The following is a 230,686-nucleotide window of genomic DNA, read 5'->3' on the forward strand; positions in this document are numbered from 1 at the left end:
TGTTGGACACCTCGGCGTCGCCGCGCTCCGCCTCGTCGAGGCTCGACAAGGTCAGGATGTCGTTGACGAGCGCCGTCAGGCGACCGGCCTCCTTGTGGATGCGGCGGGCGAAATCGCGCTGATCCTCCTCATCGGCAACCATACCGCTCGCGATCAGCTCGGCGTATCCCGAAATCGCCGTCAACGGCGTCTTCAGCTCATGCGTGATGTTGGCCGTGAACTCGCGGCGCATCCGGTCGTTATCCGCCAAGACGCGCATCTGGCGCTTGAGCTCCTGGCGCTGCGTCTCGATCCGGTCGAGCATCGGGATCATCTCGCTGTAGGCATCCTGGATGTTGCGGACGGGGTGGTCGAGATCGACTTCGAGCAGCGGCGCGATGATGGCACGCGACTCCAGGCGCGCGGCCACGACGGACACGATCACGCCGAGCGCCACAAGGCCGAGCAAAGGCGGCATCATGCTGACCAGAATAGACAGGTATCCGTCCTGCTCCTGCGCGAGGCGCAAAACCGTGCCGTTATCCAGGCGAACTGCTTCATAGAGCATGATCTCGCCGAGCGTGGAGCTCGAGCGCTCCGAATCGCCGCGCCCGGTCTCGAACGCCTCGACGACCTCGGGCCGGCTGGCATGGTTGGGCATGTCCTCCACGTCCGCCTCGCTGTCGAACAGCACGGTGCCGTCGGTGTCGATCAGCGTGATGCGCGTATTGCTCAAGTCGAGGTGGTTCAGCAGGAACTTGTCGTCGGGCATGCTGTTGAGCGCCGCCGCCACGACGTCGGACTGGTTGTCGAGCTCCTCGTGCGCCAAGGCCACCAACCTGCCCTGCACGTAGGCGGTGCCGGCGAGCGAGAACACGACCACGACGAGCATGGCCACCGCGAACACGGTGGCGAACACACGGCGGGACAGGGAATGATGCGTGCTGTTTTTAGGCGTCATGGAATCACGCGCCCGGCTCGCGAGTCATCAGGCCTCTTGGCCGGCGAAGCGATAGCCCACGCCGCGCACGGTCTCGATGCAGGTGGCGCGGTCGCCAAGCTTCTGGCGCAGCGTCTGGACGTGCACGTCGACGGTACGCGAGCCGCCGTCGAAGTCCCATCCCCACACGCTTTGCAGCAGGGCCTCGCGCGAGAACACGATGCCGGGCTTGCGCATGAGATACTCGAGCAGGTCGAACTCGCGAAGCGTGAGCTTGACCTCTTCGCCATCGACCGTCACGCGACGATGGCTGGGCGACAAAACGATGCCGCCGGCGGACAGCACGTCGCTCACCTGCTTGGACATGCCGCCGCGGCGCAGCAGGGCGCGGCAACGGCTGGTGAGCTCCATGAGCGAGAACGGCTTGGTGAGGTAATCATCCGCACCGCCATCGAGCGCCACGACCTTATCGAGCTCGGTGTCTTTGGCCGTCAGCATCATGATGGGCACGGTCGCCGTCTCGGGCATGGCGCGCAGGCGGCGCATGATCTCAAGACCGTCGGTATCGGGAAGCATGATATCGAGAAGGACGGCATCGGGCACACGACGGGCCACGGCGGCTTTGAACTCGCTGTCGCAAGAAAAGCCTTCCGCCTCGATACCCTGCTGACGCAGGGCATACAGCGTCAGCCCCCTGATGTTGTCGTCGTCCTCAACGTAATAGATCATCGCGCGTCTCCGATTTCCGCTGCATTTACGAGTATCATACACCGCCGCGGGAAGAACACGGGTCGCCGCACCGCGGCGGCAGACAATCAGCCAAAACGACCAGTCAGGTAGTCGGACGTACGGCTATCCTTGGGCGCGCTGAACAGCTCCTCGGTGGGCGCGTGCTCCACGAGCTCGCCGAGGAGGAAGAACGCCACCGAGTCGGAGATGCGCGACGCCTGCTGCATGTTGTGCGTCACGACCACGAGCGTGTAGTCCTTCTTGAGCTCCATGGCGAGCTGCTCGACCATGACGGTCGAGATGGGATCGAGTGCCGAGGTGGGCTCGTCCATCAGCAGGACCTGGGGCTTGACGGCGATGGCGCGCGCGATGCACAGGCGTTGCTGCTGGCCGCCGGAAAGGCCCAGACCGGACTGCTTGAGCTTGTCTTTGACCTCGTCCCACAGGCCGGCGCCGGTCAGGGACTCCTCGACGATCTCCTCGAGCTCGGCGTGGTTCTTGATGCCGAGACCGCGCGGACCGTACGCAACGTTGTCGAAGATGCTCATTGGGAACGGGTTGGGGCGCTGGAACACCATGCCCACCTGCTGACGCAGACGGGTGACGTTGTAGTCCTGGTAGATATCGTCGCCGTCGAGGGTGATCTTGCCCTCGATGCGACAATCCTTGACCATGTCGTTCATGCGGTTCAGGCAGCGCAGCAGCGTGGACTTGCCGCAGCCGGACGGACCGATGAACGAGGTGATCTCGCGGTCGCGGATGTCGATGGAAACATCCTTCAGCGCCTGATGGTCGCCGTAGTACAGGTCGAGATGCTCGACCGACATGCGAATCGGGTTCTCGGGTTTGGGTGCCTGCGAGGGCATCGTGCCCATTTCACGCTTGTGTGCCTCTTCGAGGGCCTGCGCCATCACGTCGGCCGTCGCGGAGCGCTCCTGATCCATTTCGTTCAACCCGCTACCTCCTCAAGCAAGCTGTCATAGCTCGCTCTAGGATACGAGCCGCGTTTCATGCAGCTGAAAGCGAATTGTCAGGGAACTGTAAGCTGCCGGCGGGATCCGCCCGGCGTCCCTCACGCGTCGGGTAGGGTGATGGTGAACACGGTGTGCTCCGGCGTGGACTCGCAGGCGATGTTTCCGCCATGCGCCACGACGATCTCCTTGGCGATCGCCAGGCCCAGGCCCGCGCCGCCGCGATTCGTCGCGCGTGCCGCGTCCAGGCGGTAGAACTTCTCGAAAATGACCTTGAGCTTCGGCGCCGGGATGGGGTCGCCCTGGTTCTCGAACCGGATATGTACCTCGGCATCCACGCGCTCGGCCGAGATGAGTATCGTCGAGCCCTCGTAGCTGTACGCGATCGCGTTCTTCATGACGTTGTTGAACACGCGCGCCATCTTGTCGCCATCCACAAGCACCGTGAGCCCTGTGGGCACCTCGATCCGCGCATGCTTGTCCTGCTCGGTCAGCGTGGGATAGAACTCGTCGACGACCTGCGCGAGCATGAGGTTCAGATCCACGTAGCCGCGCGTGAGCACGATGTCGTGGAAATCGAAGCGCGTGATGTCGAAGAACTCCTCGATCAGCGCGTCGAGCCGATGGGCCTTGTCGAGCGCGACGCCGGTGAAGCGGACGCGCTGCTCCTCGGGCAGATCGGGTGCCTCGTGCAGCAGCGACAGGTATCCCACGACGCTCGCGAGCGGCGTTTTGAGGTCGTGGGCCAGATAGGTCACCAGGTCGTCCTTGCGGCTCGACTCGTCGCGCAGCGCCTGCTCGGCGGCGCGCTGACGGTCGCGCACGCGGTTCAGCGCGCCCTCGACCTCGACGAAGTCGCCGTCGACCGTGCCCCAATCATCCGGATGGTCGATAAGGCGATCGAGCATATGCCGCGAAACGATGCGGTCGGCATCGGTCTCACCGCGCTCGTAGCCGTAGTCGTAGAACGCACGCCCGACGAAGAAGATGCCGCACACGGAGATGGCGGCCAAAAAGCCGCAGAACATGAAGAGATAGTCGACGGTGAACGCGACGGGGCCGATGTTGTTCGCCACGATAGCCCCGCACATCAAGATGAGCAGCCACGGGATGCCGCCCAGCGTCACGATGCGGCGGGCGTTAACGAAACGGTCGATCAGGATGTATCCGGCAAAGAGCAGCGCGAAGAACAGGATGAAGTTGCTCAGCCCGATGACCGCGAAGTCCAGCAGCACGAGCACGACGATAGCGAGCACGCGGTGCTCGACGATGGACAGGAAGCGGTCGAACACGCGCGCGGACTGCGCGTTGCCCTGGTTCTGGGAGGCGTCGGAGGCGGACGAATCGGCCGGACGGGATCCCGTCGCATAGGTGAACGAGGAGGGCGGCTTCGCCTCCGTCGACACCGTCGTGGCACTCGCCGAACTCACCGGAGAACCGGCGCCTTGCGGCTCGGACGCGCGCGAGGCGGGGCTCCACGCCTCGCTCCCCTGCGTGTTTGGCATGCCGGTCACCGGGTTGACCGGTGCATGCTCGGATGACCTCGGCTGACGTCCCTCACGCTTCAATCGCGCACCCCGCTTTCCAGATTACTGAGAAACATGAAAAGTATCGGCATGGCTCAAGTATAAAAAGCGGAATGGCACACGAAAACGAAAGACTTGCTTAATTCAATCGGGCTTCGCATTGAAGAAGATAGCGCTGATTGAATCGATCGGCGCTTCCCCGGTGACCCTCTCGGCCAATCAGCTCGGAAGCTTCGCGATGGACGGGATAAAAGGACGGATGACCTTCAAGGGAATCGACCGCAACCTCAAATGCATCGAGCAGCCGTATGGCCGCGTTTGACATTCCGAGCACTCCGGAAATTTTAGGTCTTTTCGACTCCTCGGGGAACGTAGTACTTTCAAATGGCTCGATACGGTCCGTTCGGGTCAAGCCCGTTTTCAGGGATTGAATGACCCCGAATAGAAAGGCTAAAGGGACATACCGAGTTTAGCTTGTAACTATCAGCATGAGTTGCATTCAACGGCTCAGTTCGGTGCAATTTCGGTGCAACATCTATCCCATTCATTAAGAAACTCTACATTTACCTGCGTAAACGCTATCCCTCGATGGTGTACCCAACGCCCCAGATATTCTTGATGAACCTCGGGTTGGCGGCGTCGTCGCCGATCTTCTCGCGCAGGTGGCGGATGTGCACCATCACGGTATTCGACGAGCTCGACATGTACTCTTCACCCCATACGGCGCGGAACAGCTCCTCGACCGAGACGACGCGGCCGCGGTTTTCCACCAGGTAGAGCAGGATCGAGTATTCGAGCGGCGTGCAGCGCACGGGACGCTCGTCGACCATCACGGTGCGCGCGTCACGGTTGATCACCAGGCCGTCGACCGTGAGCTCGGCTGAGTCCTCCTCCTGCGCTCGGCTGCCGTAGCTGGTATATCGACGCAGCTGTGCCTTGCAGCGCGCGACGAGCTCAAGAGGCCTGAACGGCTTGACGACGTAATCGTCGGCGCCCAGCGAAAGGCCCTCGATCTTATCGTTTTGCGACCCGCGGGCCGTGAGCATGATCACGGGATAGGTATGGTCGGCACGGATGGTACGCAGCAGCTCGAACCCGTCGATATCGGGCAGCATGATATCGAGCACGGCGAGGTCGAAATCCTGCTCCAAGATGGCCTTGGCAGCCTCGGCGCCGGTATACGCAAGGGTCACCTGATAGCCCTCGTTGCGCAGGTAAATGCCCACGAGATCGGTAATCGCCTTCTCGTCATCGACAATGAGGATATGGGTATCCATCGCATGTTCTCCTTCCGACACATACTCATTATCGCCCGCCTGCGACCCGTCCACGACATGCGCACGAGGGCTTAAGCACCTTTTAAGCGCACGGACACACGGCCGACACCTCGAGGCTGGTACTTTTTTGGGACGGGGCCGTTTTCGCCCATGCCGGCGCGCTTGCATCGGCATGGGCGAAAACGGCCCCGTCCAAAAAAGCACCAGCCATGTATACTTCTGCTACTCAGCATAGAAAGCGAACGTCATGCATACCTCAAATCATCTCCGAACCTTTGCCGCACGGGCCGTCAGCGCCGTTGCGGGCGCGGCCCTGGCGCTCTCCGTCATCTGGGCCCCCGCTCCCGCATGCGCGACCCAGCTCGACACCGATATCGTGCTCGGCACACCGGAATCCGAACGCCAGGATCCCGCCAACGATCGCCCCGACATCAGCGCGCGTAACGCCATCGTCGTGGGCCAGGACGGCACCGTCTACTTCGAGCGCGCAGCGGACGACCGTGTCAAGATCGCCTCGATCACCAAGATCATGACGGCCATCGTCGCGATCGAGAACTCGTCGCTCGAGGACACCGTCACGGTCGACCACGCGGCAGCGACCGTCGGCCAGTCGTCCGCCAACCTGCGGGAGGGCGATGTCCTGACCATGGAGGAGGCCCTGCGCGCGCTGCTCATCCCCTCGGGCAACGACGCGGCCATGGCCATCGCCGCCACGGTGGGCGCCAAACTCGACCCGGCGAGCACCGATTTCGTCGGTACCTTCGTTCAGGCCATGAACGACAAGGCCGCCGAGCTGGGCATGACGAACACCAAGTTCACCAACCCTCACGGCCTGGATTTCGACGGTTGGGAGGGCGACATGTACTCCACCGCGCGCGACGTGGCGACCATGCTCGCCTATGCCATGCAAAACGAAACGTTTCGGCAGGTCGACGGCAGCGACAACGACGTCATCACGGTCAACGGCGCCGACGGTACCGAGCGCTCCATCACCATGACGCGCTACAACACGCTGCTGGGCACCGAAGGCAATATCGGCGGCAAGACGGGCAGCACCTACGAGGCGCTCGACTGCTTCGCAGGCGCCTGGTCGCGCGACCTGGGCGGCGAGCTGTACACCGTCGTGCTCGGCTGCGAGGGCGTCGACGTGCGCCTGCAGGAGTCGTTGGCGCTCGCCAACTGGTATTACAACCACACGGTCGCATACCCGCTCATCACGACCGATGAGACGGCGTCGGACGGCACGCCGCTCGTCGCCGCCGTTCCGCATGCCGACTGGACCGACAAGACCGTGGACATCACGGTCTCCGACCCCGGCCAAACGGTCACGGTGTTCAGCCTTGCCGGCGATATCGAGCAGGACCTTGAGTTCGATACGCTCAGCGGCGACGTTGAGGACGGACAGGGCGCGGGCACGCTCACGCTCTCGCAAGATGGCGCCGAGATCGCATCGTGCGAGCTCGTGACCGCCGAGTCGGTCGACGCCCCCGACCCCCTCAGCTGGATCCTCGTGCAGCTCGACCGCCTCGTTCGACTCGTGACGGGAGAGCCCGCCAGCGTCGAGGCGGACATCTACACGCAGGCGCTGCCCGCAACCGAACTCGACGCCGCCTAGAACCGCCTGCTTTATCATGAAAAACCTCCGCCAGGTAGCCGTATCCACGGCGGTCTGGCGGAGGTTTTTCATGAAATAGCATGGGGCGGAGACGGGGCGGGGAGTCCCGTCGGCCTGGCGGAGGCAGCCGCATCCGCCCGTGTGTGAAACCGCACCTTGGTAAAAGGTTTAACCAAGGTGGGTGGGCACCTCGTTTTGAATTTGGTATCAACTCGTGGGCAAGAAGGGCCGCTTGCGGGCGGATCAGAGGTGCCTCCCGGGCCCTTCGGAACCGGTCGGATAAAGAACCCGCAGATCACAGGCTTATCAGATATGGCCGTTTCACATCTATACTTCCCGATTTGATACCAAATTCATTTCCAATATATAATGACCCCTTCTTTTCTGGGGTTTTGCGGTGCGGTTTCCCCACCGTTCGCATACGGGACCCCGGAATCTGCTGACCGTACCGACGAACCGCCTGCGCCGAGCGCTCCCCAGAAACGCTGATGTGTGTCCCGATGTGCTGCGGGCCATCGGCAAAACCGCGGGATTACCCTCTAACAGGGCCCCGTAACTGTACCCCGAACTGCGGGAGAGGGCCCCTCGAGGGGCCCTCTCCCGCAGTTCGGGGTACAGTTACGGGGCCCTGTTAGAGGGTGGCCTGGTAGATGCAATGGTTGAGCCTTGCCGCGGGGCCTCGCTTCACGATGCGCGGCGCCGCGGCCCGCGGGGCTTGAAGGCCATTGAATCAGCGCTCCCTAGAGCCCGGCTTCGCGGGCGAAGAGGTCGGCGACGGCCCGCCCTGCCTCGTCGGGCTCGATAAAGCAGGCGCCCATGCCCGCGGGCCCGCCGTAGCGCCCATGGTAATCGCTGCCGCCCGTCATCATCAAACCGTGCTGCGCCGCGGCCTCACGCGCCCGCTGCTCGTCTCCGGCATCATGGTCGGGGTGGTAGACCTCGATGCCCATCAGCCCGGCTTCAACCAGATCCGGGATGATCGACCAGGAGTCCATCTGTCCGGGATGGGCAAGCACCGGCACGCCGCCCTGCTCGCGAATCGCGCGCACCGCATCGGTCGCTTCGGGGTACGAGATGTCGCTCGCACACACGCCCGAGCCTTTGAACAGGCTGCGGTAGACCTTCTGATAGATCTCATCGAGATACGGGCGATGCACAAGCGCCTCCATGATGTGCTGCTTGTACACACCGGTGCTGGCATGGCACACCCTCCACACGGCGTCGAGCGAAAACGCGCCGTCGATCGCATCGGCGCAAGCCGCGCCCGCCCGCTCGAGCGCCTCGACGGGCTGCGGGGCCGATGCCATGACCTTGAGTATCGTCCATGCCTGCCACAAGGTGTTCGCGCTCCGCGCCCGCAGCGTCTTGCGGACCAGCCGCTCGACGGGGCCGGACCCATCGGCCGTGGCGCTCAGCCCAAAGCCGAGGATGTGGACCTTGCGGCCGGTCGCCGCGCACGCCGCCGATATCTCGAGGCCCGCGAGCACCGGGAACCCCTCCGCACGCGCGCAGGCGCGAACCGCGGCAAGCTGGCTCAGGCTGTCGTGGTCGGTCACGGCGATGCCCGCAAGGCCGGCAGCGCGCGCCTGGGCGATCAGCTCTTCAACCGTATGCGAACCATCCGAGTACACCGAATGGGAATGCAGGTCGAAGGCCCCTTCGACCGACGCCCCGTCATGCACGATGATCGGCTGCTCCATATGGTCACTCCCCTTCCGTCGGCAACGGCATGGTCAGACGATAGTGCGTCTTCACCATACCGCAGCGCTCGTAAAACCGGTGCGCATCCGTCCGCTCGAATTTGGAAGCGACCTCCATGAGCTCGCACCCTTCGGATATCGCGAGCAGGCGGGCGCGCTCGACAAGACGGGCGCCCAGCCCGGCCCCACGCTCGCCCGCAGCGACGATGAGCTCGAGGATCTCCGCCGTCGGACGCGCATGATGTATATGGTGATCGATGCGCAGGTTGAGGTACCCGGCCACGCGCCCGTCCACCTCGAGAACCAGGCAGTGCACGGCGGGATCGGAAAGCTGCGACGCAAAGGACCGAAAGAACGCGTCGTAGACGAACTGCTGGCCTTCAAGCTCGCATACCAACCGATAAATCTCCGGCGCGTCGTCCTCGCGCGCCATGCGGATATCCCAGGCCTCGCCCATGCGCACCCCCTTGCATGCATCTGATGCGGCGGCGACCGCTAGCGCATCTCGCCGGCCTGCATATTGTACTCGCGGTCGCAGACGCCTTCCATGAACTCAAGGTCATGGAAGATGCCGAGCATCGTGGTGCCGCCCTCCTTGAGCTGCTCGATCAGATCGCGGACCTTGACCTTGCTCGCGTTGTCCAGGCTCGCCGTCGGCTCATCGAGCAGCAGCAGGCGCGGACGGCGCACCATGGCGCGGGCGATGTTCAAGCGCAGCTTCTCGCCGCCAGAGAAGGTGTTGGGATACAGGTCCCACAGCTCGCGGGGAAAATCGAAATGCTCGAGCATGCGCACGGTTTCGGACTCGATCACCCGCGGGTCGTCGAACGCCTCGGCGGCGCTCGCCTCCACGATCTCGCGCGCCGTGGTGCGCGGCACACAATCGAGGAACTGGGAGATGTAGCCGATCTCGTAATTGCGCAGGTAGATGACGCGGCGCTCATCAAGGCGCGCAAGGTCGACCATCCCGAACGCGGCCGAGTCGTACCAGATGGAGCCGGTCTCGGGCAGATTCGTGCGGTAGATGCACTTGAGGATCGTGGACTTGCCCGAACCGGAGCGGCCGGTGATGCCCACGAACTCGCCGGGGGCGATGGAAAGCGAGATGTGCTCGCAGCCGCGCACGCGACGGTCGGCGGCGTGTAGGGTAAAGCCCTTCGACAGGTCCTGGATGTAGAGCATGGGGCGCACGGCATCAGCGGGCGCCGGAGCCTCGCCGGAAACGGCAACCGAGCTGATATTCATCTAACGCACCTCCAGATCGGTCACGGTCTCCTCGAGCGTCGCCGCGTCGACGGCGAAGCGCGCCGACATGGACGGAAGGGCGGGGTACCACATGCGGCTCACCACGCGGCCGTCGACCAGCGTCGCCGTGATGACCGGATAGGAGCGCTGGCCTTCCTCGACCTCGCGCACCACCAGGATGTCGGCCTTCTTGCCCTCCTCGAGGCTGCCCAGCATACCGTCGATCTTGACCGCGCGGGCGGGATTGATGGTGAGCATGGCGAACGCCTGCTCGAGCGGCAGCTTGAAGTCGCGGTGCAGCACAAACGCGCTTTGGAGCATAGCCGTGGGATAGTAGTCCGAGCACAGGCAGCGGGCCACGCCGGCGCGCACCGCATCGCGCGCGGACAGGTTGCCCGAATGGCTCTTGCCGAGCAGGATGTTCGGGGTGCCCATGACCGTGAACATGCCGCGCTCGACCGCGGCGGCGGCGACCTCCTGCGAGATGGGGAACTCGGAGATCGTGCAGCCGAGCTCGCGCATGAGATCGAGCTTGTCGATCGAGTCGTCATCATGGCTCGCCAGCGCGATGCCCTGCTCGCGCGCGATGCCGGCGAGGTAGCTGAGCTGCTCGTAGCTCAGCTTGGGCGCGGCCTGGGCATCGGCCGCCATGGCGGCGGCTTCCTGCTCGGAGAGCGACTTGCCGCGGAACGACTTGCGCCAGATCTCCATGTCGCGGTACTGGCCCTGGCCGGGCGTGTGGTCCATGAAGGAGAGCTCGTCGATCTCGCCGGCGCGCAGGTGGTGCTCGACCTGCTCGACCAGATTGACGTTATCGATCTCCAGGCGCAGGTGCAGGCGGTGGCGGATCAGATGGGCGTTGCGGCCCTCGGTGCGCTTGGCGCGCGAGATGAGCGCCATGATTTGCTCGGTGCGGTCCCACTGGCGCACCGGCTTGACGTCCATCTTGTCGTTGCCGTACACCGAAAGGGAGTGGAACATCGTCGTGATGCCGTGGGCGAGCAGCTCGCGCTCGGCCTCGAACAGCGCGGTCGGGAAATCCATCAGCACCGTCGGGCGCGGCGAGATCACCGTCTCGATGTAGTCGGAATGGATATCGATGAGACCGGGCACCACGTAGCCCCCGTGCGCATCGATAATGCCGGCACCTGTCGCTTCGGCGTCGAGCGCCCCTTGGCGCTGGATCGCCTCGATGCGGTCCTCGACCACCACGAGCTCGTAGCCGAACAGCAGCCGATCGGGCTGCACGATGATTCCGTTGCGAATGACGTACAAGGAACGACCTCCTTGGATCGCGTGATACGTTTGGGACGGGTTCAACACGCATCAGGCGTACTGCCTGCCTCAGAACCCGTCTCCCATGGACAGAAAGCTGGATTACAGCAGGGAGTAGACGAGCTCCTGCGTGTACGCGTGCTGCGGGTCCTGCATGATCTGATCGGTGAGGCCGTGCTCGATGACCTGGCCGTCGAGCATGACGATCGTGCGGTCCGCGAGAAGGCGGATCACGCCCAGGTCATGGCTGACCACGACCATCGACACGCCCAAGTCGCGGCGCAGCTGCAAGATCAGGTCGAGCACGCGCGCCTGAACCGACAGGTCCAGACCCGTGGTCACCTCGTCCAAGAACAGCATCGGCGGCTCGTTGGAGAGCGCCTTGGCGATCTGAACGCGCTGCTGCATACCGCCGGAAAACGCACGGGGCGGATCCTGCTTGCGCCGCAGGGGGATCTTCACGCGCTCGAGCAGCTCCTCGCCGCGCTTCACCATGTGGTGCACGTCGCGCACGCCTGCCGCGATCTGCTTCTCGGCGATGTTGGAGAGGCTCGAGAAATTCATGCGCAGACCCAGGTAGGGATTCTGGTAGACCATGCCGAAGATCCGGTCGCGGATGTAGCGCTGCTGCTGGCGCGACACGTCGAAGCAGTTCGCGGCGCCCCCGTCGAACGCGGCCACGCGCATATCGCCCTCAGTCGGGTCCTGGTCGAAGTAGAGGCACTGCATGAGCGTCGACTTGCCGGAGCCCGACTCGCCCACGATGCCCAGGATCTCGCCGGGATGCACCTCGAGCGACACGTTGCGAACCGCGTGCACCGTACCGCACACGGGGCAGATGTTGCGCTCGAGCTCGGCACGGGGATCGGCGCAATACGGGCAGCCGGCGCCGAAGCGCTTGGAGAGCCCGCATACCTTGAGCACGGGCGCATCATCGCAAAAGACGTGCTCGACGGGCACGGGAGTTGTCTGTGGCGTCACCATGGTCTCACGCCTCGCTTTCTTGTTCGGCGGCATGCTGCGCGCAGAAATCGGTGTCGGAGCACTGCCACACCTGCTCACCGGTTACAGGGTCGACGGTCTGGGTGAGGTACACGCCCGTCGCCCCGCACACATGGCAGCTCGCGCCCTCGAACTCCTCGGTCACGAAGGGATAGTCATCAAAGGCGAGCGACTCGACATGGGTGTAGGGCGGCACCGCGTAGATTTTCTTCTCGCGTCCGGCACCCAGCAGCGTGAGGTTCTCGGCCATGTTGAGCTTGGCGTTGTCGTAACGGGGAATGGGGCTCGGCGCCATGACGTAGCGCCCCTCGACCATCACGGGATGGTCGGCGCCCGTGGTCGTGGTGCCGTAGCGCACGATCTGCTCGAACAGCTCCAGATAGGCACCGGTGTACTCCGCCTCGGCGTGCAGGCGCTTGGTCACCGTCTCGCGCGCCTCGTAGGTGCGCAGCGGCTCGGGCGTGGGAACCTGCAGCACAAGCAGCTGGTCGCGGGTGAGCGGGCGCTCGGGGATACGGTGGCGGCTCTGGATGAGCGTGGCGTCCTGCGTGACCGTCGTGGTGTCCACGCCGGTCGTCTCGTGGACGAGGCCGCGAATCGACACAGCGTTCACGCTCGCGTCGGAGCCCTGGTCAATGACCTTGAGGACGTCATCCGGCCCGATGCACGAGAGCGTCAGCTGCAGGCCGCCCGTGCCCCAGCCGCGCCCGATGGGCATCTCGCGGCTCGCGAACGGCACCTGGTAGCCGGGAATCGCCACGCCCTTGAGGATGGCGCGACGGATCTCGCGCTTGGAGCCCTCGTCCAAGAAGGCGAAGTTGTAGTTCTTACGCATCGGCCTCGCCTCCCTTCTCGGCAACAGAGCGCAGCGCCGAGTCGAGCTTGCTCTGGAACGTCACGTAGTGGGGCAGCTTGAGATGGGAGATGAAGCCGGTCGCCTCGACGCCGTCGATGTGGTAGAGGACGAACTCCTGGTCCTGCGTGGGGAATCGCACGTCGTCCGCCCGCAGGCTGTGGTCGAGCACGCTCATGGCGATGGCCTTGCTCTCATCGGTGCCCACCACCAGGCCGTAGCCCACGTCGAGCGCCGAGCGGTGCTCGCCCTGCTCGTCCACCTCGTCGGCCACGATCAGGCTCTCGACCTCGGTCACCGGGATGGAACCCAGGTAATAGGCGTCCTCCGCCGGCGCGTCGGCCACGGCGCCGGGTGCGTCGATCTCGACGGCGACCGAACCGCGGCGCAGCTCGCCCACCGTGGGGTGCGACAGGCCGAAACCGCGAATCGCCGCGTAGCCGATCGCGATGACCGCCTGCGTGAGGCCGCGCGACAGAGCCTGCAGGATCACGCTGCGCGGCGCGGGAAACGACAGCGGGGTCTTGGTGATGTCGACCGGCTCGGTGTTGTCGACCGGCCAGTCGCGCACCATGTCGATGGAGCGCAGGTAGGTCAGCACGCGGGGCACGCGGGCAAGCGCGTCGGGGGCGGTAGGCACGGCGGTGTCGGCCAGGCGCTCCGCCAGCTCGCGCGCCCGGTCGCGCACCGAGGCCTGCGTCTCGTCGGCCAGCTCGAACTCGATGAGACGATGCGAGTAATCGCGCGTGGCGCCGAGGATCTGGCCGCCCTCGATGTCCTTGAACGCAGCGGAGATGCGGCGGTCGACGCGCATCTCGTCGGTGTCGATCACGCGCGAGGTGTAGAGCCGCTCAAGCGTGGAGCGGTAGGCGCGCATGAGGAACACCGCCTCTTCCACCGATCCGCATGCCTGCTTGACGGCGGTCGCCGCGACCTCGGGCGCCCACAGCGAGCCCTCGGATTCCACCTGCTGAACCAATTCGGGCAGGCAGGACAAGATGGTGTCCACGTCGAGCGCGAGCCCGCCGGCCACGCGCTTGCGTTCGATGAGGTCGAGCGAGGTCGCGATGGCCTGCTCGCCTCCGGTCACCGCTACATACCCCATGCGGCACCCCCTTCTTCTCGCGCCGCCTCATCCAGGCGACGGACGCGCGTCGTGCGCGGCAGGCACAGCACGTGGCCGGCCGCATCGACGAAGACCAGGTCGATGCCGCACGGGAACTCGTCGCCGCGCTCGAGGCGGGCCTCCACGATCTCCGTACGGTCGAGCTCGATGCGCGCCGTCTCGCGGATACCGGGGCCGGACAGCTCCCAAGACGACACGTCCGCCCCGCCGGCACGTGCGCCCGTGAGGCAGCCGTCGCGGTCGGAGCCGAGCAGCGTGTCGCACACGACGATGCAGGTGGCGCCGAGCTGCGGGTCGAGCAGCGTTCCCGCAGACAGCGCCGTGACGAACGCCCGCGCCTGTTGCCCGCGAACCGATGCGGGCACGAAGCCGAAGGCCGCCGTCTGGGCATCGCGCATGGCCACATGGGTCCTGCGGGCGAGCACCGTCGCGGCGACATCCCCCGCGGGTCCCGCCACCGCGACCGATGTCGCCGCATCCAGCACCACATCGGCCAGCACCAGCGCGGACTCGGGAAGCCCGGAGGCGTCCGCATCCGCCACGTCGCCCTGCGCACGGGCAGCGAGCTCCGTCACCTCTCCGGGACGCGCCATGGCGTCGAGCAGCGCACGGAACGCGCGCTGCAGATAGAACGCGCGATCGTCGGCAGCGGACTCGCGCTCAAACACCTCGCGCATCATTTCGCCACCGCCTGCACGCTCATATCCTGACCGCCCATCTCATCGAAGCTCACGCGCGAGCCCATGACGACTGCCGCCTCCTGCGCGCGACGCCGCTCCAGCTCGCGCCCGGCGTCGTCGATCCTGCGATCGATCTCGGCCACGACGCGCGGCGTCGGCTCGACCGCATAGGCGGCGTCGATGGTCGCCAGGCTGCGCGCGAACGCGCCGTCGGCGCCCAGCACCACGCCGAGCCCCTCCACATCGCCGATGCGCACGCGGCACTCGCTCATGAGCGCCTCGCCCAGGTAAAACCGGCTGTTGCGCGCCGTCTCGCGCACCTGGTTCATCACCAGCCCCTGGCGCGGCGGCACGACCACGCGCACCTCGAGCTCGCGCTCGATGGCACGCGCCGCGTCATGCGCCAGCGCGGGCCCGCTCTCCACGAGGATCTCGGTCCTCGCCCGTCTCGATAACATGTGCGGTTGTTCTCCTTACTTCTTAGTAGTCACGATGGGGACCTGCCCCGATCGACCGTGGGCTTTACGAGTCGGCCAAGATGTAGCGCTTGCGCAGGCGCACGCTCACGAACTCGAGCACAAAGGCCACGATCAGGCAGACGTACACGATCACGCCGACCTCATGGAGGTTGTAGTAGCGGCTGCCCGCCTGATACAGCTGGAATCCGATGCCGCCCGCGCCGGCGAATGCGCCCACGGCCACGGCGTTGGTGAAATTGATCTCCAAGCGGATGAAGGTCCACGACAGCAACTTGGTGATCGTCGCGGGCGTCACGGCCTGGAACACGACCTGCCAAAAGCTCGCGCCGCTCGCGCGCAGCGCCTCGATCACGCCCTCATCGATCTCCTCGAAGCTCTCCGAGTAGCTTTTCACCAGATAGGCGATGGAGTGGAACGAGATGCCGAGCACCGCGGCTTCCGAGCCGAGTCCGATGGCGACCGTGAACACGAGCACCCACAGGATGGTCGGGATGGAACGGATGATGGCGACGAAGCCCTTCACGATGTTGGACGCGACCGGGCTCGAGAGGTTCGCCGCCGCGGCAAGCGCCAAGAAGAACGACACGATGGCCGACAGCACGGTGCAGATCGCGGTGATCGCGACGGTGATGACCGCGCTCTCGATCACGGTGCCCCAGGTGAAGTGGCCCGCGCCGAACGGCGGGTCGAGAGCGGGCTGCAGCATCATCGCCCCGAAATCGGCGAACGCCTGGCGTGCCGCCGCGAGCAGGTCGACCGTGCCGTACCCCATGCGCGCAAACGTCACCACGGTGAGCGCCACGAGCACGATGAGGGTGAGCTGCACCGAGAGGTTGCGCTCGCGCACCGAGGTGAGGCGGATGTGTCCGCGCGCGTCGCGTTCGAGCACATCGGCCGCGCCCTTGGTCAGAGTTGCGCTCGTCATTAGATCATCGACCTCCTCGCCGCATTCGAAATCGCCTCGATGACCAGCACGAACACGATGGTCACCACGATGACCAGGCCGGCCGTGTCATAGCGAAACGACGTGTAGTACAGGTTGAACACGAAACCGATGCCCGTGCCCGTGAGCAGGCCGATGAGCGTCGCCGAGCGGATGTTGGTCTCGACCATGTAGAGCATCCAGCTCATGAGGTCGGCCACTGCGAGCGGCAGGCCCGCCTGGAACACCACCTGCCAGTAGGAGGCGCCGCAGCTGCGCAGCGCCTCGACGGGCCCTGTGGGGATCTCGTCGAACGTATCCAAGAAGAAGCGCATGAGCTGGCCGAACGTCGTCAAGAACAGCGCGAGGAAGCCCGTGAACTCGTTTTGCTTGAACGACAGGAGCAGCAGCAGCGCCCAGGCGATCATCGGGATGTTGCGGAAGATGCTCGCGATCGCGCGGATGACGCCGCGCACGGGCGCGCACTCGACGCCGATCGAAGAGGAGCCGAGAACCGAGAACGCGATGCCGCAGACCGCGGCGATGACCGTGGCGGCCACGGAATCGAGCGCCGTCGAGATCGTCTGCTCCACCACCATCGGCAGGTTGGCGAGCGACTCGACCGTCGGCACGAAGTTCTGGAACATCCACACGAACGCCGCCGGGATGGAGCTGACCGCGTAGCCGAGGCTGAAGTTGCAGATCAGCGAGCACAGCTGGAACAGCACGACGATCGCGACCAGCGCGGCGAGGGTGCGCGCCTGGCGACGGCGGAACCAAGACAGGTCGGGGGCCGCGGCGTCGCTTTTGCGCGCAGCCGCCTGCGCGGCGCTCATCGCGCGCCTCCCGCGGCCTCGGCGGACACGGCCATGCCCTCGCCGACAAGGGTCGGGATGGCCGCAGGCGCGTTGATGGAGACGTCGACGACCTCGTCCATCTGACCCTCGTAGATGCTGCGGATGACCTGCGGCGTCGCCTCGTCGGGCGTGCCCTCGAACACCTTCTGGCCGGCGCGCAGGCCGATGATGCGATCGGAGTACTCGAGCGCGAAATCGACCTGGTGCAGGTTGACGATGCACGTGATTCCGCGCTGACGGGTCAGGCGCTGCAGCGTCTCCATCACCATGCGCGAGCTCTTGGGGTCAAGGCTCGCGATCGGCTCGTCGCACAGCATGATCTTGGGCTCCTGCATCAGCGAGCGCGCGATGCCCACGCGCTGCTTCTGGCCACCGGACAGCTGATCGGCGCGGCGGTAGGCGAACTCGCCCAATCCGACCTCGTCGAGCAGCTCGAAGGTGCGCAGCTTCTCCTCCTCGGTGTAGAGGCCCAGGCTGCCCGCAAGCGCGTTTTTGTACCCAAGGCGGCCGTGCAGCACGTTCTGGATGGCGGTCAGGCGATACACCAGGTTGTAGTTCTGGAAGATCATCGCGATCTCGCGATGGACCTCGCGCAGCTTGCCGCGGCCGAGGTGGGTGATGTCGCGCCCATCGAAGGTAATGGTGCCCTCGGTCGGCTCGATCAGGCGGTTGATGCTGCGCAGCAGCGTCGACTTGCCGGCGCCCGAAGGACCGATCACGGTGATGAACTCTCCGGGGTCCGCCGTGAAGCTCACGCCCGAAAGCGCGCTCGCGGTCCCCTCCGCAGCGCCGCGACGACGGGCTTCGTAGCTTTTGCCCAGATCGTCGATGACCAGCAGATGATTCGATGTGCTCATGCTTCTCCATCTCTTTTGCTCAGATACCTGCAGACCTGCATGGGAAAACGCGGGCGCCCGCCACGGGGTGCCCGGCGCAACGTGCAAATTGGGGACGTACCTTCTGCGTGCACTTTTGCATGCCGGGGACACCCCTTCGGCGTGGATGGGTTGAAACGAACCCGTCCCCAATCAACCCATTTACGCCAGCGCGCGGATGGGGTCGTACCACTCGTCATCGACCGCGATGAAGCCGGCGGTGTCGCCCTTGCTCCAGATAGCGCCGGTGCCCTCGGCGTCCTCGGGTGCGAACAGCTGCTCGTTGTCGGCGACCTCGGTGGAGGTCATGCCCTCGAGGATCTTGTCCTTGATGTCCTCGGGCAGCACGTCGGCGTTGTAGACGATGGGGCCGTTCAGGACGGGCGTGGACTGGATGATGCCGAACTCCTTGCCCTGGACGCGGTCGAAGGGCTGGGCGGCACCCTCGGCCACGCCGTAGACGGAGCCGGGCTGGTTCACGGCGTCGCGCTCGCCCTCGGGCACAGCGAGGTACATGTCGACGTCGATGTCGTCGAACGCGGCCACGTCGGCGTCGCCCTGCAGCAGGTTCACGCAGGAACCGGGGTGGGAGTTACCGAACAGGACCTGGGAGAAGAAGCCGGGCTGGGCCAGCTCGTCGGTGGAGGTCACGTCATCGGGGAACTCGGTCATGATGGCGTTGCAGGGAACCTTGAAGCCGGAGGTCGAGGTCTGGGAGACGAAGCTCATGCGCTTGCCCTTGATGTTCTTGATGGAGTAGCCGGTCTCGCTCTCGGCGTCCTCGTACTCGCTCATCTGGTCAGCCGGCACGGCGATGCGGCTGTAGTACTTGGCGCCGTCGAGCGTGCCCTCGGTATCGGAGGTGGTGAACAGGGCGTGGACGTTCTCGTTCTTCTCCTGAGCCTGGATGTAGCCCTCGGCGCCGAGGTTGGCCATCTGGGCCTTGCCCGAGGAGATGGCCTCGATGGCGACGTTGTAGTCGGTGGTGGTCATGAGCTCGACCTCGACACCGGCATACTCGGACAGGACGCGGCCGAACTCCTCGCGGCCGGCATCGAACTCAGCGGCGGACTCGTTGGGCAGCCACACCATCGTGATCTTGTCGAGCGTCTCGCCATCGGACGCAGCGCTGGCGGAACCGGAATCGGTGCCGGTGGCGGCACCGCCCTTGCCGGCATCATTGCCACCGCAACCGGCAAGGCCGAGGCCGGCCACGACGGCGCTGGCGCCGAACAGGCCAAGGAAGGAACGACGAGACAGCTGAGTTTCGGTGAGATTGCGCACTTCTTCTCCTCTCGGATGCCGGATACCCGGCTGACTGAATGCATGTTCTCGCGGGGCACGCGGCCTCGTGAGTCGACGGAGAAGATGGTACGCACCGTTCGCGGCCCAAAGATCGCCGCACGCGATTCGTTGCAAAGCGCTGATTGATGTTTACGCGACTTCTGCGGGAGCGATAACACGCCCCTTGCTCAGTAGGGATTCAGGCAAATCGATGTCGGTTTTCGTAAGCGGAACGACGCGTTTTTCATCTATGTAAGGGCTGGGGCGACCCTGCTGCCCAAAGACGCCCGTTTGTTGGCGCAGTGTTTGGAATGTCAGGGCATCGTCCAGAACATATTCGGGGTCGGTACGATTTGCGGAAACATCGATCGGCCGCCGTGTCTTGCGAAAGGGGCGAAGAAGGGCCCGCTCTGTGTCATCGGCCCCGAACGACTTACTGCCCGCGGCGCTCCCTCGTCAGCTTCTTTGCCTGGACACGGGCCACCACCAGCAAAAAGAAGGTCAGCGCGAACAGCGCGTAGCTCGCCACGTGCCCATAGTGCTGAAGCGCGCCCACGCCGAACACCTCGCCCACATACGACAGCACGTACAGCACGATGGCGACGGCAAGCGCCGCAAGCATCACCTTGGTCACCGGCAGCGAGAACAGGATGTCGTTATCCACCGAGCGCTCGCGGGCGTTTGCGCGCTCGCGCTCCTTCGCCTCGCGAATCTTGTCGACATTGCTCTTCTTGCTCATGAGCCGTGGTCCCCCTTGCCGCCTAGCGACGTGCGTCCTGCTCAGCGCGACGCTCGCGCGTCAGCCGCTTTGCCGTTGTATAGGAATGGAAATACGTAAGACCGCCGATGATCAGCAGGCTGAAGCACACCATGTTGCCGCCGCGGAACAGCAGATCGCTGTCGATCGCCGTGCCGACCAGCGAGAGCGCATAGGCGATGATCGCGCCGGCGATCATGCCGTACATCGCATGCGTACCCGGCAGGCTGCGCATGATATCGCGGTCGACTGAGCGCCGATGCGTCGCGTCGGCGACTGACGCCGCCTGGCCACCAGTCGCGGCGCCATCCTGCTCGACAGCCTTCTTCTCGATCTCGGCCATGCCCGCATCCCCTCGTCTCGCCGGCCACCGCTCCATACGGCGCCGACCGCCTGTTAACCCTTAAACTTAGTACGCATGCGCGCTCATGCGGTGTACTCAAAGTGCACGCGTAGCATCTCCATGAAGGCAGCCATGGCGCGGGAGACGGGCTTCGCCTCGTGCGCGAACGCCTGAATCCACATGGAAATGGGCTCTATATCGCATGCGAGCTCGACCAGGCTCTTCCTGCGCAGGGAATGCGCCACCGAGAAGCGCGGCAGGAACGAGATGCCCACACCCTGCTCCGCCAGATGGACCAGCGTCTCGGTATTGCCGGTTTCCACCACGGGATGCAGCTGCTCGTCGCGCTCCGCAAGCAGGCACTCAAGCTCGTGCCGATAGCTCTCGCCGCGCTCGGTCAGCACGAGTGGCAGCCCGGCCAGCTCATCGATGCGCACGGGCCCGATCTGCTGCGCCATCTGCAAGGACGCCGCGAACACGATGGGTTCCTCGCGCAATACGGTGCGCTCGAGCCGCGCGATGCTGAGCTTGCGGTCCATGGTGAGCAGCACATCGAGCGTGTTGTCGAGCACCCCTTCCGCGAGCCGCTCCAGACGAGCCGTCGACACGATGAGCTCCACGCGCGGATGCCGCTCATGAAATCGGGCGAGTAGCGTCGGCAACAGGGCCGTCGCGACAGATTCGACGCTGCCGATACGCAGCGTGCCGACCAGCTGGTCGGCGTCCGCATCCGGGATACGCACCGACGCGGCGGCGCGCTCGAGCGCCGCGATCGCCTCGCGGGCGTGGAAGGCGAACGTTCTCCCCTGGTCGGTCAGGCGCGCCCCGCGCGGCATGCGGTCGAACAGCCGGGCGCCCAGCTCCCGTTCGAGCTGCTTGATCTGCATGGTGACCGCCGATTGCGTGTATCCGAGCCGTTCGGCAGCGCGCGAGAAGCTCCCGAGTTCGGCGACCTTCAGAAACGTCTCGATCTGTCGGAGCTCCATCGTCCGCCCTCTCCCATCTGCCATCAAATTATTTGAACGATATATCAGAACTATGAATTGTACAAATAGCTTATCGGCTGCAACGATGGTCAGCGTCACACATCGAGGGAAGGACGCCGCCATGTACGCAAAAGGGACTGCCACCGAGCCGGATGTCGAGCTCGCCGCCGTGCGCTTCGTCTGCGAGCTGTTCGCGCGCAACCGCCATCTATCGGAGGGGCCCGTGGTCTGCGAAGCGCCGCAGGACACGCTCGACGCCATCCGTCGTCGCGGCATCCCGCACAAAGGACGAGAGCTCGACGACGTAGTGCGCGAGATGGAGCACGACGTCATCGGCTACGGCTACAACGCCGACCATGCGCGCTTCCTCGGCTTCGTCCCCGGCCCCACCACTGCCATCTCGTGGCTTAGAGACATCATCGCCGCAGGATACAACCGCCACGCGGGCAGCTTCGCCAACTACCCGGCAGGATGCGTGGCCGAGGACACGCTGCTCGCCTGGTTCGCGGGCAAGGCGGGTTTTCCCGCCGAGACCGCAGGCGGCCTGTTCGTCTCGGGTGGCTCGATGGCCAATCTCACCGCGCTCGCGACCGCGCGCGACGCCATGCTGGCAGATGGGCAATGGGGCCGCGGCGTGGCCTATGTGTCGGAACAGACGCACAGCTCGGTCGCCAAGGGGCTGCACATCATCGGGATCCCGCGCGACCACGTGCACGCCATTCCCTGCGATAGCGCCTGGCGCATGGATACCGCGGCGCTCGAGCGGGCCATCGCCGAGGATCGGCGCGCAGACCTCATCCCGTTTGCCGTCGTGGGCACGGCGGGCAGCACCAACACGGGATCGGTCGACCCGCTGCGCGACATCGCGCGCATCTGCCGAGAGCAGCATCTCTGGATGCATGTCGACGGCGCGTTCGGCGCAAGCGTGCTCCTGACGCGCTATCGCGACATGCTCGACGGCGTCGAGCTCGCCGACTCGCTGTCGTGGGACGCGCACAAGTGGCTGTTCCAGACGTATTCGTGCGGCATGGCGCTCGTACGCGACCGCACGCACCTGCTCAAGACCTACAGCACGCACCCCGAGTACCTGCGAGACCTGGAGAACGGCTCCGACCTTGTCAACCCATGGGACCTTGGACCCGAGCTCACGCGCCCCGCGCGCGGGCTCAAGCTGTGGTTCACGCTTCAGGCGATGGGATCCGACGGCCTGGCCTCTGCCGTGGAGCACGGTTTCACGCTCGCCCGGTGGGCCGAGGACGAGTGCCGCAAGGACCCCGACATCGAGATCGTCTCACCCGCCCAGATGGCCATGGTCAATTTCCGCTTCGCCCCCGCCGGCTATCCCGACGCCGAGCTCGACGAGCTCAATCGCGAGATCTCGCGGCGCGTCGTGGCGAGCGGATACGCGGGCGTCTTCACGACGGAACTCGCCGGCAAGACCTGCCTGCGCATCTGCGCCATCCATCCCGAGGCCAAAGAGGAGGACATGCGCGGCACGATCCGGCATCTGCGCGCCCACTGCCGAGACATTCTCGCAGGGCGGTCGTAAGACGAGGCGGCCCGGAGCCCAAGGACGGAGCGGGCGAATCGGCCCCGTCCAAAACGTTCCGCCCGCTATCCGAACAGGCGCTTCGAGTTCTCCCACGCGGCGCGCAGGATATCCTCTGCGCGCTCCCCGGTGCGCTCGGCACGCTGCGACGCCAGCGTCAGGGCGGTCTGGCAGATCATGGCGGGCTCGCACTCAAGGCCTCGAATGGGCTCCGGCGCCATGTACGGGCAGTCTGTCTCGAACAGCAGGAGGTCGAGCGGGCAGGCGCAAAACGCCTCGCGGACGTCTTCGTTGCGCTTGAACGTCGCCGCACCGCCGAAGGCGATGTAGCAGCCCAGGCCGGCAAAGCGCTCCATCGTGGCCCGGTCCTCGCCAAAGCAGTGAAGCACGCACCCCGCCTCCGGGACGCCCTCCTCGCTCAGCACGCGATACGCATCCGCATGCGAGCTGCGCTCATCGTCGGTGTCCTCATGGCGGAGATGGAGTTCGACGGGCAGCCGATGCTCGTGGGCAAGCGCAAGCTGGCGGACCATGGCATGGATCTGGATATTGTGCGGCGCCGCCTCGATGTCGTCGTCAGCGTCGAAATGGTAATCGAGCCCGATCTCGCCGATGCCGCGACACCACGGATCGTCAAGCGCCTCGGCAACCTGGGCGTGGACCGCATCGGTGTAGCGCGGCGCGCCGTACGGGTGGACGCCGGCGAGATACGAGATGTGATCGAACAGCTCGGATGTCGCGCGCGCCTCGTCCACCGCACCGGTTGCCACGCCCTGGTCGAACAGCGCGCGGGCCTCGGAGATCCAGCCCTCGAGCAGCACATGGAACTCGGCGGCACTCGATGCATGCCTGCCATCCGACAAAGGATCCCAGATGGTCGTCAGCTGGCCCACGCCCGCCGCCGCCGCGCGCGCAAGCGCCGACACGGGATCGACGCGCCAAAAGCTCATGAGGTGCGCATGGGTGTCGGCCACGGGCGCCCCCGCCCAAGGCAGCTCGAACACCTTGCTTTTCTTCATATACGCCAGGCTCAGGCGAAGCGTCGGGTTGAGGCTTCCACCTTGCGCATCCTGCTCGACGAGCCCGACCTGGCCCGACTGTCCGTGCCGCTTACTCATTGTCTTCCCGCCACTTCCCGCTCAGGCACGCCGCGAGGCGCACGAAGTCCTCGACCCCGAGCGTTTCGGCGCGCGCCGTCGGCGCGATGCCGCACGCATTGAACGCGGCATCGAGCGCCGCCCTATCGAAACCCGATGCCGACATGGAGTTGCGGATCGTCTTGCGCCGCTGGGCAAACGCGGCATCGATGACCTCGCAGATGCGATCGACATCGGAGGCTTCCGACGCGAGCGGCACCTCATGGCGATCGAGGCGCACGACGGCCGAGTCCACATGGGGCGCAGGCATGAAGCAGCGCGGCGGAACCTCGAACCGGCCCGTCACACCCGCATACAGGCCGAGTTTTGCCGTGTAGCCGCCATATGTCTTGGTCCCCGGGTGCGCGGCGATTCGATCGGCGACTTCCTTCTGAACCATGACGACGACGCTGCGCAAGTCCGGCATGGTCTGGAAGAACTGCAAGATGATGGTCGCGGCGACGTTGTAGGGCAGGTTGGCCACGAGTATCTCGGGCGCCCCGCCGCACGCCTCCGCGATCCGCTCGGGTGCGACGCGCAGCGCGTCTCCCATGATGTAGGCGAAGTTGTCGTGCTCGAGGGCATGGGTCCTCAGCACGGGTTCGAGCTCCCCGTCGGCCTCGATCGAGACGACCCGCGCCGCGTCCTGCAGCAGGGCCAAGGTAAGCGTGCCGATGCCCGGCCCGACCTCCACCACGCACTCGGATCCGTCAAGGGCCGCCAGGTCCATGACCTTCTCGATCACGTGGTTATCGATCAGGAAGTTCTGGCCGAGCCTGTGCTTGGTCGCCAGGCCATAGGTCTCAAGAAGCGCCCGGGTGGCGCCGGGGTTTGCCAAAGGCGAGGTCGTCATGTCGTCTCCGTCGTCATCATGCCGGTGTATCCCGCCTATTATCCCCCACGAACCGCGGGCCCACAAAAGCCCGATGAGCCCGCTGCACACGCGGGCCGTTGCCGCTTGACCCGGGGATGCAAAACGAACTGGCCGGCGGCTCCTTGGCCCCAGACTCCGCTTATTCATGAATCAGCGGAGCCCTTTTCGGCGTTTGCCCAGGATTCGTTTATTTGACACCTCTACTATTTCATGAATAAACGAGGCGGCAGCACCCGCGACGGGCGCAAACCCCTCCCCCCGCGGCATGCAAAAAGCACCCGCCCGCACCCCGGCTCTAAGCGATGCGGGGTGCGGGCGGGTGCGAAGCGAATTGAGCGATGTCTTTCTAGTCGACCAGGCGCGGGAACAGCGCGTCGCCCTTCTCGACCGGCTGGCCGCCGGCAAGGCCGCCCCACGCGCACGCTGCGACCAGATCGTCGGTCGCGGCCTCATCGGCGCACGAGATGCGACGCAGGGCCTCGGCGCTCGTGGTGGGCATGAACGGCGCGAGCAGATGGGCGGAGATGCGGATCGCCTCGAGCAGGTTATAGATCACGAACGCCAGCTCATCGGCGCGCGCCGGATCCTTGGCGAGCGCCCAGGGCTCGGAATCCTCGATGTAATGGTTGGCCACGTGGATGAGCTCCATGGCCTCGTTGACCGCCTCGCCGTAGGCGAACGTCTCCATCTTGGCCGCATAGCGCTCGACCAGGCCGTCGGCGACCTGCGCGAGCGGGTTGGCGAACGCGTCGGCCGCGGCGGGCTTGGCCGGAGCGCAGCCGTCGAAGTACTTAGCGCTCATGTTCAGCGACCGCGACACGAGGTTGCCCCAGCTGTTGGCAAGGTCCGCGTTGTAGACCTGCTTCATGCGACCGAACGAGATCGCGCCGTCGGAGCCGGGCACCACGTCGGTCATGAAGTAGTACCGGTAGCCCTCGACGCCCATGAGGTCGATGACCTCGCGCGGAGCGATGGCGTTGCCGCGGGACTTGGACATCTTCTCGGCCTTGCCGGTCTGCTCGTTGCGGACGGTCAAGAAGCCGTGGGCGAACACGTGCTCGGGCAGGGCCTCGCCGATAGCCATGAGCATGGCCGGCCAGATCACGCAGTGGAAGCGAATGATGTCCTTGCCCACGATATGCGTCTGCGCAGGCCAACGGTACGCGAGCTCGGCGCGGGCCTCGTCGGTATCCACGCCGTAGCCGACCGCCGTCATGTAGTTCAGAAGCGCGTCGAACCACACGTAGGTCACATGGCCGTCGCCAAAGGGCAGCGGGATGCCCCAATCGATGTTGTTGCGGGAGACGGACAGGTCCTGCAGGCCGCCCTCGACGAACGTGCGGACCTCGTTCATGCGGAAATCGGGCTGCACGAAATCGGGGTGCTCGTCATAGAGCTTGAGCAGGCGATCCTGGAACTCGGAGAGCTTGAAGAACCAGCTCTCCTCCTGAATGCGCTCGAGCGGACGGCCGCAATCCGGGCACAGGTGCTGGCCTTTGGTGCCGCGCTCCTCGTCGGCCTTCTCGACCTGGGTCTCGGTGAAATAGGTCTCGTCGGGCACGCAGTACCAGCCGTCGTAGTTGCCCTTGTAGATGTAGCCGGCCTCCTTCATGCGCTCCCACAGGTACTGGACCGCATGCTCCTGGCGCTTCTCGGTGGTGCGGATGAAATCGTCGTTGGAGATCTCGAGCTCCTCCCACAGCGCATGGAACAGCGGAGCCTGGGAGTCGCACCACTCCTGCGGCGTCAGGCCGTGCGACGCCGCTGCCTCGGCGACCTTCTGGCCATGCTCGTCCATGCCGGTCAGGAACATGACGTCGTAGCCCATGGCGCGGCGGAAGCGCGCTTGGACATCGGCCATGATGGTGGAGTACGCCGTGCCCAGATGCGGGGCGGCGTTCACGTAGTAGATAGGCGTGGTGATGTAATAGGACGGTTTCGTGCTCATGACGCGCGGACCTCCCCCTCATTGACGTTGCAGTGGGTTCACAATCAATTCGCCATTGTAACGCAAACAGCACGAGCCCCTTCGGCTTGGGCAGAAAAAGGAGAGACCGCGGGATGTTGCGGGACATGTGCGCCACAAAGCGGCTCCACGCGCCCATGCGGCGCGTATGGAGCCCTAGAGCGGGTGTCGCTGCGCTATCTTTTCGGAATCGTGGTCAATTTACCCATCGAACCGGAGCTCGTCATCTAAGTGCTTAATATTAGATGTTATTATTCCGCCTGCTTCCAGAAGAGTAGCTGTGCCCTCTTGCCAGCCCTGCGGGAAAAGACGTCCCGAGCGCGCCAGTACGATATACATTATATTGTCTTTTTCTGCAGTCCAGAACGAACTTCCCGGTTCGACAGGTAAATTGACCACGATCGGGAATCAATACCGAAAACTGCGCGACACGAACGGCCGAGAAACGCCGCTCGGCCGCCTTCTCGCCCGACAGGCACCCCGCGGGCGCCCGCAACCCCAGCTTTCCTACCGCTGCTCGTCCATCTGCAAGATCAGGTTGTACACGTCGCGCTTCTTGCGGGAATACTGCTGCGCCAGGCGCTTCGAGAGCGCCGAGGTCGACTCGCCGGCGGCAAGCGCCTGCTCGATGTCGGCGCGAAGCGCCTCGTCAGGGTCGACATGCGCATCCGCCGCGACGGCGCAGCGCAGACCGGGCAGCTCGTCTGCCGTGGGCGGCGCCACGACGACGACCATCTCCCCTCGCAGCTCACCGCGCTCGCGCACCGCATCGGCAAGCTGCGGGGCCTTATCGCGCAGAACCTCCTCGTGCAGCTTGGTGAGTTCACGGCACAGCGCGACCGTGCGCGCGGGAAACACCTGCGCGATGGCATCGAGCGACGCCGCGACGCGGCGCGGCGACTCATAGAACAGCAGCGCGCCCGGTACCAGCGCAAGCTCTTGCAGGCGGCGTACGCGCTCGCCGTTCTTGCGCGGCAAGAACCCCTCGAAGAAGAAGTGCTCGCACGAGATGCCGCTCGCCACGAGCGCCGTCACGCACGCGGAGGGACCAGGGATGACCTCCACATCCGCCCCCGCCTCGCGCGCGGCATCGACCAGCACCTGACCGGGATCGGACACGCTCGGCATGCCCGCATCGGAGGCGAAGGCGACAATCTCCCCCGCAAGCACTCGCTCCACGATCTCCGGGGCGCGCGCCGCGATAATGTTCTCGTCGCACCGGATGAGCGGACGGGAGAGCTCCAGGTGGGCCAAAAGCTTCGCCGTCACCCTGGTATCTTCGCAGCATATGGCGTCGGCCGCGCGGAACGCGTCGGCCGCGCGCGGAGTCAGGTCTCCGAGGTTGCCGATGGGAGTGCCCACGATATAGAGGCGCCCGGACTGCATGCCGAATACCCCCGCCTAGTCGATCATCGCGCGCTCAAGCGGCGAGAGCGCGACGCGCGCGTCCCACGCGGGGATGCGCTTCTCGGTCTTCCACGTCTGGAAAAACCAGCCCGCCGCCTCGCCGAAGCTGGCCAGCTCGCTCGAGATGAAGACGCGTTCGTACGCGTCGCGGCCCTCCGGGGTCACCGTCGAGCTCGACATCACGGCGGCGGCGGACCACTCGCCCACGATTACCGGGAACCCGCAGGAGCGCGCTTCCTTGATGAGTCGGCGGTTGCGCGCGACGGCCTGGGAGATGCCCTTGGGCGACGTGATGTCCACCGCGGTGTCGTCGCGGTAGTGGTACAGGTGCAGATCCATGTACACGTTCTGATACTTGGCACCGCTCATGAAGCGCTTCCACATCTCGGGATGGCCCGAATCGGAGAACACCACGATCTTGTCCTCGGGCATGTGGGCGCGCACGAGCTCGTAGGCATCGCGGTAGTAATTGCGCAGGTAATGGCTCGGAATGCCCTGCGTCACGTTGAAAAGGCCGCGCCGCACGCTCATGATCGGGGAGTCGAGCAGCTCGATGCCGAGCAGCGCCGGAGACGTGCCGTAGCGCTCGGCGAGCTTGCCCAAAACGTTCAGGGCGACATGGCGGCCGTTGGACGTCGAGTGCCAATCCGCCGTGGTCTCGGGCGTGGTGGCGCTCTCGTTGGAGTCGCCCTGCCCGCCGGGCACAGTCGCCAGGTCGAGCAGGACGGTCATGTCGTACTTCTCGGCCCACTCCATGGCGCGGTCCACGTAATCGACCGCCGGGATGTGCGCGAGCGCATCGCTTTGCGAACCGAACACGTACCACGGCACCGGCAGGCGAACGGCATTGAAACCGATGGCGGACATGCGGTTGAAATCGAATTCGCTGATGAACGTCTCGTAGTGCTGGCGCAGGCGGTCGCTGTACGTCGCAGAACCCATGGCCTGCTGCAGCTCGACGTCGTTCGAGGCCCCCGTTGCCGCGTACAGCGACGGGGTGACCCAAGGCTCAGGGATAAACCAGCCGGACAGATTGACGCCGCGGATTCTCTCTGCCATCCCGACCCCTCCTTGCGAGCGGAATAAAAAAGCGTCCGGCGTTTCCGCCGGACGCTCATCAATCAAAGGGTGGCCAGAAAGGGATTCGAACCCCTGACACGAGGATTTTCAGTCCTCTGCTCTACCAACTGAGCTATCTGGCCACATCGCCTGTCGCAAGCGACGGCTAGTACAGTTTAGCAAATGCCGAAATTGGGTCAAGGGGAAAATTCAGAAATTTCGGCACGGCGGAACCGTTCGCCATCTCTGCAGGTCAGCGAGCGTGCTTCCCCATGCGCCGTCTCCGAGCGCCCCTGGCGGGGCTGCGCCCGCACATGCTCGCGGCGCCTCGTCTTGAACGCGACACCAAGACACCCGCCCGCCATCGGCCTCGAGCAGCGAGGCGCGCTCGAGCACCGCCACCGCCCCGGGACACGACACCATCCGCCACGGACGCACGCCCTCGTACAGCGCCAGCACGCGCCCGCGCACGTCCACGCAGGCGATGTCCAGCGGGTAGCGCATGAAGCACGTATGGACCGACCGGCACGAGGGGAACGCCATGACCAGCGGCAGGCCGCCCCTCCCCACAGGGTCCCTCACCGTCATGCCGAGCAGCCTTGGAGCGAATCCACGCGCCACCACCAGCTCCGCAGGCCTCCAGCCCAGCTCGTCGAGCGCACGCTCGAGCGCTTCACAGCCCTTCTCTCCCCGCATCGCTACATCACCACCCCGGGGCGCCACGGATCGATGACGACCGCGCGCTCGTGCTCCAGATACAGCGGCGCCCCCATGTCCACGCCGGCGATCGTCAGCGCGGACGGCCAGGGCGCATAGCGCATCACGCACCGGTAGGTACGCGTGACGCCCACGAGCGTCAGCAGCGACCCCAGCCCCTGGTCGTCCTCCCCCTCGAGCACGACCTCGACCTCGACGCCGCATCCCGCCATCGCCTGTGCAAGCTGCTCTTCCACCGTCGTCGTCACGGCATCGGCGCCCCCGTCGCCCACCGGGGAGACAGCGTGCGCGAGCACTACGTCGGGCGCCACGCGGTCGAACCGCGCCACGGCCGAAGCGAACATCATCGCGTTGTAGGCAACCAGCGCGAGCACGATCAGCACGGGCGCGACAATCGCCATCTCCACGGTCGCCTGCGCCCGCTCCTCGCCCATCCAGCCCTTGAGCCCGCTCATCCTCCCACCGCCTCTATCACGTCTTTGACCCGAATCGTCAACGGGATCGAGCCGCCCCACGGGAACTCGATCTCGCCCAGGCTGAACTCGTAGGAGGTGATCTCGGCCACGGGCATATACGTCAACGCCTCGGCGATGTCGCCGGGATCGGTCGTGCCGACCGGGATCCTGCGCACCAGCGACTGGACGTTGGACAGCGAAGGGATATCGGAGCGCGCGAGCACGTTCGTCGTGTCCGTGAGCACCGGCTTCTTGAGGCTCATGTCGACAGGCTGCAAGCCGAGCCCCTCGATCGCAGCGCCCAGGAGATCTTGCAGAAACGTGGCGATAGGGCCCAGCCCGATTCCTCCCGCACCGGCTACGAACTGGTCGAACAGCGAGGTGAGCCCCTCGCCGGCGGCGCTGTACCCCACGAGCAGGACGCCCCACAGGTCCATGACGGCGCCGAGGATGCCCGCCACGCCGCCGAGCACGGCATTGCGCTCCAACGAGGAGAAGAAGCTCGCGAGCACGTTGTTTTGCAGGGTCGCCTCGTCGCGGGCGAGCGCCGCCGCCGACGCCGCCCCGCGCTCCCCCAGCTCGACCGCCTCCGAGAAATCGGTCTCGAGCAGCTCGGGCGACACGATCTCGCCCGAGCCGACCACCCCGATGCAGCCGTAGCGTCCCGGCGGGGCGATCTTGGGCCGAATCACACTCAGCTCGTCGGCGATGTCCTGAAAGACGTTGCCCGCGTTTTCGGCCTCGTCCTTCGTTTGGCGCTCAAGCTCGAGCTCCCGGTTCCGGCACTCGACGTACGCATCGAGCGCCTTGGTGAACGCGCGCAGATGGTATTCGAAACCGTTGTCGATCGACGTCGATGCCGCTGGGGTCTTTCCCACGTCGCCCACGCCGAACGCGCATTCCGGGCACTCGGCCGCGTTGCCGAGCTCGACATCTGCCAGCGAGAGCTGCGGCCCCGCGTCCCCCTTGGCGCCCGGGCAGTCGGTTCCGTAGTGCAGCGTGACGCCGCCGTCCTCTATCGTCGAGGGCCACATGGCGCGCCGGTACAGGGAGCTCTGGCGAATCTCCTCGGTGTTTCTCGGCAGCAGCGGCACCGTCGAAACCACATGGTCGCCGCGCAGCTCGACCGCGGCATCGCGCAGCTCATCGCACGCGAACTGGTAGAACGCGCGACGCGCCGCCGAGTTCGCCTTCTCTTCGGTCGAGCTGTTCTTGGGCTTCTCGTTGCTCAGGCGCCAGCGGTAGTACGCACGCGCGCGGTCGAGCGCGATTTTTGGCTGCCAGCTCACGCTCGACTGGTAATCGGGATTCTCTATGGCGGACAGGCCCGAAAGGCTGGCCGCGCGCTCCTGCATGTTTTTGCCCGCCTTGCCGCAATCGGCGCGCCACGCCTCCTCTTTGGCCTCCGCGGTCTTCTTCGCGGCCTCCTGCATCTCCTGCGCCGATTCCTCGAGCTTCTCGCCCGCCTCCTCGAGCTCATCGGTCTCGATATCCTCCTCAAGCGCGCCGAAATCGGAATCGGATTTCCACGGCACGGGAATCGCGGTCCCCATATACGCGACCGCATCGGTCGTCTGCGCCATGCACGTCTTCGTCCCGTTGGCGGCGATGATCGCCGGCAGGACCTTCTCGAGCTTCATGAGCGCCTTGCCCACGCTTTGCGAAAACGTGTTGCGCGTTTTCAGAATCTGTATCCCCTTGTGCAGCGTCTCGGCACCCGCCGCCTCCGCGCCGGGGATCAGCGTGAGCACGAGCCCCGTCCCCGCGGTGATGAACCCGGCGAGCCCCAGGCTCAGCACGCACGCGTCCATCACCGTCGCCGCCGTGCAGTACGATGACACCACGTTGGCGCCAGCGAGCGCGGTCGCATCGGCGCTGACCTGCACGTCTCCCGCACGCGACATGCTCCATGTCGCCGTGAGCGAGGAGAACAGCAGCGTCAGCACCACCAATATGGTGACCGCCGCTGCAAGCGTCGTGTACGCGCCGTCCTCTATGAACAGGTCGATGCCCCAGCGCACGCGGGCCGCTCCCCCGTCGGAGCCCTCCTCACGCCTCTTCTTCCTCCCACATCTCCATCCACGTCTCGTAATCGCCCTCCAGCCAGCTCGGACGTCCTTCATATGCCACCGTCACCTCCATCTCCACATCGCCGTAGATGTTCGTCTTGCCGAACGCCGAGGCGAACGCGCCGAGCACCGGCAACGGCGTCACGTACCCCTTGATCGACACGCCGACCGCCCCGCCGGTGTCCTCGGCGCGCGTGAGGCGGACGTCCCACGAGGCGGGCCCGCCCGCATGGAAGATGTCCAGATCGGGCACGGCCTGGAGGCGACGCACCGCGAACGCCTTCAGCGTCATGTCGTTGTCCTCCTGCGCCGTGACCATCAGGCGCGCGGTCTCGGAGGCGACCGACTCCATCACGCTGCGTGTGTAGAGCATGCACACCGGCTGCAGCGCCAGCAGCAACAGCACCAGAAACGTCGGCAGCAGGAAGGCGGCCTCGACGGTCGCCTGCGCCGACCGCTCGCGCGCAAGCTCAGTACAGCAAGATGTCCAAGACGCCGAGCGGGTCGAGGCCGTGCGAGGCCGCATCCTCGACCAAGCGGGCGAACAGGCCCTGCTCGCCCGCTTTCCAGATGGCCGCCAGACCCAGCACGATCGCGAGCAGCATGCAGAACACCAATGCGTACTCGAGGGTCCCCTGGGCCCGCTGCTCCCCTGCGGCGCGCACGGCGAGACGCCGGATTTCGCGAACTCCGCGGTCGATTGCCCCCATCTCCTCATCCCGCCCTCCTAGCTATCCGGTATCTCCGCCCGCAGACGGACGATATGCACATCCGTCTCGCTTCGCTCCTCGTTGGACGCCAGATACACCATGTCGACCCACTCCCGGCCGCCCTGGACCAGCGCCACCCAGACGTTCCCCGCGAGGTCGAGGTATCCGCTGCTCATGAGCTCGGCCTCGGGAAGCTCCGCATAGGCGTACAGCACATCCTGCGCGGGCCCGACCAGATCGCGCTGCTCGGACCATCGCACCGCCGCGCCCTGAGCTCCCTTTTCGGCACCGGCGCCAAGATCGGATATGAACGAATCGGCGGATGACTCGACGGCCTTCTCCATCACGACCTCCGCCCGCTCGAACATCCGCTCGACATCGGAATCGACCGTCTCGACGGCGCTCCGCTCGCCTGGGGCGTCCTCAGCCCGCTGCCCGGTCGCTTCAGACGAGGAGGGCGCGACGATATCCGCCACGCCCTGAGTCCACCACAGCGCCCCAAGCGCCACGGCAAGGCATGCGGCCGGCAGCGCGAAAAGCGCCCACCGCATGCGACGAGGCCCGACGCCCCTATCCGACCGCACCGGTCGCTTCCGTGACGCCGTCCTCGATCGCCGTCCACATGTCGCCGATCATGGGGCCGACCGCCGTTATCGCAGCGATGGCCACAACCACCAGCACCGCGACCAAGATCGCGTACTCCATGGTGCCCTGCGCCCGCTCCTCGCGAAGCAGCGTCCCGACCTCGGCCGCCTGCGTCCGCACGCACCCGATCAGCTTCGTCATCCGTTCCATATGAACCCTCCTTACCTCATGCCGCCCCGCTCGATGCGATGAGCGGCCCCACGATAGACAGCAGCAGCGCCGGCAAGATGAGCACGCCGGTGGGGATCAGCATCTTGACCGGAGCCCGCTCGATCTCGCGCTCCACGGCCGCACGGTGCGCCGCGCGCATCTCGTGCCCCTGCCGTGCCAGCGTGTCGGCAAGCGGCGCCCCCAACGCATGGGCCTGCCCGACCGACACCGCAAACGACTCGAGCTGCCGCACCTCGACGTCGCGCGCCACGGCCATGAGGCCCTCCTCCCTCGTCTCCATGCCCATCTGCCAGCCCAGGCGGGCGCGCGCCATGCGCGACGCGAGCGCGTCGCGGCTGTGCTCGCAATACATTCCCAGCGCGGCATCGAACGACAACCCCGCGGACAGCCCGAGCCTGATCACGTCGACCATCTCGGATACCTGCCCCGGCGTCACCGTCGCACCCGCCGCCTTTCCCCTGCGCGCCGCACGCAGCGCGTCCACGCGCGCGGCGCTCGCCCGCATCGACCCCAACAGCCTCCGCCCATCCAGCTCCAGCACGAACCACGCGCAGAGCGCAACCGACAAACCGACGGCGCCCACCCATAGAACCTGTTGCATACGACCCCCCTCTCACAGCTCGACCTTCATGATCTTGCGGATTACGACAAGCGCCGCCACGTTGAGCACCAGCGCCAACGCAACCGATGCCGCACCGATCGGCATCGCCAAACCGGCGCGGAAATCCTGGGAGATCAGCGAGAGCACCGCCAGCATCCCGACCGGCATGCAGGCGACCAGCCGTGCCGACAGACGTGCCTGCGACGTCTTGACGTCCAGCATCCGGCGCAGCTCGATGCGCGCGCTGACCATACGTGTCGCCTCTACGAGCAAATCCTTCAGCGGGGCTCCCGTTCTCTGGGAGACCTTGAGGGCGAGCACTACCAAGTCGAGCCCCGGGGCGCGCAGGCGCGTCAGCATGGCGTCGAGCGCATCCACCGCCGAGATCCCGCAATCCACCGCGAACGAGACGCGCATGAACTCCGAGCGGACGGGCTCCTCGGCATGGCTCCCCACGTAGCGCATGGCCTGCGACAGGGAGTGACCCGACCCCAGCGATATGGCGAGCGCCCCGAACGCCTCGGGCATCGCCTCCTCCAGACGGCCCGCCTCGCGATGGGCCCTGCGCGATGACAGCACCACCAGGACCACCGAGGGCAGCGCCAACCCGATCGGCAGCGCCGGCAGCGCATGCGCCACCACCGATACGACCACGCCGGACACCGCGCTCATCATCACGACCAGCCCCAGAAGCGTCGCGTCGTCCGCGCTCCCAAGCGGACGCGTCCGGCCCCACGCCGCAAAGCGCAGCTCGCCCAACGCGCGCGCAACGGGTACGACGGAGGAGCTCTTGCCGCCCAGCAGCGCCGACCCCAGGCGCCGGGCCATCCCGCATAAGGATTCGAGCGGCGTGGCGGCCTTCTGGGGAACATAGGGGGTGGCGGCACTCGCACCTGCCGGCACCAGCGCCATGCCCGCGCTCACCATGGCGAGCGCGCCTACGCAGCAGGGCACAAGGACCTCCATCGCTCCACCTCCTCCCTGCTCAACAAACCCGACCGCAGCCCCTCCTCGATAAACGGCGGCTCGCATACGAGCTCCCACGTCCGCGTCGCCGCATCGAAGGCCACGTACTCGGTCAGCTCCACGCCGCCGCCCTCCGCGCGCGACACTCCGGCAAACGAGGAGACGTAGCGCCGCCCGCCCGGCAGACGCGCCGACATGACGATGCCGTCGAGGGCCATCGCGATCTGCTCTTCGATCAGGTCCCCCGGCAGGTCGATGCCGTAGCGCGCCAAAAGCGTCAGGCGCACGATCGCCTCGCGGGCGGAGCCCGCGTGCAGCGTCGTCAGCGAGCCGTCGTGGCCCGTGCTCATGGCCTGCAGCATGTCGATGCACTCGGCGCCGCGCACCTCTCCGACCACGATGCGGTCGGGCCTCATGCGCAGCGCGTTGGTCACCAGGTCGCGGATGCTCACCGCGCCCTCGCCCTCGATCGACGCCTCGCGCGCTTCCAGACGGACCACATGCGGGTGCCGCGAGAACTTGAGCTCGGCGGAATCCTCGATGGTCACGATGCGCTCCCCGAGGCCGATCTCGCACGACAGCGCGTTGAGCAGCGTGGTCTTGCCCGAGCCGGTACCCCCTGCCACCGCCAGATCCTGCCTGAGCGACACCGCGCACGACAGCAGCCTTGCGTACCAGTCGGGCAGCGAACCCATCTCGACGAGTTGCGCCAGCGAGCTGATGCGGTCCGAGAACTTGCGGATCGTCAGCGTCGGGCCGTCGATGGCGATGGGAGGGATGACCGCGTTCACGCGGTAGCCGCTCGGCAGACGGGCGTTCACCAGCGGGCTGCGCTCGTCCACGCGCCTGCCGAGCGGCGAGATGATGCGATCGATGATGATGCGGATCTGCTCGTCGTTCTCGAACACGTCGGGCATGGGGTGCAGCGTTCCGCCGCGCTCGAAAAACGCCGACGTGCAGCCGTTCACCATGATCTCGGTCACGCTCTCGTCGTCGAGCAGCGGCTGCAGGGGGCCGAGCCCCACCACATCGTCAAGCACCTCGTTGATGATGCGCGCGCGGTCCGCCGCGTCGACCTCCGCCGTCTCGCTCGTGTTGAGCACCGCCTCGATCACCGGCCGAAGCTCCTCGCGCGACCGCGCGGCATCCGCTGCGTTGGCCATGCGCGCGACCTCGGCAAAGCCCATGCGCTCCATCATCTCGCGCTTAACCGTTCGCTTGACCTCGCGCAGGCGCTCGTCCATCAGGCCTTCCAGGCCCTCGACGCCCTCGTCGTCGAAGCGCTCCGCGCGCCTCACGCGCTCGAGAACGCTCATTGCCCCGCCCCTTCCTCATGCTTCCAGGGCAGTTTGATGCGAGAACGCGAACCGTTCTGCGCGCCGAGCGCCTGCTGCTGGCCCTCCCAACCCTCCAAGGGGCAGCCAAGCTCCTTAAGCAGGCCGTAGGTCGTCGTCTGCACGTCGCGGGTAAATGGGTTCGAGGTGGCCATAAGGTCTCCGAGCTTGCCGAACGACAGCAGGTCGTGCACCGTCTGGCCCCCATCGGAAATGCGCGCACGCGAGCGCAGGGCGACCGCCATCTCAAAGCGCATGGCGCGCTCCTCGTCGCAGCCGGGAGCTCCGAACCGATTGAACAGGCATGTCATGCGCGTCTTGGGCACCCCGATGCGCGTGGCCAGGGCGACGGCGCGCACCGTGGAGGTCTCCGCCGAGGCGCTGCCGCTCCCCACCACCAGACAGCGGTTACAGCTCGACACGGCCGACGCCACTGCATCTCCCCAGAATACCGACGTGTCGGCGAAGATCACATCGGCCTCATGGCGCAGCACGCCGATCAGCTCCTCGACGGGAGCCGCCATGAGCTCCGCGTACTCGGGGGCAAAGCACGGCCCCCACAGGGTGAGTCCCGGGGCGATCCGCATCGCCGTCGCCTCGATCATCTCCTGGGAGCACATCGGCTTGCCGTCGGCATCGACCAGTCGCCCCAGGTCGCACACCCGCTCGACCCCCATGAGGTTGTGCAGGTTTCCAAACATCAGATCAAGATCGACGACCGCCGCGCGCAACCCCATCTGCGCAGCCTGCCACGCCATGGCCGAAACAACCGTCGTCTTTCCGCACCCACCCAAACCGGAGATGGCGACCACCAACGGTGCGCCGCCGACCTCCGCCCCGCCAGTTCTTGGCGAAAACGTCACCGCGTCCAGCGCCGGTCGCGACGCCGTCGCATCCTCCCCGGGCTCCGCGGCACCGCCATCTGCAGGCTTGGGCTCGCAGGCATCTCGCGCAACGGGCTTCCCGCCCCCATCGGCCCGGTCAGGCGCGTCCGGCGCCGTCGGTCCGGCCGAGACGGATCGCGCATCCGCGCCTTCCGTCTTCTTGTCATCGGAATCATCCGGCGTCCGCGCATACGCGTCTTCCCCGATATCCTCGCGCGCAGGCTCGGCACGCTCCCACGGCGGAACTTCGAGCTCGAGGTCATCGCCGCTTGCACGCTCCGGCCGCAGAACTGGCTCGGGACCCTCTCCCGCACACGCCCTTTCGCCGTCGCCGTCAACACACACGTCTCCAACAGCGATGACCTCGGTTGCTCCTGCAAAAAAGAGGCGGGCGATAAGCCCCGCATCCGCCTCGTCGACAAACGCCAGGACGGTCTCGGCGCACTCCAGGCGCACCAGGTTCTCGATAGCGCCCTCGGCGTCCTCGCCATCATGCACGCAGACCGCCGCGCCGGCGGCGATCCCCGCCATGACCTGCGCCACCGCGAGCAGGCTCGCTGTATCATCGACGCGCAGCAGCCGTGCGCCCGCATCGCGCGCCTCGATCTCGTGCCGAACCCGGGGCGCCTCGCTCCCGTTGCAGCACGCCAGCCACATCGATCCCATCAAGCATCACCACGCTTCTCTTCCACGGAAGCCCCCTCGTCTTCTGACGAGCCGACAGAGCCCCCATCCCTACTTTCTTCACGGTGCGCATCCTCATCAGCCTGATTCGAGGACGCCTCACTGACCGCATCGCCACCAGATGCCCGCTCGGTATCGCCCGCATCGGTTGCCGCCGAATCGTCCTCGTCAGCGGCGTCGTCCGATACGCCGCCGTCCCGTCCGGGAGCGACCAGCGTGATCTGGCCGGCGGACATCGCCGCGAGCACCTCGGACACCCGCTCGGGATCGACCGCCAGCGTCACCCAGCTCAGATCGCCGCCGCCCTGGGCGAGCGCGCTTGTGTCCAGCACGCGCGCCGACAGCAGGCGGTCGGCGATCTCGGCGTCGGACACGTACACATCCACCGTGTCGCCGCGCGCGAGCGATCCGCCCACCGCATGCTGCGGATCGCTCGCCACGCACACCGCGACCTTGTCGGCAGGAATCTCCAGCGAGCCGGATTGCGTCTCGAAATAGACCGGTGAGAGTACTGCCCGCTCGGGGATGTGCGAGGTCGCGACGCGACCGGCGACATCGCCCAGAGAAGTCATGGCCTCGGGAGGCAGCAGGCTGGTCACCCACTCCTCGACGACCACGTTCCCCTCGTCGATCATGTCGCCCGGTTCGATGTCGCGCGAGGCCACGCAAACGGCCACGAGCTCGCCGCCATAGCGCGCGAGAGCCTCCTGCTGCGCAGCCTGCGCCTCCTGTCGCACCGACGAGGCGTAGGCCAGCGCTACGACAGCCGCCGCGATTCCCGTAACCACGCTGATCGCGAGCCTGACACTGCGTTTCACGAAGCGCTCCCCTCATCGGCACCTGCTGGGTATCCGCCACGCGCATCGCCTGTTCGGTCCTGCCGTGCGGAACGATTCAATTGTCCGAGGGGATCGAAGGGTCATCCGAATCGAAAAAAGAAAGTCCCTCGCCATCTGACGAGGGACTTTCCCATATCAAACAGACGTGTTAGATGTCCGTAAGGAACGAACCCGTCCCCAAATGACCCATTCATTGGTCGGTGTTTCCCTAGAGCTTGATGTCGGGGTCGAGGCTCTGCGCGCTGACGCGCATCTCGGATGCGAGCGCGAGGAAGGCCTCGAGGCGGATGCCGTCGATATCGCCGGCCTGCTGGGCCTCGCGCACGGCGCAGCCCGGTTCATGCGTATGCGTGCAGTCGTTGAACCGGCACGCGCGAGCCGCCACGACGATCTCGGGGAACGCGCGGGCAAGGCCGCGTTCATGCCCAACCAGCGGAAGGCTGCGCAAGCCGGGCGCATCGGTCATCACGCCGCAGGGTTCGGGCAGCGCCACCATCACGCGCGCGACGGTGGTATGGCGTCCCGCATCGTCGCGCTCGCGCACCTCGCCCGTAGCCATGGCCTCGTGCCCGAGCAGCGCGTTGAGCAGCGTCGACTTGCCCGCACCCGATTCGCCCAGGATCATGGCGCAGGTGCCGTGCGGCACGCAGAGACGAATCTCGTCCAGGCCCGTCCCCTCCATCGAGGACGTGACGATGACCCGCACCTCGGATCCAACAAGACGCCTCGTATCGGCCAAGATGGATGAGAGCTCGTCCGCGTCGCAGCGATCGGCCTTGGTGAAGACGACCACCGGCTCGGCGCCGCAATCGTAGGCGAGCACAAGGGAGCGGGCGATACGATCGCGGACGAGCGCCGAGGTGTCGCGGGAGGCGCCGAGCGGCTGCACGATGAAGATCGTATCGACGTTGGCGGCGAGCACCTGCCTCTCACCGCGGTTTTTGCCCCGCCAGCGCTCGAATGAGGTCCTGCGCGGGAGCACGCGCTCGATCACGCCCATATCGTGGCCGGGGGCCAGCCGAACCGTCACGACGTCGCCGACCGCAGGAAGCAGGCGCTCCCCCTCGGAGCGCCCCTTGGCGAAGCTCACCGCGTGCTCGGCGCGGAACACGCGCTCTGCGGTCGCGACGAGCGGGAACCCGCGGTCGAGGCGCACGACGCATCCCATGTGCATCTCGGAGGCCGCCTGCGCATCCGTCGCCGCGAGCGCAGCGCAGAACGACTCGTGCGCGGCCCGCTGCGCATCGTCGATATGCATGTCGGCGAAGGTGGGCACATCGTGCAACGCATCGACCTGCGGCAGCGTCGCCATCATGGCAGCCGTGTCGACGGGCGCCGCATGCGACCGGCGCTTGCCCTTTGCCTTGTTCTTGCCCATAGGAGCCCCTCCGCTCGAAAGACGACATCGCCCAGTGTAACGCAAGGGAAGTGCTGATTAACTGCGTTCGCGCCGGGCTGCCGCGCCTACCCATGGGGATGAGCGCGTGAGCATCACTCCTGCCGCCCAGGCACCCATGTGGGCGGACCTATGAGCATTCACTACTCGCTCAGTGGAGCCTCCACTCAAGGTCCGTTGGCGAACGCTTTGATGTGATCGCAGGCTAAACACGCGGACCTGCAGAACGCAAAAAGGCGGGCGGCTTCAGCCTTTTCGCCATGAAAGGAGGAAAAGTGGCAAAAAAGCTGAGGTCCGCCCGCCTCAGGGGAGAGAAAGCAGGTTCTGGGAGACGCCTCGTCTCGCTGCCTCTATGGTAGGAGCTTTATCGTGCTTCTTCGTGTCCTTACGGTGTGCACGTGTCCTTGCGGTGTTCTTGATTCCCGTATCCGATCATGGTTCAGACTATAGGCGGGCGCCACGCCCCGTCCCATGGTCTGCAAACCATCTTTATACACCCGTGGAATGTTCCCTCACGCGACTCGACGGAGCCCTACGCACGCTGAAGCTCCTGCGGGCCCGGGTCGTATTCGCGAACCTGACGCACGCGCTCGCGCAGGAAGTCTCCCCAGACCGTCGCATCCCGGTACGGCTGGCCCTCATCCGTATAGGTTCCCGCGCGATCCATGATCTCGATCTGGTTGGGGTGGCTCGGCAGCGCGATATCGACCGGAATGGCAGCGATGCGCTCGGCATCGTCGATGAAGCGCGTGCGCAGCGCCGGGGTGAGGTAGGCGCTTGTCCGGTAATAGTCGTCGTTCATGGTGTTCGCGCCCACGCCGCCATGCATGGCGACGGTATACCGCTCGCCGTTCGCAGGGTTTTCGACTTCCCAGAAAAACGACGTGCAGCCGCAGGTGTGACCAGGCGTCAGCAGCGTGCGCACCGATATGTCCCCCAGATCGACGGGATGCTCGTCCGAGAAGTAGCCATCAACCTCAAACGGCTGCGCATGCAGGCGCGCATCGAGATGCGTCGTCTCCTCGGGGCAGGCGCGCATGAACTCGGTGTCCTCGCGGCTCATGAGGACCTTGGCACCCGTGAGATGCGCCAGCATGCCGGCCGCGCCGCAGTGATCGACATGCGCGTGGGAGATGAGGATGAGCTTGATATCGGAGAGCTGGTATCCCAGCTTGTGAACCGAGTCGATCAGCAAAGGACAGGTCTCCGACACCGCCGTGTCGATCAGGATGCATCCCGCGCCCGTATCGATGAGATAGCAGCCGACCCAGCGCTGACCGGCTACATAGTACGTACGCGGGGCAACCTGGAACGGCTCGACCGCAAGCTCCCATGGACGCTCAGATGCACGGGCGAACACGCCCGGAATCGGCGGCGTGCAACGAAACGGCATAGGACCCTCCCCTCATAAGCAGACAGAACATGCCGCCTGCTGCCTTAAGAAAAAACCGGGCGCCCCCGATGCGGGGCGCCCGGCAGACGGCAAAGACGTCTTGATCGACACTTAGCCCTGGAGCTTCATGTCGTTGACCATCTCGTACCACTCGGCGATACCGGAGTGGTCGTCCTTCTCGTGGCCATGGGCCTTGAGGGACTGCATGATCTCCATCGCGAGCGAGGAGAACGGCACGGAGACGTTCACGCCGTGAGAGGTGTCCATAACGTTCTGCAGGTCCTTGATGTGGAGCTCGATGCGGAAGCCAGGGGTGAAGTCGCCGTCGAAGATCTTCTGGGACTTCTGATCCATGACCGTGGAGCCGGCCAGACCGGAGCGGATGGCCTGGTAGACGCGGGAAGGATCGACACCGGCCTTCTTGGCGAGGGAGTAGGCCTCGGCGACACCGGCGATGTTGATGGCGACGATCATCTGGTTGGCGAGCTTGGTGATGTTACCAGCGCCGACCTCGCCCACGAGGGTGACCGTGGAGGCCATGGTCTTGAGCAGGTCCTCGTACTTGGCGAAGACCTCCTCCTTGCCGCCGACCATGACGGCGATGGTGCCGTCGATGGCCTTGGGCTCGCCACCGGAAACGGGGGCGTCCAGGAAGTCGACGCCGATCTCCTCGAGGCGCTTAGCGAAGTCGCGGCTCGCCAGCGGGGCGATGGAGCTCATGTCGATGACGCACTTGCCAGCGGAAAGACCCTCGGCGATGCCGTTCTCGTTGAAGAGCGCGGCCTCGACGTGCGGGGAGTTGGGGAGCATGGTGATGATGACGTCGGACTTCTCAGCAACCTCCTTGCCGCTTGCGCAGGCAACGCCGCCGAGCTCGACGAGGTCGTTCGCGCGCTCGATGTTGAAGTCGAACGCATAGACCGTGTGACCAGCCTTCTGGACGTTGATGGACATGGGCTTGCCCATGATACCCAGACCGACAAATCCTACATTCATACTGCTGTCCTTTCTTTTCATTACAACAGCCTGCCTATGTTCACGCCCGCAAAACGCGGGCGGGAACCCCAAAGGGATTCAGAGAGCCTGCAGCACCCGTTATGCTGCAGAAAAGATCGCGGACGCTTCCTGGGACTCGTGCTCGGCGCGGAGTTTGGATCCCAGCAGCAGCGCGCGAATGGCGTTCTCGCCCGCAATCGGCACGAGCGTATCGGCGTGCGCGATGCTCTCGGCGAGCGTAATCGGGCCCGTGGCGATGGAGAGCACCAGGTCGATGCCCTCGTCATATACGGTACCCAAATCGTCGGCACGTCCGCCGACGACCGCGACCACCGGGATGCCGTGGCGCTTGGCGCGCTTGGCCACACCTATGGGTGCCTTGCCAAACGCCGATTGGGAGTCCATGCGGCCCTCGCCCGTGATCACCAAATCAACACCGTCCATGGCGTCCTCGAGCCCGATGAGATCGAGCAGCGTCTCGATACCGCGCTGGATGCGCGCGCCGCAGAACGCGACGAGCGCCGCGCCGAGGCCGCCGGCAGCGCCCGAACCGGGCACCGCGTCGACCGCACGGCCGACCGTGGCGTTCATGATCTCGGCATAGCGGGCCATCCACGCATCGAAGTGAGTCGTCTGATCGGCGGGGATGCCCTTCTGCGGACCGAACACGCACACGGCGCCATCCGGACCCGTCAGCGGGCTCGTCACGTCCGTCAGCGCGACGACCTCGACGCCGTCGAGCTTATCGGTCATCTGGGAGCAATCGATCGACGCGAGCTCGCCCAGCCCGACCAGACCGCAAGGGATGTCCTCGCCGTCCGCGTTCAAAAAGCGAATGCCGAGCGCCTTGGCCATGCCGGCGCCGCCGTCGCTTGTAGCCGAACCGCCCAAACCGATATAGATGCGCTTGGCTCCATGGTCGATGGCATCCAGCATGACCTGTCCGACGCCCCAGGTGGAAGCGCGCAGGGCATTGTCGCTGTTCTGCTCGATGAGCGTGATGCCGCTCGCCTCAGCCATCTCCAGAATCGCGGTGTCCTCGCCGATGAAGCCGTAGTGGGCGCACACGGTGTCGCCCAGCGGTCCGGAGACCTCGACCTCGCGCATCTCGCCGCCCACGCCGGAGACGATGGCCTCGACCGTGCCCTCGCCGCCGTCGGCGATGGCGAACTTGCGGACCTCGCAGTCGGGAACGACGCGATGGATGCCCTGCTCGAGCAGATCGGCGATGCCGAGGCTCGAAACGGACCCCTTGAACGAGTCAGACGCGATCAGAACGGATAGCTTGTCCATGGAAACCTCCTCTCAAGAGTTGAAGCTGTGCTTGAGCCTATGTACCGGCCAAAGCGGCCGCAGGAACATCAAAATGCGCGGGGCGCCATATAGGCAGGGACACGCCCCGCGCTAGATGAGGAAGGCCGGTCGCCCAAGGCGACCGGCAAGGAAAAGGGAGAGCTAGTCGAGGTAGCCACCGGCGCGCATGGCCGCCTTCATGCCCTCGAGCGCAGCGCCGTCGGCGGGCTCGGTGGGCAGCACGGACGGACCGGCGTTCATGCCCATGAGGTTGGCCATGTCCTTGGTGGCAGCCGGGAAGCTGGCGGCGTCCTGGGACAGACGGATCGGGTTGAGCTTGGTCTGGTACTCAAGGGAGCCCTTGTAGTCGCCCTCCACGAACTTGTCGTAGATGCCGCAGACCAGCTCGGGGTACATGTTGGACGTGGAGCACACCGCGCCCACGGCGCCGCAGCACAGAGCCGGGAACACGACGGTGTCCTTGCCGGCGAACACGGCGAAGTCGATGTCGTCGGTCAGGCGGATGAGCTCCTGGAGGTTCGTGATGTCGCCCGAGGAGTCCTTGATGCCCACGATGTTCTCGCAGTCATGCGCGATGCGGGAGATGGTGTTGCGCGTCATGGCGTAACCGGCGCGACCGGGGTTGCTGTAGATGAGCACCATCGTGTCGGGGATGGCGTCGGCAACCGCCTTGAAGTGGTGGTAGTTGGCCTCCTCGGTGGGATGGATGAACATCGGGGTGAGCACGGAGACCGCGTCGACGTTCAGCTCGGCGGCGCGCTTGGCGAGCGCGACTGCCTTGGAGGTGCGGATGTGGCCGACACCGAAGAACACCGGCACGCGACCGGCGGCGCGCTCGACGATGGCACGGGTGGCCTCGATCATCTCGTCGTCGTCGAACATGTAGAACTCGGAGTTGGACCCGAACGCCAGGATGCCGTCGACACCGTGCTCGATGACGTAGTCGACCTGATCGCACAGGCGCGCGATATCGATCTTGCCGTCATAGGCATCGGTAACCGGGGTGATGATGGGGACGACGATGCCCTTAAGGCGCTCGACATCGAACTTGCTTGCCATTCGTGCTCCAATCTCGCGCATTTACCGAAAAAATGACGGTTCGTGCTTGACACATCTAGTTATATGGGATATTCGCCTCTCGAACTATGGTATACGCGACGAGAGGCACAGGGCGCCGGCACCGGAACCGTGTTCCGCGTACCAGTTTGGCGCGCTGCGCGGTGCCGGCGCCCAGAGCGGTTAGCGAACCAGGCAGGGGCGCTTGCCGTCGAACTTCCAGCCGGGGATGAGGTACTGCATGGCGATGGCGTCGTTGCGCGTACCGAGGTCATTCTCGACGTAGAGCTGATGCGCCTTCTCGAGCGCGTCGCGGTCGATCTCGATGCCGAGGCCGGGCACGTCGTAGGGCACCGCGATCTCGCCGCCCTCGATCTTGGGCGGGTTCTTGGTGAGGAACTGGCCGTCCTGCCAGATCCAGTGCGTATCGCAGGCGTTGTAGAAGCCGGGCGCGGCGGCAGCGCAGTGGGCGACCATCGCGAGCGAGATGTCGAAGTGGTTGTTGGAGTGGACGCCCCAGGTGAGGTCCATGTCGTGGCAGAGCTGCGCGACGCGGGCAGCGCCCTGCATGGTCCAGAAGTGCGGGTCGGCCAGCGGGATGGACACGGAGTCGAGACGGATGGCGGCCTTCATCTCGCGCCAGTCGGTCGCGACCATGTTGGTCGCGGTGGGCAGGCCGGTCAGACGATGGAACTCGGCCATGGTCTCACGCGCGGAGAAGCGGCCTTCCGCACCGCAGGGATCCTCGCAGTAGGTCAGGATGCCGACCATGTCCTTGCAGTTCTCGACAGCCTCGGCGAGCGACCAGGCGCCGTTGGGGTCGAGGTCGATGCGGGCGTTCGGGAACTCCTTCTTGAGGGCGCGGATGGCCTCGAGCTCCTCGGGGCAGGAGAAGACGCCGCCCTTGAGCTTCCAGTCCTTGAAGCCGTAGCGCTCATAGGCGGCCTTGGCGAGCTCGACGATGGCCTCGGGCGTGAGGGCCTCGTCGCGGCGGATGCGGCCCCAGGCGTCGGAATCGTCGTCGTCGTGGATGTAGGGCAGGTCGGTCTTGTTGCGGTCGCCCACATAGAACAGATAGCCGAGGAAGCGCACGGAGTCGCGGACCTGGCCGTCACCGAGCAGGGAGGCCACGGGCACGTTCAGGTGCTTGCCGAGGATGTCGAGCAGCGCGGTCTCGATGGCGGTCTGGACGTGCACGGTGGTGCGCAGGTCGAACGTCTGGTTGCCGCGGCCGCCGGCGTCGAGCGAGGCGTACTTGTCGTGGATGGACTTGACGATGTTCTTGTACTGACCGATGGGCTGGCCGATGACCAGGTCGTCGATCTCGTTCAGGACCTCGGTGATCTTGGTGGAACCGGGGACCTCGGAGATGCCCTCGACACCCTCGGAGTCGGTCAGGATCACGATGTTGCGCGTGAAGTACGGACCATGGGCGCCAGAGAGGTTCAGCAGCATGCTGTCATAGCCGGCAACGGGATAGACTTCGATTTTCTCAATTGTGGGTACCATAAGGACTCCTCCTGTTCGGCGACCGGGATCACTGCCGGTCGAGATGATGGTTCTAAATCTACCGCCCTGGTGCAGGCGCTCCCATATTCGATAGGACATAAGCCGCAGATGCAGCGCGACACAAGATGTTCTGCGTACTATTCTAGCAGGTCATCAGGGGTAAAATTGCCCATCGGGAGCGGGCGCGACACGTCTTTGGGAACAGAGGCGGGACCGTTCGCGGAAAAATGCGGCCCCTCCCCGATTGGGTCGCCCCGCGCCGCCTGGACGACGCGGGACGACCGTTTCCGCATGCGTGCTAGCGCACCATGGCCGGACGATGCGGGTCGTAGGTCCAGCCGGGGATGAGCGCGTTCATGCCGCGCGCGTCATCGCGCGTGCCGCAGCCGTTGTCCACATAGAGCTTGTGGGCGGCGTCCAGCTTGGCGCGGTCGAGATCGATGCCCAGGCCGATGCTGTCGCGCGGCACCGTGAGGCAGCCGTCGTGGAACTGCGGGGCCGTCTTGCCCAGATGCTGGCCGTCCTGCCACATGTAATGCGTATCGCAGGCGTTCACGAAGCCGGGCGCCGCGGCGGCGGCGTGCGCGACCATCATGAGCGAGATGTCGAAGTGGTTGTTGGAGTGGACGCCCCAGGTGAGGTCCATCTCATGGCAGAGCTGCGCCACGCGCACGCATCCCTGCATGGTCCAGAAGTGCGGGTCGGCCAGCGGGATCGTGACGGAGTCCAGGCGGATGGCCGCCTTCATCTCGCGCCAGTCGGTGTCGATCATGTTGGTGGCCGTGGGCAGGCCCGTCTGACGATGGAACTCGGCCATGGTCTCGCGACCGGAGAAGCGGCCTTCCGCACCGCAGGGATCCTCGCAGTAGGTCAGCACGCCCACCAGGTCGCGGCAGACCTCGACGGACTCGGCGAGCGACCAGGCGCCGTTGGGGTCGATGGTGATGCGGGCCTCGGGGAAGCGCTCCTTCAGGGCGCGAATGGCGCGGATCTCCTCGCGCGCGGGGAACACGCCGCCCTTGAGCTTGAAGTCATGGAACCCGAAGCGCTCGGCTGCAGCCTCGGCCTGGTGCACGATGGCCTCGGGCGTGAGCGCCGGGTCGCGGCGGATGCGGCCCCATTCGTCGGAGTCGTCATCGTCGTGCAGGTACGGACCGCCCACGACGTTGCGGTCTGCGACATAGAACAGGTATCCGAGGAAGCGCACGTCCTCGCGCACCTGGCCGTCACCGAGCAGCGCGGCGACGGGCACCTCGAGATGCTTGGCCAACAGATCGAGCATGGGGGTCTCGATGCCGGTGATGACGTTGGTGACCTTGGAGAAGATCTGGGCGTGCGCCGTCTGGGCCCCGCCGGCGGCGGCAGCGGCGGCCATGTTGGCGCTCAGGAACTCCTGGGCCTCGAGCAGCGTCTGCTTGAAGCGGCCGAGCGGCTTGCCCTCGACAAGCGGGATCAGGCTCTCGAGACGCTTGGTGATCACCTCGCCGCCGGGGACCTCGCCCACGCCGGTGTAGCCGGCCGAGTCGGTCAGCACCACGATGTTGCGCGTGAAGAACGGCTCGTGCACGCCGGCGAGGTTCAGAAGCGGGCTGTCATAGCCAGCGACCGGCACGACCTCCATGCGTTCGATCTTGACGTCCATGCGATACTCCTTTCCTTGCAGAAGGACCCGGCGTGGCCAAACACCCTCCCGCGCCCGCCTTCCGCGAAACAAAAAGGGCCCGATCTCGATGACTCGAAACCGGACCCTCCCAACTCATGTCGATGATTGACTACACGATACCAATCGATGCCAAGAAGACGCAGAAGAACGAGTTGATGAACGGGAAGATAGCTCCCAGGATGAACTCGTGGATGTAGCCGCGCTTGTAGTCGAGGTTGGTGTAGTTCAGGCGGTTGATGGCCGAGCCGTTGTAGGGCATGGAGTCCAGGCCGTAGCAGGACACGGCGACAACACGGTGCACGATGTCGGGGTTGATGCCCATGTCGACGAAGCGCTGAGCGAACAGGTTCAGGGCGATGGCCTCGCCGCCGGAGGCGGAGCCGGTGATGCCGGCAACGAGGTTGGTGGCCAGGCAGAGCTGGATGAGCGGGGTGCCCGGGATGGCGTTCAGGTTGTCGACGACGTACTGGAAGCCGGGGGCGAGCTCAACGGCAGCGCCGAAGCCGACGACCGCGGAGACGTTCATGATGGACTTCATCGTGGAGGTGCAGCCGGCGCCAAGCGTCTTGCCGATGTTCTGGAACTTGTTGAAGTACAGGGCATAGCAGACCAGGCAGCCGATGGTCAGCGAGATCCACGGATCGTAGTCGACGAGGATGACGTTCATGCAGACCAGCAGCACGATGGAGGGCAGCAGGGCCTTGATGAACTCCCAGTTGGAGCAGGTGTCACCCAGGATGGAGGTATCGAGCTCGCTGGAGTTCTCCTCCATAAGCTTACCGGTGGGCAGGTAGCCCTCGCCGCGACGCTCGTTGCGACGCAGGACGAACCAGATGTACCAGGCGCCGAACACGATGCAGGTGAGCGTGGTGACGATGGCCAGGAGCGGAGCCGCAGTGGCCTCGGTGCCCAGGTAGCTCATGGGCATGAGGTTCTGGACGGACGGGGAGCCCGGCAGAATAGCGGTCCACATGGAGCCGCCGTAGACGGCGACGGCGATGACGAAGTGCCAAGGAATGTCCATCTTCTTGAAGATCTCGCGGCAGATCGGCGCGATGGTGAAGATGACGACGAAGCCGGAGACGCCGCCGAAGGACAGGATGGCGGTGATGAGGGACAGGCCCATGATGACCAGGTACTTGGACATCATGTCGTTCTTGCCGCCGCCCAGACGCTGGGCGACGTCGCCGATCTTGATGGCGATCTTCTGAGCGGCACCGCAGTCGCCCAACATGGCGCCCAGGATGCACGCGGGCAGGAAGAGCAAGAAGTTGCTCTGCGAGAAGCCGGCGAAGTCCTCAGAGTAGGCACCAGCCATGTTCTCCAGGATCTCTGCGGGACCCATGCTCGAGAACGCGAAGACGATGATTGCCGACACGGGGCCGACGACCAGAATAGGAAGGCCCTTGATCGAAGCGATGATCAGGAAGGCCATGGCAACGAGAATGCCAATCAGACTAAGAAGTCCTGCATCCATACTCTTTCCTCCTTACAGATGCATGCGTTGGAACTAGATGTGTTCTCCCCCTCTCCTTTCTCTCCTTCAGGGTACGCAGCACACAACTCGATCACGTCGGGCAGACTGGCAGCCGACGGCCCGCACCTCGTTGCGCCCACGTGCGCCCAAAACTAAAGCACCGATACACTCGCTCATCCTGCTGCCTGCGGCCTGCGCGGACCGCGGAAGCGAAAGACCGGGCATATCGCCGCTCGCTTGCTTATGGAGAAATGATGAGCTAACCCGCATACCCTTTTAAGAGTCCAAATACCATCGCTTGAGCAGGTGAATTGGCCGTTTGGTGGTACAGAAAACATTTTTTAGACATTGACACACCGATAGAGTAAAGCGCGTAGAGAAAGCTGCCTTTATATGGAAAGGAGCTGGTATATGGCCGCATCGCTGTACGTCAAGATCAACGAGATCGACAACGTCGGCATCGCGCTGCACGACATCGCAGCTGGCACCGACGTGGGCGGCGGGGTCATCGCGCAAAGCGATATCCCCCAGGCGCACAAGATCGCGTTGGCCGACATCCCCAAGGGCGGCAACGTCGTCCGCTACGGCGTGGTCCTCGGTTACGCCAAGCAGGACACCCCTGCGGGCACGTGGATCAACGAGACGTCGCTTGACCTTCCCACCCCTCCCCCGCTCGACGAGATGGAGTGGGGCACCAACATCGTGACCGATCTGCCCACCCCGCCGGTCACCACCTGGGAGGGCTACGCGCCCATCGAGCCCGGCGGCTACGGCGGCACGCGCAACTACCTGGGCATCCAGACCACGGTGCAATGCGCCGCCGGCGTGGTGAACAAGGCCGTCGAGCGCATCAAGCGCGACATCCTGCCCAAGTACCCCAACGTGGACGGCGTCGTGGCGGTCAGCCATGCGTACGGCTGCGGCGTCGCCATCAACGCGACGGACGCCTACATCCCCAAGCGCATCATCCGCAACATCGCCAAGCACCCCAACTTCGGCGGCGAGTTCATGCTCGTGGGCCTCGGGTGCGAGAAGTTCTCGCCCGAGATGTTCTGCGAGGACCGTCCCGAGGACAACAACCCCGACAACGTCATCATCCTTCAGGACTGCCATGGTTTTGAGGACATGATGGACAAGATCTGCGCCATGGCCGAGACCAAGCTCAAGCGCCTGAACGAGCGCCGTCGCGTCACGCTGCCGCTGTCCGACCTGCTGATCGGCGCGCAGTGCGGCGGATCCGACGCCTTCTCCGGCGTGGCCTCGAACCCCTCGATCGGCTACTGCGTCGACCTGCTGGTCGCCGGCGGCGGCACGGCCATGTTCTCCGAGGTCACCGAGGTGCGCGACGGCGTGTACCTGCTTGCCCACCGCTGCGTGGACGAGCCGACCGAGAAGAAGCTCGCAGCCGAGATGCGCTGGTACGACGAGTATCTGGACCGCGGCGGCGCCGACCGCTCCGCGAACCCCACACCCGGCAACAAGAAGGGCGGCCTGTCCAACATCGTCGAGAAGGCCATGGGCTCGATCGCCAAGTCCGGCCGCTCCCCCATCGTCGAGGTCCTCTCGCCGGGCGAGCGCCCCACCAAGCACGGCCTCATCTACGCCGCCACCCCGGCGAGCGACCTGTGCTGCGGTCCCTGCCAGCTCGCCAGCGGCATGGGCGCCGAGCTGTTCACGACCGGCCGCGGCACCCCCTACTCGCTGGCCGCCGCACCCGTCCTCAAGGTCTGCTCGCGCAGCGAGGTCGCCGCGCAGTGGCCCGACCTCATCGACGTCAACGCCGGCCCCGTGTCGAGCGGCGAGCGCACCATCGAGGAGGTCGGCACCGAGCTGTTCTTGCTGCTGCTCGACGTGGTGAGCGGTCGCAAGAAGTCGCACGCCGAAGAGCACGGCCTCGCGAACGATCTGTGCGTCTTCAACCCCGCGCCCATCACCTAATGGTCTATGAAGGCATGCGTCGGGTACCATAAGGCGTGCGCCTTCAGCGCCAGTTCGCATGCCATGTACGAATTCCGATGGGGGCCGTCCGCACGGATGGCCCCCTCTCCTCATGAGGAAGCGCTATGAACCTCGATCCGCAGATTGCCGAGAGCATCGTCACCAATCTCAAGGACGTCATCAACCACGAGATCAATCTCTTCGACACCACCGGGACCATCATCGCCAGCACGGTGCGCTCGCGCATCGGCACGAGCCATGACGGCGCCCGCCTGGCGATCAAGACCAAGCAGACGGTCACTATCGACAACGAGCACGAGTTCAAGGGCGCCAAGCACGGCATCAACGTACCCGTCGTCTTCAACGACTCCGTCGTCGCCGTCATCGGCATCACGGGCGAGCGCGCCGAGGTCGAGCCGTTCGGCGTCGTCATCAAGAAGATGACCGAGATCCTCATCCGCGAGAACTGGGACCAGGCCGTCCAGTACGACCGCCGCTCGCGCGTGCAGAACCTCGTCAACATGCTCAAGCTCAAGCACCACGACGAGGAGCTCGTCGCCTACTACGCCTCGTTTCTGCGCATCGACCTGAACCGCCCGCGCATCGTCGTGGTGGGCCGCGTCGAGACCGACGAGGTGCCCGACTACGACGCGCTGTTCGCCATGATGCACGCGCGCTTCCAGCAGCTGCAGACGAGCTTCTTCGCGTTCTCCGAGCGCGAGCTGTGCCTGTTTATCGACACGCGCGACGAGCGCGCCCTGCCCGGCCTGCTCGAGGGCATCCGCGACGATGCCCACCGCCTGCTGCGCCTGCCCGTGCGCTTCGGCATCGGCATGGCGGCCGAATCGTGCTCCGACTACTGGCGCAGCTACGAGGAGGCCTGCCGCGCCCTCGAGTGGAACGAATTCGCCCAGGAGGGGTTCACCCAGCGTTACGACAGCATGGACCTGGGCCTTGTGGTCTCCTCCATTCCGCGCGACGACGCCCAGCGCCTGGTCGACCACGTGTTCAGCGGCCTCTCCGACGAGGAGGTCGACTCCTTCCAGGTCGTGTTCGAGGCCTATGCCCGCCACAACGGCAGCATCGTCCACTGCGCCGACGAGCTGTTCCTGCACAAGAACACGCTGCAGAACCGCCTAAACAAGATTGCCGACAAGACGGGCTACAACCCGCGCAAGCTCTCCGGCTTCGCCGTTTTGACCATGGCGTTCCTGCTGCGCCGCTACATCCGCCGCCAGTAGAGCGCGACCGTCGAGCCCAGGCTTCGCCCTCCCGTCCCGCATGGGACAGGAGGGCTTTTTTCTGCGCCCGGAGCCTCCGCCGTGCAAATCCGGGGACGTACCTTCCGCGTGCATGTTTGCAAATTCGGGGACACCCCTTGAGTGCGCGCTTCTGCACGCCGATGGGGCGTCCCCCATGTGTAAACCTCGGTCTAGCCCGTGGATGCGGATGCTCCGGCGGAGGTTTTCACAAAAAGCGCGGGCTGAACATCGGAATCCTGCAGAAATGCCGATATGGAATGGATTGAAACGCGCCTGGCCCCAACCAGCCCATCAAGGGGTGTCCCCGAATTTGCATAAATGCACCCCCAAGGTACGTCCCCAATTTGCAAAAGTGCACGCGGAAGGTACGTCCCCGAATTTGCACTTATTCGGGATGAAAAAAGGCCCCGAGGGCGATTCCTCGGGGCCTTGTCGTCAGCGGGTATGTAGGACCCAGATGATGCTAGTCGTTCTTCTCGACCGCACGCATGATGGCCTTGTAGATCTCCATGATCGGGATGATCAGGAAGGCGAGGCCGATGGCGCAGGCAAGCGCCTCGAGCGGCAGCTCCATGAAGCCGAACATCACGGCCAGCGGGTGGAACTCGACGACCACGACGGTGAGGACGAGCGCGAGCAGCGCAGCGCCCCACAGCCACTTGTTCTGCTTGGGCATGCTGAACAGCGACGCGCGGCGGCTGCGCATGTTGAAGCAGTGGAAGATCTCGACCATCGACAGGGTGATGAAGGCCATGGTGACGCCCTCCTCGTCGGCGGTGCCGGCGATCATGTCGGCGATGTCGATGTAGCCCATGTCGAAGTACACGCCCACGAAGAAGCTCGCGAGCACGAGGATGGTGATGATGACGCCCTGGAACACGATGTCGATGCCCATGCCGCCAGCGAACACGCCATCGGTGGCGTTACGCGGCTTGCGCTTCATGATGTCGCCCTCGGCCTCTTCCATACCGAGCGCGAGCGCCGGGAAGCAGTCCGTGATCAGGTTGATCCACAGCAGCTGGACGGGCTGGAAGATGGTGAAGCCCACGAGCGTCGCCACGAAGACCGAAAGCACCTCGGCGATGTTGGCGGACAGTAGGAACTGGATGACCTTGCGGATGTTGTCGTAGATACGACGGCCTTCCTCCACCGCGTTGATGATGGTGGCAAAGTTGTCGTCGGCGAGCACCATGTCGGCGACGTTCTTGGTGACGTCGGTACCGGTGATGCCCATGCCCACGCCGATGTCGGCGCGCTTGATGGACGGGGCGTCGTTCACGCCGTCGCCGGTCATGGCGACGATCTTATCGCGGCTCTTCCAGGCGTCGACGATGCGCGCCTTGTGCTCGGGCTGGACGCGCGCGTACACGCTGTACTCGGTGACCTTCTCCTTGAAGTCCTCGTCGGAGATCTTGTCGAGCTGGGAACCGGTGATGGCCTGGCTGGCGTCCTCGCAGATGCCCAGGTTCTTCGCGATGGCCACGGCGGTGTCGATGTGGTCGCCCGTGATCATGACGGGACGGATGCCGGCCTCCTTGGCCTCGGCGATGGCCGGGGCGACCTCAGGACGCTCGGGGTCGATCATGCCGGACAGGCCCACGAAGGTGAGGTCGTGCTCGAGGGCCTCGGGGCTGCAGTCGGCAGGCTGCTCGTCGTGCATGCGGACGGCGGAGGCCAGAACGCGGAGCGCCTGGTTGGCCATCTCCTTGTTGGCGGCCATGATCTTCTCGCGGCGCGCGTCGGTCATGGGCTCGACGGAGCCGTCGGCGTTCATGACCTGGGTGCAGCGGCCGAGCACCACGTCGGGGCCGCCCTTGGTGTACTGCTCGAAGGTGCCCTCGGGGGTCTTGACCACGACGGACATCATCTTGCGGCCGGAGTCGAACGGGGCCTCGCCCACGCGCGGGTACTTGGCGGCGTTGCCACCCTCATAGAAGCCGAGCTTGGCGGCATCGTTCACGAGCGCGCACTCGGTCGGCTCGCCCACGGACTCGCCGGCCTCGGGATCCCACTTGGCGTCGGAGCACAGGGCCATGGCACGGACGTGCAGGTCGTCGGGACCCTCGACCTCGTGCTTGATGACGGTCATCTTGTTCTGGGTCAGCGTGCCGGTCTTGTCGGAGCAGATGATCTGGGTGCAGCCGAGCGTCTCGACCGCGGTCATCTTGCGGATGATGGCCTGGCGCTTGGACATCTTGGTGACGCCCATGGACAGCACGATGGTGACGACTGCGACGAGGCCCTCGGGGATGGCGGCGACGGCGAGCGACACGGCGACCATGAAGGTGTCGAGGATCATCTCGGGGTTGCTTCCGAGCTCACCGCCGTGACGGAGAAGGTCGACGGCGAAGATGACCACGCAGATGCCGAGCACGAGCTTGGTCAGGATGCCGGACAGCTCGTTCAGCTTGATCTGCAGCGGCGTGAGCTCCTTCTTGGCGGTGGTCAGCGCATCGGCGATCTTGCCCATCTCGGTCTTCATGCCGGTAGCGGCAACAACGGCGGTACCGCGGCCGTACACCACGGTGGAGCCCATGTAGCACATGTTCTTGCGGTCGCCCAGCGGCACGTCGTCGGTGCCCTCGGCAAGCACGATGGGATCGGTGTGCTTCTCGACCGGGACGGACTCGCCGGTGAGCGCGGCCTCCTCGATCTTCATGGATGCGCTCTCGATGATGCGGCAGTCCGCAGGCACGGAGTCACCGGCCTCGAGCAGCACGATGTCGCCGGGGACCAGGTCGGCACTCGGCAGGTGCTCCAGCTTGCCGTCGCGGATGACCTTGGACTGCGCGGCGCTCATCTCCTGCAGGGCGGCAAGCGCCTGCTCGGACTTGGCCTCCTGGACCACGCCCAGCACGGAGTTGATGACGACGACGGTCAGGATGATGATGACGTCGGCCCACTCGGGCTCACCCTGAATGGTGCCCGTGATGGCAGAGATCGCCGCAGCGACGATAAGCATGATGACCATGGGGTCTGCCATCTGCTCGAAGAAGCGCTTCCACAGCGGGGTCTTCTCCTCTTCATCGAGCTTGTTGGGACCGAACTCGCCGAGGCGCTGCTGCGCCACGGCTGCAGTAAGGCCCGTTTCGGCGTTCGAGGACTGTGCGGCAAGCACATCCTCTGCCGAAGCCAGGTACTCTTTCTCCATACCTTTCTTCCTCCTGGGTGTCGTGCCAACCAACAGGTTGAAGCCCGATCATAATTCCCCAGGAGCGCGGGGCAAGGGCCCTTCAAGGCTGCCATGTTAGCTGGCGTCTTGCAATGACTAGCAATAATACCCTATAACGACGGTAGTAAGCCTACAGACTTGCCTTTGAAAAGGCCATGTTACAAATTGCGAGAAATATCAGCGAGAGCTGAGCGCCCATTGGTCTGCGTACCATATTGTGAAGAAAAAGGGACAGTCCCTATCGTTTCACGGTGAAACGATAGGGACTGTCCCTTTTTCTTCAGTGACGCGCAAAAACGGGAGGCCCGAGCAGGGCCTCCCGTGCACATCGGAGCGCACATGCGTGCAAAGGCTATGCGTCCTTCTCGACCGCGCGCATGATGACCTTGTAGATCTCGACCAGCGGAATGATCAGGAAACCGAGCACGAGCGCGGTGATCATGCCGCGCGGCTCGAGCGCGGTCACGCCGAAGAAGATCTCGGCCAGCGGGTCGAACTCGACCACGACGAGCGTCAGGATGAGCGCGAGGATCGCGGCGCCCCACAGCCACTTGTTCTGCTTCTTCATATGGAAGATGGAGGCACGGCGGCTGCGCATGTTGAAGCAATGGAAGATCTCGACCATGTTGAGCGTGATGAACGCCATCATGACGCCTTCCTCGTCGGCGGTGCCCGCCATCATGTTGGCGATGTCGATGGTGCCCATGTCGAAGTACACGCCGCAGAAGAAGCTCGCGAGCACCAGCACAGTGATGATCAGGCCCTGGACGACCGTGTCGAGGCCCATGTGCCCGGCGAACACGCCGTCGGTGGCGTTACGCGGCTTGCGGCGCATGATGTCGCCCTCGGCCTCCTCCATGCCCAGCGCGAGCGCCGGGAAGCAGTCGGTGACGAGGTTGACCCACAGCAGCTGGATGGGCTGGAACAGCGTGAAGCCGATGATGGTCGCCGCGAACACCGAGAACACCTCGGCCAGGTTCGCGGACAACAGGAACTGGATGACCTTGCGGATGTTGTCGTAAATGCGGCGTCCCTCTTCGCACGCGTTGATGATCGTGGCGAAGTTGTCGTCGGCGAGCACCATGTCGGCGACGTTCTTGGTGACGTCGGTGCCGGTGATACCCATGCCGATGCCGATGTTCGCATGCTTGATGGACGGGGCGTCGTTCACGCCGTCGCCGGTCATGGCGACGATCTTGTTCTTGGACTTCCACGCCTCGACGATACGGGTCTTGTGCTCGGGCTGGACGCGCGCGTACACGCCGTACTTCTCGATCTGGGAGTCGAGCTCCGCGTCGGACATCTTGTCGATCTCGGCGCCCGTGATGGCCTGGCTGCGGTCGGTGACGATACCGAGGTTCTTGGCGATGGCCACGGCGGTGTCGATGTGGTCGCCCGTGATCATGACGGTGCGGATGCCGGCGCCATGGGCCTCCTTGATGGCCGGGGCCACCTCGGGACGCTCGGGGTCGATCATGCCGGACAGGCCGCAGAACACGAGATCGTGCTCGAGCGCCTCGGCCGAGCAGTCCGTCGGCTTCTCCGCATAGGTGCGGCTCGCGAGCGCGAGCACGCGCAGGGCCTCGTCGGCCATGGCCTTGTTGGCGGCCAGCAGCTCCTCGCGACGTGCCTCGGTCATGGGAACGATCTTGTCGCCGTCGTAAACCTGGGTGCACAGGTTCAGCACGACGTCGGGAGCGCCCTTGGTGTACTGCTCGAAGGAGCCGTCGGCCTCCTGGACCACGACGGACATCATCTTGCGGCCGGAGTCGAACGGGGCCTCGCCCACGCGCGGGTGCTCGATATCGAGCCCCTGCATGCCGGCCTTGCCCGCGTCGTTCACGAGCGCGCACTCGGTCGGCTCGCCCACGGCCTCGCCGGCCTCCTCGTCCCACTTGGCGTCGGAGCACAGGGCCATGCCGGCAAGCAGCTTCTCCTCGGAGGAGGCGAGCTCGTGCTTGACGACCGTCATCTTGTTCTGGGTCAGCGTACCGGTCTTATCGGAGCAGATGACCTGCGTGCAGCCGAGCGTCTCGACCGCGGACAGGTTGCGGATGATCGCCTGGCGCTTGGCCATCTTGGTCACGCCGATGGACAGCACGATGGTGACGACGGCCACGAGGCCCTCGGGGATGGCCGCGACGGCGAGCGACACGGCGACCATGAAGGTGTCGAGCAGCATCTGCGGCTCGGAGGCGACGTTGCCGATGCCGGAGCGCAGCAGGTCGACCGCGAAGATGACCACGCAGATGACGATGACCATGATGGTCAGGATCTTTGACAGCTCGGCGAGCTTCATCTGCAGCGGCGTGAGCTCCTCTTTGGCCTCGGTCAGGGCGCCGGCGATCTTGCCCATCTCGGTCTTCATGCCGGTACCGACCACCACAGCGCGGCCGCGGCCGTAGACCACGGTGGAGCCCATGTAGCACATGTTCTTGCGGTCGCCCAGCGGCACGTCGTCGACACCTGCCTCGAGCACGATGGCATCCGCGTGCTTCTCGACCGGGACGGACTCGCCGGTGAGCGCGGCCTCCTCGATCTTCATGGACGCGCTCTCGAGCACACGGCAGTCGGCAGGTACGGAGTCGCCGGCCTCGAGCAGCACGACGTCGCCCGGAACGAGCTCGGACGAATGCAGCATGGTCATCTTGCCGTCGCGGATGACCTTGGACTGCGCGGCGCTCATCTCCTGCAGGGCCTCGAGCGCCTCTTCGGACTTGGCCTCCTGGATCACGCCGAGCGCGGAGTTGATGATAACGACCGCCATGATGATGACGACGTCCGCCCACTCCGACTCGCCCTGGATCATGCCCGTGACCGCCGAGATGACGGCGGCGACGATAAGCATGATGACCATGGGGTCCGCCATCTGCTGGAAGAAGCGGATCCACAGCGGCGTCTTCTCCTCTTCGTCCAGCTTGTTGGGACCGAACTGCGACAGGCGCTGTTGGGCCACGCTTGCCGTAAGACCGGTTTCGGCATTCGAGGCTTGCTCCTCGAGCACCTCCTCGGCCGAAGCTAAGTATTCCTTCTGCATACTTTGCTTCTCCCCTCTTGGGAACACGTGCTGGCCAGCAGATTTTGCCCGATCTTAATTCCCCGTGAGAAGGGGCAAGGGCCTCTAGAGGCTGCGTACCGGCCAGCGGCTTACAACAAACAAAAGTGTAGCGCGCTTCTACACAATTAATTCATGTTCTACGCAAACGGTCGATATTCGGCGCAGGCGCTCAGGCCGGCGACTTGTCAACCGCGTATGGATGTCGCCACATGCGCGGCGGACCAATAAACGCACTAAATTGGTATGGAGAACCTTGTGCGCGCCCTTTCCATCCCGTAGGCTCCCCTCGAGCACGTTTGGAAAACCAGGAGCTTCTCACTTATGGAATCGTTCTCGTAAAACTTGTGTGATGACTCAGAGATGATGCATCCCTTATGTTCCTGTGAGTGATTTTCTTCTATAATACGCGCTGGTAATTCGTTTTATCAGCGCACTCTTACCGTCAGATGGAGGTCTGAATGTACAAGCGCACGAAGATCGTATGCACCATGGGTCCTGCCTGCGACAGCGACGAGACCCTCCGCGAGATGATCAAGGCGGGCATGAACGTCGCCCGCTTCAACTTCTCGCACGGCTCCTATGAGGAGCATCACGAGCGCATCGAGCGCGTCCGCCGCATCTCCCGCGAGCTCGGTATCCCCGTGGGCATCCTGCTCGACACCAAGGGCCCCGAGGTCCGCACCGGCCTGCTCAAGGATCACGCCAAGATCACCGTTCACGAGGGCGACAAGATCATCGTGACCGCGCAGCCCACCTCCGAGGACTGGCTCGGCGACGAGACCCACATCTCCCTTGATTACCTGGACCTCCCCTCCGAGGCCGAGGCCGGCTCCCTCATCCTGATCGATGACGGCCTGGTCGCCCTCGAGGTCGAGTCCATCGACGGCCAGGACATGCACTGCGTCGTCAAGAACACCGGCGAGATCGGCGAGCGCAAGGGCGTCAACATCCCCAACGTCGAGATCGGCCTGCCCGCCATCACCGACCGTGACCGCGAGGACATCCTGTTCGGCATCAAGGAGAACATCGACTACATCGCCGCCTCCTTCATCCGCAACGCCCAGGCTGTCGAGGAGATTCGTCACCTCTGCCGCCTGAACGGTGGCGAGCACGTCACGATCTTCCCCAAGATCGAGTGCGCGCTGGGCGTCCAGAACTTCGACGACATCCTCGAGGCATCCGACGGCATCATGGTCGCCCGCGGCGACCTGGGCATCGAGATCGCTCCCGAGCTCGTGCCGCACATCCAGAAGGAGATCATCGCCAAGTGCAACGCGGCCTACAAGCCCGTCATCACCGCGACCCAGATGCTCGACTCCATGCAGCACAACCCGCGCCCGACCCGCGCCGAGGTCGCCGACGTCGCGAACGCCATCTATGACGGCACCGACGCCGTCATGCTCTCCGGCGAGACCGCTGCCGGCCAGTACCCGGTCGAGGCCGTCAAGATGCAGGCCCACATCGCGCACGAGACCGAGAAGCACCTTCCCGTCCACGCACAGCTCAAGGCCCCCGAGAACGCGCACGGCACCCGCGTCATCAACAACGTCGTGGGTATGTCCGCAGTGAACATGGCCACCGTCGTGGGCGCCAAGTGCATCACCGTGCCCACCACCACCGGCCGCACCGCGCGCCTGATCTCCCACTTCCGTCCGAACGTGCCCATCTGCGCGTTCTCCCGTCACGAGTGGGCCGTTCAGCAGATGATCATGTACTGGGGCGTTGATCCGCACCTGGCCGCCATCACGCAGGGCACCGTCAACGGCACCATCATCAAGGCGATCGAGACCGCCAAGGAGCTCGGCTACGTCAAGGAAGGCGACCTCACCGTTGCCACCGCTGGCGATCCGCGCATGTCCATCCACCTCGACGGCAAGGCGACGTCCACCAACGTGGCCTACGTCGCGCAGGTGCGCTAACGCCGGCTCACGGCATTTTGCCGCACGCCTGCCCTTTTGACAGCTTGCATACCCCCGTCTATATTTGTAGGCGGGGGTATTCTTTTACTCTTGTACCATGTGATGCATAGGTTCCATTTGGTACGCATCATATTATTTTGCTTTCTTTTATAGTTTTTACTTAACTTGTGATATTCTGGTCGCATGAAAAGACTTTATGCGACAGACAAAACGGCACTTGAGCTCATCCGTTCGGGCGCCATGCCGCGCGACTATGCGTCGGTTGCGTTCGCGCCGGCCGATATGCTCGACGCGGCAAGCACCGCGCGCGATATCAAGCAACTTGTCGAACGCTCGGACGCTATTGCCCGACTCACGACACCCTACATGGTGCTGGTCCCCGAACATGCACATCGGCGCAACTCCAAGCTCATTACCTGCCGAGCACTCTCTGCGAGCATCACGGAGCCCTATCTTGTCAGCATCGATGAAGACTGCCTGTGCGTGACACCCGAGCTGCTGTTCATCCTGTATAGCCAGAAGCATTCTCTCGCGACGAGCGTCCAGCTTGGACTGGAGCTGTGCGGGACCTATACGCTGCCCGCCTTTTCCGATAACGAATGCTTTACTACATATGACCTGCCCGTCTTGACGACCGCAAAGTCTATTCGGGAGTTTATTGCGCGCAATCCGGGCATATACGGCGCAAAACGGGCAAAGCGGTTTGCGCGCATCTTGCGGGACGGGTCCGCCTCACCTATGGAAACCGTACTGTTCTTGCTGCTCTGTCTGCCCGTATCCGAGGGTGGCTACGGCCTTCCCTTGCCGGAGTTCAACGCCGACCTGCCGGTTATCCAGTATCTGGGATCGATGCATGTCCCTCAAATCCGCTACGGGGACCTGGTCTATCGGTCCGCGCGCGTCGTGTTGGAATACCAGAGCAGCGAGCATCACACGGGATCGGAGCGACAGGAGTCCGACGAGGACCGACGCGACGACATCGAGGCGACCGGCTACACCGTGATGTTCATCACGCCGTCGCGCATCAAGGATTTCGATCGCTTTGAGGCGGTCGTGCAGCGGCTCGCGCGCTATCTGGGGGTAGATTTCTCTCGCTGCGAGCCCGGACGGAACACATCTCGCCTCGCACTGAGAAAGCTCTTGCTGCCCGAATCTTGGACTGAATAGAATTCTTATAAACGTGCAGGTATCGGAAATTCTTTTGTATAAAAATCCGTTTTGAGCAAAACCTACAAAGATGGAGGGTTGAGTTTGGTGCGATTTTAGAGTGCCATTTCTCCCTATGCGCCATATCCCTCAACAAACGCCCAGTTGAATCCTGCGGTTTTGTTGAGGGGTGTGGCACCTGTGGGCGAGGGGCACTCAAAAATCGCACCAGACTCGATATTCATGGATTTTGGGCCGCCCCGGAGTGGCAACGCGCACGGGCGCGGCGGCTACAGACGCTCTTCGAGGGCGCGATCGGTCGTGTCCAGGACCTCTGCGAAGGTGGTTTCGAAGAAATCCTCGGTGAGCAGCTGATAGGGAGCGTGGTCGGGAGCCCCGTTGGTGCGCACGATCTCGTGCGCCACCACGATGGCGTCGTGCACGTGCTCGCGCGCGATCGGATATTGGGGAAACTCGGCTGCGGCCTGCAGCAGCGCAGGCGTCTCCAGCGGAATCGAGACGATGGGCAGCATCTTGCCGAACCCGTCGAAATCTCCCTGCTTCTTGATACGGAACTGCTCGCTCGGCTTGCCGCCGTGCGCATCCAGAAACTCGTTGACGCGGGTGTTCCACAGGTTGTCTGCAACCAGGTGCGCCCAGGTGCCGAGCAGATAATCGAAAAGGGTGCGCTCGGGCCGTGGCGCGGAAGCGCCCTCGCATTGATCCCGCTCGACCGCGGATGCATCCTGCTGACCCTCGAAACGCTGGGGGAAGTGGATGCGGTCTATGGCCTCGCGCTCCTCGACGATACTCATCGGCCGCACGAACGCGCAGCTACGGTCCTCGTCCGACAGCAGGGCGGCCTGCGGAACGACATAAGTGTCCCAGAACTCGCGCTCACGCGGCTTGGGGATGAACGCGGGCGCGGCAAAATGCGTGGTCCGATACGGAATGGGCTTGCCGATGCCGGGAACCATATACCCCACCATGATGTCGGGCACGAGGCTGCCGAACAAAAACGCGTTCGCGTCTCGAACCGTGCGGGCCACCGCACCGCCGCGCTCAAGCAGGCGCTCGGCCTCGGCGATATGAATGTTCCAGCTGGGCATAGGGTGCGCATCCTCCAAACGAACAAGGGTCCGCGCCAGGCACGGACCCCCTCAGTATAAAAGACCAATGCGTCAACGCGCCGCGGCGATAGTTAAGACCTGACCTCGCCGCCCGTGGCCTTGCAGACCTTCGCCACGAGCTTGGAGTGGGCGCGCTCGACCTCCTCAGACGTGAGCGTATGGTCGTCGGAACGATACGTCAGCGCGAACGCCATGGACTTCTTGCCCTCGCCCACGCGCACCGGGTCGCGGTACACGTCGAACAGGCGCACGTCGGACAGCAGCTTGCCGCCGGCGCTTACGATACGACGCTCCAGATCCTCGCAGGTCACGCCCTCATCGACGACGATAGCCAAATCGTGCTCCACGCTCGGGAAGCTCGAGAACTCGTGGTAGGCCTCCTGGTTGCGGGCGCCTCGCAGCAGGGCCTCGAAGTTGAGCTCGAAGGCGACCACGGGAAGATCGATGTCCATGGCCTCGCGCGCATCGGGGTGGATCTCGCCGACCCAGCCGAGCACGGTGCCGCCGGACAGCACCTCGGCGCCGCGACCGGGCTGCAAGAACGCGTAGCCCTCGCCCTCGGCGGGACGGAAGCGCACCTTCTCGACACGCAGCTGGGCAAGCAGCTCCTCGACCACGCCCTTGCCGTCGAAGAAGCGCAGCGGCGCGAACTTCTGGTTCCACGTCACGTCGCCCATGGCGCCGGACAGCACGCCGGCGACGCTCACGTTCTCCTTGGGCTTGCTGGCGTTCTCGCGGCCATGGAACAGGCGGCCGATCTCGTAGAGCTGCACGTTGGCGGTACCGTGGGCCTCGTTATAGGCCACGGAGCGCAGCAGGCCCGGCAGCAGCGAGCGGCGCATCTCGGCCTGCTCGGCGATCAGCGGGTCCATGAGCACGACGGGAAGGCCGCGACCCTCCTCCGACATACCGATCTTCTTGAGGTCGTCGGCCGCGGCAAAGGCGAAGGTCGTGGTCTCGTTCAGGCCGCAGGCGCGCAGAATCTGGCCGATCTTGCGGGTGAGGTGCTGCTCGCGCGTCAGGCCGCCGATGTGGTTCTTGGCGGCAGGGATGGTCGCCTCGACGCGGTCCATGCCCCACAGGCGCAAGATCTCCTCGATAAGGTCGATCTCGCGCGGCAGGTCGGGGCGGAAGCTCGGCGGCACGACGCGGAATACCTGCTCGTCTTCCCCGTCAGCGCGAGACACCGTGCAGCCCAGGCGGGTCAGGGCGCGCTCGATGAACTCGGGATCGATGTCCGCGCCGCAGATGGCGTGAACGCGCGCAAGGCGCAGCGTGAGCTCGGGCTGCTGCTTGGGCGCGGGATAGAGGTCCACGTAGCCCGGAGCGACCTCGCCGCCGGCGAGCTCCTCGATCAGCGCGCACGTGATGTTGGCCACGTCCACGCAGCCGGTCTCGTCAACCTGGCGCTCGAAGCGGATGGACGCGTCGGAGATCAGGGACAGGTCGCGGCTCGTGTGCGAGGTGCGCCCGGCATCGAAGCAGGCGCTCTCGACCATCACGTCGACGGTGTCGTCCTCGATCTCGGAATCCATGCCGCCCATGACGCCGGCCAGCGCCACGGGGCGCTCGCCGTCGGTGATGAGGCTCATGCCCTCAGACAGCGTGCGCTCGACGCCGTCGAGCGTGGTGAACGTCTCGCCCTCGCGCGCGGCGCGCACCACGACGGAGCGCTTGCCGTCGCGTTCGGCGAACGTGGACAGGTCGAATGCGTGCAGCGGCTGGCCGGTGAGCATCATCACGTAGTTCGTGATGTCGACGATGTTGTTGTGCGGGCGGATGCCGAGCGCGTTCAGGCGCTGGACCATCCAGTCGGGGCTGGGGCCGACCTTCACGTTGCGGACGATGCGCGCGACGTAGCGGCTGCACATACCCTCGCCATCGAAGGCGACCGAGATCTCGTCGGCGGTCGGACGGCCGACCTCCTCTTTGATCTGGGGGTACTCGACATGGTAGTCGCGGTCGTAGATGGCGCCGACCTCGCGCGCCATGCCCACCATGGACAGGCAGTCAGGGCGGTTCGGCGTGATCTCGCAGTCCAGCACGGTCTCGGAGGTGCCCTGGTACTGGGCGAACGGCACGCCCACGGGCGCGTCGGGCGGCAGGATCATGATGCCGGAATGGTCGCCGGACAGGCCCAGCTCGCGTGCGGAGCAGTTCATGCCGAACGACACCACGCCGCGCAGCTTGGACTTCTTGATCTTGACGCCGCCGGGCAGCTCGGCGCCGATCAGGGCGGTCACGATGTGATCGCCCTCGTTGAAGTTCTGGGCGCCACACACGATCTGCAGCGGCGCGGGCGCGCCGTCCTCGCCGAGATTGAACTCGCCCACATCGACCTTGGTGACCCACATATGGTCGGAATCGGGATGGGGCTCTTTGGAAACCACCTGGGCGGTGACGACATGGTCGAAGGACTCGCCCACCGTATCAACGGACTCCACCTCGGTGCCCGTGCGAATGAACTCGGCGACGAGATCGGCAGGATCGGACGGCAGCTCGATCATCTCGCCCAACCAACTATAAGGAACGCGCATTGCGATTTCTCCTTTATGACATGTAGAACGGTTTCGGCTTTCGCATGAACGGTCTCGAACAGGCGCGACGCCCAGGGCGTCGCCCGGGACCGGCTTGGGAGGGCTTCCCTAGAACTGGTTCAGGAAGCGCATGTCTCCCGTCATCAGCGTGCGGAGGTCGGGCAGGTCGTAACGGAGCGCCGCCACGCGCTCGACGCCGATGCCGAAGGCGAAGCCGGAGTAGCGTTCGGGATCGATGCCGCAGTTCACGAGGACGTTGGGGTCGACCATGCCGCAGCCCAGAATCTCGATCCAGCCGGAATGCTTGCAGAAGCTACAGCCCTCGCCGTGGCACACACCGCAGCTCACGTCAACCTCGCAGGAGGGCTCGGTGAACGGGAAGAAGTGCGGACGGTAGCGCGTCTTGCGCTCGGAGCCGAACATGCACTTGACGAAGTAGTCGAGCGTGCCCTTGAGGTCGCCGAACGTGATGCCCTCGTCCACCACAAGGCCCTCGACCTGGTTGAACTGCGGCAGATGGCAGGCGTCGGGGGTGTCGGGGCGGTAGACCGTGCCCGGGGCGATCATGTAGATGGGTGGCTTCTGCTCCTCCATGGTGTGCACCTGCACGCCCGAGGTCTGGGTGCGCAGCAGCACGTCGGACTCGCCGTGCGCGTGCTCCTCGGCATGCGCGCAGGTGCCGGGCGCGTTGTCGACCACGTAGAACGTGTCGCGCGCACTACGGCTGGGATGGTCCATCGGCGCGTTCAACGCGGTGAAGTTGTAGAAGGTTGTCTCCACGTGCGGACCGTCCTCGACCGTGTAGCCGATGCCGCAGAAGACGTCCTCGATCTCCTCGATGATCTGGTTGATGAGGTGCTGATGGCCGATCTTGGGACGCGCGCCGGGCAGGGTCACGTCAACGGCCTCGGTCGCCATGAGGTTGCGCATGGCCTCGCGCTTGAGCGCGCCGCCGCGGCGCTCCAGCAGGCTCTCGGCCAGACGGCGCAGCTCGTTGGCGCGCTTGCCGAGCACAGGGCGCTCCTCGGGAGCCACCTTGCCCATCATGTGCATGACCGAGGTGATCTCGCCCTTGCGGCCGAGCAGCGCCACGCGCGCCTGCTCGAGCGCATCGACCGTCACGGCGCCCTCGATCATCTCCTTTGCCTTGGCTTCGAGCTGGTCAAGGTCTTCAATCAGACTCATGAAACATCCCTTCTCAATAAAAAACCGTCCTTGCACGTGGGGAAACCCCGTGTGCAAGGACGGACAGATCCGCGGTACCACCTTGTTTGGCTGCCGGTTGTCGCGCCCGGCATACCCTCTTTTGCCCGATATCGCCCGGGCGGGCGGCTTCCCTACTCAGCTGCCGTGTTCCGGCACGTCCGTTCAGGTCGCTGCTCGGGAGTGAACGCTGTGTCCTTGCCCACGCAGGAAGGCTTTCAGCCGGTGACCTTCCCTCTCTCTGCGGGACGCGGCGGGCACAACCCTCTCCGTCAACGCGTTGAGGGCAAGGATAGCACAAGCGCTTGCCGCAAACCCGCGCAAGCGCACATTCCACGCTTTTCGGCGCTTTTTGGGACGGGGCCCTTTTGACCAGAACGCGTGTCGCGTGCGCGGCAGGCCGGATGCTTACCGGTGTTTTGCCATAGGCTTACGAAGCCGATACAGCTACACTTGTTGGAACACTCAATCGCACGGAGGATGAGGAGAACGCGATGGGAAAGGCAAAGATCAACACCCACAAGCTGGGCAAGAAGCTGCGAAAGCTCGAGCGCAAGCTGTGGACCTACGAGTACCTGCTCAAGATAAGCGAGTTCGACGGCGCCACCGTGGCACCCGAGAACGGCGCCGCGGCTCGCGGTGAGGCCCTGGGCACGCTCGCCGCCGCCCATCACAAGCTGCTCACGAGCGACAAGGCCGTCGAGCTCGTCCGCGCGCTCGAGAAGGCGGCCGCCAAGGACAAGATCACCGGCCAGCTCGCCGACGAGGTCCGCGTGCTCGCGCGCGACCAGCGCGAAGCGCTCGTCATCCCCACCGAGGAAGAGGAGGCCTGGACCCGCCTGATCTGCGAGGCGGATGCCGTGTGGCACAAGGCAAAGGCTGCCAACGACTGGGCGTCGTTCGAGCCCTACGTCGACCGCATCGTCAAGACCTGCAAGCGCCATGCGGGCTATCTCGATCCCACGCGCGACCCCTATGACGTGCTGCTCGACCAGTACGAGCGCGGGCTCACCTCCCAGGCCTTCGACGCGTTTTGCGACCAGGTGCGCGCAACCGTCGTCCCGCTCGTGCACGCCATCGTGGAGCACGGCGTGCAGCCCAACGCCTCGTTCCTCCAGGCGCGCATCCCCGAATCCATCCAGAAGGCGATCTCGTTCGACCTGATCGACCTGGTGGGCATCGACCGCGCCGACACCGCGCTCGCCTTCACCGAGCACCCCTTCTCCGAGGGCTTCGCAGTCGGCGACGCGCGCATCGCCACGCATATCTACGAGGACAACGTCATCTCGAACGTCTACTCCATCATCCACGAGGCGGGCCACGCCATCTACGAGCTGGGCGTCGACGAGGCCTACGCCTACACCTGCCTGGCGGGCGGCACGTCCATGGGCATCCACGAGAGCCAGTCGCGCTTCTTCGAGAACACCGTCGGCCGCAGCCGCGCGTTCATGGGCCCGCTGCTGCAGATCCTGCGCCGCCGCATCCCCGCCATCTACGACAGCGTCTCCGAGGAGGAGCTGTACCGCGCCGTCAACATCGCGAAGCCCTCGCTCATCCGCACCGAGGCAGACGAGCTCACCTACCCGCTGCACATCATGATCCGCTACGAGATCGAGCGGAAGCTGTTCTCCGGCGAGGCGACGGCGCGCGACATCCCGGGCCTCTGGGACGAGCTGACCATGAAGTACCTGGGTATCGAGGTGCCCGACGACACGCACGGCTGCCTGCAGGACACGCACTGGTCGGGCGGCAGCTTCGGCTACTTCCCCACCTATGCGCTGGGCAGCGCCTACGACGCGCAGTATGCGCCTGCCATGGCGAGCGCCGGCATCGACCTGGAGGCGGCGTGCGCCTCGGGCGACCTGGCGCCGGTGCGCGCATGGCTCGAGCAGAACATCTGGCGCTGGGGCCGCGGCAAGGATGCGCCCGAGCTCATCGAGAACGCCTGCGGCGCGCCGTTCGACGCGACGTATTACTGCGACTACCTCGCCAAGAAGCTCGGTGCGCTCTACGCGCTGTAATGTCTGCGTTTCGATTTTGACGCGGGCGCGCCGCAGAGGAACCTCCCTGCGGCGCGCCCGCGTTTTTCATGGGCGCACTTGATGGGCAGCGCGGGCCGTCCGCCTCGCTCGCGCCATACCGCCTCTCGGCACCGTCCGGCACCGTCCGATACCTCGCCGCCCTCCTTTATCCCAAGCTTGCGATTCCCCTGCGCCCGGATGGGGTATCCTGCCTGTAAGTTCATCCGTCGAAAGGAAACGCCATGTTCGGCTTCATCCTCATCGCCGTGCTCGTCCTGCTCATCATCAGCATCGCGACAGGCAACCTGTTCTTCGTGGTCAAGCAGCAGCACGCCGTCATCATCGAGCGCCTGGGCAAGTTCAACCGCATCGTCGGCGCGGGCTTCCACGCCAAGATTCCCTTCATCGACCGCAAGGCGGCCACGGTAAGCCTGCGCACCATGAAGAACGGCTTCGATATCGACGTCAAGACCGAGGACAACGTCACCATCGGCCTCGAGGTCTCTGCGCAGTACCACGTGAGCTACGAGCTCGGCAACGCGCCGCAGGAATCCGGCGTGTACAAGAGCTACTACATGCTGCAGCAGCCCGTCGCCCAGATGCGCGACTTCATCACCGACGCCCTGCGCAGCTCCATCCCCGTCTACACCCTCGACGAGGTCTTCGCCAAGAAGGACGACATCGCCAAGGACGTGAACGCCACCGTCTCCGAGCAGATGGCGGCCTACGGCTTCACGCTCGTCTCGACGCTCATCACCAAGATCGCGCTGCCCGCTGAGGTCGAGAACTCCATGAACCAGATCAACGCCGCCCAGCGCACCAAAGCCGCGGCGCAGGACCTGGCCGAAGCCGACCGCATCCGTCGCGTCACGGAGGCCAAGGCGGAGGCGGAGGCCATGGAGCAGGCGGGCGAGGGCATCGCCAACCAGCGCAAGGCCATCGCGCTGGGCATCAAGGACTCGCTGGAGATCATCCAGGAGACCGGCGTGGGCAACGACGAGGCGAACCTGCTGTTCATGTTCACGCAGTGGACCGAGATGATGAACGAGTTCGCCAAGAGCGGCAAGAGCTCCACCGTGGTGCTGCCGAGCGATTTCCGCCAGTCGGCGAGCATGTTCGAGCAGATGATCGCGGCAGGTGAGGCTAACGACGCCGGCAACGTGCCGCCGGTGACGCCTGAGGACTAGCGGCTCGCTCGCGCGCCCAGCCGGCCGCCCCCACACGAACGCGCAATGCAAAGGCGCCCCGTCCGGATCGCTTTCCGGACGGGGCGCCTTGTTGTACCGCGTGTGTGCGGAGGACTCTACAGATTCCCCTCGCGTGCATCCTGGCAGGTCGGGGTCACGCGCATCTGGAGCTCGCCTGCCGCATCGGAGGGAACCGTGATCGTGTAGGTCACCGTGCAACTCTCCTCGTCATACAGGTCGAGCATGCCGTACGTGACGTTCAGCCCGTTGTAGGTGCCTTCCTTCATGGTCATGTCGGCCTGGCCGTTCACCTGCACGTTCACATCGGAGATGGTACCGCCCGCAGGTGCGAACAGATAGACGATGTAGCGCTCGAGCGGCACGAGCTGGATCGAGCCGTCGTCCATCCACTTGTTCACGCCCACATACCCCGGCAGGTTGGCCGCCTCCGCCTCGGTGCAGGTGTTGGCGATGTCGACCGTGACGTCGTAGGTCGTGGTGCCGTCGCCGCGCTTCATGCCCGAGGAGACGTCCACGTTGAGGTCGAGGTACCAGTCCATCTTGGAATAGCCCACGTTGTTGAGGTAGACGCCGGCCTCCGGGACGCCGTCGACGTCGCCCGCGTCGGGCAGCTCGTTGGCGATGCCCATGTCCTCGATCGCCTGCTCCTCGTCCGCGTCCTCCATCCAGACGATGAAGCGCCCCTCGTCGCAGCCGCGCGCGAAGACCTGCACGAGCCCGGCCATGTCGGCCTCGCCGATGCCGGACAGGATGCGGTCGAAGGCCGCCTGCGCCACGCTCGCGAAGATGGCGTCGGACTCCTCCTGGGGGTAGTTCCAGTACACGTCGTGCATGAGGACGGTCGCCGCGTTCGTGCCGTCCACGGCCGTGCCGTCGGGCAGCGTCACGCCGCCGACGAGCCCGAGCAGGTACTGGAGGAACACCGGGTCGAGCGCAATGACGCCGTCGACGTGCTGACCCATGCCGGCCTCCCACAGCTGGCCGATGATGGAGGCGGCGCGCGGGAAATCGGGGATCATGGTGGCGTCGCCCGTCACCTTGCCCACGTTGCCGGTCATCTTGTTGAACAGGTTATTCTCTTCGTCGGTAAGCAGGACCTGTTGGTCATCGGACACGCGCAGCGAACCGCGGAAATCGCCGATCTCCATCTGGCCGTCCGTGATCGTGATGACGCCCTGGGAGCCGCCCAGGCCGCCGTTCGCGCGGATCTCGACGTTGTTCTGCGCCATGACGAGGTAGCTGCGGGTGCCTTGCGCGCCCAGCATGGCGGGCAGCACGGGCGAGAGGCTCTCGCTCGCCTTGACCGCGCCATCGAGCACCGCGAAGCCGTCCTTGGCGGTCTCGACGAGCTCGGTCACCTGCGCGACGTGCGTGTCGCCGATCGCCTGCACGCGCCCGTTCGCGCTCCCGAGGACCTCGGCGCTGTCGGCCAGCGCGTCCACGACGGCGCAGACGGCCGACACGTTGATGCTGCCGTCGGCGAACAGCCTGCCCGGCGTGGCGCCGGCGAGCTGCTCGGCCATGGGCACGAGCGCATCCGCGGACACCTCGGACAGCACCGAGACGAGCTCGCGGGCGGCAGACACGTCGGAGCCGACCACGGGGATGACGGAGGCCGCGGCCCAGAGGGGACCGGAGGTCTCGGCCTCGATGTCGGCGCACAGCGCCTGGAGGCGCGCCGCGTCGTCGGGCAGCGTCGAGAACTCGCCAGAGGTGACCTTGTCCTTCACCGAGTTGACGATGCCCACGGCCTCGCCCGCGCGGTCGCGCACGGACAGCGCGGAGCGCGCGAGCAGGGCGCCCGAGACGCCGAGCGCGACCACGAGCAGGACGACGACGGCGATGACGGTGCGGCGGATGCGGCGGCGACGGCGGTCGCGGCGGCTGTGGCGGCGCTTGACGAGCCCGTCGTCGGTGCGCGAGCCGGCGTCCTCGCCGTAGGGCAGGCCGAAGTCGTAGAACTCGGCGCGCTCCCCGGAGGGCGCACCCTGGAAGGCGGTCGGCTCCGAGGAGGCGTTCCCCCGCTCGGTCTCGATGCGGCCGACCGGCTCGGTGTAGGGGCCGTCCTGGGGCGCGGCGCCCTGCGCGGGGCCGGCGGCGCCGGGGCGCGGCCCGGGCGCGCCCTGCGTCTGGGCCTGCTCGCGGCTCTTCGCCGCGAGCGCGATGAACTGCATGGTGTCCTGCGATGCGCCCGCGCCGGGCCCGGCGGCCGTGCGGCGGCGCGGCGGACGCTGCGGACCGCTGCCGTTCATGTCGTTCGAATCTGCCATATCGTCTCCTTGTATCGCACGCACGAGTGCGTCTGTATTCGCCCTTGAAAGTATAGTTTATGCAAACTTGCAGCTACTAAACTCCAAATGAGCTACAAGGGGATGCATGCAAATTGGGGACGTACCTTCCGCATGCACTTTTGCAAATCGGGGACACCCCTTCGATGGGTTGGTCGGGGATGGCACGCAGCCCCGCACTCTGTGCCAAAACGCAAATCGGGCGTCCCGCCACCGTGCGGGACGCCCGATACAGACGCCTATGTATCGACGGTTTTCGCCTACTCCACCTTGAACGAGTCGAGCGCCTTCAGCGTGAACGCGCTCGCCTCCTCGCACAGCTCCTTCGTCGGCGCCTCGGCGAGCACGCGGACCAGAGGCTCGGTGCCGCTCGCGCGCACGAGCACGCGGCCGCGATCGCCCAGGAACTCCTCCGCCTGCTTGACGGACGCCAGCACGCCCTCGTCGGCCATCGCCGCATCGCGGTCGGTCACGCGCACGTTGGTAAGCAGCTGCGGATACAGCTTCACCGGCGCGCACAGCTGGGACAGCGTCTCGCGCTCGGCGCGCAGCACCTCCATCACGCGCAGCGAGGTCATGATGCCGTCACCCGTGCACTCGATGTCGCCGAAGATGATGTGACCGGACTGCTCGCCGCCCAGGCTGTAGCCGTTGGCGCGCATGCAGGCGTACACGTGCTTGTCGCCGACCGCCGTGGTCTCGTAGGACAGACGCGCCTCGTCGAACGCCTTGAACAGGCCGTAGTTGCTCATGACGGTCGGGACCACGGTGCCGCCGGTCAAACGGCCGTGCTTGTTGAGGTAGACGCCGCACACGTACAGGATGAGGTCGCCGTCGACCACGTTGCCGCGCTCGTCCACGGCAATGCAACGGTCCGCGTCGCCGTCGTAGGCAAAGCCCACGTCCAGACCCTGCTCGACCACGTGACGGCGCAGGCGATCGATATGGGTGGAGCCGCAGTCGACGTTGATGTTGAAGCCGTCGGGGCTATTGTTGATCACGCGAACGTCGGCACCGAGCGCGTCGAACACGGGCTTGGCAACCGAAGACGCGGAACCGTTGGCGCAGTCCAGGCCGATCTTCACGCCCTGCAGCGAGAAGTTGGCGCTGGAGATCAAGAAGGCGATGTAGCGGTTACGGCCCTGCATGTAGTCGATCGTCGCGCCGATGGAGTCTCCGGTGGCCAGCGGCACGTCGCACTTGCCGTCGATGTAGTCCTCGATCAGCTCGAGCACTTCCTCGTCCATCTTGTAGCCCTCGCCGTTCACGAGCTTGATACCGTTGTCGGTGTAGGGGTTGTGGGAGGCGGAGATCATGATGCCGCAGTCAAAACGGCCGTCGACCGTCTCGTACGCCACGCCCGGCGTGGGAATGACGTGCAGCATGTACGCGTCGGCACCCGAGGCGACAAGGCCCGCCACCAGCGCAGATTCAAACATGTAGCTCGAACGGCGGGTGTCTTTGCCCACGACCACGCGCGCCTTGCGCTCCTGGCGCGCGCCGTAATACCAGCCCACATACCGTCCGATCTTGAACGCATGATCAACCGTAAGGCCCTTGTTGGCTTCTCCACGGAATCCGTCGGTGCCGAAATACTTCATGTACGGTCCCTTTCGCAGAATGGTGCGACCAGCGGACATGCGACCGCGGCGCAATGCATTGAAACTGGCGTGCGCCAGCGGCTCTATTGTAGCGTTGCGGACGCATTGGCCCAAACGGGGCAGCGTCAAGTTATCGAATCGTTTATCAGTTGGGAGAGAGGCACCCTAGGCGCATGCTGGGGACGACCAAGATGGCTGATCGGCAAGCGCGCCAGCGACGCAGCGTCGGAGGTGGTCATGTCGTGCGTTCCCGATAGGCATTCCCCGGGTCAGCCGAAATGGGCGCCGCGCTTTCCCCGGTGCGCCATCAAGAGGGCGGCGGGGATGAACACCAAGGCAAGCGCAAGCCCGTAGCCCAAAGCGTCGAAAAGAAGGTCGGTGACATCGAAATGCCTACCGAGGACGAACAGCTTATGGGTCTGGTCGAACAGCGAGCAGGCGACGCAGACCGCCAGGGCGACCGTCGCCCGATGGTTCAAGCGCTTGCGCCGCTTCAAGGGAGAGCTGTCGCTTCGCGGCACGTACAGAAGCGCCGCCAAGCTCACAAACAACCCGAGCGCGAAGAACTCCGCCGTATGGGCCCACTTGCGAATGCCGGCGACAGCGAACAGATGCGAGGCGACTTTGCGGATCGTCGCCTTGATGGTCATCCAGATCGATCCGCCAGCCGCGGTCTCGACCGGCGTAAGCTTCTGCTCGAAGAAACCGGAAAGGGAGGCGCTTTCCTGCGGCCCCTGCACGGTAAGGGCGAAGATGGCCGCGAACGCGACCACGCCGAGCGCAACGCAGGCAAACCAGATACAGCGTTTTGTGCGATGGGAAATCATACAGCTCCTCACCTCTTTTCAGTTTCTTGCGACTCGCGTTCTGATACCCACTCGACCGCTCCCCGGGATGCTCTACGCAAAAAGCCCGCAGACGCGACGCCTGCGGGCTTTTCGGTTTTGGGGGCTATAAGGTTTGCCCGCCTTACTGCCCCTGCGCGGCGTAGCGGGCCTCGGCGGCGTCCTTGGCGGCACGCCACCAGGACTCGTGGTCGCGGTACCAGGCGATGGTCCGCTCCAGGCCGGCGGCGAAGTCGGTGTGCGCCGGCTCCCAGCCGAGCTCGCGGCGGAGCTTGGTGGGGTCGATGGCGTAGCGGCGGTCGTGGCCGGGGCGGTCGCGGACCCAGTCGAAGTCGTCCTCGGGCCTCCTCATCGCGCGCAGGATGGCGCGCAGGACGTCGATGTTGCTCCGCTCGCCGTCCGCGCCGATCAGGTAGGTCTCGCCGATACGCCCCCTGGTGAGGATGGTCCAGACGGCGGAGCTGTGGTCCTCGGTGTGGATCCAGTCGCGGACGTTGCGGCCGTCGCCGTAGAGCCTGGGGCGCACCCCGTCCAGGATGTTCGTGATCTGCCTGGGGATGAACTTCTCCGGGTGCTGGTAGGGGCCGTAGTTGTTCGAGCAGTTGGAGATGGTGGCGCGCAGGCCGTAGGTGCGCACCCAGGCGCGCACGAGCATGTCGGATGCCGCCTTGGTGGAGCTGTACGGGGAGCTGGGATGATACGGCGTCTCCTCGGTGAAGCGGGCGGGGTCGTCGAGCGCCAGGTCGCCGTAGACCTCGTCGGTCGACACGTGGTGGTAGCGCACGCCGAACTTCCTGCAGGCCTCGATGAGCGCGAAGGTGCCCTCCACGTTGGTCCTGAGGAACGGCGCCGGGTCGGCGATGGAGTTGTCGTTGTGGGACTCCGCGGCGTAGTGCACGACGGCGTCGTGCCCCGGGACGAGCTCGTCCAGAAGCCCTGCGTCGCAGATGTCGCCCACGACGAGCTCCACGCGCTCGGGGTCCAGCCCCGCGATGTTCTCGGGGTTGCCCGCGTAGGTGAGCTTGTCGAGCACCGTGACGTGCACCTCCGGGTGCTCGCGCGCCACCCAGCGCACGAAGTTCGACCCGATGAAGCCGCAGCCGCCGGTGACGATGATGTTTTTCGGCTCGAAGATCTCCGACATTCCAGCCATCCTTCCGCTGTATTGTTCCACCCCGTCACTCTACACGAACTATCAGCCCGCTGCAGCGGGAAGACACATGGCTTTGCATTCGTAATGTCGGAGCGGGAATCCTCCCAGCCGAAAGGCCCACAATGGTCTACGAAACATGGAGCGTGCAGGGGCCGTGATAGAGGGGGTCGACAACACGGCACGCTGAGACAACCTCTTAATCGCGCCTTTGATAATTTGTGGTCGTTTAGACATCCTATTTTTGCATTGAGGCACCTGCGCGTGGCAGGCCAACGCAGATGGAAGATCACCGCGGTAAAACGCAACCCGCCGGCATCCCGGCAACCTTCTTGCCGAAGCAATCGAAACATCTAGATTGCAGCGTCACATGGCGCGTCAATCTGCATGGAGACACCCCGAGCAGCGCCAAAATCGTGTGGATGTTGCGCAACAACTTCGAATCAACAGCCCCTACCATTAAGGAGATCTATAAGTGACACCTCGGATATACCGGAGTCACCGGAACATGCCCGAATGGCGCAGGACAAGGCCTAAAAGGGAAGGAGACGCCATGCAACGCAGCCGTATAGACAGATCCGCGATTCGGAAAGCATCTGCCGCGCTTGTGGTGGCAGCCCTTGTCGCTGCGCCTGCTATACCGGCTGCAGCTACGGAGCTGCCGGCAAACTCAGTCGACGGCCTAGGGGCTACCGGTCAGTCGATTGCCGCAGTGCCCGCCGAGGCGACGGAAAGCGGGCTTGATCTTCTGGCTGCCGACAACGCACCCAAGTACGACTACCAGGTGTACTATCTCGATGGGTTGGGCGACGACTGGTACAACAACGGCACCATGCGCTACATGTACGTCCGCACCGACAATCCTGAGGCGGACTTCAAGTTCGATCTCGACACCAGCAAGGCGACTTATATCACAGCGTTGCAAGAAGGGCAGCTCCTGGACGTTGAGGATTTAGGCCGGTCGGTCAACTGTCTACGCGTCACCGGAGGCTATATCATCGCCCAAGCGTTCGAGACCGATTCAACCGGTCCCCAGACAATCAAGCTGTATGAAAAAGACGGATCGAGATACGCGCTCGCCGCTACGTTCACCGCCAACTTCATCGACTATGATGACGCGGTTGACGAATGGGTGGATGAGGTAATCGCAAAATATACAAACACGACCATGAATCCTCTTGAGAAGATGCAGGCAATTTCGTCGGGACTGTACAAGGTCTTCACCTATCCTCCGAATTACCAAGGCAGGCTTGCGAGTTTAGCGACCCGACCCTCGGAACCGTTTTTCGTAACCGAACGCTGGGACTCCCTGACCTCTCCGACCATGTTGTGCCTTATCGCCGAACGTATCGGCGGCTTCGACGAAATCGTCAACTGCTATTTCGCATACGAACCGGGTTCTGCTGATTGGCATAACTATCATGCTTGGTGCAGAGTAACCTATAAGGGCGAGACGGCGTGGTGCCTAGCGTGCCCACCAATAAGTACCGGAACAGTCAATCCGAACACCACCGAAAAGATCGATTTCGGCAACCTCAATTCGCCCGTTTTCGATGCGCCTCGTGATTTCAAGGTGTCGGAAGCCACCCAACCCGCGGAGTATTCAATCTCGGTCGTCTCTCCCCACGGTTCGGTGCACCTGACACGCGGCTACACCGCCGTTTTTGGGGAAAACGTGAGCTTCACCATGACGCCTGATAAGGGCTATGAGGTTTCTTCCGTTTCGATTGCCACCGCTCATGGTAGGGAGGTCAAGGCTTACGGGAGTGGTGATGCCCGCTCGTTCACCATGCCAGACGGCGACATTGTGATCACGGTGGAATACCGAGCAATTGCAGATGATGAGGCTGCCCAGCCGATCGATGTCATCGAGACGGCCAACTGCTCGGTGCAGCACCCAATTGAGGCAAAACCGGGCACAGAGGTCACCCTCTGCGTGCATGTCTACAACGGCTGCAGTCTTGATGCGGACGGCATCACCGTTTTGGACGACAATGACAATCCGATTGCCGTAACGGATCGCGGAAACGGAGACTACTCCTTCATCATGCCTGAAGGGCCGGTCTCTGTGAGGTGCATGGCCACCAAAGACACAGCTGACGACGAAAACGAACCGGATGACGAGAACAAGCCCGGGGACGAAGCAAATCCGGGCGATGAGAACACGCCTGGAGATGAGGGCGAACCCGGCGATGAGGAAGCCCCTGATGATGGAAACACGCCTGATGACGAAGCGCCGGACTATAATCTCCAGCAGTTTAGCGATATCGACGATGATGCGTGGTACTACGAATCCGTCGGCTGGGCCGTCGAAAACGGCATCATGAGAGGATATGCAGGGACTGACAGGTTCGGCCCAGATGACACCATCACGCGCGCGCAGATGGCAGGGGTCCTCTACAACATCGCGGGCAACCCGGAAGTCGACCCAACTGTTATGAATCGCTTCAGCGATTGCGAATCCGGCGCATGGTATGACGACGCCGTCTCGTGGGCGATTCAGCAAGGCATCTTCTCCGGCTACGAGGGGACCGACAAGTTCGGCCCAGAAGATCCCATCACCCGCGAGCAGATTGCCGTTGTCCTTTGGCGTCAGGCGGGCGAACCGGTGAGCTCGGGCAACCTTTCCGGTTTCCCGGACGGCGCGGACACGAGCTCCTGGGCGAGTAACGCGATGTCCTGGGCCGTCGACACGGGCCTCTTCCTTGGCGATGACTCCACCGGCGAGCTCAACCCCGTTGACAACCTCACCCGTGCTCAAGCCGCAGCTATCATGATGCGCAAGTCGGCCGAGCTGCGATAGCCATACGACTTCGTCGAGATGTGCGGGCGGTGGGTGCGCCATGCGGTGCGCCCACCGCCCCGCAATCAGTTTCGAGTATGAATTCGATATTGTGCCACAGAATGCCGACCTCCGAACCATCCGGTCTCCAAAAGCATCTCGTTGTCGTGAAGACATGGCGCAACCCGTCAGGACGTTCTTCCACACGTACACATTTCTGGCGACACGCGGGACAAATGACAAAACTCCCAAACGATGCCAAAAGTTGCAAAAGATGCCAAAAGATGCAAAAATCGAAATGGGACATCGCTCGGAGCATGCCTGTGCCATGCAAAACGGAAGGAGCGACATGACGGCATCGAGAAACCCATTTACCCCGACCTTTGGTGTTGTGCCTTTCGTCATGGCCGGACGCGACGAGCAGATAAGCAATATCCTGAATGCGCTCGATAGCGGCCCGGGCGATCCAAATCTCTCGACCATCTTTATCGGCGCTCGCGGAACGGGAAAGACCGCGCTGCTCATGTACCTCGCGCGTCAAGCTCAGCAATACGGCTGGATCGCCGTTAGCGTCTCCGCTCTCCCGGGCATGTTGGAAGACATATATGAGCAAAGCCTCGAGAAAGCGCGGGAGTTCGTCTCGTCTGAAAACCAACATCATCTGACGGGAGTAAACGTCGGAGGTGTTTTCGGCGTTTCATGGGAACGTTCGTCCTCGGAAACCGGTAATTGGCGCACGCGGATGACCCGTCTGCTTAACGAACTTGAAGAACACAACGTGGGGCTTCTTATCACCGTAGACGAGGTGCGCGTGACTCTCGACGAAATGGTCGCGCTGGCTGCCACATATCAGCTGTTCGTTGGAGAGGGCAGGCGAATCGGGCTCCTTATGGCGGGCCTCCCCCATCAGGTATCCGCACTGCTGCGTAACGAGAATATTTCGTTTTTGCGCCGAGCGGTCCAGTATCACATGGAGCGCATTCCGGACTACGAGGTCATCGATGCGCTGCGCAAGACGATCGAAGCGGAGGGCCGCACGGCATCCGATCAAGAACTGGCTCGAATGGCCGAAGCATCGCAGGGCTTCCCGTATATGATTCAACTCGTCGGGTCGAGGGTCTGGTCTCAGCACCCCGAAATGAAACGCATCAGCACCCAAGACGTGGAGCGCGGCATCGACATGGCGCGCAACGACATGCGCACGCGCGTGCTCGACGCGACATATCGGGAGCTCTCCGAAGGCGACCTGCGCTTTCTCGAGGCGATGCTTGAAGACGAAGGGGCCAGCCGCGTGTCCGATATCGCGCATCGCCTCGGGGTCTCAAGCGGCTACGCCGCACAGTACAAGCGTAGGCTGCTCGAACAGGGCGTCATCGGCGAGCGCGGCCGCGGAATCGTCGACTTCGACATCCCGTTTTTCAGGGAGTACCTTGAGGGGATGAGGGGTAGCGAGTGACGGAGGCTGTCTACTGGCCGGGAGTAGCGCGTCGCGCCTCTGGGAGCAGTGGTGTCGGACTCCGCTTCTCGTAGCGCACAGCGGAGCAGGGACCCTCTCAAATCCGGAATCGATTCCGGATTTGAGAGGGTTATAGCAGGGTTGAGCGACGTTGATGCGCACCTCGTTAACCGCATCGCCATCAACGATTGAGTATTTGCCCCGCTGAGCACCACAGATTATCGCGATTCAGCACCGGCAGCATTGCGAATCGGCACCGGCCGCGGCATGGGTCGGCACCGCGGCCGGCGCCCGCACAAGAGCTCTAGCCCGAGTCTCCGCCCAGCTTCCTCCTCATGTTCATCTCGCCCATGCCGACCCATGCGGCGCCGTGGACGATGCGGTCCATGATGGCGTCGGCGTGGACCCCGCCGCCGAGCCCGGCGTGCCAGTCCCTCTGGCGGAACTGGGCGCAGAAGACGGTGGACGCCGTGCCGTAGCGGGCCTCCATGAGCTCGAGCGGGAAGCCCCGGAAGAGCTCGTCGGGGCGGTCGAGCAGCCACTCGTCGGGCACGAGGACCTGGAAGGCGGCGTGCTTCCTCGTGATCTTGCGCTCGCCGCCGGGGCGCTCGCGCGCCTCGCGCCACAGCTCCTCCAGGTCGGGGCAGCGTATGTAGCAGGCGCGCATCCGCCTCTGGCACGCGGCCTTGGCGATCGCGCAGGCCAGATAGGTTTTGCCCGTGCCGGTCGGGCCCTGGAGCACGACGCTCTGGCCGCGCTCGGCGAAGCCGCACGTGGCGAGCTCGGTGATCTTCAGCCGGTCGAGGCCGCTCTCCTCGGAGAAGTCGATCGACCTCACGTCGGCCTCGGGGTAGCGCAGGTTGGCGCGCTTGGTGAGGTTCCTGACCTTGGACGTGACGAACGCGGAGTGGGCCTCGTCGACGGCCATCTGCACGCGCTCGGCGCAGGTCATGCCCATGCACATGCCCTCGTCCTGGGCCTCCAGCGCGTCCAGCAGGTCCGATGCGCCCATGTCGCGCAGCTTGCGCTTCGTCTCCACCGAGAGCTCCATGCTACGCCTCCTCCCCGTAGAAGTCGGCGCCGCGCACGTAGCCGGCCCCGTCCTCGCCCGGGCCGCCGTCGTCGGAATGCGCCCCGTCGGCTCCGTCCTGGTTGGTCTCCAGTATCGGCTTCAGGTGCCTGTACCTGGGGGACGGGCGCCCGGACGCCAGCGCCATCTCGCACGCCCTCTCCAGCCTCGGCCTCGTGTAGCGGTGCCCGGGCCTGAGCACGGCGAGGGCCGCGCTGAAGCCCTGCTCCTCGTGGTCCACGCGCCGGAAGATGCGGTCCACCACCTCCCTGCAGGACGGCCCGACGCGGTCGGCCCAGCGCCGGATGCGCCCGGCGTCCCAGTCGGAGTACGACCTCCCCTCGGGGAGGTCGCCGGCATGAGTCGAGTAGCGGTTCCTCGCGAACGACGGGAAGAGCGGGTGCGTCGCCAGCCGCTCGCCGGCGAGGAATATCTCGACCGTCGTGTCGGTGACCCTGAGGTCGACCGTCTTGCCGACCGCGAGGTGGCTCACGGAGTAGTAGTTGCGCTTGTACGCGACGTGGCAGTTGCGCTGCACCTTGCGGCCGTAGACCCACTCGCAGACCTCGTAGGGCACCGCCGGGAGGGGGCGGAGGAGCGGCCTCTCCTGCTCCTCGAAGACCTCCCTCCGCGTTCCCTCGCGCTTGGTGAACGGGCGGACGTTGTGCTCCTCCAGCTTGGCCGCGACGGCCGCCTTCAGCTGGTTGAAATCGGTGAAGACCTCGTTCCTGAGCGCCGCGATGATCTCGATCGCGGCCTGCCACACCTCGTTCTCGGCGCTCGGCTTGTCGCGCGGGGTGGCGACGCGCGCGGGCATCACCGCCGAGCCGTAGTGCGCGGCCATCTCGCGGTACGCCTCGTTCAGCTCGACCTCGCCCTCGCGCGGGTGGGCCCTCACGCCGGTCCTGAGGTTGTCCGGCACGATGCAGGGCGTCGAGCCGCCCATGTAGGCGAACGCGTGCACGTGGCAGCGCAGCCATGTATCCTCTCTCATGCCCGGCGTAGGCTCGACGCAGGGCAGCGGCTGAAGAGCAGGCAGGCCACGAACGGGAAGACCTTGGAGACCTCGCCCGTGGCGGGGTCGACGAGCGGCATCGTCGGCCTGCGCCCGGTCGACCTCAAGAATCCTGCCGGCCCTGTGCCCGACGCGGCTCACGACCTGCCTCCTCACCGTGAACCCGCGGTAGCGCTTGCAGAAGCGGTCGCAGGGCATGAAGGGCCCGCCCTTCGACCTCTGCTCGTCGCGGCACTCCCCGTGCAGCCGCTTGAGCGTGACCCCGACCCGGGCGAGCTCGCGGTGCACGCGCTCCCAGTCGGGGTCCGGGTAGACGTCCCGGTCGCGGACCTTCTCGGGGAAGAGCGTGGCGCAGACCTCCGCATCCGACATCCCCTCGGCCTCCGCCCAGCCGATCCCCGCCGCCTCGGCGGCCTCGGACACCGCCTGGACGCTGTGCTTCGACATTCCCTGCGACCTCGCGATCGCGTTTCGCGACATGCCCGACTCGAGCAGTCGCAAGACCTCCCTGGCCCCGATCTTCCTCGCCATGTCTCGCCTCCTTCTCTCTCGGTTGCATGGCGAGCCGAGCGTAGGCGGAGGCGGTGCCGAACGGGAATACGGCTGGTGCCGAACGGCAATATCGGGCGATGGATGGAGCGGTGCCGAATCGCGATACCGAGGGTGCTAACAGGCGCGATTACTCACTTGGCCTTGCGATACCCCTCCCTATCCATGATGCGTTCGATCAGTTTGAGTTCATTTTGGAAGGCAGAGATATAACCCTGATATAACCTGCGACTCGCGAGGCTCCGCTCGAGCAAATTCGTCACGTACTCGCAAAGGATAACAAGAAGCTCAAGGTCGACCCCATCGTCGGGCTCGGGAAAGTCAAAGCCGTACCGAAAGTCGAAATCACTTAAGCTAACGGAAGTATCCCCGAAGAAATCGGGCGTAAAGATCTCATCAATCACATCCCAAGCGCTCATCGACACGAACCCGTTGTCAAATCGGCTCGAATTCCACATGAAATCAAAGAGATTGATGTAGTCCCGCATGATATTAACCTCAGAAGATTCGAGCGCATCGGCGAAATCGCGGCGCATATCCTAGTCCCTCCGGAACAGGTCGCGGGTGTAGACCTTGGCCGCCACGTCGACGAGCTCGTCGCTCCAGCGGTTGGCGACGATGAGGTCGCAGCGGGACTTGAAGGAGGCGAGGTCGTGCGTGACCTCGCTCCCGAAGAACTCCGGGGCGTCGAGCGTGGGCTCGTAGACCACCACGGGCACGCCCTTTGCCTTCACGCGCTTCATGATGCCCTGCACGCTGGAGGCGCGGAAGTTGTCCGAGCCGCTCTTCATGGTGAGGCGGTAGACGCCCACGGTCGGGGCGGGGACGCCTCGGTAGACGAGCTCGTTCACGCGCCGGAGCACCTCGTCGGCCACGTGGTCCTTGCGGGTGCGGTTGGACTCCACGATCGCCGAGATGAGCGACTGCGGCACGTCCTTGTAGTTCGCGAGCAGCTGCTTGGTGTCCTTGGGCAGGCAGTAGCCGCCGTAGCCGAAGGAGGGGTTGTTGTAGTGGGAGCCGATCCTGGGCTCCAGGCACACGCCGCGGATGACGTCGGCGGTGGAGAGCCCCCTGGCCTCGCAGTAGGTGTCCAGCTCGTTGAAGTAGGCCACGCGCAGAGCCAGGTAGGTGTTGGCGAACAGCTTCACCGCCTCGGCCTCGGTGGGGCCGAGGACGAGCTTGGGGATGCCGACGGTGCCGTCGGGGTTCTGACGGGACCTCTCGGCGGGGTCCGCCCCCTCCTCGAGGAGCGCCGCGAAGCGCCCGGCGGCCTCGACCGCCTCGGCATCGCCCTTCGGGGCGCCCACCACGATGCGGGAGGGGTGCAGGTTGTCGTACAGGGCGTGCCCCTCGCGCAGGAACTCGGGCGAGAAGATGATCCTCTCGTCGCCCCTCTCGGCCCGGACGCGCTCCGTGTAGCCCACCGGCACCGTCGACTTCACGACGATCCATGCGTCTTCGTTCACGGCCCTCACCGCGTCCATCGCGGCCTCCACCGCGGAGGTGTCGAAGAAGTTGCGCTCCGGGTCGTAGTTCGTGGGCGTCGCCACCACGACGTACTCGGCGCCCGCGTAGGCCTCCTCGGGGTCGGTCGTCGCGACGAGCGAAAGGCGCCGCCCCCCCGACGCCGCCTCGGCCAGGAACCGCTCGATCTCCGCGTCCCGGATGGGGCTCTCGCCCCTGTTCACTGCATCGACCTTGCCCGGCACGACGTCCAGCGCGTGCACGTCATTCCCTTGTGCGAGCAAAACAGCGACCGACAGCCCGACGTAACCTAGGCCTGCGACAGCGACCTTCATAACGTATCTCCTTCTATTCCTATGTCAAACAACCCGCTCCGACATACCTGTCGAAGCAATCTTTTGCCCATTAGCTGGCGAAACTCATGACCAACGCGAAGCCATCTCTAGGACGCCGTCCATCAGGGTGTTCGCCCTCTCGATCTTCCTCAACGGCGTGTAAAGAACGCGGGAAAGGCCCTTTAAGACTGAGACTTGGGAATTGAATGTTCCCAACGGACCCCTCGCGCCGCTCGCAGCCTCGACTAACCCGACGATCGCGCGGTCCCAGTCAGCTTCATCCTTTTCTCTGGATTCGGAATCAAGCGTCTGGAGTTCTTTTAGCCTTGCCGCCACACCACACACAGTGGAATCGAGCTCACCGATAAGACTCGAGCACTCTTCCGCTTCAGCTAGATACTCGTCAGCAACGGGATCAAGGTCCGCAGCAAGTCTCGAGAAAAGGGCCGTCATGGCCTTAGGACCCCTCACCCCGGCAGAGCTCATTTCCTCAGCGTAGCCATTCACAATCCGGCCGATCTTGGTCATCTTGGCATTAACTTCCTCCACATGGGAGGTGAACTCATCAGACAGCTCGGTGACGCGATTTGTGCCCTCAACAAGAAACACCCTGTCTTCAGGCCCACCGGCAGCGCAGGAGACCTCCCTCTCGGTCACCGCCTCGTTACCCGTCCGCTCCGCACTCGAAGTGCTTCGCCTTTCCTCCGCTTCTGAGCTGCGCAGCCATATTTCCCTATCAGCCTTCGCAAGCCGTCCCGCAAGCCGGTTGACGGCGCGGCGATACGTCTCCGTGCATCGCTCCGCGAATCTGACCTCACGCCAGTCCTCGTACTGAAACCCGAATACTCGCTCGATCAGGTCGGTCTCCAAATCTTCCTCGGCATAGTCCAGCCCGACATAGTAGATGGGAAGTAGCAGTTCACTCGCATTCTCCCTCTCAACCTTACCGAGGAACTGCCTGAGCTCCTTCTCGCAGCAGTAGGAGCTCTTGAAGTACAGCGGGGAGAGCACCGGAATGAAGAACGAGGAGGAATCAATCCCTGCTTCGATGTTCCTGTCCCATTTGTCCCCCCACTGGATATCGTCGCGATCGAGGAACAGCTCGAGGTCGTTTCCGGTGAGCTGCCTGTACTCCGCAATGAGGTCGTCTCTGAGCATCCGCAATCTTCCGCACACATCATCATCGTACGCATAGGAGAAAAAACCCGAGATCTTCGTCAGACCCATGGACACATCCCTTCAATCACTTGAGACGGCTCACGATTTCCGCAAAAGTGCGAGAATCTTATCGAGCTCGAACCCATCGGCAACTCGACACCCAGTCCGCTCCATCGCCTGTGGCAGCTTGAATCTCCAGTCCAGTCTGACCCCCACGACGCGTTTCCCGACCTCGAGACTCTTTTCTATCTCATAGTTCTGCCAGTTCACGCAGCCGATGCTCCACCGATCCGGATGCGGCGCGTTGATATCACTTCCGATTATCGCAAGCGTAAGATCGGCCTCGTTGATCTTCCTCGAGAGCACCTGCTTGACCACGCCGACACTCGCACTCTGAATCTCCGCAGGCGTGCGATCGATGATAGAGAATTCAATCGAAGGGTTTTCGTTCCACGCCTTCAGCATGTAGTAGTAGTTCCGATCCCTATCGAAGTCGAACGAAACGAACACTTTCCTTTTGAACATGTCTACTTCCTTTCCCCGCACTTTACCTTGGAAGTCCTGTTTGCACTGATGAGGAAGGCCATATAGGATGCGAGCAGGAGTACCGTAACCCCGAAGAGCGCCGTGGAGACCGCGAGATACGGAAGCGAAAGCTTCATACGCACGCTCATCGACATGTGCACTATGCATGAGAGGAGGAACGCGCACGGAAAGACAGCTTTGTAGGCGAAATCGATCAGGTTCAACGCGAACGGATAGTTGTCTGCGTAGACATCACCCTCGCGGCAAAACGCATGAGATCCTATAGCCTTCTCCAAATCGTGTTCCAGCGACTTGAGATAGATGTAATTTCGCTCTATCCCGATCGCCAGCTGGATGTACCGCACAAGCAGATACAGCGTCGTCAGCCAAACGAGGACATCCGCCGCGCCCGCGTTCAAAGGAGATGGGCTCAGGCCAAGCTTCGTTTCCGCCAAGGACGCAGCGAGTTCTTGGAAGAACAGGGGGTTCGCCGTAAGGACGGCAGAAAGCCCTGCTACCACGAGCAGCGCCACGAAGTAACGGTTTCTCGACCTTATGGACGTCTCGTTCTTCGCAACGGTCTCCTTGTAATGCTCGTACAGTAAATCCGCTTCAACCATGTCAGCCCCGCATCGTCGAATCGAGCCGCCCCGTCCCTACCGCGAGCCCGCGCGGTCGATGTAGTACCCCCTATACCACCGCGCGAACGCCCTGAGCCCGTCCTCGAGCCTCGTCGCAGGGCGGTATCCGAAATCGCGCTCCAGAGCGCTCGTGTCTGCGTAGGTGACCGGCACGTCGCCGGGCTGCATGGGGACGAGCTCGCAGTGCGCCTCGAAGTCGTAGCCGGCCGGCAGCACGCCCTCCTCCACGAGCACGCGCTGCAGGGTGCCCACGAACTCGAGCAGCTGCACCGGCTCGGAGTTGCCGATGTTGTAGACGCGGTGCGCCGCCGCGGGCAGGCCGTCGGCGCCCGTCCCGACCTCGGGCGGGTTCGCGACGACCCTCGCGATGCCCTCCACGATGTCGTCGACGTAGGTGAAGTCACGCCTGCAGTCGCCCATGTTGTAGATCTTGATCGTCCCGCCCGCGCGCAGCGTGTCGGCGAACTTGAAGTACGCCATGTCCGGGCGCCCCATGGGGCCGTAGACCGTGAAGAAGCGCAGGCCCGTGGCCGGGATGGAGTAGAGCTTGGAGTAGGCGTGCGCCATGAGCTCGTTGGACTTCTTCGTCGCCGCGTAGAGGGAGACCGGCGAGTCCACACGGTCGGACTCCGAGAAGGGGACCTTCTCGTTGCCGCCGTAGACGGAGGAGGAGGACGCGTAGACGAGATGCCTAACCGGGTGGTGGCGGCAGGCCTCCAGGATGTTGAAGAACCCGACGAGGTTGGACTCCACGTATGCCCGAGGGTTCTCGATCGAGTACCGGACGCCCGCCTGGGCGGCGAGGTTCACCACGGCGTCGAACCCGTTCTCGGCGAACAGCCGCTCGATCAGCGCCGCGTCGCACAAATCTCCGTGGACGAAGGTGAAGCGCCCGTCTTCATCGGCCCGGCGCAGCATCCGGAGGCGGTCCTCCTTGATGCCGGGGTCGTAGTAGCTGTTCATGTTGTCGAGGCCGACGACCTCCCAGCCGTCGGCGAGCAGCCGGCGGCACAGGAACGCCCCGATGAATCCAGCAGCACCGGTGACAAGTACTCTCGTTCCACTCATCTCTATCCGACTTCCTTAGACTTTGCGATCTGAAATGCACCAATAATACGTTTTTTATTAATAAAGACTCCAATTATTAATATTAATATAATGCTATATCTTATAATTGGAATGTTTTTATATGTGATATTAATAATGATACTAGATACGATCAAAGTCACAGATAATCCCAGATTCAAACGATTGTCTAGAACTTTGGAGATACCCAGTTTAGTCGTAAACAGATACTGCATTAATGCGAGTAAACAACAACTGGCCAGAGTCGAATAAGCCGCAGCAATATATCCAAACAATGGCAGCAGAATTATATTTGCTATTATATTGAACACTGCAGCAGATATAGTTGCCAACATCACATAAATAGTCTTCTCTTTATACAGCAATAGATTTGAATACAAATTATACAATGAAGTAAAGAATATTCCTGATGATATTGGAGGGATTAGATACACCGCTTCCGTATAAGCACTCCCAGCCATTACATTAGTGATTTCGGGTGCCAATAGCATCAAAAACAAGCATAAGACGGCGTAAGCAATGATCAGAGGACTAGCAACCGCACGGATCTTATGCCACATTCCCAATTTTAGCTTTTCAAAAATATAAGGAATCAGTGCGGAGTTAATTGCCGACCAAAAAACTAGAGAAATCGAGCTCAAACTGTAAAGCACTCCATAGACACCAACAGCCGCTGATCCAATGAAGTACCCAATCAGAATCTTGTCAGAAGCGTCGAGAATGTACTTAGCAACCGAATGGACAATTAAAGGAAGTCCATTCTTAATAGCAAAAGACCAATATTGCGCGTTAAAAAGAGTTTTGCCGGATAGATAAATAATTACGACTATCACACTTGCCAAAACAGCAGTTATAAACGATGAAGAATAGAGCCTTATCTCCGGAAGATCACTAATCCTATACCCATTAGCAATGATTACAGAGACCACGGCAAGCAAAGTACCCACGACTGCATTGAAAACCGTTACAAAGAAAACAGCTATGTACTTGTATTCATAGCGTTCCTTCATTAGCCATAGATTAAGCGCGGGATTCAGTACAAGCATGAAGCACATGCATCTTACTAATGGGACACTTAGCCCCAATATCGAGGAAAAGAAATTACCAAAAGGAAAGGACAGCACGAATAACGGAACAGATGGAATAAAAGAAAGCGTTAGCGCAGAAGAGGTATATTGAGCTCGTTTATCGCCAAAACGCATCATAGCTATATTGAAAGAACCAGAAGTCAAACCAAGAGTGGTTATCATTCCAATAAAGTTAAACCAGGTGTTGTATGTCGTGATAGTCCCCATCTGTTCGGTGGACAGCAAGCGTGTGAATACCGGCATAGAGATAATCGACATGCCTTGAGAGCATACGCTGGCAAATAAGAAGACAAGAGATGCTCGTACTTCAATGCTGAGCTTCTTAATATTTAATTTTTTATTCATACTGATTATCATTAGAGGTATTTAGATTGTGTTTTATGAAGTTAATGAAATTATTTGGATCAAACCTGTCTGAATCTATACATAGATGTGAATCTATTGCGTTAGTTATAAATTTTACGTCAATCTTATCAATATTTCCAATGATTTGTATTTGATTTGAGGAGTACCACACTTTTTGATTTATCTGTTGATTATTAGTTAATAGCTTCTTATTGAGCGCTATCGCCTCATAAGTTCGCAAAGTAGGTGAGGAACGTAGGGGATCCGCCAATATCTCAAGTAAAGCTTTAGAACGCGATGCTCTCTGAAGCATTTCCTTATAGCAGAGATTTTGATTTAAATACTCTATACCGTTACGCTCTATTGTCCGATCATTTGAAATGATATCGAATCTGCATTTCACACCTTTATCAGATAAACTGTCATATAGTTGAATTAATATTGGCAAACGGCCTTTATCCAAACCACAGAAATATAAATCATAGTCTACAGTATGATCCTTTCTCACAAGTGTATCTAAACAAGAATAGATTCCTTCGAAGTGATACAGAGAGTACTTAATTGAGTCTATTTCGTCGAATGTGATTATCATGTCAAATAAGTTTTTTGCTTGTATAGCTGATATAATATATGCTTCACTATCATGATACGAACCTATGGTGTTAGTCAAATACAGAACAATTTTCAATGCTGGCATTCTTTTTTTAAGAGCTTTAATAATGCCCTGATTTCTAAAAAGAAATGAAGTTTCACTGAGCAAAAGTACCGGATTCGAATCGTCTATACCAAGTAAATGACAGTAAATCCAACAACCCAAGGATGGCAATATATTTATAAGAGAGCCTAGCATTAGGTCTCGGAGACGACGATGGACGTAGCTCCGGAGGCCATAGGAAGGCGAAGCAGGCTCCCAGATTAATTGCACCTCTTTGTTGTTAACTAGATTGGACATTTGTATTCTGTTGTAGTCAGAATAACAGTACACGTAGATTTTCATTATCATCGGTCCCAAAACTATCCATGGGAGAGAAATCGTAATCTTGGGTCATTTCTTGCATTATCGCCAAGAATACCAAAATCCTGTACATCGAGTCCACTCAAGATAATGGCAGCAGGTAATGCAAGCTGATCCCTCTCACTTCCATTTTCGATATACTGATTCCACCATATGTTGTAGAAAGTCAAAATATCAGGATGACTAATGTCCGATGCAATAATGCAAGCTTCAAGTAAACCTGAATGTGGTTGAATTTGCAGCGAATTGCATACGGACAACTGCTGCCGAATCCCATCGGCATCTCCCCTATTCAACTGTCTGCATGCTTTGCCTTCATCATACACACAATCGCGCAGACCGTGGGCAAACATAGCAATATGTGAATTCGAATATTTGGCAGATATGCAAAATTCCATTGGATCACAAAGCAACCATACATTGCCATCAATATATACCGAAAATGGTGTGCGGAAAAATTCGTGTGGATGCATTTTAATATATCGATTAATATCTCGAGCATTCATTGATGACAATCGCTTTGGAATTGGGACGGTATTCCATCCTAAGCATTTTAGTTCAATATTGTCAGTAAAAAGGACATACTCTGTATTCGGAGCCTGAAAGGGAATCGGTATTGTTGTATCATAATTTCCAGTAATACACGTATAGACTGTTATTTTTTCATTATGCGTTGTTTTCTGTAGTTCATGTTGTTTAGCAATCTCAGTATTGACATACTCTTTCCATGATTTTGACCTTACGTCAGTATTCAACCATGGATGAAAGAGTTTTACATAGATTTTGTTCAGTATTATATTTAGATTATGATTGTATAATGTTTTGGCTGCTTTTTTTAGTGTGTTGCACACTTTATAGCATCGCGATGATTCAATCTCCACGCATCGTTTCGAGAGCTGCAAAATCAATTCTTTATTGGTTTTATCCAGATACATTATTACCCTCAATTATGACTCGTCTTCTATGATAGTATTTAATAATTCCTAAACATAGCATATATTCAATTAGTGGGACGCCAATTAACGTACCGAAAGAATCTGTACGAATCATATCAAATATAATATATATATAGAAGCAATATATAACTATACTATCTAATCTTTCAGATTTGAGTGCGCGTTCATACAACAGGCTGAACAGTGCGCCTGAGATTATTGCGTAGATGGTCACACCTAACAAACCGAAATGACTGTAGTATCCATAGAATCCGGTGAATACGTTACTGCTATAACCATCGAATCGAATCCACGGTTGAATACTAGAGATATCCAACTTGTCTATAATATTAGGATATATTTTGGATATTAAGTCTATAAATGAAGAAAAAATAGTTATGCTGTAGGTATCATTATGTGAAAAAGCGGCATTTAGAGAAGAAACGCCGGATCCAAAAAAGAAAGTAATATACCCGATGGGGCTCAGTTTTAATGTTTCGCCTCTAAAATATGTAAATACAATGAATATTATTAATGTTACAATCACTGCACATACTATTTTCGCTGTAAACGACAAATCTATCTTTATTCTATTTTTTGTTAGATACAGTCCGGCAGCGCAGATAATGCACAGAATCAAGTGCACAATCGGAGATCTACCTCCACCACAAAGATAAAATGTAATAAATATAAGAATAAGAATAATGCAATACTTTTTGTAGTATCTTTTTCTAACTTTCTCCTTTAGAAAGATGAGCTCTACCAAAGCATACGCGGATACAATCTCCAATACCCTGAACAGAAGCCCAGCAACAAACGATATTGATCCTTCAACTGAATACTCACGACCTTGTGCCGACTGTATCACGTATTCTCTATAGCGAGAAAGCGTATCCAGGATACCACCAGAAAATCCGAGTTCATTTGCTATCGATTTTATATCTGCATAATATACCATGAATGTTATTACACATAGCAGTATAATCAGTTTATAATGTGGAACGATTATAGCCTGATCCTCAGTCAGCACCAATGCTCGAACGTTCTGGCCAAATACGCGAGGTTTTATACAGCCTACAATTATTGAAACAATCAGAAACGAAGCGATACCAGTTGCTAAGACAAGTATAGTTTTACTTTGATCGCCAATATTATCCCATATATATTTTCCGCATAATGAGCTACCTATTGCACATAAAAATGAAATTGTAAAAATGGATATGGGTGAGGCGAGTTCTTGTCTCACTACATAATACAAAAATATGAATAAGATTAATGTTTCTACAATTATTACCACTTATATCACTTTAACGATATTCCATTGTCCTGTACTTCTTCTCGGTGGCCTCCTTGGCCGGGCGCCACCAGGGCTCGTGGTCGCGGTACCAGGCGATGGTCCGCTCCAGGCCGGCGGCGAAGTCGGTGTGCGCCGGCTCCCAGCCGAGCTCGCGGCGGAGCTTGGTGGGGTCGATGGCGTAGCGGCGGTCGTGGCCGGGGCGGTCGCGGACCCAGTCGAAGTCGTCCTCGGGCCTCCTCATCGCGCGCAGGATGGCGCGCAGGACGTCGATGTTGCTCCGCTCGCCGTCCGCGCCGATCAGGTAGGTCTCGCCGATACGCCCCCTGGTGAGGATGGTCCAGACGGCGGAGCTGTGGTCCTCGGTGTGGATCCAGTCGCGGACGTTGCGGCCGTCGCCGTAGAGCCTGGGGCGCACCCCGTCCAGGATGTTCGTGATCTGCCTGGGGATGAACTTCTCCGGGTGCTGGTAGGGGCCGTAGTTGTTCGAGCAGTTGGAGATGGTGGCGCGCAGGCCGTAGGTGCGCACCCAGGCGCGCACGAGCATGTCGGATGCCGCCTTGGTGGAGCTGTACGGGGAGCTGGGATGATACGGCGTCTCCTCGGTGAAGCGGGCGGGGTCGTCGAGCGCGAGGTCGCCGTAGACCTCGTCGGTGGAGACGTGGTGGTAGCGGACGCCGTGCCTGCGGCAGGCCTCGATCAGGGTGAAGGTGCCCTCGACGTTGGTCCGCACGAAGGGCGCCGGGTCGGCGATGGAGTTGTCGTTGTGGGACTCCGCCGCGTAGTGCACCACGGCGTCGGCGCCGGAAACCAACCGGTCCACCAGCGCGGCGTCGCAGATGTCGCCCACGACGAGCTCCACGCGCTCGGGGTCGAGCCCCGCGATGTTCTCCGGGTTGCCTGCGTAGGTGAGCTTGTCCAGCACGGTGACGTGCACCCCCGGGCGCTCGCGCGCCACCCAGCGCACGAAGTTCGACCCGATGAAGCCGCACCCGCCGGTGACGACGATCCGCTTGGGCTCGAAGGCAGTCATTGCCCTACCATCCCCTCAATCCCTCGACATACATTCGCAGCTCCTCTTGCCACGGAGCCGTAATTAGGCCAATACCTTCGAGCTTGGAGAGGCTGAGTCCCGAATACTTGGGGCGGGTGGCAGCGGGGCCCGAAGACTCCACATAATAACTTTCAGTGGTAACGGGACGTACGGCCAATTCATTTCCGTTTCGTAAGTCGAACACGAAGCGGGCGACTTCCGCCCAGCTCGCCCTATCGCCCGTACTTGTTAGCCCGTACACCCCGTACGGTACAAGATTGTCTAGCAGATAAAATATGCCAACCGCCATGTCATCGGTAAAGGTGAGGCGACCAACCTGGTCGTCCACGACGTCCACGTGGTCGAGCGGGTCCTCCGGGTCCGCCACACGGTCGGAGAGCCGCATCATCGTCCTCACGAAGTTGTTCCCGTCACCGATGACCCACGAGCTCCTGATGATGTAGTGCCTGGGACACGTCGACACGGCTATGTCGCCGGCGGCCTTGGTCTGCCCGTAGACGTTGATGGGGCTGAAGGGCTCCTCCTCGTCGTGTACCTCCCTCGTGCCGTCGAAGACGTAGTCCGACGATACGTGCACGAGCGTGATGTCATACTCCGTGCAGGCTTTCGCCAGGAACGCGGGGCCGACGGCGTTCGCCTTCCATGCAGCGACGCGGCCCTCCTGCGTCTCCGCCCTGTCAACTGCGGTGTAGGCGCCGCAGTTGATGACGGTACCGTAGAGGGGCCAGTCGATCTTCCCGTACTCGTCCTGGTCGGAGAAATCGAACTCGTCGATGTCCGTGAAGTCGAAGGACGAGGAGATTCCCCGCTCCTCGGCGAGCTTGCGCACCGCGCGCCCCAGCTGGCCGTCGCAGCCGGTGACGAGCGTGCGCCTCGGCGGCATGGGGGCCACGTCCCCGAGCATCGGGTGGTTCCTGTCCGACTCGGATATCTCGCAGCCCTCGAGCGGGATGGGCCATTCTATCGCGAGCTCGGGGTCGGCGAGGTTCACGAAGGTGTAGCTCTTCTTTTGCTCGGCGGACCAGTGGGCGTCCACGAGGTAGCAGTAGGCGGTGCCATCCTCGAGGGCCTGGTAGGAGTTCCCCACGCCTCGAGGGACGTAGATGGCCCTAGAGGGGTCGAGCACGCAAGTGAACACCCGTCCGTAGGTCGCGCTCCCCTGGCGCAGGTCGACCCACGCGCCGAACACGGAGCCGGTGGCGACGGAGATGAACTTGTCCCAGGGCTCGGCGTGGATACCGCGGGTGGCCCCGGCCCTCAGGTTGTAGCTGATGTTGTTCTGGACCCAACGCCTGTCGGGTATCCCCGCCGCGACCATCTTCTCGCGCTGCCAGTTCTCCTTGAACCAGCCGCGGGGGTCGCCGTGGACGGCCAGGTCCACGACAAGCAGGCCCGGTATGGGGGTCTCCGAGACCCCCAGGTCCTTCTCGTACTCAAGGGGCATAAGATGCTCCTTCCTGTATCCAGCTGTCAAGATTCCGGATGCCCGCATTTCGCCACCGCCCGTTCGGTCAGCAGTGAAATGCGAGCTGCAGACTATAGTTCGCTCCGGGGCTGGCGCACAAAGGCGCCCTCCGCCACGCGGCGCAGGTGCGCACCGTAAACGCTCTTGCCGTAGCGCTCCGCGGCGGAGAGGAGCTCGTCCCTGCCGATCCACCCGTTCTCGTAGGCGACCTCCTCGAGCACGGAGACGGGCTGCCCCTGGGCGCGCTCCACTGCGCGGACGAACTCCCCGGCCTCGTAGAGGGATTCCATGGTCCCGGTGTCGAGCCATGCGTAGCCGCGCCCGAGTGTGACGACGTCGAGCGCGCCGTCCTCCAGGTACATGCGGTTCAGGTCGGTGATCTCCAGCTCGCCGCGCGCGGAGGGGACGACGCGCTCCGCATAGTCGCAGACGCGCCCGTCGTAGAAGTACAGGCCCGTGACGGCATAGGAACTCTTGGGATGAGCCGGCTTCTCCTCGATGGAGAGGGCACGGCCCTCGCGATCGAACTCGATCACCCCGAAGCGCTCGGGGTCGTCCACGTGGTAGCCGAAGACGGTCGCGCGGCCGGACTCGGCGTTCGCCACCGCGCGCCTCAGGTGCCGAGACAGGCCGTTGCCGAAGAAGACGTTGTCCCCCAGCACGAGCGCGCAGGGGTCGCCGGCGATCCACTCGCGGCCGATGATGAACGCCTGCGCGAGACCGTCCGGCGAGGGCTGCTCGGCGTAGGAGAGCGAGATCCCGAACCTCGAGCCGTCCCCGAGCAGCCGCTCGAAGTTGGGGAGGTCCGCAGGCGTCGATATGACGAGGATCTCCCGTATTCCCGCCATCATGAGGGCGGACAGCGGGTAGTAGACCATCGGCTTGTCGTAGACCGGCAGCAGCTGCTTGCTGGTGACGGATGTCAACGGGTAGAGCCGGGTGCCCGAGCCCCCGGCGAGGACCATGCCCTTCAAAACTTTGCACCTCTCCTGCTACACAAAAGCATACAGGCCCGCATTTCTGAGCAGCCCATTCATGCGGACCCCGTTTTTTCTGAGAAACTCTATCCGCGCAATTTTCGATAATTGCTCAATCGATGCGAATCCTTCTAGAAGCAGAGTCTGGGAACGACTCAGAATGTTGCGATATTCTTCGACGAAACGCGCGGCCTGCACTTCCTTTTTCCTGAGCGAGCTTTTCGCAATTCGCGCCTTAGATATGATCGATCCCAAGCCCATCTTCTTAGCACCGACTTCGTTATCACCATGCTGTCGATACTCGAAAAGAGCCTCATCGACATATTGCATTTTTCCGAAAGCGGAAACTACCAGCCCAAGCCACTGGTCATGCATGTCGATTCCCTCTAAATTGGAAGGCCGCGACGCAAGCTCCAGAGCCCGCTCGTTCACCATAACTTCCGCACCGGAAATCGGGTTCTGCACCAGAAGCTCCGACAGAGATGTTGCCGCGGGATCGACATCGGTGAACGAAACGAACGAGCTGTCAATAAGGCCAAGGTCCGCTCCTACCACACGAGCATCACAGAATGCCAGACAAGGGCAATCCCCCGATTCGGAACCGATTGCCTCTAAAGCCGCGAGGGTCTTTTCAATCTTCTCAGGAAGCCACCTATCATCCTGATCGCAAAAGCAATAGGCCTTGAAACCGCGCGGAACAACCCGCATGAGATGGAAGAAATTCTCCTTTGCTCCCCCCATGCGATGGCCCTGGGAGACAATAGTCACCTTATCCGGATTCTGGGACCGGAAGCCCTCGACCACCCGGAGCGTGCCATCAGAGGAACCGTCATCTGACACGAAAAGATGCCAATCCCGGTGAGTCTGCCTCCCGATGGATTCAAGCTGCTCGGCGATGTACCTCTCTCCGTTGTGGGTCGCCAAGAGAATCGCCACCGTCTCAGGCATGACGCTTGCCGCCGCTCTTGAACAGGAAGCCTCTGATTCGTCCGAATGCTTTGAGCGAGCGCTTCAGGTCCTCCGGGTCCGTCAGGCCGACGCGTAGTCTGTGAAGGATGTAGCGGGGGCGCCAGTAGTACTTCCTGCGAGCCTCGTCACAGAACTCGACCATCTCCTCTGAGGAAAGGTTCGGGAGCTCGACAAGCGAGTTGATGGTACCGTCCTCCTTGACGTAGTCCGAGTAGTCGCCCTTGATGTACCCCGCCTCCTTGTACCAACGCCAGTGCTCGGTGCCGGGGAACGGCAGGAGAGGGTAGAACTGCGCGGTGTCGGTGTTGAGCTCAAGAGCGAAGTCGAGGGTCCTCTGCATGGTCTCCTTCGTCTCGCCCTTATTGCCAACCATGTAGCAGGCGTGGATCGCGAGGCCGGCCTTCTTCGCCGCCGCTACATACCTCCTGACCTGCTCGACGGTCGTGCCCTTGCGGATGTTGTCCAGAATCTCCTGGCTGCCGCTCTCGATACCGGGGATGATGAGCTTGCAGCCCGCCTCCTTCATCCTCTTCATGGTCTCGTAGTCGAGGTTCACGCGCGCGTTGCAGAGCCAACGGAAGCGTTTGTTGAGTCCGCGCGCGATCATCTCGTCGCAGAACTCCATGGTCCTTTTCTTGTTGATGGTGAACGTGTCGTCCTCGATGACTATCTCCTTAACGTCGGAGAAGTTGTCGCGAATGTACTCGACCTCCCCGATGACGTCGGCGATGGACCTCACACGGTAGCGGTGGCCGTGCATGGTCTGCGGGTAGACGCAGAACGCGCATCGAGCGGGGCACCCGCGCCCCGTGAAGATCTGGATCTCCGGGTACGCAGATGCCGCGAAAAAGTAGTCGCGGTGGTTGAGATGCTCCTTTACGAAGGGCGCCGCCCAAGGGATCCGGTCGAGATCTGTGATATATGGGTAGTCCGGGTTGGATGCAGCACCGCCCTCCCCGTCGCGGTACGTCAGGCCGTCGACCGACAGGGGGTCGGCGCCGTCCCTGAGCGCACGGGCGACGTCGCGCACGGTGTAGTCGAACTCGTGCCGGGCGACCGCGTCGACGGCTCTGCAGTTCAGAATCGTCTCCTCGGGCAACGCGGAGGGGTGCGTGCCCACCAGCATGACGAAGGCGCTAGGGTAGAGCTCCTTGAGCCTGTCCCCGAACGCGATATCGGAGTATATAGACGGGGTCGAGGTGTCGAGGACGAATAGCCTCGCCTCTCCGCCGCCGTGCCCCGCAATCCATTCGAGAGACTCCCCCTCGCCCATCGGCTTGGCGGGCGCGTCGAGGAACGACACGTCGAAGCCGTCCGCCTCGCAGACCGCCGCCGCGTAGATGAGCCACAGCGGGTAGTAGAGGGTGCCCGAGCGCGTGATCGCGGCGCTCCTGTTCTCGCGGGCGAACTTGCCGTGCTCTGCCTTGAAAGGCGGGTTCACGAATACGACCTTCAAGATGAAAACCTTCCTATCTCGGTGGAATCCCTGGATTGAAGAGGTAGCGGTGCTTGAGGAAGTACCGGGCGAGCCCCTTCACGTGCTCGAGGTTCATCCTGCTCACGAGCCTCCTCTTGGAGATCCTCTGGTAGAGGTGAACGACGGGCTCCCCGTGGACGCGGACGCACCTGAGGCCGGACCTCCAGACGCGGATGCAGAAGTCCGCGTCCTCGGGAGCGTAAAAGATGTGCTCATCGAGCAGGCCGACGCGCCGCAGCGTGGAGACGGGCATCACCCAGCAGGCCGAGATGAGGTAGCCGACGTCCTGCACCCCGTCGACGACGGGAGCCGCCGGGCGCTCCATCCCCTCCCCGGCAGCCTGGACGCGCCCGATGGGGCACGCCTTCCTGAGTTTGATCCCGAGCGTGGGCAGAGCCCGCCCGGACATCTGCTCCGAGCCTTCAGGCGAGACGAGCGTGGGCCCGGCAACGCCGATCGACGGATCCGCCCCGAGCGCGGCAACCGCCCCCTCGACCGCCGCCCGGGAGACGACCGTGTCGGAGTCGAGCACGCAGACGTAGCCCGACCCGTCCTCCAGCGCGAGCCTCAGGGCGATGTTCCTGGAGACCGTGGTGCCCAGGTTCTCGGGCTGGGGCAGCACGCGCAGCCTGCGGTCCCGGGCCGCGATGCCGGAGAGGACTCCGAGGGTCCCGTCGGAGGAGCCGTTGTCCACGACGTAGAGCGTCTGGAGCAGACCCCCGAGCGAAAGCACCGACTCGACGCACTCGCGGACATAGGAGGCAGAGTTCCAGGTAAGCACGACGAACGAGACAGATTGCAAAGATGAAGACGTCACTGCCCCCTCCCCATGGCCTTGAAGGTCCTCACGAAGATGCGGAAGTCGAGCGCGAGCGACGCGTGCCTCACGTAGAAGAGCTCGAGCATCTGGCGGTCGCCGTTCTCCCAGGTGGCTGCGTTGCGCTCGGTCACCTGCCACCACCCGGTGATGCCGGGCTTCACGGACAGGAACTCGTCGCGGCCGTTCCCGAACTCGTAGGTCTCCTCGAGCGTCACCGGCCTGGGGCCGATGACGGAGAGGTCCCCCGCCAGCACGTTCAGGAACTGGGGCAGCTCGTCGAGGGAGGTGTTGCGCAGGAAGCGGCCCACGCGGGTGATCCGGGGGTCGTCGTCCAGCTTCTGCTCGCGGGACCAGCGCTCGAGCTGCTCCGCGGTCATGTACCTCTCCGGATGCTCGTGGGCGTCGGCCACCATCGTCCTCAGCTTGAAGATGCGGATGGTCCTGCCGTTCAGGCCGACCCTCTCCTGGCGGAAGAAGGGCATGCCCGGGGAGTCCGCGCAAATGGCAGCGCACGCGATCGCCGTGGGCACCGCCAGCACGGCCACGACGCCCGCGGAGAACACGACGTCGAAGGCGCGCTTCACGATTCGGTAGCCGAGGCCGCCAGGCTTGGGCGCCAGCACGGTGTCGTCCCGTGGTGGGGCGACAAAGCCTGTACGGCGCCCCGAAGTCTTAACCCCTATTCCCTTGTCAACCTGAGAATCCATCAGCCCGACCCGCTGCTACACCTTGCTCACGATCTCCAGCCCCACCTTGATCACCTTGGTGCGGCCAAACATGTGCATCTCCACGAACGCCAGCCTCTTGTGGCGGTCGATCTTCTTGATGCGCGCCTCTTGGCCCTTGAGCGGGCCCTTCCAGATCTTGACCTGGTCGCCTTCGATCACGCCGCTCGACAGCTCGACCGTATGCGACTCCACGTTGGTGAGGGCCTGCAGCCATGCGACCTCTTCGGGCAGCAGCGCGACGTACACCTCGTCATGCCCGCCGATGACCTTGGCGAAAAAGGGCAGCTCGCGCAAGCTCTGCGCGAGGCCGGCGATGTCGTCCGTGGTCACGAACACGTAACCCGGGAACAGCCGCTGCGCCTCGCGGCGCCACTCGCCGCCTCGGCGGCGCATGACCTCGCACAGGGGCACGAAGCACTCCCCCACGCGGTCACTCAGCAGCTTGACCAGCAGGTCGCGCGCCGCGCACTCGCGGCCGCCCGGCACCTGCAGCACGTACATCTCCACGGCAGTCCGACCCTTACTGCTGGAAGAAGAGGGGCATCTGCCTCGCTATGGCTTTGGCTATGTCTGAAAATCGGCGGAGCTACGCCGAACCGCCGTGCTGCGGGCTTACCCGCGCACAGGTGGAATGAACGCACGCAGCCAGACACGCCCTGGGCGCGCCTCGCCTGCACATATACGCTTCCACTTGACCCCTTGCATGGCAAAAGGCCCCGTTCGGCATATTCATCCTCCGATGGCATAACCAACGCGCACTCAGCGACGATTGCCCGTCCAACGGATATGTTCATCTGCCGCCTTGCGCACACGGCGCCCAGCAGCAGACCTTCCAAAACGACACGATGAAACTTGCAGTTTAGGAAGCGCCCTTACTATATCACCTTGCCTGCGGACGCTCGTTGCGCAACATGGATTTCATCCCTGCACACACGGTGCGCTCTGCGCTTTTGCACCAGATGACCATAGGTTTCGCCAACGCGATAACAATGGTTAAACACCCCGACATCACGCACGAACCACATGAATGTAAGGGTTCGGTATGGGATAGCCGGACTCAATGGCGCCTGTGCGACTTCCGCATCCAGCGGCAGCCCAAGGTTGGCTCCCCCAATCGAGTGGGCACACTTCCCCGCACCTCTTCCCAAACTCTCGTCTTGAGCTCATCAATGTAATGACATAATTACACTCAGAACCCAACCAGCTTGAGAAAGGCTCACGATGGAGCAAAAGACCTTTAATACGTTCTGCCCGTACTGCGACGAGGAAGTCGAAGCCGTTCTTGACATCAGGACCGAGCGGCACCGCGTGCGCGGCGAGGAGATCATCCTCGACAACGTTCCGGTAGCCGTATGCCCCCTCTGCGGGCAGGACATCGGAAACACGAGAATCGACGGCCCCACAATCGACCGCGCCTACGATGCCTACCGCACGCGCCACAACATGCTCTTCACCAAAGACATCAAGGCGATTCGCGCGCGGTACGGTATGTCGCTACGCGAGTTCAGCCGGTATCTGGGCTTCGGCGAGCAGACCTATGCCAGCTACGAGAACGGCAGCCTGCCCGACGAGCTGCACGACCGCATGATCCGCATCGCCTCCACGCCCGAAGGCGCACGGCTGATCATCCCTTTGGCGGAAGGGGCAATCAGCGAGAAGTCCCTGCGCCTCGCCCGCGCCTTCGCGTATCCGGAGGGAAACAGCGCCAAACCGCAGGAAGACAGAATGTAGCAAGCATATCCGATGACACATATTATAGTATGTGTCATCAGGGCAATTGCGACCAGCGGGCAATTCGGGCAGACCGAGCAGCGCGGCTTCAACTTCTCGCAGGTGCTGCAGGAGGCCCTAAAGGAGAAGCTCCAGGCGTAGATGCGCATGCGGCGGCAACGTTCCCGCCGCCAGCGCCTCCCCTACACCGTGAGGAACATCATCGCGATGATGAGGACGAAGCCCACGATGTCGGTGGGGGCGAACGCGATGCCCAGCAGGATCGCGCTCGTCACGGTGGCCGAGACGGGCTCCACGGTGCCGATGAGGCCGGCGCGCATGCTGCCCACGTTCTTCACGCCCTGCATGTAGAGCAGGTACGCCAAAAACGAGCCGATGAGAACGAACACGGCGAGCATCTCGAGGCCGCCGGCGTCGAGCGCGGGCGGGTTGCTCCACGGCTGCACGAAAATGCTGGTCAGGATACCCGACAGGAACATGGCCGACCCCGTCACGATCGTCGAGCCGTACACCGGCAGGATCTTGACCGGCAAGATGGTGATGAGCGCCGCGCCCAGCGCGGTGAGCAAGCCCATGGCAAGGCCCAGCGGCGGAATGGACAGGCGCGTGAGGTCGCCACCCGTGGAAATCAGCACGGTGCCCGCGAACGCCAGCATGAGGCCCACAATCTCGCGCTTGCGGGGACGGCGACGGCCCTTGACGCAGGTGTAGCCCATGATGACCACGAGCTGCAGGCACTGCAGTACCGTCGCGGTGCCGGCGTTGGTGAGGCGCACCGCGCTGAGGTAGAAGAACTGGTTGGCGAGCAGGCCGAAGATCGTGAAGATGATCTGCTGGCGACGATGCTCGGGCGTAGTCCACAGCTGGACGAAGCGCTTGCGGTCGAACAGCAGGATGATGATCATGAACAGAGCGCCCGCAAGCAGCTGGCGAACACTCATGAGCCACATGGTGTCGACGTGGTACACGTCGAACAGGGCGCTCGCCGCCGTGCCGGAAAAGCCCCAAAACGAGCCGCCCAGAAAGGCCGCGAGGGCACCGACCAGCAGCTTGCGCGACGCCTCGTTGTTCAAGCGCTCGCGCCACGCGCGACGAGCGGCACGCGAGCCGGCATCGACGCCCGAAGGCACCGCTTCCTGCTTGGTCACACCCGTCTTGACGCCCATAGATCCCCCTCGACACGTTGTGTTCAGCATGATTCCAGCCCGACTACCATAACGTAAGATTCCGCAGGTTGATAGGGTGCTTTATGACAATTCCGGCCACGCGTAAAACTCACTTCAGCCCGCTGTAGCGCGCCCTCGGCAAACGGCGCAGGCCACCGAACCCACCGAACACCCCTCGATAAACTCACCACGGATGTGGGTTCATGCGAGCACGATGCAAAGCCGCAGCCGATTCGGACGCATGTGCGCGCGATACCGGGTATAACCATGGGCAACGGAAAAGCCTGAATCGACGAGGCGCTCCGCCGGAACCTCCCCGTGAGGGCAGCATCCTTCGCGATCAGGTTGCATAATAGCCATGTACGTTCAACCTTGAGGAGACCATCCCTATGACCGATATGACCTCATCTGCCACCCCGGCGCGCGAGCGCGCGCACCAGCTGCTGGCCCCCGGCACCCAGCTGCACGGCTTCACCGTCGAGCGCGACGAGACGATCGACGAGCTCGATGCCGACGCCTACGTCATGCGCCACACGTCGTCGGGCGCCCGGCTGCTCTACCTTGCATGCGAAGACGAGAACAAGTCCTTTGCCATCGGTTTCAAGACCCCTCCCGCCGACGACACCGGCGTGTTCCACATCCTCGAGCACTCCGTGCTGAACGGGTCGGCCAAGTTCCCGGTCAAAGAGCCGTTTGTCGACCTCATCAAGACGTCGATGCAGACGTTTCTGAACGCCATGACCTACCCCGACAAGACGATCTATCCCGTGGCGTCGACCAACGAGCAGGACCTACTAAACCTCATGGACGTCTACATGGACGCCGTGCTGAACCCGGCCATCTACTCCAAGCGCGCCATCTTCGAGCAGGAGGGCTGGCACCTGGAGCTGGACGAGGCGGACGCTGCGGAGCAGGCCTCGGACACCGCCGATGACACCCCCGGCCTGCGCTACAACGGCGTCGTGTTCAACGAGATGAAGGGCGCGCTGTCCGACCCCACCGACGTGCTCGACAACGAGATCATGCGCCAGCTGTATCCCGACACCGCCTACCGGTTCGAGTCGGGCGGCAACCCGCGCGCCATCCCCACGCTCACCTACGAGAACTTCCTCAACACGCACGCGCGCCACTACAACCTCGCCAACAGCTACATCGTGCTCTACGGCGACATGGACGCCGACCGCGTGCTCGCGTTTCTGGACGACCGCTATCTGTCCGACGACGCGCTTGCCGCCGCGCGCGCATTCAAGCGCGAGGCCGGCACGCTGGTCGAGAACCCCGGCGATCCCAACCCGCTCGAGCTGCAGGCGCCCGTCGTGTGCGAGTACGACTCCATCACGATGAACACCACACCCGAGAACGCGCAGGTCGGCATGGCCTACGTGCTGGGCCATGCGCTCGACCGCAAGCGCGTGATCGCAGCCGACGTGCTCTTCGACGCGCTGCTCGGCTCCAACGAGGCCCCGGTCAAGAAGGCCATCCTCGCGGCGGGCCTCGGCGGCAACGTCATGAGCTACACCGACGCCGCGTGCCTGCAGCCCTACGAGCTCATCGTGCTGCAGGGAGCAAAGCCAGGCGTGGCGCGCGAGTTCCGCCAGGTCATCGAGGACGAGTGCCGCAGGCTCGTCGAAAACGGCATCCCCCGCGACCGCCTCGAGGCCGTGCTCTCCAGCGAGGAGTACGCGCTGCGCCAGCGCGACTACGGCGTGGCCGACGGCGTGGCCATCACCTGCGACCTGCTTTCGACCTGGCTGTACGACGACGATGCCGCCACGTCGGCGCTCACCTACGGCCCCATCTACGCCGAGCTGCGCCGCGAGCTCGACGGCCCCTACTTTGAGAACCTGCTGCGCGAGCTCGTGCTCGAATCGAAGCACAGCGCGCTCGTCGACCTGATTCCGCACGATGCTGACGACCAGGCCGAAGATCCCGAGGCAGCCGAGCTCGCAGCGCTTTGCGCGAACATGAGCGACGCGGACCTAAAGGCCGTGGCCGACAACGTCGCCGCCCTCCGCGCGGTCCAGGAGGCCGAGGACACGCCCGAGGCCCGCGCGACCCTGCCGCGCCTGCACGTCTCCGACATCGGCCCGGCGCGTCCCGAGCCCGCGCTCACGCTCGACACCACCTCGCCGCTGCCCTGCCTCAAGCACGACATCCCGACGCATCGCCTCGCCTACTTCATGGCGTACTTCGATCTCACGCACGTCAGTTATGCGGAGCTGCCCTACGTGTCGATTCTCGCCCGCCTGATGAAGCAGCTCGGCACCACCTGCCGCAGCGCTTCTGAGCTGGACAGCTATATCGGCTCCAACCTGGGTTTCCTCGCGTTTGCACCCGAGGTCATGGCGCAGCCCAACTGGAAGCTCGCCCGCCCCGTGATGACGGTCGCCGCCGGTGCCCTCACCGAGAAGATCGAGCATCTCGCCTCCATTCCCGCCGAGGTGTGGGGCAAGACGGTGTTCGACGACATCGACCGCATCCGCGAGGTGCTGACCCAGATGCGCATCGGCATGGAGCAGGGCTTCATCACCTCCGGCCACCAGGCGGCGCTCGCCCGCGCCTGGTCCTACGTGTCGCCCGCCGGCATGGTGTCCGAGAGCATCTCCGGCGTCGACTTCTACCAGTTCCTGCGCGACCTGCTCGACCACTTCGACGAGCGCGCCGACGATCTCGTCGAGAAGCTGCGCGACCTTCAGGCGCGTATCTTCACGTCGACGGACACGGTCGTGAGCTTCACGGGAACCGATGAGGACTACGAGCGCTTCTGGAACGCCGCCGGTTCGCTGGGCCTGGAGCCCCGCCTTGCCGCCGCCAAGGAGCTCTACGTGCCCATGCCGCAGCCCAAGCGCGAGGCGTTCATCATCCCGAGCGACATCTGCTACGTGGCGAAAGCCGCCGACCCGCGCGCGATGGGGCTCGCCATGGACGGCAGCTGGAGCGTCGCGGCGACCGTGCTGTCCTACGATTACCTGTGGAACGAGATCCGCGTGAAGGGCGGCGCCTACGGCTGCGGCTTCCGCGCGGTCGCAGACCGCCAGCTGTGCTTCTACACCTATCGCGACCCGGCGATCGATCCCTCGATCGAGCGCATCGCGGGCGCCGGCACCTGGCTTTCGACCTTTGAACCCGACCCGCTGAGCTTCGAGGGCTTCATTGTGTCCAGCGTGGCCAGCCACGACGCGCCGCTCAAGCCCTACGCGCTCACGCGTCGCCAGAACATCGAGTTCTTCACCAAGCGCCCGGTCAACTGGCGAGATGAGCTGCGTGACGGCATGCTCGCCACCACGCCCGACAAGCTGCGCGCGCTCGGCGAGACCATCTCGCGCGTTGCCGAGGAGGCGCCGCTGTGCGTGTTCGGCGGGCGCGAGGTCATCGAGCGCAGCCATGCCGGCCTGAATGCCGTGGACCTGCTTGGCTGATCGAGCACCACAGAACCCCGCTAACAAATGGGGACGGGTTCGTTTTTGATCGACACGGTGTCGAGCAAAAACGAACCCGTCCCCAATCAACCCATTGCGAGAGGAGAATGAATGGAGCACGAGCGCGTGACGCATACCATCGAACCGGTCTACGACGATCGCTCGCGCGTGCTCGTCTTGGGTACGATGCCATCGCCCGCCTCTCGCAACGTCGGCTTTTTCTACGGGCACCCGCAGAACCGATTCTGGCGAGTCATGGAGCGGCTGTTCGCTCTGCCAGACCATGCGCTCGTGGACAACGACGCCCGCATATCGTTTTTGCTCGAACACCGCATCGCCCTGTGGGATGTGCTCGCCTCGTGCTCCATCGAGGGAGCCGCGGACTCGAGCATCGCCGACCCCGTGCCCAACGACCTGACGCGCATCCTTGACGCCGCCCCCATCTCGCATGTGTTCACCACGGGCGGCGCTGCGGCCAAGCTGTGCCGGCGCTTCGACGGGAGCCTGCTGCGCGAGCGGGGCATCGAGTACGTCGCGCTGCCCTCCACGAGCGGCGCCAACGCGCGCATGCGCCTGAACGACCTGGTGCTTGCCTACAGCGTCTTGGCGGAGCGCATCGATATGCGTCAGGCCAAGCGCACCGTGCGTCGCGCGGTGCTCGCACGTCGCGATGCCATGGATGCCGCCGACCGTGCCGCGCGCTCGCATAAGCTGTGCCGCGAGCTCATCAATGTTTTGGAGCAGCTGCCCGCGCATGCAACCGTATCCGTATACGCCGCCATGAACAGCGAGGTCGACCTCGACGAATGCATCCGGGCCGCCTTTGCGCGCGACCTGGTCGTGGCGTTTCCCTGCATGCAGCGCGCAGGCGGCGGACGGCAGGACATGGTCATGCGCGCGGTCTCGCAGGCGGACTACCTTGCGCGCGCGGCGCCGTTCATCAATCGTCCCGTCGCATCGTTCAGGCCGTCGCCTGAAGACGAGCGGAGTTTTGCGCTCGTCGACCCACGGGACATTGACCTCATGATCGTCCCGCTTGTGGCCTTCGACGACCAGGGGCATCGTCTGGGCTACGGCGGCGGCAACTACGACTCATACCTGCCGCAGCTGGATTCCGGCTGCATCGGCCTCGGTGCCGCGTTCGAGACGCAGCGCGTAGACCGCGTTCCCGTCGAGAAACACGACCGGACACTCGCCCGCATCTGCTGCGCATAGCGAGACGGGCTTTTTGAGACGGGCCCGTTTGCCCTGGCAGTCTACTGCCCGCCCGCCTTGCGGATGTCGTAGGGCGTCGTCTGGTACACGTAGTAGTTCAGCCAGTTGGTGTAGAGCAGCTGCGCCTGCGCGCGCCACACGTTGAGCGGCTCTTTCGTGGGATCGTCATCGGGAAAGTAGTTGACCGGGATCTGCGGGTCGATGCCGCGCTTGATGTCGCGCTCGTACTCGAGCTTGAGCGTGTCGGAATCGTACTCGGGATGGCCGAACACGAAGAAGCGCCTGCTGTCCGTCGACTTCGCGATATACAGCCCCACCTCGTCGGACACGGCGATGACCTCCAGCTCCGAGACGGCCTCGACATCCTCGCGACGCACGCCCGTGTTGCGCGAATGCACCGCCCAGAAGCGGTCGTCCAGGCCACGCACGAGCGGACTGGACGGCTTGATCAGCCGATGCTGGAACACGCCGGACGCCTTCGCCGGCAGATCGTACTTGTCGATGCCGTAGTGGTAATACAGCGCCGCCTGCGCTCCCCAGCAGATATGCAACGTTGAATGCACGTGCGTGGTCGACCATTCCATGATGTCGCACAGCTCGTCCCAGTAGTCGACCTCCTCGAACGGCATCTGCTCCACCGGCGCGCCGGTGATGATCAGGCCGTCGTAATGGCGGTCGCGCACCTCATCGAAGGTTCGATAGAACGTCTCCAGATGGCTCGCCGCCACGTGCGTCGCCTCATGGCTCTTGGTGCGCATGAGCTCGACCTCGATCTGCAGCGGCGTGTTGGACAGCTTGCGCATGATCTGGGTCTCGGTGGCGATCTTGGTGGGCATGAGGTTGAGGATCAGCACATGCAGCGGACGGATATCCTGATGGATCGCGCGATACTCCGTCATGACGAAGATGTTTTCGCCCTCGAGGGTCTCGGTGGCGGGCAGGGCGTCGGGAATGCGAATAGGCATGGAGCGTCTCCTCTGTGCGGGATTCGGCTGCGCGGCGAAAACCGGCAACAAGAAATCGTGCGTTCATTGTAACGCGCTACAATGGGCTCCCAACCAGTCAGCGAGAAAGGTGCCCGTATGCTTACCACGAGATCTGTCGGCATTATCGGTATGGGACACGTGGGAGCGCACGTCGCCAGCGCGCTGCTTTCGCAGGGACTGGCCGACGAGCTGCGTCTGTGCGACATCGACGAGAAGAAGCTCGCGGCAGAAGTCCAGGATCTCCACGATGCCCTGCTGTTCCACCCGTACAACACCAAAATCGTGAACTGCGGCGATGCGTACGAGGAGCTCAGCGGGTGCGACATCATCGTCAACGCCGCGGGCAACGTCGCGGCGTCGTCGACCGACCGCGACGGCGAACTGTTCTGCACGACCGACATCTGCCGCACCTTTGCCGAGCGCGTCGCGGGCAGCGGCTTTGCCGGCATATGGGTGAACATCTCCAACCCATGCGACGTCATCGCGACCGAGATCTGGCATCTTACCGGATACGACCCGAGCAGGATCATCGGCACGGGCACGGCGCTCGATTCCGCCCGCCTTCGCGCTCAGATCTCGCTTGCATGCGGTGATGTGGACCCCAAGTCGATCGACGCCCACATGATCGGCGAGCACGGGTTCTCGCAGATCGCCGCATGGAGCCCCGCCACGATCGGCGGTGTTTCGCTTTCCCGCCTGGCCCTCGATTACCCCGAGCGCTTCGCATTCGACCATGACGAGGTCGAGGAGCTCGCACGACGCGGAGGATACGTCGCCATGGCTGGCAAGCGCTGCACCGAGTACGCCATCGCGGCGGCGGCCGCCCGCATCGTCGCCGCCATCCTGCACGACGAGCACGCCGTCATGGCGGCCTCCACGCTCATGCGCGGACAGTACGGCGAAGAGGGCATCTTTGCCTCGCTGCCCTGCGTGATCGGAAAGAACGGCGTAGAGCAGGTATTCGAGCTCGACCTGTCTGAGGACGAGCTCGCCGGTTTCCACGGCAGCTGCGCGCATATCCGCGAGAACATCGCACGCCTCACCTGGTGGTAGGCGTGACAATTCCCCTGCCTTTCTGTCACGCCGTCCCCAAATAACCCAACCCTACTTGATGTCGATGGTCTCCAGGGCCTCTTCGATGAGCTCCATGCTGTTCGAAGTCCGCGGGCCGTTACCGCGCCATGCGATGACCGCACCTCCGTCGCTGGTCACGCCGAGCTTCTGCACACCGGCGGCATCTGTGATCACACCGGAGATATCCTCATCGCCCCACATGACATCGATAATGAGGATGTCCTCGCCCTCCAAGCTGACGGTATGACGCGCATGCAGGTCCCCGCCGCCGCTCGCGACCCGAATGTCCCACGCGACGGGAAGCTCGATATCGAAGAAGTCGCCCTCGTAGGTCCGTACGTTCGTGCCGGATTTGGACGTCGACGTGGTGTTCGCAGAGGACGCATCGAACTCGTCCTCGTCCTCCTCATCCTCGTCGAAATAGCGCCCGTGCGCGCGATCCGCCAGGTCATCGGCCACATCGTAGCCCGCATCGAGCGCGATCTCGCGCGCACGCTCGACTCCATCGGGCGTCAGGTTGTCGGGATAGGAAAGCTCGATCACGAGGTCGTCGGACATATCGATGCCCTCGCCCTCGGCAAGATCCTCGTCGACCGCGATGGCGAAGTCCGCGCTCGGGTAATCGTACATGCGCCCGTATTCGCCGAACGGCGACGCCTCCACGCTGAGCGCGTACGAGCCGGGAACCAGCTCGATGCCCTCACCGTCGCTGTCGACGAACTGCCGCTCCTCGTAATCCTCGCCCGCCGCAGTCGTCCCGCTGATGAGGACCGGCATCGGGGTTCCGCCTTCCTCCGTATCCCACCCGCTTGCATCCACGCCGATGGTCACGTCATGGGATGCAGCGAGCATCTCCCGTCGTTCCTCCTGTTCGCGCGCTAATTCCTCGGCTGCCATTCGCTCGGCCTCGGCGCGCTGGAAGGTCATCGTACCGCCCACCGCAACGACGATGACGACGGCAGCGACGGCGATACCGAGCAGCATGCGGCGGGAACCTAGGGTGCCAAGGACCTTTGCCGCCCGGGAATCCGAAGACTCCACGGGGGCCTCCGCAGACTCGGTATTCATCTGCTTTGCGGCAGGGTGTTCATCATCTGAGACCGAGGTGGGCTCGACGCTCGTGCCGCAGTAGACGCAGAATTGCGAATCATCCGGCAGTTTCTTCCCGCAGTGTCTGCAAAACATGGCGACCCCCGATCAAGACAGTTCGTGAGGTCAATTATTACATGCGCCGACACGTTTTGACGGGTCATTTGGACGGATGGGTTGGAACGAACCCGTCCCCAACCAACCCATCCGCCGGCTAGCGCTGCTCGTCTTCAAAGGAGGCGACTGCGGCCAGGAAGGCGTCGCCGAAATCGTCGGCCTTCTTCTCGCCGATACCCGGCACTTCCAGCAGCTCCTCGCGCGTTTCCGGGCGCAGGCGGCAGATGCCCCGCAGCGCCTTGTCGGACATGATCATGTACGGCGCCCACGACCGCTCGACGGCAAAATCCCGCCGCAGCTCGCGAAGACGCTCGAACAGCTCGCCGTCATCGCCCACGTGCGCACGGCGCGGACGCGGCGCGGACGGCTCTGCCGCGTCCTCCCGAATGAGATCGACTGCGCGCCGTACGCGCTCGTTGCTGCGACGCTTGGCCGCGCGGCGCTTCATGGTGAAGACGAACGGCTGCTCAGGGCTATCGGCCATGACCTCCACGGCGTGCGGGCCCAGGCCGACCACCGGGTACTGGCCTTGCGACTGCACCAGATAGCCGCGCCCCACAAGCTGCCCGATCACGTCCTTGATGTGACCGGTCGACTCCGACGACAGAGACCCGTAGCCGGGCGCCTCGTCGAGATGGCAGCTGCGGATGCGCTCCGTATTGGCGCCGTGGAGCGCGTCCGCCACTAGCGCGCGACCAAAGCGCCCGTTGCAGTCCCTCACGAACAGCACGACGTTGCGCGCGACCTCGGTCACGTCCTCGGTTTCGTAGGGCGTCGTGCAGTTCGAGCAGTTGCCGCACCCTTCTGCCGCCCCGTCCGCGTCCGCGGGCCGCTCCACGCCCAGCGCGCCCTCATCGCCGAAGTAGCGCAGGATGTATCCGCGCAGGCAGCCGGTCGTCTGGCAGTAGCCCTCCATAGCGCTCAGCAGCCGATACCGATTCTGCCGCGCCATGTCGCGCGCCTCGCCGTCCAGCCCCTCGTCCTCGGGTTCGCGATCGATCAGGTAGCGGCGCAGGCGAAAATCGTTGCCGTTCCAGAGCAGATAGCAGCTCGCGGGATCGCCGTCTCGCCCCGCACGGCCCGCCTCCTGGTAGTAGGCCTCGATGCTCTCGGGAACGTTGTTGTGGATGACATAGCGCACGTTGGGCTTGTCGATGCCCATGCCGAACGCGTTGGTGGCCACGATGACCGGCGCCGTGTCGTTGATGAACGCCACCTGGTTTTCCGTGCGGTCGCCGTTGGACATGCCGGCATGGTAGCGCGCCACGTGGATGCCACGTGGCTCGAGCGCGTGGGCGAGCTTGAGGTAGAGCTCGTCGACCGCCTTGCGCGTGGAACAGTACACGATGCCGCTCTCGTCGGCATGGTTGAGCGCATAATCGCGGATCCAGGCGGTTTTCGCCTTGTCGCCCATCTCCTCGACGCCGAAGAAAAGGTTGGCGCGGTCGAAACCCGTCACCACGGTTTCCGGACGCTGCAGGCCGAGCATGCGCACGATGTCGGCGCGCACGCGCTCGGTCGCTGTCGCGGTGAACGCCGCCACGACGGGGCGGACGGGAAGCGCCTGGATGAACGCGGCGATATCGAGGTAGGAGGGGCGGAAATCCTGACCCCACTGCGAGACGCAGTGGGCCTCGTCGACGGCGACCAGAGGCACGCCGATGCCGCCAGGTGCCGCCGCCACTTGCGCGAACGCCAGAAAACGCGGCTCGAGCAGGCGCTCGGGCGCCACGTACATGATCTGGTACCAGCCCTCGGCCGCGCGCTTGAGCACCGTGTTCTGCTGACCGAGCGTGAGCGACGAGTTGAGGTAGCTCGGGCGCGCGCCGGCTGCCTTGAGGGCGCGGACCTGGTCGCCCATGAGCGAGACGAGCGGACTCACGACGAACGTGATGCCGGGCCTGACGAGCGCCGGCACCTGGTAGCAGATGGATTTGCCGGCGCCCGTGGGCATGACGCCCAGCGCATCGCGACCGGCCAGGATCGCATCGACCAGACGCTGCTGACCAGGGCGGAATGAATCGTATCCAAAGTAGCGCCGCAATGCATCCTGTGCATCCCATGCGTTGTGGTTAGCGTCCGGCATAGCGTCCTCCTCCTCATCTCAATAGCGGGGATTATACCCGCTGCCGCGCCGGCGCTAGTCGTCGTCGCCGGAGGCCCCGAGCTGGGTCAGGATCGCGAGCGCCGCCGCGACGACGCCGGAGCCGTTCTCGCCCGTATCGACACCGCGGCCCAGGCCGGTTCCGGCTCCCGCGCCCGCACGCGCCGGAACGGTGAACTTGCGCGTCTTGGGATAGGTGATGGCACCGAGCTTGTTCTTGAGCTCGAACGCGACCGTTTTGGGCACGTCGACACCCTGATACACCAGGCGCCCCTGCGTGAGCGACACGCTTTCCAGCCCCAGGCGCTCCGCGCGGATGCGGATGCGCGCGCGATCGAACAGGTTCATCGCCGCAAGCGGCAGCTCGCCGTAGCGCTCCTCGCAGTCTTGCTGGACCTCGTCCACCTCGGAGAGCAGCGCAGCCGCCGCAAGCTTTCGGTAGATGAGCACGCGCTGATCGACCGCCGGCAGGTAATCCTCCGACAGGTAGAAGTCGGCGGGCAGGTTGATGGCCACGCCGGTCTGCTCCAGGTCCTCGCCGTCCTCGCCGCGCGCCTCGGCGACGGCCTGCCCGAGCATCTGCGTGAACAGGTCGAAACCGACGCTCGACAGGTTTCCGTGCTGCTCGGCGCCCACCAGTGAGCCCGCACCGCGGATCTCAAGGTCGCGCATGGCGATGCGCATGCCGCTGCCCAGGTCCTGGAACTCGGACAGGGCGGTCAGGCGCTCGGTCGCCTCTTCGGTCAGCGGCATCTCGCCGGGGAACATGAAGTACGCGTACGCCTGCGTAGCGGAGCGGCCCACGCGGCCCTTGAGCTGATAGAGCTGCGCCAGGCCCAGGCGCTGCGAGTCCTCGATGATCAGCGTGTTCGTGCGCGGATTGTCGATACCGCTCTCGATGATGGTCGTGGCGACCAGCACATCGACCTCGCCGGTCGCGAAGCGCACCATCACGTCCTCGACCTCGCGCGGGCCCATCTTGCCGTGCGCCACGGCGACGCGCGCCTCGGGCACGACCTCGTGCACGCGGTCGACCGCGTCGTCGATGGTCTTCACGCGGTTGGACACGTAGTAGACCTGACCGCCTCGATCGAGCTCGAGGCGAATGGCCGCACTCACCACATCGGGGTCGTATTCGCCCACGTGCACGACGACCGGGCGGCGGCCCGTCGGCGGCGTCGTGATGAGGCTCATGTCACGCACGCCGGAGATGGCCATCTGCATGGTGCGCGGGATCGGCGTGGCCGAGAGCGTCAGCACGTCGATCTGCTCGCGCAGGTTCTTGAGCTGCTCTTTGTGCTGGACGCCGAAGCGCTGCTCCTCGTCGATGATGACCAGGCCCAGATCGTGCGGGTTCACATCGGCCGACAGCAGACGGTGCGTTCCTACTAGCACGTCGACCTTGCCTTCCGCGAACGCGGCGAGCGCGCGCTTCTGCTGGGCGGGCGTGCGGAAGCGCGACAGCACCTCCACCTCCACGCCGAAGGGCGCGAAGCGGTTGAAGAACGTCTCGAAGTGCTGCTGCGCCAGGATCGTCGTGGGACACAGCACCATGACCTGGCGCCCTCCGTCCACGCATTTGAACGCGGCGCGCAGGGCGACCTCCGTCTTGCCGAAACCGACGTCGCCGCACAGCAGGCGATCCATGGGCTTGGGGCTCTCCATGTCGGCCTTGATGTCGGCGATAGCCTCGAGCTGGTCGCGCGTGGGCTCGTACGGGAAGCTCTCCTCCATCTCGTTCTGCTCGGGCGTGTCGGGCCCAAAGGCGAACCCCGTGATGGAGCTGCGGCGCGTGTACAGGTCGACGAGGTCAAACGCGAGCTTCTTGGCGCTTTTGCGCGCCTTGTTGGTGGCGCGCGTCCAGTCGGCCGTGTTGAGGCGCGTCAGGCGCGGGTTGGCCCCGTCCGGGCCGACGTAGCGCGTGATGCGGTCGACCTGCTCGAGCGGCACGTACAGCTTGTCACCGCCCGCATACTCCAGCAGGAAGTAATCGCGTTCGCGGCCGGCGACCTCCTGGCGCACGATCTCGGAGAACAAGGCGATGCCGTGCGTGGCGTGCACGACGTAATCGCCCGGCTTGAAGGGGAACGTGACCTCGGTCACGTCCACCCGACGGCGCGCCCGGCGGCCGCGCTTGGCGTCCATGCGCGCGTTCAGGTCGTTGAGCGAGAACACGGCCAGATGCGCATCGGGCACGACCACGCCGGAGGGAATCGGCGCATCCACGAAGGTCACGCGGCCGCGCGTGATGGTCGGCACCGTGATGGCGGGCGCACCCGAGAGGTCGGCCGCGTTCAGCTTGTCCGCATCGCGCTTGAGAAGCGTCACGTTCACGTGCACATCGCCTGCGACGGAACCGCTGTTCTCGGGCGCGGCCTGCAGCGACTCCTCAAAGGGAATCGACTCGTCGGTAAACGACAGCTCCATCGATTCGCGCGCGCCGCGGTCCGGGATGGCGAACGCCACGGCGAAGCGGTTGTTGACCACCTCTTGGATGCGCGAGATGAACCGGTTGTCCGAACCCGCGAGCGCCGGCTGCTCGATCTTGAGCTCAGCGGTCACCGCACCGCCCGCCCGGATGATCGACACGTACTGCAGGCGCTGCTGACGGCCGAAGTCAAGCTGCTGGGGGCGCACGTACAGGCCGTCGAGATGCGAGACCTTCGCCTCGCCCGCCCGCCGCTCGAGGTCCTCATAGGCGCGCGTGCAGTCGTCGAACAGGCTGCGCGGCTCCGAGAGCACCACGAGCGTGTCGTCGCTCACGTGTGCGAGCGGGCTTACGGTCGATTCGTACATGAGCGGCATGAAACGGTCGAGCTCCGGGGTCACGATGCGCGCCTTCACCATCTCGAGCATGGCGGCGAGCTCCGTATCGTTTTTGGCGGGCGCGTACAGCGCGGCGGAGATGCGGCGCACCGCGTCGTCGGTCAGCGCGAGCTCGCGGACCGGGAAGATCTCGACGGACTGTTCGTCGCCGATGGTCTGACCCGTCGAGCTCACCATGCGGCGGATGCGATCGATCTCGTCGCCGAAGAACTCGATGCGCACCGGGGAGGTCGCCTGCGCGGGGAAGACGTCGACGGTGTCGCCGTGCACGCGGAACAGGCCCGGCGCATCTGCCGCATCCGAGCTGGTGTACCCCATGCCCACCAGGCGCGCCGGCACCTCGTCGTAGGGAATCTCCTCTCCCACCGTAAAGATGGTCGACGCCCAGTAGCGGCTCTCGCGCGGCGGCACGCAACGCAGCAGCGCACGGGCGGAGGCGACCATGATGACCGGCTCCCCTTGCGCCACGCGGCCGAGCGCCGCGCAGCGGGCCGCCACGACCGCGTCGTCGGGCTGCGTGTCTTTCCACGGGTAGTCGGTCCGCTCGGGAAAGCGCACCACGTGCTCCAGCCCCAGGTACGCGGCCAGCGACCGGGCCGCGCGGTCGGCCGCGTCCTCGCCCGACACGATATAGACCGTCGAGCGCGGATTGCGCGCGAACTGCGCCGCGAGCATGAGCGTGCGACCGGATTGCGACACGGCGAGCGTGGCGTCTTGGCCCTCCGCGAGCGCCGCCTCGACGGTCTGCAGCGCCTCGGCCGTGTAGAGCTGGGCGGCTATGCGATGGATGAGCATGTTTCGTCTCCCTATGGCAACCGGGTCGCTCCCGGGCTGCCCCCTCATGCCAAAAGCCCGTCCGAGCGGGTCGAACGGGTGATGCGAAAACAGGTTGTCATGTGTATCGTATCGCAATTGGGCGAACGGCCGGGAAGTTCACAGGGAACACCTGAGGCGCTCATGGGAACGTTGGTCGACTCGGTTCGCGCAGCGACGGCATGTTGCGCCTTACGATCAGGGCGAGCGGGGGGTCAATGACACAGAATGGGCAATTTGGCACGCTAGAGGCCTCTATTAGCTCTCTTTAGCGTGCCAAATTGCCCATTCTGTGTCATTGACCCCCTGCCCCCCTCTTCTCGAAAGGCGACATGTTCACCCAACGGCATCACCCGAGGGAGCGCCGACCAAAAGGAGCCTCTCGACGCCCTCCTATATCAGCCCGAGGTCCCTGCAGGCCCGCGCGATGCCGTCCTCGTCGACGTGCGGTGTAACGTGGCTCGCCGCCGCCTTCACCTCGTCCGACGCGTTACCCATGGCCACGCTCGTGCCCACGCATCGAAACATCGAGATATCGTTGCCGCCGTCGCCGAACGCGACGCACTCCTCGGGCTCGATGCCGAGATGCGAATCGCCGAATGTACCCGCCCCCGACAGCGCGGCGGCCAGGCGCCTTTAGGCGCGACCGGTCGCCTTGAGGTGGTACTGGCGCTCGTAGCGACGGGCAAAGGCCAGCAGCAACAGCACCGCCACGATGGAGAACGGCACGCCCGCCAGGCCGATCCAGTTGTAGGTCGCGCCCGTGTTCAGCACCATCTGGCCCACCTGGGCGCCGATGGCATTGCCACCGTTGAAGGCGATCTGCACGCAGGCGCCGCCCAACAGCTCACCGCCGCCCTGACCGACCTCGACCATCAAGATCTGCTGCGGGCTGGAAACGAAGAACAGCCCGATGGAGACCACGAACATCAGCAGCGCGCACAGCGCCGAGCCGCGACCGAACAGGAAGATGAGCAGCAGGGCCACGCCGGCAAGCGACTGGCCGGCGGCCGCGGCGATGCCCGGGCTCCGGCGATCGGCGGCGCGCCCGCCCAGCGTCGAGCCGACCACCATGCCGGCACCAGCCAGCACCAGCAGCATCGGCACCATGCTCTCCGCGAATCCGCCCATATGCTGCAGCCAGGGAGAGACGTAGCTCCACCAGCAGAAGATGCCCGTGTTGCCCAGCAGGACCGCGGCGAGGATGAACCACGGGCCGGGAGCCTTCAGAAACGCGAACTGCCCGGCCAAGCCCGCATCGGGGATGGCGTCGAGCACCGGCACGAACCGGTGGATGAGCACCGCCGCCAGCACGGCCCACGCCGCCGCGAACACAAAGGGCGCGTGCCAGGAGAACATGCTCGCCATCAGCGTGCCGGCGGGCACGCCGATCATGTTGGCGACTGTCTGGCCAAGGACCATGGTCGCCACCGCCTGGCCCTCACGGCCGGGGTCGGCGAGCATCTTGGACGCGAGCGTCGCGGTGCCGAAGAACGCGCCATGCGGCAGGCCCGCGATGAAACGGCCTGCGAGCAGCATCATCGGATCCCCCGAAATCGCGGAAAGGGCGTTGCCCGCAGCGCAGATCGCCATGAACAGGATGATGAGCCGACGGGGCGGCACGCGGCGCCCGACCACGAGCATCGTCGCGCCAACGCAGACGCCCACCGCGTACGCCGTGATGAAGTTGCCCGCCCAGGCGACGGTCACGTCCACGCCCTCCGCCACGACCGGCAGGATGCCCATCATGACGAACTCGGCGAATCCGAGCACAAACGCGCCCATGGCGAGGGCGATGAGGCTCTTTTTCATAGTCGATCCGACCCTTTCTCACAGCAAAAGCCGGACTGCACAAGAGCGGTCCGGCTCGTCATGGCATGTTTGCACCAGCGGATAGTAGCACCCACGCAGACGCACGGAAAGTGGCAACCCCGATCCTCTTCCATCTCCTTACAAACCATGTGCGAACATCATGCGGCCGTATGGAGACGAAAAACCGACGCGCCCCCGCGCATCCCAGCACCGGCGCCCGCCGCAACCCGACGCGGCGCCCGCAGCGGTCTACACCAGGCCGACCCTCCAGCTGGCGAACGCGCACAGCGCGCCGAACACGCAGATCACCAGCGCACCGGACAGGTCGGCAAGCATACCGCCCAATCGACGCTCCTGCTTCCACGCCGTCAGCTCACCGTCGATGCGCTTCCAGATGCGCCACAGCAGCAGCGCGCACCCGATCACGCCCACGGCGTTTTGGAGCATGAGCTCGCCGCAGATAAGGCCGATGAGGTTCGCCGCGGCATACCCGCCGTCTCCCGCCTGGTAGTGCTGCTTCACGAACTTGAGCAGCCACGCGACGAGCGGCTGGCACATTGCCGAGATGAACGACACCGTCAGCGTCGGGTTCTGCTCCATGGCGTCCTGCAGCGCCGAGATGGACCCGCCTCCGACCATCCACACGTACCCTATCATCGCGAGCGGGACCACGACCATGATGACCTGCACCGTCGTGAAGATCTTGGCGGTGCGCGCCTCGTACTTGGACTGGGGACGGGCTGCCCGCTTGGGCTTTTCGACGGCATCGGCGGGCCTGATCGAGTGCTCGTCGTCGAGCTTCGTTCCGCGCGCCGCCGCCTGAGCACGAGTCGTCTTTGCCATGGTATCCCCTTTCGCGGGCGATCCTTCGTCGTCTTGGGAAGATTCCCGTTCATTCTGCCAGATGCGCACCGAACATAACGCCCATCTGGCAGGGTGAGCAGGACTCGCCCCTCGTTCAGCACGCGCCCGCAGCAGGCAAGCGCCGCGGGCGCGTAAAGAGGGTCGGAAAGGCGCCGGGGAATGCCGGTCAGGCCGCCCCTCTGCGCGCCTTTCCGCAGATGCACCTAGTGCAGCTCGGGCCAGTAACCCTTGTTGGCCTCGATCAGGTCGTCGAGGATGAGCTTGGCGACCTTGGCGGACGGCACGGTCGCAGACAGCGACAGCGCCTGCCACAGCTTCTGGTAGCTGTGCTCGACCCAGGCCTGGACGACGAGCTTCTCAACGGAGACCTGCTGCTCGAGCATGCCCTTCTGCCACTGGGGCACCTGGCCCTGGCAGATCTTCTCGTAGCCGTTCTTGCCCACGATGCAGGGGACCTCGACCATGGCGGTCGGGTCGAAGTTGGACACCGCGCCGTCGTTGGGAACGATCAGCAGGAAGCGCTCCATGGTATTCTCGGCCAGTGCGCAGGCAAGGTCCACGATGTAGGTGGCGTGCGCGTCGGCCTCGAAGCCGCAGCCCTCGGCAGTGCCCTTCTCGATCACCTCGCGGCAGGCGCCGAACACGCGCTTCTCGCGGCCGTCCATGACCTCGTTGGCGCGCGTGTAGTTGGGATCGGAGGTCTCCACCACGTAGTCCGGGAAGATGTAGTACTTGAGGTACGTGTTCGGGATGGTCTCGGGATCGAGCGCGTACACGTCCTTGGCCTTGCCGAAGGTGTGGACCCAGGACTCGTCGATGTGCTGCTCCTGGCCCGGCTCATGGCTGATGCCGTCGAGGTAGCCGTTCTTGGCCATGTGCTTCTTGATCTCCGGCATGAGGTCGTTGCCGTCCTTGTCGTAGATCCTGGTGAACCAACCGTAGTGGTTCAGGCCGTAGTAGCTGTACTGCAGCTCGCGACGGTCCTTGATGCCGCACATGACGGCCATCTTGTCCATCAGGTCGATCGGCATGTCGCAGATGTTGATGATCTTGCTGTTGGGACGAAGCACACGGCAGGCCTCGGCGACGATGGCCGCCGGGTTGGAGTAGTTGAGCATCCACGCGTCGGGGCTCCACTTCTCCATGTAGTCGAGGATCTCGATGACGCCGCCGATGGAGCGCATGCCGTAGGCGATGCCGCCAGGTCCGCAGGTCTCCTGGCCGAGGACGCCGTACTTCAGCGGGATCTTCTCGTCCTTCTCGCGCATGGCGTACTTGCCGACGCGGATGTGGGCGAGCACGAAGTCGATGCCGGTGAAGGCGGTCTCGGGATCGGTCGTGTAGTTGAACTCAATCTCGGGGGCGTTCTCGCGGAAGTAGATCTCGCAGGCCTTGGCCACGATCTCCTGGCGCTCGGCGTCGTTGTCGTAGAAGGTGATCTTGTTCACCGGGAAGCGGTCGTGCTCCTCGAGCAGCATGAGGGCGATGCCCGGCGTGAAGGTGGAGCCGCCGCCGGCGATAGTCACCGCATAGGACTTCTTGGACATGGCTGATCGTTCCTTTCCCGGTCGCAATGGGTTTGGTGAGCCTCGCGTTGCGACCACGACGCGGGGCCTTTGTTCACCTCGGGACCTCCTGGGGTGCGGGGCGACTAGCGGTGCAGTAAGTCAAGCCGCCCCGTTCGAAGGGGTTTCGCGCATCGATGCGCGGGGTAGGCGGGCTCGATCCGCTACATCAGCTTCTCGAACTCATCGCGGACCTTAGCGACCTTGAGTCCGATGATGATCTGGACCGACTTGCCCTTCTTCATGCATCCGCTCGTACCGACGGCCTTGAAGTCCTTATCGTCGGCGACGAGGGTCTCGTCCTTGACGTTCAGGCGCAGGCGGGTGACGCAGTTGGTCACGTCGACGATGTTGTCGGGACCACCCACGAGCTCCATGCACGCCGCGGCGGTGACAGCGTAGGGGTTCTCCTCGGCGCCGGCCTCGATGGCCGCAGCGCCGCCGCCCTGCTTGGCCGCACGGTACTCGGCCTTGCTGCGGAACTTGATCTCCTCCTCGTCGTCCTCGCGACCGGGGGTCTTGAAGTCGAACTTGAGGATGAGGAAGCGGAAGACGACGAACCAGATGCCGGTGAAGACAAGGCCCACGACCAGACCGGTGAGGTAGGTCATCCAGTGGTTGGCCCACAGCGGGATGAGGTTCAGCGAGCTGATCTCGATGAGGCCGCCGGCGAAGACGCCCACGACACCCACTGCATTCATGGCCGTGGCGAGGCACGCAGCAAGCGCGCAGTGGACGATGAACAGCGCGGGAGCGATGAACAGGAACGTGAACTCGATGGGCTCCGTCACGCCGCAGAAGATGGCGGTGAGGGTGATGGGGATCAGCAGGCCCAGCAGCTCCTGGCGCTTCTCGGGCTTGGCGGTGGCGTAGAAGGCCAGCGCGATGCCGGGGCAGCCGAACATCTTGGACCAGGTGGAGCAGGTGAAGGCCGCGTAGGGCGCAAGCTCGGTAAGCGGGGCGGAAGAGGCCGCGATCTCGGGGAGCTGCTTGGCGAAGGCAGCGTAGATGCCGCCGTTCACCACGGCGTTGTCATAGTAGAACGGGCTGTACAGCAGGTGGTGCAGACCGAAGGGGATGAGCGCGCGCTCCAGGAAGGCGAAGATCCACACGCCGGGCAGGCCGACCGTTGCCACGAAGCCCTGGAAGGCGCGGATGCCGTCCTGCACGTGCGGCCACACCAGGCAGGCGACGAGCGCGGTGGGCAGCATCACGAAGAACGCGATCATGTAGACGAACGTGGAGCCGGAGAACACGCCGAGCCACTCGGGAAGCTCGGTCTCGAAGAACTTGTTGTGCAGCGCGATGACGATGCCGGAGATGGCGAGGGCGCCGATCATGCCCATGTCGAGCGTCTTGATGCTCGCGACCATGGCGAGACCCGAGGAGCCGCCGACCTCAGCGGAGAAATCGACGCCGAAGGTCGGGCCCCATTGGGACAGCATCGTGGACACGAAATAGTTGAAGGTGAGGTAGGCGACGAGCACTTCCATGCAGCAACGCGCGTTCTGCTTGTTGGCCAGGCCGATGGGCAGCGAGACCGCAAACAGCAGCGGCAGCTGGTTGAAGACCGTCCAACCGCCCTGCAGGATCACGTTCCACACGCCGTACCACAACGTATCGGGAGCCGCCAGCGAGCCGAAGATGACCTCGGTGGTGAACAGCGTGCCGAGACCGATCACCACACCGGCGAACGCAAAGAGAAGCACCGGGGTGAACATGGCACCGCCGAACTTCTGGATCTTTTGCATCATGGGAGGCTTCCTCCTTTCTTGCTTACGTCGTCCGGACAGGCGATACCCGGACGTCAATTCTTTCGTATAACCTGCATTTCCCCTGCTCAGAAGCTTGCCGGCGTTTGCTACCCAACATGTTCGTACAAGTTATGGCTTAATTATGCGATTCTTGTTCGTACAAGTCTATCCATACCGCAGGCGGCGCGGCGAACGGTCGGAATTCACCGGTAAACGTTATTGTTGTTCGTACAAGTTAGCGAGAGCCGAGACGGGCGCAACGACCTGGTCGTGCAAGATGCCGTGGTCATGCGGATTACATCGGTCTATACTCTGTATAGCAAGTTGTTCGAATAGGTGATGCAATGCCCAAAGCAGTGTTCCAGGATATCTACCGCGCCCTCAAGCAGAACATCGAGGACGGGATCTTCGCATACCAATCGTTTCTTCCCTCCGAGGCGGAACTCACCGCGCGATTCGACTGCTCGCGCAGCTCCGTCCGCCGTGCGCTGCGCATGCTCGCGGAAGACGGCTACGTCCAGTCGCAGCAGGGCAAGGGCGTGCGCGTCATACGCAACCCCGCGCTTCTTGACATCAGCGGCTATAACGGGCTGGAGACGTTCAACGAGCTCGCCGCGCGGCTCGACTTCACGCCGCACACCGACGCCGTGCTGCTCGAGGAGATCGTTGCCGATGACGGGCTCGCGGAAACGACGGGGTTCGCCACGGGAAGCCGCCTTACCCACATCATGCGCGCGCGCCGCGCCGACGACATACGCATCTCGACCGACGAGAGCTTCTATCTTGCCGACGAGGTGCCCGGATTGACGCTCGAGATCATCGCGAACTCGGTCTACGCCTACCTCGAGGGCGAGCTCGGCATGAAGATCGGCACGAGCAAGCGCACCATCACCGTGGAGGCGGCGACCGAGAACGACCGGCGCTACATCGACCTCGGCGAATTCAACGCGGTGGGCGTCATGCGCTCGCACACCTTCGACGCCGACGGCGTCATGATCGAATACACCGAATCCCGTCAGCGCCCGGGCTTTTTCGCCTACCACGAGACCGCCGTCCGCTCCCAGCGCTAGCGTGCAAACTGGGGACGTACCTTCAGCGTGCACTTTTGCAAATCGGGGACGTACCTGCTGCGTGCATTCTGGGGCTCACATGCAAATCGGGAACGTACCTGTTGCGTAATTTTTTATGCATATCGCATATCGGGAGCGCACCCGCTGCACCAAAATGATGCACGCAGCAGGTACGTCCCCGATTTGCAAAAGTGCACGCGGAGGGTACGTCCCCGGATTTGCATTCCGGCGCGGCTACTCCGCGGTCACGCGCACGCTGGGGCAGATGTCTGCGAGCGGGCACTCGCCGCACAGGGGCTTGCGCGCATCGCAGATCTCGCGGCCAAGCATGATCCACTGATGGTTGACATCGTTCCAGTACTCGCGCGGCAAGATCTTGAGCAGGTCCTGCTCCGTTTTAAGCGGCTCTTTCTCATGGGTCTTCGGAGACAGCTTGAGCCTGTGCGCGATGCGGTTCACATGCGTGTCGACCGCGATGCCCTCGACGATGCCGTACCCGACGTTCAGCACGATGTTCGCCGTCTTGCGCCCCACGCCCGGAAGCTTGACCAGCTCCTTCATATCGGCCGGGACCTGGCCGCCGTAGTCGGCCACGATCATCTGCGCGCATTCGACGCAGTGCTTCGCCTTGGTCTTGTAGAAGCCGAGCGACTTGATCACCTCGGAGATCTCGGCAGTCGTCGCCCCCGCCATGGCCTCCGGCGTCGGCCAGCGGCGAAAGAGCTCCGGCGTCACCTTGTTCACCTGGGCGTCCGTGGTCTGCGCGGACAGCAGGACCGAGATGACCAGCCTGAATGGGTTCTCATGGTCCAAAAAGCACTCGACCGGACCGTAACGCTCGTTCAGGCGCCGGCACACCTCGATGGCGCGCTCGCGCTTCGCCGCATTCGTCTCGCGTGGCATCAGGCATCGTCCCTTTCCGTCGTATCGGTTTCCCGCTCTCCGTGCGCGGCCGAGGCGGACCCCTCGTCTTCCGGCGTCTCGAAGATGACCTCGTCCGCTTCCTGCGAGCGGTCGCCTTCGTCAAACCCCAGCACGCGCAGCGCCTCGGCCTCGCTCTCGAGCGCGGTGACGCCCCTGAGCTTGCGCTCTATGGCGCGCGTGCGCGTGGTCATGAGGGTCTCGACGGTCGAGCCGGCGCGGTTGATCTGCTCGTAGGCCTTCTGCAGGGCGGCCTGGTATCGCGGAAGCTCCGCCTTGACCGCGGAGAGCACGCGCTGGATCTCGTCCGCCTGCCGCTGAAACGCAAAGCTCTGATAGCTCATCTGCAGGCTGTTGAGGATGGCCGCCATGGTCGAGGGGCCCGCGACGCTCACCTGGTAATCGCGCTGGATCGTCTCGACCAGCCCGGGCATGTCGACCACCTCGGCGTACAAGCCCTCGAACGGCAGGAACATGATGGCGAAATTCGTGGTCTCCGGCACAGACAGGTACTTGGTCGAGATGTCGCGCGCCTCGGTGCGGATGCGCAGCTCCAGCTGCTTGCGCGCCGAGGCGATGCCCTCGGTATCGCCTGCATCGATCGCATCGCGCAGGTGCTCGTACGCATCGCCGGGGAATTTCGCATCGATGGGCAGCAGCACCGGCTCGGACCCCTCGACCGGGATGCGCACGGCGAACTCCACGCGCTCGGCGCTGCCGGGCTTGGTCGCGACGTTTTGCACATACTGCTCGGGTGCCAGGATATCGGCTAGTATCGCCCCCAGCTGCACCTCGCCCAAGATACCGCGCGTCTTCACGTTGCCGAGCACGCGCTTGAGGTCGCCCACGCCCTGCGCGATGCCCTGCATGTCGCCCAGGCCCTTGTAGACCGCCTCGAGCTGGTCGCTCACCTGCTTGAAGGACCGCGTCAGACGGTTTTCGAGCGTGGCCTGCAGTTTTTCATCCACCGTCTCGCGCATGCGCTCGAGCTGGCGCTCGTTGTCGACGCGGATGGCGCGCAGCTGGCGATCGACCGACACGCGCATCTCGCCCAGGCGGGTGTCGACGGTCTCGCGGCTCTGGCCCAGCTGCGCCTGGACCTCGCGACGCAGGTCATCGACCTTGGCGTCCATGCGGCTGAACTCGCGCGCCGTGGTGTCGAAGCGCTGCTGGTCGACCGCCGCAACCGACGCGGCATGCTGGCTCAGCCCCGAGGCCACGGCGTGCGTCTGCGCCACCACGGGACCCATCGACTCGACCGCCATCGCGCAGCGCTCCGCCGACTCTGCCGCCTGCCGCGCGAGGTCGAGGGCTTGCGCCCGGGTTCGTCTCATCTGCATGACGCCGACCGCCGCAACGGCAGACAGCACGACAGCCGCGACGGCGGCAAGCACCGCAATCATCAAGAGCTCAGTTTCCATGAACCGCCCGTCTCGTATCCGTTCATCTATCTGCCGTCATTATATCGAGGTGCGCCCGGCGGCACATGCATCGGCGGCCCGCTACCCGAATACCGTGATCCCGAGGAACCATCCTCGGATGCGCTCCCACAGGTTCGCAAGGAGGCCGGCCACATCGTCAGGCGAGGCGCCGTTGATGATGCAGGTCAGAATGTATGAAACCAGAAATGCCGCCACGAGCATCAGCGGAACCAGGATGAACATCCCCACAATCCGAAGCGCGCCGTGCCGCTTGCGCCGTCGGGCGCGCTGGCGATCGTATGCGCGCTCCTCGCGATACGTCTCCTGCGCGAGCGAATACTGGTTCCACGGCTGCTGGGACGGTCTCTGCTCGGGATAGACGGGTGCGGATTGGGCCGAGGCCCTGTACGCAGCGGGAGTCGCCTGCGGGCCCGGGCCCGCAGGACCTGCTGCCGGATACGCTGCCTGCGGCGCCCCGGGAACAGCGGGCGCACCACCTTGCGGCATCGATGCCTGGGGAGCGGGCGGCGCCGCATAGGCCGAGGCCGCCGCGGCAGGAGCCTGTCCCCCACCGTGCGCGGTGCGCGGCTGGTCGTAGGCCGAGGCGTCTGTCCGGGGCGTCATCGGGGCAGCGGAGGATTGCGGCGGGGACGCTGCGCTCCCATTCCAGCCTGAAGCCGCCGGCGGCGCGCTGTATTGCCGGCGTTGCTCTCTCAGCAGCCGCTCCGCAGCCCGCTGGGGTGTTTCGAGAAATAGGTTCATGTGCAGGCCTCCCAATCGAGGCGTGCACGGGAGAGGGTGAGTCCATTGTGAAGTTCAACGTCCCTCTCGTCAAGCAATACGCATGTAATTTTGCGTTATGGATATGAACGCGTCATACGCGATGCTTTCGCCCATGCACAGGCGGCGGTGCGACCGGCACAAGAAAGGTCCCCTAGACCCTCCCTGGCGAAAGTCTAGGGGACCTTATGTCACGTTGCGCCAACTCCTTAGTAGTTGACCACGTGCTCCTCGAAGTAGCTCTGCGGGTGGTTGCAGACCGGGCAGATCTGCGGAGCGGTGGGGCCGACATGCAGGTGGCCGCAGTTGCCGCACTTCCACACCTTGACGCCCTCGCGGGTAAAGACCTCGCCCTTCTCAACGCGCTCGGCCAGCTTGAGATAGCGCTCCTCGTGAGCCTTCTCGACGGCGCCGACGCCGCGGAACTTGGCAGCGATCTCCTTGAAGCCCTCCTCGTCAGCGGTCTTGGCGAACTCGTCGTACATGGTAGTCCACTCGTAATTCTCGCCGGCGGCCGCATCCTTGAGGTTGGTCAGGGTGTCGGGCACAGCGCCGTCGTGCAGGTACTTGAACCACAGCTTGGCGTGCTCGGACTCGTTGAGGGCGGTCTCCATGAAGATGTTGGAGATCTGGACGTAACCGTCCTTCTTGGCCTTGGAGGCGTAGTAGCGATACTTGGTATGGGCCTGAGACTCACCTGCAAACGCGGTCTCAAGGTTCTTCTTGGTCTGGGAGTTCTCGAAGTCCATTGGTGTTCCTCCTTTGTGTAGCAAGATGTCCGATACAGGCTTTCGGACGTCCTTATTGTAAATGATTCCTAATAAGAAACCACTTACCTTATTGTCCCTATACCCAACTTCACGACGGCTACACATGACGTGCAAATCGGGGGCAACCGCGGCGCAACTCTGGGGACAGTCCCTCAAATTTCACGGAGGAGGCATGTGCCTCCTCCGTGAAATTTGAGGGACTGTCCCCAGAGTTGCGCCGCGGTTGCCCCCGATTTGCACAGGACTACGCGATGCTCCAGACGCCCCCTTCTGCCCTCGCAAAGCCCTCGCGCACCAAATCGGCGAGGATGGAGGCGACCTCATCGCTGGAAACGGTATCGCGGCCGGCACCGATCTCCATGTCGTTCACGCCCGCGCGAACCTCTTCGAGGACGAGCCCGGGGCATCCCGACGCCTGCGCGTCGAGCAGCATGCGTACGATGTGGGCCCGCTTCTGACGGCGCGACCCCTCGAATCGCGACTGCCGCGTATAGGAGCTTGAGCGCCGCGACGGATTGGGGATCGTCTTTTTGAGATATGCGCCGTAGTCGAGCATGGCGTAATACCAGGAGCGCGGGGTGTCATCGGCGTCCTGCGGCATAGCGTACGGGCCTTCGCCCGTCTCCCCCGCACGCGCAGGGCAGGACGCCTCGGCCAGCGGCGTGAGCTCCCGGTCAGGCACGCCGGGCACATCGGGAAAGAAGTGGTGCAGCAGCACGGTGCGCACATTCGTCTCGAGGTAGACGCCCGGCAGGTCGAACGCGAACGCGCGGATTCCCTGGGCGGTCGCCGGACCGATGCCCGGCAACGCCTTGAGCTGCGCGGTCTCGCGGGGAAACACGCCGTCGTACTCGGAAACCACAGCCTCCGCCGCCGATTTGAGGGCCAGAGCGCGACGGTTGTACCCCATCCCCTGCCATGCGGCCAGCACGTCGCTCACGCTCGCCTGCGCCAGCGCCTCGACGGTCGGGAACCGCTCCAGCCACTCGCCCCACCGCGTCATGACGCGCGCCACCTGCGTCTGCTGGAGCATGACCTCCGAAAGCCAGATCTCGTAGGGGTCGCGCGTGCGACGCCAGGGAAGATCGCGATACAGGCGCGTCCCTTCGGCTCGTACAAGCGTGCGAAACGTTTCGATATCAGGCACAGGCGCTCCTTGGGACGTGAAGACGGAGCGCCCGGGTTACTGCTGATTGAACCGCGGACAGCTCTCGCCGCACGATACGTACGTGTAAAACGCGTTGCGATTGGCAAACTTGGGATCGACCGCCGGCGTATTCTTGCCGTTGACCACGTCGTCGAGTGTGACGGAATCAAGATAGCTGAAGACCAGCGCCTGCGTACCGACCCAGATGGGATGATAGCAGCATGTGGCCTGGCGGGAGCATATCCCCTCCTCGCCCGTGCAGTCGTTCATGATGAGCGGGCCCTGAACGGCCTCGACGACCTGACGAATCGTTATGTCCGCCGGGTCGATTTTAAGACGCATGCCGCCGTGCACGCCGCGCAGACTCTCCACGATGCCCGCCTGCACCAAGCCGTGCTGAATGGAGCGGGCGAACGAATACGGAACACCGACCTGCTCGGCGGCGGTCCTCACCGACAAGAGATTTTCCTCGTCCTTCACCAACATGGACAACATGCGGAGGGCGTAGTCGGTCTTCCTGGAGATGTCCATTTCTCCTCCTTGGACGTTTACGCGCGGTCGCCTCGTGCGCGGCGATCGCGTTCAAGAAGAATGTACAACGCGGCATCCGTCCAGACGGCCAGAGCGCCAAAACGGTGTTCACTACTATACACCCACTCTTCAGGCGGTATGTCAGTCATTTCGGAAGACGCGCTGGCTGCGGGCCGACAACAGGACGAAGAGGACGACGGAGAAACCAGGGGCTTCAACGCAAACAGCCCACCCGGATTACCCGGATGGGCTGCATCTTTGCGATGGCGGGAAGTACGGGGCTCGAACCCGCGACCTCCGACGTGACAGGCCGGCGCTCTAACCAAACTGAGCTAACTCCCCATCACAGCTCGTCGCTGCGAGTGATAAGTATATCGGGTTCGCACGATATGACCAGAGCGCAGATGCGCTTCACAAGCAAACCACAACGTCTGCGCGCTGCAGCGGCTGTGCTCTATCGATAGCAAAAAGCCCTGCGCGAAGGCAGGGCTTTGATTGCAATGGCGGGAGGTACGGGGCTCGAACCCGCGACCTCCGACGTGACAGGCCGGCGCTCTAACCAAACTGAGCTAACCCCCCATACAGTTCGCGGTACCCCGCGTGCTGCGAGAGCTAGTATACACAGAACCCAATCGGTTGCGCAAGGGCTTTTTTCAAAAACTTTTGCGCGTCCAACCAGCGCGGCCAGCGCTCGTCCGACCGGGTGCGGCACGAACCGTCCGACGCTCCCCTACAGGCTGATGATCTTCGTCGAGACGATCGTCCCGTCCATGACGAACATGCGCGCCATCGTGGGGCCCCGGTCGTCGCGAGGATAGGTGGGCGACCCGGGGTTGACGAGCGTGCATGCGCCCAGGCGCATGATCTTCGAGCGGTGCGTGTGCCCGCACACAGCCACGTCGACTCCCATGAGCTGCAGGCGCTCCTGGTAGTGGTTGACCGTAAACCTCAGCCCCTCGTACTCAAAGCGGATCGTGCGCTCGACGCCGGGACCGTAATCGTAGAAATAATCGTTGTTGCCGAGCACCGCCTTAATCGGCGCGATGGTCGCGAGCTCGAAGTAATCCGACTCCGACGTCATGTCTCCGGCATGGACGATAAGGTCGGCGCCCGCAAGCTCCTGGAGCAACCGCGAGGACAGATGCCCATGGGTATCGGAGATGATGTCGATTCGCTTGGCGTCCCGCATGTTCACGCAGATGCCCCCATGTCTTGCCGTCTGCCGTCGTTCCTACAGGTTGAGCGCCTTCTTGAGCGGCACCACGCGGCGGCGCGACACCGGGATGCGATCGTCCACACCGGTCACGCCGAGCTGGATGGCTCCCGAGGCCGCCGTCTCGACGTCCTCCACGCAGGCGAGGTTCACGATGTAGCGGCGGTGCACCCTAAAGAAGCCGAAATCGCCGAGCTTGGACTCGAACTGCGCGAGCGAGGTCGTCGACAGGTAGCGGTCGTCGTCGGTGAAGATGCATGAGTAATCGTCTTTGGCCATGATGTAGCGGATCTGATCGACCGGGATCAGGACCTTGCGCCCACCCTTCTCGACGGGGATGCGCTCGATCGGGGCCTTGCTTTCCGCCACCGGCTTGACGCGAGCCAGCACCTTGTTGATGGCCTGGTCGAGCCTCGCCTCCTCCACCGGCTTCAGCAGATAGTCGACCGCATCGACGTCAAAGGCCTCGACCGCGTGGTCGCTGTAGGCCGTCACGAACACGATCGCGGGCGGATTCTTCAGCTTATGGAGCGCCTCAGCCAGCTGGATTCCCGATGCACCCGGCATGGAGATATCCAAGAACACCACGTCGACCCGATTCTCCATGAGCATCTCGATGGCCGTGCGAACGCTCGCGGCCTCGGTGATAGCCCCCATCTTGCCGGTCTGCTCCAGCAAAAAGCGCAGCTCAGATCGTGCAGGCGCCTCATCATCGACGATCATCGCACGTAGCATAGGCGTGTAAATCCTTCCCGGTTGCTCTCCATGTGGTATCGCGGCGGCCAAAACATCCACGATGCGTGGTTTATTTTACATCTCTCTCAAACAGAATGCTGTTCTGCAAGTCGAGCCTGAACGAAACCGTTGTACCGCGACCCTGCACAGAATCGACCTTAGCACTCGAACGCGGTCCGTAAAAGTGCTCAATACGCTCAAAGATGTTGCGCATGGCCACCCCGGCGCCGCCGCCCTGCGGCGCGTCGCGCATATCGGGGCGCTCATCGCCCCCGAACAGGCGCGACGCGGTCTGCTCGTCCATGCCCACGCCGTCGTCGGACACCTCAATGCACACGATGTCCTCCTCGGGAATCGAGGCGCGCACCGAGATGTGCAGAGTCCCCTCGTCGCGCATGCCGTGGCGGACGGCGTTTTCCACCAGCGGTTGGATGATGAACGCCGGCACCGGCGTGCTTCCCGCCTCGCCGGAGATGTCGACCGTCTCCTGGATGCGGTCCTCGCCGAACCGCGCCTTCTCGAACAGCAGGTAGCGGCTCGTCTGCTCGACCTCGCGCGCAAGGGGGATGACCGATCCGGAGTTTTCGAGCGTCGCGCGGTAGAACGACGAGAACTCGCGCAGCAGCCCACGTGCGCGCAGCGGCTCCGTGCGCGTGAGCGCGGCGATGGTGTTCAGCGTGTTGAACAGGAAGTGCGGATTGATCTGCGCCTGCAGGGCCCGCAGCTCCGCGCGCGCCGTGAGCTCGTCTTGCAGCTCGAGCTCGTGGATGGCCAGCTGCGTGGACAGAAGCTCGGCAAAGCCCGAGGCCAACGCATACTGGGTGCGGTTCACATCATGGCTGCGGCGGAAATAGAACTTGAGCGTGCCGACGGCCTTGCCGCGCACCTTGAGCGGCACGATGATGCCCGCGGGGATGGCGCGGTGCTCGGAGCGTTCGCTTTTCACGTCGACCATATGGGTGAACGACTGGGCCACGCCGTGCTCGAGCACGTAGCGCGTGGCGGGCGTGTGGATGGGCGATCCCGGCGGAAAGTCGGTCGCGAGGTCGCCGACGCAGGCCAGCACGCACTCGTCGTCGGTCACGGCGATGGCCATGGCGCGCGTCTCGGGCAGCAGGCGCCGGCAGATCTCCTCTGCGCTCTGCGCGTTCAGGCCCGACTTGGTGATCTCGAGCATCTCGGAGGCGGTGGACAGCGCCTGCTCGGTGTACTGCGAACGCAGCGAATCGGGATTCAGACACAGGTAGATGAAGGCGATCAGCGTCAGGCACAAGATGACGCTCGCCACGACCGCCGAGGCGGGATCGAGCCCCTCCACGAGCGTGTAGACGCACAGCGCCGCGAGTCCCAAGATGCATATGGTCGAGAAGACGCGAAACCCGGGCAGCACGCCCGGGCGCGATATCATCCGCTCGTTCAGGCGTTTGATGGTATTCGGCATGTGCAATCCTCCAACATCTTGGACAGTCCCTCGTCATTCCACAGGCCATCCATGATGCTGGGCCAGAAGCTTTGGAACCGGATATATTTCGATTTGTTCTCGTTGGCGTAGCGCTCCGCCTGCCCTCGACCATAGCGCCAGATATGCAGATAGCCCTCGCGCTCGCGTGTGAGCAGCGCGCGGGCGAACGCGGTCTTGCGCACGCGCTCGTCCAGCTCGCTGGAAAACCACGGGCCGGGGTACGGCATGAGCGAGGCGGGGGTCACGGGCACCAGGTCGTGCTGGCGCGCGGCATACGAGAGCTTGGCGCGCTCGTAGTACCAACGGTAGACGTTCTGCATGAAGCGCGGTGCGCGATGCTCGCTCGCCGGCGGCAGGTGCTTGACCGCCCATTGGTTGTCGAACCACACGTCGAGCCCCTGCATGCGCATGTTGAACAGGTAGTCGAGGTCCTCGCCACGCGTGATCCACGGGTCGAACGCCACGCGCGTGTAGGCGCGCGCGTGCAGCGCGAAGCAGCCGCCGCATACGTAGTTGGAACGCGAGATGCGCGTGCCGGCCAGCGCCTTGCGCATCCAGCGGTTGAACTCAATCCGCTTGGTCCACCAGCGATGCGCGAGGTCGGCCTTCGAGGTGTCAGCGAGAGGGGACCCCTCGCGATTGAAGAAGTAGCCGCTCTTGGCCAGAATGGGCAGCCCCTGGCGCGTCTGCTGGCCCAGCCCGTACAGCGCCTTCTGCATGAAGTCGGGATCGAGAACGAGCTCGTCGTCGTCGAGGAAGATCACGCTGTCATGGCCGAGAATGCTCGCCGCGGCGAGGCCCATGTTGCGGATGGCGCCGTAACCGCGCAGCGACACCGGCTCGCCTGGCGCCTTGGGAGCGATCTGGTTGACGCGCTCCTGGATGCGCGAGGCTTCACGGTTGGTGAGGATCGTGCAGACGATCTTGGGATGCGCGCGGGCGATCTGCTCAACGCGCGTGCGCGCGGCGTCGGTGGTCGCCGGCGGGCACACCACCAAGATGATGACGCGGCACAGTCCACGCACCTGCTCGAGCGAGGCGAGACAGGTGTTGAGCTCGGGCGCGGCGCTCCTGAGATCCGTGCTGTGATCATAAGCTCCCGGAGCATGGACATCCGCTGAGCCCTCGGCCCAATAGGAGGGGATAACGATCGTAGGATTCATCTGCTCCCCTTTCCCCACGCCACGCGGTTTTGCCACGCAGAAAGAGGAGGCAGACAAATCCTCTTTCCGCCCTTATCTGCTTGTACCCACCTCGGACACCTCACGCTGCATCATGTGCGTTTTGGCCAGCGAACGGTAGAGCGGGTACCCCAGAACATACATGATAACCGCTTCACCAGCGCCGGTCGTCACGAGTCCGAACAGATACATGAGCGGCCATGCGCCGTCGAGCGAGATGGACGTGAAGGGGATGGTGTAGAAACCGACGCCCGTCAGGAGTATGGGCAGGTACGCGGGGACGATCAGCGCGTTGGCGAGCACGGGGCCGGCAAGGGCGATCGCCGGATGCCTGCGCATCTTCCACGTGAACAGCGCGCCGACGCACGTCGCCAGCGAGCCGAACACCACATCGAGCAGGCCGAGCGCACCGGTGCCCGACAGCGCGATGTTGGCGATGTTGGCGATGGCGCAGCCCAGCATGAGGCCGGGCACGGCGGCGGGCGTCAGCAGCGCGAGCGCGCAGAGCGCCTCGGAGATGCGGAACTGGATGGGGCCCCAGGCCAGGTTGCCCAAAAAGAGCATGGTCACCAGCGTGCAGGCCGCATAGACGGCCGCGATGACGCCGGCGCGGGCGATGTAGTTCGTTTTCATGTTCAAGGTCACCTTCTACAAAATCGGAGGGCTTTACTGGTTTGCAGCAAAGCCCTCCGACGAAGGTGCGGGTATGGGGCGGCGCGGTACCGTCTACGAGACGCCTCGCATACTGGAGAGCTTTACTAGCAGGACAAAGCCCACAACCAAGAGAATCCCGATGGAAAGCACTCCTAAAGAAGGATTCCCCGTGAGCGATGTCACGACCGATACTAGCAGAGTTCCCATGACAGAGGCGTACCGCCCGAAAATGTCAAAAAAGCCGTAGTACTCGTTGGCGCGCTCCTTGGGAATGAGCTTGCCGAAGAAGCTGCGCGAAAGCGCCTGGATGCCACCCTGGAACATGCCGACGGCGATGGCGAGGATCCAAAACTCCGTCGCCGTCCTGAGGAAGAACGCGGCGAACAGCACGATGCACACGTAGGCGAACACCGCGATCATGATCATGCGCAGCGTGCCGAACGTGCCGGCGAGCTTGCCGTAGGCGATGGCGGAGGGAAACGCCACGAACTGGGTGACGAGCAGTGCCAAGATCAGCTGGGTGGAATCGATGCCCAGCGAGGTCCCGTACGTGGTGGACATGGAGATGACCGTGTGCACGCCGTCGATGTAGAAGAAGAACGCGACCATGTAGATGAGCAGCGCACGGTCGGAGGCGATGCGCTTGAGCGTGGCCGCCAGACCGCGGAACGTCTTGGCGATCTCGGAGGCGGGCGTCTCGCCGGGGGCGAGCTCCTTGCCGAACCGCTGCTTGTAGGTGCGCAGCAGCGGCAGGGTGAAGATGAGCCACCAAGCGCCGGTGATGACGAACGACAGGCGCGTGGCCACCATCATATCGAGGCCCAGCACGCTCGGCCCCAGCATGATGAGGGCGATGCACACCATGAACGGGACGCAGGAGCCGATGTAGCCCCATGCGTACCCCGAGCTCGACACGCTGTCCATGCGCTCGTCGGTCGTGACATCGGGCAGCATGGCGTCGTAGAACGTCATGGACGAGTTGAGGCCGATGGTACACAGCACGTAGATGATCAGAAACGGCATGGCGCCCATGGGGATGGCCTGCGCCAGGCACAGCACCAGGCCGGTGAGGAAAAATCCCAGGAAGAATTTGATCTTGTTGCCGGTAAAGTCCGCAAGCGAGCCCAGGATGGGCATGAGCAGCGCGACCACGAGCGACGCGATGGTCTGGGCGTTCGCCCACGCGGTCACGAGCTCCGCCGACGAGGCCCCGGTGTTGATGGCGTCGAAATAAATGGGCACGACCGAGGTGTTGAGCAGCACGAGGGCGGAATTGCCCACGTCGTACATGACCCAGTTGCGCTCGAGCTTGGTGTATTTCATTTCGTCCCCTCCAATAGGCATCTGACCTATGGTACGGCACGAAGCGCCCGAACTGCGTCAGGATTATGTTAAGCCCTTCGGGGGGCGGCCGATCGGCGCCTTCCATGGAGCACCCCTGCAGCAGCAGGGGGCGGGGAGTCACTCCTCGCCGTCGTACTCCTCGTCGGCATCGAGGATGCGGCCCGAATAGTTCATGTGGCCGGTCACCGCCTCCATGTTGCCCGTCTGGAGGAACCGCTCCACCGCGAGGCGGTAGTCGTCGAGCGCGCGATCGAAGACCTCGGGGAAACTCTCGTTCGAGCCGGCATGCGTGAAGGGGTTGCTCCAGGCCCGGTAAGCGAGGTTCCCCGCGCCCGCGGGCGGCTCGTCCGTCACGCGATGGGCAAGCGAGGCGAGCAGCGAGTAATCGGTCATGAGCCCCTCGAGCCTGCCGATGATGCCCGATGCGAGCGAGCCCGCGGGTTCGACCAGGCGATAGACCAGCTGCATGTCGGCCACCGCTCCGCCGTAGTCGGCAGCGCCGACCTCGAGCCCGTACACGCTCTTGGCGACAAAGCTCATCAAGGCGCCGGCGACCTTGTTGACGCGCTCAGTCGTCACCAGCTCGTCGACCGGCGGATAATCGGCGCAGGTTGCCCCGTTGCGCTTGATCTGCACCATCAAGACGTCCAGGTCCGCCTCGATCACCGCATGGACCTTTCCGCCCGAACGGGCGAGGTCTTCGTCCATGCGCTGGATGCCCCACTGCTGGTCGTACACGAAGGGATGCGCGTTGCGGTCGAGCACGTAGTGGGACAGCAGGCCGAGCACGAACGCCCTGCCCAGGCTGGCGTCGCGATCGGGCAGATGACCGACACCGTCGCGCAGGGCGGCAAACTGCCGCGATATGCGCGCAGCATGCATACGGCTGCCGAGCTGCATGCACGCGGACGCCCTCGTCGACCTCGCATGGAAGAAGAACGGATCGGGGCCCTGGTTGCCGATCAAAAACGCGATGCGCTCCTCTTCGGCCGTGATGACGCCTACGGGCAAACGATCGATGCTTTCTTCGCCAAACAGATGGTGGGTGATCAGCGCGGGCATAGCGACTTCCTTCCAAACGCGTAAAAGCTCTTGCCCATTATTCCCACTTTGGCGATGTCGGGACACTTTGACGGAATGGGACCGCCTTCATTTCACCGAGAGCACGACGCCCTAGGTGAGGCCGAGACGGGATTTGGCCTCCGCCGCACGGCGCCTCGACACGGGAACCACGGCATCGATGCGGCTGCAGCGCAGCTCCATCAGGCCGCTGCGCGTCACCTCGATGTCGTGCACCTCGTCCACGTTCACCAGATAGCTGCGGTGCACGCGCAAAAAGCCGTCATCGGCCAGACGACGCTCGAGCGAGGAGATGGATTCGTTGGCAAGATAGGTCCCCGTCGGACAGATCACGCTCGAGTAGTCCGCCTTGGCCTCGATATAGCAGATGTCGCTCACCGGAATGAACGCATGGTGCCCTCCGCGCTCGACAGCGAGCCGGTGGACCCGCTCGGCGGGAACGGGCGCGCAGCGGGCGCCCAGCAGCGCCGCAACCTTGTCGAGAGCGCGCGCCAGGCGCGCCTCCTCGACGGGTTTGAGCACGTAGTCGACCGCGTCGAGCTCGAAGGCCTCGGCGGCGTACTCGGAAAAGGCCGTCACGAACACCACCGCCGGCGGCGTCTTGAGGTTCCTCAGCGTCTCGGCGAGCTTGATGCCGCTCGTCCCGGGCATCTGGATGTCCAAGAACAGCACGTCGGGACGGCCGGCAAGCAGCTTCTCCACCGCCTCGCTGCCGTTTGCCGCCTCGTCAATCGCGCCGATGCGGCTGTCGCGCTCTAACAGATAGCGCAGCTCGGCACGGATCGGCGGCTCGTCGTCCACCACAAGCGCGCTCCATCCACAACGCTCCATTGCCTCTCCCCTCTTATGCATGGCTCGGCTCGCGCGGCTCGCCCACAAGCTCGACCGTCACCTTGGTGCCCACGTCCTGCTGCGACTCCACCCGGATGCCCGAGTCGTCGCCGAAGAAGAACCGGATGCGCATGAGCACGTTCGACAGCGCGAGGCCGCATCCGCGCTTGACCGATCCGTCTGCCGTCAGCGTCCGGGGCTCGTCGACCGCCACCTCGCGCGGCTCGAACAGATGCGCGAGGACCTCTTCGCCCATGCCGATGCCGTCGTCGGCGACCATGACCTTAAGCCCGCGGGCCGTCGCGCGCGACGACACCACGATCGACAGCGGCGCCGCCTCGCGCATGGCGTGCTTGATGCAGTTCTCGAGCAGCGGCTGCAAGATGAACGGCGGCACGCGGCATCCGAGCGTCTGCCGGTCGATATCCACGCGCACATGCAGCCGCTCCGCCCCGTAGCGGGCCTGCATGAGGTTGATGTAGCGAATGCCCTGCTCGACCTCGTGCTCAAGCGTGGTGAGCGTGTCCGAATCAGACAGCGTCCGGCGATAGTAGTTCGAGAAGTCTATGAGCAGCGAGCGGGCCTTCTCGGGCTCGGTGCGCACGAGCGACACGATCGTGCCGATGGTGTTGAACAGGAAATGCGGGTCGACCTGGGACTGCAGTGCGCGCAGCTCCACGCGGGCCGTCACCTCATCCTGGCGCTCGAGCTCGAAACTCGCCAGCTGGGTGGAGATGAGGTCGGCAAAACCGGTCGCGAGCGCCGTCTGGCGCATGTCGATGTTGCTGAAGCGCGGGTAGTACAGCTCGAACGTGCCCACGCACCGCCCGCGCACGGCCAGCGGCGCCGCCACGCCGGCGCGCAGGCGCGGAAAGTAGCGGCGCTCCTCGGAGGCCGAAACGTCGCGCGAGAACACGCTCATGGCGCCCGACTCGATCACCTGCTTGGTGGTGGCGAGCGACACCGGCGTGCCCGGAGGGCAGCGGTCGGACCCCTCGCCCCAGCAGGCGATCACCTGCTTGCCGTCGGTGATACAGATCGCCGAGGCCAGCGTCTCGGGCAGGATGATCCGGCAGGCGCCGAGCGCCGCGGCCGGCGTCATGCCATGGCGCGTGTACGTGAAGATCTTGGAGGCGATGCTCAAAGTGCGGTCGGTCGCGCTCGACGTCAGGTCATCGGGGACCACGAACACGTACGAGAAGAAGAAGCACAGAAGCACGAGGCCGGCGATGGACACCACGGCGGGAACGGGATGCGGATTGTCCATCAGGTCCCACACGAGCAGGATCAGCAGCAGCGGCACGCAAAGGCCCAGCAGGACGGTCATGATCACCTGGCTCGACCGCATCACCTTCGTGGGATTCAACCGGCGAGACCATCGAATAGGATGTGGAACCCTGACCATAATCGCCCCCTCTGCCCTCAACGCGAAAAAGGGGCATCGCCCCAAACGTCGTCCATACTACCTTGTGGCGCCCTCACCTACCAGGGGTTCACTAATAGGCTGAGCAGCCGCACGCCCTGCTACCTGCGCAAAGCGCGGGCCCGGCCGCGCGCCCCCGTACGGACGCGCAGGCCGGGTCACTGAAAGGAGAGGTTGTATCGTCTAGGCGGAATATTTGTTGCGCTCGCCGAAGGTGCCGGAATCGACGATCCAGCCGTCCTTCATGATGACGTCCATGTTCTCGGGCGTGAGGTCATGGATGTTCTTGGCCGGATCGCCGTTCACGATCAGCAGGTCGGCGCACTTGCCCACCTCGAGCGAACCGGTCTCATCGTCGCAATGGGCCATCTTGGCGCCGTTGATGGTGGCGCAGGTGATGGTCTCGAGCGGGGAGATGCCGACCTTGTCGACGAAGTCGTACATCTCGTCGATGGTGACGTAGCCGTAAGGCGTCACGAAGCTGAAGGAGTCCGAACCGATGGTGAAGATGACGCCGCGTTTCTTGGCCTCGCGCAGGCAGTCATAGTTGCGCTGGAGCTCCTTCTCGACGAGCGTGCCCTCGTACTTGTCGTGAATCGCGGGCACGTAGACCGGCGGATAGGTGGAGTACCAGGTGGGCAGGAAGCCGATGGTGGGCGTGAAGAACGTGCCCTGCTCGGCCATGAGGTCCATGGTGCGCTCGTCGATGTCGAAGCCGTGGATCAGCTGCTCGCAACCGAAGCGGACCGAATCGTAGGCGGCGGAGTGAGAGTTGTAGCAGTGGCTCCACACGGGGATCCCCACCATCTTGGCCTCATCAACCACGGCCTTGATCTCCTCGGCGCAGTAGTGCTGGTCGCGGCCGGAATCCCAGCGCCAGATGCCGCCGCCGGTCGCCCAGATCTTGATGGCGTCGGGGTTCTCGCGCAGACGACGGCGCACCGCCTTGCGCAGATCCCAGGGGCCGTCGACCTGGTCGCCCCAGGGGTGGGACTCTTTGTTCTCGAGCTGGCTGCAGTGATGCGAGTCGCCATGGCCGGCGGTGCGGCAGAAGCCCAGACCGGTCGCATAGACGCGCGGGCCCTTGAAGACGCCGTTGTTGATGCAGTCGCGCACGTGGATGCCGAAGCGGCCGATCTCACAGACGGTGGTCAGACCGTGGGTCAGGCAGTCATATGCCTGCTTGACGGCCACGGCCTGCTTCTCCAGAAGCGGCTGCATGACCCAATCGGTATCGTCGTCGGTCAGGTTACCGGAGAAGTGCAGGTGGGTGTCGATCAGGCCGGGCATGACGGTCTTGCCGGCGGCGTCGATGACCTCAAAGCCCTCGGGCGCGTCCTGGTAGGAGCCGGCATAGGTGATCTTGCCGTCCTCGACGAGCACGAGCGAATCCTCGACCGGGGCGCCACCCAGGCCGTCGACAAGCTTGCCGTGTACGATTGCGTAGTTCTTGCTCATTGTTTCCTCCTTGTATAGGAAGTTACGGACGAATGCGATGGGAGATCGGGCGGCCGCGCATGGTGCCGGGGCCGCCCCATCCCTTATGCCTTCTTGGCCCTGGTGACGACCATGAGGACGATGCCGACCACGAGCCAGCCCAGCACGATCGACCACTCGACGAGGTTGAGCGACGCGGGGCTGAAGGGCAGCACGAGCAGGCCGATGATGATGCAGCCGGCCAGGCAGGCGAGCACGATGCCGAACTTGCCGCCGGGCACCTTGTAGGGGCGCGGCAGGTCGGGCTCGGTGTAGCGCATGCGCAGGCATGCGAAGGCGACCATGGTGCACGAGAAGATGAAGGCGAGGGCGCTCACGTTGGTCAGCGGGATGAGCATGTTCTTGCCCAGGAACGGACCGACCACGGTGATGATCGCAAGCACGACGCAGGCAAGACGGGGAGCGCCGGACTGCGGATCGACCTCGGCGAACTTGTCGGGCAGCTGACCCTTGCGACCCATGGCGAGCATGATGCGGCTCGTGGCGCCGTAGAAGGAGTTCATGGGACCCATGGGGCCGAGCGTCGCGATGCACAGCATGATGACGTACAGGATCATGTTGATGTTCTTCAGGCACGCCAGCGCGGGCACGGGGCTCTCGACGAACTCATGCCACGGGAGGATCGTTCCGAAGGAGTAGATGCACACGATGTAGAAGCCGCCGGCGGCAAGCAGGGCAAGGGAGATGATCTTGCCGAACTTGTTCCAGTTGAGACCCTCGGCGGCCTCCTCGGCCTGCTGGGGGATCGTGTCGAAGCCCGCGTAGAAGAACGGGGTCAGCACGAGCACGGAGACGATGCCGGCGAACAGGTTGCCGGCAGAGGTCGCGGACTCGCTGCCGCCGGCATTCGTGACCTGCGAGAACACGGGCATGGCGTTATCGGGCGAACCAGTGAAGATCGAGATGCCCATGGCGAGCAGCATGCCGCACAGCAGCGCCTTGGTGAGAAACGCCTGCAGCTTGGCCGCAGACTGGGCACCGCGGAAGTTGAGGTAGATCACGTACGCGGCGAAACCGAGCGCGATGACGGTCGGGATGAGGTACACGTCGGCACCCAGGATGGTGTAGAGCTTGACCGCGCGCAGCCACTCGAGGCCGGGCAGGCTGCCGAACATGTCGGATACCAGCGTAGAGATGGCGATGGCCTCCCACGGGCACAGGATGCCGTTGCCAAGCGCCAAGAACCAACCGGTGATGTAGGACGGTATGCGCCCGAAACTGCGGTCCACGTACTCGACGATGCCGCCCGAGATGGGGATGGCAGCCGTAAGCTCGCCAAACACCGCTCCGATGGGAACCAGGAATATGGCACCCAGAAGGAACGCGATCATCGCGGGAACGGGACCGCCGCCGACGACCATCCAGTCGCCCACCTGCAGCACCCAGCCGGTGCCGATGATGGCGCCGAATCCGATGGTAAAGAAGTTCCACAGCGAAAGGGTCTTCTTCATACCGCCCTGGTCGGCAGCCGCGACAGCTTTCGTATCCGCCATATCGTCCCTCCTTTCTTGTATAGAACACGCATCGGCAACTCCGATGCTTCCCTCAAGGCACCAGCCCTGCGCGCGAGGCGGCGCCTTCCATGACTCACACCTTACGGGCGAATCGAAGCGGGCCCGCGTTCAATCCGATTGAGGGAGCGACGCGAAAACGAGCGGATGCATATCGCCGACGAGCGGTCGAAGGCGGCGCCGCGCAACAGGTGCTTTACGTGGTCCAGGGCTTCCGGGCGCGTGAGGAAGCCGCCGTATCCACCCGTGTGCAAAATCACACCTTGGTAAAAGGTTTTACCAAGGTGCACGGGTACCTTGTTCTGAATTTGGTATCAAATCTTGAGCAAGAAGGGCCGCATAGGGGCGGATCGGAGGCCCCTCCCGGGGTCGCCGGAATCAGCTGACCAAGGAAACCGCAGGTCGCAAGCTTGTCAGATATGACCGTTTACCATTCGTACTTCCCGACTTGATACCAAATTCATTTTCAGGAAACATTGACCCCCTCAATCCTGCACTTTCACGGTGCGATTTGCCCACCGCGCGCATACGGAACCGAAATCTGCCCGTCACGTGGCGCCGTGCCCGACGCTCCTCACACGCTGGGCGCTCCCTGGAAACGCTGGTGCATGTCTCGATATGCTCCGAGCCATCGAAAAACCACGGGATTACCCGCTAAAGGGGCCCCGTAACTGTACCCCGAACTGCGGGAGAGGGCCCCTCGAGGGGCCCTCTCCCGCAGTTCGGGGTACAGTTACGGGGCCCCTTTAGCGGGTAGCCAGGTAGATGCGGTAGTTAGGCGGACACCAGCCGCTGCGATTGCGCCCAAGACGGGCTCTTGGCAGCGTTGCGCGGCTTGCATCCGACTCAATAATGGCGGACAGCGTGCGCCATTCGCCTGAGCCAGCAGTCGATACAGCGGATGCGCGATATCTCTCAACAGGACCGCGCGGTACTATAGGAAAAGCTGCACCTTTATTCATATACAGGACGCAAGGAGGGATAGCATGGACGACTATCGTTCGCAACGTCGCGGTTCCGTCCGGCTCGCATCCTCCCGACAGGTGCCGCAGCCCCGCTCACCCCAGCCGGAGAAGCACGCACAGCGCGCGCCCTCACGGCGCTCAGGCGCCTTGGCGCGCAAAGAGCCGTTCATCGTGACGCTCGCCTCCTCCGTCATCGCCGCGATCTCCGACCGCGTGCACCCGCCGACGACACGGGCGCGCACCTGCCGCCCGTCCTCACGAGGCGGTCGCGGAGACCAGCATCTGCACAACACGTTCAGGTCGGGGTCGGCCGCCCCCACGTCGAACTCGATTCATTCGCGCGGCGCCTCATACGGCCTCGGACGGGCTCCGAGCACACGAGGCAGGGCGGCCCGCACCTCCTCGGTCATCGGCCAGCCGCTTTCCGCATCGCAGCGCGGCGGCAGACCTGCCGGCATCGGCAGCGCCGGCAGGCGCGGACGTTCCGGTTACGGCCGCGTCGAGGCCGCCCCTATCCGCGTGCACTCGATCCTGCTGCGCGGCGCCGTCATCGGCCTCGTCCTGTTCCTCGTCGGCAGCTTCATTTCCAAGCCGCAGGCAGGCATCGCCCCGGAAACGGAATCGCTGATGTTCGATTTGCCCGAACTCACCCCGACCGAGTTCCCCGTCTCGACGCCGGTCTCCGCATGGCGCCAAGGCGAGATGCCCCATCTCTACCAGACCGATGCGCAGTGGGCCACCCTCCCCTACGGCGGGGGCACCGTGGCCAAAAACGCCTGCGGCCCGACCGCGCTCACCATGATCTATGTCTATTTCACGGGCAGCACCGACATGGACCCCGGCACTATGGCGCAGTGGGCCGACTACAACAACTACGCACCCACCGGAGCGACCGAATGGTCGTTTATGACCGAAGGGGCGGCGGCGTTCGGGTTCTACGGCGAGATGATCAACCCCACGCGCGCCAATATCGAGAGCTCCCTACAAAACGGGCATCCCGTCATCTGCGTGGTCGATCCGGGCGACTTCACCGACGTCGGCCACTACATCGTGCTGAAAAGCATCGACGAGCGCGCCATGGTCGAGGTGTACGACCCCAACAGCCCCGAGCACAGCGCGCGCAAGTGGGACATCGTCCGCATCATCAACCAGACCGACGTCGCCTGGAGCTATTCGAGCTATTAGCGCCCAGCATAGGGGCGCCGGCGCGGACAGCGTTGCCCGGCGGCGCCCCTCCTTCTTAATACGCGAGATGCATGCCAGGGGCCTTGAGCTCCTTCAGGCGCTTTTCGTAGGCCGCGCGCGCCTCCTCCTCAAAGGCAAGCGTCACGTCGTCCGTGCCGCACACCTGCGAAAGCAGCCAGGCGGTAAACGGCGGATTGAGCGGCAGCAACGGGCCGATGATCCAGGTCGCGATGAGATTGTTCACGCGGAAGCCCTCGAGCACGCTCTTCTCGTCCAAGCCCCAGCCCGCGCTGTCTTTGATGAAGAACGTCGAGCTGTTGTCACCCTTCATCTGCGTGAACTGGATCTTGAAGCCAACGACCTCCAGAGGGGCGGCACCCGGCTCCGGCACGAACTCGCCCACCTGAACGCACAGGTAGCGCGAGGCCATGTTGCGCACGACCTCCACGTCGAGCAGCCCGAGGCCCTCGATCGAATCGCCGTCGACATCGCGGATCACGCGGGAGAGCACCTCGGGCGCGTTGCCCGTGAACAGCATGTGCACGCCGTCGTCGACCAGCTCGGCCAGACGGTCGCGATAGGGGCGCAGGCGCTCGATCACCGTCTTTTGCTGGCGCTCGGTCATGCCGCACATGATAATCAGGTCGGGGCGAGCGGTGGCGAAGTAGGGCTCGGCGCCGTGCGACGTCTCGATGAACGTGGCGTTCGGCAGGCAGGCGCGCAGATACATGACGTTGCCGTTATCGCCCGCCTGATTGCCGTACTCGGGGAACAGCACCTCGATCACCGGGGCGCCGCCGCGGTTCTTCTGCATGCTATCGGACATCGGAGCCCTCCTCGATTCGCTTGATGAGCCGCTCGCGGCTCCGCTCGACGTCGTCGCCGTTGAAGATGTCGTACGCCCAGAACACCGTATCGGAAAGCGTCAGGTCGATAGCGTCCGCCGCCTCTTCCGGCGTCTTGACCATGACGAGGCGCCCCTCGTCGATGCCCGCAAGGCGCAGACGGAGCAGCAGGTCCTCGTTGGTCACGCCCTGCACGACGATCTGCTTGAACGTCGGATCGGTGAGATACTCGAAATCGGCCTGGTAGTACCAACCGATGTACTCGGTCGTGACGGGGCTTTCGGCCTTATGCGCGTCGGCGAGCATGAGCACGACGATCTTGTCGCCGGGCTCGCGCCGAATGGTGTCGAGCGCCACCGAGGTCGCCGTACTGTTCTCGCCCTTGGACGCCAGGGCGACCAGGCGCTTGCCGCCGACCTCCTGCTCCGCATAGCGCGCGGCGGTCACGTTGATGCCGCGCTCGAGCGAGGCCGCGATGGCGTCGGGCGAGATGCCCATCTCGCGCGCCACGACCGTCGCCGCGAACAGGTTGTACAGGTTGGTGAGCGAATACACGCCGAACCTGTAGGTGTAGGTCGGCTCACCAGGCGCCGCGTGCTCGCACACGGTGAACGTGTGCGCCGCGCGATCGACCGCAACGACCTCGTACGTCGGGTCGGGATTGGTGAATCCGCAGGATGCGCAGCGGGCATGCCCGAGGTGGCGCAGGTGGCAGTAGTCGTACTCCAGCTTGCCGCCGCACTCCGGGCACGCCGTGAGGTCGCAGGCGATGCCCTGCGGCTCCGACGTGTCCTCGGCCAGCGGGCCCATCGAGAAGTAGACGCGGTTGCGGTTCTGCGGCGCCAGGCGGCAACTGATCAGGTCGTCCGCGTTCAGGATGAGGCGCGTGCTCGCCGGAATGTGCTCGCTCATCACCGAGAAGATGAAATCGGGGTTGGCGTTGCGCGAGAACGAGTCGCGGTACAAGTTCGTGACGAGCAGAAACTGCGGCGTCACATGCGGCAGCACGCGACGGAACGACAGCTCGTCGAGCTCCATGACGGCGGTCTGCACGCGCTGGCGGCCCGAAAGCCCCGCGTTTTTGACCAGCGTGCTCTCGACGCCGGTCAAGATGTTTCCGCCCGCACGATTGTCGACCAGGTCGACGCCGTTATCCCTCAACAGATCGTTGAGCAGGTTGTTCGTGGTGGTTTTACCGTTCGTGCCCGACACGAACACGATGCGCTCGGGCTTATCGATATGCGTGATGAACGCCGGATCGAGCTTCTCGGCGACCACGCCCGGCAACTGGCCTGCATTGCGATGCAGGAGCTTGAGGCCGGAGGCGGCAGCTTTCGAGGCCGCCATGGCAAGGTAGAATCGGGGCCCACGACGGCCCTGAACAGCAGTGCTCACTGTTGGCATCCCTTCCCCATCAGTTATGGCATTGCGACAGGACATTATACGGCACGCACGAGGTCGCCAAATACCCTCCACCAGCACAGCAAGCCCTCATCACAAGCCGACGGGGCGGCGAGTGGTCCATCGCCCGTCCGGGAGCGCCGTGCGCGCGTTTCCGGGAACCGTTGATCACTTGGTTTTGCGACGGGCGGAGCCATGGCGAGACGGATGCGGGCGACGGCGCCCGCCGAAGTGGAGCCACCCGCGCCGATGGAAGCACACGATCTCCGCCACGGCGATCACCAAGCACACGGCGACCACCAGCGGATAGCCCCACGGCTCCTGCAGCATGGCCATCGTCGGAAAGTTCATGCCGTACCAGCCCGTGATGAACGTCAGCGGCATGAAGATCGTGGCGATAACGGTCAGCCATTGCATCACGCTGTTCTGGCGTATGTCGATCTCCTCCTGATAGAGGCCGTTGAGCTGCAGGCTGTAATCCTGAAGCGACTCAAGCCGCGTGGACAGACGATCGAGCATTCGCGCGAGCGAATGAAACCGCAGCCGATCGCCTTGCGCGACCAGCTCGTCTGAGCCCTCGGACAGCTCGGACGCGATATCGGACATTCCCTGGTACAGTGCGTCGAACCCCATGAGGCGGCGTGCATCCGCCATCATCTTGCCGCGATCGACACGGCGGTGCCCCTCGAGCAGCCGTTCTTCCAGCACCTCGAAATCCCGGCGAACCGCGGACAGGAGCACGGGATGATCGCGCACGGCGTAGCGCATGACGCCGCACAGCGCGCCCGCGGCCCCCGCCATCGGCACGCGCTCCCGCACGAGAAACGTCAGGGCCTCGCTGCAGGCCTCCATCTGCCCGATCAGGCGCAGGCGGGCCGGCTCGAGAACGACGCCCACGTTCACCGGAGGCGCACCGTTCGAGGCGCCTGCCGGCAGCGCGATCACGCCTGCCGCCATGCCGGGAGCGAACTCGATAAACGGCACATAGGCGTGAGGCACCTGCGCGACCGCCTCGCGCAGGACATGGCCGGCACCCTCCATATCGAGCTCTCGCTCGTCGAGCGCCTCTATGCGCCCACGGCTCCCCGTGCCATCGGATGCGCTTCCTTCGACCAAGCGCCCATCCTCGATATGCCAGACCCGCATACCGCTCGCCTCCCTGCATGATGCGCCGCGCCCTATCAACGCTGTTGTACCCACGAAAGCGGCACAAGAGCGCGGGGGGGCCTTCAACGCGACGCCCCCATGCCGGGTCGCGCCGACCGAACAAGGAAACAAGCGAGAGGCTGCAGACAATCCGACCCGTCACCCCGCGCTCAGCAGCGCCGCGGCGGTACCGGGGTCGTACCCGTATTTCTCCATCTGCTGCACCACGATGCGCTGACGGGCCTGCGCGGCCTCGGGGTCGGCCGCAAACCAGCTCGGAGCGTTCGGCAGCCCCGCCATAAGGGCGCACTCCTCATCGGTCATCTCTGCGGGCGCGTGCCCCAGATAGCCCCATGATGCCTGCCCGATTCCGGTGTACCCTTCGCCAAAATAGGAGGAGTTCACGTAGAGCTCCAGGATCTCGCGCTTGTCGAACATCGCCTCGAGGTCGAACGCCATGAACACCTCCGCCACCTTGCGCTCGAAGCGCTTCTCCTGCGTGAAGAACAGATTCTTAGCGACCTGCTGCGTGATGGTGCTCCCGCCCTCTGCGAGACTCATGGTGCGGATATCGTTGACGACGGCACGCCCGATAGCGATCACATCGATGCCGCCGTGGTCGTAAAACCGGTGATCCTCGACGGCGACCACGGCGTCGAGGTAGCGCTGGGGCAGCTCATCGATGCCGGTGTATCCATCTTGGGCGCGCAGCCGCTCGACCGCCTGCTCGATGCCCCGCTCCGCCAGGGCATCGCGATACATCCCGTATCCGCGCCACGTCACGAACGCGCACAGGGCGACCGCCGCAACCACCACGACGACAAGCAGCCGCTTCACGATACGCGCCAGCATCTTCATAGAGCACCTCCTTGCCGGTATTGTCCCCAAAAAGAGCCCGCGGCCCGTGAAGATGCTCTTGGAGTTCGCTAACAGTTTTGCAATGTTGCGCCGCGCGTGCGCCGCTCATGGCCGCGCGTGAAGCTCAGCTACTCCCACATCCATGCGAGCGATGAGATCGCATCGCGACCGATGCGCCTCACGACAACGTTGAACAGATCGCCGAGCGCGTCGCGAATTACATCGCTCGATTCCTGACCGAGGTTGCGCGAGGCTTCGATCAGCTGGTGAAGCCATTGCGGGCCGCTCGCCAGCACGTCACGAATGTCCTTGGCACCGCTCGCCTCAACGGCGGCCCATATCGCATCGACGATGCGCGCCGCCCGTGCCTCGCCCACGTGGGCGAGCCATTCAGCCGAAATATCGCGAAGCGCACAGGACATATCGCTCAGCGAGTCGCGATAGGCAAAATCATCTCCGTCGATTTCCCACGAGAAGATGCTGTGCTGGTCAATGCCGACAGCGGTACTGGAAACAACGTGCGGCTCAACAGGGCAATCCAGCAGCATCCCGATGATGGAATCCTGCGGCACCGTCCGATGGACGCGCCCTTCGAGCAAGGCGTAGTCAACCTCCGAGAACACCCCGGATTTGAACCCTGGAGCATCGTGGCTCCAGACGCGCTCGATACGCCTTCTCGTTGCATCCGAGCAGGTCAGCGCCGCATACAGCGCAAGATTACCTCCTTTTGAGTGGCCGCCGATATGCAGGCGACGCGGAAGGTAGGGCGCCACTTCCTCCAGATATGCCCTCGCGAGATTCTGCGCGGCGACCTGGGGCCGATACGCCATGTCGAGGTTCTCGCGCCAACCGGTAAACGAGACATCGGTCCCCCGAAAGCCGACATAGGCAAACGCATCGCGCCACACGAACGTGCACGCAGCAAACTGCGTGTGGAAGGATTCATCGAACACGCTGCGGTAATAGCGCAGCTCAAGCCCGCCGAAGCGGCGGCTGGTACCCCCGACAACAAGACAGCGCCTGATGTCTTCGGGGACAAGGCCCGTGACCTTATCATCGCGATCCGCCACATGGGCCGCATCGCCGAGCCGCACCGGCGATGCGGCGGGCAGCAGCACGGACGTCAAACGGCGAAGGACACCGCTCGAGGGAGTCGGTGGAGGAGCCACGACGTCACCGAAATCGACCATGCTCAGCTGGGAAAGCACTGCAGAATCGAGCGGTCCGAACGGCTTTTCGTCGAAGGTCGCTTGCTCCGTTTCCAGATAGTCGAACAGTGTAGGCATACCTCTCCCCCACAGACTCGCATTACCCGCCTTGTACCCCGATCGGGAAGCTGGGGAACCACCGATCCATTGCTTTCGCGTGCCGAGAGAGGCCTGTCCGATGGGTTGTTTGGGGACGGGTTCGTTTCAACCCATCGCGGCCGAAACGACACGACCGTTCACCCTGCGATCCTGCGCCTTGTTCGAATCCATGGGTTGAAACGAACCCGTCCCCAAACAACCCATCAACAATCAATGGTGCGGGCGAAAGGACTTGCGCGTCGCGTGCGCGACGCAATCGCTGCGGCGCCTTCGGCGCCTTGCGCGCTCCGCGGCCAACGGCTCGCGCTGTTGGCTCCGCTCCGCGCCTTCCCAGGTTCAAGTCCCTGAAAGGGGCCCGAACGAAAAAAGGGCTCCATTTCTGGAACCCTTAACATTCAGTGGTGCGGGCGAAAGGACTTGAACCTTCATGGGGTTGCCCCCATATGGACCTGAACCATACGCGTCTGCCAATTCCGCCACGCCCGCGTGCCGTTTTATCTTAGCAAAACTCACGCCGAGTGCAAGAGGTTTTTTAGAAATCTCTTGCCCCGCGCGAACGGCCCTACTTATCGGACGTCAGATGAATGGCAAAACCGCCGATTTCCTGCTTGAAGTACACCAGGCGCGTCGAGCCGTCCGGGTTGAGCGCACGCGAATCCTCATTCAGCTCGAACCCGCGATCGGAAAACCACTTCTCGGCCGCCGGCATATCGTTCACATGGAAACCGATGTGTCCCTTGGTGCCGCGACCGTTCTGCTTCATGACCTCGACCAGCGTATCGGCAAACAGGGACACGGGGGTGTCGTACTCCGTGAAGCCCATGAGCCTGCCGAACTCGCTGGAGATGCCCTTCGCGTCATCGGGATCCGTCGCGTTGATGCCCACGTGGGCGACGTACATGTCAAACAGCTCTACCGGGTTCTCGTTTACCTCTGCCATGGTTTGCTCCTCTCCTCGCTCCGCACGCCAAAGGCGCTACGCGCCCATGAGGTCCAGAATCTGCTTCTCGGTGTCGGCGCGGCCCTTGCCGGTCAGCACGGGAACGCCACTGATATAGTCACAGGTTATACCCTTGGGGGCAATGGTCGTTGCAACCAAAACGTCCGCGTTTTCGCACTGATCGGGGGCCTCTGCCATGGAACAGCGCACGATTTCGTAGTGGCCTGCGTACCCATGGGCGTCAAGCAGGTCACCGATATATCCCGCGACGATGGCCGATGTCACGATTCCCGTACCGCACGCTACGACGATTTTCTTCATGCGCCCTCCCTATCGCTCACGTTCAAAGCCCATGGTACGCAACAAGACGGGCGGCACCTGGAGAACTTCTCCCACTGTACACCGTGCATCGGTTTGCGGGATAATACCCTCTGCACTTCACCGCGACGGGCCCGCACGGCCGGCGCGCAATCTCTGGAGGACCCTATGGACCCGTTGCAGATCTTTACGATTGTCACCATCGTGATGTTCGTCGTTTTGGCCATCATCACGCTGTTCATCTCCATCAACAAGCGCACCCTGTTCGCCAAGCTCGAGGGGCTGATCGAGCAGGGCAAGTTCGATGAGTTCTTCAAGCGCATCGATTCGCCGATGACCCGCCTGGTCTATCCGGACTACAACCGCACCTACTTCAAGCTCAACGCGTACATGATGAAGGGTGATTACAAGGCGGCGAACACCGTCCTCGACGATCTGCTGTCGCGCAAGACCAGCTCCGAGCAGCGCGCCGACCTCGTCGTCAAGGCGTTCAACATCTACATCAGCCTCAACAAGGCCAAGAAGGCAAAGGCCATGCTCGACGAGATCGATCAGCTCGAAGACGCCAAGTACAGCAGCGCCAAAGAGGATTGCCGCATGATGTACGACATCGCTATTCTCAAGAAGAGCAACTACATCGACCAGATGGAACGCGCCCTGGACAAGATGTCCGGCCCGGCGCGCGGCCGCCTGGAGTACCTGCTCGCGCTGCAATACCAGAACCGCGGCGACATGGCGAAGCGCAACGAGTACCTCAACCGCTCCTCGCGTGCGATGCGCGAGGCCATGGGCGGAGATGCCGAATCGAAGTAGCCTATCACCATACGTGGTTCATAAGCCCTATCGAGGCTGCGGCGGTCCCATGTTCTCGCCGCAGCCTTTTTGTTTTCATGCAGAAAACCTGTTCGTGCCGATAGGGGCGGTGGGACTCGCGTCCGCCTGCGGCGTCCGCGGCTCCGGGCGGCTGCGCCGCCCTCGCGCTCGATTCAGGAAGTCATGTCTTCTGGCAATTAGTTAGGTACCTTTAGCCAAACCAAACCAGAACGAGATTGTATACATTCAGTAAAGTGCTGGTAGGGGCGGTGGGACTCGAACCCACAATCCTTTCGGCCGAAGATTTTAAGTCTCCTGCGTATGCCAATTCCGCCACGCCCCCGTAAGGGAAGAGTGTATCACGACAGCTCAGGCGTCCAGCCGATTGCGGGAACTTCGCCCGACAAAACCTCTGCCACCGTCGTCGCCATACCCACCAGCAGGCTGTTCTCGCTGACCGTCAGCGATCGATAGCCTCCCGCTCGCAGCACCTCGCGGATGATGAGAGCGCCGCCCAGCATCACCGGAGCACGCTTGGGTTGGATGCCCGGCAGCTGGGCAATCTCATCAACCGTGCGCACGCGCATCAGGTCGACGCATGCATCGACGTCCGCCGTCGTCAGCTCATGGAGGTGCACGAACGCCGAATCGTACACCGCGAGCTCATGCGCCATCGCCACGAGCGTCGTCACCGTTCCGCCGACGGCAACAAGGCAGTCGGGCCGCTCGCCGACCTCGTCCCAATACGAGGAGAACTGCTGGGCCGCCCATGCGCTCGCTTCTTCGAGCTGGGAGGACGCAGGAGGGTCGCCCGCCAAGAACCGATCGGTGATGCGACGGCATCCGATGTTGAGCGATTGCACCCGCTCGAGTTCAAGCGGACGTCCCGGCACATAGCTTCCCACGGCGAGCTCGGTAGAACCGCCACCGGAGTCGGCAACCGCGATTCGGCGCTCGGGAAAATCATGCGCCACGCCGTAAAACGTCAGGCGCGCCTCGATCTCCCCGGGAATCACCTGAGGATGCAGGCCCAGACCGCGAAGGCCCTCGATGAGGACGTCGCCGTTTTGCGCATCGCGCGCGGCGCTCGTCAGCGTCGTGCAGACGGCATCGGGCGCAAACGCGCCGATCTCGCGCACGAACCCGGAGCACGCATCGATCACGCGCTGCATGGCGGCATCGCTCAGGCACCCGGTCGCGTCGACCCCCTGCCCCAAATCCGTGATCTGCGTGAGCTTCGTCGATTCGACGATACGGCCGTCCTCAACATGCGCCAGCAGCAATCGAGAAGAAACGGTACCGAGATCAACTGCCGCAACGCGCATGGAAGCCCCCTATTCTCCGCCTGCCGAGGTGACCGTCTGTCCCTCGACGCCCTCATAGAAGAATATCGTATCGAGCATCTCGATGTACCACGGCGCCTGCTCGGCAACAGCGGCCTCCGCCTTCTCCGCCTCGGCGGACGTGGAGGGCACATCCTGGGACGCATCGCCTGTCGACTCTCCGTCCGAGGAATCCTGATCGGCGCCGTCGCCGGTCGCGGCATCGGCATCGGACGAGTCGCCGCCCTGATCCGTGCTGCCGTCGGTGCCGGTCAGCTCGATGCGCGTCTCGCCGGGCAGCACCATGCCCAGCTCGGAGCGGGCAGCTTCCTCGATACCTTCCTGGGACAGATAGCGGTCGACGTTTTCCTGCAGCCCCTCGTTGTACGAGTCGCGCAGCGCGACCTGCTGGCTCAATATCTCGCCCGTGCGCCATGCCGTGTAGTAATCGCGAATGGGAAAATACAGGCCGACCGCCACGGCCACGGCGACCACGGCGATGAAGATGGGCCTGAGCGAGCCGGACGTCACCGTGTGGACGGCCTGAACCGCCCTGCTGTCCGCAGCGTACTTCATGAAGTTCGTGGACCGCTTGGAAGATCCGCTCTCCCCGCGCTCGTCTACAGCCTGCGCACGGCGTCTATCCGCCCCCTGGCCACCCGGGACACCTCGTCCCGATGATCCGGAGCGCGGCCGGTCGGCCTGCTGCATGCGATGCGTGTAGACGCGACGGGCTCCCTCTTCGGCCCCCTGCGACATGCGCGGGCCAGATGACGAGCCGGCGAGCGCCACCCTGCCGCGCGGGGAGGGGTCCGCAAAGACGGCTCGATCGGGTGACACGGCCCGCTGGCGGGTCGACGCAAGAGACACAGGATTGTTGCGGTAATCGTTCATAGAGCGCCTTGTGTGGTTGAAGTGCGTGTGCGCGAGTGCTCTAGTTATACCACGCGCCCCCGTTTCAGTTGTGCAGGGATTGGGCTTTCAACCGCTCGCAGAATCCGCCCGGAAAGGACGACGCGAACAGAACGCAAGAGACGGCGCCGGGCTCCCCTGCCCGACGCCGCCCCGTTCATCGCGCGACGCGCACGCGGCTATGCCGCCCTCAAGCGTCTTCCTAACGCTTCTTGATGTTGTAGAACGCGTCCCTGCCGGCGTACTGCGCGCTCGTATACAGCTCGTCCTCGATGCGGATGAGCTGGTTGTACTTGGCGATACGGTCGGAACGGCACGGAGCGCCCGTCTTGATCTGGCCGGCGTTGGTCGCCACGGCCAGATCGGCGATGGTAGAATCCTCGGTCTCGCCGGAACGATGGGACACGATGCACGCATAACCTGCCTTCTTGGCCATCTCGATCGCCTCGAGGGACTCGGTCAGCGAGCCGATCTGGTTCACCTTGACCAGGATGGCGTTGGCGGCGCCCATCTCGATGCCCTTCTTGAGGCGCTCGGTGTTGGTGACGAACAGGTCGTCGCCCACCAGCTGGACCTTGTCGCCGATACGCTGCGTGAGCTTGACCCAGCCGTCCCAGTCCTCCTCTGCGAGGCCGTCCTCGATGGAGATGATGGGGTACTTCTCCACGAGCTGGGCCCAGTAGTCGATCATCTCGTCGGTCGTGAGCTCGCGGCCCTCGCCCGCCAGGACGTACACGCCGCGCTCGGCGTCGTAGCACTCGGTCGTGGCGGGATCCATCGCGATCATGAAGTCATCGCCCGGCTTGTACCCGGCGGCCTCGATGGCCTTGACGATGTACTGCAGGGGCTCCTCGTTGTTGGCCAGATCGGGGGCGAAACCGCCCTCGTCGCCCACGCCGGTGCTGTGGCCGGACTCCTTGAGGACGCTCTTGAGCGTGTGGTACACCTCGGCGCACCAACGCAGGCCCTCGGTAAACGTGGGGGCGCCGACCGGCATGATCATGAATTCCTGGAAGTCGACGTTGTTGTCGGCATGCACACCGCCGTTCAGGATGTTCATCATGGGAGTCGGCAGCAGGTGCCCGTTCACGCCGCCCAGGTACTGGTAGAGCTCGAGGCCTGTGGACTGCGCCGCCGCGCGAGCAACCGCCAGCGAGACGCCGAGGATGGCGTTCGCGCCGAGATTGCCCTTGTTGGAGGTGCCGTCCGCCTCGATCAGCGCGGCGTCGAGAGCGCGCTGATCAAACGCATCCATACCGATTGCCGCGTCGGCAAGCTCCTTGTTCACATGGTCGACGGCCTTGGTGACACCCTTGCCCATGTAGCGGTCCTTATCGCCGTCGCGCAGCTCGACGGCCTCGAAGGCGCCCGTCGAGGCGCCGGAGGGCACCATGGCGCGGCCAAACGATCCGTCCTCGAGCACCACCTCGACCTCAACGGTGGGGTTACCGCGGGAATCGAGCACTTCGCGACCGTAGACATCCAGAATTTCGCTCATGTTGCGTCCTTTCGCTGTGAGCCAAACATCTCTTGCCCGGAAAAGGTTATCCGAAGCAAACTTTATACAGTATGCCCGTTTTTCCTGGCCAGAATCATGTGAATTTCCGAAACACGGCCTCTACATCGCGTGCTTGACGTCGTCCCACAGATCGTTGAGCTCTGCGGTCGAGAGCCCTTCGAGCTGCACGCCCCGCTCGTAGGCGACATGCTCCATGGCCTCCCAGCGACGGCGGAACTTGGCCGTGCTGGCGCGCAGCGCGCTCTCGGCGTCGATGCCCTCTTTGCGCGCCACGTTCACGAGGGCGAACAGGATGTCGCCGAACTCCATCTCGCGCTCAGGGGTGCCGGGCTTCTCGCGGTCGAACTCCTTGCCCTCCTCGACCACCTTCTCCCACACCTCGGCGGTGGTGTCCCAGTCGAAGCCCACGGCGGCCGCCTTGCGCGACACCTTCTGCGCCTGCATGAGTGCGGGCAGCGAGGAGGGAACGCCGTCGAGCAGCCCCGCCGGGCGCTCGTCTGCCGCCTCGGCGTCGGCGTCGCGCGCCTCTTTCTCCTTGAGCTTCACGGAGTCCCAGATATCGAGCACCTCGTCGGCGCTGCTCGCCGTCTCGTGATCTCCGAACACATGGGGATGGCGGCGGATGAGCTTGGCGTCGATGTCGCGCGCCACGTCGGCCATGGTGAACTCGCCGGCATCGGCCGCGATCTGCGCATGGAGCACGACCTGCATGAGCACGTCGCCGAGCTCTTCGCGCAGATGGGCCACGTCTTCGCTCTCGATGCAGTCGACGGCCTCGTAGGCCTCCTCGATCATGTTCTTGGCGATGCTCGCATGGGTCTGCTTGCGGTCCCATGGGCAGCCGTCGGGCTGGCGAAGGCGCCAGATGGTCTCCACCAGCGCTTGAAACGCGTCGCGCGCGTCGCACAGCGTCGACGGGTCGCGCGGCGCCGCCTCGGGCTGCAACGGAGCCGAGGCGGGCGCCGCATCCTCCGGCTTGCGCATCCTGCCGCCACCGAATCGATCGAGCATGTCCTACTCCTCCTCGAGCACGACGTGGCGGAACGCGCCGTCCTCATAGATGCCGTAGCCGTGGGTCCCGTCCTTGGGGATGGAGACGCTGCCGGGGTTGAACGCCCAGATGCCCGGGTGGCCCGGCACCTCTTCGTTCACCTTCACATGCGTGTGGCCGTACAGGATAGCCGAGCCGTCAGGCAGCGGCGGAAGGTTGTCGACGCTGTTGTGGAAGCCCGCGCCGAACACGTGGCCGTGCGTGCAGAACAGCTGACGGCCGTCCGTGTCGAACACGATCGCGCTGTCGGCCATGCAGGGGAACTCGAGGACCATCTGGTCGACCTCCGCCTCGCAGTTGCCGCGCACGGCGATGACCCTGCCCGTCGCGGCGAGGCCGTTCAGCAGGGGGATCACGCGCTTGGGGGCGTAATCGCGCGGCAGGTCGTTGCGCGGGCCGTGGTAGAGCAGATCCCCCAGCAAGATGATGCGATCGGGCGCCTCTGCCTCGATCGCCTTCATGAGGCGCTCGGCCCAATATGCCGAGCCGTGGATGTCGGAAGCGATTAGAAACTTCATGGATATCCTTTCTGGAAACGATGCGTCAACAGGCTACCGAAGCGCCTCGAAGCGCACGGCGCGCGAGTAGTAAAGATACGCGATCATGATCACCGCGTTCACGATCGACGGCACGACGAAGCCGCCGATGAACACGTAGATGACCATCGCCACCACGTTCAGCACGACCGCGAGCCAGGTGAATCCGATGTAGTAGACGCCCAGCCCTCGGACGGGCTTGTTCGCCACCCCGATGCCCATCCCGCCGAGCAGCAGATCGAACAGCGCCGCCACGAGCGAGCAGATGGCAAGCAGCAGGCCGGGTGACGTGTTGGCGAACATAAGTGACATCCCCGTCCAAGCTGCCATCGCGATGGCAGCAATCACCGCGATGAAGCTCATGATCTTGAGCATCTTTTGATTCGATGACATACGCGCTCCTTCCCGCACGTCGCACACCGCGTTGTACTGTCGAGAGGGTTTATACCCAGCGCGAACGCGCAATGCGGGCGGAATCGGAAACGGTCGGCGCAACCTGGATGGCAGCGTGCACGGCACGGGGCCGACCGATGCGGAATGAATTGGCCAGCGGTTCCCAGGGAAGCACTAATCAATTGCTTTCGCGGCGGTCGGTTCCGTGGCGAGGCGGATGCGGGCGAAGGCGAGGAAGGCGCAGTTGCGCTGCGCCGACGCAGCCTGAGCCCGCAGGCGCCCGGCACGGGGCCGACCGGCGCGGAATGAATTGGTCAGCGGTTCCCTGGCTCACGCTTGACCTGATGAGCCATGTAGGCGAACGCGATCACGATGACGAAGTTGATGATCGGAGAAGGGACCAGGTCGCCGTTGAGCACGAACAGGAACACGTCGCAGAAGTTCGCCCAAAGGGCAAGCAGCGTGATGATGAACAGCTTGGACACCTTCGCAGGCTTATTGGACACGATAACGCCCATGATGCCCATGGCGAGCGAGAACGCGACCGAGAGCACGATGGACAGCAGATGAAGCGGCTCGAAGGTGATCTCCGCCGACGTGAACAGCACGCGCACCGTGATGCTCAGGTCCACAGCACCGACAATCGCCAGAAAACCGAGAACCTTGAGCGCCTTCTGCTTGATTGACATCGCTACCTCCCTTGCGCGGGCCGCCCCGTGCGCACCCAGGATGCATTGTACCGTCGGCACGTGGCGCGCAGAAGGCCTCGGCCCGCCCCGCAGCAATGGTTTTCGACGCCGGAACGGTATGATTTCGCCATCGTGGTCAATTTGACCATCGAACCGGGGCTCGCGGACGCGAGCGGCACGGCAATGCGCTTGAACGATAACGTGAAATATTGCGAACTTGGGTTCCGTGTGCGGCCAGATGGGTCCCCTAGGCCGACAAGGCCCGCAAATCCCGCCATCTGCCAGGTGATACGCCGCCTCGGACCGCCGAAAATCCCGGTTCGATGGGCAAATTGGCCACGCAGCCGAAAACATAGCGAAAGGCTCCCGCGCGATCGCGAGCAGCGACGGAGCGAGAGCCCTTCTTGACACAGACAGCGGGTCAGCCCTGTTCAAAACGGAATCGATCAGCCCATCTCTTTGGCGGGGCGAGCAGCGCGCACGGCGTCCATCACCTGCTGCAGCGGCACATCGTGCTCGCGAGCGATGCGGGCGCAGTCCTCGTACTCGGGGGCGACCCGGTCGCTTCCGTCGGGAAGCGCAACGTGTTTGAGGCGCGCCGGGCCCCACGGCGTGTCAACCGTCTGCAACGTGCGGGGCAGCACCGTTCGATCCCATGCGCTGCGACGGACGCCGATCGTCGAGGTCTCTCGGAAGATGATTCGCTCCATGCGCTCGACATCTTCAGGTGCCGCGATGACCTGCAGCTGATAGGCGGGGCGCCCCTTCTTGGTAAAGACCGGGATCCAGTGGACCTCGCGTGCGCCGGCGGACCGCAGCTGATCGGCGGCATAGGCGAGCACCTCGGACGTGCTGTCGTCGATGTCGCACTCGAGCTTGACGATGCGATCATGCAGGGCGTCGGACGACGGCTCGATGATCATGGCGCGCAGCAGGCTCGGCCGCGAATACGTGCGCTTGCCGGCTCCAAGGCCCACGCGCTTGACATGGAACCGCTCGGGTAGGCAGCGCTCGGCGCGCAACGCCGCAACGGCGGCGGCGCCGGTCGGCGTGACCAGCTCGCCCTCCACCTCGCAGATGGAAAGCGGCAGATCATGCTCCGTCACCACGTTCAGCGTCGCGGGAACGGGAACAGGAATGATGCCGTGCTGGCAGCGGATGGCACCGTGGCCGTCGACGAGCTCGGGCACGATGACCCGATCGACATCGAGGTCATCGATGCACACTGCGATGGAAACGATGTCGACGATGGAGTCGACCGCCCCCACCTCATGGAAATGCACCTGATCGAGCGGGACTGCATGCGCCTTGGCCTCGGCGTGCGCGAGCACGTCGACCATGCGATGGGCGAGGTCCCGAGCGCGCGGGGCGAGCTGGGCGACGTCGATGATGCGGTCGATGTCCGCCGGCCCACGGTGCTCGTGGTGGTGGTGACCGTGGTCGTGATCATGGTCGTGATGGTGACCGTGGTCGTGGTCATGATGGTGGCCGCAGCCGTGCTCGTGCTCGTGCTCGTGCTCGTGCTCGTGCTCGTGCTCGTGCTCGTGCTCGTGCTCGTGCTCGTGCTCGTGCTCGTGCTCGTGCTCGTGCTCGTGCTCGTGAGCAGCGTACGCCTCCCCGTGCAGGTACGCCATATCGTGGTCGTGGTTTTCATGCGCCGCGTCGAGCACCACGTCGAAGTCGCAGCAGTCGATGCCGGCCTTCTTCACGCGGCTCACGCGGATGTCGAAGCCGGAGACCGGCAGCGTTGCCAGCGTGTCGCGCAGACGCGCCTCGTTGGCGCCCGCGTCGAGCAGCGCCGCGACGAGCATGTCGCCGCTGATGCCGTTCGTGCAATCAAGATAGAGCGTTTTGCCCATGGTTCCCCCTCGCAAGCAGGCGTGCGCCCGCATAGATCAATCGTTTGCCGGACCGGGTAGATGGTTGATGAGCGACGCCTGGTACGCAGCGCCGAAGCCGTTGTCGATGTTCACGACGGACACTCCGCTCGCGCAGCTGTTGACCATGGCGAGCAGCGTGGTGAGGCCGCCGAGGTTCGCGCCGTAGCCCACGCTCGTGGGAACGGCGATAACCGGACACGCGGCAAGACCGCCCACGACGCTGGGGAGCGCGCCCTCCATGCCGGCGATGGCGATAATCACCTGAGCCCGGGCGATCTGCTCGCCATGCGATAGCAGGCGATGGATGCCGGCCACGCCGGCATCGTTTACGCACTCGACGTCGTTTCCCAAAAAGCGCGCCGTCAGCGCAGCCTCCTGCGCGACGCCGACATCGGACGTCCCCGCGGTCACGACCAGGATCATGCCGTTGCCGTCCGGCTCGGGCAGATCTCCCACCACGCCCGCTCGCGCATCGCGATGATAGGTATATGGGCAGCCGAGCTCAGAGAGCCTCGCGGCCTTCTCTTCATCAAGGCGCGTAATCAGCACGCGTTGCTGGCCCGCCGCGCGCATCGCGTCGACGATTCCCGCAATTTGCTCGGCCGTCTTCCCCGCTCCGTAGATGACCTCGGATACCCCGGTCCGCACGCCGCGCTCGGTATCGATCTGCGCGTATCCCAGATCCGTCACCGTGTCGAGCCGCGCGCGCTCCACCAGCTGCTCGGGCGTCATGTCGCCCGCAGCGACCGCGCGGGCGAGCGCCGTCAATTCGGCTGCGTCCATACCGGTCCACCTTTCATTGCGAATGATCCCCTTCGCTCAGCACGCGAGCGACGGATGTCCCTCAAGACGCTACCACATGGAGCGTGCTCCAAGTCACAGTATGAGCAACCGAATTCACAGGGGGTACGCATGTCCTTAAGGACAAACTGCTATCCTTGCCCTTCAGCATACCGAACGCATCTCGGCACGGCAGCACTTCAAGCGAAGGGAGGGCCCATGCCCCATTCGACCCCAACGTCTAACCGTTCCGCCGACACAAACGGCACCAAGCCCCAGCGCCCTATGAGCAGCACCGGAGAGGGCTCCCTCATGGGCGGCGACTTCTCGGACAACGCCGCGAACGCGCCCGCGACCACCACGAGCCCCGCGCTGTCGATCGCGTCCGCTGCAGCCGGCGTGATCGGCGTGGTTTCGGCGCTTTTCGTAAGCTGGCTGCTCAGCGTCATCGTCGGCGTCGTCGCCATCCTGCTGGGACGCGCGGCAACCCGCCGCGAGGCGCCCTATCCCAAGCTTGCGCTCGTCGGAAAGATCCTCGGCTTCATCTGCGTCGTCGCCAACACAGCGCTCATGGTCCTCTACATTTACCAGCTCATGAGCCTGGGCTTGCTCTAGTGAAGCTCTAATCGATGGCACCCGGGGCCCATTGCACCGAAGGCCCCGGGTGCCACGCCCTCTCCTGGACGAAAGTGGCTAGAAATTTCTATTTTGCTGTAGGCCGGCCCGGATGAAGGTGCCCGTTCTGACCGTAATGTCCGTATCGGCCGCCTATGATGCGGATGCCATGGCCTCAAACACCTCGAATAGGGGCCATGCAGGGGGAGGAGCGGTGCCGACGGCGGGTTTTGAGCCCGATCGCGCGACACCGCAACAGCATAATAGAAATTTCTAGCCACTTTTGCTCAGGAGAGGGAGCGGCCGGAACGGCACGGAGCGCCTGGGCATGCAAATCAGCGGTTCCCTAAGCGCGACCCGACGCCTGTAGGCAAAAACGCCCGCGGGCGGTCCTCCCAAAAGACCGCCCGCGGGCGCAATGTGCCGTCAGAAGCACCTATGGCAGCAGCGTCTGCTCCCACTCCGCCTCGCGAAAGCCGACGAGCACGGCATCGTCCGTAACCACGATGGGACGCTTGACCAGCATGCCGTCGGTCGCAAGCAGGGCGAAGGCGTCCTCGTCGCTCATTCCCGCATCCAACTTGGCCTTGACGCCGAGCTCGCGGTAGCGCATGCCGCTCGTGTTGAAGAAACGGCGAACAGGCAAGCCGGAGCGCTCGCGCCAGCTAGCGAGCTCGTCTGCCGTCGGATTGTCCTCGACGATATGGCGATCGACGTACTCGATCGCGTGGTCATCCAGCCACTTCTTGGCTTTCTTGCAGGTCGAGCACTTAGGATATTCCACGAACAGCACCGGCATACGGCAACCACCTCTCAGATCGCGTGGGTCGTTGCGGCGATTGTAGCACGAGCATCCGCCCTACTCTTCCGATGCCGTCCTCCTCAACAGCTCGAGCGCGTCCTCTTTTGTGGCGACGCCGAGCTTCTCGTACGCGCGCGTGCAATACGTACCGACCGTCGATCTCGATAGGTACATCTCGTCGGCGAGCTGTGCCTGGGTCTTGCCACGGTAGACACCGATCAGGATGTCGCGCTCCCGATCGGTGAGATTGTGCTCGGCGAGCAAGCGATCGATGCGGATGCGCTCCTCGTCGCTGGAGGCCGGCGCCGCATCGGAGTGCGCCTGGTTGGAGGCTGGTACGACAGGTGCGGCAGGGGCTGCCGGCGTTTCCGGAACCACGTTCGCCCGCGCCGCGTCGCGCTTGCTGAATCTGCGCACCAAGAACACGACGAGCACGGCGACCAGCACGATGGGCAGCACGTAGTTGATCAGCGCTACGACGATTATGACCACCCACTCGAATCCTTTGGGCAACATCGTCGGCCTCCTCACCTTGTAGACAGTCCACCTTCAAGACGAATTATTCCCGCTCGACACGCCTGCGTCTGTCATGCACCCTGTTGATTTTTGACAACGATTCCGCAGGTCAATCGTGTCGTGCAAAAATGTCTACACGCGCCGGAGCGCCCTTTGGCCTCAGCGGTGGCGCGCGTCGAGCTCCCCGGCGAGCTCGTCGAGCGTGACGCCGTAGCGCTCGAGCGTGACGAGCAGATGGTAGATGAGATCTCCCGCCTCGTAGCGGATGTGGTCGTGATCGTTATCCTTGCACGCCATGATGACCTCGCTCGCCTCCTCGGCAAGCTTCTTGAGCAAGCTGTCGGCCTCGCCCTGCAGCAGTTTGGCCGTATAGGACGTATCCGGCGTCGCGCCACGGCGCTCGTGAATAACCGCGGCGAGCCCCGTCAGCGTCTCGCCGATGTTGCCGTCCTGTACATGCTCGGTGCGAACTCCCATAGTCCAGCCTTTCTAACGTGCGTCGTCCAAGGTGCGGAAAAAACAGCTTCGGTTGCCGGTATGGCACGCAGGGCCCGGCGAGTCGACCAGCGCGAGCAGGGTGTCCGCATCGCAGTCGACTTTGAGCTCATGCAGCTGCTGCATGTTGCCGCTCGTCGCCCCCTTGTTCCACAGCTCTTGACGGCTGCGGCTCCAAAACCACGTCGTGCCCGTCTCAAGCGTCAGCCCCACCGACTCGGCGTTCATCCACGCCACCATGAGCACCTCGCCCGTGTCGTACTGCTGCACCACGCACGGGATGAGCCCCTGCGCATCGAACTTCAGCTCGCTGATATCCATTGCCGCCCTTTCTGACGAGACCTGCGAAAAAGCACCGATCGATTACTAAAAATCGAGGCGGACGGGGATGCCCTGCGATGCCATGTACTCCTTGACCTGCCGAATGCTGTAGGTGCCGAAGTGGAACACGCTCGCCGCCAGCACGGCGTCGGCCTCGCCCTCGATAACCCCCTCGGCAAAGTGCTCGAGCGTGCCCACGCCGCCGCTCGCGATGACGGGGATGGGGACCGCGCGGGCAACCGCGCGGGTCAGCGCCAGATCGAAACCCTCCTTGGTTCCGTCGCGGTCCATGCTCGTCAGCAGAATCTCGCCCGCACCGCGCCGCGCAGCCTCCTGCGCCCAGGCGACCGCATCGATGCCCGTCGGCGTGCGCCCGCCGGCAAGATAGACTTCCCACTTGTCGGCGCCCGGCGCCCCGGGCACGCCGACGCGCTTGGCGTCGATGGCGACGATGACCGCCTGGCTGCCGAACGCCGCGGCGGCCTCGGTGATGAGCTCGGGCCGGCGCACGGCGGCCGAGTTGATCGACACCTTGTCCGCTCCTGCAGCGACCATCTGGCGCATGCCGGCAAGATCGCGGAACCCGCCGCCCACGGTATAGGGAATCGATAGCTCGCAGGCGGCGTGCGCCGCCATGTCGATTGTCGTCGCGCGATCGTCGCTCGTCGCCGTGATGTCGAGGAACACCACCTCGTCGGCGCCCTCGCGATCATAGGCGGCCGCGAGCTCGATGGGGTCTCCCGCATCGCGCAGCGACACGAAGTTCACGCCCTTGACCACACGCCCGTCCTTCACGTCCAGGCATGGGATGATCCGCTTGGTCAGCATGTCGCCTCCTTCGCCGCGGCGAGCGCCTCGGCCAACGTGAAGTTCTTCTCGTACAGGGCGCGTCCGATGATGCAGCCCTCGATGACGCTCGCATCCGCGGCAGCGCACGCGCGAATGTCGTCCAGCGTGGAGATGCCGCCCGACGCCACCACGGGAAAGCCCGCGCATCCGGCGACGCGGCGGTAGGCCTCCACGTCGATGCCGGTCTGCATGCCGTCGCGCGCGATATCCGTGAACACCAGGTGCTTGAAGCCGAGGCCCGACAGCTCCCCCACCACGTCCTCGACGCTGCGGGAGATGCCCTCGCGCCAGCCGTTTATCTTGACCTGGCCGTCGCGGGCGGCAACATCCGCTGCGAGCAGGTCGCCGAACCCGCGCGCCGCGATCTCGGCAAACCCGGGTTCGGTCACGAGCACCGTGCCGAGCGCGATGCGCCGGGCCCCATAAGCCGCCAGCTCGTCGATGCGGGCAAGCGACCGCACGCCGCCGCCCACGTCGACAGACAGGCCGTCGATTCGACAGATCGCCTCGATGGCAGCGGAATTGGCCGCGCGGGCGTCATCGTCCTCCTCGAGCGCTGCCGAGAGGTCGACCACGTGCACCCACGTGGCCCCCTGCTCCAAAAACTCGTGCGCCTGGGCAACCGGGTCGTCGGAATACACCTTCATATGCGCGCGGTCGCCGCGCTCCAGGCGCACGACCTTGCCGGCAACGAGGTCGATAGCGGGAAAGACGATCATGCGCGCGCCTCCTTCATGTGCGCCTCCACGATGCGCACGAAATTCTCGAGAATCTGATGCCCGTGAGCCGAGGACTTCTCGGGGTGGAACTGGCATCCGTAGATGTTGCCGTGCCACACGACCGAGCCGAACGCGCGTGCGTAGAACGTACGGGCGGCGACAACGCGTGCGTCCACGTCCTCGTCGAGTGCGTAAGAATGCGTGAAGTAGAGGTTCGCGCCCTCGTCGAACCCCTTGAGCAGCGGACACGAGAGGCCCGCCGGCGCAAGATGCACCTGGTCCCATCCCACGTGCGGTATCTTCAGGCGATCCGCCGGCAGGATGGTGCACGACCCCTTGAGCAGGCCGAGGCCGCGAGCCCAGCGCTTCCCCTCGGCCTCGAATACGGCCCCGGGGGCGCCGGCGGGCGCGGAGTCAGCCGGCGCGTCTGCCGGCACGCCTTCGTCGCCGCGCTCAAAAAGCAGCTGGAGCCCCAGGCAGATACCCAGAAACGGAGTTCCCGCCCCGTCTGCCAGCGCATCGATGACCGCCTGGTCCTGGCCCGATTCGTGCATGAAGGCGATCGCGTCGTAAAAGGACCCCACGCCCGGCAGCACGATGCCGTCGGCCGCGCGAATGCGGTCGGGGTCGTCGGATACGACGGCCTCGGCGCCCGCGCGCGCAAGCCCGCGGGCCACGCTGGACAGGTTGCCTTTGTGGTAGTCGACGATGACGATGCTCGGCTTATCGGCCATAGCCGCACCTTTCTCCATGCATGAACAGAAATGGCCCCGTCCCCAAACGCACCATCAGAGGGAGCCCTTGGTGGACGGCACGCCCATCACGCGCGGATCGCGCTCGCAGGCATGCCGCATGGCGCGCCCGACCGCTTTGAACGCCGCCTCGATGATGTGATGGCTGTTCGCGCCGGCGAGCTCGCGCACATGCAGGGTCAGGCGCGCATCGCGGGCGAACGCGTAGAAGAACTCGACGGCGAGCTCGGTGTCGAACGCGCCGACGCGCTCGGTCGGCAGCGGCAGGTCGCAATACGCCTGGCCGCGTCCCGAGATATCCACCGCGGCCATGACGAGCGTCTCGTCCATGGGGATGGCGCAGTCGGCGAAGCGCGTGATGCCCGCCTTGTCGCCCAGCGCGCAGGCGAACGCCTGCCCGAGCACGATGCCCGTGTCCTCCACGGTGTGATGCGCATCGACCTCGGTGTCGCCGGTCGCGTGGACCGTCAGGTCGAACAGGCCGTGGCGCCCGAAGGCGTTCAACATGTGATCGAAAAACGGAACGCCCGTCGAGATGTCACAGGTACCCGATCCGTCCAGATCCAGCTCGATCGTGATGTCGGTCTCGCCCGTCGTGCGGGTCACTCGCGCCGTTCGCGTCATATCCCTCATGCCTCCTCGTCGAGCAGCGCCTCCAGCGCCGCAAGCACCTCGTCGTTTTCCTCGGGCGTGCCCACGGTGATGCGCAGGCACCCCTCCAGCCCGGGCACGGCGCTGAAGTCGCGCACGAGGATGGAGTGCTCGTCGCGCAGGCGGCGGCGAATCGCGCTCGCCTCGTCGACGCGCACGAGCAGGAAGTTCCCCTGGCTCGGCCAGGCCTGAACGCGCTCGTCGGACTCCAACGCGGCGAGCATGCGCTCGCGCTCGGAGCGGATCTTTTCCACAACCGGCACGAACGCGTCGCGCATCTGCGCGGCGGCGAGCGCCGCCGCCTGCGTGAGCACGTTGACCGAATAGATCTGGCGCACCGCTGCGAACACATCGATCGCATCGGCGGCCGCGATCACGTACCCGCAGCGGATGCCCGCCTCGCCGAACGCCTTGGAAAGCGTGTGGAGGATCACCAGGTTGGGACACGACGCAAGCAGCCCGCACGCGTCATAGCCCGCATCGGCGAACTCGATGTAGGCCTCGTCCAGCATCACCATGCCGGGGCACGCGCGGCACAGCTGCGCCACGAAGCTCACGGGCAGCGCGTCGCCGGTCGGGTTGTTGGGCGAGGTGACGATGACCAGGTCCGCCGTCTGCGCCGCCGCCAGCGTCGCCTTCTCGTCGACGCGCAGCGTCTTGCGGTCGCGCCGTACGGTCCTCACCGATGTCTGGGTGAGCGAGGCGAAGAACTCGTACTCGGAAAAGCACGGCGGGCAGACCAGCAGCGTGCGCCCCTGGCCCCCGAAGGCGAGCAGGAAGTTGTAGAGCAGTTCGTCGCCGCCGTTGCCCACGCAGACGTTCTCGCGGGTAACGCCGTGCCACGCGGCGAGCTCGTCGCGCAGCGCCCCGGACATGGGATCCGGGTAACGGTTAAGCGGCGTTGCCGCCAGGACGCCATCGATTGCGGCGCGCACGCCGTCGGGCAGCGGATAGGTGTTCTCGTTGGCCGACAGGTTGATGCGCGTGGGCGTGAAGTTCGGATCGTAGGGCTCGATGCCGGCAAGATGGGGCTGGACCAGCGCGCGCATGCGCTCGGAGAGCTCTGCCATGGGACTCCTCTTTCGTACATGCCGGGCAGCCTGCCCGGTAGATTCAGTCGGATGCGAAGCGGTTGCTTCGAGAGGGCGCCTACGCGCCCGCGGCCACCGTTTCGGCGGGATCGTCGGGCCAGGCGACGGCGGTCAGGTCGACGGCCGCCAGGGCGTCCGTCGCCACCGCGTCCTCGCCGCGCTCCAGCACGCGGCGGCGCAGCGCCGTGGAGAGCGCATGGGCCCAGAGCCCCTCGGCGTGCGCAAGGCGCTGGGTTGCCGGCGCATCCTTGAGCAGGCCCGCGGGCGTGTAGCAGATGACCGAGGACTTCTTGACGAAGTCGTCCACCGAAAGCGGGTTGGAGAACGCCGCGGTGCCGCCCGTGGGCAGCGTGTGGTTGGGTCCCGCCACGTAATCGCCGAGCGGCTCGGTGCTCCACGCACCCACGAAGATGGCGCCCGCGTTGCGGATGGCTCCCAGCAGCCCCAGCGCGTCGGCGCAGTGGAGCTCGAGATGCTCGGGCGCGATGGTGTTCACGGCCTCGACGGCCGCATCCATATCAGCGGCGATGATGATCGTGCCCTCGTTGTCGAGCGAGGCGCGCGTGATGTCCGCGCGCGGGCTCTGGGCGACCAGCACCCCGATCGCCCGCTCGACCTCGGCGGCAAAGGCGGCATCGCAGGTCACGAGGTAGCAGGCCGCCAGCGGGTCGTGCTCGGCCTGCGCCATCAGGTCGGCGGCGACCACGGCGGGATGGGCGGTCGCATCCGCCAGCACGCAGACCTCGGAGGGGCCGGCGACCATGTCGATGCCGACGTCTCCGGACACCAGGCGCTTGGCTGCCGCCACATACGCGTTGCCGGGGCCGGTGATCTTCCCCACCCGCGGGATGGACTCGGTGCCGTAGGCGAGCGCGGCGACGGCCTGCGCGCCGCCGACCGTGTAGATCTCATCGACCCCGCTGACTTTGGCCGCGGCCAGCGTGTAGGGAGAGATGGGGCAGGTCCCCGCCTCGACGGCATCGCGCTGCGGAGGCGTGACCATGATCACCCGCTCGACGCCGGCGACTTTGGCGGGAATCGCGTTCATGAGCACGGTCGAAGGGTACTGGGCGCGGCCGCCGGGCACGTAGATGCCGGCAGCGGCAAGCGGCGTCACCTTCACGCCCAGCATGGTGCCGTCGGGACGCGTCGTGAACCAGGACTGCTGCGCCTCGCGCTCATGGAAATCGCGGATCTGAGCGGCGGCCTTCTCGAGCGCCGCCAGAAACGCGGGGTCGAGCCCCTCGAGCGCGGCGTCGATCTGCTCTTGCGGCAGGCGGAACGAGGCGAGGTCCACGCCATCGAACTCGCTGCAATAGCGTCGAACGGCGGCGTCTCCCTCGGAGCGCACCGCATCGATGATGCGCTGGGCCGCCTGCGTGGTGTCGGCCGGCAGCACGCCCTCGCGCGTCAGCATCGAGGCGTCGAGGAGCTCGCCTGCAGCCAGCGTGATGGTCTTCATATCAAATCGTCTCCTCACGAGATCGGGCAGTCCGTCTTGGCGGTTAGGGGATCACGGCAGCAGACATGGATCCCTGCCGGGCATTGCTACTTTAGCACGATAAAGTTTTTCATACCACCTCTGGAAACACGAGGGAAATACGGCGCCTTCGGAAAGGGAGGTATCCGCTCCGTGGCGAAACGACACCGCATTTCCCCAGATATGAGGGGGTTATTATTTCTAGAAAACCAATTTGGTATCAACGCGGCGCGCATCACGCAGGTCGAGCGCGTAACGGACACATGTGACAAGCTATCTACCAGCGGTTTTGCTCAGCCACCTCATCGCAGGGCGCTGCGACGCGCCCGTTTTGCCCGAAGATACCCCGGTTGTTGATACCAAATTCGGCAAGCTTCGCTCAGGACCCTCAACCCCGCGCCACGACGGCGGCCAGGCGCTCCGCGAGCCTCCTCACGCGCCCGTCCAGCCTCGCGCGGCCGGGGTTCACGAAGAACCGCGCCGTGCACTCCATGATCTCGCCGGTGATGACGAGGTCGTTTTCGCGCAGCGTCGTGCCGGTAGCCGTGATGTCCACGATGCGGTCGGACAGGCCCACGATGGGTCCGAGCTCGATGTTGCCGTGAAGCGAGATGATGTCCGCGTTCACGCCGCGCTCCTCGTACCAGGCGCTCGCGATGCGCGGATACTTCGTCGCAACGCGCAGGCTGCCGCGGCGCGCATAGGCGCGCTCCGCCTCCCCCGCCCGCCATGCGGGCTCGGCCTCGATGAACCGGCATGCGCCGAATTGCAGGTCGATAAGCTGAAGCAGGTTGAGATCGGCCTCGATCAAGGAGTCGCGCCCGCAGATACCGCAGTCGGCTCCCCCGCAGGCAACGAACGCCGGGGCGTCGGTCGGTCGCACGATGATGTATTCCACCTCGCCGATGGAGTCGTCACCCTCGCGCGTATCGCGCGCCCTGAAGATCAGGTGCCGGCCGGGATCGCGCAGGGCGGACACGTCAAGCCCCGCAGCCTCGAGCACGCGCAGCGTATCGGCGTTGAGCGAGCCCTTGGGGACGGCGATGCGCAAGGGCGCCGCCACATCGCGCGGGATCGCCCCGTCCCCGCCCGCGCACACGGCCTTCTCGTCGGGACGGACCGCCTCGAGCCGCTCGAGCGAGAACGCAAAGCCGGCAGCGGGGACGCGCTGCACGCCGTCGATCGCGCCGTCGAGCACGGTATCGTAGCGACCGCCCGAGCCGACGGAGTCCGGCATGCCGGCGGCGTAGACCTTGAACAGCAGGCCCGTGTAGTAGTCAAACGAGTTCAAGATGGAGAAATCGAACGTCAGGCGCGCGCGGACGTCCTCCCCCATCGCGGAGACCGCCCCATAGAGCGCGCGCAGCTCGTCGGTGGCGGAATCGCCCACCCCCGCGTCCTCCAGCAGCGCGTCGACCTCGTCGAGCACCTCGATGCCGCCGCTCAGGCGCGGCAGGGCGCACACGGCGCGCTTGAAGGCCTCGTCCTCGCCGCTTGCGCGCACGCACGCATCGAGGTCAACGAGGTTGTTGGCGTGCACGAATTCGAGCACGCGGCGGGCGAGGTCCGCGTCGGCACAGCAGGAAAGCAGGGCCTTGATGGGCAGGACGCTGCCGCAGACGAGCCGCCAGCCGGGCAGGCCGAGCTCGCGCACGACCTCGACCGCGATCGAGACGATCTCGGCATCCCCCGCCGCGCCGCCGGCACCGATCAGCTCGTAGCCGAGCTGCGTGAACTGGCGCGAGGTGCCGCTGTTGCGCGAGGCGGCGCGCACGACCGGCGCCTCGTAGCGCAGGCGCAGCGGCAGATCGCCGACGCTCATGCGCGAGGACACGAGCCTCACGATGGAAAGCGTGTTGTCGGGACGGACGACCAGGAAGCGACCGTCGTCGTCGAAAAGCTTGAAGGGCGTATCCGCCAGGTGCCCGCCCTGCTCCAGCGCGCTTTTGTCCTCCAAAAGCGGCGTCTCGACCGGAAGGTAGCGATGCGCCTTGAGGCAGTTCTTTACCGTCAGCGCGATATCCTCGCGCGCCTGCGCCTCCTCGGGCAGAATGTCCCTGAATCCCCATGGCGTTGCCGTCATGCGCCGCTCCTCTCTTCTTGCTGGCCAGATACTTTAGCATACTAGAGTGCTCGCGGCAGCAAACATGCAATTGTTAACCAAGTCCTGATAGTTCTTGCCGAAGCGGCGCCCGAAGGAGCGGTAGAAAAAGGGGCACGGCCTCGTGGCCGTGCCCCCCTCGCTTGCGGTTGGCTGAACCGGATGTTCCGGGCGCTACTCGTTGTCGCCGGCGGTCATCTGGGTCGCGGAAAGCTCGCCGTCGGTCGCGGCGGCGGCGTCGGGCCAGACCCAGTTGGTGAAGTCGGGGTGATCGTAGCCCTCGTCCACGGCGAAGCGGAACGCCTCCTCGCGGAAGTCCTCCCACGTCTGGATCTGATCGGCGTACTTGTCGGCGTCGACCAGGCGCAGCGCGTCGGACGCAAGCTCCCAGCGATCCATGTTGTTGAGGCGCAGCATGTCGTACGGGGTGGTCGTGGAGCCCTTCTCCTCGTAGCCGTGCACGCGGAAGCTCTTGACGCCCGGACGATCCCACAGGATGCGGTGGATGGTGCCCTCGTAAGCATGGAAGCAGAAGAGCACGGGCTTGTTCTCGTCACCGAAGAACTCGACGAAGCGCTCGTCGGAGATGGCCTGGTCGTTGTCGGCGACGCTCTGGATCTTGAGCAGGTCGACGACGTTCACGAACCACACCTTGACGCCGAGCTTGCGCAGCAGGTCGGTGGCGGCCAGGGCCTCCATGGTGGGGACGTCGCCGCACGAGGCGATCACGAGGTCGGCGTCCTCGAGGCTATCGGCGGTGCAGGCCCAATCCCACACGGCCAGGCCCTCTTCGAGCTCGGCCTTGGCCTCGTCGACCGTCACGAAGGTCGGCGCGGGCTGCTTGCCGCAGAAGATGGCGTTCACGCAGTTGGTGGACTGGTAGCAACGCTCGGCGACGGCCAGGGCCATGTTGGCGTCGCACGGATAGTAGGCGTTCACGACGTGGGTGTCGTTGGCCTTGTTGAGCAGCAGGTCGATGAAGCCGGGGTCCTGGTGGGAGAAGCCGTTGTGGTCCTGACGCCACACGTGGCTGGACAGCAGGATGTTCAGGCCGGCGATGGGCTCGCGCCACGGGATCTCGCGGACGGTGGCCTCGAGCCACTTGCAGTGCTGGTTGACCATGGAGTCGACCACGTGCACGAAGCTCTCGTAGGTGCTCCACACGCCGTGACGGCCGGTGAGCAGGTAGGCCTCGAGGAAGCCCTCGCACTGGTGCTCGGAGAGCTGCTCGATCACCTTGCCGGAGGTGGCCAGCAGGTCGTCGTTGTCGGCGTCGGCGTGATAGCCGGCCTCCCACTGCTTCTTGGTCACCTTGTAGGCGTCCTGCAGGCGGTTCGAAGCGGTCTCGTCGGGGCCGAAGATGCGGAAATCGTCATTAGCGGCGAGCACGTCGGCGGTGTAGGCGCCGAAGACGCGCGCGGCCTCGGTGGAGCCCCAGCCGTGACCCTTCTCGGCGACCGGCACCTCATGGGCATGGATGTCGGGCAGGGTGAGCGGCTGACGGACCTTGCCGCCGTTGGCGTTGGGGTTGGCACCGATGCGCAGGTCGCCCTTGGGCATGAAGGCCGTCACCTCGGGGCGAATCTGGCCCTCCGGCGTGAAGAGCTCCTCGGGCATGTAGGAGCGCAGCCAGGCGCGCAGGACGCGGAAGTGCTCGTGGGTGTCCTTGGCGCTCGCCAGGGGCACCTGGTGGGCACGCCAGGAGTCCTCGGTCTTCTTGCCGTCGATGTGCTTGGGGCACGTCCAGCCCTTGGGCGTGCGGAAGATGATCATCGGGTAGACCGGGCGGGTCTCGACGCCGGTCTCAGCCTTGGTCTTGATGTCGCAGATCTCGTTGAAGACCTCCTCGAGGAGGGTGGCGAAGCGAGCGTGGATCGACATGTGCGGCTCGTTGTCGAAGCCGGCCATGAAGAAGTGCGGCTTGTAGCCCATGCCCTCGAAGAACTTGGTGAGCTCCTCATCGGAGATGCGGGCGAGGATGGTGGGGTTGGCGATCTTGTAGCCGTTGAGGTGCAGGATCGGCAGCACGATGCCGTCGGTCTTGGGGTTCACGAGCTTGTTGGACTGCCAGGAGGTGGCGAGCGCCGCGGTCTCGGCCTCGCCGTCGCCCACAACGGCCACGGCCAGCAGGCTCGGGTTGTCCATCACGGCGCCGTAGGCGTGGGACAGGGTGTAGCCGAGCTCGCCGCCCTCGTGGATGGAACCGGGGGTCTCGGGAGCGAAGTGGCTGGGGATACCGCCGGGGTAAGAGAACTGGCGGAAGAACTTCTGCAGACCGGCCTCGTCATCGGTGATGTCGGGACGGATCTCGCGATAGGTGCCGTCGAGCAGGGACTGAGCGGTGCCCGCAGGGCCGCCGTGACCAGGGCCCATCAGGAAGATGGCGTTCTGCTGGTGATCGGCGATCAGGCGGTTCACGTGGCCGAACAGGAAGTTCACGCCCGGAGTGGTGCCCCAGTGGCCGACGAGACGGTGCTTGACGTCGGGACGACCGAAATCACGGGTCTCACCGGTCTTCTCGTCCACCCAGTCCTTCTTCATAAGGGGGTTGGAACGGAGGTAGATCTGACCGACCGAGAGGTAGTTGGCGCAGCGCCAATACTTCTCAACACCCTCGAGGGTCTCAGCGCTCACCGGGGCGTTGAGCTTCTTCCACGGAGTTCCGATCACGGGTTGGGACATTGCTCCTCCTTTTTTATCACGCCGGGCGGGATGCCCGCCGATTAGGTATCAAACCTCGGATGCGGACGGATGCGAGCCGCAGTAAGCGCTCAGCGCAGGCAGGGGTTCCGCGCAGTGTGCAAATCCCAGAAGTTGGATGGAGCCTCTGGAATCTACCGGGTTGCACCCGTCCAGCACATCCAAGGCCAGTATAGTTGCTAAAACGTTTTACCATTACGACAAATCGTTTTATCTTTCGGAAAAGTTTATATCAAGGTGCGGTAAGCATCGCCTTGGGACAGCCAAAACGGACTGTCTTCGAACAGCCCCTCTCGGACCTATCGCCTATTATCGCCCGTACCTGCAAAAACGGTGCTTTGCGCCATGGCAGTGGACCGACCCATTCCATGAAGTGTTCGAACAATATGCGCAGCACGAGCAAAAGGCGCGCCGCATACGTCGCAGCCCTTCTCCGTTCCTTCATATCTCATGCCGCTCACCGGCCAAAACATACCGTTCGCGCAGCCGAGACGAAGGGTGGGGGCAGATACCCTACTTCGCAGAGGCCACGCTTTCCTTGATGACCAGCTGAGGCTTGAGCACGCGCTCGACCGGATCGACGGCGGGGTTCGCCAGACGGCGCATCATCAGGCCCACCGCATGCATCGACAGTTCGCCGACGTTCTGCTCGATCGAGGTCAGCGCGGGCTCGAACAGCGCATCGGCGGCGCTGTTGTCGTAGCTCACCATCGAGTAGTCGCGCGGGATGCGCTTCCCCTTCTCATGCATGCGCTTCAGCAGGCCGAGCGCGATGTTGTCCGAGCTCGCGAACACGGCGGTCGCATCGCTGTCGAGCACCTCGGTGCACGCTTCGTATGCGCTGGAGATGTAGTACTCGCTCTCCACCACGAGCGACAGGTCCGTCTCGAGACCCGACTCGCGCAGCGCGCGCAGATAGCCCAGCAGACGCTTGCGACCGGTCAGGGTCTTGGAGGCGTTCACCACGCAGGCGATCCGACGATGCCCCATCTGCAGCAGGTAGCGCGTCGCCATGTAGCCGCCCAGCTCGTGGTCGAACATGACCTTGTCGCAGGTGAACTCGTTCACCACGCGGTCGACCATCACGCACGGAACCGGCAGGTTGCTCAGCTCCTCAAGCAGCGTCGCATTGTCGGACACCTCATCGGAGACTACGAGAAACAGGCCATCGACACCGCGCGTGACCAGCAGGTTGAGCAACTCGACGTCGTTCTCGGGAATCCCGTCCGAATTGGTGATGAACAATGCGTACCCTTCGGCACGGCACCGCTGCTCCAGATTCTTGGCGAGCGAGGAGAAGAACCGGCTTTCGATGTTGGGGACGATGAGGCCGAGGGTCTTTGATTGGCGCGTGACCAGACTCCGCGCGATCTGGTTGGGAATATAGTGCTCGCGCGCCGCCACCTCTTTGATGCGGCGGCGATTCTCCTCGGAGATGCGACACGGTCGGTTGTTGAGGACAAGCGAGACGGAGGCAGGCGACAGGCCCACCTCGTGCGCGATCTGCTTGAGCGTCACCTTCTTGGCCACAGCCTCTTCTCCTTTTGCCTCATGACCTTGGTGCGTTTATGCAATGGTGCGTATACCACGGCGCGTTCTCTATAATAGCCAGCATGATACGACGGAATGCGACAAAACGAAACACCCTATCGAGCCCGGGGCGCAGGGCGGCATGGTACGGCCTGCTCACCGCCCTTGCCCTGTGCGCGGGCTACCTGGAGGTCCTGGTGCCCCTGCCGGCGAGCGTTCCCGGCATCAAGCTGGGGCTGGGCAACGCCGTGGTCCTGTTCGCACTCGAGCGCATGGGCGCCCGTCCCGCCCTGTTCATCATGCTCGCCAAGGTGTTTTGCTCCATGCTGCTCTTCTCGACACCGCAGATGCTCGCGTTCAGCTTGGGCGGAGGCCTGCTCTCATGGGCTGTCATGGCCGCCGCCGTGCGCCTCGACCTGTTTTCCGAGGTGGGCGTGTCGGTTCTGGGCGGCGTGGCGCACAACGCGGGCCAGCTGCTGGTCGTGGCGGCGCTTCTGTCCCCCCAGGTCGCGCTCGTGAACGCGCCTGTGCTCGCCATCGCGGGCGTTGCGTGCGGACTGGCGATCGGGCTCATCCTGCGCGGCGTGCTCGCCGCCCTCCCGGAGGCGGGCCTCCGTGAATAGTCCGTCGTCATTCCCCTCTCGCCGCGCGCTGCTCGCAGGCGCGGGCATCGCGCTTGCCGGAAGCCTAACCTGCCTGCTGCCCGGATGCTCCGAAAGCGGCGGGTCGGTCGCGGTAGGCCCTGGAGAGGAGCCCGCGAGCGGCGGCACGTTCGCATTCGATACGTACTGCACGTTTTCTGTTTACGGCGACGATGCGGCGCTTTCAAAGCTGACGCAGGCGTGCGCCCGCTACGACAAGCTGTTCAACCTCTACAGCAGCGATTCGGACATCGCGCGCATCAACGCCGCCAAAGGCGCCGCCGTGGAGGTGGACCCCGCGACTGCGGACCTGGTCTCCCAGGCCCTGGCTTACTGCGCGGAGTTCGACGGGCTGTTCGACATCACCATCGGCGCCGTATCGACCCTATGGGACTTCGACGAGGGCGTGCGTCCTTCCGACGATGCGATTTCCGCCGCCCTCCCCCATGTGGGCTGGCGCGGCGTCCACGTGGACGAGGACGCCTGCACCGTGCAGCTCGACGACCCGCAGGCGCAACTCGACCTGGGAGGCATCGCCAAGGGCTATGTTGCCGACCGGCTCGTCGAGCTGCTGGAAGCCGAGACCTCGGCCACCGCCGCCATGATCTCCCTGGGCGGCAACATCGCGCTGTTCGGCACCAAGCCCGACAGAGAGCCCTGGCTCGTCGGCGTGCGCGACCCCAACGATCCCGGCGGCAGCACCGTCGTCGGCACCGCCTCGCTTGCCGAACCGACCTCCCTGGTGACCAGCGGGCTATACGAGCGCACCTTCGAGCAGGACGGCGTGACCTACTGGCACATCCTGGACCCGAATACGGGCATGCCCGTCTCCACCGACGTCGACAGCGTCACGGTTGCCTGCCCCTCCTCCACCTTGGCTGACACGCTTTCGACCACGCTCTTCGTTGCCGGCAGCGATCGTGGGCGCCAGATCGCCGACGAACGCGACGACGTCGCCGCGTATTTCATCCTGCACGACGGAACCGCCGTCGAAAGCAGCCGATGGGACGTCATCACCTCGTTTGCCAGCTGATCTTCTGGATTGCGTAAAGCGCGCTTCGCGGGCTTCCGCGCGACGGGCTGGCGGAGGCGGACCGTATGGACACGCCTCGACCTTGAATCTGGATCCAGTGGAGGCTCGCGAGCCTCCACTGGGTGCAAAGCCATGTCCACGCGACTGCTTATGATGCCACTCGATTCGAACACATGATCGATTGAGGAGGTTGCCGTGGCCGGATTCCCACATCGTGCATCGCTTGCCGGGAGGTGCGGCATTCCCGCAGAACGGGAGCGCATCTACATTCGCGTGGACATGGCGGCAGGGTCACCAGGGCCCGGTGATCACGATGCGCACCCCGTGCGCCTGCATTGGCCCGACGGCAGATGGTGGAACATCGAAAGCGTCTACAGCGTACGGAGCTTCGGTAGAGCAGAATTCGGCAACCTCTGCGTCAAGTGGACCGTCTGCATCCGCCGTACACCCAAAGTGATCTGGTGGGAACGGGGAAGGTGGTTCGTGGCCAAGCGCAGCGGCATGGCACTGCGGTTATAAATGCACGTTGGGGACGTACCTTCTGCGTGCACTTTTGCCTGCCGCACGCCGCCGCTCACCAATCAAAATGACCCCTCGCCGATAGACTTTTGCCGCACCCAAAAACATCCGCCACCAGCATATAAGGTCTCAAGTAGAGAGGGGTTGTCCCCCTCGCAAAGGGTCGGGAGGTACTTATGTATACGAATGTTTGGCAGCCCTCCGGGCTGTCCCAGCACGCGTCGCGGCGATGGTGGCGGGTGGTGATGGCACTCATGGCAAGCCTCGCGCTCGTGCTTGCCCTGAGCCCTCATGCCGCCTTTGCCGATGGATGCAACGTGAACCCGGTAAGCCAGGAGGACATCTTGGACTATGCCGAGCGAAATAACATCGACCTCGACGAGCTCACGAGCAAATCCGTCAGCTATTCCGTGCAGCCAGATGTCGACACTCCGCCGTATGCCGCCGGAAGCCTTTCGGACGAAACGCTCAACGACGCGCTCAAGGTCCTCAACTTTGTGCGCTACATCGCGGGCGTCCCAAGCAATGTCACGCTGAACGCCAGCTATAACAAACAGGCGCAGGCAGCAGCGCTCGTCAACAGCCTGAACGGAGCACTGTCGCACAGCCCGGCAAAGCCCGCCGGCATATCCGATGCCCTCTACGACCTTGGGTATGAAGGAGCCGGCAGTTCAAATATCGGAGCAGGCTACAAAAATCCCGCCGACTCGATCGTCCGGGGTTACCTGCGCGACGAGGATTCGGGCAATATCGACCGCGTAGGCCACCGTCGCTGGGTGCTCAATCCGCCCATGAAACAGGTGGGCTTTGGATATGCCCCGGGCAACGGGTGGAATTACACCGCCATGTACGCCTTCGACAGAACTGGCTCCTCAAGCTGCACGAACGTCGCTTGGCCCGCGCAGAACATGCCGGTCGAGCTCTTCCAGAACGACGATCCGTGGAGCCTGAACGTGGGCAGCGAGGTATCGGAAAGCAAAACGACCGTCACCCTCACCCGCCAGCGTGATGGCAAGGAATGGAAGTTTAGCAGCGGGTCAAAAGATGGCTACTTCCACGTCGACAACGGTTGGTACGGAATGGTCGGCGCCATCATCTTCAGGCCCAACGGTATTTCTTACAATCCGGGCGACAGCTTCACCGTGCGCATCACGGGAGCCACTTCTTCCCCCATTGAGTATCAGGTGAACTTCTTCAGCCTGGAGGGCGGGAGCTCGCAACCACCGGTAACGACCCCTGCGACCATCGACGGTCGCGACTCCTTTACCAAGACGTTTGGCGACGCGGACTTCAGCCTCAACCAGTCGATCTCCAGCGGCCAGACCCTGCGCTACTATACAAGCGATACGTCCGTCATCGGCCTATACGGTGATGAGGTCAGCGTCCGCGGCGCCGGCACGGCAACCATCACCGTAACGGCGCAGGCCAACGATCGGTATCCCGAAGCCACGAAAACCATCACCGTAACGGTCAAGAAAGCCGAGGCGACGGTCAGGGCGAACGACCTAACCATGCGTTCCGGCGAAAAAAAGCCAACGCTCACGGCCAGTGTCACCGGCGAGGTCAGCTCCGATCGAATCAACTACTCGCTGTCCTGCAACCCGAGCAACAAGGTCGGCACGTACCCCATCGTCGTAAAGCTTGGCAGCAATCCCAACTATGATGTGACCGCTATAAACGGCACGCTCACCGTCACCGCCGGCACCGGTCCAACCATCAACGGATCAAACTCCTACACCAGAACCTTCGGCGACGGCGATTTCAAGCTTGACGCCAAGGCAACCAACGGCTCGACCCTTACATACACATCCAGCAACCCATCTGTCGTCACCGTTTCGAGCATGGGCTATGTAACCGTGCATGGGGCGGGAACTGCAACGATTACGGCGAAGACGCAGGCGACCGATTCCGCCGCCAGCTCAAGCAAGACCATTTCGATCACCATCAGCAAGGCCAAGGCGACAGTCACCGCACAAGACAAAACCATGGGCGTGGGCGGCAAGATGCCCGAGCTCACCGCCACGGTCGCTGGCCAGCTTTCGAGCTATCCGGTGAAATACACCCTGTCTTGCGACGCCAACACCGCCGCCACGGGGATCTACACCATCAAGGTGAACCTCGGCTCCAACCCCAACTATGACGTGACCGCTGTCAACGGCACGCTCACCGTCACGGCCAAGAAGACGGCGTCCATCGCCGGCAGCAATTCGTTTACCAAGACGTTTGGCAACGCCGACTTCTCGCTCGGCGCCTCGATATCCAGCGGGCAGAAACTAACCTATAGCTCGAGCAACACGGACGTCGTCACCGTCTCGAGCAACGGCACGGTGAGTATCAAGGGGGCGGGCAACGCCACCATCACCATCACGGCGCAGGAAAGTGACACGCATGCAAAGGCGACCAAGCAGGTTGCCGTCACCGTCGCCAAGGCAAAGGCGACCATCACGGTAGACAACAAGACCATGAAGCCGGGCGACCAGCGTCCGCCGCTGACCGCAAAGGTCACCGGCGAGGTTGCGGGAAAGAAAATCGACTACAGTCTGTCGTGCGTCTGGAGCGGCACAGAGGGAACCTATCCCATCGAAGTGAAGCTCGGGGTCAATCCCGATTACGACGTGACCGTCGTGAACGGCACGCTCACCGTTTCCAAGAACGGCGCAGACAAACCTGAGCAGCCGGAAGATCCCGATACCCCCAGCACGCCGGTCACGGGCGGCTTCCCCGATGTCGACCCAACGGACTGGTACGCCACCGAGGAGGTTCTCGGCTACGTCCTCGAGCACGGGCTGATGCACGGCTACGACGACGGAACCTTCGGCCCGTATGTTTCCATCACGCGCGGCCAGGTGGCGTGCGTCCTGTGGAACATGGCCGGCTCGCCGAATGCAAACTCCGAGTCGTTCAGCGACGTGGACTACAGCCAGTACTACGGAGGCGCCATCCGTTGGGCACGCGCGCACGCGGTCATCAACGGATACGGCAACAACACCTTCGATCCCGAAAAGCCCGTCACGCGCGAAGAGCTGTGCGCCATGCTCGCAAACTATGCCAAGGAGATCGGCGGGGTCACCGTGGCCTCCAATGGTCAGGCGCTCGACACCATCAACGGGGCCAGCGAGGTCGCCGACTGGGCTCGGACCTCGGTCTCTTGGGCGGTCGACCAGGGCATCATCAGCGGAGAGGTTGACAACGGCGTCGCCTACGTCAACCCGAGCGGAGATGCCTGGCGCTGCGCCGCTGCCAAGATGTTCAGCGTCCTGCATCGCGACGTACTGCACCTCGGATAACCGGGAGGAGATGCGGGAGGTATAAGGTGCCCCGGCGGAAAATCATACCGCCGGGGCATTTTTATATGACTCTTCGCTAGATAAAAAAACGTGCGAAAAACCAACCGCCGAAAAGCCATCAAGGAACATCCAGATGACATGGGGCGTCAAATATACTGCTATGAGAGGAAAACGGAGCAACGCGGGCGAGCAGAATCGATAAAGGCGCAAGATGTCTTTTCGAATCGTATCGTCCGGAATTATGAATACCCGCGGTGACAAGGAGTGATCTGTTTGAAAGCAACGCCGATCGTAGTAGCAACCCTAACAGCCTGTTTGGCATCACCAACTATTGCCATGGCAGTAGAAGACGAACCGCAGGCGTCGCAAACCTCCCTCGTCTCGCAAAGCAATGGGATGACGGTAGAGGCAGTCGACGAGCTCGCCTCCCAATATAAACCGGAAGTGAACGACCGTGTGCTTTACAAGCTAAAGATCTCCGGCGATAAGGAGGACTTTAGCTATTCGATTGACATCCCCGGCTATCTCGAAGGCAGATCAATCACTATCTACATTGAGAATTCCGATGGAACGCGGGCCACTCTGATGCGTTCCGTGCCCAGCCCTGATTCCAACTCAGAAGTCTCAACCATCGAAATTAGTCAACCGGTACATGGCTCCCTGCTGCTAACGGTAGTCGTCGACATGTGGGATTTGAACAATATGCCGAGCAATAGCCTGGTCAACGGCATTTCCCCACTTACACTGAAAAGCCTCTACGATGGCTTCACACGAAACCACACCTATAGCCTTGCCTCAATCTCGGATGACAAAGCCCAGGTGGATATCGTGGCGGGCAGCAATCAGGCGCACGACGGAACCGCATCGGTCAAACCGGTCTCCATTCAAGATGGAGACTACATAGAATATCCCAGGAATTACGCTTTGCCCACGAATGGGGGCCTCCACCTTGGGTCATACCTTTTCTCATTCCGAGAAGTGCTTGAGGACGAATTTGAAAACCCAGCTGTCACCGGATTCAAGTTCCAGATCGATAAAACGTATGCCGGAATGAGGGCGACCGCGTACATTGGAGGGAGCACACTCGAATCGGATAATTTAAACTGGAGCAACGCGGTTCACAAGCTCATCGTCGGTCAAGACGGCACGTTCACCATCCCTTACGGCGACATTGTTCAATACACGGAAGATGGGACCGTAAATGCATTCGAGCTCAGAACGCTAACGAACAATGCCGAGCTGGAAGGTAGATGCGACGGGGTCATTGCAATCAATATTGAACCCGTCGAACGATTCCAGAGCGGTGCGACTGTCGATTTCTGCGGCCACGACTCAATTATTCGGACAACAGAGGGCGCTGAAATCTCCCTAGCCGATTCTGACTTCAATCTGGCTGTCGATTACTTCAGCGAATTGTCACCAGCTTTCATAGGCAATAAGGTAGAAGGGCTTATGGGTGGGTTCATCCTGAATACCGCGGTCTTCGGAGATGCGAGTTCTGGGAATATCGACTATAAGATCGATCTCGGTAAACAATACGCGAACCGAACTGCATCGGTCTATATAACTGATGACTATGTCGGATCCGTCAAGGAAATCAGGACATATAGAGCAGATGAAACGGGGGCCTTCACGTTTAGCGATAAGTTCACGGATATGGAGAAAGACCCTGGTAGCGACGGATATTACATGGGAACTTATCGCCGCTGTTTCGGGATAGCCGTCGAACCCGCCGGCACCGTCTCCATCGCCGGCGCCACGGTCTCCGAGATCCCCGACCAGACCTGGACCGGGTCGCCCGCAACACCCAGGCCCACCGTCGAGCTCGACGGGAAGGTCCTCACGGAGGGAACCGACTACGAGCTCTCCTACGAGGACAACGACGCGCCGGGCACCGCGTCGGTCACCATCACCGGCAAGGGCGCCTACTCCGGCAGCATCAGGGTCGAATTCGAGATCGTGGAGCGGGGCGGGGACCCGAGCGGCCCGATGGACCCCTCCGACCCCGACAAGCCTGACAATCCTTCCGACCCCAACGAGCCCGCGCCGTCCTTCCCGGACGTCCCCGAGGGGACCTGGTACCACGATGCCGTCACGAGGGCCGCGCAGCTCGGCGTCATGAACGGCTACTCGGGGAGCGGCCTGTTCGGCCCGCTCGACTGGCTCACCCGCGAGCAGGCAGCGGCGGTCATGTTCAACTACCTGGGCGAAGGGAACCTCGCCGCGCCGCCCGCCCCGCACAGGGACGTCCTGAACGACTGGTACACCGACGCGGTCAACTGGGCGGTGGCCGAGGGCGTCATGGGCGGGTACGCCGGGAGCGACCTGTTCGGGATCGGCCGGACCCTCACGCGTGAGGAGTTCTGCGCCGTCATCGCCAACGCTGCGGGCGCGGACCTGGACGCGGCCGACACGTCAGCCCTCGACCGGTTCGCCGACGGCAACTCCGTGTCCGGCTGGGCGCGCCCCGCGGTCGCATGGGCCGTCGAGGCCGGGATCATGAACGGCGTGGAGATGGAAGACGGCTCGCGCGAGCTGCAGGCCACCCGCGGCCTCGTCAGGGCGGAGATGGCCGCCATGACCGTGAGCGCCATCGATGCCGGCGTGCTCGGAAAATAGCTACAGCCGAATAGATCAAGCCATCGGGCCCCGGGAGTGAGTTCCGTTAACCGCTCTCGGGGCATATGTATGCATAGAGATCATCATAGGTCACTCGCTTAATTTGCGGGGAGAATCACTTTGCCGTCCTAATCCCACTTGAGAGCAAGCTTTATCGAGTTTGCAGTCATCCCAGACACCTCGAGGCAAAAATCATATGAGCTCGATCAAAGGATCCTTATGGCGCTTGTGAAGGTGCTATTGATAACGCGTTCTCACGTCCACCAACTCATGCCACCTGCCGTCAAAATGTTCACAGACGTTTTTTACGGCATCATCGTCCGACAAACCACGTGCCATCAACTTGCCTCTTCGAGTCAAAGCTCGCAGATACTCAAATCGAGACGAGGGACGCCGTCAAACCTTGTGCAGACATGTCTGTGCCAAGTTTGGCAATCAAGGCTCAAATCAGGACGAGCCTCACCGTGTTCCATCCCCTGCTTTTCCACGAACAATCTCTCTTGCCTCCTCAATCGTATAGCACCTTGAACTACCCATATCGCGCAGCTTACTGTGGATGAGCGCATGGCAGTTGGGGCAAACAGGAACAAGGTCCTTCTCCGGATCCGTTTGTGTCGAGCCCCTTTCAGAAAGCATCTCGCTAAGCGGTCGCAGGTGATGAACCTGAATAACCCCGGCAACACCCCAACTCTCCACAGGGTCGAAGCCACAGACAACACATCGTGTGCCCTTAAGCTCAAGGCAACGCTGTCGGGCCTCAGGGCTCCTGAGCTGCTCTTTGCGTAATGACTCTATAAGGCAGCTCGACTCCTCATAGGAATCCCTCGCCAGCTTCTCCGCGACAACGTCCTTAACGCCGGAAAAGACGCGACCAATCCCATAGAAATCGAGGATTCTCTGCCAATCACCACAAGCCCTGACTAAAGCAAGCTCCTTTGAGGCGAGCTCGTCATCGGAAAGCCCCGCATCCTCGGGGTGTCTGCTTCGGTGCATCGAGGCAAACCCTACGCCCGGCTTCATCCCTTGCTTCCGTACGACTATTACGGGCAAGCAAGGAAGCCCGAGTTCGTCGCAGGAAACCTGGTTCTGCCAAGAGGCGCATCGAAGGTTCTCCAAGGATCGGGCTCCGGTATCGAGAATCTTTTCACCATTCTCTTAGCGAGATCTCCATAGGTAATGGAGCTCGGAGACCTCTCTAACCAGGCGATTAGTGTGTCAACGACCATTGCATCAAAGCGCTCGTCACCGCTCGGGATAAATCCGCTCATATCGAATCTCCGAAATTCTTCGTGCAGAGCCCAGACGGACGAGCCCCTTTCTCATCATCGTCGCCAAAACTCAACGCTGTAGACCATTTCAACGATATGATACATTTTCGCAGTCTCAGAACAGAAAACCATTATCTTCACCATGCGCGTCGACGAACACCGCGCTTTCAAAAAGACCTTCGAACGTGCTGCGCAACCGGCGCGCGTCTCTCGGATTCTGCGCGCTGCACACCCGAGACCTTTGACCATAAGAATGGAAGATACGCTTCCCCAGTGTTCAATCCATTACTGAGCAATAGCCTGATTTGGCAACGCCAATCAGCTCGAATGACGTTGCCAAATCGGGCTATTGCTCAGAAGGATAAATGCGGGCAAGAATGACCAGACAGCGGGATGGGGAATAGGTTCGGGGGAGCAAAAACAGAAATCGGATTTCACCCCTAATTTGCCCCAGCCACCACTTTATCGCTCAACAGAAAAACAGGTCAGAAGCCAATATGACCTCTGACCTGCGATAATTCTGGTGCCCCCGGCCCGATTCGAACGGGCGACACCCGCTTTAGGAGAGCGGTGCTCTATCCCCTGAGCTACGGAGGCAAGTAGTACGATTCTAGCAGAACGGAAGCGCGCCCGCGCGAGACGGGCAACCTTCATCGATGCAGCACGGCTAGAGCAGTCGGTTCGACGCGTCTTTCCGGGCGCGGACGGCGAACACGGCTCCTACCAGCGCGAGGATCGCGAACACGAAGAAGACCGACATGAACGCCCCTGCGACGAGGAACAGGGCGGCGGCAGCGCCGTTCGCGATGGCCAGAATTGCGCACAGCACGGTGTAGGGCTTCAGCTTGCCGGGATTGTTGGCGCCGAGTGCACCGCTCACGCCGCCCACGAGGAACAGGATACTGCAGACTACCACGAGCACCGCACTCGCGCGCACGTAGACCTGGCCCTGCTCGAAGCCCTCGATAACAGGTGCGGTCATCCACTGGTACACGCCATAGACAATGCCGACGACGCCCATCGCCAGCATGATGAGCGAGATGATCTTGACGGTCTTGCACAGAGATGACATGGTTCCCCTTTCCGTTGTCGCATCGCCCCAGATTGTATCAGGGCGCAGACGCAAACGGAGCTAAGCCCTACACCGCGCGGTGGGCAGATTCCGGGTTCCCGAATGCGCACGGTGGGGAAACCGCACCACAAAGCCGCAGGAAAGCAGGGGTTATTATTTCTTGAAAATGAATTTGGTATCAATCCGAGAAATACGAACGGAAAACGGCCATATCTGACAAGCCTGTGACCTGCGGTTCTTTTGCTCAGCCGTTTCCAAAGGCCCCGGAAGGCGCCTCCAATCTGCCCTAAAGCGACCCTTCTTGCCCGCGAGTTGATACCAAATTCAAAACGAAGCGCCCACTCCCCTTGGTAAAACCTTTTATCAAAGTGCGGTTTTGCACGCGGACGAACACAACGCCCCCGCACCCAAAAAAAGCACCGCCCCGCGTGCGGCGAGCAACGCGGGGCGGCATCCAACATCTCTAGTCCCACGGATCCCGCTCGAACAGCGGCTCCGGATCCGGCCTACGGTCCGAGTAGGGATCGTAGCCGTCATCGTCCTCGTTCTCCGCACGGATGAACGGGTCCTTGGGATCGCGCCTCTTATCGTCCTTCTTGCGCGTATCGGTCTTCGGCATCATCGCGCCCCTTTCCTCATGGAGGGAATCCGCATGCCATTGTACCGTCGGAGCACGTTAATCCCAGTTGATGTAGACGATCGGCTTGATCAGGTCGCGCGGCTTCTCATCCATGACCTTGAACGCGTCCTCGATCTTGTCGAAGCCCTCGTACTTGTAGTTGAGCATCTTCCCAGGATGCACGCGGCCGGCGCGAATCACGTTCAGCAGCTGCTGGATGCGATATGCGCCGCCAGGGCAGAAGCCGCACTTCAGGGAAACATCAGACATGCCGAGACCCCACTGATAGGTCGGGATCTGGAACGAATCGGTCACGTCGTAGAAATTGATGGTGGAAACCGTGCCGCCCGGACGGGTAAGGGCGAGCGCCTGGTTCACGCTCGTCGCGCTGCCGCCGGCGATGATGCACGCATCGACCTGACCTTCCAGGGCGAGTATCTGCTCGACGACGTCGCCCTCCTTGTAGCTCACGATGTCGGTCGCACCGTATTCGCGCGCAAGCTCCGCGCAATTGGGACGCGTGCCGATGCCGATGATGCGGCCGGCACCGCGCAGCGTGGCGCCCGCGATGGCCATCAGGCCGACCGGGCCGATGCCGAACACCACGACCGAATCTCCGAACTTGATATCGGCGAGCTCCGCGCCGTAAAAGCCGGTCGACATCATATCGACCGTCATGAGGGCGTCTTCGACCGATACGTCCTCGGGCATGTGAACGAGGTTGGCATCGGCGTTGTTTACGGTGAAGAACTCGGCGAAGATGCCATCCTTGCTTCCGAGGAACTTGAAGCTCTGCATCAGCCCGAAATCGTGCGCATTGTTGGAATCGCGACGCTGTAGCTGCGGTGCCTCCCAGTCGGGCGTGCAGCAGGGAACCACCACGCGATCGCCCGGCTTGAAGCTGCGAACGAGCTCGCCCGCCTCGACGACCTCGCCCAGGGCCTCATGACCGAGGATGAGATTCTGCTTGGGTCCCGAGCCGCCGTGCATGGCATGCGTATCGCTGGAGCACGGAGCCACCGCGATCGGCCTCAAAAGCGCATCGAGCGGGCCGATCGTCGGCTTCTCCTTCTCCATCCAGCCAGGCTGGTTGACATCGATCATTCCGTAACCGCGCATGTCGGCCCCTTTCACGACGATGCGCCGTGCCCTCAGACCGGCGCATGCTTGCACATGGTTTCACCCTACCCGGCTTCTTTGCGACTATGCGAAGCGGCACGCCGTCGCGCTCATGGCGTCGGCAAATGGCCCGGCGAGGCGGGTATCCGGAGATCGAGGGTACGGTATAGGCACGCGGCTCCATCGAGAGTACGGCATAGGCACGTTTTGAGTCTGAAAACGTGCCTATGCCGTACTCTCGGCAAAGCAGCGTGCCTATGCCGTACTCTCGATTCGGGCGACGACATGAAACGCCCCCGGGCGGCACACAAGGCCGCCCGGGGGCGCAACGTCACCCATCTGTCCTGTCAAACCCTACGCTACCGGCTCGTCAGGAACCTCGTAGGTCGGGGTCGGGCCGGTGGCATCGGCGACGACGTAGAACGCGCCGTCGGTGTCCACATCGATCTGGATGGTGTCGCCCTCGCCCACACGGCCGTCGATGATGGCCTCGGCGATGGTGTCCACCACCTCGGTCTGGATGAGGCGCTTCAGCGGGCGGGCGCCAAAGACCGGATCGAGACCGCCCACCGCAAGCATCTGCTTGGCCGCCGGCGTGATCTCGAGCGTCATGCGCTCCTTGGCCAGACGGTTGCGAACGTCGGCGAGCTGGATGTCCACGATCTTGTCGATCTGGGCCATGCCGAGCGGATGGAACACGACGATGTCGTCGATACGGTTCAGGAACTCGGGTCTGAACGTCTGGCGCATCGCCTCGTCGACCTCGCGCTTCATGGCCTCATCGTCCTTGCCGGACAGCTCGGCGATCGCAGCGGAGCCCACGTTGGACGTCATGATGATGATCGTGTTCTTGAACGACACCTGACGCCCCTGGCCATCGGTCAGACGGCCGTCGTCGAGCACCTGCAGCAGGATGTTGAAGACATCGGGATGGGCCTTCTCCATCTCGTCGAGCAGGATCACGCTGTACGGACGCCTGCGCACGGCCTCGGTGAGCTGGCCGCCCTCGTCGTAGCCGACGTATCCGGGAGGCGCGCCGATCAGGCGCTGGACCGAGAACTTCTCCATGTACTCGGACATGTCGATGCGCACGAGCGCGCGCTCGTCGTCGAACAGGCAGGTCGCCAGCGCTTTGGCGAGCTCGGTCTTGCCGACGCCGGTGGGACCGAGGAAGAAGAAGCTGCCGATGGGCTTGTCGGGGTCCGCCAGGCCGGCACGGCTGCGGCGCACGGCCGCGGCGACGGCGGTGACGGCCTCGTCCTGCCCGATGACACGCTTGTGCAGCTCGCCCTCGAGATCGCGGAGCTTCTCCATCTCGCCCTGCATCATCTTGGACACCGGCACGCCCGTCCACGCGGACACGACCTCGGCGATCTCGTCCGAGGTGACCTGCTCCTGCAGGCCTCCTTCGGTCTTCTGCGCCTCGATCTCGGCCTCGCCGTCTTTGACCTGCTGTTCCAGGTTCGGAATGATCGAGAAGCGCAGCTCCGATGCGCGGGCGAGATCGCCGTCGCGCGTGGCGCGCTCCTCCTCGCTCTTGGCCTGGTCGAGCTGGCCCTTGAGATCCTGCACGCGGTCGATGGCGTTCTTCTGGTTGAGCCAGCCCGCCTTCTGGACGTTCAGCTTCTCCTGTACCTCGGCGATCTCCTGACGCAAGGCCTCCAGACGCTCCTTGGAAGCGTCGTCGGTCTCCTTCATGAGCGCCTGCTCCTCGATCTGCATCTGCGTGAGCTTGCGCTGCGTCTGGTCGATCTCGACCGGCATGGAATCGAGCTCCATGCGCAGACGGCTCGCCGCCTCATCCACCAGGTCGATGGCCTTGTCGGGCAGGAAGCGGTCGGCGATATAGCGATCGGAGAGGTCGGCGGCCGCCACGAGCGCGCCGTCGGTGATATGCACGCCGTGGAAAATCTCGTACTTCTCCTTCAGGCCGCGCAGGATGGAAATGGTGTCCTCCACGCTCGGCTCGCCCACCATGACCGTCTGGAAACGACGGGCGAGGGCCGCGTCCTTCTCGATGTACTTGCGGTACTCGTCGAGCGTGGTGGCGCCGATGGCGTGCAGGTCTCCACGGGCAAGCGCGGGCTTCAAGATGTTGCCCGCATCCATGGAGCCCTCAGTCGCGCCGGCGCCCACGATGGTGTGCAGCTCATCGATGAACAGGATGACCTTGCCCTGCGCCTTCTCGACCTCCTTCAGCACGGCCTTCAAGCGGTCCTCGAACTCGCCGCGGTACTTGGCGCCTGCCACCAGCGCGCTCATGTCGAGCTCGATGAGGTCGCGGTCGCGCAGCGTGCTGGGGACGTCGCCCGCCACGATGCGCTGGGCGATGCCCTCAACGATAGCGGTCTTGCCCACGCCGGGCTCGCCGATCAGCACGGGGTTGTTCTTGGTGCGACGGGAAAGCACCTGGATGGTGCGGCGAATCTCGTCGGTTCGGCCAATCACCGGGTCGAGCTTTCCGGCGCGCGCAAGGTCGCAGATGTTGCGGCCGTACTGCTCCAGCGCCTCGAACTGCGTCTTGTCCTCAGCGGTCTTGACGCGGTCGTCACCTCGGAGCTCCTGATAGACCTCCTCGATGCGCTCGGGCGTCACGCCGCCGCTCTTGAGCACACGTCCGGCCTCGCCTTTGTCCTCGGCGAGCGCCATCAGCAGGTGCTCGGTCACCACGAAGTTGTCCTGCATCTTGGTGGCGCGCTTCTCGGCGCGCTCGAGCGTGCGCACCAGGTCGCGCGAAAGCCCCATCTCGGCACCGTCGCCCGAGACCTTCGGCTGCCGGTCGATGGCCTCCTGCGCGGCGCGGGAGAGCTGTGCGGGATCGGCCCCGATGCGCTCGATGATGACCGAGATGTTGCGCTCACCACCCGTGAGCAGCGCGGCGAGCAGGTGGATGGGCTCCACGGCCCCCGCCTGCGCATCGCTCGCGATGCCCATGGCCGTCTGCAGCGCCTCGCGCGACGTCACGGCAAGCTTATCGATTCTCATATGCCTCACCTCTCTTGGGGTGTTGCCGCCCTGCGGGGCGGCATTCATCTGTTCGAAAGGTATTGTTACCGCTTTCGCGTCGCTCTATACAGAAATCTAAGTCTACATACATAAGATTTTCTTAGTGCGCAACTACCAATGGGCAGAGACAAAAGCATTTCGCATGAAACAGCGCCGGAAGAGAACCGGCCCGTAGGCAACGAGACGGCGCGCGCTCGACACAACGTGCCGGACGCGCACTAAAACAGCCAGGGCCCCTCGAAGGGTAATAAGCTACAGGCCGAAGTGATCCGCGATGATTCCCATGCGCTCGGACTGGGCCACCCCGAACGGGCAGCGGCTGTCGCAATGACCGCAGCCGATGCACTCGCCCGCATGGTGCTCGAGGTTGCGGTAGTGCTCCGCCGCGAGCTCATCGCCCACAAGGGCCAGATCGTAGTACTTGTTGACCAGGCCGATCTGGATGCCCGCCGGGCACGGCTGGCAGTGGTTGCAGTACACGCAGCGGGCCTCGCGCGACTGCGGCGCCATGTCGGCGAGCACGGAGTAGTCGCGCTCCTCGGGCGTCGCGTCGAGGTACGACAGCAGTTCGCGCAGGTCGGCCTCTCCGCGCACGCCGGGCAGCACCGTGAGCACGCCCGGCCGGTCGAGCGCGTACTGGATGCACTGCGTCCGCGTGAGCGCGCGACTGAACGGCGACTGCGCCGCGTCGAGCAGCTGGCCGCCCGCAAACGGCTTCATCACGCTCACGCCCACTCCGGCGCGCTCGAACTCCTGCAGCAGGGCCATGCGGTCCGACGCCTCGCCCCGCCCGTACTCGGACTCATCGGTGTAGTCGTACATGGGGTTCAGGCTGAACATGGCCAGATCGAAGGCACCGGTCGCAAGCAGGCGCCGGGCGATATGCGGATTGTGCGTCGAGAACGCCAGATGGCGAATGGTCCCGTCCACATGGCGCGCCTGCGCGTAGTCCCAGATGCCGCCGTTCATGACGCGGTCCAGGTCGGCATCCTCGTCGATGCAGTGGATGAAGCCGAAATCCGCGTAGTCGGTGCCGATCGTCGCCAGGCGCCGCTCGAACTCCGCGATGGCGGGAGCCGCCTCGGTCGTCCAGCCGTATGCCCCGCTGCCGTAGAGCGCACCGATGTGCACCTGGATGCGCACCCGCTCGCGATGACGGCCCAGAACGCGGCCCATCGCCTCGAAGGGCGCGGACTCGCTCGGAATGAAATCGAAATGGTTGACGCCTGCGTCGATAGCGGCATCGTAGGTGCGCTCGACCTCCGCAGCGTCGGCGTTGTGGATGCTCGCCGATCCCAAGCCGATCACGCTGATCTTCTCGCCGCCATGCGGCAACACGCGATATTCCATGGAAAGCTCCTCTGATCGATATACAGCGCGTCGTCATTATCGACCTTGAAGTGAACTTCAAGGCAACAGCCATGTTGCGCCGCGGCCGGCACGAGATGCTATGCCGCATCCCCCTCGCCTACATGAGCGCAACGCAGGCGGAAGACGGTGAACAGCACGCCGAGCGCCAGGCAGGGCAGCGTGCCGAGCACGGACAGCTGCGTGCCCCCTGCGGTGATGAGCGCGCCGCACACGCTCGTGCCCACCGTCGTGCCGAGATTCGTCGCCGTAAGGAACATGCCGTTGGCGAAGTCGGGGGCCTCGGGCGCGGAACGGCTCACCATATACTGGTCGGTCGTGTTGGCAACGCCCACGGCGACGCCAAGGGCGATAAGGACCGCCGAGGCGGCAATGAGCGCATTGCCCGCGAGGTAGAGCGCCACATACAGCACGGCAAGCGCAATCGGCCCCATGACCATGACCGCACGCGGAGAAACGCCGAGCGCACGGCCCGCCGCCATGTTGCCCACGATGTTCGCCAGGCCGTAGACGAGCAGACCGCCGCTTACGAGCGCCGCGCCCATACCGACCGCGCTGCCCAGATAGTCGGACAGGTAGCTGTAGAACCCGAACATGGCAGCGTTGATCGATGCCGCCGCGAGCAGCGAGGCGAGCACGACGGGCTTCTTCAAAATAGCGACCTGCCTGCCGTAGCTCATGGGCTTCTCCACCGGCATCGAGGGGACGAACGCGACCGTGAGCATGAGCGCCGCGACCGTCACGATGGCGAAAAACGCCATAGCGGCCGAAAGGTCGATCGAGCTCGCAAGCACGCCGGCAATGGGCGCCCCGACGACCATGCCCGCGGACACACCCACGAACACCTGCGCCGAATTCCTGGCGCGCTCCGCCGCCGTGTCTCCAGTCTGCTGCGCTACGGCCATTGCCATGGACACGTAGAGCGGATGGAACGCCGCCGGGATCACGCGAGCGGCGAGCAGCAGCTCGAAGGTGGGTGCAACCACCGAGAACAGATTGCACGCCGAGAAGACACCGAGCGCCAGCAGCATCACCGTCTTGCGGTTCATGCGCGAGAACAGCAACGGCATGGTGGGGCCGGCGATAGCGACGATGAGCGCGAACCCGCTCACAAGTATGCCGGCGTCGGGAACCGAGACGCCGAATCGCTCGGCCACGTACGGGATGACTCCCACGATGCCCATCTCGGTGTTCAGGATGCCGAACACGCCGAGCGTCAGGATGAGCACCAACAACCTGTTACTGATCCCTTTCACGTTGCCCGTTCACCTCCATGCGGTCACAAGCCGCACAATCGCCCAGTCCCTTCGCAATGAAAGGGTCTGACATGATGGATACTTATCGAAATGCGATGTGGCCCGCCGGTCGCTTCTCGCGTCAAGCGCGCTGTCGGCGACAGCAAGAAGGCCCGAAAAGACGGCGCGTTACCGACCGGCGGAGTCGAAAACGACCGTGCGCATATCACGCTGCCGCGAGCGGCCGCGCGCCGCCCCTACTCCCACGCCACGGTGACGGAACCGCTGCCGACCGCCTGCGCCAATCCCGACGGGTCGTCGATGCGGCCGATCCGCGTATAGCTGTAGCCGCTCGGGAACGTCTCGTAGAACAAGACGAGGCAGTCGCTGCCGAACAGCATGATATCGCCCGCCTGGATGGTACCCGGACGAGAAGAGCTCGTGGGCAGGTCCTCATCGAGGTAGCAGTACTTCTCGTTGCCGTTCAGCTCCGACATCGAAAGCGACAGCGGCAGCCGCTCCGCGAGCGCACGCGCCGCCTCGGTGTCCTCCAACGTCGCCGTATACGGCGTCCCGTTGATGGTAAGCGTGATGCTCTGCACTGTCCGATCCCCTTCCTCATTCACCGCGCCCGTCCGCTCGTCATCGTCGGCCGCAGACGCCGCGCGCTGCGATGTCGGCAGCGGCGCTTCAGATGCAGACCCCGTCGCGCGCTCCTGCACGGATCCGCAACCGCCCAGGGAGAGAGCGGCGAGTATGAACACGACCGCCAAGGCGGCACGGATCCTCATGGAGCCCCACATTGATGTCCGATGCATAGACGCAACCTCCTCTCCCCAGTATTCTGCAAGCACTCTGAAGGTATTTCAAATACCTATATGTCATAGTCTTATATGCTGAAACTGTATAGTTTTCCTGGGGATATGCCTTTCGCACCATTCCGTATTCATTGCGAGCAGACGACGCGGGGGCGACCCGCCCTGCCGAGAGGAAGGGCCGGTGGGCCGCGGCAGCGACACGCCGCAGGCGCCTAGGCCGCTACGCGCTTTCCCGCAAAAACCGTCGTGACGGATTCTGCGGGAACAGCTCGGACGTTTTGCATAACGGCCAATACAGCATGGCTTTCCACCTCGTGGTTTCTCGTTCTGCTCGGATTAGTATGCATATTTCATTCGAGCTTTCCGCAAAAACCGTCGTGACATCGAGCATGGGTTGAAACGAACCCGTCCCCGAACAACCCATCATGGCAATTAAAAAAGATCGCTATCGCTGCAAGGATTCCGCGGCCCCAGTCGTGTTCATGATGACGGGAAGAAAGCCGACTGCGGATGCAGGCGGCCTAGAGAACCTAGAGAAAGGATCATCATGAGCGCTTCGGGCAAACATACCTCCGTAACAGGCGCCATCGTGGCAATCGCGGCAGCGGCGATACTCGGCACTGGGCTTATCGCCGCCATGCCCGCGCACGCGGCGAGCACCGCGGACGCGACTTCGGAAACAAGTCTGACGAGCAGCCTTGCGGCAGGATCGGGCGTGAAGACTTCGCGTCCCTCCTACATCGATGCCGACAGCGACGGCATATGCGACAACTGCGCGAATTCGGCATGCCGCAACCAGCGCGATCTCTGCAACAATAGGGGCGGGGGACGTGCGCGCACAGGGCATCATCTGCACAAAAACGGATGCACCGGACAGCACCGCGCGCATGCCCATTGCTAGAAAGCGAGCGTGCGCGCATGCGGGCATCGTCCGATATAGAGCAGGCAGTCCGCGCCTACGGCGATGCCGTCTGGCGCGCCTGTCTGCTCTATCTGCGCCCCGCGGACGCCGAGGACGCGTTTCAGGACACATTTCTCAAATACGCCCTGCACGACGCCCCGTTCAACGATGACGGCCACGTCAAAGCATGGCTGCTTCGCGTCGCTATCAACACCTGCAAAGACGTCCTCAAGGCGGCGCGGAACAACAACGAATCGGTCGACGAGATGGCCGAGCAGGGACGCGAGGGGGAACTGGGGGCCGCAGACGACCGCGCGGCCCTCGAGCTTGCCGAAGTGCTCAGGGCACTCGACTCCTTGGGAGATCCGCCCAAAACGCAGCTGTACCTGGCCCTGTACGAAGGCTATACCGCGCGCGAGATCTCCCAGATGACCGGCATGCCGGTGGGCACCGTGTACTCATGGATCTCACGCGGGAAGAAGCGGCTGAGGGAGGCCCTATCATGACCGACAAGCTTGAACAGCGCGTTCGAGGGGCCTTCGACGGCGCGCATATACCCGCAGGACTCGCCGAGCGAACGCTCGCGCGCATTGAAGCCGAACGCACGCGCCAGGCGGATGCCGCCGACGGCGCAGGCAACGGAAGCGCGACGGAGGCCTCCTCTTTTCATATCGTGACGGGAGCCGCCGGGACCCACGCGCGCCCCCGGCGTCGCCGTGTCCCCCTCGTCGCCGCGCTCGCTGCCTGCCTGGTGCTCGCAACGCTCGGCATCGGCGGCGTGGCATGGGCCTCGCAACCCTACGCCTACGTGGCCATCGACGTGAACCCCTCGATCGAGCTCGGCATCAACCGCTTCGATCGCGTGGCGAGCACGCGTGCCTACAACGATGACGGCGAGCAGCTGCTCGCGGCTGCCCAAGTCGAGGGCATGCCGTATCAAGACGCGATGGATGCGCTGGAAGACGAGCTCCAGGCCTATATCGCCGACGGGGCCACGGTGCAGATGACCGTGACCTGCGACGACGAGGCGCAGGCGGCCGCACTCGAGACGGTCGGCACGCGCTGCCTCGACTCAGCAGGAACCGGGCAGGTGAGCTGCGCGCACGCGAGCGAAGAGGAGCACCATGAGGCCGAGCTCGCCGGCATGGGCATAGGCAAATACCGCGTCTGGCAGGAGCTCGTCGACAGCGGCGTCGACATCTCCGTGGACGAGGCGAGCACTATGACCATGCGCAAGCTGCTCGATTGCGCCGATGCGGAAGACGTCGACATCTCCTCCGCCGCAGGCGGATGCTCAGACGAGGGCCATCGGCACGGCGATTCGGAAGAGTCGCAAAGCGCCTACACCGCCGAGAGCGGCGCCGGCCATCACGGGGAGCGCCGCTGCGGAAGATGACGGCGGCGCGAGGAGGCGAGCGGGGCGAAAGGGCCGCGCCATCGCCCTCTTACGCCTCGGTGATATCGATGCCGAAAAACTCCTGGGAGAGCTCCGACAGCGTTCCGTTCTCGCGCAGGGTGGCGATCGCCTCGTTCATGGCCGCGAGCAGGCTCGCAGTCGCCTCCTCGCGACGCAGCGGGAACGCAACGTGCGTGGGCTCGTCGTTTTCCGCCGCGATCTTCAGGTCCGCATCGGGATGCTGGGCCATGTAGTCGTAAAAGACGACCTCGTCGTTCAGCGTCGCGTCGATGCGGCCCGCCTCGAGCAGCTCGATGGTCTGGTTGAAGTCGTCCACGCCCGTGTTGGTCGCACCGTTGGCTTCGGCAAGGATCGCATAGCTCGAGCCGAGCGTGTTGGCCGTCGTCTTACCCGCCAGGTCCTCCATGGACGCGATGTCCGAGTCTCCCCGCGTGATGACCACGATGGTGTTGTAGGCATACGGGTCGGTGAAATCGTATTTCTCCTCGCGCTCCTCGGTGACCGAGACGCCGTTGGCCATCGTGTCGTAGCGACCGGAATCCAGGCCCGCAAGCAGGCCGTCCCACTCGCCCTCGGCAAAGCTCGCCTCGACGCCGAGCTCGGCAGCTATGGCGCGCGCCACCTCGATGTCGAAGCCGGTCAGGTCGCCGTCCTCGTCATGGAACGTCCAGGGGCTCCACGTACCCTCGGTGGCGAACGTCATCTCTCCGCGCTCCGTGATCTGCTCGAGCAGGTCGCCGCCCTCAGACCCGGTGGAGCCGGAAGCGCCATCACCGCCGCCGCTGCAGCCTGCAAGGCCGAGCATCGAGACGCCGGTGACCATCGACAGGAAACTTCGACGGGAAACCTTGTTATCCAACATTGCTATCGATTCCTTTCCATTCAGGTTTGGCACCTTGCAGTGAGCCGAAAGGGCCGACGCGGCCATCGCAGCCGCGAGCGTCGCCCCTCAGCCCTCGCCGCCCACCGTACGCAGAAACGCGCGCACGCGGTCGTTATCCGGATGCTCGAAAAACTCGGCCGACGGGGCCGCGGCCACCACCGAACCGCCCTCCATGAAGACGACGCGGTCCGCCACGTTGCGGGCGAACCCCATCTCGTGGGTGACCACGAGCATGGTCATGCCGTCCTCGGCGAGCCGGCGCATGGACCCGAGCACCTCGATGGTCAGCTCGGGGTCGAGCGCGCTGGTGGGCTCATCGAAGTAGATGATCTCCGGATCGGTCGCCATGGCGCGCGCGATGGCGACGCGCTGCTGCTGACCGCCGGAGAGCTGGATCGGGTAGGCGTCGGCGCGGTCTCCCATGCCGACGCGCTCGAGACAGTCCCGCGCGATCTTTTCTGCCTGAGCCCGCGGCATCTTGCGGGCAACGATAAGGCCCTCGGTCACATTGCCCAAAACGGTGCGGTTGCGAAAGAGGTTGTAGTTCTGGAACACGAATGCGGTCTTCTTGCGCACGGCTGCGACCTCGCGCTTGGTCGCATGCGCCAAATCGAAGCGCTCGCCACCCAGCGCAAGCGTACCCGCATCTGCACGCTCGAGGAAGTTCGCGCAGCGCAAAAGCGTCGTCTTGCCGGAGCCGGACGGCCCCAGGATGGCGACGACCTCGCCGCGATGCACCGTCAGGTCGATGCCGTGCAGCACCTCGACATCGCCGAAGGATTTGCGCACACCCTCGAGCGCCAGCATCTCTTGAGCCATGGCCTATCCCCTCTCCATGCCGAACGACGCGAGCTTCTTCTCGCCAATGCCCTGCAACCACGTGAGAACCGTGGAGAACAGCAGGTAGATGGCTGCGACCTCCAAGTACAGAGGAAGCGCCTCGTAGGTGCGCGACACGATCTGCTGCGTGGCCATGAGCATCTCGAGCACCGTGATGTTCGCAGCGAGCGACGTGTCCTTCACGAGCGCGATGAGCTCGTTGGAAAGCGGCGGGAACGCCGAGCGCATCGCCTGCGGCAGCAGGATACGACGCATGATCTGCATGTAGCTCATGCCCACGCAATAGCCCGCTTCAAGCTGGCCGGACGGCACCGCCTCGAGCGCGCCGCGAATGGTCTCGGCCGAATAGGCGCCCGTGTTGATGGAGAACACGATGATGGCCGCCGGAAACGGATCGAGCACGATTCCGAAATCGGGTAGGCCGTAAAACACGACGTAGAGCTGCACGAGCAGCGGCGTGCCGCGGATGATCCAGATGTAGAAGCGCGCGATCTGCGTGAGCACGGGAACCTTCGCGTACTGCACGAGCGCCACGGCCATGGCGATCACCAGGGCGATGGCAAACGAGATGAGCGCCAACGGGATCGTCGCGGTCAAACCTGGAATCAGGATCCTGGAGAATGAATCTAAAAGGATTTCCGCCACGCGATCACTCACGGGAACCATCCTCCCCTTCTGCAGCCTTGCCCCAGGGCCGGCGAGGCGCGCATTCGCAGCTCACGCGATGCAGCATATGGTCGATGGCATCGATGCCCTTCTGAGAGGCATGCATCTCGTCGAGCAGGCGCTGGCGCTCTCCGAGCAGTACGCGCTTCGTCTCGCGCACGCGCCCCTCCTCGCACGAGCATTTTGCCTTGGCAGTCCGCTCGGCATCGCAATCGCAATCGCACAGGCACCGCTCAAGATCTTCGCTCAATTCACCCATGGTCACTCCTTTCTGGTAGCCATCATGGTATGACGCGCTGTCAGCTATGTAAAAGACCTATAAGGTATAGCTAGCTATAGGTAATTTGCATAGATGAAATCGTGGGGACTTGCCTCGTTGACAGAGCTTCAGCCCTCAACGTCCTCTATGCTCATTGCTCGAGTAAACGATCGCGCCCGTGGAAAGGACCTGCCCATGCATGCCGACGATGCCGAACTGATCGACCTGCTCGCCCGCCTCTCGAACGCCAAAGCCCCCTCGGGCTTTGAGGACGAGGTGGTCGATATCGTGCGCGCGTTCTGCGCCGACTGGGCGAACGTCGAGGTCAACAGCCTGCTTGACGTCATCATCACGCCGCATACCGTCGATGCGGACAAGCCGACGCTGCTGTTCGACGCCCATGGGGACGAAGTCGGCGGCATGGTGCAGGCGATCCATGCGGGCGGCACGATGAATTTCGTCGAGCTGGGCCATATCGCCCCCGGGACGCTCGCCGGCCAGGACGTCTTCGTGCGCACGGGCGCCAGCGCCTGGATCCGCGGCGTCGTCGGCGTCAAGCCGCCGCACTTCTGGACCGCCACCGAGCGCGCCGACGGCAAGGCGCCGCTTACGCTCGACGTCGGCGCGACCTCGAAGCAAGACGCCTTGGAGCGTTTCGGCGTGCGCATCGGCGAGCCGTTCGTGGCGGCAACGACGTTTTCATATGACGAGCAGCGCGACATCGCGATCGGCAAGGCCTTCGATTGCCGCGCGGGCGTGTGCGCCCTGCTGCTCGCGCTGCGAGAGCTCGCGCAGCGCGACGACCTGCCGGTCAACGTCATCGGCTGCATCTCGGCGCAGGAAGAGATGGGCGAGCGGGGCATCGGCGCCGCCGTGCGCGCAATCGAGCCCGCTGCCGCGTTCGTGTTTGAAGGATGCCCGGCAGACGACACGTTCACGCCCGCCGACGAGATCCAGACCGCGTTGCGAAAAGGACCGATGTTCCGCTACTTCGATCGCTGCATGATCACGCATCCGCGTTTTCAGCGATATGTGCTCAGAGTCGCCCAGTCCCGCGGCCTGCCCGCGCAGACCTCCGTGCGCACCGGCGGCGGAACCAACGGAGGCGTCATCCATCAGCTCGATATCCCCTGCGTGGTCGCCGGCGTCCCCTGCCGCTACATCCACGCAGGCGCCTCCATCTGCGCGCCGCAAGACATCCGCGCGGCGGCGGACATCGCGATAGCCGTCGCAGAGGACTTCTCGCCGAGCGCCATCTCCTACTAAGATCCGTTAGGAAAGCGCTGAATTAAGGCCTTCAAGCCCCGCAGGGCGAGACGGGCGATCGCAGCGCATCGTGAAGCGGGCCCCTCGAGCAAGGCTCGGCCACCGCTTCTACCGGGCCACCCGCTAACGGTACCCAGTAACTGTACCCAGAACTGAGAGAGAGGGCCCCTTGGAAGGCCCTCTCTCTCAGTTCTGGGTACAGTTACTGGGTACCGTTGCCGGGCAGTCCCGTGGTCTCACCGATGACCGAAACGTACAGCCTCACTGACCCTTGAGCCGCTTACGAGATCTTCCTCCTTCGAATCAAGGCGATACCGGACACCGCTGCCAGAGCACCGGCGCCGCCGAGAGCGGCTATCGCCGCCACCGATTCGTCACCCGTCTGGGCGAGGCGCTCGCGCACGTCGTCGTCAGACGGCTTTGCCTCATCGGAGGGCTTGGCGGGATCGCCCTGCTTATCGGGCGTTTCCGCCAGCAGGGCGGCACGCGCGATGGTCTCCACGTAGCCTCCGGCGGGAATCGTCAGATAGATCGTTCCGCCGCTTGCCGTCGCCGTATACGTGTAGGTGTAACCGTCATCTCCGTACAGCGTCGCTTCGACTTTCTTGCCGTCATACGCATCGGTCCCAAGAGGGATACGGGCGCTCATGCCCTCGATCGGGATGCCGACCACGGTGTGCTCGGACCCCGTTGCGAGCGTTACGAACACGCCGGCGACAGCGCGATCATCGCGACCGAGCTTTCCGACTGGGAACCCCTGGGACCCCGTCATGACATCTGCCGTCACGTCGACTCCGGAGGGAACGCCCTCGACGACGATGCCCGCGGCCGCATTCTCGTAGGTCCACCGGTCCCCGCAGCCGATCGGAACGACCGTGAACACGGCCGTCTTGCTCTCCACGCCATCGAACGCGCGCGTTGTCGCGGTGATGGTCGCCGCGCCGTCACCCACCGCCGTGACCTTGCCGTCAGCGTCAACCGTCGCGACGGAGGTATTGGAGGAGGACCACGTCACCGCCACCGCGGACTCGGCGGGCGTGAACACCGGTTTGAGCGCAAGGGGGCTGCCCGGGAGCATGTGGACGATGTCGCGCCCGACATTCGCCTCTGCGCGCTCGATCTTGATGTCCTCGATCGCGGGCTTTGTCGCGATGGACTCCCGATAGCCCGCATTCGCCCTCATGAGCTCGGAGGTCGCCGCGTCGACTGTATCCTGCGTCAGCACGGAAAGCTCCTTGGCCGCAACGGCTTTCGCCGCGTCCACGGCTGCAGCCAGCGAATTCGCTGCCTCCTGCGTCACCCAGCGCGCGCCGGGCGCCGCATCGAGCGCCTGTGCCACCGTCACGACGCCGTCATCCGCCTTGGCGGCAGCATCGAGCTCGCTCTCGAGCGCCTCGAGAGACACCTCCGCCACGCTGCAGGCGGCCTCGAACACACGCTGCGCCTCGGCCAGCGCGTCGCGCGCCGCCGCGATCTCATCGCTCGTCGCGTCCCCGGCACCATATACGGCGCGCGCATCCGCGATCGCCGCATCAAACGCGGCCGCATCGGCAGACGCTGCCCATGTGCCGCCGTGAAGCACGTCGCGCCCGTGCTCGGAAACCGTCACCTCGGCACGCACGGCGTCGGCCGCCGCGAGCTCCTCTTCCAGCGCCCCGCGGTCGACCTGGACGGTCATCGGCATCTCGGCCACATCGTGACGGAGCTCTCTGACCTGCTGACGAAACACCTCGACGTCTTCTTCGCTCGCACGGATCTTCAGCTGCGCCTCGATGGCATCGAGCAGATTCGATATCTGGTCGAACTGATCGCGCGTCACGTAGCGCGTCCCATCGGCCGCCTCGCCCAGCTCCGCGTCGTCGAGTACAGCCAGCTCGGCAAGCTCGGCGCGGGCGGCATCCAGCTCCTCCGCGAGCAGAACCTTGGCGTCGACGCTTCCGATAACTTCGTACTGCCCGCACACCGTCGCGGCGGGCACCCCGTTCAACGTGAACCCGTCCCCGTCGAAGGCGATCTCGACGTGCGCGCCGAGCAGAAGGCCCACCCCGTCGAACGACAGGGGCGCCGCAACCTCGATGCCCGTCCCGCCATCGGGGTAGAACATGATGGTCACCGCATCGCCCGTCGCTCCATCGGGCACGGGAAAATACAGGTCCGCGCCGGCGGGGCCAGAGCTAGCGGCCCCTTCATCGGTCGGAACGCTGTAGCTGAGGGTGCCGACGAATTGGATCGTCTCGCCCTCGCCGAGCGCCTCGGTGAGGGCCTGGTCGAGTGCCTGCACCTCGGCTGCGAGATCAAGGCCGTCAAACGACTCGACCAGCCACCCCGAGCCGTCGACATCGACGGTCGTCGGGGAGCCGTCCACGACGTAGATACGCGCATGCGCGCTCACCGTCCCGTCCAGCTCCGAGGTCGCGGTCAGCACCGCCATGCCCGGCGCATGCAAAACAAGGCCATTGGAGACCGAGGCTACCGTCTCATCGGACGATGTCCACGTCACGGCGTCCGAGGCCCCTTCGGGCTCAACCGACACTGCGGGCAAATCGACGGTTGCGCCGGCACCGTCTGCCGGCAGGCAGTACACCGCATCCCCCACCGACGTCAGGCTGTCGGGAGATACGGGCCGCACCGTTATCGCGGTCGGGGAAGTCTGCGCAGCGGGCTGCGTCTCTTGCGCCTGCACGACCTGATCAGACGCCAGACCCGCCTCGACGAACTCCTCGTCGCCAACGATATCGGATGCTCCTGCCGCGTCGGCAGGCCCGCTGCCCTCCATCATGCCCGCCTCATCGACGACGTGCTCAGGCTGCAGCACGGATTCCGTTTGCCCCGGGGAAGCGACCCCGTCGGCCGCGGACTCATCCGCGCGCACCGGACAGGGGATCATGAACACCGCAATCAACGCAACGGTCAGCAACATGACAAGGGGCTTTGAAGTGGTCATCCTCTTCATGGTTCGACCCTCCTCCCGTGCGTTGTGGCTCCATATTCTGCGGTCGGCAGGCTCATGGTTCTTATTGCCGCCCATAGCAACATGGCAAAGAAAAACGCCGGCAAATCGCTGAGCGCGCGATTTTTGCCGGCGATAGGAACACGTCTGGAAAGCAGGTGGAATAAGAGGGAACCACCCCCTTGTGAAACGCCGATCACGCGCCTTCGCGGCGGGCGGCGATATCCTTCACGCGCTGGTACTGGCGCATGATGTAATCGAAGTTCTCCACGCGATGGGGCACGGTGCAGGCCGAGCAGTCCTTGATGTCTCCGTGCTCGCCCACGTAGCGGAAATTGCCGCCGCAGGTATCTCCCAAGCAGTACAGCGGGCAATAGCAGAACAGGCAGTTGAGCTGCTCCGCAGGCATGTCGTGGCACGGGTAGAACTCGCACAACGCATGGTTGAAGAACTTGTAGTGCTCAGTTTCGGGATGGTCCACGGCACACCTCCTGATCGGACGCGCCCATCGTAGCAGACAATGCTCGCAGCAGGGCCGGTACGTTTCCATCCCAAAACGTACCGGCCCCGGGCCATCTCCCCTACGCGGGGTAGGACGCGTCGTCGACCGGCTCGAGCCACTCGTTGCTGCAGTTCTCGCCCGGCGCCTCGAAGGCGATATGGGAGAACCAGGAGTCGCGCGCCGCGCCGTGCCAATGCTTCACGCCGGCAGGAATGACGACGACGGTACCCGGGGTAAGCTCCTGAGGCTCGGAGCCCCATTCCTGATACCAGCCGCGGCCGTCGGTGCAGATGAGAATCTGGCCGCCGCCCTTGTCGGCATGATGGATATGCCAGTTGTTGCGGCACCCCGGCTCGAAGGTCACATTCGCCAGGCCGACTCCGCACTCAGCCGCATTCGTCAGCGGATTGAGATACGAGTTGCCGATGAAATACTGCGCGAACGCGTCGTTGGGGTTGCCCATGCCGAACATGGGGGTGAAATCTGCGGTTGCCATATGCTCCTCCTTAATCGATGATGCGGGCAGCCCGCATCCGGCAAGGCGGCCCGACGTATACCAACGTTGCTGCCGCCCCTACTTGCGGGCTGGGTCCGTCGTGCCCGCGAGCGGTTTTTCGCCCGGGCGACCCAGCGGCCCCACAAGCTCGTGGGCGGCATAGGGCTCTTCCATATACGCGACCTCGTCGGCCATGAGCTCCACATCGAGCGCCGCCACGGCATCGTCCACCCGCTCGGGGCGCGAGCAACCCACGATGGGCGCCTCCACGCCGCGCGCCCAGTGCCAGGCAAGGGCGATATGCGCCATGGGCACCTCGTGACGTGCCGCCACCTCGGCGACACGCTCAACGATACGCATGTCGTTGTCGCGCGCGGCATCGTACTTGTTGCGCATGGTGGCATCGGTGGCGCTGCGCACGGAATCGGAATCCCAGGTGGAGCGGCACAGGTGCCCCGAAGCCAACGGGCTGTAAGGCGTGAGCGCCATGTCGAACTGGCGGCAGACGGGGACCATCTCGCGCTCGTCCTCACGATACAGCAGGTTATAGTGGCACTGCATGCTGGTAAACGGCGTCCAGCCGTTTTTCAGCGCCACCTCCTGCATGGTATGCAGCTGGTAGGCGTACATCTCGCTCGCGCCCAGTGCGCGCACTTTGCCGGCGCGAACGAGCGCATCGAGCGCCTCCATGGTCTCCTCGACCGGCGTGTCGTAATCGAAGCGATGGATGATGTAGAGGTCGAGGTAGTCGGTCCCCAGCCGAGAGAGCGTGCCGTCGATCTCGCGCTCGATCGCCGCGGGCGACAGACGTCCCTCGTTGAAGTAGACCTTGCTCGCAAGCACGACCCGATCGCGCGCAACGCCCAGGTCGCGCAGGGCACGACCGATGAACTCCTCACTCGTGCCGCGTGCGTAGCAGTTGGCGGTGTCGATGAAGTTGATGCCCGCATCGAGAGCGCGACCGATGACCGCACGCGTCTCTTCCGGGCCGATCGTCCATTGATGGAAATCCGCGGACGGCTCGCCGAAGCTCATTCCGCCCAGACAGATACGGGACACCTTGATGCCCGAGTGCCCCAACGTCGCATAGCGCATGCGAATCGCTCCTTCCAAAACCGAACGCACTTCCGCCAAACGGACGCTACTTCGCCGCCGCGTCGATGCAGGCAAGCGCGTTCAGGCTGCGGGGATAGCCGATGAACGGCAGGATCTGGTGAACCACGGCGTACATGAACGCACGGTCGTTGCCCATGTTGAAGTTGCCGGCGGCGTGCGCAGTCGCCTGGGGGTCGCAGCCGCCCTGGGCCACCAGATAGCAGAAGGTGACCATCTCGCGCTCGGCAAGCGTGAGGCCGTGACGGGTGTAGTAGTCGCCGAAGCAGTTCGCCGCGAGCCAGCGGTTGACCGTCGCGCGCTCGGCGGGGCCGTTGGCCCATGTCTCGCGCATGCCCTCGCCGAAAGCCTCGATCTGCACGTCGTTGCCGGCGGCCAGGCGCGTCTCGGGCGTCACGGTCGCCTGCCCCTCGAGCGGCAGCGCGACACCGGCAGCCTCGAGTGCATCGTTCATCGCGCCCACAAACGGCATGACGCGGCCGAATCCCAGATAGTCGGTCGCCTGGTACACGACCTCCTTGAGCTCGACCGGGGTCACGCCGGCACGAAGCGCCTCGGGCACCACGGCGCCGAACGCATCGATGCCCTGACAGCCCAGAAGCGCCGCCACGATTGCCAGATAGCGCGTGCGAGCCGGGAGGGACTGGGCCTCGTCGCCTGCCGCCTCGGCCAAAAACGCCTCGACGATCCCCGCGTATTCAGGGTCTGTCGCCTTGAATCCATCAGTGATAGCCATGCTTTCCTCTCTCTCCTTCTGCAGGGCGAACCGCATCCGCCCCATCTTGTACATAAGAACCGTACTCCTTGGAGTTGACTCCAAGTCAATATACGAGCGCCTCAAACAGGCACTCTGAGCTGGTGTCGCGAGAGGCCGAACGGAAAAACGGCATCCCATCAGCAGCCGTCAGCACAAACGGCAAGAGGACGGCTACAGAGACAGGCCGAGCGAATAAGCCTCAAGCGGGTACTTCGTCGCGCGCGTCATGGACGGCGTGCCGCAACCGGCGCCGAGCACCATGCCGCGATCTTCCATATCGAGGTAGCGCACGATGGTCCGATAGTGCGCTTCAAGCGCCTCGAAGGTCCAGCCGTCCGCGTTCCACGCAACGGTCAGCAAAGCCGCCTTGAGATGCTTGCCGGTGATTGCGGAATTCTCGGAGCAGAACCGATCGATAACCGCTTTGAGCTGCGCTGTCATGCCGTAGTAGTACAACGGCGTAGCAAACACGACCATATCTGCACCGAGGATCTTGTCCAAGATGGACGCCATGGCGTCGCGCTGGACGCATGGGCGGGCACCGTAGCCGCACGCGACGCAGCCCGCGCAGGGCCGCACGTCCTCGTGCGCCACGTCGATGCGCTCCACCGTATGCCCCGCTTCGCGCGCACCGCGCGAAAACTCCTCGGCAACAAGCGCCGTCGAACCGTTCCGGTTCGGACTTCCCTGAAGCACGACGATATTCATGCACCTACCTCCTTGAACATAGAAATACCGGCCGGGCCATCCGCCATGGGGGCAGATGGCGCGGCCCGCGGACATCGCGACGGGCGAGCGGGCCCTACTGACGGATGAAGGCGGCGTCGCGATCGGGCAGCCCGTCCTCATCGGTGACGTAGCGCTCGGCCACCATATGCAGGTCGTACTTGTCGCGCAGCTCGGCGATCTTCGCCATCATCGGCGAGGCATGATGCGCGTCGAGCGCGTCCTGGTCACGCCATGCATCGATGAGCAGGACGGTCTCGGGGTCGTCCAACGGCTGGAAATAGCGATAGCGGACGTTGCCCTCCTCCGCGCGAATCGCGTCGGCGGTGCCGGACTCCTCCATCTCCTGGGCGAACGCGCGCGCCGCCCCGTCCTTGCCCGTGTAATACAGGTTCACCGTGATTGCCATGTTGTCCTCCTATCCGTCGTGCCACGCACCTTCTTGACGTCTGCCGGCCCACGCTGCTGGGAAAAACGCCCCGCAGCGAAGACGCATGTAAAGCAAGTCCGGAGCCGCCTACAGGCCTAGGCCGTCGACCCAGTCGGCCACATCGAAAGTGGGGGCAGAGCCCGAGAAACGCGACCCTTCGCGCCAATCGCCCGCACCGGCCAACTCGGCCAACGCCTCGCCACTGCCACCGACTCCCGAGCTCGCCGAGGTGCAAAACGGAACCACGACCTTGCCTGAAAAATCGTTGGCCTCCACGAAGGTGCGCAGCGGCCACGCGGCCTCACCCCACCAGATGGGATAACCCAAAAACACAATATCGTAATCGGCAAAACCATCGGGGATATCTTGGGAAAGCTCAGGGCGTGCATCCGAGGCGCGCTCCTGGCTCACGCGGCTTCCATCGTCGTTGTAATTGAGATCGGCATCTGCATAAGGCTGAGCAGGACTGATCTCGAAGGTGCCTGCACCCAGATGCTCGGCAACGGCGCTCGCTATGCCGGCGGTGTTGCCCGTTGCCGAGAAATACGCCACCAACACAGAGCCGGCAGACCCGGCCGACGCCCGGTCGACGCCAGACGAAGCGCCGTCTGATGCGGCGGAACCGCTACCAGACGGCTCGTCGCCATTGGCGCCCGCCTCCACCTCGCCGCACGCGGACAGCAGTCCGCCCAGCGGAAGCAGGGCGGCAACTGCACCGGCGCGCCTCAGCAGCACCCGGCGCTCGACCGGCGAATCAACATCGAACAAGGTCATCTCCATTCTCTCGAAAAACGGACGAATCGACTGTCAAGAGACCTGCCTACACCTGCGCTGCGGCCCAAGCGGCGATATCGCCGCTGTTGAGCAGACGGCCGGGCTTCCACGTTGCCGAAGGGCAGTGCTTAGCAAGGCTCTTCTCGGCACCGGAGATGCCGCTGCCGCCCGAGGTGGCGAAGGGGATCATCGTCTTACCCGCAAAATCGTACGCATCCAAGAAGGTGTCGACGATGCGCGGCTCCACATACCACCAGACGGGGAAGCCCACGAACACCGTGTCGTAGGAGGCCATATCCGCAACACCTCCCGCAATCGCGGGACGGCCCGAAGGATCGTTCATCTCCACCGAGCTGCGACTACCCTTGTCGCGCCAGTCCAGATCGGCCGCCGTATAGGGCTCCGCGGGCTCGATTCGGTACAGGTCGGCGCCCGTCGCCTCCGCGACCTTGCGCGCCACGCGCTCCGTCACCCCGCTCGCCGAGAAATATGCCACCAGTGTTTTTACCATGATCTTCTCTCCCCTCCATCGCATAGGCCGCCCGCACCGCCGGGCTCCCCTGCCGTTACTGAGCGTGACCCGCATACGGGCCACGATGTCATCACATTCGATAGACCTACAGGCTCTCACGGAAGATGCGGACGATCTCATCGCGCGTGAGGACGTGGTAGCCGCCCTGCATGACCAGCGTGCTGTCCGCAAGGCCCTCGATCATGTCCTCGGTGGCGCCGAGCTCGGAGATGCTCATCACGCAGCCGATCTCGCGCATCCACGCCTCCATGGCATCCAGGCCGGCCGCGGCGAGCTCCTCGCCGCTTTTGCCCTCGGGCGACACACCCCACACGTTCGTCGCGAAGCGCGCGAACTTGGCCACCCCATAGGGCATAATCAGGCGGTAGTACGGCAGCGCGACGGCGGCAAGGGTCATGCCGTGCGTGGCGTCGGTGTGCGCGCCCACCGCCTGGCCGAGCATGTGGACCTCCCAGTCCGTGGTCTTACCGCACGCGACGAGCGTGTTGAGCGCCCACGTGGCGCACCACATGATGTTCGAGCGCGCCTCGTAGTCATGCGGGTTCTTCACGGCAACGCGGCTCGCATGGATGAGCGAGCGCATGAGGCCTTCAGACAGGTAGTCGCTCGTGCTGTCGTCGGTGCCCGAGAAATACTGCTCGGTGATGTGGTTCATGATGTCGAAGATGCCCGCGACCATCTGATAGGCCGGCAGGGTGTACGTGAACTCCGGGTTCAGCACGGCGAACTTGGGGAACACGTCGGGATTGGCGAAGACGTGCCCGACCTTCATCTTGGTCTCATGGTTGGTGATAACCGACCCGCAGTTCATCTCGGAGCCGGTGCCGACCATGGTGAGCACCGAGCCGACGGGCACGACATCACAGGTCGGCTCCTCGAAGTCGACCCAGTACTTCTGCCATGGGTCGACGTCTTCGGGCAGATTCACCGACACCGCGACACCCTTGGCATAGTCGATGCACGAACCGCCGCCCACCGCGAGGATGAAGTCGACATGGTTGTCGCGCGCGATCTTGATGCCCTCGTTCAGCTTCTCGACCGTAGGGTTGGGCATGACGCCGGCATCCTCCACCACCGTCTTGCCCGCAGCCTCAAGCGCTTTGACAACCTGGTCGTAGATTCCGTTCTTCTTGATGGAGCCGCCGCCGTAGACGAGCTGGACCACCGGGCCGTAGGCGCGCAGCTCGTCGGTGAGCATGTTCATGGCGTCCGTGCCGAAGATGAGCTTGACGGGATTGTGGAACGTGAAATTACCAAGCATGGCGAATCCTTCCGTCGATGAAGCCAAAGCAACACGCTGTTTCTGATTGGCTCAACTATAACTAACACTGTGTTTCTTATTTTCATAATGACACAACGTCACGTTATCTCCATAGGAGAGAAGGAGTCATTTTGTTGCGTATGGTATAGTTCTGAACAAACGTGTTACAGGAGACGACCATGGGATCATTTGTGCGCGCGAGAAGCGACGAACAGAAGGCGCAGCGATTTGCGGAAATCAAGGCGGCGGCGAAGCGCCAGTTCGCGCAGCGCCCCTATCACGAAATCACGCTGACCACCATTGCCGAGGAGCTCGACTGGTCGCGAGCCAACATCTATAAGTACGCGAGCACCAAAGAGGAGATCTTCCTCGCGCTCGACGCCGACGAATGTCACGCGTACTTTCAAGCGCTGCTCGCCGCGCTTCCGGAAGGATGCGGCTTTGGTGCCGACATCGTAGCCGAGATATGGGCGGGCATCGCCAGCGCCCACCAGGACTATTTCCGCCTCGGCGAGATCCTGGCGGGCATCATCGAGATCAACGTGAGCCTCGAGCGGCTTGTCGCGTTCAAGCGCGGCTACTATGCCGACATGAACGCATTCGCCGACCGGCTTGCCAGCATCCTCGAGCTCGACCGCGCGCGCATGGAGGACCTCATCACCACCGTCTACTTCCACGGCGTCGGATACGTGAGCGTCTGCTTCCGAAGCCCCCTCATGGCGGCGGCCCTCGCCGAACTGGGCATCGAGCGCCATGAGGTCGACTTCCAGCGAACCATGCGCGACTTCATCGCCATGTGCCTCGCGGCGCGGTAGCGCGCACCTTCGCACCAGCTCGGCCGACGCGCCCCGATGCCGACAGGACCGCAACGAACGAAAGGGCCCCATGGAACTTCGCCCGCTCCAGTATTTCTTGATGATCGCCCGCGAAGGCACTATTTCGGGCGCCGCGACCGTGTTGCACATCTCGCAACCGTCGCTATCGCGCCAGATGCAGGAACTCGAGCACGAGCTCGGCTGCAAGCTGTTCGAACGCGGCAGCCGCCGTATCGAGCTCACCGAGGCCGGCATGCGGCTGCGCCGTCGCGCTGAGGAGATCGTCGATCTGGTCGGGCGCACGGAGGCCGAGTTCCTCATATCGGCTGACACGCTTGCCGGCGAGGTGCGCATCGGCGGCGGTGAGACGCAGGCCATGGGGCTTGTCGCCGACGCGGTCGCGGAACTGCAGGAGACCTATCCGCTTTTGCGTTTTTCCCTCTACAGCGGCAACGCCGAGGATGTCAGCGAGCGGCTGGATACCGGCCGGCTCGACTTCGGCGTCTTCATCGGGCACACCGATCTGTCGCGCTACGAGGTCATCGAGCTTCCCGCGCAAGACACCTGGGGCGTTTTCATGCGCGCCGATGACCCGCTGGCGCAAAAGCGCGCGATACGCGCAGAGGACCTCATCGACCGGCCGCTCATATTCTCACGGCAGGCGAGCCGCGAGATGCGCAGCTGGTTCAAGCATGATTTTGCCGAACTGGATATCGTGGCGACCTACAACCTGCTTTTCAATGCCGCCCTGCTGGCAAGGCGCGGCGTGGGCTACGTCGTGAGCCTCGAGGGCATCGTCGACACCTCTCTCGACAGCGGCCTGGCGTTCAGACCGCTCGAACCGGCCATTCACGCCGAAGTCACCATCGCATGGAAGCGCTACCAGGAGTTCTCGCCGGCAGCCAGCGTTTTTCTGGATAAGATTCGGGAGCTATGGGGATAACCCTGAAATTCTAGGGACAGTCCCTGAAATTTCATTCCGATGGTGAAATTTCAGGGACTGTCCCTAGAATTTCAGGCAACGCACCTACAGGTCGCCGCCCCCGAGCAGGCCTCGAAGAACCTGATGCGGATCGGCCGACCCGTCCCGCGGGGCGAGCGCAGTGATCTTCTTCTGCATCTTAAACTCGTGGACCTCTTCCTCGAGCTTGCGCACGCGAGCGCGGAGCTTCTCCATCTCGCGCTCGCGCTCCTCCGCGCGCTCCTTCATGTCGAGGATGCGCACCACGCCAGCGAGGTTGATGCCCTCGTCGGTCAGCTGGTTGATGAGCTCCAGGCGCTCGATGTCCGCGCGCGAATACAGGCGCGTGTTGCCGCCCGAGCGCTGCGGATTCACCAGCCCCTTGGACTCGTATACGCGCAGGGTCTGGGGATGCATGCCCGTGAGCTCTGCGGCAACCGAAATCATATAGAGCGGTTTATTGCGTGCATCATCAGCCATATCAATCCCCAGACCTTCATGCACCGGAAGGGCGCGCGGCCCTTCCGGTGCCGGATAATCACCTACATCTTAGCGCGGTAGCGGTTCACGTCCGCGCGATAATCGCGCCGGTCGGCGTCGCGCAGCTTCTCGAGTGCGGACTTCTCGTCTCCCGACAGGCTCGTCGGCACCTGAACGGCGACCTTGACCAGCAGAGCACCCGTGCGGCCGCGATGCTTCACATCGGGTGCGCCCATGTCCTTGAAGCGGAACGTCTTGCCGCTTTGCGTGCCCGCCGGCACCTTGAGGCGCACGGTGGCACCGCCGGGCGTCGGCACGTCCACGGCGCAACCGAGCGCGGCCTCGTAGACCGAGATCGGCAGCTCCATGGTGACATCGGCTCCCTTGCGCTTGAACAGCGGGTGCTCGGCGACATTGGTGGTGACCACCAGGTCGCCGCGCTCGCCGCCGTTGACGCCGTACTCGCCGCGCCGCTTATAGCGCAGCTTGCCGCCATCGACCGCTCCGGCGGGGACGCTGACCGTGATGGTCTGCTGCTCGCCGGTCGAGGGGATTCGATACGTCACCTTGTGCGTGACGCCGCGGAACGCGTCCTCTGCCGACACATCGACCGAAAGCGACAGGTCGCTGCCCTTGCGCGGCCGGTTCGCAGCGCGCGAGCCGGCACCGCCCATCCCGCCGAAGTTCGACGCCCAGTCCGAACCGAACGCACCGTCTCCGTTGAAGATGCTGCTGAAGATATCGCTCCAACCGCCGGCGCCGGCGCCGCCGGAGTAGGCGTAACCGCCTCCACCGGCACCCGGAATGCCGCCGAACATCAGCATCTGGTCATACTCTTTGCGCTTCTTGGGATCCGAGAGCGTCTCATACGCCTCGGAGATCTCCTTGAACTTCGCCTCGTCGCCGCCCGCGTCGGGATGGTACTTCTGCGCGAGCTTGCGGAACGCCTTTTTGATCTCTTGGTCGGAGGCGTTCTTCTGGACCCCCAACACATCATAGAAATTCTTGCCCTGCGGCATGGTACGCCCCCTCCTTTCTGCCTGCGCGCCGCACGATGCGCGGCGCACACGTCCCTCTCATGAATAAGGGCCCCGGAGCTTGGCGCCCCGGAGCCCTTGAGTCTTACTCCTCGGTCCCCTCAGAGGCTTCGCCCTCTGGCGCTTGCTCCGCCTCCTCGGCAGGCCTCTTGGCGCCACCATAGGTCACCGTGACCATGGCGGAACGCAGGATGCGGTCCCCCATGCGGTAGCCCTTCTGATACACGTCGTTGACCGTCTCGTCGTACTGGTCGGCGTCCTCGACGCGTCCGACCGCCTGGTGCTCAAGCGGGTTGAACGGCTCGCCCTTGGGATCGATCGTCTCGACCCCTTCGTGCTCGAACACGCCCATCAGCTTGCTGTGCACCGCGTCGACGCCGTCCACGAACTGCTTGAAGTCGTCGGCGAGCTCCTGGGAGCGCGCATGGGCGATCGCTCGCTCGATGTCGTCGACGACCGGCAGCAGGGCGGTCACGAGCTTCTCGGTCGCGCGGGCCTGCTCGGCCAGGCGCTCGGCGGCCGTGCGGCGGCGGTAGTTCTCCCAATCCGCCTGCAGGCGCGTGGCGCGGTCGACGGCGTCGGCGGCCTTCGCCTCGGCGGCCTCCTTCGCCTCGCCGGCGGCATCGAGCTCGGCGCGAACCTCGGCGAGCTCGGCGGAAACCTGCTCGTACTTCACCTTGAAGTCGTCGTTGGCGGCCTCTTCGCCTGCCCGGATTGCGGCCTCCACCATCTCCTCTTCAGTCATGGCGGGCACCTCCTCCTGCTCGACTGGCTGCTCGTTCTCAGCGGTCTCGGTCTCGACAGCCTCCGTTGCCTCGTCGGCTGCCTCTACGGGAATCTTCACGTCCTTCTCCTCAGCATCCGCGGAGGCGGCAGCGGCGGCCGCCTCCGTGTGGTCATTGCGGGCGGACATGATTACTTGTCCTCGTCGACAACCTCGTAGTCGGCATCGACGACATCGTCGTCAGCGCCGGCAGCGGAGCCGGTGTTGCCGCCCTCCGTCGCCTGCTGGGCGTCGGCGTAGACGATCTGCGCGAGCTCGTAGGCGACGGACTGCAGGTTGTCGCCAGCGGTCTTGATGGCGTCCACATCGGAGCCCTCGAGCGCCTTCTTCGCCTCGGCGATGGCGTTCTCCGCCTTGGACTTGAGGTCGGCGTTGACCTTGTCGCCCAGGTCGGAGAGGGTCTGCTCGGTGGAGTAGGCGAGGCTGTCGGTCTGGTTGCGGACCTCGACCTCCTCCTTCTGCTTCTTGTCCTCCTCGGCATGGGCCTCGGCGTCCTTCACCATGCGGTCGACTTCCTCGTCGGACAGCGCCGTGGAGCCGGAGATGGTGATCTGCTGCTCCTTGCCGGTGCCCTTGTCCTTGGCGGAGACCTTCACGATGCCGTTGGCGTCGATGTCGAAGGTGACCTCGATCTGAGGCACGCCGCGACGAGCCGCGGGGATGCCGGTCAGCTGGAACTTGCCCAGGCTCTTGTTGTCGCGAGCCAGCTCGCGCTCGCCCTGCAGGACGTTGATCTCGACGCTCGTCTGGTTGTCGGCGGCGGTGGAGTAGATCTCGGTCTTGGAGGTCGGGATCGTGGTGTTGCGGTCGATCATCTTGGTCATGATGCCGCCCATGGTCTCGACGCCGAGCGAAAGCGGGGTCACGTCCAGCAGCAGGATGTCGGACGGGCCGTCACCGGACAGGATCGCGCCCTGGACGGCGGCGCCGCAGGCGACGACCTCGTCGGGGTTCACGGACATGTTGGGTTGCTTGCCGGTCATGTTCTTGACGAGGTCCTGAACGGCGGGCATACGGGTGGAGCCGCCGACGAGGATGACCTCGGTCAGGTCGGAGAGCTTGAGGTTGGCGTCACGAAGCGCGTTGGTGACGGGCTGCTTGCAGCGCTCGAGCAGGTCGTGCGTGATGCGCTCGAACTCGGCGCGGGTCAGCGTGTAGTCGAGGTGCTTGGGGCCGGTGGCGTCAGCGGTGATGAACGGCAGGTTGATGGTGGCCTGCTGGGCGGCGGAGAGCTCCTTCTTGGCGTTCTCTGCGGCCTCCTTCAGGCGCTGCAGGGCCATGGGGTCCTGACGCAGGTCGATGCCGTTGTCGGACTGGAACTTGTCGGCCAGCCAGTCGATGACGCGCTGATCCCAGTCGTCGCCGCCCAGGTGGTTGTCACCGGACGTGGACAGGACCTCGAACACGCCGTCGGCGAGGTCCAGGATGGAGACGTCGAACGTGCCGCCGCCCAGGTCGAAGACGAGGATGCGCTGGTCGGTGCCCTGCTTGTCGAGACCGTAGGCGAGCGCGGCCGCGGTCGGCTCGTTCACGATGCGCTTGACGTTCAGGCCGGCGATCCTGCCCGCGTCCTTGGTGGCCTGGCGCTGGGAGTCGTTGAAGTAGGCCGGGACGGTGATGACGGCGTCGGTGACGGTCTCGCCCAGGTACTTCTCCGCGTCGGTCTTCATCTTCTGGAGGATCATGGCGCTGACCTGCTCGGGCGTGTAGTCCTCGCCGTCGATGTGGGCGACGGCGCGGCCGCCCTGGCCCTCCTTGACCTCATACGGGACGGTCTTGATCTCAGAGCCGACCTCGGAGTACTTGCGGCCCATGAAGCGCTTGATGGAGAACACGGTGTTCTTCGGGTTGGTGACCGCCTGGTTCTTAGCGGCCTTGCCCACGACGCGGTCGCCGTCGGCGCGGAAGCCCACGACGGACGGGGTGGTGCGGTCGCCCTCGGCGTTCACGATGATGGTGGGGTCGCCGCCCTCGAAAACCGCCATGGCGGAGTTGGTAGTACCAAGGTCGATACCAAGAATCTTGCTCATGATATATCCCTCTTCTTTCCCTTTACGTGCCGGGTGGCTCGGACCTCGGCCCGGCGCCACGCGTTTTTTCGTTCGACCATACTATATCCCCTTATAGGCCCACTTATACAAAATCTAAGTCATTCCATATAAGATTTTCTAAAAAAGTGGAGAGAGGGCCGTTCCGCAGGCGGCTGAGCACGGCAAACCGTCCTGTCAGCTTTGTCACATGAGCGCACCTGAGCAGTCAACCTCAGTTGACTCGGCGAACGGTATGTAAATCACCCTCTCGAGGGTTGCAATGATGCCCTCGCGTGGTATGTTAAGCGCAGAACAACTCGGTGCGCATTCGCCTGTGTCGCCGGGTGAACTGTACATCGCACAGAGAGGATACGACCATGGCCAAGCCTATCATTGATGCTGACGAGTGCATCGCCTGCGGCGTTTGCGTTGACTCCTGCCCCCAGGGCGTTCTCGAGCTCAACGACGTTGCTACCGTGACCGACGAGGATTCCTGCGTTGCCTGCGGCGCTTGCCAGGAGGCCTGCCCCGCCGGCGCCATCACCGAGATCGAGGAGTAACTGCTCCCGCGCTCGTCTGATCGCATCAGAGCAGCAAAAAGCCCGGTTCCGCGAGGAGCCGGGCTTTTTTCGTTTCCGCTAGACTACATACTTGGTAGCGAAAAAGCATTCGGTGCAATCCAAGGGCGCGAGCATGAATATCAAAGACTATTCCTACATTGCAGAGATAGCCGACCAAGGCAGCTTGACCACCGCGGCCGACCGACTCTGCATCACGCAAAGCGCCCTGAGCAAATCTTTGCACCGCATCGAGGACGAGCTGGGAACTCCGCTGTTCTACCGCCGGGGCAGGCGCCTGGTCCTCACGCCCATCGGCCAGGTGTACGTCGACCATGCCAAACAGATCATGCGCGTCGACGAGGAGCTCGAAAACAGAATCCTGCAAATGAAAAACAGCGAGGCCGATTCCATACGCCTGGGCTTTGGCATGGGCTTCGCGGACTTTGTGTTCGACGAGCTTCTCCCGCGGTATTTTGCGCTTCCGCATGTGCGCTCCATCTCCGTGCGCGAAGGCGGGTCGGCCAGCCTTTTGACAGATCTCGAGAACAACAGGATCGATGTCTGCCTCGCCTATGGTCCGCGCGAACGGCCGGGGCTCGACTACACGATGCTGCGCACCTGCCGCCTCGTGCTTGCGGTGCCCGACAAGTCGCCCCTCATTCTTCAAGCTGTGCCGCGCGAGGGGTATCCCTATCCGGTCCTCGAGGGGGATGGGTGGCTCGAGAAGCCTTTCATCCACATTATCACCCGCACGCAATCGGGTGCGGCGGCGCAGCGATTCTTTACCGAGCTGGGAAAATGGCCGAACAACCGCATGTACGTCAGGGATGTTCGAGGCGCCCTGAACGCCGTGACGCACGCATTGGGCAACGCCATCGTCGCCGAACCGCCATTCACCCATGCGGGATACAGGTACCTGTGCCTCCCCGGCCTCTCGGAGCCGGAAAAGCAAATCTGCATGGTGACCGTCAAGGGCAACCAGGCGGATCCGTCGCTGCTGTATCTCCAGGAAACGATTCAATCCCTCTTCGGCCACGACGCGTAGTCGCCCAGCACGTTCCCGCGACAACCGATTCGATAGCCCATGCCCCTCTGGCGGACTGACAGAAAACGAATTTGTTCCTCTTGCTCCCCCAGACAAATTTGCGCAGGTCGACCGTTTATCCACGCAAAGCGACCGTTCATCTGAGAGCTTCAATTTTTGTTGAATTTTTTTCCTGAAATGAATAATAAAAGTCGTTTGTCTCATCAATGGCCCTTCGATAGAGTGAAGCCACCGGCACATTTCACACTATTCAGGAGGACACAGTATGAGCGACTATGTCGAATCCGTTCAGTCCGAGGCGCTGCGCATCCGCTGGATCTCAGTCCAGTGCTACGAGATGGTGCTGCCCAACGGCAAGACGATCGTCACCGACCCCTTCTACTGGGAGGGCGACAACCTCAAGGGTCTTGAGACGCTCGATAAACGCCAGGAAAATTCGCTGAAGGTATACGCCCAGACGGGTTTTTCCGTCGATGACTTCACGGGCGCCGACTACATCTTGATCAGCCATGTGCACGGCGACCACATGAATATCGCCGGCGACCTCTGGAACAAGTTCTACGGGCGGGTGCTGGTGCCCGCGGGTGCGGCCGAGGAGCTCGCCCGTGTGGAGGACATCCCGTATGGGGCCATCATGCCGCTGTACCCGGGCAACACCTACTACCTGGACGACTTCACGCTCACGGTCTACCCGGGCGCGCACGACAACCGCGCCTTCCGCGAGGGCCGTTTCCTTCGCCCCAGCGACCGCGATTCCGCATATGCCGGCAGCGAGGTCTTTGGCATTCCCGGCCCCAATAGCTGCAGCGGTCTCGGAAACATGTTCTGCTTCAACTTCCTGATCGAGACCCCGCAGAACTACCGCATCGACTTCTCGGCGGGGCGCGACTACCCCGACCACGTGCGCCACGTGCGCGACAAGGCCCCGAACCTGATGCTTCGCCACCGCATCCGCTCGTACACCCCCGAGGAGTACGCCCGCCAGATGGAGGCCATGGGCGCCCAGCTCATGATGCCGCTGCACCACAACAACGCGCGCGCCAAGGGCGAGGACTTAAACGAGTACTTCGGGCGCGTGAACGGGGTGCTGAAGGCGGACGGCTACCCCGGCGTGGCGTTCAACCCCAAGCCGTACCAGTGGTACAGCATCTGCAACAGCATTTCAGCAGCATAGATTGAACGAGGGGAGGTAATTGGCTGCAAAGAAATCCATCTCAACGTAGGTTCATGTAACGGAAGGAGGAGACCATATGGACATGCAGGTCATGATCTGCTTTGCCATCACCATCTTGCTTATGGTGTTGTTCATCTGGAATCCCTACAAGTCAATCGCCACCACCACGGTGCTCGGCATCCTGCTGTACTTCGTGACCGGCTGCGTCGACGAAGAGGCCATCATTCAGAGCTTCGGTAACACGACGGGCCTTCTGACATGCACGATGTTTGTCGTGTCGGCAGGATTCAACAAGACGCAGTTCGTGCGCCGCATCGCCGAATTGGTCCACCGGGTCTCAAACGGCAGCCTGGCAAAGGTCATGCTCGGATATGGTGCCATCGGCGTCATCCTCGATATGTTCATCCCCAGCGCCCTGGCGGTCTTCTGCATCCTGTCGCCCATGCTGGCAGCAACGGTTGAGGATATGGGCTACAGCCCCTCGAAGGTCATGTTCCCCTTCGCCGTTTTGACGATCGCCAACATGGCATCTTTGCCCATCGGCGGCTGCGCGACCATGTACGCTCAGTACAATGCTCAGCTCGAGGCCTTGGGCGCTGCCCCGACCGCTGAGATCTTCGATCCTATGATCGGCCGCCTGCCCGTCCTGATCGTCTCGTTCATCTACTGCTGCTTCATCGCCACCAAGTTCACCCCCGACCGCCCGGTCGTCTCTATCGTCGGCATCGACGATATGGAGGGTGGCGGCAGCGAGCGCGCCAAGAAGGCGCTCGAGAAGGCTCCGCTCTCCAGCTTCCACGAGACCGCAGCGCTGGTCATCTTCTTCGGCGTCACCATCGGCCTGCTTGTGATTAACGTGTTTGAGCTGCCGTTTGTCCTGGAGAACTGGAACATCACCCTGGCGGGTGCCCTGCTCATGATCTTCACCGGCGTCCTCAAGCCCAAAGAGGCCTCCAAGGCCATCCCCCTGTGGGTCTGGCTCATGTTCGTCGGCGGCCTCGTTATGGCAAGCGCCCTGGCGAAGACCGGTGCTGGCGATATGATCGGCAACGCTGTCGCCTCTGTCGTCAACAACTTCCCGATCACGCCGCTGTACTACCTGATGCTTTCGGTCGGCCCCTACATCTGCACCAACTTCCTCAACAACCGCACGACGAACTTCATCTTCTACCCCATCGCCATTCAGATCTGCATGAGCCTTGGCGCCGATCCCGTTGGCAGCCTCATCTGCGTCCAGGCTTCTACGCAAATCGCGTTCATCATGCCGACCGCAACGGCTTCTGTTGCCTACTGCATGGGCGCCGGCGGCTACGACCTCAAGACCATGTTCAAGATGGGCTGGTTCCCGACCATCCTGTTCATCCTCGTTCTGGTCGTCTGGCTGTCCATCCTGTACCCGATCTTCTAAGATTCGGTGTTACCCAGCAACCATCCAGCAACATTTGCTCTCCCTCCTTTGCAGGCCCAATCCGCGCTCCGGATTGGGCCTTTTTCGATTACGGGGAAAGCGGCAGATTGTTCGGATTCGTAGCCAAAAGGCCCTACTCGACCACGTCTTTTTCGTAGGGAAAGACCTCGGCCAGATAGCCCTTGGCGGCGAGCGCGGCCTCTATCTCGTCGAGCGCCTCCTCGCTGTCGGCCGCGATGCGGTGGAAGTGGTAGCCGCTCGTCACGGTCATGAGCGGGAAGCTCTTGCCCGAGCGGATGCCCTCGAGGTAGCGCTCGACGTCGCGGCGGTTGCGCACGTCCAGATCGGCGGTGATCGCCCCGTAGACGCGATGGTTCACCATGACGTTCAGGACCGTGCCGCCCCAATCGACGATGGTGTTGAGCTCGTCGCCCAGCTGCTCTAGGGTGTGGTGGACCTTGATGAGGCGGGTGGGCACCGCCGGCGCGGTCGCGTCGCGCAGCACATACCCGCGGCTCGTGGCGACGATATCGTGCCCGTCGGCGCGCAGAAGGGCGATGTCTTGCACCACGACCTGGCGGCTCACGCCGACAGCCTCCGCCAGCGCACGGCCCGACACCGGCCCGGACGCCGACCGCAGCTCGCTCACGATCGCATGTCGCCGCTCAGATCCGTTCATGCACACCCTTCCTCTTGCTGACCCAACATATCTGACTTTAATCCAACAGGCGCAGGTGCTTGAGCGAGAGGTCGAGAATCGGGGCCGAGTGCGTAAGCGCGCCCGACGAGATGTAGTCCACGCCGAGGTCGGCCAGAGCGCGGATGTTGTCCGCATCGACATTGCCGGACGCCTCGGTGCGCGCCCGACCGTCAATCAGGCGAATCGCCTCGGCCATGGCCTCATGCGTCATGTTGTCGAGCATGATGATATCCGCACCCGCCTCGAGCGCCTCGCGCACCATGGCGAGGTTTTCGCATTCCACCTCGACCGTGCAGGTAAACGAGGCGTGACGCCGCGCCGCGGCGACCGCCTGCGCGATGCCGCCCGCCGCGTCGATATGGTTGTCTTTCAGCATGACAGCGGTCGAGAGGTTGTAGCGGTGGTTGCGCCCGCCGCCGATCGCGACAGCCTCCTTCTCGAAGATGCGCAGGCCCGGCGTGGTCTTGCGCGTGTCCACCAGCACGGTGTTGGTCCCCTCGAGCGCGCGGGCCATACGGCGCGTGTACGTCGCGATCCCGCTCATGCGCTGCAGGAAATTCAGGGCCACGCGCTCGCCCGAAAGCAGAGCGCGCGCGTCGCCGCGCACATACGCCACAAGCTCGCCGGGCACGACCGTATCGCCGTCAGACGCAAAGCGCTCGACAGACACGCCCTCGTCGAGCAGAGTAAACGCGCGCTCAAAAACATCGAGGCCCGCGAGCACGCCGTCCGCCTTGGCGATCAGCTGGACCTCGGCCGCACGCGGGGTGGAGCAGACCGAGGCGGTGCTCACGTCCTCAAAGGTGATGTCCTCGCGCAGGGCGCGCAGGATCGCATCGTCGGCATACAGGCGCATGGTGATGGGGTTCATGACAGGTCCTCTCCAGAAGATGGGGCGCACAAGGCGTCGATGGCGGCGTCCGGGATCCCGCACGGGCGGTGGCGGCCGTCGAGTGCGGGCTCGCCGATCGTCTCGGGCGCAAGGCTTTTGCCGCACGCGATTCGATAGGCGGCGCGGCGCGCAAAGACGAGCGCCTCGAGCAGGCTGTTGCTCGCCAGGCGGTTTTTGCCGTGCACGCCGGTACAGCTCGTCTCGCCCACGGCATACAGCCCTGCCACGCCGGTCGCCGCATCGGTGTCGACATGGATGCCGCCCATGAAATAGTGCTGCGCGGGCACCACGGGTACGGGTTCCCGACAGATATCGTAGCCTGCCTCGAGGCAGCGCTCGCAGATGTGGGCGAAGTGCCCACGGATGACCTCGTGCGGGATGCGCTCGAACGACAGGCGCACATACGGCATCCCGTCGGCTTCCATCTGGGCAAAAATCGCCTGCGAGACCACGTCGCGCGGCTGCAGTTCGTCGCAGAAGCGCTCGCCGGCGCGGTTGATGAGAATCGCGCCTTCGCCGCGGCAGGACTCCGAGATGAGAAAGGCACGGCCGCACGTGCCCTCGCCCGTATAGAGGCTCGTGGGGTGGATCTGGACGTAGTCCATGTGCTCGAGCACAGCACCGTGCGCCGCGGCGATGTCGCACGCATCGCCCGTGAGCTGCGGATAGTTGGTCGAGCGCTCATACAGCCCGCCGATGCCGCCGCAGGCGAGCACCGTGGCGCCGGCGCGGATGGCAAAGGTCGGGACCGCCTCGTGTGCCAACTCACTTGCCCGCTCGCACGAGCGACTCTCCTCCACCGGGCGCGCCACCACGCCCGCGCAGGCACCGCCTTGCCCGTCAATCAAATCGACCATCGCCACGTGCTCTAAAATCCGCACGTTGGGCAGGCGGCGCACGCAGGCAAGCAGCTTGGTCGTGATCTCCTGGCCGGTCACGTCCTCGTGGTAGCAGATGCGCGGACGGCTGTGCGCCCCCTCGCGGGTGAACGCGAGCGCGCCGGTCTCGTCGCGCCCCAGGTCGACGCCGCAGGCAACCAGGTCGTTTACGACCGTACGGCTGTCGCGAATCATGATCTCGGTGGTGTCGAGCCGGTTCTCGTAATGGCCCGCACGCAGCGTATCCTCCCGATAGGCCTCAAAATCATCCGCTTCGGGCAGCACGCAGATGCCGCCTTGGGCGAGCATGGAGTCGCACTCCTCGATCGCCCCTTTCGAGAGCATGACAATCGAGGTGGTCCGCGGCAGGTTCAACGCGGTGTAGAGGCCGGCCACGCCGCAGCCGACGATCACCACGTCGCAGGCGATATCGCTCGGGCGCGCCTCGGTATCAGTCGGTGCCATCTTCTACCTCCCGCTAACCTCGAGCATGCGCGTAAGCGCGGCGGCGGCACGCGTGCACGTCGCCTCGTCGGGCAGCTCGACCGCACCGGACATATCCTCCAGGCAGGCGCGCACCCGCTCGAGCGTGATCTTGTCCATCTCGGGGCACGACGAGTCATGCACGAACCAGAAGCGCTTACCCGCGCCACAGCGACGCGCCAGCTCGGCGGCGACCCCCTCCATCGTCACGACGATGAACTCATCGGCCGCGTTTTCGGCGGCGTAGGCGATGATCTCGGCCGTCGACCCGATGCAATCGGCAAGCTCGAGCACCTCGCGGGTGCACTCGGGGTGGGCGAGCACCTTGGCCGCAGGGTGCGCCTCCTTCAGCGATGCGACCTCGCCCGCCGCGATCGCATTGTGGAACGGGCAGCAGCCGTCATTCAAGATGATGTGCTTTTGGGGCACCTGCTCGGCCACATAGCGGCCGAGGTTTTGATCCGGAATGAACAGGATGTGGTGCTGGGGCAGCGCGCGCACGACGGGCACCGCGTTCGACGAGGTCACGCACACATCCGACAGGCTCTTAGCGTGCGCCGTCGAGTTCACGTAGCAGACCACCGCCACGTCGTCCCCATAGGTCGCGCGGGCGTCGGCGATCGTCTGCTCGCGCACCATGTGGGCCATCGGGCAGCCTGCCGCAGGCTCGGGCATGAGCACCGTCTTGGCGGGATTCAAAAGCTTCATGCTCTCGCCCATGAACTCGACGCCCGCAATCACGAGCACCTTCTGCGGCAGGTCGACCGCCAGCTTGGCGAGCGCAAACGAGTCGCCCACGTAATCGGCGACCGCCTGCACCTCGGCCGGCACGTAATAATGCGCGAGCACCACCGCGTCGCGCTCCTTTTTCAGTTGCTCTATGCGCGCCGCCGTCTCGGCAGCCAGATCTTGCGACATCAGGTCTCCTCCCCTTGGCGCATATGCCTGGCCGAGGAGTATGCCACGGGTGATGACAGGTGACAAGACACCTGTCAAGACAGCATGTGATATCCACGGAACGGCGCACTCACGCCGCCGCAGCCCTTAATAGGGGGCGCCTGCGGGCGGCAGCTGCTTGATATAGGCCCACATGCGCTGCTTTTCGCGCTTGTCGGAAAGCGAGGCCTCAAAGCCGTCGAGGGCGAGCACCCGGCGCCCGAGCACGTGCGCCACCAGCCCCGGGCGCAACATCGCCGTATCGAAATCCTCGATCACGACGAGGGCGTCGGCGTAGGCCTCGCGCATGGCGTCCGCCGCGGCGTCATCGAGCAGAAGCACCGCCTCGGGGTCGAGTGCCTCGAGCGCCTCGCGGAACAGCTCGGTCGGTAGTGCCTCCCCGGGTACTACCGCCTCCTCGGCCACGCCGCAGACCGACGACAGCGCACAGAAGTCCTCGGGCGCGTAGCCGATTGCGGTCAAGGCGGCGCGCAGCGCCGTACCGTCCGCCCCGCCCAGCAGCTCGCCGCCTGCGCGCTCGGCCTGGTTCAACTCGCCTTTGACCAGCACGATGGGGGAATAGGCGTTGCCCGTCATGCGCACGCCGCGACGCCCGAGCGAGGCGAGCTCCTGCTCGGTCGCGCGCGCGATGGCCTCTTTCCTCTCGGAGACGGATATGCGCATGGCAGCCCCTTTCTTCACCGTGGTTAGCATCATACCGCGCCGCGCACCGGGGGCGGCTGGCAGCTTTCGCTCCGTCATTTCGGGCCCGCGCCCAATTCCGCCCAACGCGGTGCATCACGCCCCGACATATGGGTATAACCCCCATCGTATTAGACAGCTCCGCGCGCATGCGCGCCGACGCATAGGAGGAACCCATGGCAAAGCTCATCGAGGTCACCCCGCAGAACTTCAACGACCTGCTCACATCCGACCTGCCCGTCCTCATCGACTTCTGGGCCCCGTGGTGCGGCCCGTGCCGCACGCTCTCGCCGATCGTCGACGAGCTCGCGGACGAGCTCGACGGCAAGCTCGTCGTCGCCAAGTGCAACGTCGACGAGAACCAGGACATCGCCATGAAGTACGGCGTGATGTCCATCCCCACGCTCGTGATGCTCAAATCCGGCGACGAGGCCATGCGCACCGTCGGCGCCATGCCCAAGGCCCGTCTGGCTGCAGAAATCTCCAAGGCGCTGTAAATCCACTTCTCCCCCTCCTTCCAACAAGGCGCCTTCCCTCAAGACGCGAGGGGCTCGCACGCGGGCCCCTCGCGTCATTTCGTTGCACCTCATGAGCCGCAGCGCGGACACATGGATATGATGTAAGACACCCGAGCCGCAGGAGCGCCATGAACATCAAGGATTACAGCTATATCGTCGAGATCGCCGACCAAGCGAGCCTGACCGCGGCGGCGGAGCGCCTGCGCATCACGCAGGGCGCGCTGTCCAAATACGTCCGGCGCATCGAGTCCGAGCTCGGCAGCCCGCTGTTCTACCGGCACGGCAAGCGCTTCACCCTGACGCCCATCGGCAAGCTCTATGTCGACCGGGGGCGCGAGATCATCCGGCAGGACCAGCTCGTGGCGGATGGGATCCAGAAACTTAAAGCCAACGGCGCCGACGCCATCCGCCTCGGGTACGGCATGGGCTTTGCCGACTTCATCTTGGACCGCCTGCTGCCAGCCTATTTTGCAAACCCCGGCGTCCGCCCCGTGAGCGTGCGGGAGAGCAGCTCGGCCGAGCTCATCCGCGATACGGAAAACTGCGACTTGGACGTGTGCCTGGCCTATGTGGACAGCTTCCGCTCGGGGCTCACCTACGTCCCGCTCAGCCCTGCGCGCCCGGTGCTCGTGGTGCCCGACGATTCCGAGTTGCTCGACACCGCCGAGCTCAAAAGCGGCTACCCCTATCCGGTCGTCGCCGATGACCGCTGGCTCGATGAGCCCTTTATCCGCATTGCCACCCTGACGAGGTCCGGAGCGACGGCGCAGGCCTATTTTGACCGTATCGGCAAGCATCCCGTCAACCGCCTATACGTAAATGACGTGCGCAGCGCGCTCGGCGCCGTGTATCGCGGTCTCGGCAACACCATCGTGATGGAGCCTCCCTATCTGCGCAATTCCGTCGCCTACCTCTGTTTGCCGGAAGGAACACGAGAAGAACAGCAGATGTGCATGGTGACATCCAAGGATCTGGACCAGGACGAGTCGCTGATACATATGCAGAAAGCCGTTAGATTGTTATATGGATATATATCCTGAAGAGTATTAAGAAATAGCATCTCTTGTCTCAACGCGCCTGCTGGGCGCGTTTTTCATGTCATGACCACCCATGCGTCAACCCCTCGCGGTCTGCACTATTCCTTTTTCTCAACAAAACTGAATATTAAGTCATTTTACACATTTCTTCTCGCTTTCTATATTCCACATCGACGAGATATCCACCCATGTGAAAAGGAGGAATGCTGGTTATGGAGCATGAAACGAGAAAGGAAGACCGACGATGAGCGACTATGTCGAATCCGTTCAGTCCGAGGCGCTGCGCATCCGCTGGATCTCAGTCCAGTGCTACGAGATGGTGCTGCCCAACGGCAAGACGATCGTCACCGACCCCTTCTACTGGGAGGGCGACAACCTGCGGGTGCTTCCCGAACTCACGAAGCAGCAGGCGAACTCCCTCAAGGTCTACGCGCAGGAAGGGTTTTCGGTCGACGACTTCACGGGTGCCGACTACATCTTGATCAGCCATGTGCACGGCGACCACATGAATATCGCCGGCGACCTCTGGAACAAGTTCTACGGGCGGGTGCTGGTGCCCGCGGGTGCAGCCGAGGAGCTCGCCCGTGTGGAGGACATCCCGTATGGGGCCATCATGCCGCTGTACCCGGGCAACACCTACTACCTGGACGACTTCACGCTCACGGTCTACCCGGGCGCGCACGACAACCGCGCGTTCCGCGAGGGCGCCTTCATGCGTCCGAGCAGCCCCGAGACCCCGTATGCGGCAAGCGATGACTTTGCCATCCCGTGCCCCAACCGTCTGAACGGCCTGGGCACCATGCTCTGCTTCAACTTCCTGATCGAGACCCCGCAGAACTACCGCATCGACTTCTCGGCGGGGCGCGACTACCCCGACCACGTGCGCCACGTGCGCGACAAGGCCCCGAACCTGATGCTTCGCCACCGCATCCGCTCGTACACCCCCGAGGAGTACGCCCGCCAGATGGAGGCCATGGGCGCCCAGCTCATGATGCCGCTGCACCACAACAACGCGCGCGCCAAGGGCGAGGACTTAAACGAGTACTTCGGGCGCGTGAACGGGGTGCTGAAGGCGGACGGCTACCCCGGCGTGGCGTTCAACCCCAAGCCGTACCAGTGGTACAGCATCACCACCGGAATCTCCGCCCAATAGCGCATCGCCTGTTCCATTTCCAACGTAGGAAGGAGGGTTCCATATGGATATGCAGGTCATGATCTGCTTTGCCATCACCATCTTGTTGATGGTTCTGTTTATCTGGGATCCTTATAAATCCATCGCCACCACCACGGTGCTCGGCGTCGTCTTGTTCTTCATCACGGGCTGCGTCGACGAGGAGGTCGTCGTCAGCAGTTTCGGCAACACGACGGGTATTCTGACGTGCACCATGTTTGTGGTCACAGCGGGATTTAACAAAACGCAATTCGTCAAGACCTTGGCGCAGACCGTGCAGCGCCTGTCCAAGGGAAGCCTGACGCTCGTGCTTTTGGGCTACAGCATCATCGGCCTTCTGCTCGTACAGTTCATCCCGAGCATCCTGGTCGTCTTCTGCGTCATGGCCCCGATGCTCGCCGCCACGGTCGAGACCATGGGCTACAGCCCCTCGCGCGTCATGTTCCCCTACGCCGCCCTGCTGATCTCCTGCGTCGTGTGCATGCCCATCGGCAGCGGCGCGACCGAGTACGCCATCTACAACACGCAGCTCGAGGCGTTGGGCTCCGAGTACCGCGCCGGCATCTTCGACCCCTTCATGGGTCGCTGGCCTGTGCTCGTCGCCATGTTCATCTACTGCATCTTCATCGCCCCGCGCTTCACGCCCAAAGAGCCTGTGGCCGCCATCATGGGCGTCGAGGAGCAGGACACCAAGGGCCGTGCCAAGGCCGAGCTCGAAAAGCCCAAGCTGAACTCCTTCCAGGAGGCCTCCGCGCTCATCATCTTCTTTGGCGTCACCCTGGCCCTGATCATCGTCAGCACCGTCGAGCTGCCCATCCAGCTCGATAACTGGGTCGTCACCATGGCCGGCGCCCTGCTCATGATCTTTACGGGCGTCCTCAAGCCCAAAGAGGCTTCCCGCGCGCTGCCCATCTGGGTCTGGCTCATGTTCGTCGGCGGCCTCGTTATGGCCGGTGCCCTTACCAACACCGGTGCGGGCGAGATCATCGGCAATACCGTCGCCGCCCTGGTGAACACCTTCCAGAACACGTTCATGTACTACATCCTGCTCTGCGTCGGTCCCTACATCTGCACGAACTTCCTGAACAACCGCACGACGACGTTCATCTTCTACCCCATCGCCATCCAGGTCTGCGAGGCTCTGGGCGCCAACCCCATCGGCAGCATCATCTGCGTCATGGCTGCCACCCAGAGCGCCTTCATCCTGCCGACGGCCACCTCGACGGTCGTCTACGCAATGGGCGCCGGCGGCTACGACCTCAAGACCATGCTCAAGATGGGCTGGTTCCCCACCCTGCTGATCTGGGTCGTCCTGGCGGCTTGGCTGTCCATCATCTACCCGGTGTTCTAGACCCTCTTCTTTTGCGGTAAAGCGCGGCAAACCCGAATGCGCGCTTTACGGGCGCGCCGGCCGCTCGACGTTAGACCGGCAGCCGGCGCGTCTGATATACGGTTCGGGCATCGCAGCAGCAGCGATACCCGAACGAAACGCCCGCGGGGCCTGTATCATAAGGTCCCTAACGATTGAGGGGTCCGCGCTCCGGCGCGGGCCCCTCGCCTTGTCCCGGGAGGGCGCCAGAAGGGTCCGGCGGCAAGGGGCGCGGAGACCATAAAACAGCTGTCTACCTGCGGTTATGGTATAATTGAGCTATCACCCGGAGAGCGGGGGACGCCATGCCAGGACCCAGGTTCCGCCCCTGCCGCCAGCACCAGCCGCTGCCGCTGCCGCCCGACGTCTCCGACCCGATCCCCGCGAACGCGATGGTCAGGCTCGTGGACGCGGCCGTCGGGCGCATGGACAGGCGCCTGCCCGGGTCGCCCTGCCCGGGAGGCGGCGCCCCCGCCCACGACCCCGCTATGATGCCCAAGGTGGTCCTGTTCCGCTGCGCGGGCGGCATCTGCTCGAGCAGGAAGATAGCGGCCGCGACGCGGGAGAACATCAACCCCATGCAGCCCACCGGCATGGAGCCGCTCGGCCACTCCACCGTCAACGGGTTCCGCACCGAGCGGGCGCGCCCCATCTTCGAGGAGGTCTTCGCCGAGGTCGTGGCCGTGCTCGCCGAGGCGGGGCGCATCGCCCTCGAGACCTGCTTC

Annotated in this window: 199 protein-coding genes, 6 tRNA genes and 2 pseudogenes (2 of these 207 only partly in view); 38 read left to right on the forward strand and 169 right to left on the reverse strand. The window is 63.7% G+C overall.

The genetic code is table 11. The annotated features are described in order from the left end of the window. From QVN30_RS02725 to QVN30_RS02740, 4 genes are all read right to left on the reverse strand, one after another. On the reverse strand, positions 1-940 hold the 5' portion of the coding sequence (locus QVN30_RS02725; protein WP_289835357.1) for a sensor histidine kinase. Its footprint begins 491 nt before the window's first position; the window shows 940 of its 1,431 coding nt (coding positions 1-940); the start codon lies at positions 938-940; the stop codon falls past the left edge of the window. Between the two features lie 27 nt (positions 941-967). Further along, on the reverse strand, positions 968-1,648 hold the full coding sequence (locus QVN30_RS02730; protein ID WP_066830068.1) for a response regulator transcription factor: 681 nt from the start codon (positions 1,646-1,648) through the stop codon (positions 968-970). An 86-nt stretch (positions 1,649-1,734) separates the two neighbouring features. Next, positions 1,735-2,514, reverse strand: a complete 780-nt coding sequence (pstB, locus tag QVN30_RS02735) for a phosphate ABC transporter ATP-binding protein PstB (RefSeq protein ID WP_066830347.1) — start codon at positions 2,512-2,514, stop codon at positions 1,735-1,737. A 206-nt stretch (positions 2,515-2,720) separates the two neighbouring features. Then, positions 2,721-4,124, reverse strand: a complete 1,404-nt coding sequence (locus QVN30_RS02740; protein WP_289835360.1) for a sensor histidine kinase — start codon at positions 4,122-4,124, stop codon at positions 2,721-2,723. 181 nt (positions 4,125-4,305) lie between these two features. Between QVN30_RS02740 and QVN30_RS02745 the strand changes: the two genes are divergently transcribed. Then, positions 4,306-4,467 carry a hypothetical protein gene (locus tag QVN30_RS02745; protein WP_289835362.1) on the forward strand — a complete coding sequence of 54 codons (162 nt, stop codon included), beginning with the start codon at positions 4,306-4,308 and terminating at the stop codon, positions 4,465-4,467. A gap of 256 nt (positions 4,468-4,723) precedes the next feature. Here QVN30_RS02745 and QVN30_RS02750 read toward each other — a convergent pair whose 3' ends face one another. After that, a complete protein-coding gene (locus tag QVN30_RS02750) occupies positions 4,724-5,422 on the reverse strand; it encodes a response regulator transcription factor (RefSeq protein ID WP_204570850.1) in 699 nt (232 codons plus the stop codon). Positions 5,423-5,669: 247 nt separating this feature from the next. Here QVN30_RS02750 and QVN30_RS02755 point away from each other — a divergent pair, with 247 nt between their 5' ends. Continuing rightward, positions 5,670-7,037 carry a D-alanyl-D-alanine carboxypeptidase family protein gene (locus tag QVN30_RS02755; RefSeq protein ID WP_289835363.1) on the forward strand — a complete coding sequence of 456 codons (1,368 nt, stop codon included), beginning with the start codon at positions 5,670-5,672 and terminating at the stop codon, positions 7,035-7,037. Positions 7,038-7,777: 740 nt separating this feature from the next. Here the strand turns inward: QVN30_RS02755 and QVN30_RS02760 are convergent. From QVN30_RS02760 to QVN30_RS02835, 16 genes are all read right to left on the reverse strand, one after another. Next, the gene (locus tag QVN30_RS02760; protein WP_289835365.1) at positions 7,778-8,737 is read right to left on the reverse strand and encodes a PHP domain-containing protein; all 960 of its coding nucleotides are present in this window, start codon (positions 8,735-8,737) and stop codon (positions 7,778-7,780) included. Positions 8,738-8,741: 4 nt separating this feature from the next. Beyond that, on the reverse strand, positions 8,742-9,194 hold the full coding sequence (locus QVN30_RS02765) for a GNAT family N-acetyltransferase (RefSeq protein ID WP_289835366.1): 453 nt from the start codon (positions 9,192-9,194) through the stop codon (positions 8,742-8,744). Between the two features lie 38 nt (positions 9,195-9,232). Beyond that, positions 9,233-9,982 carry a phosphonate C-P lyase system protein PhnL gene (locus QVN30_RS02770; RefSeq protein ID WP_289835367.1) on the reverse strand — a complete coding sequence of 250 codons (750 nt, stop codon included), beginning with the start codon at positions 9,980-9,982 and terminating at the stop codon, positions 9,233-9,235. Further along, complete coding sequence (locus tag QVN30_RS02775; RefSeq protein WP_289835369.1) at positions 9,983-11,257, reverse strand: alpha-D-ribose 1-methylphosphonate 5-triphosphate diphosphatase; 1,275 nt, start codon at positions 11,255-11,257, stop codon at positions 9,983-9,985. Positions 11,258-11,359: 102 nt separating this feature from the next. Continuing rightward, on the reverse strand, positions 11,360-12,241 hold the full coding sequence (locus tag QVN30_RS02780; protein ID WP_087201360.1) for an ATP-binding cassette domain-containing protein: 882 nt from the start codon (positions 12,239-12,241) through the stop codon (positions 11,360-11,362). 4 nt (positions 12,242-12,245) lie between these two features. Then, positions 12,246-13,094 carry an alpha-D-ribose 1-methylphosphonate 5-phosphate C-P-lyase PhnJ gene (locus QVN30_RS02785; RefSeq protein WP_289835370.1) on the reverse strand — a complete coding sequence of 283 codons (849 nt, stop codon included), beginning with the start codon at positions 13,092-13,094 and terminating at the stop codon, positions 12,246-12,248. Further along, positions 13,087-14,217, reverse strand: a complete 1,131-nt coding sequence (locus QVN30_RS02790; RefSeq protein ID WP_289835372.1) for a carbon-phosphorus lyase complex subunit PhnI — start codon at positions 14,215-14,217, stop codon at positions 13,087-13,089. The genes QVN30_RS02785 and QVN30_RS02790 overlap by 8 nt, the downstream gene beginning before the upstream one ends. Continuing rightward, positions 14,205-14,915: a phosphonate C-P lyase system protein PhnH gene (gene phnH, locus QVN30_RS02795; protein WP_289835374.1), complete on the reverse strand. Its 711-nt coding sequence runs from the start codon at positions 14,913-14,915 to the stop codon at positions 14,205-14,207. The genes QVN30_RS02790 and phnH overlap by 13 nt, the downstream gene beginning before the upstream one ends. Beyond that, positions 14,915-15,376, reverse strand: coding sequence for a phosphonate C-P lyase system protein PhnG (locus QVN30_RS02800; protein ID WP_066830086.1), 462 nt, complete (start codon positions 15,374-15,376; stop codon positions 14,915-14,917). Before QVN30_RS02800 ends, phnH begins: the two co-directional genes overlap by 1 nt. 64 nt (positions 15,377-15,440) lie before the next feature. Continuing rightward, the gene (locus QVN30_RS02805) at positions 15,441-16,322 is read right to left on the reverse strand and encodes a PhnE/PtxC family ABC transporter permease (protein WP_204564931.1); all 882 of its coding nucleotides are present in this window, start codon (positions 16,320-16,322) and stop codon (positions 15,441-15,443) included. Continuing rightward, positions 16,322-17,155, reverse strand: coding sequence for a PhnE/PtxC family ABC transporter permease (locus tag QVN30_RS02810; protein ID WP_289835377.1), 834 nt, complete (start codon positions 17,153-17,155; stop codon positions 16,322-16,324). Before QVN30_RS02810 ends, QVN30_RS02805 begins: the two co-directional genes overlap by 1 nt. Further along, positions 17,152-18,033, reverse strand: a complete 882-nt coding sequence (gene phnC, locus QVN30_RS02815) for a phosphonate ABC transporter ATP-binding protein (protein ID WP_289835378.1) — start codon at positions 18,031-18,033, stop codon at positions 17,152-17,154. Before phnC ends, QVN30_RS02810 begins: the two co-directional genes overlap by 4 nt. A 180-nt stretch (positions 18,034-18,213) precedes the next feature. Continuing rightward, positions 18,214-19,335, reverse strand: a complete 1,122-nt coding sequence (locus QVN30_RS02820; RefSeq protein ID WP_289835379.1) for a phosphate/phosphite/phosphonate ABC transporter substrate-binding protein — start codon at positions 19,333-19,335, stop codon at positions 18,214-18,216. A 433-nt stretch (positions 19,336-19,768) separates the two neighbouring features. Beyond that, a complete protein-coding gene (locus tag QVN30_RS02825) occupies positions 19,769-20,074 on the reverse strand; it encodes a hypothetical protein (protein WP_289827288.1) in 306 nt (101 codons plus the stop codon). A 22-nt stretch (positions 20,075-20,096) separates the two neighbouring features. Next, positions 20,097-20,435, reverse strand: coding sequence for a hypothetical protein (locus QVN30_RS02830; protein WP_289835381.1), 339 nt, complete (start codon positions 20,433-20,435; stop codon positions 20,097-20,099). An 83-nt stretch (positions 20,436-20,518) separates the two neighbouring features. Continuing rightward, the gene (locus QVN30_RS02835; protein ID WP_289835383.1) at positions 20,519-21,421 is read right to left on the reverse strand and encodes a LysR family transcriptional regulator; all 903 of its coding nucleotides are present in this window, start codon (positions 21,419-21,421) and stop codon (positions 20,519-20,521) included. A 121-nt stretch (positions 21,422-21,542) separates the two neighbouring features. Here QVN30_RS02835 and QVN30_RS02840 point away from each other — a divergent pair, with 121 nt between their 5' ends. Then, complete coding sequence (locus tag QVN30_RS02840) at positions 21,543-22,970, forward strand: pyridoxal phosphate-dependent decarboxylase family protein (protein ID WP_289835384.1); 1,428 nt, start codon at positions 21,543-21,545, stop codon at positions 22,968-22,970. A gap of 65 nt (positions 22,971-23,035) precedes the next feature. Here QVN30_RS02840 and QVN30_RS02845 read toward each other — a convergent pair whose 3' ends face one another. The 26 genes from QVN30_RS02845 to QVN30_RS02970 all read right to left on the reverse strand — a co-directional run bounded on the left by QVN30_RS02845 (position 23,036) and on the right by QVN30_RS02970 (position 50,291). Beyond that, positions 23,036-24,088 (reverse strand): TatD family hydrolase, encoded by a 1,053-nt coding sequence (locus QVN30_RS02845; protein ID WP_289835385.1) that lies wholly within the window; start codon positions 24,086-24,088, stop codon positions 23,036-23,038. Then, positions 24,081-24,959, reverse strand: a complete 879-nt coding sequence (gene rsmA / locus QVN30_RS02850) for a 16S rRNA (adenine(1518)-N(6)/adenine(1519)-N(6))-dimethyltransferase RsmA (protein ID WP_289835387.1) — start codon at positions 24,957-24,959, stop codon at positions 24,081-24,083. Before rsmA ends, QVN30_RS02845 begins: the two co-directional genes overlap by 8 nt. A gap of 367 nt (positions 24,960-25,326) precedes the next feature. Then, the gene (gene metG / locus QVN30_RS02855; protein ID WP_289835390.1) at positions 25,327-26,928 is read right to left on the reverse strand and encodes a methionine--tRNA ligase; all 1,602 of its coding nucleotides are present in this window, start codon (positions 26,926-26,928) and stop codon (positions 25,327-25,329) included. A 525-nt stretch (positions 26,929-27,453) separates the two neighbouring features. After that, positions 27,454-28,332, reverse strand: coding sequence for a 16S rRNA (cytidine(1402)-2'-O)-methyltransferase (gene rsmI / locus QVN30_RS02860; RefSeq protein WP_289835391.1), 879 nt, complete (start codon positions 28,330-28,332; stop codon positions 27,454-27,456). A 15-nt stretch (positions 28,333-28,347) separates the two neighbouring features. Continuing rightward, positions 28,348-29,412, reverse strand: a complete 1,065-nt coding sequence (locus QVN30_RS02865) for a glycoside hydrolase family 5 protein (protein ID WP_066830117.1) — start codon at positions 29,410-29,412, stop codon at positions 28,348-28,350. A 70-nt stretch (positions 29,413-29,482) separates the two neighbouring features. Beyond that, positions 29,483-29,555 (reverse strand) — tRNA-Phe (locus QVN30_RS02870). 67 nt (positions 29,556-29,622) lie between these two features. Continuing rightward, positions 29,623-30,108 carry a DUF192 domain-containing protein gene (locus QVN30_RS02875; protein ID WP_289835392.1) on the reverse strand — a complete coding sequence of 162 codons (486 nt, stop codon included), beginning with the start codon at positions 30,106-30,108 and terminating at the stop codon, positions 29,623-29,625. Between the two features lie 2 nt (positions 30,109-30,110). Continuing rightward, positions 30,111-30,584 carry a hypothetical protein gene (locus tag QVN30_RS02880; protein ID WP_066830119.1) on the reverse strand — a complete coding sequence of 158 codons (474 nt, stop codon included), beginning with the start codon at positions 30,582-30,584 and terminating at the stop codon, positions 30,111-30,113. Continuing rightward, positions 30,581-32,605, reverse strand: coding sequence for a hypothetical protein (locus QVN30_RS02885; RefSeq protein ID WP_289835393.1), 2,025 nt, complete (start codon positions 32,603-32,605; stop codon positions 30,581-30,583). Before QVN30_RS02885 ends, QVN30_RS02880 begins: the two co-directional genes overlap by 4 nt. Positions 32,606-32,633: 28 nt before the next feature. Further along, positions 32,634-33,179, reverse strand: coding sequence for a TadE/TadG family type IV pilus assembly protein (locus QVN30_RS02890; protein ID WP_289835394.1), 546 nt, complete (start codon positions 33,177-33,179; stop codon positions 32,634-32,636). After that, positions 33,124-33,363, reverse strand: a complete 240-nt coding sequence (locus tag QVN30_RS02895; protein WP_066830136.1) for a hypothetical protein — start codon at positions 33,361-33,363, stop codon at positions 33,124-33,126. Before QVN30_RS02895 ends, QVN30_RS02890 begins: the two co-directional genes overlap by 56 nt. A gap of 17 nt (positions 33,364-33,380) precedes the next feature. Then, entirely contained in the window at positions 33,381-33,914 is a 534-nt protein-coding gene (locus tag QVN30_RS02900; RefSeq protein ID WP_087201401.1) for a hypothetical protein, read from the reverse strand. 19 nt (positions 33,915-33,933) lie between these two features. After that, positions 33,934-34,158 carry a class III signal peptide-containing protein gene (locus tag QVN30_RS02905; RefSeq protein WP_239283417.1) on the reverse strand — a complete coding sequence of 75 codons (225 nt, stop codon included), beginning with the start codon at positions 34,156-34,158 and terminating at the stop codon, positions 33,934-33,936. A gap of 16 nt (positions 34,159-34,174) precedes the next feature. Then, positions 34,175-34,780: a type II secretion system F family protein gene (locus QVN30_RS02910; RefSeq protein ID WP_289835395.1), complete on the reverse strand. Its 606-nt coding sequence runs from the start codon at positions 34,778-34,780 to the stop codon at positions 34,175-34,177. A 12-nt stretch (positions 34,781-34,792) separates the two neighbouring features. Then, positions 34,793-35,746: a type II secretion system F family protein gene (locus tag QVN30_RS02915; RefSeq protein ID WP_289835396.1), complete on the reverse strand. Its 954-nt coding sequence runs from the start codon at positions 35,744-35,746 to the stop codon at positions 34,793-34,795. Continuing rightward, entirely contained in the window at positions 35,719-37,062 is a 1,344-nt protein-coding gene (locus QVN30_RS02920; protein ID WP_087201407.1) for a TadA family conjugal transfer-associated ATPase, read from the reverse strand. The genes QVN30_RS02915 and QVN30_RS02920 overlap by 28 nt, the downstream gene beginning before the upstream one ends. After that, positions 37,059-38,630, reverse strand: coding sequence for a CpaE/TadZ family protein (locus tag QVN30_RS02925; protein ID WP_289835397.1), 1,572 nt, complete (start codon positions 38,628-38,630; stop codon positions 37,059-37,061). Before QVN30_RS02925 ends, QVN30_RS02920 begins: the two co-directional genes overlap by 4 nt. Then, positions 38,630-39,466 (reverse strand): Flp pilus assembly protein CpaB, encoded by an 837-nt coding sequence (gene cpaB / locus QVN30_RS02930; protein ID WP_289835398.1) that lies wholly within the window; start codon positions 39,464-39,466, stop codon positions 38,630-38,632. Before cpaB ends, QVN30_RS02925 begins: the two co-directional genes overlap by 1 nt. 229 nt (positions 39,467-39,695) lie before the next feature. Then, complete coding sequence (gene rsgA / locus QVN30_RS02935) at positions 39,696-40,865, reverse strand: ribosome small subunit-dependent GTPase A (protein WP_289835399.1); 1,170 nt, start codon at positions 40,863-40,865, stop codon at positions 39,696-39,698. A gap of 550 nt (positions 40,866-41,415) precedes the next feature. After that, positions 41,416-42,276: an MBL fold metallo-hydrolase gene (locus QVN30_RS02940; RefSeq protein WP_289835400.1), complete on the reverse strand. Its 861-nt coding sequence runs from the start codon at positions 42,274-42,276 to the stop codon at positions 41,416-41,418. 111 nt (positions 42,277-42,387) lie between these two features. Next, positions 42,388-43,272, reverse strand: a complete 885-nt coding sequence (garR, locus tag QVN30_RS02945; RefSeq protein WP_087201416.1) for a 2-hydroxy-3-oxopropionate reductase — start codon at positions 43,270-43,272, stop codon at positions 42,388-42,390. 99 nt (positions 43,273-43,371) lie between these two features. After that, positions 43,372-44,565 (reverse strand): glycerate kinase, encoded by a 1,194-nt coding sequence (locus tag QVN30_RS02950; protein ID WP_204564955.1) that lies wholly within the window; start codon positions 44,563-44,565, stop codon positions 43,372-43,374. 162 nt (positions 44,566-44,727) lie between these two features. Continuing rightward, the gene (locus QVN30_RS02955) at positions 44,728-45,645 is read right to left on the reverse strand and encodes a dihydrodipicolinate synthase family protein (RefSeq protein ID WP_204539261.1); all 918 of its coding nucleotides are present in this window, start codon (positions 45,643-45,645) and stop codon (positions 44,728-44,730) included. A 180-nt stretch (positions 45,646-45,825) separates the two neighbouring features. Next, the gene (locus tag QVN30_RS02960) at positions 45,826-47,151 is read right to left on the reverse strand and encodes an enolase C-terminal domain-like protein (RefSeq protein ID WP_087201423.1); all 1,326 of its coding nucleotides are present in this window, start codon (positions 47,149-47,151) and stop codon (positions 45,826-45,828) included. A gap of 298 nt (positions 47,152-47,449) precedes the next feature. Beyond that, complete coding sequence (locus tag QVN30_RS02965) at positions 47,450-48,793, reverse strand: enolase C-terminal domain-like protein (RefSeq protein ID WP_066830178.1); 1,344 nt, start codon at positions 48,791-48,793, stop codon at positions 47,450-47,452. A 130-nt stretch (positions 48,794-48,923) separates the two neighbouring features. Continuing rightward, positions 48,924-50,291: a GntP family permease gene (locus tag QVN30_RS02970; RefSeq protein WP_087201425.1), complete on the reverse strand. Its 1,368-nt coding sequence runs from the start codon at positions 50,289-50,291 to the stop codon at positions 48,924-48,926. 411 nt (positions 50,292-50,702) lie between these two features. Between QVN30_RS02970 and QVN30_RS02975 the strand changes: the two genes are divergently transcribed. Then, entirely contained in the window at positions 50,703-52,229 is a 1,527-nt protein-coding gene (locus QVN30_RS02975; RefSeq protein WP_289820421.1) for a UxaA family hydrolase, read from the forward strand. Between the two features lie 125 nt (positions 52,230-52,354). Further along, positions 52,355-53,470, forward strand: a complete 1,116-nt coding sequence (locus QVN30_RS02980) for a CdaR family transcriptional regulator (RefSeq protein WP_289835401.1) — start codon at positions 52,355-52,357, stop codon at positions 53,468-53,470. Between the two features lie 484 nt (positions 53,471-53,954). Here the strand turns inward: QVN30_RS02980 and QVN30_RS02985 are convergent, their stop codons facing one another. Both QVN30_RS02985 and QVN30_RS02990 read right to left on the reverse strand, forming a co-directional pair. After that, the gene (locus tag QVN30_RS02985; protein ID WP_289835402.1) at positions 53,955-56,642 is read right to left on the reverse strand and encodes a cation-translocating P-type ATPase; all 2,688 of its coding nucleotides are present in this window, start codon (positions 56,640-56,642) and stop codon (positions 53,955-53,957) included. Between the two features lie 373 nt (positions 56,643-57,015). Further along, a complete protein-coding gene (locus QVN30_RS02990; protein ID WP_204570821.1) occupies positions 57,016-59,700 on the reverse strand; it encodes a cation-translocating P-type ATPase in 2,685 nt (894 codons plus the stop codon). A gap of 479 nt (positions 59,701-60,179) precedes the next feature. On the opposite strand from QVN30_RS02990, the gene pyk reads away from it, so the two are divergent. Together pyk and QVN30_RS03000 are read left to right on the forward strand one after the other, a co-directional pair. Continuing rightward, positions 60,180-61,640 (forward strand): pyruvate kinase, encoded by a 1,461-nt coding sequence (gene pyk, locus QVN30_RS02995; protein WP_066830194.1) that lies wholly within the window; start codon positions 60,180-60,182, stop codon positions 61,638-61,640. Between the two features lie 240 nt (positions 61,641-61,880). Beyond that, entirely contained in the window at positions 61,881-62,807 is a 927-nt protein-coding gene (locus QVN30_RS03000; protein ID WP_289835403.1) for a putative endonuclease domain-containing protein, read from the forward strand. 269 nt (positions 62,808-63,076) lie between these two features. On the opposite strand, the gene QVN30_RS03005 is transcribed toward QVN30_RS03000, so the two are convergent. The 3 genes from QVN30_RS03005 to pheS form a co-directional block, all read right to left on the reverse strand. Next, the gene (locus QVN30_RS03005) at positions 63,077-63,895 is read right to left on the reverse strand and encodes a hypothetical protein (protein ID WP_289835404.1); all 819 of its coding nucleotides are present in this window, start codon (positions 63,893-63,895) and stop codon (positions 63,077-63,079) included. Positions 63,896-63,987: 92 nt separating this feature from the next. Continuing rightward, positions 63,988-66,453 (reverse strand): phenylalanine--tRNA ligase subunit beta, encoded by a 2,466-nt coding sequence (pheT, locus tag QVN30_RS03010; RefSeq protein ID WP_289835405.1) that lies wholly within the window; start codon positions 66,451-66,453, stop codon positions 63,988-63,990. Between the two features lie 108 nt (positions 66,454-66,561). Further along, complete coding sequence (gene pheS / locus QVN30_RS03015; RefSeq protein WP_275051856.1) at positions 66,562-67,638, reverse strand: phenylalanine--tRNA ligase subunit alpha; 1,077 nt, start codon at positions 67,636-67,638, stop codon at positions 66,562-66,564. Positions 67,639-68,150: 512 nt separating this feature from the next. Between pheS and QVN30_RS03020 the strand changes: the two genes are divergently transcribed. Both QVN30_RS03020 and QVN30_RS03025 read left to right on the forward strand, forming a co-directional pair. Further along, on the forward strand, positions 68,151-69,677 hold the full coding sequence (locus QVN30_RS03020; RefSeq protein WP_289835408.1) for a carboxypeptidase M32: 1,527 nt from the start codon (positions 68,151-68,153) through the stop codon (positions 69,675-69,677). A 242-nt stretch (positions 69,678-69,919) separates the two neighbouring features. Then, positions 69,920-70,864, forward strand: a complete 945-nt coding sequence (locus tag QVN30_RS03025; protein WP_204564968.1) for an SPFH domain-containing protein — start codon at positions 69,920-69,922, stop codon at positions 70,862-70,864. A gap of 116 nt (positions 70,865-70,980) precedes the next feature. Here QVN30_RS03025 and QVN30_RS03030 read toward each other — a convergent pair whose 3' ends face one another. From QVN30_RS03030 to rfbB (QVN30_RS03045), 4 genes are all read right to left on the reverse strand, one after another. Continuing rightward, positions 70,981-73,155: a DUF4012 domain-containing protein gene (locus tag QVN30_RS03030; RefSeq protein WP_289835410.1), complete on the reverse strand. Its 2,175-nt coding sequence runs from the start codon at positions 73,153-73,155 to the stop codon at positions 70,981-70,983. A 278-nt stretch (positions 73,156-73,433) separates the two neighbouring features. Beyond that, the gene (gene glmM, locus QVN30_RS03035; RefSeq protein ID WP_289820507.1) at positions 73,434-74,774 is read right to left on the reverse strand and encodes a phosphoglucosamine mutase; all 1,341 of its coding nucleotides are present in this window, start codon (positions 74,772-74,774) and stop codon (positions 73,434-73,436) included. A gap of 269 nt (positions 74,775-75,043) precedes the next feature. Continuing rightward, positions 75,044-75,601, reverse strand: coding sequence for a VanZ family protein (locus QVN30_RS03040; RefSeq protein WP_204587265.1), 558 nt, complete (start codon positions 75,599-75,601; stop codon positions 75,044-75,046). Between the two features lie 142 nt (positions 75,602-75,743). Continuing rightward, positions 75,744-76,763, reverse strand: a complete 1,020-nt coding sequence (gene rfbB, locus QVN30_RS03045; protein WP_289835411.1) for a dTDP-glucose 4,6-dehydratase — start codon at positions 76,761-76,763, stop codon at positions 75,744-75,746. Positions 76,764-77,322: 559 nt separating this feature from the next. Between rfbB (QVN30_RS03045) and QVN30_RS03050 the strand changes: the two genes are divergently transcribed. Both QVN30_RS03050 and QVN30_RS03055 read left to right on the forward strand, forming a co-directional pair. Further along, the gene (locus tag QVN30_RS03050) at positions 77,323-79,572 is read left to right on the forward strand and encodes an S-layer homology domain-containing protein (RefSeq protein WP_289835413.1); all 2,250 of its coding nucleotides are present in this window, start codon (positions 77,323-77,325) and stop codon (positions 79,570-79,572) included. Positions 79,573-79,726: 154 nt separating this feature from the next. Beyond that, on the forward strand, positions 79,727-81,007 hold the full coding sequence (locus tag QVN30_RS03055) for a DUF8462 domain-containing protein (RefSeq protein WP_289835415.1): 1,281 nt from the start codon (positions 79,727-79,729) through the stop codon (positions 81,005-81,007). A 304-nt stretch (positions 81,008-81,311) separates the two neighbouring features. Here the strand turns inward: QVN30_RS03055 and QVN30_RS03060 are convergent, their stop codons facing one another. The 20 genes and pseudogenes from QVN30_RS03060 to loaP form a co-directional block, all read right to left on the reverse strand. After that, positions 81,312-82,058 carry an ATP-binding protein gene (locus tag QVN30_RS03060; protein ID WP_289835417.1) on the reverse strand — a complete coding sequence of 249 codons (747 nt, stop codon included), beginning with the start codon at positions 82,056-82,058 and terminating at the stop codon, positions 81,312-81,314. Between the two features lies 1 nt (position 82,059). Next, a pseudogene (istA, locus tag QVN30_RS03065) lies at positions 82,060-83,622 on the reverse strand (IS21 family transposase). Positions 83,623-83,774: 152 nt separating this feature from the next. Continuing rightward, on the reverse strand, positions 83,775-84,176 hold the full coding sequence (locus QVN30_RS03070; RefSeq protein WP_289835422.1) for a hypothetical protein: 402 nt from the start codon (positions 84,174-84,176) through the stop codon (positions 83,775-83,777). Positions 84,177-84,179: 3 nt separating this feature from the next. Next, the gene (locus tag QVN30_RS03075) at positions 84,180-85,439 is read right to left on the reverse strand and encodes a nucleotide sugar dehydrogenase (protein ID WP_289835424.1); all 1,260 of its coding nucleotides are present in this window, start codon (positions 85,437-85,439) and stop codon (positions 84,180-84,182) included. An 84-nt stretch (positions 85,440-85,523) separates the two neighbouring features. Further along, on the reverse strand, positions 85,524-86,666 hold the full coding sequence (locus QVN30_RS03080) for a toll/interleukin-1 receptor domain-containing protein (protein WP_289835426.1): 1,143 nt from the start codon (positions 86,664-86,666) through the stop codon (positions 85,524-85,526). Between the two features lie 30 nt (positions 86,667-86,696). Continuing rightward, entirely contained in the window at positions 86,697-87,122 is a 426-nt protein-coding gene (locus QVN30_RS03085) for a TIR domain-containing protein (protein WP_289835427.1), read from the reverse strand. 2 nt (positions 87,123-87,124) lie between these two features. Further along, positions 87,125-87,742, reverse strand: a complete 618-nt coding sequence (locus QVN30_RS03090) for a hypothetical protein (RefSeq protein WP_289835428.1) — start codon at positions 87,740-87,742, stop codon at positions 87,125-87,127. A 36-nt stretch (positions 87,743-87,778) separates the two neighbouring features. After that, positions 87,779-88,831 carry an NAD-dependent epimerase/dehydratase family protein gene (locus QVN30_RS03095; protein ID WP_289835429.1) on the reverse strand — a complete coding sequence of 351 codons (1,053 nt, stop codon included), beginning with the start codon at positions 88,829-88,831 and terminating at the stop codon, positions 87,779-87,781. A gap of 2 nt (positions 88,832-88,833) precedes the next feature. Then, the gene (locus QVN30_RS03100) at positions 88,834-90,282 is read right to left on the reverse strand and encodes a lipopolysaccharide biosynthesis protein (protein ID WP_289835430.1); all 1,449 of its coding nucleotides are present in this window, start codon (positions 90,280-90,282) and stop codon (positions 88,834-88,836) included. Next, the gene (locus QVN30_RS11495) at positions 90,275-91,285 is read right to left on the reverse strand and encodes a WaaS/CpsH family glycosyltransferase (protein WP_492207452.1); all 1,011 of its coding nucleotides are present in this window, start codon (positions 91,283-91,285) and stop codon (positions 90,275-90,277) included. Before QVN30_RS11495 ends, QVN30_RS03100 begins: the two co-directional genes overlap by 8 nt. A gap of 11 nt (positions 91,286-91,296) precedes the next feature. Then, the gene (locus tag QVN30_RS03110; protein WP_289835434.1) at positions 91,297-92,232 is read right to left on the reverse strand and encodes a glycosyltransferase domain-containing protein; all 936 of its coding nucleotides are present in this window, start codon (positions 92,230-92,232) and stop codon (positions 91,297-91,299) included. Further along, complete coding sequence (locus QVN30_RS03115; RefSeq protein ID WP_289835436.1) at positions 92,219-93,478, reverse strand: O-antigen polymerase; 1,260 nt, start codon at positions 93,476-93,478, stop codon at positions 92,219-92,221. Before QVN30_RS03115 ends, QVN30_RS03110 begins: the two co-directional genes overlap by 14 nt. A 61-nt stretch (positions 93,479-93,539) precedes the next feature. Then, positions 93,540-94,559, reverse strand: a complete 1,020-nt coding sequence (gene rfbB, locus QVN30_RS03120) for a dTDP-glucose 4,6-dehydratase (RefSeq protein ID WP_289835438.1) — start codon at positions 94,557-94,559, stop codon at positions 93,540-93,542. 4 nt (positions 94,560-94,563) lie between these two features. Beyond that, entirely contained in the window at positions 94,564-96,024 is a 1,461-nt protein-coding gene (locus QVN30_RS03125) for a bifunctional dTDP-4-dehydrorhamnose 3,5-epimerase family protein/NAD(P)-dependent oxidoreductase (RefSeq protein ID WP_289835439.1), read from the reverse strand. A gap of 92 nt (positions 96,025-96,116) precedes the next feature. Further along, positions 96,117-97,019 (reverse strand): glucose-1-phosphate thymidylyltransferase RfbA, encoded by a 903-nt coding sequence (rfbA, locus tag QVN30_RS03130; RefSeq protein WP_289835441.1) that lies wholly within the window; start codon positions 97,017-97,019, stop codon positions 96,117-96,119. Positions 97,020-97,037: 18 nt separating this feature from the next. After that, a complete protein-coding gene (locus QVN30_RS03135) occupies positions 97,038-97,970 on the reverse strand; it encodes a glycosyltransferase family 2 protein (RefSeq protein ID WP_289835443.1) in 933 nt (310 codons plus the stop codon). Beyond that, positions 97,963-99,447, reverse strand: a complete 1,485-nt coding sequence (locus QVN30_RS03140; RefSeq protein WP_289835445.1) for a B12-binding domain-containing radical SAM protein — start codon at positions 99,445-99,447, stop codon at positions 97,963-97,965. The genes QVN30_RS03135 and QVN30_RS03140 overlap by 8 nt, the downstream gene beginning before the upstream one ends. Positions 99,448-99,460: 13 nt before the next feature. Continuing rightward, the gene (locus QVN30_RS03145) at positions 99,461-100,249 is read right to left on the reverse strand and encodes a glycosyltransferase family 2 protein (RefSeq protein WP_289835446.1); all 789 of its coding nucleotides are present in this window, start codon (positions 100,247-100,249) and stop codon (positions 99,461-99,463) included. 32 nt (positions 100,250-100,281) lie between these two features. Then, positions 100,282-100,995: a sugar transferase gene (locus QVN30_RS03150; RefSeq protein ID WP_289835447.1), complete on the reverse strand. Its 714-nt coding sequence runs from the start codon at positions 100,993-100,995 to the stop codon at positions 100,282-100,284. 15 nt (positions 100,996-101,010) lie between these two features. Beyond that, a complete protein-coding gene (gene loaP, locus QVN30_RS03155) occupies positions 101,011-101,517 on the reverse strand; it encodes an antiterminator LoaP (RefSeq protein WP_289835527.1) in 507 nt (168 codons plus the stop codon). Positions 101,518-102,237: 720 nt separating this feature from the next. Between loaP and QVN30_RS03160 the strand changes: the two genes are divergently transcribed. Together QVN30_RS03160 and QVN30_RS03165 are read left to right on the forward strand one after the other, a co-directional pair. Beyond that, positions 102,238-102,747 carry a type II TA system antitoxin MqsA family protein gene (locus QVN30_RS03160; RefSeq protein WP_289835449.1) on the forward strand — a complete coding sequence of 170 codons (510 nt, stop codon included), beginning with the start codon at positions 102,238-102,240 and terminating at the stop codon, positions 102,745-102,747. Between the two features lie 12 nt (positions 102,748-102,759). Next, the gene (locus QVN30_RS03165; protein WP_289835451.1) at positions 102,760-102,888 is read left to right on the forward strand and encodes a hypothetical protein; all 129 of its coding nucleotides are present in this window, start codon (positions 102,760-102,762) and stop codon (positions 102,886-102,888) included. A 41-nt stretch (positions 102,889-102,929) separates the two neighbouring features. On the opposite strand, the gene QVN30_RS03170 is transcribed toward QVN30_RS03165, so the two are convergent. Beyond that, the gene (locus QVN30_RS03170; protein ID WP_289835452.1) at positions 102,930-103,913 is read right to left on the reverse strand and encodes a DMT family transporter; all 984 of its coding nucleotides are present in this window, start codon (positions 103,911-103,913) and stop codon (positions 102,930-102,932) included. Positions 103,914-104,302: 389 nt separating this feature from the next. Here QVN30_RS03170 and QVN30_RS03175 point away from each other — a divergent pair, with 389 nt between their 5' ends. Then, positions 104,303-107,332 carry an insulinase family protein gene (locus QVN30_RS03175; protein WP_353738960.1) on the forward strand — a complete coding sequence of 1,010 codons (3,030 nt, stop codon included), beginning with the start codon at positions 104,303-104,305 and terminating at the stop codon, positions 107,330-107,332. Positions 107,333-107,443: 111 nt separating this feature from the next. Then, positions 107,444-108,547, forward strand: coding sequence for a 5-formyltetrahydrofolate cyclo-ligase (locus tag QVN30_RS03180; protein ID WP_289835453.1), 1,104 nt, complete (start codon positions 107,444-107,446; stop codon positions 108,545-108,547). Positions 108,548-108,588: 41 nt separating this feature from the next. Here QVN30_RS03180 and metA read toward each other — a convergent pair whose 3' ends face one another. Further along, positions 108,589-109,512 carry a homoserine O-acetyltransferase MetA gene (gene metA / locus QVN30_RS03185; RefSeq protein ID WP_066831738.1) on the reverse strand — a complete coding sequence of 308 codons (924 nt, stop codon included), beginning with the start codon at positions 109,510-109,512 and terminating at the stop codon, positions 108,589-108,591. Positions 109,513-109,629: 117 nt separating this feature from the next. Here metA and QVN30_RS03190 point away from each other — a divergent pair, with 117 nt between their 5' ends. After that, a complete protein-coding gene (locus tag QVN30_RS03190) occupies positions 109,630-110,586 on the forward strand; it encodes a lactate/malate family dehydrogenase (RefSeq protein WP_289835455.1) in 957 nt (318 codons plus the stop codon). 51 nt (positions 110,587-110,637) lie between these two features. Here the strand turns inward: QVN30_RS03190 and QVN30_RS03195 are convergent, their stop codons facing one another. The 9 genes and pseudogenes from QVN30_RS03195 to QVN30_RS03230 all read right to left on the reverse strand — a co-directional run bounded on the left by QVN30_RS03195 (position 110,638) and on the right by QVN30_RS03230 (position 123,551). After that, complete coding sequence (locus tag QVN30_RS03195) at positions 110,638-111,648, reverse strand: hypothetical protein (RefSeq protein ID WP_289835457.1); 1,011 nt, start codon at positions 111,646-111,648, stop codon at positions 110,638-110,640. A gap of 78 nt (positions 111,649-111,726) precedes the next feature. Beyond that, a pseudogene (locus tag QVN30_RS11440) lies at positions 111,727-111,792 on the reverse strand (zinc-ribbon domain-containing protein); the annotation flags it as partial. Between the two features lie 118 nt (positions 111,793-111,910). Next, complete coding sequence (locus tag QVN30_RS03200) at positions 111,911-113,899, reverse strand: RecQ family ATP-dependent DNA helicase (protein WP_289835458.1); 1,989 nt, start codon at positions 113,897-113,899, stop codon at positions 111,911-111,913. Between the two features lie 54 nt (positions 113,900-113,953). Continuing rightward, on the reverse strand, positions 113,954-117,538 hold the full coding sequence (mfd, locus tag QVN30_RS03205; RefSeq protein WP_289835459.1) for a transcription-repair coupling factor: 3,585 nt from the start codon (positions 117,536-117,538) through the stop codon (positions 113,954-113,956). A 411-nt stretch (positions 117,539-117,949) separates the two neighbouring features. Next, positions 117,950-118,186, reverse strand: a complete 237-nt coding sequence (locus QVN30_RS03210; protein WP_079989127.1) for an HAD family hydrolase — start codon at positions 118,184-118,186, stop codon at positions 117,950-117,952. 6 nt (positions 118,187-118,192) lie between these two features. After that, complete coding sequence (locus QVN30_RS03215) at positions 118,193-119,368, reverse strand: MFS transporter (protein ID WP_066831722.1); 1,176 nt, start codon at positions 119,366-119,368, stop codon at positions 118,193-118,195. A 249-nt stretch (positions 119,369-119,617) separates the two neighbouring features. Continuing rightward, entirely contained in the window at positions 119,618-120,211 is a 594-nt protein-coding gene (locus QVN30_RS03220; RefSeq protein ID WP_289835460.1) for a hypothetical protein, read from the reverse strand. A 224-nt stretch (positions 120,212-120,435) separates the two neighbouring features. Then, positions 120,436-121,779: a 6-phospho-alpha-glucosidase gene (locus QVN30_RS03225; RefSeq protein ID WP_066831710.1), complete on the reverse strand. Its 1,344-nt coding sequence runs from the start codon at positions 121,777-121,779 to the stop codon at positions 120,436-120,438. 182 nt (positions 121,780-121,961) lie between these two features. Further along, positions 121,962-123,551, reverse strand: coding sequence for an alpha-glucoside-specific PTS transporter subunit IIBC (locus tag QVN30_RS03230; RefSeq protein WP_289820536.1), 1,590 nt, complete (start codon positions 123,549-123,551; stop codon positions 121,962-121,964). Positions 123,552-123,895: 344 nt separating this feature from the next. On the opposite strand from QVN30_RS03230, the gene QVN30_RS03235 reads away from it, so the two are divergent. Then, a complete protein-coding gene (locus QVN30_RS03235; RefSeq protein WP_204565012.1) occupies positions 123,896-124,621 on the forward strand; it encodes a UTRA domain-containing protein in 726 nt (241 codons plus the stop codon). A 234-nt stretch (positions 124,622-124,855) separates the two neighbouring features. Here QVN30_RS03235 and nth read toward each other — a convergent pair whose 3' ends face one another. From nth to QVN30_RS03330, 19 genes are all read right to left on the reverse strand, one after another. Then, the gene (gene nth / locus QVN30_RS03240; RefSeq protein WP_289835461.1) at positions 124,856-125,524 is read right to left on the reverse strand and encodes an endonuclease III; all 669 of its coding nucleotides are present in this window, start codon (positions 125,522-125,524) and stop codon (positions 124,856-124,858) included. After that, positions 125,524-126,963 carry a DNA recombination protein RmuC gene (locus QVN30_RS03245; protein ID WP_289835462.1) on the reverse strand — a complete coding sequence of 480 codons (1,440 nt, stop codon included), beginning with the start codon at positions 126,961-126,963 and terminating at the stop codon, positions 125,524-125,526. The genes nth and QVN30_RS03245 overlap by 1 nt, the downstream gene beginning before the upstream one ends. Positions 126,964-127,044: 81 nt before the next feature. Beyond that, entirely contained in the window at positions 127,045-127,587 is a 543-nt protein-coding gene (locus tag QVN30_RS03250) for a hypothetical protein (protein WP_289835463.1), read from the reverse strand. Positions 127,588-127,952: 365 nt separating this feature from the next. Further along, positions 127,953-128,492 (reverse strand): rubrerythrin, encoded by a 540-nt coding sequence (gene rbr, locus QVN30_RS03255; protein WP_087201670.1) that lies wholly within the window; start codon positions 128,490-128,492, stop codon positions 127,953-127,955. A gap of 265 nt (positions 128,493-128,757) precedes the next feature. Then, entirely contained in the window at positions 128,758-129,660 is a 903-nt protein-coding gene (locus tag QVN30_RS03260) for an HhH-GPD family protein (protein WP_289835464.1), read from the reverse strand. Between the two features lie 36 nt (positions 129,661-129,696). Further along, on the reverse strand, positions 129,697-130,191 hold the full coding sequence (locus QVN30_RS03265) for an RrF2 family transcriptional regulator (protein ID WP_289835465.1): 495 nt from the start codon (positions 130,189-130,191) through the stop codon (positions 129,697-129,699). 264 nt (positions 130,192-130,455) lie between these two features. Continuing rightward, positions 130,456-130,533 (reverse strand) — tRNA-Asp (locus tag QVN30_RS03270). A 159-nt stretch (positions 130,534-130,692) separates the two neighbouring features. Further along, positions 130,693-130,770, reverse strand: a tRNA-Asp gene (locus QVN30_RS03275). A 151-nt stretch (positions 130,771-130,921) separates the two neighbouring features. After that, on the reverse strand, positions 130,922-131,380 hold the full coding sequence (locus QVN30_RS03280; protein WP_087201807.1) for a metallophosphoesterase family protein: 459 nt from the start codon (positions 131,378-131,380) through the stop codon (positions 130,922-130,924). Positions 131,381-131,422: 42 nt separating this feature from the next. Further along, a complete protein-coding gene (locus QVN30_RS03285) occupies positions 131,423-132,139 on the reverse strand; it encodes a LytR/AlgR family response regulator transcription factor (protein WP_087201674.1) in 717 nt (238 codons plus the stop codon). Between the two features lie 70 nt (positions 132,140-132,209). After that, positions 132,210-133,580, reverse strand: coding sequence for a histidine kinase (locus QVN30_RS03290; protein WP_239283431.1), 1,371 nt, complete (start codon positions 133,578-133,580; stop codon positions 132,210-132,212). Beyond that, the gene (locus tag QVN30_RS03295) at positions 133,556-134,764 is read right to left on the reverse strand and encodes a glycosyltransferase (RefSeq protein WP_066831670.1); all 1,209 of its coding nucleotides are present in this window, start codon (positions 134,762-134,764) and stop codon (positions 133,556-133,558) included. The genes QVN30_RS03290 and QVN30_RS03295 overlap by 25 nt, the downstream gene beginning before the upstream one ends. 72 nt (positions 134,765-134,836) lie before the next feature. Beyond that, on the reverse strand, positions 134,837-135,415 hold the full coding sequence (locus tag QVN30_RS03300; RefSeq protein WP_289835466.1) for a QueT transporter family protein: 579 nt from the start codon (positions 135,413-135,415) through the stop codon (positions 134,837-134,839). Positions 135,416-135,508: 93 nt separating this feature from the next. Beyond that, positions 135,509-136,759, reverse strand: coding sequence for an MFS transporter (locus tag QVN30_RS03305; protein ID WP_289835467.1), 1,251 nt, complete (start codon positions 136,757-136,759; stop codon positions 135,509-135,511). Between the two features lie 138 nt (positions 136,760-136,897). Further along, positions 136,898-137,842, reverse strand: coding sequence for a zinc dependent phospholipase C family protein (locus QVN30_RS03310; RefSeq protein ID WP_289835468.1), 945 nt, complete (start codon positions 137,840-137,842; stop codon positions 136,898-136,900). A 111-nt stretch (positions 137,843-137,953) separates the two neighbouring features. Continuing rightward, positions 137,954-138,691 (reverse strand): LytR/AlgR family response regulator transcription factor, encoded by a 738-nt coding sequence (locus QVN30_RS03315; protein ID WP_066831657.1) that lies wholly within the window; start codon positions 138,689-138,691, stop codon positions 137,954-137,956. 13 nt (positions 138,692-138,704) lie between these two features. Beyond that, positions 138,705-140,039 carry a GAF domain-containing sensor histidine kinase gene (locus tag QVN30_RS03320; protein ID WP_204565019.1) on the reverse strand — a complete coding sequence of 445 codons (1,335 nt, stop codon included), beginning with the start codon at positions 140,037-140,039 and terminating at the stop codon, positions 138,705-138,707. A gap of 258 nt (positions 140,040-140,297) precedes the next feature. Beyond that, the gene (locus tag QVN30_RS03325; RefSeq protein WP_066831648.1) at positions 140,298-141,572 is read right to left on the reverse strand and encodes a metal-dependent hydrolase family protein; all 1,275 of its coding nucleotides are present in this window, start codon (positions 141,570-141,572) and stop codon (positions 140,298-140,300) included. Between the two features lie 83 nt (positions 141,573-141,655). Next, positions 141,656-143,104, reverse strand: a complete 1,449-nt coding sequence (locus QVN30_RS03330; protein WP_066831645.1) for an APC family permease — start codon at positions 143,102-143,104, stop codon at positions 141,656-141,658. Positions 143,105-144,234: 1,130 nt separating this feature from the next. On the opposite strand from QVN30_RS03330, the gene QVN30_RS03335 reads away from it, so the two are divergent. Next, positions 144,235-145,272 (forward strand): C39 family peptidase, encoded by a 1,038-nt coding sequence (locus QVN30_RS03335; protein ID WP_289835469.1) that lies wholly within the window; start codon positions 144,235-144,237, stop codon positions 145,270-145,272. Positions 145,273-145,327: 55 nt separating this feature from the next. Here the strand turns inward: QVN30_RS03335 and QVN30_RS03340 are convergent, their stop codons facing one another. The 8 genes from QVN30_RS03340 to QVN30_RS03375 all read right to left on the reverse strand — a co-directional run bounded on the left by QVN30_RS03340 (position 145,328) and on the right by QVN30_RS03375 (position 152,090). Next, on the reverse strand, positions 145,328-146,098 hold the full coding sequence (locus tag QVN30_RS03340) for a glutamine amidotransferase (protein WP_229254224.1): 771 nt from the start codon (positions 146,096-146,098) through the stop codon (positions 145,328-145,330). Beyond that, a complete protein-coding gene (locus QVN30_RS03345) occupies positions 146,088-147,512 on the reverse strand; it encodes a MurT ligase domain-containing protein (protein ID WP_289835470.1) in 1,425 nt (474 codons plus the stop codon). The genes QVN30_RS03340 and QVN30_RS03345 overlap by 11 nt, the downstream gene beginning before the upstream one ends. 174 nt (positions 147,513-147,686) lie before the next feature. After that, the gene (locus QVN30_RS03350; RefSeq protein WP_289835471.1) at positions 147,687-148,664 is read right to left on the reverse strand and encodes a CorA family divalent cation transporter; all 978 of its coding nucleotides are present in this window, start codon (positions 148,662-148,664) and stop codon (positions 147,687-147,689) included. 159 nt (positions 148,665-148,823) lie between these two features. Next, positions 148,824-149,522, reverse strand: coding sequence for a biosynthetic peptidoglycan transglycosylase (locus tag QVN30_RS03355; protein ID WP_289835472.1), 699 nt, complete (start codon positions 149,520-149,522; stop codon positions 148,824-148,826). A 128-nt stretch (positions 149,523-149,650) separates the two neighbouring features. After that, on the reverse strand, positions 149,651-150,808 hold the full coding sequence (locus QVN30_RS03360; RefSeq protein ID WP_289835473.1) for an Mbeg1-like protein: 1,158 nt from the start codon (positions 150,806-150,808) through the stop codon (positions 149,651-149,653). Between the two features lie 420 nt (positions 150,809-151,228). Then, positions 151,229-151,315, reverse strand: a tRNA-Leu gene (locus QVN30_RS03365). Positions 151,316-151,391: 76 nt separating this feature from the next. Beyond that, positions 151,392-151,769, reverse strand: coding sequence for a VOC family protein (locus QVN30_RS03370; RefSeq protein ID WP_289835474.1), 378 nt, complete (start codon positions 151,767-151,769; stop codon positions 151,392-151,394). Between the two features lie 36 nt (positions 151,770-151,805). Beyond that, positions 151,806-152,090, reverse strand: a complete 285-nt coding sequence (locus QVN30_RS03375; RefSeq protein WP_066831623.1) for a PTS sugar transporter subunit IIB — start codon at positions 152,088-152,090, stop codon at positions 151,806-151,808. A gap of 165 nt (positions 152,091-152,255) precedes the next feature. Between QVN30_RS03375 and QVN30_RS03380 the strand changes: the two genes are divergently transcribed. Further along, complete coding sequence (locus QVN30_RS03380; protein WP_289835475.1) at positions 152,256-152,900, forward strand: tetratricopeptide repeat protein; 645 nt, start codon at positions 152,256-152,258, stop codon at positions 152,898-152,900. 258 nt (positions 152,901-153,158) lie between these two features. On the opposite strand, the gene QVN30_RS03385 is transcribed toward QVN30_RS03380, so the two are convergent. The 10 genes from QVN30_RS03385 to larB all read right to left on the reverse strand — a co-directional run bounded on the left by QVN30_RS03385 (position 153,159) and on the right by larB (position 161,985). Beyond that, positions 153,159-153,243: transfer RNA gene (locus QVN30_RS03385), tRNA-Leu, on the reverse strand. 16 nt (positions 153,244-153,259) lie between these two features. Continuing rightward, positions 153,260-154,225 (reverse strand): Ppx/GppA phosphatase family protein, encoded by a 966-nt coding sequence (locus tag QVN30_RS03390; protein WP_289835476.1) that lies wholly within the window; start codon positions 154,223-154,225, stop codon positions 153,260-153,262. Positions 154,226-154,234: 9 nt separating this feature from the next. Continuing rightward, positions 154,235-155,116: a hypothetical protein gene (locus QVN30_RS03395; RefSeq protein ID WP_289835477.1), complete on the reverse strand. Its 882-nt coding sequence runs from the start codon at positions 155,114-155,116 to the stop codon at positions 154,235-154,237. 220 nt (positions 155,117-155,336) lie between these two features. Further along, positions 155,337-156,632: a phosphopyruvate hydratase gene (gene eno, locus QVN30_RS03400; RefSeq protein ID WP_066831609.1), complete on the reverse strand. Its 1,296-nt coding sequence runs from the start codon at positions 156,630-156,632 to the stop codon at positions 155,337-155,339. 120 nt (positions 156,633-156,752) lie between these two features. Further along, a complete protein-coding gene (mazG, locus tag QVN30_RS03405) occupies positions 156,753-157,637 on the reverse strand; it encodes a nucleoside triphosphate pyrophosphohydrolase (protein ID WP_289835529.1) in 885 nt (294 codons plus the stop codon). A 30-nt stretch (positions 157,638-157,667) separates the two neighbouring features. Next, positions 157,668-158,222, reverse strand: a complete 555-nt coding sequence (gene yfcE, locus QVN30_RS03410; protein ID WP_289835478.1) for a phosphodiesterase — start codon at positions 158,220-158,222, stop codon at positions 157,668-157,670. Between the two features lie 33 nt (positions 158,223-158,255). Continuing rightward, a complete protein-coding gene (locus tag QVN30_RS03415) occupies positions 158,256-158,633 on the reverse strand; it encodes a hypothetical protein (protein ID WP_289835479.1) in 378 nt (125 codons plus the stop codon). Positions 158,634-158,947: 314 nt separating this feature from the next. After that, complete coding sequence (locus QVN30_RS03420) at positions 158,948-159,322, reverse strand: hypothetical protein (protein ID WP_289835480.1); 375 nt, start codon at positions 159,320-159,322, stop codon at positions 158,948-158,950. A 446-nt stretch (positions 159,323-159,768) separates the two neighbouring features. Next, entirely contained in the window at positions 159,769-161,181 is a 1,413-nt protein-coding gene (larC, locus tag QVN30_RS03425; protein WP_289835481.1) for a nickel pincer cofactor biosynthesis protein LarC, read from the reverse strand. A 36-nt stretch (positions 161,182-161,217) separates the two neighbouring features. Continuing rightward, positions 161,218-161,985 carry a nickel pincer cofactor biosynthesis protein LarB gene (gene larB / locus QVN30_RS03430; protein ID WP_289835482.1) on the reverse strand — a complete coding sequence of 256 codons (768 nt, stop codon included), beginning with the start codon at positions 161,983-161,985 and terminating at the stop codon, positions 161,218-161,220. Between the two features lie 282 nt (positions 161,986-162,267). Between larB and QVN30_RS03435 the strand changes: the two genes are divergently transcribed. Then, positions 162,268-162,597 (forward strand): hypothetical protein, encoded by a 330-nt coding sequence (locus QVN30_RS03435; protein ID WP_289835483.1) that lies wholly within the window; start codon positions 162,268-162,270, stop codon positions 162,595-162,597. Between the two features lie 436 nt (positions 162,598-163,033). Here the strand turns inward: QVN30_RS03435 and QVN30_RS03440 are convergent, their stop codons facing one another. The 13 genes from QVN30_RS03440 to QVN30_RS03500 form a co-directional block, all read right to left on the reverse strand. Further along, positions 163,034-163,396: an arsenate reductase family protein gene (locus QVN30_RS03440; RefSeq protein ID WP_087201709.1), complete on the reverse strand. Its 363-nt coding sequence runs from the start codon at positions 163,394-163,396 to the stop codon at positions 163,034-163,036. A gap of 60 nt (positions 163,397-163,456) precedes the next feature. Next, on the reverse strand, positions 163,457-163,915 hold the full coding sequence (locus QVN30_RS03445; RefSeq protein ID WP_289820247.1) for a response regulator transcription factor: 459 nt from the start codon (positions 163,913-163,915) through the stop codon (positions 163,457-163,459). Positions 163,916-164,074: 159 nt separating this feature from the next. Further along, positions 164,075-164,392: a phosphoribosyl-ATP diphosphatase gene (gene hisE, locus QVN30_RS03450; RefSeq protein WP_066831582.1), complete on the reverse strand. Its 318-nt coding sequence runs from the start codon at positions 164,390-164,392 to the stop codon at positions 164,075-164,077. A gap of 12 nt (positions 164,393-164,404) precedes the next feature. Beyond that, positions 164,405-164,731, reverse strand: coding sequence for a phosphoribosyl-AMP cyclohydrolase (gene hisI / locus QVN30_RS03455; protein WP_087201713.1), 327 nt, complete (start codon positions 164,729-164,731; stop codon positions 164,405-164,407). Between the two features lie 45 nt (positions 164,732-164,776). Then, on the reverse strand, positions 164,777-165,559 hold the full coding sequence (gene hisF, locus QVN30_RS03460) for an imidazole glycerol phosphate synthase subunit HisF (RefSeq protein WP_066831574.1): 783 nt from the start codon (positions 165,557-165,559) through the stop codon (positions 164,777-164,779). Next, on the reverse strand, positions 165,553-166,299 hold the full coding sequence (locus QVN30_RS03465) for a 1-(5-phosphoribosyl)-5-[(5-phosphoribosylamino)methylideneamino]imidazole-4-carboxamide isomerase (RefSeq protein WP_289835484.1): 747 nt from the start codon (positions 166,297-166,299) through the stop codon (positions 165,553-165,555). Before QVN30_RS03465 ends, hisF begins: the two co-directional genes overlap by 7 nt. Then, positions 166,296-167,033: an imidazole glycerol phosphate synthase subunit HisH gene (locus QVN30_RS03470; protein WP_289835485.1), complete on the reverse strand. Its 738-nt coding sequence runs from the start codon at positions 167,031-167,033 to the stop codon at positions 166,296-166,298. The genes QVN30_RS03465 and QVN30_RS03470 overlap by 4 nt, the downstream gene beginning before the upstream one ends. A gap of 54 nt (positions 167,034-167,087) precedes the next feature. Further along, complete coding sequence (gene hisB / locus QVN30_RS03475) at positions 167,088-167,675, reverse strand: imidazoleglycerol-phosphate dehydratase HisB (RefSeq protein WP_289835486.1); 588 nt, start codon at positions 167,673-167,675, stop codon at positions 167,088-167,090. A gap of 5 nt (positions 167,676-167,680) precedes the next feature. Beyond that, complete coding sequence (gene hisC / locus QVN30_RS03480) at positions 167,681-168,772, reverse strand: histidinol-phosphate transaminase (RefSeq protein WP_289835487.1); 1,092 nt, start codon at positions 168,770-168,772, stop codon at positions 167,681-167,683. 79 nt (positions 168,773-168,851) lie between these two features. Then, the gene (gene hisD, locus QVN30_RS03485; RefSeq protein ID WP_289835488.1) at positions 168,852-170,255 is read right to left on the reverse strand and encodes a histidinol dehydrogenase; all 1,404 of its coding nucleotides are present in this window, start codon (positions 170,253-170,255) and stop codon (positions 168,852-168,854) included. A 406-nt stretch (positions 170,256-170,661) separates the two neighbouring features. After that, positions 170,662-172,356 (reverse strand): ATP phosphoribosyltransferase, encoded by a 1,695-nt coding sequence (hisG, locus tag QVN30_RS03490; protein ID WP_289835489.1) that lies wholly within the window; start codon positions 172,354-172,356, stop codon positions 170,662-170,664. 192 nt (positions 172,357-172,548) lie between these two features. Continuing rightward, positions 172,549-175,056, reverse strand: a complete 2,508-nt coding sequence (locus tag QVN30_RS03495; protein WP_204565213.1) for a phosphoketolase family protein — start codon at positions 175,054-175,056, stop codon at positions 172,549-172,551. A 531-nt stretch (positions 175,057-175,587) separates the two neighbouring features. After that, positions 175,588-176,604 carry a LacI family DNA-binding transcriptional regulator gene (locus tag QVN30_RS03500; protein ID WP_289827197.1) on the reverse strand — a complete coding sequence of 339 codons (1,017 nt, stop codon included), beginning with the start codon at positions 176,602-176,604 and terminating at the stop codon, positions 175,588-175,590. An 83-nt stretch (positions 176,605-176,687) separates the two neighbouring features. Between QVN30_RS03500 and QVN30_RS03505 the strand changes: the two genes are divergently transcribed. The 4 genes from QVN30_RS03505 to QVN30_RS03520 all read left to right on the forward strand — a co-directional run bounded on the left by QVN30_RS03505 (position 176,688) and on the right by QVN30_RS03520 (position 184,703). Further along, on the forward strand, positions 176,688-177,227 hold the full coding sequence (locus QVN30_RS03505) for a Gx transporter family protein (RefSeq protein WP_289835490.1): 540 nt from the start codon (positions 176,688-176,690) through the stop codon (positions 177,225-177,227). Next, positions 177,220-178,278, forward strand: a complete 1,059-nt coding sequence (locus QVN30_RS03510) for an FAD:protein FMN transferase (RefSeq protein ID WP_289835491.1) — start codon at positions 177,220-177,222, stop codon at positions 178,276-178,278. The genes QVN30_RS03505 and QVN30_RS03510 overlap by 8 nt, the downstream gene beginning before the upstream one ends. A 764-nt stretch (positions 178,279-179,042) precedes the next feature. Continuing rightward, entirely contained in the window at positions 179,043-182,084 is a 3,042-nt protein-coding gene (locus QVN30_RS03515) for an MBG domain-containing protein (RefSeq protein ID WP_289835492.1), read from the forward strand. A 273-nt stretch (positions 182,085-182,357) separates the two neighbouring features. After that, positions 182,358-184,703 (forward strand): S-layer homology domain-containing protein, encoded by a 2,346-nt coding sequence (locus QVN30_RS03520; protein WP_289835493.1) that lies wholly within the window; start codon positions 182,358-182,360, stop codon positions 184,701-184,703. A 459-nt stretch (positions 184,704-185,162) separates the two neighbouring features. Here QVN30_RS03520 and QVN30_RS03525 read toward each other — a convergent pair whose 3' ends face one another. From QVN30_RS03525 to QVN30_RS03565, 9 genes are all read right to left on the reverse strand, one after another. Then, a complete protein-coding gene (locus QVN30_RS03525; protein WP_289835494.1) occupies positions 185,163-185,723 on the reverse strand; it encodes an HNH endonuclease in 561 nt (186 codons plus the stop codon). Between the two features lie 769 nt (positions 185,724-186,492). Next, positions 186,493-186,568 (reverse strand) — tRNA-Arg (locus tag QVN30_RS03530). Positions 186,569-186,638: 70 nt separating this feature from the next. Beyond that, positions 186,639-187,043 carry a hypothetical protein gene (locus QVN30_RS03535; protein WP_087201735.1) on the reverse strand — a complete coding sequence of 135 codons (405 nt, stop codon included), beginning with the start codon at positions 187,041-187,043 and terminating at the stop codon, positions 186,639-186,641. A gap of 463 nt (positions 187,044-187,506) precedes the next feature. After that, the gene (locus tag QVN30_RS03540) at positions 187,507-187,662 is read right to left on the reverse strand and encodes a hypothetical protein (RefSeq protein WP_289835495.1); all 156 of its coding nucleotides are present in this window, start codon (positions 187,660-187,662) and stop codon (positions 187,507-187,509) included. Positions 187,663-187,719: 57 nt separating this feature from the next. Next, positions 187,720-188,781 carry a zinc-binding dehydrogenase gene (locus QVN30_RS03545; RefSeq protein WP_289835496.1) on the reverse strand — a complete coding sequence of 354 codons (1,062 nt, stop codon included), beginning with the start codon at positions 188,779-188,781 and terminating at the stop codon, positions 187,720-187,722. Positions 188,782-189,135: 354 nt separating this feature from the next. Next, positions 189,136-191,766: an ATP-dependent chaperone ClpB gene (clpB, locus tag QVN30_RS03550; protein WP_204588478.1), complete on the reverse strand. Its 2,631-nt coding sequence runs from the start codon at positions 191,764-191,766 to the stop codon at positions 189,136-189,138. A 273-nt stretch (positions 191,767-192,039) separates the two neighbouring features. Continuing rightward, on the reverse strand, positions 192,040-193,137 hold the full coding sequence (locus QVN30_RS03555) for an aldo/keto reductase (protein WP_289835497.1): 1,098 nt from the start codon (positions 193,135-193,137) through the stop codon (positions 192,040-192,042). A 98-nt stretch (positions 193,138-193,235) separates the two neighbouring features. After that, entirely contained in the window at positions 193,236-194,411 is a 1,176-nt protein-coding gene (locus QVN30_RS03560; RefSeq protein ID WP_289835498.1) for an MFS transporter, read from the reverse strand. Between the two features lie 236 nt (positions 194,412-194,647). Then, entirely contained in the window at positions 194,648-195,208 is a 561-nt protein-coding gene (locus QVN30_RS03565; RefSeq protein WP_289835499.1) for a cyclophilin-like fold protein, read from the reverse strand. Positions 195,209-196,126: 918 nt separating this feature from the next. Between QVN30_RS03565 and QVN30_RS03570 the strand changes: the two genes are divergently transcribed. Beyond that, positions 196,127-196,615, forward strand: coding sequence for an RNA polymerase sigma factor (locus QVN30_RS03570; protein WP_289835500.1), 489 nt, complete (start codon positions 196,127-196,129; stop codon positions 196,613-196,615). After that, the gene (locus QVN30_RS03575; protein WP_289835501.1) at positions 196,612-197,505 is read left to right on the forward strand and encodes an anti-sigma-I factor RsgI family protein; all 894 of its coding nucleotides are present in this window, start codon (positions 196,612-196,614) and stop codon (positions 197,503-197,505) included. Before QVN30_RS03570 ends, QVN30_RS03575 begins: the two co-directional genes overlap by 4 nt. 49 nt (positions 197,506-197,554) lie before the next feature. On the opposite strand, the gene QVN30_RS03580 is transcribed toward QVN30_RS03575, so the two are convergent. The 4 genes from QVN30_RS03580 to QVN30_RS03595 form a co-directional block, all read right to left on the reverse strand. After that, positions 197,555-198,388, reverse strand: coding sequence for a transporter substrate-binding domain-containing protein (locus QVN30_RS03580; RefSeq protein WP_204588485.1), 834 nt, complete (start codon positions 198,386-198,388; stop codon positions 197,555-197,557). An 87-nt stretch (positions 198,389-198,475) separates the two neighbouring features. Then, positions 198,476-199,228: an amino acid ABC transporter ATP-binding protein gene (locus QVN30_RS03585; RefSeq protein WP_273339823.1), complete on the reverse strand. Its 753-nt coding sequence runs from the start codon at positions 199,226-199,228 to the stop codon at positions 198,476-198,478. 3 nt (positions 199,229-199,231) lie between these two features. Continuing rightward, positions 199,232-199,915 (reverse strand): amino acid ABC transporter permease, encoded by a 684-nt coding sequence (locus QVN30_RS03590; RefSeq protein WP_066831502.1) that lies wholly within the window; start codon positions 199,913-199,915, stop codon positions 199,232-199,234. Then, positions 199,899-200,174, reverse strand: a complete 276-nt coding sequence (locus QVN30_RS03595) for a hypothetical protein (protein WP_066831792.1) — start codon at positions 200,172-200,174, stop codon at positions 199,899-199,901. Before QVN30_RS03595 ends, QVN30_RS03590 begins: the two co-directional genes overlap by 17 nt. 195 nt (positions 200,175-200,369) lie before the next feature. On the opposite strand from QVN30_RS03595, the gene QVN30_RS03600 reads away from it, so the two are divergent. Next, the gene (locus tag QVN30_RS03600) at positions 200,370-201,440 is read left to right on the forward strand and encodes a M42 family metallopeptidase (protein ID WP_289835502.1); all 1,071 of its coding nucleotides are present in this window, start codon (positions 200,370-200,372) and stop codon (positions 201,438-201,440) included. A gap of 280 nt (positions 201,441-201,720) precedes the next feature. Here QVN30_RS03600 and QVN30_RS03605 read toward each other — a convergent pair whose 3' ends face one another. From QVN30_RS03605 to QVN30_RS03650, 10 genes are all read right to left on the reverse strand, one after another. Continuing rightward, complete coding sequence (locus QVN30_RS03605; protein WP_289835503.1) at positions 201,721-204,393, reverse strand: Ig-like domain-containing protein; 2,673 nt, start codon at positions 204,391-204,393, stop codon at positions 201,721-201,723. Positions 204,394-204,586: 193 nt separating this feature from the next. Next, entirely contained in the window at positions 204,587-204,871 is a 285-nt protein-coding gene (locus QVN30_RS03610) for a cysteine-rich small domain-containing protein (RefSeq protein WP_289835504.1), read from the reverse strand. A 100-nt stretch (positions 204,872-204,971) separates the two neighbouring features. Continuing rightward, positions 204,972-205,388, reverse strand: coding sequence for a cupin domain-containing protein (locus QVN30_RS03615; protein ID WP_066831491.1), 417 nt, complete (start codon positions 205,386-205,388; stop codon positions 204,972-204,974). Positions 205,389-205,466: 78 nt separating this feature from the next. After that, positions 205,467-206,483, reverse strand: coding sequence for an aldo/keto reductase (locus QVN30_RS03620; RefSeq protein WP_066831488.1), 1,017 nt, complete (start codon positions 206,481-206,483; stop codon positions 205,467-205,469). Positions 206,484-206,529: 46 nt separating this feature from the next. Continuing rightward, the gene (locus QVN30_RS03625; RefSeq protein WP_289835505.1) at positions 206,530-207,237 is read right to left on the reverse strand and encodes a carboxymuconolactone decarboxylase family protein; all 708 of its coding nucleotides are present in this window, start codon (positions 207,235-207,237) and stop codon (positions 206,530-206,532) included. A 192-nt stretch (positions 207,238-207,429) separates the two neighbouring features. Next, complete coding sequence (locus QVN30_RS03630) at positions 207,430-207,966, reverse strand: flavodoxin family protein (protein WP_066831485.1); 537 nt, start codon at positions 207,964-207,966, stop codon at positions 207,430-207,432. A gap of 94 nt (positions 207,967-208,060) precedes the next feature. After that, positions 208,061-208,393: a putative quinol monooxygenase gene (locus QVN30_RS03635; RefSeq protein ID WP_066831482.1), complete on the reverse strand. Its 333-nt coding sequence runs from the start codon at positions 208,391-208,393 to the stop codon at positions 208,061-208,063. Positions 208,394-208,501: 108 nt separating this feature from the next. Beyond that, entirely contained in the window at positions 208,502-209,188 is a 687-nt protein-coding gene (locus QVN30_RS03640) for a flavodoxin (protein WP_289835506.1), read from the reverse strand. A 46-nt stretch (positions 209,189-209,234) separates the two neighbouring features. After that, positions 209,235-209,699, reverse strand: a complete 465-nt coding sequence (locus QVN30_RS03645; RefSeq protein WP_289835507.1) for a flavodoxin — start codon at positions 209,697-209,699, stop codon at positions 209,235-209,237. A gap of 106 nt (positions 209,700-209,805) precedes the next feature. After that, positions 209,806-210,981, reverse strand: a complete 1,176-nt coding sequence (locus QVN30_RS03650) for an iron-containing alcohol dehydrogenase (protein WP_289835508.1) — start codon at positions 210,979-210,981, stop codon at positions 209,806-209,808. A 179-nt stretch (positions 210,982-211,160) separates the two neighbouring features. On the opposite strand from QVN30_RS03650, the gene QVN30_RS03655 reads away from it, so the two are divergent. Further along, positions 211,161-211,796, forward strand: a complete 636-nt coding sequence (locus tag QVN30_RS03655; RefSeq protein ID WP_289835509.1) for a TetR/AcrR family transcriptional regulator — start codon at positions 211,161-211,163, stop codon at positions 211,794-211,796. A 70-nt stretch (positions 211,797-211,866) separates the two neighbouring features. After that, positions 211,867-212,739, forward strand: coding sequence for a LysR family transcriptional regulator (locus QVN30_RS03660; protein ID WP_204565188.1), 873 nt, complete (start codon positions 211,867-211,869; stop codon positions 212,737-212,739). Between the two features lie 84 nt (positions 212,740-212,823). Here the strand turns inward: QVN30_RS03660 and QVN30_RS03665 are convergent, their stop codons facing one another. The 4 genes from QVN30_RS03665 to dnaK form a co-directional block, all read right to left on the reverse strand. Beyond that, positions 212,824-213,237, reverse strand: coding sequence for a heat shock protein transcriptional repressor HspR (locus tag QVN30_RS03665; protein WP_289835510.1), 414 nt, complete (start codon positions 213,235-213,237; stop codon positions 212,824-212,826). Between the two features lie 62 nt (positions 213,238-213,299). Then, positions 213,300-214,256 (reverse strand): DnaJ C-terminal domain-containing protein, encoded by a 957-nt coding sequence (locus tag QVN30_RS03670; protein WP_066831461.1) that lies wholly within the window; start codon positions 214,254-214,256, stop codon positions 213,300-213,302. A 103-nt stretch (positions 214,257-214,359) separates the two neighbouring features. Then, complete coding sequence (locus QVN30_RS03675; RefSeq protein WP_204565186.1) at positions 214,360-215,187, reverse strand: nucleotide exchange factor GrpE; 828 nt, start codon at positions 215,185-215,187, stop codon at positions 214,360-214,362. Positions 215,188-215,189: 2 nt separating this feature from the next. Further along, positions 215,190-217,088 (reverse strand): molecular chaperone DnaK, encoded by a 1,899-nt coding sequence (dnaK, locus tag QVN30_RS03680; RefSeq protein ID WP_066831458.1) that lies wholly within the window; start codon positions 217,086-217,088, stop codon positions 215,190-215,192. A 377-nt stretch (positions 217,089-217,465) separates the two neighbouring features. On the opposite strand from dnaK, the gene QVN30_RS03685 reads away from it, so the two are divergent. From QVN30_RS03685 to QVN30_RS03700, 4 genes are all read left to right on the forward strand, one after another. Beyond that, positions 217,466-217,648: a DUF362 domain-containing protein gene (locus QVN30_RS03685; RefSeq protein ID WP_066831455.1), complete on the forward strand. Its 183-nt coding sequence runs from the start codon at positions 217,466-217,468 to the stop codon at positions 217,646-217,648. A 133-nt stretch (positions 217,649-217,781) separates the two neighbouring features. Continuing rightward, complete coding sequence (locus tag QVN30_RS03690) at positions 217,782-218,693, forward strand: LysR family transcriptional regulator (RefSeq protein ID WP_066831451.1); 912 nt, start codon at positions 217,782-217,784, stop codon at positions 218,691-218,693. A 265-nt stretch (positions 218,694-218,958) separates the two neighbouring features. Next, entirely contained in the window at positions 218,959-219,867 is a 909-nt protein-coding gene (locus tag QVN30_RS03695) for an MBL fold metallo-hydrolase (protein WP_066831448.1), read from the forward strand. A gap of 76 nt (positions 219,868-219,943) precedes the next feature. After that, positions 219,944-221,275, forward strand: a complete 1,332-nt coding sequence (locus QVN30_RS03700; protein WP_066831445.1) for an SLC13 family permease — start codon at positions 219,944-219,946, stop codon at positions 221,273-221,275. A 133-nt stretch (positions 221,276-221,408) separates the two neighbouring features. On the opposite strand, the gene QVN30_RS03705 is transcribed toward QVN30_RS03700, so the two are convergent. The 5 genes from QVN30_RS03705 to QVN30_RS03725 all read right to left on the reverse strand — a co-directional run bounded on the left by QVN30_RS03705 (position 221,409) and on the right by QVN30_RS03725 (position 225,848). After that, on the reverse strand, positions 221,409-221,954 hold the full coding sequence (locus QVN30_RS03705; RefSeq protein WP_066831443.1) for a transcription repressor NadR: 546 nt from the start codon (positions 221,952-221,954) through the stop codon (positions 221,409-221,411). 37 nt (positions 221,955-221,991) lie between these two features. Continuing rightward, complete coding sequence (gene nadC / locus QVN30_RS03710; RefSeq protein ID WP_289835511.1) at positions 221,992-222,846, reverse strand: carboxylating nicotinate-nucleotide diphosphorylase; 855 nt, start codon at positions 222,844-222,846, stop codon at positions 221,992-221,994. Continuing rightward, the gene (locus QVN30_RS03715) at positions 222,843-224,210 is read right to left on the reverse strand and encodes an L-aspartate oxidase (protein WP_204571643.1); all 1,368 of its coding nucleotides are present in this window, start codon (positions 224,208-224,210) and stop codon (positions 222,843-222,845) included. The genes nadC and QVN30_RS03715 overlap by 4 nt, the downstream gene beginning before the upstream one ends. Positions 224,211-224,213: 3 nt before the next feature. Further along, positions 224,214-225,146: a quinolinate synthase NadA gene (gene nadA, locus QVN30_RS03720; RefSeq protein WP_289835512.1), complete on the reverse strand. Its 933-nt coding sequence runs from the start codon at positions 225,144-225,146 to the stop codon at positions 224,214-224,216. A gap of 126 nt (positions 225,147-225,272) precedes the next feature. Further along, a complete protein-coding gene (locus tag QVN30_RS03725; RefSeq protein WP_289835513.1) occupies positions 225,273-225,848 on the reverse strand; it encodes a hypothetical protein in 576 nt (191 codons plus the stop codon). A 194-nt stretch (positions 225,849-226,042) separates the two neighbouring features. On the opposite strand from QVN30_RS03725, the gene trxA reads away from it, so the two are divergent. From trxA to QVN30_RS03750, 5 genes are all read left to right on the forward strand, one after another. After that, complete coding sequence (gene trxA, locus QVN30_RS03730) at positions 226,043-226,363, forward strand: thioredoxin (protein ID WP_289835514.1); 321 nt, start codon at positions 226,043-226,045, stop codon at positions 226,361-226,363. Between the two features lie 149 nt (positions 226,364-226,512). Further along, positions 226,513-227,424, forward strand: a complete 912-nt coding sequence (locus tag QVN30_RS03735) for a LysR family transcriptional regulator (protein WP_289835515.1) — start codon at positions 226,513-226,515, stop codon at positions 227,422-227,424. Positions 227,425-227,665: 241 nt separating this feature from the next. Then, entirely contained in the window at positions 227,666-228,574 is a 909-nt protein-coding gene (locus tag QVN30_RS03740; RefSeq protein ID WP_289835516.1) for an MBL fold metallo-hydrolase, read from the forward strand. 43 nt (positions 228,575-228,617) lie between these two features. Continuing rightward, positions 228,618-229,943: an SLC13 family permease gene (locus QVN30_RS03745; protein WP_204539663.1), complete on the forward strand. Its 1,326-nt coding sequence runs from the start codon at positions 228,618-228,620 to the stop codon at positions 229,941-229,943. A gap of 323 nt (positions 229,944-230,266) precedes the next feature. Next, on the forward strand, positions 230,267-230,686 hold the 5' portion of the coding sequence (locus QVN30_RS03750) for a transposase (protein WP_289835517.1). It continues 258 nt past the right edge of the window; the window shows 420 of its 678 coding nt (coding positions 1-420); it begins with the start codon at positions 230,267-230,269; the stop codon falls past the right edge of the window.

Origin of the sequence: Collinsella ihumii (genome assembly GCF_030385545.1) — a bacterium.
Lineage (GTDB): Bacteria > Actinomycetota > Coriobacteriia > Coriobacteriales > Coriobacteriaceae > Collinsella > Collinsella ihumii.

Coding starts and splice junctions, on each gene's coding strand:
- QVN30_RS02730 (WP_066830068.1), bottom strand. CDS start 1,648: ATGATCTATTACGTTGAGGACGACGACAACATCAGGGGGCTGACGCTG.
- pstB (WP_066830347.1), bottom strand. CDS start 2,514: ATGCCCTCGCAGGCACCCAAACCCGAGAACCCGATTCGCATGTCGGTC.
- QVN30_RS02740 (WP_289835360.1), bottom strand. CDS start 4,124: ATGCCAAACACGCAGGGGAGCGAGGCGTGGAGCCCCGCCTCGCGCGCG.
- QVN30_RS02750 (WP_204570850.1), bottom strand. CDS start 5,422: ATGGATACCCATATCCTCATTGTCGATGACGAGAAGGCGATTACCGAT.
- QVN30_RS02755 (WP_289835363.1), top strand. CDS start 5,670: ATGCATACCTCAAATCATCTCCGAACCTTTGCCGCACGGGCCGTCAGC.
- QVN30_RS02760 (WP_289835365.1), bottom strand. CDS start 8,737: ATGGAGCAGCCGATCATCGTGCATGACGGGGCGTCGGTCGAAGGGGCC.
- QVN30_RS02765 (WP_289835366.1), bottom strand. CDS start 9,194: ATGGGCGAGGCCTGGGATATCCGCATGGCGCGCGAGGACGACGCGCCG.
- QVN30_RS02770 (WP_289835367.1), bottom strand. CDS start 9,982: ATGAATATCAGCTCGGTTGCCGTTTCCGGCGAGGCTCCGGCGCCCGCT.
- QVN30_RS02780 (WP_087201360.1), bottom strand. CDS start 12,241: ATGGTGACGCCACAGACAACTCCCGTGCCCGTCGAGCACGTCTTTTGC.
- QVN30_RS02785 (WP_289835370.1), bottom strand. CDS start 13,094: ATGCGTAAGAACTACAACTTCGCCTTCTTGGACGAGGGCTCCAAGCGC.
- QVN30_RS02790 (WP_289835372.1), bottom strand. CDS start 14,217: ATGGGGTATGTAGCGGTGACCGGAGGCGAGCAGGCCATCGCGACCTCG.
- phnH (WP_289835374.1), bottom strand. CDS start 14,915: ATGCGCGAGGTGTTTGAGCGCGAGTCCGCTGCCGACGATCGCGCGTTC.
- QVN30_RS02800 (WP_066830086.1), bottom strand. CDS start 15,376: ATGTTATCGAGACGGGCGAGGACCGAGATCCTCGTGGAGAGCGGGCCC.
- QVN30_RS02805 (WP_204564931.1), bottom strand. CDS start 16,322: ATGACGAGCGCAACTCTGACCAAGGGCGCGGCCGATGTGCTCGAACGC.
- QVN30_RS02810 (WP_289835377.1), bottom strand. CDS start 17,155: ATGAGCGCCGCGCAGGCGGCTGCGCGCAAAAGCGACGCCGCGGCCCCC.
- phnC (WP_289835378.1), bottom strand. CDS start 18,033: ATGAGCACATCGAATCATCTGCTGGTCATCGACGATCTGGGCAAAAGC.
- QVN30_RS02825 (WP_289827288.1), bottom strand. CDS start 20,074: ATGAGCAAGAAGAGCAATGTCGACAAGATTCGCGAGGCGAAGGAGCGC.
- QVN30_RS02830 (WP_289835381.1), bottom strand. CDS start 20,435: ATGGCCGAGATCGAGAAGAAGGCTGTCGAGCAGGATGGCGCCGCGACT.
- QVN30_RS02835 (WP_289835383.1), bottom strand. CDS start 21,421: ATGGAGCTCCGACAGATCGAGACGTTTCTGAAGGTCGCCGAACTCGGG.
- QVN30_RS02840 (WP_289835384.1), top strand. CDS start 21,543: ATGTACGCAAAAGGGACTGCCACCGAGCCGGATGTCGAGCTCGCCGCC.
- QVN30_RS02845 (WP_289835385.1), bottom strand. CDS start 24,088: ATGAGTAAGCGGCACGGACAGTCGGGCCAGGTCGGGCTCGTCGAGCAG.
- rsmA (WP_289835387.1), bottom strand. CDS start 24,959: ATGACGACCTCGCCTTTGGCAAACCCCGGCGCCACCCGGGCGCTTCTT.
- metG (WP_289835390.1), bottom strand. CDS start 26,928: ATGAGCACGAAACCGTCCTATTACATCACCACGCCTATCTACTACGTG.
- rsmI (WP_289835391.1), bottom strand. CDS start 28,332: ATGCAGTCCGGGCGCCTCTATATCGTGGGCACTCCCATCGGCAACCTC.
- QVN30_RS02865 (WP_066830117.1), bottom strand. CDS start 29,412: ATGGCAGAGAGAATCCGCGGCGTCAATCTGTCCGGCTGGTTTATCCCT.
- QVN30_RS02875 (WP_289835392.1), bottom strand. CDS start 30,108: ATGCGGGGAGAGAAGGGCTGTGAAGCGCTCGAGCGTGCGCTCGACGAG.
- QVN30_RS02880 (WP_066830119.1), bottom strand. CDS start 30,584: ATGAGCGGGCTCAAGGGCTGGATGGGCGAGGAGCGGGCGCAGGCGACC.
- QVN30_RS02890 (WP_289835394.1), bottom strand. CDS start 33,179: ATGCGGCCTCGCACGGCCTCGACCCGCTCGGCGTCTTGGACATCTTGC.
- QVN30_RS02895 (WP_066830136.1), bottom strand. CDS start 33,363: ATGGGGGCAATCGACCGCGGAGTTCGCGAAATCCGGCGTCTCGCCGTG.
- QVN30_RS02900 (WP_087201401.1), bottom strand. CDS start 33,914: ATGCGGTGGGCGCTTTTCGCGCTGCCGGCCGCATGCCTTGCCGTGGCG.
- QVN30_RS02905 (WP_239283417.1), bottom strand. CDS start 34,158: ATGGAACGGATGACGAAGCTGATCGGGTGCGTGCGGACGCAGGCGGCC.
- QVN30_RS02910 (WP_289835395.1), bottom strand. CDS start 34,780: ATGCAACAGGTTCTATGGGTGGGCGCCGTCGGTTTGTCGGTTGCGCTC.
- QVN30_RS02915 (WP_289835396.1), bottom strand. CDS start 35,746: ATGGAGGTCCTTGTGCCCTGCTGCGTAGGCGCGCTCGCCATGGTGAGC.
- QVN30_RS02920 (WP_087201407.1), bottom strand. CDS start 37,062: ATGAGCGTTCTCGAGCGCGTGAGGCGCGCGGAGCGCTTCGACGACGAG.
- QVN30_RS02925 (WP_289835397.1), bottom strand. CDS start 38,630: ATGGGATCGATGTGGCTGGCGTGCTGCAACGGGAGCGAGGCGCCCCGG.
- rsgA (WP_289835399.1), bottom strand. CDS start 40,865: ATGGGCAAGAACAAGGCAAAGGGCAAGCGCCGGTCGCATGCGGCGCCC.
- QVN30_RS02940 (WP_289835400.1), bottom strand. CDS start 42,276: ATGCCGTTTCGTTGCACGCCGCCGATTCCGGGCGTGTTCGCCCGTGCA.
- garR (WP_087201416.1), bottom strand. CDS start 43,272: ATGAATGTAGGATTTGTCGGTCTGGGTATCATGGGCAAGCCCATGTCC.
- QVN30_RS02950 (WP_204564955.1), bottom strand. CDS start 44,565: ATGGACAAGCTATCCGTTCTGATCGCGTCTGACTCGTTCAAGGGGTCC.
- QVN30_RS02955 (WP_204539261.1), bottom strand. CDS start 45,645: ATGGCAAGCAAGTTCGATGTCGAGCGCCTTAAGGGCATCGTCGTCCCC.
- QVN30_RS02960 (WP_087201423.1), bottom strand. CDS start 47,151: ATGGTACCCACAATTGAGAAAATCGAAGTCTATCCCGTTGCCGGCTAT.
- QVN30_RS02965 (WP_066830178.1), bottom strand. CDS start 48,793: ATGGACGTCAAGATCGAACGCATGGAGGTCGTGCCGGTCGCTGGCTAT.
- QVN30_RS02970 (WP_087201425.1), bottom strand. CDS start 50,291: ATGGATGCAGGACTTCTTAGTCTGATTGGCATTCTCGTTGCCATGGCC.
- QVN30_RS02975 (WP_289820421.1), top strand. CDS start 50,703: ATGGCCGCATCGCTGTACGTCAAGATCAACGAGATCGACAACGTCGGC.
- QVN30_RS02980 (WP_289835401.1), top strand. CDS start 52,355: ATGAACCTCGATCCGCAGATTGCCGAGAGCATCGTCACCAATCTCAAG.
- QVN30_RS02985 (WP_289835402.1), bottom strand. CDS start 56,642: ATGGAGAAAGAGTACCTGGCTTCGGCAGAGGATGTGCTTGCCGCACAG.
- QVN30_RS02990 (WP_204570821.1), bottom strand. CDS start 59,700: ATGCAGAAGGAATACTTAGCTTCGGCCGAGGAGGTGCTCGAGGAGCAA.
- pyk (WP_066830194.1), top strand. CDS start 60,180: ATGTACAAGCGCACGAAGATCGTATGCACCATGGGTCCTGCCTGCGAC.
- QVN30_RS03000 (WP_289835403.1), top strand. CDS start 61,881: ATGCCGCGCGACTATGCGTCGGTTGCGTTCGCGCCGGCCGATATGCTC.
- QVN30_RS03005 (WP_289835404.1), bottom strand. CDS start 63,895: ATGCCCAGCTGGAACATTCATATCGCCGAGGCCGAGCGCCTGCTTGAG.
- pheT (WP_289835405.1), bottom strand. CDS start 66,453: ATGCGCGTTCCTTATAGTTGGTTGGGCGAGATGATCGAGCTGCCGTCC.
- pheS (WP_275051856.1), bottom strand. CDS start 67,638: ATGAGTCTGATTGAAGACCTTGACCAGCTCGAAGCCAAGGCAAAGGAG.
- QVN30_RS03020 (WP_289835408.1), top strand. CDS start 68,151: ATGGGAAAGGCAAAGATCAACACCCACAAGCTGGGCAAGAAGCTGCGA.
- QVN30_RS03025 (WP_204564968.1), top strand. CDS start 69,920: ATGTTCGGCTTCATCCTCATCGCCGTGCTCGTCCTGCTCATCATCAGC.
- QVN30_RS03030 (WP_289835410.1), bottom strand. CDS start 73,155: ATGGCAGATTCGAACGACATGAACGGCAGCGGTCCGCAGCGTCCGCCG.
- glmM (WP_289820507.1), bottom strand. CDS start 74,774: ATGAAGTATTTCGGCACCGACGGATTCCGTGGAGAAGCCAACAAGGGC.
- QVN30_RS03040 (WP_204587265.1), bottom strand. CDS start 75,601: ATGATTTCCCATCGCACAAAACGCTGTATCTGGTTTGCCTGCGTTGCG.
- rfbB (WP_289835411.1), bottom strand. CDS start 76,763: ATGTCGGAGATCTTCGAGCCGAAAAACATCATCGTCACCGGCGGCTGC.
- QVN30_RS03050 (WP_289835413.1), top strand. CDS start 77,323: ATGCAACGCAGCCGTATAGACAGATCCGCGATTCGGAAAGCATCTGCC.
- QVN30_RS03055 (WP_289835415.1), top strand. CDS start 79,727: ATGGCGCAACCCGTCAGGACGTTCTTCCACACGTACACATTTCTGGCG.
- QVN30_RS03060 (WP_289835417.1), bottom strand. CDS start 82,058: ATGGAGCTCTCGGTGGAGACGAAGCGCAAGCTGCGCGACATGGGCGCA.
- QVN30_RS03070 (WP_289835422.1), bottom strand. CDS start 84,176: ATGCGCCGCGATTTCGCCGATGCGCTCGAATCTTCTGAGGTTAATATC.
- QVN30_RS03075 (WP_289835424.1), bottom strand. CDS start 85,439: ATGAAGGTCGCTGTCGCAGGCCTAGGTTACGTCGGGCTGTCGGTCGCT.
- QVN30_RS03080 (WP_289835426.1), bottom strand. CDS start 86,666: ATGGGTCTGACGAAGATCTCGGGTTTTTTCTCCTATGCGTACGATGAT.
- QVN30_RS03085 (WP_289835427.1), bottom strand. CDS start 87,122: ATGTTCAAAAGGAAAGTGTTCGTTTCGTTCGACTTCGATAGGGATCGG.
- QVN30_RS03090 (WP_289835428.1), bottom strand. CDS start 87,742: ATGGTTGAAGCGGATTTACTGTACGAGCATTACAAGGAGACCGTTGCG.
- QVN30_RS03095 (WP_289835429.1), bottom strand. CDS start 88,831: ATGAGTGGAACGAGAGTACTTGTCACCGGTGCTGCTGGATTCATCGGG.
- QVN30_RS03100 (WP_289835430.1), bottom strand. CDS start 90,282: ATGAATAAAAAATTAAATATTAAGAAGCTCAGCATTGAAGTACGAGCA.
- QVN30_RS11495 (WP_492207452.1), bottom strand. CDS start 91,285: ATGATAATGAAAATCTACGTGTACTGTTATTCTGACTACAACAGAATA.
- QVN30_RS03110 (WP_289835434.1), bottom strand. CDS start 92,232: ATGTATCTGGATAAAACCAATAAAGAATTGATTTTGCAGCTCTCGAAA.
- rfbB (WP_289835438.1), bottom strand. CDS start 94,559: ATGACTGCCTTCGAGCCCAAGCGGATCGTCGTCACCGGCGGGTGCGGC.
- QVN30_RS03125 (WP_289835439.1), bottom strand. CDS start 96,024: ATGCCCCTTGAGTACGAGAAGGACCTGGGGGTCTCGGAGACCCCCATA.
- QVN30_RS03135 (WP_289835443.1), bottom strand. CDS start 97,970: ATGCCTGAGACGGTGGCGATTCTCTTGGCGACCCACAACGGAGAGAGG.
- QVN30_RS03150 (WP_289835447.1), bottom strand. CDS start 100,995: ATGGATTCTCAGGTTGACAAGGGAATAGGGGTTAAGACTTCGGGGCGC.
- loaP (WP_289835527.1), bottom strand. CDS start 101,517: ATGTACGTGCTGCAGGTGCCGGGCGGCCGCGAGTGCGCGGCGCGCGAC.
- QVN30_RS03160 (WP_289835449.1), top strand. CDS start 102,238: ATGGAGCAAAAGACCTTTAATACGTTCTGCCCGTACTGCGACGAGGAA.
- QVN30_RS03165 (WP_289835451.1), top strand. CDS start 102,760: ATGACACATATTATAGTATGTGTCATCAGGGCAATTGCGACCAGCGGG.
- QVN30_RS03170 (WP_289835452.1), bottom strand. CDS start 103,913: ATGGGCGTCAAGACGGGTGTGACCAAGCAGGAAGCGGTGCCTTCGGGC.
- QVN30_RS03175 (WP_353738960.1), top strand. CDS start 104,303: ATGACCGATATGACCTCATCTGCCACCCCGGCGCGCGAGCGCGCGCAC.
- QVN30_RS03180 (WP_289835453.1), top strand. CDS start 107,444: ATGGAGCACGAGCGCGTGACGCATACCATCGAACCGGTCTACGACGAT.
- metA (WP_066831738.1), bottom strand. CDS start 109,512: ATGCCTATTCGCATTCCCGACGCCCTGCCCGCCACCGAGACCCTCGAG.
- QVN30_RS03190 (WP_289835455.1), top strand. CDS start 109,630: ATGCTTACCACGAGATCTGTCGGCATTATCGGTATGGGACACGTGGGA.
- QVN30_RS03200 (WP_289835458.1), bottom strand. CDS start 113,899: ATGCCGGACGCTAACCACAACGCATGGGATGCACAGGATGCATTGCGG.
- mfd (WP_289835459.1), bottom strand. CDS start 117,538: ATGCTCATCCATCGCATAGCCGCCCAGCTCTACACGGCCGAGGCGCTG.
- QVN30_RS03215 (WP_066831722.1), bottom strand. CDS start 119,368: ATGAAAAAGAGCCTCATCGCCCTCGCCATGGGCGCGTTTGTGCTCGGA.
- QVN30_RS03220 (WP_289835460.1), bottom strand. CDS start 120,211: ATGGCAAAGACGACTCGTGCTCAGGCGGCGGCGCGCGGAACGAAGCTC.
- QVN30_RS03225 (WP_066831710.1), bottom strand. CDS start 121,779: ATGTCCAAGAAGTCCTATGCGGTGACTATCGCCGGCGGCGGCTCCACC.
- QVN30_RS03230 (WP_289820536.1), bottom strand. CDS start 123,551: ATGATGCAAAAGATCCAGAAGTTCGGCGGTGCCATGTTCACCCCGGTG.
- QVN30_RS03235 (WP_204565012.1), top strand. CDS start 123,896: ATGCCCAAAGCAGTGTTCCAGGATATCTACCGCGCCCTCAAGCAGAAC.
- nth (WP_289835461.1), bottom strand. CDS start 125,524: ATGCCACGCGAGACGAATGCGGCGAAGCGCGAGCGCGCCATCGAGGTG.
- QVN30_RS03245 (WP_289835462.1), bottom strand. CDS start 126,963: ATGGAAACTGAGCTCTTGATGATTGCGGTGCTTGCCGCCGTCGCGGCT.
- QVN30_RS03250 (WP_289835463.1), bottom strand. CDS start 127,587: ATGACGCCCCGGACAGACGCCTCGGCCTACGACCAGCCGCGCACCGCG.
- rbr (WP_087201670.1), bottom strand. CDS start 128,492: ATGGACTTCGAGAACTCCCAGACCAAGAAGAACCTTGAGACCGCGTTT.
- QVN30_RS03265 (WP_289835465.1), bottom strand. CDS start 130,191: ATGGACATCTCCAGGAAGACCGACTACGCCCTCCGCATGTTGTCCATG.
- QVN30_RS03280 (WP_087201807.1), bottom strand. CDS start 131,380: ATGCGGGACGCCAAGCGAATCGACATCATCTCCGATACCCATGGGCAT.
- QVN30_RS03285 (WP_087201674.1), bottom strand. CDS start 132,139: ATGCTACGTGCGATGATCGTCGATGATGAGGCGCCTGCACGATCTGAG.
- QVN30_RS03290 (WP_239283431.1), bottom strand. CDS start 133,580: ATGCCGAATACCATCAAACGCCTGAACGAGCGGATGATATCGCGCCCG.
- QVN30_RS03295 (WP_066831670.1), bottom strand. CDS start 134,764: ATGAATCCTACGATCGTTATCCCCTCCTATTGGGCCGAGGGCTCAGCG.
- QVN30_RS03300 (WP_289835466.1), bottom strand. CDS start 135,415: ATGAAAACGAACTACATCGCCCGCGCCGGCGTCATCGCGGCCGTCTAT.
- QVN30_RS03305 (WP_289835467.1), bottom strand. CDS start 136,759: ATGAAATACACCAAGCTCGAGCGCAACTGGGTCATGTACGACGTGGGC.
- QVN30_RS03310 (WP_289835468.1), bottom strand. CDS start 137,842: ATGCCCGCGCTGATCACCCACCATCTGTTTGGCGAAGAAAGCATCGAT.
- QVN30_RS03315 (WP_066831657.1), bottom strand. CDS start 138,691: ATGGAGCGTTGTGGATGGAGCGCGCTTGTGGTGGACGACGAGCCGCCG.
- QVN30_RS03320 (WP_204565019.1), bottom strand. CDS start 140,039: ATGCGGTCGAGCCAGGTGATCATGACCGTCCTGCTGGGCCTTTGCGTG.
- QVN30_RS03325 (WP_066831648.1), bottom strand. CDS start 141,572: ATGAGCAAGAACTACGCAATCGTACACGGCAAGCTTGTCGACGGCCTG.
- QVN30_RS03330 (WP_066831645.1), bottom strand. CDS start 143,104: ATGGCGGATACGAAAGCTGTCGCGGCTGCCGACCAGGGCGGTATGAAG.
- QVN30_RS03340 (WP_229254224.1), bottom strand. CDS start 146,098: ATGTCCGATAGCATGCAGAAGAACCGCGGCGGCGCCCCGGTGATCGAG.
- QVN30_RS03350 (WP_289835471.1), bottom strand. CDS start 148,664: ATGCGGGTCTGGCATATCGAGGATGGGCGCTTGGTCGAAGGAAGCGCA.
- QVN30_RS03355 (WP_289835472.1), bottom strand. CDS start 149,522: ATGAAGATGCTGGCGCGTATCGTGAAGCGGCTGCTTGTCGTCGTGGTG.
- QVN30_RS03360 (WP_289835473.1), bottom strand. CDS start 150,808: ATGCCTACACTGTTCGACTATCTGGAAACGGAGCAAGCGACCTTCGAC.
- QVN30_RS03370 (WP_289835474.1), bottom strand. CDS start 151,769: ATGGCAGAGGTAAACGAGAACCCGGTAGAGCTGTTTGACATGTACGTC.
- QVN30_RS03375 (WP_066831623.1), bottom strand. CDS start 152,090: ATGAAGAAAATCGTCGTAGCGTGCGGTACGGGAATCGTGACATCGGCC.
- QVN30_RS03380 (WP_289835475.1), top strand. CDS start 152,256: ATGGACCCGTTGCAGATCTTTACGATTGTCACCATCGTGATGTTCGTC.
- QVN30_RS03390 (WP_289835476.1), bottom strand. CDS start 154,225: ATGCGCGTTGCGGCAGTTGATCTCGGTACCGTTTCTTCTCGATTGCTG.
- QVN30_RS03395 (WP_289835477.1), bottom strand. CDS start 155,116: ATGAACGATTACCGCAACAATCCTGTGTCTCTTGCGTCGACCCGCCAG.
- eno (WP_066831609.1), bottom strand. CDS start 156,632: ATGAGCGAAATTCTGGATGTCTACGGTCGCGAAGTGCTCGATTCCCGC.
- mazG (WP_289835529.1), bottom strand. CDS start 157,637: ATGCGCAAGCCGGAGGATGCGGCGCCCGCCTCGGCTCCGTTGCAGCCC.
- yfcE (WP_289835478.1), bottom strand. CDS start 158,222: ATGAAGTTTCTAATCGCTTCCGACATCCACGGCTCGGCATATTGGGCC.
- QVN30_RS03415 (WP_289835479.1), bottom strand. CDS start 158,633: ATGTCATCGAATCAAAAGATGCTCAAGATCATGAGCTTCATCGCGGTG.
- QVN30_RS03420 (WP_289835480.1), bottom strand. CDS start 159,322: ATGTCAATCAAGCAGAAGGCGCTCAAGGTTCTCGGTTTTCTGGCGATT.
- larC (WP_289835481.1), bottom strand. CDS start 161,181: ATGGGCAAAACGCTCTATCTTGATTGCACGAACGGCATCAGCGGCGAC.
- larB (WP_289835482.1), bottom strand. CDS start 161,985: ATGGACGCAGCCGAATTGACGGCGCTCGCCCGCGCGGTCGCTGCGGGC.
- QVN30_RS03435 (WP_289835483.1), top strand. CDS start 162,268: ATGAGCAGCACCGGAGAGGGCTCCCTCATGGGCGGCGACTTCTCGGAC.
- QVN30_RS03440 (WP_087201709.1), bottom strand. CDS start 163,396: ATGCCGGTGCTGTTCGTGGAATATCCTAAGTGCTCGACCTGCAAGAAA.
- QVN30_RS03445 (WP_289820247.1), bottom strand. CDS start 163,915: ATGTTGCCCAAAGGATTCGAGTGGGTGGTCATAATCGTCGTAGCGCTG.
- hisE (WP_066831582.1), bottom strand. CDS start 164,392: ATGGGAGTTCGCACCGAGCATGTACAGGACGGCAACATCGGCGAGACG.
- hisI (WP_087201713.1), bottom strand. CDS start 164,731: ATGGATATCAGCGAGCTGAAGTTCGATGCGCAGGGGCTCATCCCGTGC.
- hisF (WP_066831574.1), bottom strand. CDS start 165,559: ATGCTGACCAAGCGGATCATCCCATGCCTGGACGTGAAGGACGGGCGT.
- QVN30_RS03465 (WP_289835484.1), bottom strand. CDS start 166,299: ATGATCGTCTTTCCCGCTATCGACCTCGTTGCCGGCAAGGTCGTGCGC.
- QVN30_RS03470 (WP_289835485.1), bottom strand. CDS start 167,033: ATGGCCGATAAGCCGAGCATCGTCATCGTCGACTACCACAAAGGCAAC.
- hisB (WP_289835486.1), bottom strand. CDS start 167,675: ATGACGCGAACGGCGCGAGTGACCCGCACGACGGGCGAGACCGACATC.
- hisC (WP_289835487.1), bottom strand. CDS start 168,772: ATGGCAGAGCTCTCCGAGCGCATGCGCGCGCTGGTCCAGCCCCATCTT.
- hisD (WP_289835488.1), bottom strand. CDS start 170,255: ATGAAGACCATCACGCTGGCTGCAGGCGAGCTCCTCGACGCCTCGATG.
- hisG (WP_289835489.1), bottom strand. CDS start 172,356: ATGACGGCAACGCCATGGGGATTCAGGGACATTCTGCCCGAGGAGGCG.
- QVN30_RS03495 (WP_204565213.1), bottom strand. CDS start 175,056: ATGTCCCAACCCGTGATCGGAACTCCGTGGAAGAAGCTCAACGCCCCG.
- QVN30_RS03505 (WP_289835490.1), top strand. CDS start 176,688: ATGATACGACGGAATGCGACAAAACGAAACACCCTATCGAGCCCGGGG.
- QVN30_RS03515 (WP_289835492.1), top strand. CDS start 179,043: ATGGCACTCATGGCAAGCCTCGCGCTCGTGCTTGCCCTGAGCCCTCAT.
- QVN30_RS03525 (WP_289835494.1), bottom strand. CDS start 185,723: ATGAAGCCGGGCGTAGGGTTTGCCTCGATGCACCGAAGCAGACACCCC.
- QVN30_RS03535 (WP_087201735.1), bottom strand. CDS start 187,043: ATGTCATCTCTGTGCAAGACCGTCAAGATCATCTCGCTCATCATGCTG.
- QVN30_RS03540 (WP_289835495.1), bottom strand. CDS start 187,662: ATGCCGAAGACCGATACGCGCAAGAAGGACGATAAGAGGCGCGATCCC.
- QVN30_RS03545 (WP_289835496.1), bottom strand. CDS start 188,781: ATGCGCGGTTACGGAATGATCGATGTCAACCAGCCTGGCTGGATGGAG.
- clpB (WP_204588478.1), bottom strand. CDS start 191,766: ATGAGAATCGATAAGCTTGCCGTGACGTCGCGCGAGGCGCTGCAGACG.
- QVN30_RS03555 (WP_289835497.1), bottom strand. CDS start 193,137: ATGGAATATCGCGTGTTGCCGCATGGCGGCGAGAAGATCAGCGTGATC.
- QVN30_RS03565 (WP_289835499.1), bottom strand. CDS start 195,208: ATGCATCGGACATCAATGTGGGGCTCCATGAGGATCCGTGCCGCCTTG.
- QVN30_RS03570 (WP_289835500.1), top strand. CDS start 196,127: ATGCGGGCATCGTCCGATATAGAGCAGGCAGTCCGCGCCTACGGCGAT.
- QVN30_RS03575 (WP_289835501.1), top strand. CDS start 196,612: ATGACCGACAAGCTTGAACAGCGCGTTCGAGGGGCCTTCGACGGCGCG.
- QVN30_RS03580 (WP_204588485.1), bottom strand. CDS start 198,388: ATGTTGGATAACAAGGTTTCCCGTCGAAGTTTCCTGTCGATGGTCACC.
- QVN30_RS03585 (WP_273339823.1), bottom strand. CDS start 199,228: ATGGCTCAAGAGATGCTGGCGCTCGAGGGTGTGCGCAAATCCTTCGGC.
- QVN30_RS03590 (WP_066831502.1), bottom strand. CDS start 199,915: ATGGTTCCCGTGAGTGATCGCGTGGCGGAAATCCTTTTAGATTCATTC.
- QVN30_RS03595 (WP_066831792.1), bottom strand. CDS start 200,174: ATGGGTGAATTGAGCGAAGATCTTGAGCGGTGCCTGTGCGATTGCGAT.
- QVN30_RS03600 (WP_289835502.1), top strand. CDS start 200,370: ATGCATGCCGACGATGCCGAACTGATCGACCTGCTCGCCCGCCTCTCG.
- QVN30_RS03605 (WP_289835503.1), bottom strand. CDS start 204,393: ATGAAGAGGATGACCACTTCAAAGCCCCTTGTCATGTTGCTGACCGTT.
- QVN30_RS03615 (WP_066831491.1), bottom strand. CDS start 205,388: ATGGCAACCGCAGATTTCACCCCCATGTTCGGCATGGGCAACCCCAAC.
- QVN30_RS03620 (WP_066831488.1), bottom strand. CDS start 206,483: ATGCGCTATGCGACGTTGGGGCACTCGGGCATCAAGGTGTCCCGTATC.
- QVN30_RS03625 (WP_289835505.1), bottom strand. CDS start 207,237: ATGGCTATCACTGATGGATTCAAGGCGACAGACCCTGAATACGCGGGG.
- QVN30_RS03630 (WP_066831485.1), bottom strand. CDS start 207,966: ATGAATATCGTCGTGCTTCAGGGAAGTCCGAACCGGAACGGTTCGACG.
- QVN30_RS03635 (WP_066831482.1), bottom strand. CDS start 208,393: ATGGCAATCACGGTGAACCTGTATTACACGGGCAAGGACGGGGCGGCG.
- QVN30_RS03640 (WP_289835506.1), bottom strand. CDS start 209,188: ATGACCTTGTTCGATGTTGATTCGCCGGTCGAGCGCCGGGTGCTGCTG.
- QVN30_RS03645 (WP_289835507.1), bottom strand. CDS start 209,699: ATGGTAAAAACACTGGTGGCATATTTCTCGGCGAGCGGGGTGACGGAG.
- QVN30_RS03650 (WP_289835508.1), bottom strand. CDS start 210,981: ATGCTTGGTAATTTCACGTTCCACAATCCCGTCAAGCTCATCTTCGGC.
- QVN30_RS03655 (WP_289835509.1), top strand. CDS start 211,161: ATGGGATCATTTGTGCGCGCGAGAAGCGACGAACAGAAGGCGCAGCGA.
- QVN30_RS03660 (WP_204565188.1), top strand. CDS start 211,867: ATGGAACTTCGCCCGCTCCAGTATTTCTTGATGATCGCCCGCGAAGGC.
- QVN30_RS03665 (WP_289835510.1), bottom strand. CDS start 213,237: ATGGCTGATGATGCACGCAATAAACCGCTCTATATGATTTCGGTTGCC.
- QVN30_RS03670 (WP_066831461.1), bottom strand. CDS start 214,256: ATGCCGCAGGGCAAGAATTTCTATGATGTGTTGGGGGTCCAGAAGAAC.
- QVN30_RS03675 (WP_204565186.1), bottom strand. CDS start 215,187: ATGTCCGCCCGCAATGACCACACGGAGGCGGCCGCCGCTGCCGCCTCC.
- dnaK (WP_066831458.1), bottom strand. CDS start 217,088: ATGAGCAAGATTCTTGGTATCGACCTTGGTACTACCAACTCCGCCATG.
- QVN30_RS03685 (WP_066831455.1), top strand. CDS start 217,466: ATGGCCAAGCCTATCATTGATGCTGACGAGTGCATCGCCTGCGGCGTT.
- QVN30_RS03690 (WP_066831451.1), top strand. CDS start 217,782: ATGAATATCAAAGACTATTCCTACATTGCAGAGATAGCCGACCAAGGC.
- QVN30_RS03695 (WP_066831448.1), top strand. CDS start 218,959: ATGAGCGACTATGTCGAATCCGTTCAGTCCGAGGCGCTGCGCATCCGC.
- QVN30_RS03700 (WP_066831445.1), top strand. CDS start 219,944: ATGGACATGCAGGTCATGATCTGCTTTGCCATCACCATCTTGCTTATG.
- QVN30_RS03705 (WP_066831443.1), bottom strand. CDS start 221,954: ATGAACGGATCTGAGCGGCGACATGCGATCGTGAGCGAGCTGCGGTCG.
- nadC (WP_289835511.1), bottom strand. CDS start 222,846: ATGAACCCCATCACCATGCGCCTGTATGCCGACGATGCGATCCTGCGC.
- QVN30_RS03715 (WP_204571643.1), bottom strand. CDS start 224,210: ATGGCACCGACTGATACCGAGGCGCGCCCGAGCGATATCGCCTGCGAC.
- nadA (WP_289835512.1), bottom strand. CDS start 225,146: ATGTCGCAAGATCTGGCTGCCGAGACGGCGGCGCGCATAGAGCAACTG.
- QVN30_RS03725 (WP_289835513.1), bottom strand. CDS start 225,848: ATGCGCATATCCGTCTCCGAGAGGAAAGAGGCCATCGCGCGCGCGACC.
- trxA (WP_289835514.1), top strand. CDS start 226,043: ATGGCAAAGCTCATCGAGGTCACCCCGCAGAACTTCAACGACCTGCTC.
- QVN30_RS03735 (WP_289835515.1), top strand. CDS start 226,513: ATGAACATCAAGGATTACAGCTATATCGTCGAGATCGCCGACCAAGCG.
- QVN30_RS03740 (WP_289835516.1), top strand. CDS start 227,666: ATGAGCGACTATGTCGAATCCGTTCAGTCCGAGGCGCTGCGCATCCGC.
- QVN30_RS03745 (WP_204539663.1), top strand. CDS start 228,618: ATGGATATGCAGGTCATGATCTGCTTTGCCATCACCATCTTGTTGATG.